Genomic DNA, 230,686 nt, shown 5'->3' with positions numbered 1-230,686 from the left:
CAACATTGTTGATGACGTGACGCGCGAATGCCTGGCGGCGATCCCGGACACCTCGATCTCCGGCCGTCGTGTTGCTCGCGAATTGACGGCGCTCCTCGAGCGGCGAGGCAAACCCGGCATGATTGTCTCCGACCACGGCACGGAATTCACGTCGAACGCGATCCTCGCTTGGTCAAAGGAGCACAAGGTCGAGTGGCACCACATCGCACCGGGAAAGCCCATGCAGACGGCTATATTGAATCCTTCAACGGACGGATGCGCGACGAGCTGCTGAACGAAAGCCTGTTCTTCGGTCTCGATCATGCCCGCAACGCCATCGCCGAATGGGCGCACGATTATAATCATTCCCGGCCGCACTCATCGCTCGGATATCAGACCCCGGCCAGCTATGCCGGAACCATTGCCGCAACCGGCTTCAACGCTGCGCAAGATGAAGGCTACGCGTTTCCGCCGGTTGCTCCCACCGCGCCAAGTGGCGTATCGAAAACCGCCGGGGCTCTAATCGCCGTTGGATGAAAGTTCAGTGGCATGTATGGACGCGTGGCAAGGGGCAAGTTGGTGTTTCTGACGGATTGGTCGGGTGCAGGCATGTATTCGGCCTTTGAATGCGGCGTGTTCATGCCGCTGGCCCTGATGTAGTCCGCGGATCGGATCCCAGACAGGTCAACGCGCTTTCAAGCGGCACCCACTGATCGGGTTTGTCCGATCCCGGCTCGACCGTTCGCCATCACGCCATCAGCACCTCACCAGTTTCTGCATCCTCTGTGAGCATTCAAACGGCGGCGGTCGCCTCAAAGCGCCTGCCCGTCGTCATCAACGCCCAGACGATCCGCGCCATCTTGTTTGCCAAAGCAACAGCGACGACGTTGTACGGCTTCTTCGCCAGAAGCTCGGCAGCCCAACGCGTCGGCGCCGTTTTGCCGTTCCGGCTGAAGCGGAGGACCGCGTGCGCCCCGACGACGAGAAGCCGGCGGAGATAAGGGTCGCCTTGTTTGCTGATCCTTCCGAGGCGGTCCTTGCCACCCGATGAGTTTTGCCGCGGCACCAGGCCTATCCATGCCGCCAGTTGTCGGCCGGATTTGAAGAGCGACGCGTCGGTCACCGTTGCGGCAATTGCGCTGGCAGTGATCGGGCCAATTCCAGGGATCGCCTCAAGGCGGCGGCTCAGTTCGTTCGAGCGATGCCAAGCATGAATTTGGCGATCCAACTCGCTGACCTTCTCGTGCACCTCCCGCAACTGCCCGATCAGTGGAAGAAGCGCGGACCGCGCAAGCGGCGGGATCAGATCGTGATCATCGTCGTCGACCAACGCCATCAGCATTCCGACGCCGGCAAGGCCCTGTCGCGTTACGATGCCGAACTCCGCCAAGTGGCCGCGAAAGGCGTTCACCAGCATTGTCCGCTGCCGGATCAAAAGCTCGCGGACCCGATGCAGCATCAGCACGCCCTGTTGCTCCTCGCTCTTCACTGGAACAAAGCGCATCGTCGGCCGCGTCACCGCCTCGCAAATCGCCTCAGCATCCGTGGCGTCATTCTTCTGCCGCTTCACGTATGGCTTGACGTAAGATGCCGGCATCAGCCGAACCTCGTGACCCAGCGCCATAAGAACCCGAGCCCAGTGGTGTCCAGTCGCGCATGCCTCGATTCCGATCAGGCATGGCGGCAATGCTTTGAAGAATCCAACGACATCGTCGCGGCGCAGCTTGCGGCGGCACACGATCGCGCCAGCACCATTGATCCCGTGAACCTGAAATACATGCTTGGCGATATCCAGACCAATTATGGTAATCTTCTCCATGGACGGCTCTCCCTTATGTGACTTTCGACAGCCACACTTTGGCACATTGCGATGCCGGGAGCGGAGGCCGTCCACCACATCAGGTCACAGTCGATAGCAGGGCCTCCCGTCGACCAGGCCGTTGGCATGCTGGTTGCTGAACAGATGACGCCGGCCGCCGTCGAACTGGTGCTCGAAGTCCGTAAGGAGATCGAAGCCCGTCATGAAGAAGCGGATCGGCTGCGCTGCCGCGCGATCGAGCGCGCCCAAACAGAAGCCGATCTCGCCAGCGCCGTTTCATGCTCGTAGACTCCAATAACCGCCTCGTCGCCGACACGCTCGAAGGCGAATGGAACGACAAGCTCCGCATCCTGGCCAATGCCCGCGAAGAGCGCGAGCGCGCCCGCGAGCACGATCAATTCATTCTCGATAAAGCTGTCCATGAGCGGTTGGTCGCAATGACGGCGGACTTCAAAAAGCTTTGGGCGGACCCGGATACCCCGAACCGCGAACGCAAGCGACTGCTTGCCCACATCATCGAGGACGTCACCCTCGTCAAGCTACCGGCGAAAGGAACGACCAAGGTTCACGTTCGATTCAAGGGTGGCAAAATCCAGACGCTTACCACCAAGAGCCCCAAATCCTCCGCCCAGCAGATAACGACACAACCCGGCGTCGTCGAATTGGTCGACAGGCTCCTTGACGACCACGTCTATTCCGAAATCGCCGAACTCCTCAACCAGCAAGGATATCGCCTGGGCGAGGCCGGGCGCCGCGGTCGCCAAGACGCCCGCTTCACGCCCTTGCGAGTTGCCTATCTCGTGCACCAATACAAGCTGCGCCCACGCCATGATCGCCTACGCGAGCGCGGAATGCTGACAAAACAGGAAGCGGCAGTGCGTCTCAATGTCCACGAACAAACCGTCACCAGATGGGCCAAGCATGGCCTCATCGCCAGCCATGCCTCCAACGGACACCATTGCCTGTACGAAATCCCCGATGGAGACCTGCCGCAGAAGCAATGCAGCCGATGGAACCGGCTCGTTGATCGGGCAGCCGCACGCGTACAAAGTGCCAGCCAGGCAAAACTGTCAACTGAAGATGAAAGAGGCGTAGTATGAACGCAGATCGTTTGTAAAAAGGCAGCTGCCCTGGCCGTCACTCCAGATCACTTTTAGCAGCGATCCGCTGCGTCCGCGGAACACAAAAAGATTGCCGTCCAGAGGGTTCAGTTTCAGCACCTCCTGCACCCGCAACGCAAGGGATGGAAACCCACACCGCATGTCCGTATGGCCCGTTGCAATCCACACCCGCACATTTGACCGGAAGGAAGCGTGATCACCGCAACGTCTCCAGTCCCCGCATGATCCGCAGCAGCGCCTCAACGTCAACGCTGCCGTCCACGACCACACGACGGCCGTTCGCCGCAACAATTCTCCATGCGGCCGGAAGGAGGCGCCACCGGATGCTCCATCGCAGCAGGTGGAGTGACCTGCTTCACCGGCACAAAAGTTTCCGGCATGACGAACGCCGGCACAAAACCATCGGTTTGTTTCTGGCTGTGCAAACCCTGGCGAACCGATTTGCGCCAACGGTTCAACAGCGAGCGGCTGATGCCGTACTGACGGGCCGTGGCCGACGCCTGGCCTCTCCCCGCAAAGCTTTCTGCGACAATCCGCAGCTTCTCATCCTCACTAGTACTACAGTTGCGTTTGATTCCTGGCTCTGTAGTGAGCGAGGGTTGCGGACGCTTGATGCATGCGTCGCCAGAGCGACCATGCCAAGATCAGGCGAACTCTGATTGGGGGCGGCAGTAAGAGCCGTTTGATCATATAGCGGATCTCTGCGACGCTAGGCAGGAGCGCCAGGGTGTTGGTCAGGCGGCGATTGGCGGGTTTGGACTCGTTTCGTTCGGTTTGCCAGCAGCGGTACGGCGTAGGTCGGCGCCGAGCTTGGCGAGGAATGCAGCGGCCGCCATGACGAGCGTCATGTGCCGGTTCCAGGCATGCCAGGATCGCGCCTCGCAATGATCCAGGCCGAGGTCGTCCTTCGCACGCTGGAAGCATTCTTCTACCGTCCAACGCAGCCCGGCAGCGCCAGCCAACTCGCTCAGTTCCGTACCGGCAGGCGCAAAGACAAAATAATAGGCGCGCGCATCGGGTTCGCGTCGGCTGCGGCGGATCAGAAGCCAGCGCTCCCATTGTGCATCAGGACGAGAGCTGAGAGGAATACGGGCCCAATCATAAAGCCGAAGGCCTTTGGCGCCTTCGCCTGCTGGATGACTTGACCAGGCCTCCGCCTCTAATTCCGCGGCCATCGTCTCCGGATCAGTTTGCTCGAAGCATTGCTCGCGCACGAAGCGCAGGCAATGGTTGGAGCGAACTGCTAGAACATAAGGCTGGCCACGGCTTTCCAGCATCCGGCGTAGCTTCGAATCCGAACCATAGAGCGCATCGGCCAATACCCAGGCACAAGGCACGCCGGCATCCAGCGCATCGGCTATGAGCTTGGCAGCGATGGTCGGTTTGGTCGCGAAGGTCTGGGACTGGGGGACGTGAGCCGAAGTACGGCGCGCTTCATCTTCAGCCCACCCCTTCGGCAGATAAAGCTGCCGATCGATCAGGGTCTGACCGTAGCGGCTTGCATAGGCAAGGAAAACACCGACCTGACAGTTCTCAATCCGGCCGGCCGTGCCGGAATATTGTCGCGCGACACCCACCGAATGAACGCCTTTCTTCAGGAAGCCGGTCTCATCGACCACAAGAACGCCGTCCGCGTCACCTAGAGACTCCATTGCATAAGCGCGCACCGCATCGCGCAATGCGTCAGCATCCCAATGGCTGCACCCCAGCAGCGACTGCATCCGATAAGGGCGATCCAGTCCTGCCTGTTCAGCCATCAACCAGCCGGTCTTGCGCTCTGCTCCCGACAATAACCCATCCAGAAAGGCACCACACGATACGCGCAATTCGCGGCGACCAAACACCGGACCCAACCGCACCTTCAAGGCATCGAGCTCACGCTGCCACGCCAGCATGGACCCGGACCAACCCGCTACCGACATTCGATTCCCTCCCGTCAAATGCGGGAAATGAATCATGATTTCAAATCAAACGCAACTGTAGTACTAGAGCGACGCCGCCGACCGGTGTGGATCACCTCGATACGGCTCACCCGAGACCCGCTGTCTCCTCCCAAAACCTCCATCCATCCAACTGTCCTTATGCATGGGAATAAGGACAGGGTCTGAACTGTTTTACTCAATATTCACAGGCGGTCTCGCTCGGACGGATACGGTCTGTCTTACGAACAATGCAGCGGAAAGAGCGTTGCGCGGTGTGGCGTTAGGAAGGAAAAACTGGACCTTCGCCGGTTCCCAGCGTGGGGCCGACCGTGCCGCCGTCATGCTGACCGTCATCACCACCTGCCGCCTCAACGATGTCGACCCAAAGGCATGGCTTGCCGTTGTCTTCGCCCGCATCGCCGATCTGCCCGTCTCTCGCTTGCACGAACTGCTCCCATGGGAGTGGAAAAGGCGGCGCCAGGCCGAAAAAGCCTCTGCTCACATCACCGCCTGAATCTTATCCGCAGCATACATCAGCAATGACCGAGCGCGCGACCCAGTTCCGCGGTCCCCGGCGTATGGATACGCAATAAGGCGGTCTTTCGAACTTTGATCGAAACGGCGTCTCCCATTCCGACCGACCAGCCGCACGGCAAGTTTTTGACCTTCTTCCATCACTTGGTGTCCACCTATTTTGGTGGACACCTCATGCCAAAGCTCAATCAATTGCAGAAAGGTGCGGGGAAAATCGCGCTTACGAAGCATGCACATACGCCCGGCGATTAACTGGGAAGAGAATTCCAAAATATTAGAGGCGTTGTCGAGGACGCTATCAGAGTCAGAAAGAGATTGTTTCGTAGCCCAGAGTTCCTAGTTAGTGGCTATTTCTTACTCGGCGACGGACGCGAAAGTAAAGTACTTGTGTGCCGCGTAGCTGGTCACGACAGGGCTCACCACGCCTATGACATGCGCCACGGTTTCGGCATGCCATTGAAATTCGAGAGCGGGGAATATCCAATGGACGAGAAAGATACTGACAAGCCAAACCTGAATCAGTGCAACAATATTGACTATTCCGAAGCGAATATATTCCTGAGTAACCGTCTTACCTGAGTCTTCGAAGACGAAGCGCTTCATAAGCATGTAAGCCGTCGTCATGCCGATCAAGTATGCGATGACAATCGCGACGCTATAGGACAAGAGCTGCGAAAGAGCGACGCGCGACAGAATATTCACTGCCGCAGCAATGCCGCCGGAAAGGATGAAACGCAGAAAAGGTGAGCCGAAACGCTCCCTATTTGACACAACCTCCATCAGACCGCCTCCGCCATCATCCTGCCATACCGAATACTTTCAGCAACGCCTCGGTCCTCAGGATAGTAAAAACAGGTATCAGCGATCTGAAGTCCAGAAATCGCGGTCTGGATCGGCGGCAACCTTTCGCGAAAATTTGGTTCGCAAACGGGCTGTGCATAGCGAAGCCTGCCAACGGTCGCACCTACCATATCATCCTGCTGGATAGTCGGATTTACCCGTCTAATATAGCCGAAGGCCTCGTCGATGAATTGCTTGTCGGTCCACCGCCATTTGGGCTGCGTCGTCGGCATGTAATAGGGGACATAAACGACCCTGTCTTCGATCGGCCGAAGATTAGAAAATTCGATCAAGCCAGGTATCTCGATATTTGGATCAACGATATTGATCCAGAAGTTCTTCGTCACCGATTTCTTCAGCTTGAACAGTAAGCAGACCACGCCAATGTTGCGAATAGCGTCATATTTCTGCAACCAATCCGCCGGCATATCGGGTACCAGCTTCGAAATTAACGGCGTCGGAACAGTCGAAATCACGGCATCCGCCGGAAAGAAACGCCCCCCTGCTGTCACACCAGTGACCCTGCCATTTTCAGTCTTGACCTTCTCGGCGGGAGAAGAAAGGTGAAGCCTGCCGCCCTTGGCGACAAATGCAGAGACCAGGGCATCAACGAGTGTCTGGCTGCCGCCCTCAATATACCCAAGTTCCTCCTGGAAAATCGAGCGGCGCGAATTGCCAATACGCTTCACACGCGTCGCTATCCACGATGCGGAGATATCGTCCGACAGTTCGTAGAATTTCAGCTCCATGAGCCGCTTCCACATTTTGCCGTAGACTTCCCTGCCTGAGCCGCCCTCAAGCCATTGGCGCGCAGTTAAGGCCTCGATCGAAGCAAAGTCCTTGCGCTTCGTCGTGAGAAACATCTGCAAGCCTGTCCGAATTTTTGCAGCAAGGCTCAGATGCGGGAAGGTTAGCAGCGCGATAGGATCGCCCCAAGGATGTACCTTTCCGTTCATATAGTAACCCATTGAGGTCTGTGCCCAGCGCATCTTATCTTGGATACCTAGCTCCTTCATCAATGCGAAAGTGGGCGCATCCGATTTACATACGAAATGGTAAAAGCGCTCGATAGAGAGACCGTCAAAGTCAAAATGCGCGGCCATCCCACCCGGAACAGAATCCGCTTCGACGAGATCGACCTCGTGCCCCAAATTGGCGGCCCGGTGGGCTGCCGCCAAGCCCATCGGGCCTGCACCTATAACGATAATCCGGCTCATGTTGTCCCTCAGAAATCAAGAACAATGCCCGCATAGCGGGGATCCAGGAAAGTTTCGCTCACTGCCTGCCGCAAGGGAGTAGCGGTAATTCCAAAGGTGTTTTCCCAGTCGATTACGGGAAAAGTTTCGGGAATGACAAGCGCCTCTAGCTGACTCGTCGTGAACGGCGGAATCTTGCTAAATTTTCCGTAGATGAATAACAGCGCCCAAAACAGACCGTAGGGAATATGGACGATCTTGGCTTTGGGCTTCACAATATCGTGGATTAGTTTGATCAAATCTCCATAGTAGATTTGCTCGCGGCCTGAAATATCAAAGGTGCCCGTCTTGCGGCTTGCCAGACTGGAAGCGATAATCGCAGCAAAATCACCGACATAAAGCGGCTGACGGATGAATTTGCCGTTTCCTGGAATTGGGAATATCGCCGTACGATCCATGAAGCGGCGCAGCCAACCGAGATGCTTGCGGTCGAACCAGCCGAACATGAGCGTCGGACGCAACACAATATGCGGAATGTCCTCCACCGTGTTGATAAACTCTTCCTGCGCCGTCTTTGAACGCGTGTAAAAATCATCAGCCTTAGAGTTAACGACTGAAGAGGAGATTTGGACAAAATACGGCGTTTTATGCTCCCGCATCGCGGCCACGATGCGCTTGGTAGCAATTACATTATTGTCGACAAAGTCCTGCTCGACTAACCCGCCGATCTGCGCTTGATTGAGAACAAGTGCATCCGCATTTGCAAGGGCGTCAGTCCATGGGCCGGACTGAGCAAGATCCGCCTCTATTACCTCGATTTCAGGATGAATCCGACGCAGAAGCGCCGTATTGGCGGGCTGTTTGTCGATACCGACAATCCTCAGATCGGAGTTCGCTTTCAGTCTAGCGATCAGATTTTGGCCGACAAGACCTGCAGCACCAGTGATTACGATTTTCTCAGTCATATGTTCATCCGATTGAATACACGAGCCGGCATCGCGCGGATGATCAGCATGATGTAGCGCCAGAACCACGGCGCGTAAACGACCGGACCGCCGCGGTCGGCAGCGCGACGAACGACCGCGGCGACTTGCGACGCTGAAGCCCAAAGCAGGCCCTTCCGGTCAAATTGCTCCGTCATCGGTGTAATCGTCGGGCCAGGCTTAACGATGACAGCGCGGGGACCCCGATCTGCGAAGCGATGAGAAATGCCTTCGACAAGAGCCGCCAAACCTGCTTTAGCAGCCCCATAAACGAAATTGGCTCGTCGGCCGCGATCACCAGCAACCGAGCCCAGGACAATCAAGGAGCCACGTCCTTGTTCTTCCAAGAAAGTGGCAGCCGCAAGACACCAGGCAGCAGCCGAGTTGAAGTTAATCCTCACGATCTCCTCGGCGATCGAGAGGTCCCTCTCAGCATCAGCCTGCTCGCCAAGGATGCCGTACGCAATGAGGACGTGATCAGCGCCACCCAGTTGCCGGACCAAGTTGCGAAAGATTTCGTCCACCCCGCCTGGGGTTTGAGCGAGATCGAGAATGGCAATTTCAGCACTGTGAGCGCCACGCATCTTGAGATCGGCAGCGGTAGCAGACAGTCTTTCTGTCTGACGTCCAACAAGCAATATGTCGGCTCCTTCGGCAGCGTAAAGCCGCGCCGTGGCCTCTGCGATAGCAGAAGTCGCGCCCAAGATGATCAAACGCAAAACGCTGCACTCCTGTTCATTGTCCGACTCTCCTCCAAAAATGGGATTCGAACGCGGGGTCTATATATTTGGCAAAATCCTGCCAATGAGGATAACCGGCACGGAACATATCAGCCGGCATTCTTCCGTCCTTGGCAGGATAAAGCCTGCCCCCAGCTTCACGCACTATTGCGTCGAGCCGCCCCATCAGCCGGAGAGTCGACGAACCACGGTTCGGAAAATCCAAGGCCAACGTTGTTCCGGGTCGAGGAAAAGACAGCATCCCGAGCGAAGATTTGTCACCAAAGGTCTTGAGCACAGCGAGAAACGACCCCTCGCCCGCTGCCGAAATCAGTTCCAACATCGCTTTGGTGGCGTCCCTTTCACTCTCAGGTGGGACGGCAGACTGATACTGATACATACCGCGCCTACCATACATTCGATACCAATGGCCGATCGAATCTAGCGGATAGAAAAACGGGTGGATCGGGACCTTGCTGCCACCCGCATTACGTTTGCCCTTCCAGTAATACAAGCTGTTGAATGCACCTAAGGACAGCTTATTGAGAACGAGGCTTGGAAAATTAAAGGGAATCGTCAGTTTGGGATCTGCCTTGGTAGGCAACCGCGCGCCTTTCGACGCATGATTTCCACGCGTAAATAGACCGCGACCTAGATCTTTCCCTTTGGCGAGGCAATCAACCCACGCAACGGTATATTCATACTCGCCATCGCTTTGCCTGGCGATCTGGAAGAATTCATCTAGATTTTCGAATGGAATGTTTTCGACGTCCATTATAGCGCTGGCGATCCTGACCGTTTCGATCTCGGCCCAGGTGATCACGCCCGTTAACCCCAGCCCGCCAATCGTTGCTCCAAAGAGCCCAGTGTTTTCCTGAGGGGTCAATTCGATCTCTAAACCATCAGACCGCAACAGTCCGATGCGCCGCACCCAGCGCCCCAACGTTCCGGCACTATGATGGTTCTTACCATGCACATCGTTGGCGATCGCCCCACCCAACGTCACAAATCGGGTGCCTGGAGTGACGGGCAGAAAGAAACCCCTCCGTATTAACATCTTTAAAAGCATGTCGAACGACACGCCAGCTTCGGCCCGTAGAATGCCGGAATCCGGATCGAAGAAGATCGCCCTATCAAGAGCGGTCATATCCAAAATTGCGCCATCCGGATTGAGGCCCGTATCGCCATAGGACCGACGCAGACCGGTCGCCAGAATCGGTGACCCACTGTGCCGCGCCACCGCAAGGACCTCCGGTAACTCGTCTCGCCACTGTGGTCGGGCAACATTGTGTCGCGCCTGCAACACGCCGCCCCAAGATCGGATGTCTTCGGATGAGGAAAATCGAATCATAAAGCCGCCAGAAAAAGGAGGGCAGCAAAACCACCAAGTATAAGGCTAGTGCGGTCGCGAAGGGCGAAACTCACCGGATCATCGTTCATGTCGCCGCGATGGGCGAGCAGCCATATACGCCCAAGCCAGATTGAAAGGATGAGCGGCATTCCTGCCAATATCTGTGGATGGTTATAGACATGTGCCGGCAGCATTTCGCCGATAATGAAAAGTACAAGGACTACGAGGGACGCGATAGCAGACGACACACCAAGTGTGAGTGTCAAGGGGGCATCCTCAACGCGATAGCCGCGGCTGGCTAAGCTGTGCGATCCCGTGACAGCGGCTCGAACGATTTCGGTATGTCTTTTGGCGACTGCCAGCGAGAAAAAGAAAAACACGGAAAATGTCAGAAGCCAAGCCGGACTGGGTTGGCTGAAGAGGACGATTCCCATCACAAGTCTGATAGTAAACAGGACGCCAATGATTAGCGTGTCGAGCAGTGGGATCCGCTTCAAACCGAGCGAATAAGAGCCGGTGATGACAAGATAACTTCCAAGTGCGGCGGCAAAAACAGGAGTAATTATGATCGCGGAGAGGAAGGCTACGACCAGCAGTGTGCCCGAGAGCGCAAAGCCAAATGGGATTGACATGCGACCGCTTGCGAGCGCCCGATTCCGTTTCGACCAATGGCGACGGTCTGCATCAAGATCGGCTATGTCGTTCAGAAGATAGGTCGCTGAGGTTACCATTAGCAGGCAAATGAAGGCCAGCATCGTATGAATAATTAGTGGAATATCATTCCACGCGTGCCCAAGAATTAGCGGCAGGAATATCAGGACGTTTTTGGACCAATGGTGGACGCGCAGCGCCTTCAGGAAATTCTTCACTGACAAAGAAGGGTTTTGAAATTCAGCTTCTATCGGCTTGCCCAAGCCGCGGGCTGTTTTGGCGACAGATGGCGCTGTCCCAGCCAGCACAATTGCACTCGCCTCTTTCCAAACAGCAAGATCAGCCGAACTGTCCCCGACATAGACGAAGCCTTCCGGAAAGCGCCCTTTCAAATAGTTGGCTTTTGATTTGCCTTTCAGATTTGCCTGGGACGAGCCGACCGCGCTAGCAAAAATACCAAGCCGCTTTGCTACGGTTTCGACGATCGGTTGGCTAGCGGCGGAGCAAAGATGAATCTCGTGGCCACGTTCCGCCTGCTCATGTAGCCAATGCACCAAATCCTGTCGGATCGGAAGCTCCACGTGGGTTAGATCGATTTCATGAGCAAGAGCGGCCTTTAACGCTGCACGCCCCCTTGCGAGGCGGGCAAACGCACTTACGACGCGAAGAGGTTTGGTGAACAAGCCAATTGCAATTTGTTCGTACAGTGTATCAGTAACGATCAATGTATCATCGAGATCGACAACTATGGGAAATCTATTTGCCGACAATTCGCTCGATTTTGCACCGTCGACGTCACTGTCTCTGCGTGCAGCTTCCTGCATACTGGCTCCAAAGGTAATTTGCCGCTCTAAATCCACTTCAGCCTCGCTCGGTGGGTGCAAACCATGAGACTTCCCCTTACAGCGAGATTGTTCCGGCGAGAAGCACTATTGCCGCGAAGAGACAATCTCAAGGCCGTAAAGCGAGACGCCCAGACGTCGTTGGTCACGACCCAACCCTAACGCACTCGGTACAATCGGAGCCTTGATCTTCAAAGTAAACGTGACTGGATTGCCGGCTGCTTGCAAAATGTGCAGCCTTATTATCTTTCTGTTGTCCGCTTGAGAAAACAGTGCAGTTGACGCATGTCCTTGATCGTCGACAAGCTGCACTTCTTGCGTACTATCAGCCTGCGGCAGGTAAGCGGCCATGTCTAACAAAACGTCTCCCGAAAAGTTCTGCCCCAACGGAAGCGAGAGTTGAGCTTCGTCGGCCGTCGTCCACACGAAATCCGATTGAACCGGAGACCAACCCATCTGCAACAGGTAGTCGCTAAACAAAAGGGGTGATTTTGCGACTGTTATCGTCCCCTTATCATCGAGACTCGGCGGGAGCCGACGAATGATGCGAAGTCCCCCGACGTCGATTTCATGATCGTCTTTCGGACGCTGTGCGGTTGATTCTGCTGTAACAATATAGCGGGAGCCAGATCGCAACTCCTCGGGCGAACATCTAGCTGCCAAAGTGAATGAAATATGCCAGCCACGGTTAATACAGAATTGTCCCTGCTTGCTTCTCTCGGCGAGTATCTGAGCGCCCAGTATCGTTGACCAGACATTCCCCCAGTCTTCCGTGTCAATGAGATCCAAGGCCAGCTTCTTTGGAGCTCGCAGGGCGACCAACGTGTTGTGTATTTCTGCGGCCGAGGGCTGATTATAAGCGAAATCATAACTGACGGGCTTCTTGATCTGCGAAAATACGATCACTGCACATAGGACTGCGATGCAAATATCGAAAATAGCCCGCACTCGATTGCTTACGAAAGCGCTCGCGGCAATAAACGTAAAGCAACCTAGGAAGGCCGGAACAGCGTAGTAATACTCTCCGATGTATTCCTGATTTAAATAATCGATGCCGTATTTGGCATAAAATAGCAAAGCGAGGGTTGCAGCCCCCACAACGGCGACGGCGTTACGAATCTCTGGAGGTAAATCGCCGCGAATTTTACGCACATGAAAAAGTAACACGCTCGACAGCAGGGCCGAAATCATTGCTGGAACACCTCCCCAATAGACACTGACAAAGTGAATTGAGGGGCCGAGGCTGTTTGTCTTATGCGCTCCGCCGAATGAAGCATAAGAGGCCAGCGGGCCTGGAAATTGCGAGATGGTGAGAATAATGAGCGGCAAAAAGAAAAATAATACAATTGCACACGAACAAAGCACAACGGGCGCGTTTCCTCGCGCCAAGAGCGCATTGATCAAGGAAGAAGGTGCTCTTCCCTCAATCCAAAATGTATATCCGACGAGGAGAAGGGTGAAGAACGAGAGAAAAGGAATGAAGGACACGTGTCCATTAAACAGAACGCCGCACGCGAGTGCAAAACTGGGGAGGAAGCGCAACTCTCCTCTCACTATAACGCTCGAGGAGAACAGGACCAGGCAAAAGGGAAAGAAATAAAGATGAGGAAACCAAATGCCACCGAAAACCTGATGATCTAACAAGGCAGACAGCAACAAAAAAACGCACAACGACGCCGCAGCAGCGCCTATCCGCCCGAGAGAAAAATATAAAGCTCTCCAAATTAAAACTATCCAAATAGAATTATAGAGAGCAACAGCAACAAGTTGTCCTGAAAAAGCGGATCTAACGAGCTTTAGGTAATCGAATAATATGACTTCTCCTGCTGCAAGGACGTAGATGATCGCGGGTCCAGGATGATTGAATCCAACCCTGGAATAATTTCCAAACAGAAGCAGATGCTCTTTGGCCTGCTGAACCAACAAGCTGTTTGCCGCAAAGTCACCGACCTCAAGGTTATTTTGGTTAATATAGCCTCTCATTGAATAAGCTATAACAACGAAAGATAAAACAGAGCACAGGATCGATGTTAACTGATAATAACGCGGAGTTTCTTTTTTCATCTCGTTGACTTATTGCGGCGGACGATACTGCCAAGGGAGCTTGCCCCCATTGCAAGGCAGAGCGAACGTCCCTTTTCGACCATCTGCGAGGAAGGGTCAAGCGCGACGAGAAGTTCGGTCGTGGCAAAACCGCTTTGGTCGTTGTTTTCGTATTAGAGAAAGGCTAAACGGTGCGGGATAAATCAAAACCGCCCCGTCAGGCCTCTGAAAAGGCTAGTCTGACTTCATTAGGGTCGCGCCGAAAGGAGAATGAAATTGGCGAAAAAAGTGTTGATAACAGGCATTACGGGTCAGGACGGCGCCTATCTTGCAGAATTGCTGTTGCAAAAGGGTTACGAAGTTTACGGCCTTGCTCGGCGATCAAGCACTTCAGACGTCAATCTTAGCCGCCTCCAATGGCTGGGGATCGAGCGTGATGTTCAAATTGTCGACGGCGACCTCCAGGATCTTTCCGGCCTCGTTCGAACCATGCGGGACGTCAAGCCGGACGAGGTCTACAACCTTGCTGCGCAGTCATTTGTAAGATCCTCTTGGCAGCAGCCTTTTTTGACGGGGCAAGTTACCGGTCTCGGTGTGACGAATATGCTTGAAGCCTTACGTCTGGAGAGCCCCGGCGCTCGTTTTTATCAGGCATCCTCGTCCGAAATGTATGGCCTTATTCAGGAGCCAATGCAATCGGAGACGACTCCGTTCTATCCGCGGTCGCCTTATGCGGTCGCGAAACTCTACGGTCATTGGCTGACGGTCAACTATCGCGAAAGTTTTGGCCTACACGCATCGAGCGGTATCTTGTTCAATCACGAATCTCCCCTGCGCGGCATTGAATTCGTGACCAGGAAGGTCACTGACGGCGTCGCCCGTATTAAGCTCGGCCTCGCGACTGAACTGCGCCTTGGAAATATAGATGCAAAGCGCGATTGGGGTCATTCCAAGGATTATGTCCGCGCCATGTGGCAGATGCTGCAGCAGGAAGTCGCCGACGATTACGTCATTGCGACAGGCCGGACGACAACTGTACGAGATATGTGCGCGATCGCTTTCCGACATGCCGGCCTCGACATAGACGAACATCTCATCATCGATCCCGAGCTCTTCCGTCCCGCCGAAGTGGATGTTCTGCTCGGCGATTCAACCAAGGCTCGGCAAAAATTTGGCTGGGAAGCCAAAATCACGCTCGAAGAAATGATCGTCGAGATGGTTGAAGCCGATTTGAAGCGGCTTGAGAAGTGATACCTGGTTCCAACTCCTAGGGACTGTCCATGCCTCGCGAACATCGTCTTCTCATAACAGGTGCCAACGGCTTCGTTGGCACCTGGCTGCAACGCGAACTTGAGACACGCCGGCTTCAAGGCGGCATCGATTTGACGGTGTTGACCGCAGGTCATGGTGCCACATCGGTTCTAATGGCGGATGTCTCCGATAAGCACCAGGCAATGGAGCTTATCGACACCTCTCGTCCCTCCGCGATCATTCATCTTGCTGCAATTGCTGCTCCCAGCGATGCCCGTAAGGCTCCCGATCGTGCCTGGGATGTAAACTTTCGCGGAACCATGAATCTTGCTTACGCGGCGATGGAGCTCGCGCCGGATGCATGCTTCATTTTTGCAGGCAGTTCAGAGGCTTATGGTGCCTCATTTATCGACAAGGCGGGCGCGCCGGTCGACGAAGATACCGCCCTTAAGCCCATGGGCGTTTATGGCGCGACGAAGGCCGCTGCAGATATGCTGCTCGGCCAGCTCGCATATGAGGGACTGAAGACAATCCGCTTCCGTCCGTTCAATCATACTGGGCCGGGCCAAACCGACGCCTATGTGGTGCCTGCATTTGCGAAGCAAATTGCGGAGATTGAAGCAGGCCTTCGTTCTCCGACGCTCAGCGTCGGAAATTTGTCCGGATTTCGAGATTTTCTTGATGTCAGGGATGTCGTGCGCGCCTATGCCGACGCGGCACTCGCCGATTCGGGGGCCGACGTTCTTGGCAAGGCTTTCAATCTGTCCTTAGGCCAACCGACGCAGATTCGCCAAATACTCGACCTGCTCGTAGAGCTGTCAGGACTACAGGTGAATGTCGAAATTGACCCGCTTCGCTTGAGGGGGTCGGAGGTGCCGACGGCGTCCGGTCAAAATCACGCTGCATTTACCGCTTTTGGATGGAAGCCGAAAATTGAGTTGCGCAACACACTTAACGATGTCCTCACTGAGTGGCGTCAGCGAGTGCAGTCGCGGTAATGCCGGCATCCGCCGTGCGCCACATGCCTAAGGGCCGGAGATGAGGATTTGCTGAAAAGCATCTGGAACTACCGACATTTCATCATCGCTTCAATAAAGGGGGAGTTGCGGGGGCGTTTTGCGCGATCGCGTCTTGGGGCAATGTGGTTTATCCTACATCCTTTAGCTCAAGCGCTGATATTTTCGATCGTTCTATCTGAGGTCATGCGCGCAAAGATGCCGAATATGACAAGCCCTGCCGCCTACCCCATCTATCTTCTCTCAGGCATGGCGGCTTGGGGCTTGTTCAGCGAAATTCTGGTGCGCAGCATGAACGTCTTTATCGAGCAAGCAGCCGCCTTAAAGAAAATCTCCTTTCCACGGCTCTGCCTGCCGATCATTGTCTGGGGCAGCGCGATCATCAACCACGTTCTCCTACTTGCCTCAATTGCGGTTATCTTCCTGTTTTTCGGACAATACCCCGGTGTAGCGTGGCTTTATCTGATTCCTGGAATGCTATTGATCTCTGCTTTGGCTTTCGGCATAGGCGTCTTCCTAGGCGTCCTGAACGTCTTCGTGCGCGATGTCGCGCAGGCAATGACCGTCATCATGCAATTATGGTTCTGGTTCACGCCTATCGTTTATGTCAAATCGGCAGTACCTGAAGGTTTCCAGAACTTGCTACGCTTCAATCCGATGACCTCATTAGTGAATCTTTATCAGAATGCCTTGCTGTTAAATGAGCCCCCCTCATGGATGGGAATCTTGCCGTCGGTTGCGGTGGGCGCGATCATGGTGTTTCTGGCATTCACTCTCTTCCGGCGGGCCAGCGCCGATCTAGTGGATGCACTCTGATGAGTTCGGTGCTCAACGTGGAAAACGTCTCCAAACGTTATCCGACCTATAAAAGCAATCTGCTGCGGTTCGCTAATTGGTTTGGCGCTTCTTTTGCGCCGACTTCGGAATTTTGGGCTAGTCGCGACATCTCTTTTGAAATGCGTCAAGGAGAGGCTGTTGCATTGATCGGTCAAAATGGGGCCGGCAAGAGCACCTTGCTAAAGATCGTCACCGGAACCGTACGGCCGACCAGCGGTAACGTTCGTGTTTCGGGGCGCACTAGTGCCATTCTTGAGCTAGGCCTTGGTTTCAATCCGGAATTTACGGGTCGTCAGAATATTTACCAGGCAGGTGGCCTTATGGGATTCTCGGGCCTAGAGCTTAGCAAGCTTATGCCGGAGATTGAGGCGTTTGCCGAAATTGGCGAATTTTTCGATCAGCCGGTTCGCGTCTATTCGAGCGGCATGCAGGCGAGACTGGCCTTTGCACTCGCGACAGCCAGCCGCCCGGACATTCTTATTGTCGATGAAGTGCTGTCGGTGGGCGACAGCTATTTTCAGCACAAGAGCTTTGACAAAATAAGACAGTTCAAGGCTGAAGGAACGGCTATTCTGCTCGTTACACATAGCCTCGGGGACGTCAAAGCACTATGCGAGCGAGTGCTTCTCCTCGATAAAGGGAAGATTATCAAAGATGGTCCACCTGACGAAGTAGTGGATTACTACAACGCGATGGTGGCAGATCGTGAAAACAGCAAACAGACCATACAGCAGAGCCGCGACAGCAACGGATGGCTGAAGACGCGCTCGGGCACGTTCGATATAGCTGTAAGAAATGTTGACCTCCTGGACCGAGAGAGCCTTGCGTCTGTTTCGACGGCATTCGTCGGTCAGAAACTCATCCTGCGTATCGAACTGGAGGTCCGCCGGGAAGTACCACAAGTGGTTCTCGGCGTCATGTTGCGAGACCGAACGGGGCACGTGGTATGGGGAACCAATACCTGGCACACCGATCAGACACTATTCAACCAACCTGCCGGTCAGCTTATTCGCTTCGATTTGGAGTTTGATTGTAATCTCGGACCGGGATCCTTCAGCGTAACGACGGCCGCAACAGGTTCGGACACCCATCTGGATGCAAACTATGAATGGCAGGATAATGTGCTGGTCTTCGACGTGGTGAATGCGTCGCTGCCATATTTCGTGGGCTCCAATGCCCTTCAGGCTCAGATTAGAATTATGAGAGTAGATTGATGGACGTCCTCGAACGAACCCTGATGACCATCGGCTGCAAAGATTGCGAACATATCCCCAAGGTCGCAAACGCCGGGCGAATTATAGAATCCGAAAGCGGCCCAGTGCAGATTATGCACAATGGCATTAAAGTCGTTGCTGGCGGTTACTATGGAGATTGGATGGCGCATGTGATACGCGCGCTTCGTGGACATCATGAGCCTCAAGAGGAGCTTATTTTCGACAGCTTGTTGCGGCTGTGCAGGAACAACTCGCTTATAGTGGAACTTGGCGCATTTTGGACCTACTACAGTCTTTGGTATCTCCACGATGTGCCAGGATCTCGCGCCATCTGTGTCGAGCCTGACCCGAGAAATCGCACCGTTGGAGAAAAAAACATTGCCTTGAACGGCATGCAACAAAGGGTAGTGCTGGAAAGTGCATGGGTCGGGGAAAAGGAGGAAGCCACATTCGCGGCTCACGCAGAAAGTTTAGGCGCCGAGTTGACGCTACCCTGCTTCAATATGAATTCGATTTTGAGACTTGCTGGCGACAGTGTAGTGGAAGTTCTTCACATCGACGCGCAAGGAGCGGAGTTGCCATTTCTGGGTTCCATGGCGCGGGCAATCGAAGGAGGACGGGTCCGATTTCTCGTCGCTTCGACACATCATAGTTCCATTTCGGGCTCGAAGACGACGCATCGCGATTGTGTTGAAAAGATCATATCGCTGGGCGGACGCATATTGGTCGAGCATGATGTTCAGGAATCATTCAGCGGCGATGGCCTCATTGTCGCGAGCTTTTTCGATCAGGACAGGAACGTCGTGCTACCTCATATAAGCCGGAATACCGCCCGTCATTCATTGTTCCCGGAATTATGATGTTTGTTTCTTACGCGCAAAATTTCGAGGATGTTATTCTCTGGCGAGCACTGAAGCATATCAAAAAAGGCTTCTATATCGATGTTGGCGCCCAAGATCCCATTGTCGATTCAGTCAGCCGGAGCTTCTACGAGAATGGATGGCGCGGCATTCATGCGGAAGCAACAACCTATTATGCCGAGAAGGTTCGACTAGATCGACCGGACGAAAAGGTTTTTCAAGTTGCCGTTGGAGAAGGCCAGGGTAGTCTACGATTTTTTGAAATTCCGGAAACGGGCTTGAGCACGAGTGATGCCGGAATCGCCAAGACCCACGAAGCCGAAGGCCGGGCGGTACGAGAGATTGATGTATCGATGATGCCCTTGTCGGCCTTGTTTGACGAGGCTGGGGACAGGCCAATTCATTGGCTTAAGGTTGACGTTGAGGGAATGGAGGCCTCGGTGCTTAGTAGTTGGGAGCCCTCCGCTGCCCGACCTTGGATTGTTGTCGTAGAAAGCACGGAACCTAATACTCAAAAAGAAAATTACGCTGGTTGGGAGCCCCTTTTGCTAAAGAAGGGATATCGATTTATTTATTTCGATGGCCTGAGCAGATTTTATGTAAGTGCAGAACATCTTGAATTGGCGCAATTTTTTGGGCCCGGCGCGAATGTATTTGACGAGTTTACCCTTTCGCGTACGACGCCCTATGCCTTACCCCTGAAGCTAACGATAGACGAGCTCAAATATAAAAAGAATGTAGCCGCTGCAGAAAGTGCCGAACGGCTCACAAATGTCACCTGGCAATTGCAAACACTGGAGGCGAACGCTTCCGAATTGCGCGCGCAAAAGAAAGCCCTGGAAGAAGAGCTGCGTCGATTGCACGCGGATGTAGATCGTTTGAAATGGGAATTGGCCAGAACATTCCAGAGCCTTTCATGGAAACTGACGACTCCTCTTCGCTTGGTGAAGCCTTCTGTCCGATGGCTTTCCCTGGGTTTCAGCTCCTGGGTGAAGTTTAAACCGGGATCGCGACCGCATCGGCTTTTTTGGAAGACTGCTGGTGCGCTCGTGCGTCGTGTCGTTCGCCGCCCGGCGCTATATAGGCTGGCGAAGCGACTGATCCGGCTCTTTCCCGGATTGGAGCTGCATCTTCGGCGTGCGGCTTCGGGCACCCATCTAGTAGCTCCCCCACAAGCAGCGATGGCCGTGGAGACCGGCAGGGCAACCGAGTATGCGGAAGAACTCTTCCAGCGATTGACGCTCGCACGCACTTATAAGCAAAATCCGGGAAAGCAAGCGTAAATGAAGCTTCTGGTTGATTTGGTTGGCGGTCAAAGCCAGAACAGTCGCGGTCGCGGTATTGGAAGATATACGCTTTCGCTTGCGGAAGCGATGGCTCGGACCGCAGGTTCGCATGAGTTTCATGTGTCAGTAACAGATGCTTTTCCCGATAGTATCGAGCCCATCCGAACACAGTTCGCATCGGTTATTCCTGCCGCGAACTTCACCTGCTGGAAGCCTATTCTTCCGAGCGCTTACGTCGATCCTGCTAATGAATGGCGGATGCGTTCCACCGAGATCATTCGTGAAGCCTGGTTGGCGAGCCTCAACCCGGATGTGCTTCACCTCGGGAGCCTTTTTGAAGGCTTCGGTGACGACGCTACGGTGTCACTCGGAAATTTTATACCATACAGCGCCACCGGCATAATTCTTCATGATCTCATTCCGTATATTTATCGAGACAAATATCTAACCAACAAGCGGTTGGAGGCCTGGTACGATAGTAGGATCATCGAGCTTCAGAAGGCCGGCGTTCTACTCGCCAACTCTGAATCGTCCCGCCGTGAGGCCCTGGATTTGCTGGGAATGCCCGAACATCGGGTTGTAACGATATCGTCAGCGGCGCAGCCGATCTTCCGTCCAATTGCATTTACCGAGGCGGAGATTGCCAATCTCCGTGGCCGCTATGGGCTTTCCAGGCCATTCGTCATGTACACTGGCGGGATCGATCATCGAAAAAACATTGATGGCCTGATCACTGCCTTTGCCAAGCTGCCGAGTGAGGTTCGCAAACAGCATCAACTTGCAATTGTCTGTTCAGCACGGCCACAGGACATGGCCTTACTGAAAAGCCATGCCAAAAAGCAGGGCTTAGCCGAAGACGATTTTGTCATGACCGGCTTTGTGCCTGAAGACGATCTGGTTGCTCTTTACAATACCTGCAAAGCCTTCTGTTTTCCGTCGCTGCATGAAGGATTTGGTCTGCCGGCACTTGAAGCAATGCAGTGTGGCGTCGCAACAATCGGTTCGAATGTTTCAAGCATACCGGAGGTAATTGGAACCAAAGACGCACTTTTTGATCCTTCCAACGAGCGAGATTTTGTTGGTCGTTTGCAGCAAGTATTGACAGACGCTGACTATCGAAATGCCTTGTCGCAACATGGGCTGGAACAGGCCAAAAAATTCAGCTGGAACGAAAGCGCTCGTCGCGCCTGGGAAGCCTACGAGGATCTGTTTGCGAAACGGGAGCAGGACAAGAAAACCGTGGCGTCCGTTCAAACGCCCACGCGGCCGCGTTTGGCTTACATTTCTCCGCTACCACCGTCCCGTAGTGGAATTGCGGACTATAGTGCCGAACTCCTTCCCGAGCTTCAGAAGTTCTATGAAATAGACGTCGTTTCCGATCAAAAGAGCATATCGGATTCGTGGATCATTGAGAATTGCCCCATTCGCACTGTCGATTGGTTCAAGGAGCACGCCTTTGAGTACGACAGGATTTTTTATCACTTCGGAAACTCGGCGTTTCACAGTCACATGTTTGCGTTGTTGTGCAACTTCCCTGGCGTTATAGTATTACATGATTTTTACCTAAGCGGCATTATTGCTCATATGACAATCCATGATGGATTGGCCGGTTTTTGGGAACGGGCACTATACGATTCTCATGGGTACGCCGCGCTGGCTGAGCTTCGTGAGGTTAAAGATACCGCTTCGGTCGTCTACAAATATCCGACGAACATGCCCGCCATTCGGCATGCTCTGGGTGTGATCGTCCATAGCGAACACTCGAAAGAGCTTGCAAGAGAGTTCTACGGGAACCGATTAGCTGACCAATGGCAAAAAGTCCCGTTGCTGCGAAAGACGCCCGACACTCCGGAAAGAGCGGTGGTCCGAGAGCAACTCGGTTTTGCCAATAATGATTTTGTTGTCTGTTCATTCGGGGCGATGGGCCGTCTAAAACTCAACGACAGACTTATTTCCGCTTGGATGGAGTCGAAGCTGTCCCGGCTTGAGAACTGTCACCTCGTATTCGTTGGAACAGAAGCTGACGGCGACTTTGGTTTGAAGATACGAGACCTCATAGGAAAGTCGCGCCCGACATCGCGGATTAAGATAACTGGATTCGCGTCACCCGAAGACTATCGCAAATATCTCGCAGCAGCCGATGTGGCTGTCCAGTTAAGGTCCTTTTCGCGCGGAGAAACCTCGGCAGCCGTTAACGATTGTATGGGAAGTGGGCTTGCAACGATCGTCAATTCTCATGGAGCAATGGCGGAACTGCCGGATGACTGTGTCGAGATGCTGGAGGATGATTTTTCTCCGGCGCAACTCGCCGCCGCGTTAGAGACTCTCTATGCGGATCCGGTGAAGAGAATGACATTGGGCATGCGCGGAAAAGATTATGTTCACGCGAACTTGCAGCCCCATCTCGTGGCCGAGAAATACTACCAAGTGATTGAGGATGTTTACTCGACGTCACCTGCCGTAACGCTCAACAAGGCCCTCACCCGGCTAACCGACATTGAAGTTCCACCCGACGCTACCCAGCATCTCCATCGCATCGCTGATGCCCTCGCTACCAATCATATGGCATTTGCTAGCCAGCGCAGCATATTCGTGGATATTTCGGAACTCGTGCAGCGCGACTCGCGTACGGGGATTCAGCGGGTGGTCCGAAGCATCCTAATGGAATTGCTGAAAACGCAAGTTCCGGGTTATCGGATTGAGCCTGTCTACAGCCTCCCCGGTCACGAAGGATACTATTATGCGAGGTCCTTCACCACAAGGTTTCTCGGGTGCCCTTCAAATCTGTTGGAAGACAGGAAGATTGATTTCGGCGCCGGAGATATCTTTGTTGGCCTCGACCTACAGCACGGCATTCCGATAGACCAAGCGGGCCTGCTCGACCGGATGCGGCGTTTCGGTGTCGCAGTGATCTTCGTAGTTTACGATCTTCTGCCAATCAAGTTTCCGCAGTTCTTCCCCGAGGTCGGTTTTTCGCTACACACGAATTGGCTCACGGGCGTGAGCCGCTCAGCCGACGCGCTGATGTGCATATCGGGTGCGGTCGCCGAAGAGGTTGCGACCTGGATGGAGGAAAATGCCTCTAAAATCGGCCGGACACCGAAAGTGGGCTGGTTCCATCTCGGCGCTGACATCGAGAACAGCCAACCATCGCGCGGCATGCCGGCAGATTCCGCGGAGGTCTTGAAAATATTGGCGTCGCGCAAAACCTTCCTGGCAGTTGGGACCATAGAGCCACGAAAATCACATGCCCAGATACTGGAGGCTTTTGAGATTCTCTGGCAAGCCGGCGAGGATTTGAATCTAGTGCTTGTCGGCAAGCAAGGCTGGATGGTTGAAGAACTCATTGAACGGCTAAGAGACCATAAAGAATTGGGTCATCGCCTGTTCTGGCTGTCGAACATAAGCGACGAATATTTGGAGAAGATCTACGCCGCTTCGAATTGCCTGATTGCCGCATCACAAGGCGAAGGCTTCGGTCTACCGATCATTGAAGCCGCCAGCCATAATCGTCCTGTGATCGCAAGAGACATCCCGGTTTTTCGCGAGGTTGCCGGAGAGAGCTCGCATTATTTCTCGGGTATGGCCGGCGAGGACTTGGCGAATGCAGTCAGGGCATGGCTAAAGACCCCCGCAGCCAAGAATTCCACGTCACCACAAATCAAGATCCTGACGTGGAAGGAGAGTTCGGGCGAATTTCTGAGAAGGGTCTTATCGATGGTAACGGAGTTACGTGCCATTCAGCAGGTGCAAGAAAAGAATGAAGATAGGAGTTAACGGCCGCACACTAGCCTCGAACGTCACCGGCCTTGGCCGCTATGTCATCGAGATGTGCCGTAGCCTTGCGGCCGCGGGTCATCATGTCGTTATCTATCTGCCCTCCGATCCGCCCAACCCTCTGCCGCAGCTCGACAATGTGGATTACCGGATCGGCAATGCCTCGGGAACTTTGAAGCGAAATATCTGGGCTCAGACTACGCTGCCGAAATCGGCAAAAGCCGATGGTTTGGACGTGTTTTGGGGACCCGCGCATCGCCTCCCTCATTTTTTGAGTTCGGAAATCCCACGCGTGGTGACGATCCATGATCTGGTCTGGGTCGACGCCGGAGAAACCATGCGGCTCCGGAGCTGGCTGGGCGATCGCTTGTTGATGAAGCCCGCACTACGCTCAGCGGATCGGATCGTCGCGGATTCCTATTCGACCGCGAAACAGATCGAGCGTCATTTTCCCGGTCTGGGAAAAATCGAAGTTATATATCCCGGATTGACGTCACTGCCTGCCGCTTCGCAATCGACAATTTTGCAGTCCAATCGGATAGACCGCGAATATGCTCTTTTCGTAGGCACACTCGAGCCTCGCAAGAATTTGCCGAATTTGCTGCTGGCGTACGCATCGCTGCCGCAGAACGTCAGGGATAATTTGCTGATGGTAGTGGCCGGCGGCGCTGGGTGGAAGCTTCCCGATCTGGCACGTAGAATAGGTGAGCTAAGGCTCGAGAAGGATGTTCGCTTGACCGGCTACGTCGCTGATGCGGATCTGCGAACGCTTTACGAAAACGCACGCTTCCTGGCAATGCCGTCGCTCTACGAAGGCTTCGGCTTCCCGATTATCGAAGCCAACTCTCTGGGCATTCCGGTTCTCACCTCGAACATATCTTCCATGCCGGAGGTGGGTGGGAAGGCTGCATTCCTTGTTAATCCATTTGACGTCTCATCCGTCGCCGATGGACTTAAGAGATTGGGCACCGAGACGATATTGCTGGAGCGGCTCGCGACAGAAGCACGCACAAACGCTCAGCGTTTTAATTGGGGAAAAAGCTCGGAAAAGCTGGCCGGAGTTTTCGAGGCCGCTATCGGCTTAAGAAGAGATCGTTTGGGAGCTTGAGCGTGCCGCAGCGTCGTTGATTTCGTTAAAGCTGCTCGGCATGTCCGGGTGTCGCCTAGGCTTCTCGACAAAATGAAGATCCTGCATCCGATTTCGAACTCTTGGCCGAGCATGGTCGTGCCCCGAACGTAAGCGCGATTTTCGCCGCACGTTGACGCCAACGCTTGATTGGCATCGGCTCAACTTTTGGAACCGTATTATGTCAGGCGGCTTCGGTTCTGGCGAAGTTGAACGGCATCAGGTCGCCGATTTCGGCCGCTTCTTCGCGCTGCGGCAACTCTGTGAGCACGTGGCGCAGCCAGGCGAGCGGGTCGACGCCACAGGCGCGGCAAGTCAGCATGAGACTGTAGATCAAGGCGCTGGCCCTGGCTCCTTCAGCGGTATCGCTGAACAGCCACGATTTTCTTCCGGTCGCAAAAACTCTGATTTCGCGTTCCAAAATGTTGTTATCGATCGGCATCCTGCCGTCGCTGGTGTAACGTAACCGCCCGATTGTGGCCGCCTGTCGGAGATCGGCTGACCTGATGTGGTGGACGGCCTCCGCTCCCGGCATCGCAATGTGCCAAAGTGTGGCTGTCGAAAGTCACATAAGGGAGAGCCGTCCATGGAGAAGATTACCATAATTGGTCTGGATATCGCCAAGCATGTATTTCAGGTTCACGGGATCAATGGTGCTGGCGCGATCGTGTGCCGCCGCAAGCTGCGCCGCGACGATGTCGTTGGATTCTTCAAAGCATTGCCGCCATGCCTGATCGGAATCGAGGCATGCGCGACTGGACACCACTGGGCTCGGGTTCTTATGGCGCTGGGTCACGAGGTTCGGCTGATGCCGGCATCTTACGTCAAGCCATACGTGAAGCGGCAGAAGAATGACGCCACGGATGCTGAGGCGATTTGCGAGGCGGTGACGCGGCCGACGATGCGCTTTGTTCCAGTGAAGAGCGAGGAGCAACAGGGCGTGCTGATGCTGCATCGGGTCCGCGAGCTTTTGATCCGGCAGCGGACAATGCTGGTGAACGCCTTTCGCGGCCACTTGGCGGAGTTCGGCATCGTAACGCGACAGGGCCTTGCCGGCGTCGGAATGCTGATGGCGTTGGTCGACGACGATGATCACGATCTGATCCCGCCGCTTGCGCGGTCCGCGCTTCTTCCACTGATCGGGCAGTTGCGGGAGGTGCACGAGAAGGTCAGCGAGTTGGATCGCCAAATTCATGCTTGGCATCGCTCGAACGAACTGAGCCGCCGCCTTGAGGCGATCCCTGGAATTGGCCCGATCACTGCCAGCGCAATTGCCGCAACGGTGACCGACGCGTCGCTCTTCAAATCCGGCCGACAACTGGCGGCATGGATAGGCCTGGTGCCGCGGCAAAACTCATCGGGTGGCAAGGACCGCCTCGGAAGGATCAGCAAACAAGGCGACCCTTATCTCCGCCGGCTTCTCGTCGTCGGGGCGCACGCGGTCCTCCGCTTCAGCCGGAACGGCAAAACGGCGCCGACGCGTTGGGCTGCCGAGCTTCTGGCGAAGAAGCCGTACAACGTCGTCGCTGTTGCTTTGGCAAACAAGATGGCGCGGATCGTCTGGGCGTTGATGACGACGGGCAGGCGCTTTGAGGCGACCGCCGCCGTTTGAATGCTCACAGAGGATGCAGAAACTGGTGAGGTGCTGATGGCGTGATGGCGAACGGTCGAGCCGGGATCGGACAAACCCGATCAGTGGGTGCCGCTTGAAAGCGCGTTGACCTGTCTGGGATCCGATCCGCGGACTACATCAGGGCCAGCGGCATGAACACGCCGCATTCAAAGGCCGAATACATGCCTGCACCCGACCAATCCGTCAGAAACACCAACTTGCCCCTTGCCACGCGTCCATACATGCCACTGAACTTTCATCCAACGGCGATTAGAGCCCCGGCGGTTTTCGATACGCCACTTGGCGCGGTGGGAGCAACCGGCGGAAACGCGTAGCCTTCATCTTGCGCAGCGTTGAAGCCGGTTGCGGCAATGGTTCCGGCATAGCTGGCCGGGGTCTGATATCCGAGCGATGAGTGCGGCCGGGAATGATTATAATCGTGCGCCCATTCGGCGATGGCGTTGCGGGCATGATCGAGACCGAAGAACAGGCTTTCGTTCAGCAGCTCGTCGCGCATCCGTCCGTTGAAGGATTCAATATAGCCGTCTGCATGGGCTTTCCCGGTGCGATGTGGTGCCACTCGACCTTGTGCTCCTTTGACCAAGCGAGGATCGCGTTCGACGTGAATTCCGTGCCGTGGTCGGAGACAATCATGCCGGGTTTGCCTCGCCGCTCGAGGAGCGCCGTCAATTCGCGAGCAACACGACGGCCGGAGATCGAGGTGTCCGGGATCGCCGCCAGGCATTCGCGCGTCACGTCATCAACAATGTTGAGCACACGAAATCTTCTTCCGCAGGCGAACTGATCGTGCACGAAATCCAGCGACCAACGGGCATTGGCCTTGGCTTCGACGAGTATCGGCGCACGCGTTCCGACGGCACGCCGCCTGGCCTTCCTCTTGCGAACCGACAGGCCTTCCTCTCGGTATAGCCGGTAGACGCGGTTGACACCGGACGGCTCTCCCTCCCGCCTGAGCAGGACAAACAGTCGCCGGTAGCCGAAACGCCGCCGCTCGTTGGCGAGGTCGCGCAGTCTTGTCCGCAGTTCGGCCTCTGACGGACGGCGTGACCGATACCGCACCATCTTCCGGTCAGCCGATATGATCTGGCAGGCCCGCCGCTCCGAGAGGCCCATGACGGCCTTCAGATGCGCGACGGCTTCACGCTTGGCGGCGGGCCCTACCATTTTTTTGCAAGAAGCTCGCGGAGTGCAGCAGCATCCAGCATCTGCTCGGCGAGCAACTTCTTCAGCTTGGCGTTCTCTTCTTCGAGAGCCTTCAGGCGCTTCGCCTCGGAAATCTCCATGCCGCCGTATTTGGCTTTCCAATTGTAAAATGTCGCGTCCGAAATCCCATGCTTGCGGCAGAGGTCGGCCACCTTCGCGCCAGCCTCCTGCTCCTTCAGCACCGCAATAATCTGCTCTTCAGTAAATCTCTGCTTCTTCATTCGTCCGTCCTTTGATGGGCCGGACTCTAATGCAATCTGGAGGAAATTACCCGTGGCAGGTCAGTGGTTTTGCTCCGCATGGCCATTGGCGCACATTGACTTTCATCGGCGCGCTCGGGCCGATTGTCTCACCGCACCCTGCGTCTTCGACGGCCCGATCAATGGCCAATGTTTCAAGGCCTATGTCGAGCAACAACTCGTCCCGACGCTGCGACCAGGCGACATCGTCATCATGGACAATCTGGGTAGCCACAAATCCGCGCAGATACGCCAGTTGATCAAGGCCGCCGGCGCAAGGCTCTGGTTTCTGCCGCCTTATTCACCTGACCTCAATCCAATCGAACAGGCCTTCGCCAAGATCAAGCATTGGATGCGAAAAGCGCAAAAGCGCACCGTCGACGACACCTGGCGATATCTCGGCTCACTCGTCCAGACAATCGGTCCACACGAGTGCACCAACTATCTTGTCAATGCCGGATACGCTTCAAATAAAACATGAAATGCTCTAATGTCGACCGTGGTATTCTCGACGCCGGCGGAGATGATGTTGACCGAACCGCTCGCGGATGTGACGGAGAGATCGCCGCCGACCTTGGCGGAACTGGCGATGACGTTGACGCCATTCGTCCCGGCGATGCCGAGATTGCCGCCGGTCGCGACCGTGGTGCCGACGAGCGTTTGCACGCCGCCATTGTCCTGTTTGACGGCGCCGAGCGTCACGGTCTGGCCGGAAAGCTGCGCTGAGCCGCCGGCCGCAATCTTGGTGCCGGAACCGTGGAGCCAGTCCGGCGGAGCAAATCTTTTTCTGGTCCCGATAAGGTCAGGCGGACGCGGCTCAATCCGCAGGCGATAACGAGTGACTCAAAAATACGCGACCGTGATTGAGCTCGTAAATTGCATCTCCCGTCCTCGCTTGAAAGGAAGGCACCAACGGCTTTTGTAAATAAAGGGCTATGTCTAAAAATGGCTGCCAAGATTGGCCCTTTGCTTGAGCTTTATCAACTTCTTCTCCGTTGCGGCTGAATGAAGTCAATATAAACCGTTCTGGTTCCCAAGCCTCGGCAAACGATCTCGCAAGAGCCAACACGCCCTTTCCAGAGGTGAGATCAAAGCTGCGGGGAAGACTCAAAACAACGGCATTTGACATGCCGCTCACATCATAAACGCCACACCTAACCGAAAGGGATGCTTCATCCGAGCCGGCTTGACCATTCCATAATCCGATTCCGTATCCTAGTTCTTCGATGACGGAACGATCCATGTCCCGCCTGCTGCGTCCATTCTCCAAAAGTGCGCGCATATCATTGCTATCCTCGGCGGAAATCACTTTTTGCGCGAGTGCTGCCTTTCGGCTCTTGGCCTTCTTGCGCCAGCCGCGAAGCGTATCCGAGATGCCCGCGAGGTCGCTGAGGAAGTATGTCGCGCGTTCAGCACACCCTTCGAGAGTTTCCCTACGAGAAGGCCAGTAAGCGGCGGCAAAATAACTCTCCAATACATAGCTCCTATAGCGGTGGTATGAAGTTGACTGTGATACCCGTTATGTTGTTTGCTTTCAGCAAATTTTGAATTGCAGTGGCCGCGCTAGATTCCGCTACGCTCCAAGTGACAGGATTCCCGCCGGCCGCAGCTGTCTGCCGTTGGGCTTGACTAATAAGGTCATCTGCTCCCGAAAACCACGATTTGAAACTCCCGGTGGCTTTGTCCACAAATGTTGCATAGCCAGGTCCCTTCGCCTCGAGCAAAGTGCCACTGGCACTCACACCGTCAAATTTTACGCCATTTACAATGTATACCCTTCCGGTGGTTCCGGTAATCTGCGCCTGGTACGCTTGTGCCCGCGGTGACATCGCTTCAGTAACCACAGTCCAACTTCCTGAAGGGCTATTTGTAGGCGTGTCTGCAATTTGCCCTGGCGAGTTTCCTCCCTTCGATCCAGGGCTTCCCGCGCCTTCACCAATAATGCTCCTGGCGCTACCGGTGCCGCCCCACGCAATCACCCCACCAATGACCGGATCGCGAATGATGCTGGCGATCTGATCCTTTGAACCGGTCAGAAGAGCTTTGGCGGCATCACTCTTCAGTTTGGAGGCTTCGTCCTTGAAATCCTGACCGTTTTGGGCATCGCTGCTGTCGGCATATTGCCATGCCTTCAGGAACACCATATGCCGTTCGAGGAGCGACATCTCATCGCCCTCGCCATCTCCCGTCAGGGCGGCATCAAGATACTCTGCAGCCGCAATTCGAAGATCGGTACGAGCCTTGACACATAAGGCCGAGGAATTGCCAACGCAGCTATCAAGCCTCTCGTCGCGGCTGATTGTAAGGGCCTGAAGCTCCTTAACTCGACTGCAGGCCGGGGATTCGGAGTCTTTGGGGCTGCAGTCCGCCAATGCCCGGGCAAGTTCCTGCCGCTCCTTATGCGTCAGATAGTTGTAATTGACATTGTCGAGGGCGGCGGCGGCACCCGTTCCGCCACCGGCAACAGCGCCGATAGCCGCCGCCACCCATTGGGTAATGGCGCTTTTCTGCGTATCTGTGAGATTGGGATCGGCTTGCAAGACCTGTTGAAGCACGCCATTGGCGATTTCACTCAGGGCGCCGCTGAGAGCACCGGCACCAACGTTGCTGCCGGCTAGCTGCGAGACAATCGCGCCCACTGCAGCGTGCAGAGCAACCTTTTCGGGAGATCCTTCGGCAAAGCCGAGTCGCTCTGAAAGCTCACCAACCCCCATGTTGAGGAGCGCCGACAATGCCGCAGCGCTTTGCTGTTGGGCTTTCAGTTTGTCGATGTCGAAAGGATCAACTGTATTGTTCGCTTTGAAGGCATCGGTGTTAAGGTCGGACAGATCCTGCTGCTGGTTCGCCAGGTTCCAGTTGCCAGGCGTAATCGTCGCCAGCGTCTCGCCGTGATCGTCCTGCTTGGCGGGCTGGCCAACGACCGGGACTGGGATGCCGGCCCCGATCAGGCTGAAGCCGTAACTTGTCGAGGAGGCCCACATTGAGTTTTCGATATTGGAATAAAGAATCTGGTTGGCGGCCAGATCGTTGTTCATCGGATCGGCGGTTGAGCCGATAAACCCGCCGATGAGATCGATGCTGCCGTCGGTGTTGACGTGATAGCCGCCGGAACCTGCAAAGATGCCACTCTGCTGGGATACGTTGGCATAATCGCCCGTGATGGTGCCCTGATTGTAGCCGCCGCTAATGCCACCCGAACTGATGCCAAGTTGGGCACTCTTCGTCTTCTCGTCATAGGATGCGATGTCCTGGCGGCTCTCGATGACGATGCCATTGGTAGCACTGGCACTGACTCTGTTGCCAGACAGCACGCCGCCCCCCAGCGTCAGCGTGTCGCCGGAAACGATTGTGACCGCATTTATGCCGGTGACATTCGAATTGACCTGAGTGACCGAGCCGGCTGTCTCCTTGCCGGAGCTGTAGCTTGCGTCGGCGGTCGGGCCAGCGTTGAAGATGTTGTGGCTGGCATCGATACTCGCGGCAATTCCGACGCTCACACTGCCCGATTTGCTCCTGCTCTTACTATCGCTGGTGGCTTGGACGCTTTCGAGATCGACGTTTCCAGCCGCGGAAATCAGCACGCTTCCGTTATCCGGATCGGTGGAAAGACTTGGTGTCTTGCCATCCTTGCCCATGCCCGCGCTGATCTGCACGCCGCGGCCAACCACGGCACCGGATTGGGCGACGATGGTCACCGAGCTGCCGCGGATCTCGGGTGGAACGGGGATTGAGGTCGTTGACTGCGAGGAACTTTCACTGAAGCTGTAGCCTGCCGTCAGTGAAATCCCGGCGATAGCTGGCTTGAGGCCGGTCTCTGGATTCGGCTTCGCGCCAATGGCGGCCATCGTCGACGATATCGCCTGATAACCCTTGACTCCGGCCAGCACCGCCGGGGCGATACCGTAGATACCGTTATTCCCGGAAAGCAGACTACCTGCTTGCATCGCTTGCTGGCCCGCTGAAATCAGCGACGACTGGACCGTCAGGCTGACACCCGCAAAGCTCTTCTTCTGCATCTCGGAGGCATTTGTGACGTCGTTACTCAAGAGCATGTTGACGTCATCGCCTGCGATCAGACCGATCGCGCCTGCGGCCATGATCTTTCCGGACTGGTCATTGATGTTGCGGTTGGCAGCGATGGTAATGCTGCCGTCGCTGTCGAGCGAGCTGACCGCTTTGATATTGGCATCCTTCGACCGTTTCTCTTCCGAGGTGCCGACGCCAATGCCGACCGAGACGCTGCCGCTGCCGACGGAGAAATCGATGCCGAAGCCGGAGCGCTTGGTCTGACTGGAGGAAGACTGTTCTTCTGCGCCCGGTGCGATGTTGACGTCGCGCGCCGACGAAATCACCGTGCCGTCGCCGGAATGCGATGACGAGCCGAAGATGTTGACGTCGCCTTGCGTCGAGGTGATCGTCGTCGTGCCGCCCGACGAAAGCGTCGAGCCTATATTGTCAGTCTCACTCTGACTTCTCTTCGAATCCTTCGATCCATAGATCGAGATGAACCCGCCACCGGACCCCACGCCGATGCCGGACTTCTTGGTCTGCTTGTCGCTCTCGTGCTCCTCCTCTGCCCCCATGATGGTAACGGTCGAGCCGGAGAGGCTGAGATTGTCGCCGGCGGCGATATTGGAGCCGGAGACGACGGTCTCACCGCCGGCAGCGACGTTGATGTTGCCGGATGCCGAGATGGAGGAGCCGACGGTATCTTCGTCATAGGTGTGGGTGTGGGTCTTGGATGAAGACAGGAAGCCGCTGGACTTGCTGTCGGAGGTGGTCTCGTCCGTATCCTTGCCGGAGGCGATGACGATGTTGCCGGCGGCACTGATATTGGCGTCCGCCGTATGGGTCGCATCGCCTGCCGTGACATCAGAGGCGGAGATCGTGACGTTGCCACCGGTGGACACGATGCTGACGCCGGTCTGGCCTGAGATCGACGAACCCTCAGCCGTCGTCGTCGCTTCGCTCGTCTTCTTCGAGCCCGACTTGCCGGAGGAAGAGGCGCTGTCGGTTGCTTCGCCGATGGTGATGTCACCCTTGGCAATAAGGGTTGTCGTGCCGCCCTTGGCAGCGATATCGGAGCCGATAACGCTGATGTTGCCAGTGTCGGCCTGGATATTCACTCCGCCGTTCTCGGAGGTAATCGAGGACCCATTGCTCGTGAGTGCGGTCGAGGACGACTGGCTGCCCTTATAGCCGTTGGAAGTGCCGGGTTTGGTTTTCGACTGGCTGGTGGTCTGATCCTCAGACGCCGTGATCGCGATGTTGCCGTTGGTCGAGACGATGCCGAGATTGCCCGTGGCATCGAGCGACGAGCCTGCGATCAAAACACCCTGGTTGCCCGACACCAGCATGGCGCCGCTGGCGGTGAGCGACGAACCAAGTTGCGTCTGGCTGGTGGTCTTGAGGGTCGTGCCACGGCTGATGTCGACCGTGGTGTTCTGGACGCCGGCGGAGATGATGTTGACCGAACCGCTTGTAGATGTGACGGAGAGGTCGCCGCCGACCTTGGCGGAGCTGGCGATGATGTTGACGCCGCTCGCGCCGGCGACGGTGAGATTGCCGCCGGTCGTCACCGTGGTGCCGACGAGCGTTTGCACGCCGCCATTGTCCTGTTTGATGGCGCCGAGCGTCACGGTTTGGCCGGAAAGCTGCGCCGAGCCGCCGGCCGCCACCTTGGTGCCGGAAAGCGTCAGGCTGCTGGCGCCGGCATCCACCTTCAGATTGCCGCCGGCGGTGATCCCGCCACTAGATGCGACGACCGTCTGGCCGCCGATGTTCATCGTCTGGGCGGCGAGCGTGATGCCGTTGGCGGCATTGAGGTTCATGTTGCCGCCGGCGAGGAAGACGCCGCCATTGGCCTTGATGTCGGTGGCGTTGATGGTCATGCCGTCGGCGGCGGCGATGGCGCCGGAATTATTGACGGAGCCGGCATCGATGCTGACCGTGTTGCCGGCGATGACGGCGGCTGAACCGTTGACCTTCGCGCGGTCTGCGGCGGAGAGATAGACGACCGGCACGAGCACCTGTGCGCCGTCGATGATCTCGGCCTGATAGATGACGATCGACTGGGTGAGCGATGCCGCCTGTTCCGGCGTGAGCGCCTGGCCAAGGGAAAGGCCGTGGGCCTCGGCATAGGCCACACCATTGTCGAGCAGCGTCTTCATCTGCTCGGTGGCGTTGTTGCCGGGGATGAAGGAGCCGGCGCCGAGACCATCGCCGACCAGTTGCCGCATCTGCTCGTCGATGAACTGATTGTCGAAATAGGCGTCACCGAGGAACGGAACTTTCGTCTCGGGCGTGTAGCCGATGCGGTCGATGAAGTAAGCCGAGCCGTAGAAGGTCGAGACGTCAAGGAAAGCTGCCCGCGTCTCGAACAGGAAGACCTGGCCTGGAACCGTGCCGCCGACGCCACCGGACTGCGGCTTGGCAACCGAGGCGAGCTGAGCGCCGTTTACCTGCAGGATTTGGGCGAGATTGCCGCTATTGCCGATGGCAGCGGTGAGCTTGCCCATCAGGCTGTTGGGATTGACCGAGGCGTTGCCTGCCGTCAGGCCGTTGCCGCTGATTGCCGTACCGCCGGCTGCCGTCACGCCGTTGCCACTGATCGAAGGCCCGCTCGCTGCTGTGACGCCGGTACCGCTGACAGATGTACCGCCGGCGGTCGTTAGGCCATTGCCGCTGACCGAAGCACCGCCAGCCGCTGTCAAACTGCTGCCGCTGATTATGGCGCCTGTAGCAGCCATCACGCCGTTGCCGCTAACCGAGGCGCTGCCATTGACCGACAAACTGCCGCCGCTGATCGAGGCGCTTCCTGCCGTCAGGGTGGTGCCGCTGATTGCCGGGCCGCCGCCGATCGTCGTGCTGGTGCTTGCCAGCGACGGGCCGCTGCTAAGGCTGGCACCGCCATTGGCGGCGACATTGGCAAGGGTGGCGTTGACGTTGAACAAGGCACCGCCGGCGGTCATGCTGTTCAGTGCGCCGAGCGGATTGTTGGTCGTCGCAGGTGCGTCGATTGCCACCTGACCCGCGATCGATCCGTTGGCGGCAACGTTGTTGACCGCACCGCCACCGTTGATGGTGAGAGCGCCGCGTGCCTCGATAACGCCGGAGATCGCCCCCGTCGCTGCAACGCCGGTGACAGTCGTGCCGGGGTTCAGATCCTTCGAGGGATCGCGCGTGCCGTTGGGATTGGGCTGATAGGTCGTGCTGGTGAATTCGAGGCATCCCCGGTTGGGTCCACTGCAGTTCAGCGTCGTCGTCTCAACCGTCTCATCCGGGTAATACTGGCAAGGCGTCGAGCTGTTACAGGTTACCTCGGTAATGCGGTTGAGGGTGGCTCCGTCATTGGTCAGCGTGCCCGCGACGGTGAGCAGCATGTTGCTGTCGGTCTCGATCGAGCTGTAGGCGTTCGTGAGGTTGGTTGCGTCAATCGTGAGAGGGCCACCCGCTCGGATCTTGGCTGCGGGGCCGGCTGAGCTGATGAGCCTGTCCTCGTCGACGAACTGGTGAACAAGGGTAGTCGTGGTGCCGTCACCATCGATGAGGTCATAGGCGTGCAGGATATCGTCGGATATCTGCACATTGCGCTGGATCGTCGGTCCGGAGGTCGTGGTGTTGGTCAACCCGTTAGTCAGGATCGACATGCTCCCGCCGGACTGGATGAGGCCGGCGGAGTTGACGACGGCACCATTGCGTCCGCTGCCGCCCGGCCCGGCGATAGCAAGGCCGTTGCCGGACAGGATCGCGCCTTGGTCATTGGTGAGCACGCCACCGACGAAGAGGTTGGCGTTGTAGCCCGAGAAGACGAGGCCGGAGGGGCTGTTGTAGAAATCTCCTGCAATGTTGAAGGTGAGATTGTTGCCGGCAGCAAGCTGACCGGTGTTGGCCAGCGACGGCAGGCTGAGCGTCAGGTCGTGCGCGGCCAGCAGCGAGGTGCCGGCCGTCGTCGTAAGGCCCGCGGCGGAGATGGCGATATCGCCGGAACCGCCGGCATTGGTAACGGTGCTGATATCGGCATTGGAGAGGTCGGCATTGCCGGAAAGGTTGAGCCCCAAGCCGCCGAAGACGAGATTGCTGCCGGAAAGATTGGCCGACGAGGCATTGACGATCAGCGTGCCGCCGCTGGCAATCAGGCTGCCCCTGCTGCCGGAGAGATCAAGAACTCCGGTGTTGAGCGTCAGATTGCCGCCGACGCGGGTGGTGCTGGTATAGCTGATAGCGCCGGGGGCAGTCAGCGTGGCATTGCCGAGGCTCTGCAGGCTGGCATAGCCGATGTTCTGCGTTGCCGTGGCGGCCAAATTGCCGCCGGAGAGCAGCGCATTGGCGTTGATGCTGCCGCTGGCGGCGGCAAGCGTCATTGTGCCGGTGCGCTGCAGCATCAGGCTGCCGCCGGACGCCGCACTGGTGGCGGCAAAGTCGACGCCGGAAACCAGCGTATCGATCGTCATCGAGCGGGCGGACAAAGTGGCGTTGCGCGCCGCAAGCGACTGGCCGGCGAGGGTAATCGCATTGCCGGCGGTCATCGTCAGGTCGCCATGGGCGACGGCATTCGCGCTGACATTGTTGGCCGCAGTGGCTGCGATGCTGCCGGCCGTCATCAGGCTGTTGACGGCTATGCTGCCGGAGGTGGCCCTCAAGGTGAGATCACCCGTCTGGCCAAGGACGATGTTGCCGGTGGCCGATTGGCTGGTCGCGGCAAAATCGACGCCGGCGACGATGACATTGCCGCTGATGCTCGATCCGGTGATCGAGACGTTGCTTCCGCCAAGAAGCTGACCATTGATCGCAACCGCGCCGGGACTGCTGGACGAACCGATCGAGACCGCGCCGTGGCTGGTGATGTTGCCGCCGGTAAAGGCGCTCGCCACCACATCGAGGCTGCCTGCGACGATCAGCGTGTTGGCTGTGGCGCTTGCTGCGGTGATGTCGAGATTGCCACCGGATCCGAGAGCTATGGCGCCGTTGGATGATTGCGCGGTGGCGGCGAAGTCGACGCCGGTGACGGCCTGGCCCAGATGCACTGTCTGGCCGGAGAGCGCGGCGTCGTCGGCTGCAAGGAGTTGGCCGGTGACATTGACGCTGTTGCTGCCGGCAAAGGTGGCGTCGCCATGCGCGGTGACGGCACCGGCTGCAATGGTTGAAGCAGCGGCGTCGATATCACCGGCCGACAGCATGGTCGACGTTGCAATACCGGCCGAGGCGGTAAGCTGCATGTCACCGGACGATGCCAGCACTATGCTGCCGCTGGCGGCATTGGTGGCGGTGAAATCGATGCCGGAGATCAGGGTTGGGGCGCTGATGCTGCCGCCGGTGATTGAAAGGTTGCCAGCGGCAAGCACCTGGTTGCTGATGTCGAGATTGCCGCTAGCGGTGATCGCCACTTTGCCGTGGCTGGTGATGCTGTCGGCCGTAAGATTGCCAGCTCGTGCGGCAAAGTCGCCGGCCGACAGCATGGTTTGCGAGACGATATCGCCGGTCGCGGTGAGGCCCATGGCGCCGGATTGCGCCAGCACGATATTGCCGCCGGCGACAGTGGTGGGGGCAAAGTCGATGCCGGAGATCAGCACCGGCGCTTTGATGCTGCCGCCATTGAGCGTCAGGTCGCCGGCGGCGAGAATTTGGCTGGTGACATCGACGTTGCCGACCACATCGACCTTGCCATGGCTGGTGATGCTGCCCGCCTGGAGACCGGTCGCCGTTGCCGTTAAATCGCCCGCCGACAGGATGGTGCCGGCCACGGCATTGCCGGAGAGGGTCAGGTCCATGGCGCCGGACGATCCCAGGACGACATTGCCGCCGGAGGCCGCGGTCGCGGTGAAATCGACGCCGGAGACGAGAAGGCCGGCATTGAGGCTGGCGCCGTCGATCGCAAGGTTACCGGCCGACAACACCTGGCCGCTGACATCGACGCGACCGGTTCCGATCGCCGTGCCGCTGGCCGTGAGATCGACGGCGCCATGGCCGGTGATGCTGCTTGCCGTCAGGTTGAGCGCTTGCGCGGTGAGATTGCCCGCCGATAGCAAGGTGCCGACGGCGAGATCGCCTGTCGAGGCGAGCTGCACGTCGCCACTTGACGTCTGGACGATATTGCCGCCCGCGATAGCCGTTGCGGCGAAATCGACGCCGGAGACGATGGCACCGGCGGAAATGCCCGAGCCGGAGATGCCGATATCGCCGCCGCCGAGGATTTGGCCGGTGACGTCCACAAGACCGCTTCCGGTCGTCTTACCGGAAATGGCAATGTTTTTATGCCCGGTGATCGCATCGGCGGTAATCGTCGCCGCATTGATGTCGATCGTACCCGCCGCCTGCACGGTGGATGCGGCCGCGGCGCCGCTGACTGCGACCGTCAGGTCGCCGCTCGATCCGAGCAGAATGTCGCCGCCGGAGGCATTGGAGGCATCGAAGTCGATGCCGGCAACGACGGTCTGAGCCGACAGGCTCTGGCCGGTGATGAGGACATTGCCGGAGCCGAGGATCTGACCGCTGATGGCCGTGGCGCCATCGAGCGCAACGTTGCGATGGGCTGTGACCGCATCGGCAGTGATTGTCGAACCAGCCACGCTGAGACCACTGGCCGAGAGCAGCGTGCCGGCATTGATAGTACCGGTCGAGGCAAGCGTCAGGTCACCGCTGTTGGCGAGTGCGATATTGCCTCCAGCCGCAGCCGTCGCCGCAAAGTCGACGCCGGAAACGAGTGCGCCGGCCGTGATGCTGGAACCGGAGATGCCGATGTCGCCACCGCCGAGGATTTGGCCGCTGACATCTGTAGCACCGGAAATGGCAATGTTTTTATGCCCGGTGATCGCATCGGCGGTAACGGAAGCTGCAGTAACGTCGATTGCGCCGGCGGCTTGGATAGTCGAGGCCGCCGCGCCGCCACTGATCGACACCGTCAGATCGCCGCCTTGACCAAGCACGACATTGCCGCCGGCGGCATCGGTAGCGTCGAAATCGATGCCGGCAATAAGAGTCTGCGCGGATAGGCTTTGGCCGGTGATCGAGATATTGTCGGCACCAAGAATTTGACCGCTAACGCTGATGCCGCCCCCGAGCATCACGTCGCCATGCGCCGTGACGGCATCGGCGGTGACGGTGGTGCCGCTGGCACTGAGATCGCCGGCCGACAGCAATGTACCGGCGTCTATATTGCCAGTCGAGGCAAGCGTCACGTCACCACTGCTGGCGAGCGCGATATCGCCGCCGCCAGCGGCAGTCGCGGTGAAGTCAACGCCGGAGACAACCGTTTCAGCCTTGATGCTGGAGCCGGAGATGCTGACGTCGCCGGCGCCAAGGATTTGGGCGTTGACGTCAACGCGACCGCTTCCGGCTGTCGCGCCAGAAAGGGTGATGTCCTTATGCCCGGTAACTGCGTCGGCGGTAATGCTTGCGCCGTTGATGTCGATCGTACCAGCGGCCTGTATCGTCGAGGCTGCTACCGCATCACTGACCGAGACTGAAAGGTCGCCGCTTTGACCAAGCACGATATTGCCGCCGGCGGCATCGGTGGCGTCAAAGTCGATGCCTGCGACAAGGGTCTGCGTGGAAAGACTCTGGCCGGTAATCAACACATTACTGGAGCCGAGGATTTGGTCAGCAATACTGATCGCGCCGCCGAGCGTGATATCGCCATGCGCCGTCACGCTGTCCGCTGTGATGGTCGAACCAGTCGCACTGAGATCGCCGGCCGACAGCAGCGTGCCGGCGTTGATATTGCCGGTTGAGGCAAGCGTAACGTCGCCGCTGCTGGCGAGCACGATGTTGCCGCCGCCGGCGGCAGTCGCGGCGAAGTCGACACCAGAGACGACTGTGCCAGCCTTGATGCTGGAGCCGGAGATGTTGATATCATTGCCGCCAAGGATTTGACCATTGATGGTGGTCGCGCCAGAGAGCGTGACGTCCTTATGGCCGGTGATAGCATCGGCTGTGATGGTCGCTGCGCTGGCATCGATCGCACCGGCGGCCTGCACGGTCGGTACCGCCATGCCGCCGCTGACCGCGACGGTCAGGTCACCTGCCTGGCCAAGCACGATATTGCCGCCAGCCGCATTGGTGGCGTCAAAGTCGATGCCGGAGACGAGGGTATGAGCCGTCAGGCTTTGGCCGGTGATCAGGACATTGCCGGCGCCGAGAATCTGATTTGTAACGCTGATCGCACCGCCGAGCGTCATATCGCCATGGGCGATGACGCTGTCTGCCGTGATAGTCGCGCCGGTAGCACTGAGATCGCCGGCCGACAACAGCGTGCCGGCAGTGACGCTGCCGCTTGAGACGAGACTCAGATCGCCGCTGCCCGCCAGTACGATATTGCCAGTGGCCGCAGCAGTTGCCGCGAAATCGACGCCCGAAACCACAGCACCGGCGGCGATGCCGGAGCCGGAGATGCTGACGTCGTTGCCGCCGAGAACCTGGCTGCTGACATCTGTCGTGCCGGAAAGCGTGATGTTCCTGTGGCCAGTGATGGCATCGGCGGTGATGGTGGCAGCGTTGGCGTCGATGCTGCCGGCGGCCTGTATGGTCGAGGCGGCTACCGCGCCGCTCAACGAGACCGAGAGGTCACCGGCCTGGCCTAACACGATATTGCCGCTGGCCGCATTGGTGGCGTCAAAGTCGATGCCGGCAACGAGAGTCTGAGCCGCCAGGCTCTGACCGGTGATCAGCACATTGCCGGCGCCGAGAATCTGATCTGTGACGCTGATCGCGCCGCCGAGCATGATATCGCCATGTGCGCTGACGCTGTCCGCCGTGATGGTCGCGCCGGTAGCATGGAGATTGCTGGCTGACAACAGCGTGCCGACGCTCAGCGCGCCGGAGGCGGTCAGTGTCAGATCGCCGCTGCCGGTGAGCACGATGCCGCCGCCGGACGCAGCCGTCGCGGCGAAATCGACGCCGGAAACGACAGCACCGGCAACAATGCTCGCGCCGGAAATGCTGACGTCGTTGCCGCCGAGAACCTGACTGCTGACATCTGTCGTGCCGGAAAGCGTGATGTTCCTGTGGCCCGTGATGGCCTCGGCGGTGATGGTCGAACCGCTGGCATCTATGTTGCCGGCCGCCTGCATGGTCGAAGCGGCCACCGCGCCGGCGACAGAGACCGTCAGGTCGCCGGCCTGGCCGAGCACGATATTGCCGCCGGCGGCATCGGTAGCACCGAAGTCGAGGCCGGCTACAAGAGTCTGCGCTGACAGGCTCTCGCCGGTGATCAGCACATTTCCGCCGCCGAGGATCTGGTCAGTAATGGCGATGGCACCGCCGAGCGCCATGTCGCCATGCGCGATAATCGCATCTGCAGTCAGGGTAGTGCCGGCTGCTGAAAGGACGCCAGCCGATTGCAGTGTTCCGGCGTCGATTACTCCGCTTGAGGCGAGCGTCAGATTGCCGCTAGTCGTCTGGACGATGCTGCCATTGGCGGCTGCCGTCGCGGCGAAATCGACACCGGAAACAATGGCGCCGGCGGCGATGCCGGAACCCGATATGTTGATGTCGCCGCCGCCAAGGACTTGACTGTTGACATTCACGCGGCCGCTCGCGGCCGTCGTACCGGTAGCGCCGGAAAGCGTGATGTTCGTGTGGCCCGTGACAGCATCCGCAGTGATGGTGCCACCGCCCGCATCGAGGGTGCCGGCCGCCTGGATGGTTGACGCGGCCATCGCACCGCTGACCGACACTGTGAGATCGCCGGCCTGGCCAAGCACGATATTGCCGCCCGCGGCATCGGTGGCGTCGAAGTCGAGACCCGCGACAAGGGTCTGGGCGGCCAAGCTCTGGCCGGTGATCAGCACGTTGCCCGCGCCGAGAATCTGATCCGCGACGTTGATGACGCCGCCGAGCGTCATCTCGCCATGGGCCGAAATATTGTCGGCTGTGATGGCCGCGGCGCTGGCATTAAGATCGCCCGCCGAGAGCAACGTTCCAGCATCGATATTGCCGGTCGAGGCAAGCGTCAGGTCGCCGCTGCTGGCGAGCACGATGCCGCCAGAAGCAGCCGTCGCGCCGAAATCAACCCCGGAAACGATAGCGTCGGCCTTGATACTTGAACCAGAGATGCCGACATCGCCGCCGCCGAGGACCTGGCCGCTGACATCGGTCGCACCGGAAAGCGTGATGTCCTTATGCCCGGTGATCGCGTCGGCGGTAACGGAGGCCGCACTGATGTCGATCGTACCAGCGGCCTGTATGGTCGATGCTGTGGATGCGCCGTTGGTTGAGACCGATAGATCGCCGCTCTGACCAAGCACGATATTGCCGCTGGCGGCACTAGTCGCATCAAAGTCGATGCCGGCAACGAAGGTCTGAGCGGAAAGGCTCTGGCCGGTGATCGATACGTTGCCAGCGCCGAGGATCTGGTCGGTAACGCTGATTGCGCCGCCGAGCGTCATGTCGCCATGGGCCGAGATGTCGTCGGCCGCAATGGTCGCGGCATTGGCATTGAGATCGCCTGACGACAGCAGCGTCCCGGCGCTGAGCGCGCCGGAGGCCGTCAATGTCAGATTGCCGGTCCCGGCTGCCGTTGTGCCAAGCACGATCCTGCCGCCGGCGGCATCGGTGGCGGTGATATCGACGCCGGAGACGATGGCGTCGGCCGCGATGCTAGAGCCGGTGATGCCGACATTGCCAGCGCCGAGGACCTTGCCGTTGATGTCCACGCGACCGTTGCCGGCCGTTGTGCTGGTAGCGCCAGCGAGCGTGATGTCCTTATGGCCGGTAATGTTGTCGGCGCTAATCGTCTGGCCGACGGCATCGATTGCGCCGGCTGTCAGGATGGTGCCGGCCTGGATGCCGCCGGCGCTGTCATTGATGGTCAGATCGCCACTACTCGCGAGCACTATATTGCCGCCGGCCGATTTGGTCGCGGCAAAGTCCACGCCGGAGGCGAGAAGATCGGCGCTGACGCCATTGGCGTTGCCGTTGATGGTGATCGCGCCGGCGCCGAGCAGTTGGCTGGCGACATCAACGCCGCCGTCGATGCCGACCTTGCCGTGGCTGGTGAGATTGTCGGTCTTCAGCAGCGCAGCCTCAGCCGTCAGATCGCCGGCCGACAGCAGCGTGCCGGCGGTGATGGTACCGGCGCCGGCAGTCAGATTGAGGGTGCCGGAGGAACCAAGAGCGATGCTGCCACCCGCCGCATCGGTGGCGGAGAAGTCGACGCCGGAGGCGATCGTCGCCGCCTGAATGCCTTGGCCATTGATGGAGACATCACCGGAGGCAAGGAGCTGGCCCGAAACGTTGGTGGCGGCATCGATGCCGACGGCACCATGCGCCGTGATCGTCTGGGCCGTCAGGGAAGTCGCATCGACTGTGATATTGCCGGAGGAGAGCAGGCTTGCGGCACTGACCGCACCGCCTGTTGCCATCAGTTGCAGGTCGGCGGCACTCGCCAGCACGGTCGTGCCACCTGCCTGGGTGGCGGCAATGTCGAGACCGGAAACGGTGGCGCCGGTCGATATCGACCGGCCGGTGGCGGTAATCGTACCTTGAGCAAAGACGGTGTCGGCAACGGCGATATCGAGGCCGGCATTGAGGCCGATATTGTTGTAGCTCAGGAGCGAGGCGGCCGTGATCGAACCGGAGGTCGCGGTGATCGACAGCGCACCCGTGCTGTTGGCCGCTCCCGTCAGGCCGATATTGCCGGCAGAGGCCGACAGCGTTGCTGGTCCGCCGGCCGTCACATTGGCAGCAGCAATGCCGCCGGCCGATGTCATTGCGAGATTGGCGGCGCTGTTGCTGTCACCCGCAACACTCAACAGGCCGCTGCCGCTCGACAGGGCAATATCATCGTCGGCCGCCACCGATTGCAGGGTGATCCCCTGATCGGCCTGAATGGCGACCTTTGCCTTCGAGGTCACCTTGGCGGCCGTCACCTTGTTCTTCGAGGTGATGGTGACACCCTGGCTGCCCGAGGCATTGCCGATCGAGATCTTGCCGTCGGCCGAGAGCGACAGTTCGCCGGCATTGGCGGCCATGTCGCCGCTCATATTGACGCCGGCACCCTTCTCGGTGACGACGATCTTGATGCGGTCGGCCTGCATGGCGCCGAGCGCGGTACCGTCGATGGCGTATTCCGGCGTGCCCGACGTGGCCGTCAGCGCCGTCGCCTCATCGGTCGCATAGTTGTATTGGCTCGCGCCGCCCGTCAGCCGGATGGTTTTGCCGTAGATCGCCGCATTGACGTGGATGTTGCGCGCAACGACATCGAATAGGTCAACCGAGCCAGGAGCGGCGGCGAAGTTGCCCCCTGCCCCTTCGAAGGTGACGTCGCCACCATTGACGGTGAAGCCGGTCAGGCTGCCGTCGGCGCCGATAGTAGGAACACCGGTCGTCAGCGTCGCATGCGGTGTATTGATGAAGCCGCAGCCATTGCAGGTTATTCCATTAGGATTTGCTATTATGACATCGGCCTTGGTGCCGAACACTTCCGTCGGGCCATTGAGCGCCGAGCGATTGCCGCTGGTGACTTCGTTGAGGATCACCGAAGCGGGGTTCGAGGCATTGAGGTTCGGATTGCCCGGCGTTACGCCGCCAAGGTTCGAGGTGCCTTGCTCGCCCTTGAAATTGTTGAGGATCGCGCCCTGGGTTCCGACATTGAAGTTGTCGTATTTGTTGTGTGACAGGCCGCTCGCATTCGGCGTGACGATGTCGACGAGCGGCACGCCGTTTGGAGCAGCACCGATGCTCGGCTGGTTGACAACAGGGGCGGTCGTGCTTGCCGAAATCGATTGAGCATTCGCAATCGCCGGCTGTAGAAATAGGAGGGCGCTGAGGGTGACGGCAAGCGATTGATGTCCGAGGCGCGCGAGACGGTGAATGACGTTGCCTGCGGGCGATCGCAAAGCGATCCGCTCTCTGAATGTCTTGCCGGAATCCTGCCTTGGATGTGCGCGCACGATACGTTCTTGCCCTTCTGAGGTCGGGCTACGTCGGCGGTTTCCGCCAAAAATGTAGCCTGCGTCTCACCTCGCCCGGGCCGCGTCATGCGGCACCATTTGAAGATTTTTCCTTGATGGACTTAGCCGCGAAGGTCAATTCATTACACGGATATGGAGAGCAGCCTTGAGGGAGTTCGCGTAAATTTGGTAAAGCCTGTGTGAATTTTACACTAATAACTATTGGTAACTCTGAGCCAAACACGCGTGCTGGATGATTTTTCCAAGCGTGTGAGGTCTTGCGGCGCCGCAATGTGGCGCCCCGCCTACAGGCGGAGCAACCTGCGGCTTGCCCGTCGCCTCAGCCGCCTCTCTTGGCCGCGGGTGTCTTCACACCGCCGTCGAGCTTCTTGTAGACTTCATCCAATTGCGACTTCGGCACTGGGCACTTTCGCGAGCGGGCAAGTTGGGTCAGCACCTGGTTGCGATTGCGCAAGGCGTCGATCTCGACCTTTTCCGGGGATTTGGGATCCATGAAGAACAGCGCCGGCCAGAAGAGAAGAACGCCGGTGGCGCCCAGAATGACGTTTTTGCCTTGAGCTTGCGAACGCTCCTTGACGGTTGCGAGGATCCGCCGTTCGTTGGCTTCGAATTCGCGCGAGATCCCGCCGCAATCCATTCCGCTGTCGCCGACGTTGGTCGAGGCAATCGGATGCGCTTCGCGGCCGCCGCAGCTCGAAAGCACGATGGCACAACAAAGAAGTGCAGTCGCGGGAAGCGATACCGAAGAGGTCGCCTTGTTATCTTTCCGAATGAATAAACCCATGATTTTCCTCTAAAATTCTGGTTACCATTTTACGGAGGAGCTGACGAAGAGAAGCCCCCCATCCTTTTTATCGACAGTGCCGGCCAGCACGTCGGAATAGCCGATGTCGAGATTGAGATTGCCGCCCGCGAGCTTCGCACCGACCGTCCAGCCGAGCATGTCGCCGCCCTCGATCTGATGACGCATCTCAGAGGCGATCCGGCCGTAGTCGAGCCCGAGATAGGGACGGAACTCGCCGAACATTTTCGAAAGCGCCGCATTGTCGGCAAAGGGCTGCGTACGCCAGACTAAGTCGTTGCGCGCGAAAAAGCCGTTGTTGCCGAAAAGCATGCTTTCGCGCGTGCCGCGCACGGTGGAATAGCTGCCGAGCGATATCTGTTCGGCCCCAAACAGATTGTCCGGCGAATATTGGCCGGTCACGATCGAGTTGATCTCGAAGTGCTGTTCGCCGAGCTGGAACGGCCGGGTCGTGGTGATCGTGCCGGTGAATTTCGAGAACCGCGGATCGGCGTTGCCCGCGCCGGCATCACCCGGATCGACGGCGTCGAAAAGGTTAAGGCCCTGGCTGTAGGAAAGATCGAAGACCCAGAGGCCGCCAAGCATGCGCCGCGAGTGCGAGATGCCGAGATCGCCCACCGTATATTTGCGGCTGCCGACTTCGATCTTGCTGCCGAGCAGGAAGTTGTTGGTTTCCTTATAGGTCAAGCCGCTGTTTAGGGTGGTGATCGAATCCTTGTCGCGGAAGATGACGCGGTCGGCATCGACGCCGAGCTGCTTGGAATCGCCCGATGTCTGCAAGGTCCCGAAATTGCCGGGAACCGAGCTGTCATAGCCGTACAAGGCACCGTTTGCCGAGAGCGTCCAATAACCATAGGGGACGCTGACATTGCCGGTATAGCTATCGCTCCGGCCTTGGCCGTCATCACGCCAGGGGTAGTTCGGGCCCGTATGCTCGTAGCCGAAGCTCCACTGGTCATTCACCCCAAAGAGACTGTCGTAGCCGATCGAGGCAGAAGTCTTGGAATAGCCCGTTTGCGCCTGGCCGAGATTGCTGTTGCCGACCGAGAGGTGCCAGGGGTGACTGGGCTTGTTCTCAATATTGAGGATCGACGTACCGTTGGCCTTGCCGGGCAACATTGCCGTTTTGGCATTGTTGGAATTCAGCCGGTTGATCTGGTCGAGGCCCTGCTCGATGTCGCGCAGATTGACGATATGGTTCTTCAGGCCGGGAAAGGCGGTGGCAAGCATGCCGGAGCCCATCACACCGGAAACAGGCGCCGGCTTGCCGTTGATATAGATATCGGACAACGTGCCCTCGACTGCGACCAGACGCAATGTCTTCGTCTTGGCGATGTCTTGCGCCGGCACGTAGAGGCGCGAGGTCACGAAGCCTCTGTCGAGATAGAGCTGGGTCAGGTCACGCAACAGCGTGTTGATATCTCCGACACCGACACAGCGGTTGCGATAGGGTGCCGTGACCTTGTCAACATCGGCGCCCTTTAATCGAGTGACGCCCTCCACCTCGACATCGGTGACCGCGAAACAGGGGCCGCCTTTTTTTGCTCCCCCTTCCTGCTGCTCGGTTGGCGCCTCTGACGGTTTCGGCGTGCTCTTGCGAAGCGCCTCCAGGCGCTGCTGTTCGGTCTGCTGCGCGTGCCGGCGCGCGAAATCGTCATTCGGCGATTGCTGCGCAGCCGCCATCGATGCCGCCAAAGCCGTCGTGAGCAACACAATGACATGCACGATGGAAAGGGACGCCGTGGAGGCAAGGCTGCAGAGAGCAGCCGTTGGTTGCCGGGCCGATGTCATGGGATCGTTCCCGTCGTGCCGTCAGTTGGAAGCGGGTTTCTGCAGTGCATCCAAGGCCGAGGCCAGTCCCTTCAAGGAGAATTTGATGTTGACCTTCTGACCATTCATCATCTGTACGTGACCAACCCCGTCCGCCGCCTTTGAAAGTGCTGCGACCATTTTCGCGTCCAGCTTCTGCTGCGACCAGCAACCTGCCTGGTTGCAGTTGCGATAGGCAAGCTGGATGACAGGCTTATCGCTCGCATCGATGCTGAGCCCTGCCGGCAGATACATGTTGAGCGGCACAAGCGCCGTCAGCACGAGATCGCTCTGCACCGTTTTGCTGCCCTTCTTCGGCGAGGACGCCTGAGCGGGCGCCGGCGCCTTGGCGATCGCCAAGGTCAGGATGTTGACGTCCTGTTCACCCTGCTTCACCGTCGCGATCTGAGCCACTTCGCAACTTGTCGTCGCCGACCCGTCGGGCGCCTTGCCATCGACACAGCGATAATACCAGTCGTCGAATTTCTGCACGCGGGCTTGCGGCGCCGGCTGTTGCTGATCGGCAGATGTCGTAGCGGAACTCTGTTGAGCGCCTGCATTGGCCGGGGCGGTCGCACCTGCCGCCGACAGCTCCTGAGCCATGCCCGACGATGCATAAAGGGCGGATGACAGTAGAATTACGGATGCGAGATTCTTGGCGGAAAACATGTCATTCAAAACAGCAAACGTCATGCAAGGCTTCCTAAAGTCAAAGCTATTCGATTGAGCAAGACGACACTTGCTCACCGACAAAACATCAAAATCATGAAACAGCACCTGAGACGGTGCGGCCGGTCATCGGCTTGACCTGCTCAATAGCAGACTTCATTCGACACACGGATAGTTAGAACTGTCGCAGCGTGGATTTCGTGCTCGTTTTTGGTGAGCCGCGTGTATTTTTGCAACACGGACGCTTGTATTCTCCTGAAGCTTCGTTCTCTGCAAGCGCGACAGGAATTTCCGGAGCGCAAAAGCCAAGTGGCTAAGTGATCGACTTGCCGCCGGTCTCGCCTCATCATTCTTGCTTGCGAGAGATGTTCCGCTATGTTGACAAGGATGGATGTAGGGGAGAACAAAGTTTCGGCGAACTCTGCGGACACGCCCACCCAGATGCCGCTCCAGGCGCCAAATCCTGTTATTATGGCCGAGGTGGAACGCTTTCTGAGGGGGCGTACCCGCGATATCAGCCTGAAAGGCGAGCTTTATTGCCTCTTTCAAGAGCGCTCCTGGTTTCGAACGGCCAAGATCATTCGTTCCTGGATGATTTGGGTCGCCCTGATAGATGTGCTGACATTGGGGCTCAACGCCATGCTGCTTCCAAGGGCGGTAGCGCTGTCTATGCTTCCGCCGGCCTGTATCCTTCCTCCGGCCGCTCTGGCCACTGCCTTTATCTGGAGAATTCCACGCGCTTTCCAGCTCCAACGGATCGTCTTGATTGTCGGTATGTTCTTTATCCTTCTGTCCGTAGCCCTGGTAGGCGTGAATGCGGGAGGCGAGTTCTACGAACGGCATCTGACCATCATGCTGTTCGTCGCGGTTACCGCGATCATCATCTTTGCCATACCGCTGGTTTGGACGACGATGATCGCGGTCATGGCGCTTGGTCTTTATTTGTTTTTCCAGATGCACAACCCACACATCGAATTGGGAAGCTCGGAGGCTGCGACGTTATTCTTCGCCAGCGGCATCGTCGCAACGGTGGTAGCACGGCGCACTATGACGATTTTGGCTCAGAAGACCTTTCTTCTTGAACTACGTGACACAAGCCGAGTAGCGGAATTGGCGGATGCGAATGCCCGGCTCGAACTTCTTGCGAGAACGGATCCCCTGACCGGCATCGCCAATCGAAGATGGATGATGGAAATGCTCAACCGCCTCTGGAACGGGGATAGCCGACACCCAGAGGGGATTGCCATGCTGATGTGCGACATCGATCACTTCAAGCTGCTGAATGATAACCTCGGCCACAGTGAGGGGGACCGCTGCCTTGTAAAAGTTGCCGGCATTATTCAAAGCAGCATGAGAGGAAATCGCGATCGTGTGTCACGCTACGGCGGCGAAGAGTTTCTGATTGTGCTTCCAGGCGTGAATGAGCAAGAGGCAATCTCTGTCGCCGAACGAATTCGGGAAGGCGTGGAAACTGCTTCTCTCCCAAACCCTGCATCCGCAATGTCGCCGTGCGTTACCGTCAGCATCGGGGTAGTCCATACATCTGATGTCAACACCGTCTCGCCGGAGCAACTTCAGAACCGGGCTGATGAGGCCCTTTACCTTGCCAAACAGTCCGGTCGTAACCGGGTAGTGCTTTACAAGGCAGGCTCGCCGAACACATAAGCTGCATTGTTTATATCAACGAGCCCGCCTTGCTTATCGCGCAGCGGGCTCAGATATTTCAGAGGCTGTTTCGCCCAAGCACTAAGACGCCATTGCGTAGAGGCGGCGCTCGGATTGAGCCGCGCTGCGTGTCCTGAAACGCTGTACCAGGTCGGCGAGGTTCTCGGTCTCCTGAGTCAGGCTCTGGGCGGCTGCCGTGGTTTCTTCCACCATGGCTGCGTTTTGCTGGGTCACCTTGTCCATTTGATCACCGGCAGCCGAGACCTCTCGCAAGCTTGCTGCCTGTTCGCGAGCCGCGACGGCGATCTGCGCGACGGTCGAACTCATGGCAATGACCTGCTCGACGATTTGTTCGAGCGAAGTGCCGGATTCGCCGACAAGCTGCACACCGGTCCTGACCTGGGCGGAAGAAGTGGAGATCAGCTCCTTGATCTCCCTCGCGGCACTGGCCGAGCGCTGTGCGAGTTCGCGAACCTCTTGGGCGACAACGGCAAAGCCTTTGCCTGCCTCTCCTGCGCGCGCCGCTTCCACACCGGCGTTGAGGGCGAGCAGGTTGGTCTGGAAGGCGATTTCGTCGATAACGCCGATAATATTGCCGATCTTGGACGAAGAATTTTGAATCTCCGTCATCGCGGCGATCGCGCGGGCGACGATCGCGCCGCCGTTCTCCGCATTGGCACGTGCTGTCGCCACGGCGTTCTGAGCATGGCTTGCTCCCTCCGCCGTACCATTGACGCCTCGCGCGACATCACCAAGCGCCGCGACCGTTTCTTCTAGCGAAGCGGCTTGCTGTTCCGTACGACGTGCAAGATCGTGCGATGCGGAGGAGATTTCCGTGAGGCCTGAGCGGATCGTGCCGACCGCGCGGATGACAGAGTCCACGGCCTCTTCCAGGCTGGAAACGGCGCTGTTGAAATGATCCCGAATGCGGACGTAGCGGCCGTCAACCTCACCGACGCGCACCGTAAGGTCACCCTTCGCGAGGGCATCGAGACCGCGAGAAATCTGCTGGAAGGCGTGCTCCATCACCTGGGCATCGGAAAGTCGCGCAGCTTCTTGGTGCAAGCGCTCTTCTTCGGCGGCAAGCCGAGCGCGCTCGGCATTGGCTTCCGCGACGACCTTGGCATGTCCCGTCTCCTGGAAGACCTTCAACGAACGTGCCATGGCGCCGAGTTCGTGACGATGCTCGGTGCCGTCTATCGTCATCGTGTCGTCACCGCGGGCAAGACGTTCCATTGTCCGTGCCATCTTGCGGACGGCAGAGGAAATCAACTGACCGATGAAATAGGCGAGCACGAGACCGATCACGATCAGAAGTCCGCTGATCACCAACGTCGAGCGGGTCGCGGACGCAACCGTCGCATCGACCGAACTGTCGAGCGATTTTTGTGCATCCATGACGGTTGCCTGCAAATCTCTGAAGCCTGTGGCGATTTTCGGCGCCAGAACGTTGAGTTCGCTGTCGCGGATCTTGTTGGTCGCCAGCGACACATCCCTCACATCGCCAAGGCGGCCGGTATAGTTCTGCATGAGCTGACCAGCACCGAGAATGCGTTTGTGCTGCAGCTCGTTTTTGGCCGCCTTGGCGGCCACGTCGTTCAAGGCCATGGCGTCGTTCAGCGCCGCCTGCGCGGTATCGTAGGATGCCAGATCACCGGAATGAATAAAACGCTCCGAGAAATAGAGGCTGCGGTTCAAGGCTTCGAGTGTCGCTCCGGTCATATGCAGCAGCGTCACGTCGTTCTGCCTCCAGGCACTGCGCATGACGTCATTGAGCGCAATGCTTGTCCAGGGTCCGAACTCGGTGACCTTGGCGATCAGAGCCTCGCGTCGGGCTTGAAGGGTTACGATCTGCTCGAAAGCCTTGCCATAGGCGTCAACATCTTGGCGGATAGTCGCCATGCCCGTTTCCAGAGAGCTATTGCCGGCAAAGCGTTGGTCGTCGGCTGCAAATGCCTTAACCCCTGCACGGAAACGGTCAACGACATCCTGTGTCGGGTTGGATCTGAAGGCTTCCACCGACATCTGGATTTCGTGAAGCTGATTGCTGTGGTCGGAGATAGCAAGGCTCTGACCCGCGGTGTTGCGGTAAGAGGAGAAGATGGACGACAGTCCGCTCATACCGGAAATCGCGTTGACCGACAGCAAGCTCATGAGCAGGATCAGCGGCAGGAAGCCGGCCGTGATCTGTGCGCGGATGCCGAGTTTATTCCAAAAGCGCAACATCATAATCCTCTTTTGCTCACTGGCTCTTCGGCAGGTATTGGGCGATGTTCTGGGGTGTTACGAGTTCGAACGGAACATTGTTCACTCGGGGCACTTGCTGGCCATTGATGAGCTTGATTGCGGCATCGACCGCCGTCCCGCCCTGTCCGACCGCGCTCTGCAGGATGGTCACATCGAGATCGCCCGCCTCCATCGCCGCAAGCGCGTCGTCCGTTGCATCGACGCCGGCGACGATGACGTCCTTCATCGCCATGTCATTGCGCTTCATGGCCCGGATGGCGCCGAGCGCCATCTCGTCGTTGTTGGCGATGACCGCGTCGAACTTCACCCCGGCCGTCAGCCATTCCTGCATCTGCTGATCGGCGTAGTCACGCGACCAATAGGCGGCTTGCCGCTCGACAACCTGCATGCCCTTGCATTCGGGCGTGGCAATGACATTGTCGATATCCTGAGTGCGGGCGCGGGCGGCTTGGTGGAAGGGCTCACCCATCAGCACCACGACACGTCCCTTGCCCTTCATGAGAGAGCAGACTTCCTTCGTCTCCAGGGTTCCGGATTCCTTTTCGTCCGACGCAACCACGACTTGGTTTTCCGGCAGGTCCGACAGGTTCGAGGGAACGTTGTTGATATAGACGAGCGGAATATGGGCGTCCGCCGCAAGCTTGGTCATCTGCGGTCCGAGGTCGCCGTCGGAGACGGCCACGATGATGGCGTCTACCTTATCGGCGATAAGCTGCTGCACTTGCTTCTTTTGAAGCTCATTATCGCCCTTGGCATTCTGCGTAACCAGCTTCAGCCCGGAGATCGTTTTTCCATGCGAAAGGACACCGTTGAGCAATGCGGTCCGGAATTTATCCAGATCGGACATTGATACACCGATCGTTTGTGCGCTCGCAGTGGAGGCGCACATCGCCATCACGAAAGCAGCAAGTATGGTTTTCCTCATTATCCACCCCAGGGCGTTCATCGAACTAAGGATTTATAATGAGATTTTAGTTAAATTTTACTTTATGATAACCAATGTCCTTAAGCATATCTTATATGCAAGTGCAGCTTCTCGAATATATCTCCATCCAAGAGATTTCTTTATTTAATTATCGCTAAATAATATTCTCCTCACAGAAGAAGACTGATTACAGCTCTCCCTACTTGAGCACCTTCAGCGCGGGAAAACCCTGCCGTCGAACAGCTTTCGCGCCGTGCGGATCGTGCCGGCTCCCCTTATCTCTCCCCGGCTGTCCAGATCCAGGAATACCTCCATGCTTCCCGTCGGATGCTCGATTTCGTAGCGGCCGCCTGACGGCGCGTTCACCAGCTTTCCCGCCGGGCTATTTTTCAGACGTGTGGCCGTCGCGACCGTGACCGCCGCAAGAACACCGATGGAGGCATGGACGCGGTGTGGAATGAAACTGCGCGTGGAGATCGCCCCACCATTTGCAGGCGAAGAAATCAGGATCATTTTCGGAACGGATGCGGTTGAGACCTCGCCGAGTTGCATCATCGGTCCGCTCTTGAGGCGGATCGCCTCGATCCGTGATTTGACCTCGGCATTCGCTTCAAGTTCCTCGCGGTTCTCCATTCCAGTCAGGCCGAAATCCGACGCCCGCATGATCACGCAGGGCATGCCGTTATCGATGAGGGTCGCTTCGACACCATCGATGATATCGACCTCGTTACCCGTCGGCAGCAGTGCGCCGCACATTGTCCCGGCAATGTTCGTGAACAGCAGCGGAACGGCGGCATGCGTGCCCGGCACACCCGCGATCGAAACCGTCCCCGTGTAATTCACCCGCCCGCTCGGCGTCTCGATCTTGGCGACCGCGACCTCGCCCGAATTGAGCATGTGGATGCGCACTTCAGTAAGGTCTCCAGTCGGGGTCACCAGACCGCGCTCTATGGCGACGGGGCCGACGCCTGCAAGAATGTTGCCGCATCCCTGGGCATCGCTCACCAATGCCTGGTCAACGAAGACCTGCAGGAACAGGTAATCCACATCCGCGTCCTGGCGCGTGGATGCAGAAAGCACTGCGACCTTCGACGTCAGCGGATCCGCCCCGCCGATACCATCGATCTGGCGCGGATCGGGCGAGCCCATGATCCTCAGCAGCAGATCGTCGCGTTCCGCCTTGTCGGTCGGCAGGTGCTCCGCCAGGAAATAGGCGCCCTTCGATGTGCCGCCCCGCATCCACAAACAAGGGATGCCCTCCTCATACATATTTGAGCCCCTTTGCCGCCAGCGTCTCGCGCATGCCGTAGATATCGAGGCCCAATTCTCCGGATGCCAAACGCTTGCGCTTGGCTTCTTCGTTGGCAAGCCGTTTCTCTGCCGCTGCCACCACATCGGCCGCTTCGGCACGCTTGACGACACAGACGCCGTCGTCATCGGCAACGATGATATCGCCGGCCTCGATATGGGCGCCTGCGCAGACGACCGGGACATTCACCGAGCCGAGGGTCTCCTTGACGGTGCCCTGCGCGGAAACCGCCTTTGACCAGACGGGAAAACCCATCTGCGTCAGGTCCCGCACATCGCGAACGCCGGCGTCAATGACGAGACCGCGGCAGCCGCGCGCCATGGCCGATGTCGCGAGCAGGTCGCCGAAATAACCGGCGTCACAAGGCGATGTCGGCGCAAGGACAAGGATGTCCCCGTGCCTGAGCTGCTCGATCGCCACATGGACCATCCAGTTGTCGCCCGGAGCGGCTGAAATCGTCACCGCCGATCCCGCGACCTGTACGCCGGAATAGATCGGCCGCATGTAGCTCGCCAGCATTCCCTTACGTCCCTGCGCCTCGTGGACGGTTGCGACACCCGCCTTGGCAAGTCTTCCGATCAGGTCAGCTTCGGCGCGCGCAACGTTCTGAACGACGACTCCCATCAGTGGTCTCCTTGCTTCTTGACGGGCGGTGTCCCGTGGGTATGGAAGGTTTCGATCGTCTTCAAACCCCAGGCCTGGCCCTTTTTTCGTTCAGCCTCGGTCCAGACGATGGGTTGCCAGTCAGGCGCGAGGATCAGCCGTGCGCCGGAATTGGCGAGCTCGACACGATTGCCTGCAGGCTCCCAGACATAGAGGAAGAAGGTCCCCTGGATTGCGTGCTTGTGCGGCCCGGTCTCGATGTGGATGCCGTTTTCGAGAAAGATATCGGCAGCGCGCAGGATTTCTTCGCGCGTATCGGTTGCATACGTTACATGGTGCAGACGCCCATCGCCGCCGCCGTGTTCTTCGGTGCAGGCAAGGTCATAGGTCTTGTTGTTGACCGTGAACCAGCACCCGCCGAGGCGACCGTTGTCGAGCTGGATCATCTCGGTCACGCGTGAGCCGAGACAGGTCTGCATGAACCTGCGGAACTCGGATACGTCGGCGGCCAGCAGGTTCAGGTGATCGAGGCGGCGCGGATGGCAGCCCCGCGCATGATAACGCTGAGCGAGGTTCTTAAGCTTCGGCCTCTCCTGCGGTGGTGGATCGTAGCGGACCGTCTCCCAATAGATTTCGAAAATATGGCCGAAAGGATCCCTGAACCGGAATGCCCTGCCATGGCCCATATCGCCGTCCACCCAGCCGAGCACATCGTAACCGCTCGCCTCGATCGCCTTGACCCTTCGTTCAAGCGCTTCCGGCGAAGAAACCCGGTAGGCAACGTGTCCGATCCCGGTCGTCTCATGGCGCGTCAATTTCAGGGTGTGGAACTCATAATCGTCCCAGCCGCGCAAATAGGCGGAACGCTCGTCCTCGCCCGCCAAGGTCAATCCATAGACATTAACGAAGAAATCGAGGCTCTCGCCATATTTGTCGGTGAACATCTCCACATGAGCGAGGTGAGCGATGTCGAAACACGATTCCATGTCAGGCTCCTCCCGAGAGCGTCATCAAAGCTCGTCGACCGTACGCGGGAAAACCGACTGGAAGCCTTCCGCATATTTGGCCGCGCGGCCGCCGGACTGGCCGCCGGAATTGCGCTGGAAATGATTGGCTCGGTTCTGGGCGACGCGGGTATAAAACTCCCAGAGATGCTCCTGCCCTTCCATACATTCGATGGCGGCCCGCTTCTTATCCCATACGGAGGTGATGTCTAGGAACACGTCCGGCTTCCAGCCCATCTGCTCCGTCTGGTGCGGCTCGAACAGGTAGAGCTGCGGCGCACCGAGAACGCTTTCGCCGGGATTGTGGCCCCAGGCCTGCGCGATCATGCGGGTTTCGAGCGCGACCTGCGTGGCATACATGTGGTCGGTATTGTAGGGATCGTATTGCGAGTGGCTCAGCATGAAAGAAGGCTGCACCTTGCGGATCACGTCGACGAGCCGATACTTGTCGTCATCCGTCATGCGCAGGGGGTAGTCCCCGAGATCGAAGCAGATCAGGTCATGGACGCCGAGCGCCTGCGCGGCCTTTTCCGATTCGGCGCGCCGCGCCGCCTTTACACGCTCGAGCGTCATATCCTTCTGTTTCCAGAGCTTGGCGGATTCGCCTCGCTCGCCGAAGGACAGGCAGACGACGGTCACGTCATAACCTTTGTCGGCATGCAGAGCGATCGCACCACCACAGCGCCAGACGAAATCTGCGGCATGGGCGCTGATCACCAACGCGGTATTCTTCTCGGACATGGAAACCTCCAGCTTTTTCGAAATCGTATGTCGCTCCGAACGGCCGGTTTGCCAATTTTCTTTCGACGCCTTTCCCATAAGTTTTGGCTATAATGCATGGCGACGCGACCTTTCTCGGTCTAAAGCGGGCATAGCTGGATTGAACGGGCACGGGATCGCAGATGATGAACCACTTAAAGATCGGCATGATCGGATTCGGCGAAGCAGCACGCGCATTTGCATCGGGCTGGACACGACCTGACGGCGCCGTCTTTATCGCCTATGACATCAAGATCGCCGATCCGCATAGCGCCAGCCAAATCGTAGCGGCATGCGCCGAACTCGACGTGCGGCATGCCGATGAGGCCCGACAGGCGCTCTCCGGTGCAGGGATTATCTTCAGCCTCATCACAGCCGATCAGGCTTTGCCTGCAGCAAGGGACGCCGCTGGCTGGCTCGAAGCCGGTGCGCTCTATTTCGACTGCAATTCCTGCTCTCCATCTGCCAAGATTATCGCAGCCGAGGCGATCGAAGCGGCAGGCGGCCGTTATGTCGACGTCGCCGTCATGTCGCCCGTGCATCCGGCCCGCCACCTCACGCCTCTTTTGGTCTCAGGTCCCCATGCCCAAGCGGCCATCGAGGCGCTTGAACATTTCGGGATGAAGCCGAAATCCGTGGGTAAGAAAGTGGGGCAAGCCTCATCGATCAAGATGCTGCGGTCCGTCATCATCAAAGGCATGGAGGCCCTGACGGCGGAATCGATGCTCGCGGCCCGCCGCGTCGGGGTGGAGAATGCCGTCATCGCTTCCCTGCAGGCATCCGATCCCGGGATAGATTGGGCCAGGCGCAGCTCCTACAACCTCGAAAGGATGATGGTACATGGCGCGCGTCGGGCAGCCGAGATGCGCGAAGTTGCCGCCACCGTTCGCGATCTCGGACTTCCGGATAGAATGTCGGCAGCCATTGCCGATTGGCAGGACGAGATCGCTGCGCTCTCCGTGCCGGCAGATATCGATGACCTCGGAAGCCGAGCCGACAGCATCCTCGAACGGATGGATGAGGAAAGGGGCAAGGGAGCAGCAGTGGTCCGATGAGGCACAATCTGCGGCATCTGCGCGTCTTTCTGGCCGTCGTGGAAACCGGCTCTGTCACGCGCGCCGCCGAGATTTGCCATATATCCCAGCCGGCGGTCACGCAGGCCATCTCAAAGATCGAAAAGACGCTGGGATATGCGTTGTTCACGCGTTCGCCGCATGGCCTATTCGTCAACGACCAGGGCAAGCTGCTGTACCTGCGCGTGAGGCGTGCCTTCTCCTATCTCGATCCGGCGCTGGCGGAGCTTGCACCGAGGCTCAAGGTCACGGCAACTTCGGCGCAACTCGAAGCCCTCGTCGCAGTCAGGGAGCTGGAGAATTTCACGCTTGCGGCGCGACGGCTCGGGGTGGCGCAACCGACCGTCCATCGCGCCGTCAGCCAACTCGAAAAAGAGGCTGCGCGTCCTTTATTCGAAAGAACCTCCTATGGGATGGTTGCCACGCGCCTGGCGCAGAACCTGGCGCAGGCGACCCGCCTTGCCTTCGCCGAATTGCATCAGGCAGAGGCGGATCTCGCCGAGGCCCGCGCGCAGGAGGCTGGACTGATCGTCGTGGGCGGCATGCCTCTATCGCGCTCGTTCATCCTGCCGTCGGCCATCGCCCGGTTTCGTAAGAAGCGGCCGAAGCTGCCGATCAAGATCGTTGAGGGCGTCTATGCCGAACTGCTCGGCGGTCTGAGACGCGGCGAGATCGATTTCTTGATCGGAGCGATGCGCAATCCGCTTCCCATCGACGACGTCGAGCAGGAAACGCTATTCAATGATATCGTGGTGATCGTCGCAGGCAAGCGCCATCCCCTCGTTGGAAAATCCCCGATATCCGTAGGCGATCTCGCCTCCTATCCTTGGGTGGTTGCAACGATCGGCACTCCGATAAGAACCCACTTCGACGCCCTTTTCCAAGGGCAGCCTCAGGGACCGAAAAGCGTGGTCGAGTCGAGCTCGCTGATCCTGATGCGCGAACTGCTCGACCAGAGCGACCATCTCGGTTTCGTTTCGGGTGGCCAGGCGGCAGCGGAGATCGAACGAGGCCTAATGACGTCCCTGCCGTTCGATCTGCGCCACACCGAACGGCCTATCGGCATCACGATGCGGAAAGGGTGGCTGCCGACGGCAGCTCAAGCGGCCTTTCTCGACGATATCCGAGCAGAAGCAGAAGCAACACAAAGCCGCCACCTATAGCCTTCCCTTAAGACCTGTTCCTCGAACGGACGCGCGCGCAGCATGTGCGCCGTATTGATGCCAGCGCCGCATGGCAGTGGCCCCCTCAGCGGGCCGCACCAACCCGCGGTTACTTCGGGTTGTAGCGCGATGTTACGAGCCGCTAACAATGCAGGCACCCTATAGCTGCGGCTTATGCCTTGAACCTCTGATTGGATTGGAGGTGGTGGCGCAAGACGCGTACTGCTTGGCCCGTCAACGAAGCGCAGGGCTGGAGGAGGCTGACGGCGAGCGTCGATCAAGCGCTTTCACGAAGCCATTTCCTCGTACGGACACGCGCACCATCATGTCGGAGGAGCACATGACACAGCCAACCGTCCTGGAGATCAGGTCTTACATCAACAGCCGCCCGATGTCGCGAATGCAATGGACACTGACTGTTCTCTGCTTCCTCATCGTCTTCTGCGACGGTATGGACGTCGCCATCATGGGCTTTCTCGCGCCCTCCATCACGGGCGACTGGGGCATTTCCAAGCCCGCTTTCGGTCTCGTAATGGCCGCAGCACCGGTTGGCCTCGCCATTGGCGCGATCTTTGCAGGCTCGTCTTCCGATTGGTTCGGACGGCGCCGGGTGCTGCTCGGCTCGGTCTTCGCCTTCGGCCTCCTGAGCCTGCTCACCGCGCTCACTCAAAGCCCCATGGAGATGGCCGTGCTCCGTCTCCTGACGGGCCTTGGCCTCGGCGCTGCGATGCCCAACACGACAACGCTGCTGTCCGAATACGTGCCCGAGCATAAGCGCTCCGTTCTTCTGGCAATCATGTTCACCGGCTTCAACTTCGGCTCGGCGATCATCGGCTTTGTCGCCGCATATCTGCTTCCGAAGTTCGGCTGGCATTCGGTGCTCGTGTTCGGCGGCATCGTGCCGCTCGCGCTTGCCGTGATCCTGTTTTTCCTGCTTCCGGAATCGGCCCGCTTCATGGTCGTCCGCGGTGCTCCTGCCGATCGCATCCGAAACCAGCTCGCCGGCGTGACCGGTCAGGATCTGAGAACCGTATCCGAATTTACGCTGGAAGACGAACCGGTGACGGCGGCGCAGCCTGTTGCGCTCCTCTTCACATCCACATTCATCATCCGCACACTGTCTCTCTGGATGTGCTACTTCATGGGTCTGCTGGTTATCTATCTGACGACAAGCTGGCTTCCCACAATGATCAAGGATGCCGGAATGCCGATCGAAACCGCGGCCAATGTGACCGCCATGTTCCAGCTCGGTGGCACGATCGGCGCGGTTGTCGTGGGCTTTGCCATGCATAGCATGGGATCGAAGAGCGCGATCTCCCTATCGTATCTCCTCGGTGCCATAGCTCTGATCGCGCTCGCTTTCACCGGCCTGACCTCTGCAGCTCTCGCACTGATCGTCGGCACGGTCGGCTTTTTCATGAGCGGCGGCCAGACCGGCCTCAACGCCTATGCCCCGGGCCGCTATCCCACCTTTGCCCGCGCGACCGGTGTGAGCTGGATGCTGGGCGTCGGCCGGCTGGGCAGCATTCTGGGTTCATCGATCGGTGGTTTGTTGCTCGGCTTCGGCTGGGACTTCCGTGGCATCTTCTGCGCACTCGCCGTTCCGGCGGCAATCGGGGCCGCTGCCATCCTCGTGAACGAACTCCGTGCCGCCCCGCGGACGCAGGAAGCCACTCGATGAAATGTTTGCCGGCTCGATCAGCGCAACCGCGATTTTCGAGCCGGCGAAGGATAATATCTTTTCAATAATGATGTCAGACACGGCAGGGGACAGTGGGAAGGGCGCATGGCGTGTTCCCTGCCGCGCTTTGTAGAAGGCTGCGTTGACACCGGAAGCGTTCCGCAAACAGTCTTCTGATGGCCGCACTGGGAAGCGGCACGTTGGCGAGCCAAGGGAGTCGCTCACCGAGCATCGAACTTTTGATCGCGTCCTTTGTTCCCGGGACCGGACCTGACGGCGAATTTAAAACTCCAACTATGCGGCCGTTGCCTTGTCGCCGGCCGCGGCAATGCAATCACGGCCCTTCGTCTTGGCATCATAAAGTGCCTGGTCCGCAGCCTCCACCAACTCGGCAGCGCTTGCGAATGTCGATCCATCGAACATGTTCGCCACTCCAATGCTGGTCGTCACGATCGATTTGCTGCTTGCCCTGTGCGGTATTGCCAGTTGATGCAGTGCAGAGCGCAGGAGCTCGGCGAGGGCCAAGGCGCCGTCTCTGTCTGTTCCAGGCAGAACGATCGCAAATTCCTCGCCTCCGAAACGAGCCGCGAGGTCGGACGTTCGCATGACCACCGAACGGAGCACGTTGCCGATCGCCTTAAGGCATTTATCTCCCTCAAGATGACCGTAGGTATCGTTGTAACTCTTGAAATGATCGATATCCATGAGCAGCAGGCTAAGAGGAGAACCGTTGCGACGTGCGCGGGCAAACTCCGTCAGGATCACTTCGTCGAATACCCGTCGATTTGCAATGCCGGTCAGCGCATCGGTGTAGGCAAGCCCTGTCATCTTCTGGGCAAGTTGCTTCAATTGTTCCTCGGAACGCTTCATCGATGTGATGTCCGAGACGACCACCAACGCAGATCCGTCGGATGCCAGCCGGGTGCGCAGGCTGAGCCAGCGCCCGTCAAACAGAGGAATTTCAGTATCGCGCGTCAGGAAAAGCTGCGCAGCGGAGGCCTGTATCCATTCCTCACTGACATCCGGACTGACATCGATCCTTTCGGCATTCCGCACCACGGCCCGGACAATATCCGAAATGTGGGTACCCGGCTGTCTGGCATATCCCGAGCGAGGAAATGCGGCGCGATACTGGTCGTTGCAGAACACCAGCCTGCCGTCCGGATTGAACATGGCAAGCCCATCCGACATTTCCGCCATCGCTTGCAAAAGCACATTCTTGCTCTCGACGGCCTCCTGTGTCAGGCGCTTTTTCTCGGTGACATCACGCGTCACCCCCGCGAGCCCGATGAAATCGCCGTGGCGATTTCGCAAAGGAACCTTTGACGTCAGAAACCAGCGCTCTCGCCCGTCCTCGATTACAAAAGGCTCCTCGAAATCCACCATCGGATTTCCCGTCGACATGATCTCCTGTTCGCGATCAAAAAGCGCCTGAGCCATTTCACTGGGATAGAGATCGAAATCGGTCAGGCCGACCATCTCCGACGATTTCGTGCGGCCATGGTTTCGTGCGACATTCAGGTTGGCGACCAGGAAACGGCTCTTACGGTCTTTGACATAATAAAGGTCAGGCGCTTGAGTAAGTGCGGCCCGCAGAATGTCTCGCTCGGCGGTGAAGGCGTGGAAATAAGTGATAACGGAGGCCGCGGCCAAGGTTCCAACGAACCCTATAACGGTGAAGCCAAGGGCCATGATCGGGGAGTCATTACCCCGATATACTAAGCCCACAGCCAAAGAGACGGCTGTGACGATGAAGGCAGTCGCCACTATCCTTTTCAGATCCATCGGCTGTCGACGGAGCAGAAAATATAAGGATGCCGCGAAGAGCGACACCACCACGATCGAAATCAGGCCCGGCTGAAGGCCTGCGCCGCCCATGAAGATCCTGTAGATGGCCGTAAGCGTGCCTGTGACCAGGATAGCCCACGGGCCGCCATAAACCGCCGACACGGCGAGCAAGGTGGAGCGCAGATCGAGATAGTAACCGCTGTCGATTTCGACGGAGAGCGCCATGGAAACGATCGCTCCAAGCCCCATCATCAAGCCAAAGGCGATTTGGGCTTGAACCTCAGTAAGGCGGTAGAGTCGGTAGTGAAGGTGCATCCACACCGAAATGAGGAGCGAAACGGCAGCGATATTGCCGATCAGTACTTGCCAGGCCACAATCACTTTTCCAAAATTTTAAAAGAACTTAGCTTTAATTCTTTGACGAAGTCTGAATCTCGGCGGCATCACGCAATCTTCTAGCTCTGCCGAGAAGACACCGATGCCAAGCCTTCGCGGATGTTCCTCCAGCGGTTATTTCGTCTAGGCCAAAGGCCGTCAACGAGCGAAGAAAAATTTTGTAACGAATTTTTGCTGGAAGGGTCGTAGCAAACTTCGTTCGCAACAATCTCCCGCGAAGAAATACTCGGAAACGTAAAGACGCATGCCGTTTATGTGCTCTGGCTAGCTTTGCATCAGTGAATTGAAGCGGATTCGAAGGCACTGATCATGAGGCACTTGCGTATTGTCGCAACTTTAATCTCAACAGCCATTAGCGGCGTGAACGTTCCGGCGCTTGCCGAACAGCCGCCAATCCCGGCCATCGAGCAGACCCCCGTCGGCGCTGAGAGGATGGAATCTCTGCCGGTGGGAATGGGTACGGAAATAGGGCGGTGCCCCGGTTTTGGTCGCGACCCTCGGTTGGGCGGCCATGGAATGGCATTCGGAACCGGCTTGCCCTTCCCTCCGCCGCCGCCCGAAATGGCTGCCGATTTCCCTCATCGGCCGGATCCCACATTAGAACTCGCGAGCAGACTGTCGGCGATGGAGACAATGATCGGCATCCATGTCGCGCAGCTTGATGCCTGGAGGGACTACACCGTTGCACTGACGGACTTTCTCGATTTTCCCCATCCTATGCCGCCAGGACCTTTTTCCGCGCCCGAAACGAAGCCGTCAGGTTCTGACGTCGCTGCGGGAAAGCCGTCCGGACTGTTCGGGGAAGAGATCGCCGACCGCGTTCTGGACCGAGCCGTCAAGGCCCGCGTGTTGAAAGACAAGGCGGCTGCGCTTCGCACCGTTCTGACAGCTTATCAGCTTGATAAGCTTGAGGATGCCGAGCGATCCCTCGGTCCAGGCCCTCACGGATTTCGTTAGAAGCCCGAGGCTTCCGCCTTCATGGATAATCCACTTTACCTCCTTCTCCATCCGACGAGGACCGGCCCCCCGGACGCAGTTCGTGCGGTCCTTGTCGATTGGACGGAGCGGCCCGTAAAAAGGCTGAAGGGTCCGGGGCGCCCCGCCCGGCATCCCGGACCAATCTCTGCGCGGATGCCGAGTAAACCAGAGATACGCCCTTTGCAGATATATTCGCATTTCCCTAAACAGCTTCCGATTATCGCTGCTTCTATCGTGCTTTCAGCGGCACTGACTGGCTGCGTGGTCGGGCCAGATTATCGCAAGCCGGATCTTACTGTTCCCTCGCATTGGGGCACCAAACTGCCGAGCCAGCCCGCAAAACCTCCGGCGCTGTCTCGGTGGTGGAAGCAGCTCAAGGACCCGACGCTCGATGCATTGATCGAGGAGGCGGTCGCGGGCAACCTTGATGTCGCTTCAGCCAAGGCGAAGATCCGCGAGGCGCGTGCCAGCTACCGTGAACAGAAGGGTGCGCTGCTGCCCTCTTTTGAGGGAACGGCGTCGGCGGCGCGGACCCGCACAGCAGCATCCGATACAAATTCGGTGGCGACGATCTATTCGCAATACCAGCCTGGATTCGATGCAAGCTGGGAATTAGACCTTTTCGGCGGCAATAAGCGCGCGGCGGAGGCTGCAAAATATGGCGTGGATGCCGCCGAGGAAGAGCTGCGCGATACGATGCTGACCCTCGTCGGCGATGTCGCCTCCTACTATGTTCAGGCCCGCGAATATCAGGCGCTGCGCGATCTTGCACGACGCACCGCGGTCTCGCAGCGCAAGACGGCGGCTCTGACGCAGGCCGAATACAAGGCCGGAAGCGCCACCGGCGTTGATACCGCCAAGGCCGATGCGCTGGCAAGCAGCACGGAAGCCGACATCCCGACCTATGAGATCTCCTATGCTACAGCGGTCCATCGTCTCAGCGTATTGCTCGGCAAGCCGCCAGCAGCACTTGAGGAGCGGTTGAAAGCGGGAGGTCCCATCCCAAACCCGAAGATCGCGGTTTCGACCGGCATCCCAGCCGACATTCTGAATACTCGGCCCGATGTCCGCCTCGCCGAGCGGCAGCTAGCTCAATACACGGCGAAGATCGGTCAGGCCGAAGCCAATCGCTATCCGTCGATTTCGATCACAGGCGATATCGCATCGACTGCGACCAGCATTGCGGATCTCGGCAAGAAATCGACCATCGGCTGGTCGTTCGGTCCGTCGCTTACCGTGCCGATCTTCCAGGGTGGTCAGCTCATGGCGGCGGTCGACGTCGCCAAAGCACAACGCGACCAATATTATATCGCATACCAGTCTGCCGTTCTCTCTGCCATGGAAGATGTCGAAAATGCAGTGGTATCGCTGACCCAGGAACGGTTGAAACACAGCAAGCTCAGTGCTTCGGCCAGCTCCTATCGCCGGGCAACGGATCTGTCCCGCACACTCAATCAAGCCGGCGTGACCGATTTCCTCGATGTGCTTGACGCCGAGCGGTCACTTTACAGCGCCGAAGAAGCTCTGATCGAGAGCCAGGCATCGATCGCTACCGACTATGTCGCCCTCAATAAGGCCCTCGGTGGCGGTTGGGAGGGCGACCTCGATATCTCTGAACCCGCCGTGATCGACACCAACACCGGTCCGCACCTGACCGCAGCCAGATAATTCCATGTTGAACTTTCCAGACCCGATGAGGGCACAAACCGAACTGAAACACGCTGATGGAACCGTGCTGCGCGCGCGGCCGCTGGGCACGTCGCAAAACAAGCGGTATAGGCGTCTGGCGCTAGCCTTGGCCGCGTTAACCCTGCTCGCCTGCACCGGTGCACTGCTGCTTCGCGGCGGCATCTTTGCCCAGGAAAACCCTTCCGCCATCACTGCCATGGTGACACGGGGCGATGTCGAGGAAGCCGTGCTTGCCTCGGGCACATTCAAGCCGAGCAAGCTCGTTGCCGTTGGCGCGCAGGTCTCGGGTCGGATCACCGCACTGAATGTCAAGCTCGGCGATGAGATCAAGAAGGATACGCTGATTGCCGAGATCGACTCCACGACGCAAAACAACGACCTGAGGACAGCCCAGGCCTCGCTCGCCAATGTCAAAGCGCAGCGTGAAGAAAGCGAAGCCGATCTTGCCAATGCGCAACTGACACTGACGCGGCAACAGACCGTCTTTCGCAATCAAGCCGGCTCCAAGGCCGATCTCGATAGTGCGGAGGCGAGCGTCAAGAAGATCACCGCCCAGATCGCCGCGCTCGACGCACAGATCATGGCTGCGGAGGTCGCTGTGGAGACGGCACAAGCCAATCTATCCTACACGCGAATTACCGCCCCAATGGACGGGACCGTGCTTGCCATCGTCAATCAGCAAGGCCAGACCGTCAACGCCGCCCAGTCGGCACCGACGATCGTCATTCTCGGCCAGCTCGACACGATGATCGTTCGCACCGAGATATCGGAAGCCGACATCGTCAAGGTCAAGGTGGGCCAGCCGATCTATTTCACCATCCTCGGCGATCCCGCGACCCGTTATGACGCCGTGCTGCAATCGATCGAGCCGGCTCCGGAATCGATCACCAGCGACAGCAGCGTCACGTCTTCCAGCACGACCTCATCCAGCAACACCACGACCTCTTCTTCATCGTCTTCGGCAATCTACTACAACGGCATCTTCGCCGTATCTAACCAGGATAACCGCTTCCGCACCTATATGTCGGCCGAGGTCCATATCGTGCTCGGCGCGGCCAAACATGCACTGATCATTCCATCATCGGCGCTTGGCGCGAAGGACACTGACGGTACGTATAGCGTGCAGGTGGTCGACGCGGACGGCAAACAGGCCTCCAGAAAAATCACCATTGGCCTCAACAACAATGTCACCGCCGAGGTGCGGTCGGGCCTTTCGGAAGGCGAACGCGTCGTTATCGGCGAAGCGAGCACGACCACGGCGAAAAGCAGCATGGGCGGCGGACCGCCGCCGATGGGTTTCTGACCGATGACCGCCCCACTCTTAGAACTGAAAGGTGTCTGCCGGGAGTACCAATCCGGCGACAACATCATTGCGGTGCTCAAGGACATCGATCTATCGATTGCCGAGGGTGAAATGGTCGCCATCGTCGGCCCCTCCGGCTCCGGCAAATCAACGCTGATGAACATCATAGGTCTGCTCGATCGCCCCACCGCCGGTACTTATGCGATCGGCGGTTCGGAGACACATCGGCTCGATAGCGACGCGCTTTCGAGGCTGCGGCGGGAGCATTTTGGCTTTATCTTCCAGCGCTATCACCTGCTCTCAGAACTGACCGCGCTCGGCAATGTCGAGGTGCCGGCGATCTATGCGGACCAGCCCAACCAGCTACGACATGCCCGCGCCGCGGCGCTTCTCCACCGCCTTGGCATGGGTGACAGGACCGGACACAAGCCGGGTCAGCTTTCCGGCGGCCAGCAGCAGCGTGTCTCCATCGCGCGTGCCTTGATGAACAACGGCAACGTCATCCTCGCCGACGAGCCGACTGGTGCGCTCGATCAGCAAAGCGGTGAGGAAGTGCTTGGCATTCTCTCCGAGCTGCATGCCGAAGGCCATACCATTGTGATCGTCACCCATGACATGAAGGTCGCCGCCCGTGCGCAGCGTGTCATCGAAATCTCCGACGGCCATATCGTCGCCGACAGGCGCTCAGCCGATAAAAATACTCGAAATTCCCAGCATCATGGCTCCATGTCCGAGATGCGGCGCGGCGGCAGCACCAGCGGTTGGCGCGAGCTGGGCAACCGCCTGCGCGAAGCCTTTTTCATGGCGGCGCTTGCCCTGAGGGCACATCGGTTACGCACCTTCCTCACCATGCTCGGCATTATCATCGGCATCGCTTCGGTCGCCAGCGTCGTTGCGCTGGGCGAGGGATCGCAGCGCAAAGTGCTGGCGAATATCAACAGTCTCGGCACCAACACGCTGGAGATTTTTCCTGGCAAGAGCTTCGGAGATACCCGCTCGGGCCGCATCAAGACCTTGGTGGTCGCCGATGCTGATGCCTTGGCCAAACTGACCTATATCGGCGCCGTCACGCCGACCGTTTCGACCAGCAGCACGGTCCGGTTCGGCTCCACGGAGGCCAACGCGCTGATCAATGGCGTTGGTGATGCCTATTTCTCGGTGAAGGGTTCGAAGCTCGTCGCAGGTCGACTGTTCGACGCCGACGGCGTGCGACGGATGGTGCAGGATGCCGTGATCGACCAGAATACGGCGACAACCCTGTTTACGAGCAAGGGCCTCGATCCCACCGGACAGGTGATGTTCGTCGGCAAGGTGCCCATCCGTGTCATCGGCGTCATCGCCTCGCAACAGGGTGGTTTCGGTGCCAGCGACAATCTTTCGATCTATCTTCCCTATACCAGCGTGCAAGCCCGGTTCCTTGGTGACATGTCGCTGCGCAGCATCACCCTGCGCGTCAATGACGATACCGAAAGTTCGACAGCCGAAGCCGCCGTGACGCAATTCCTGGAACGCCGTCACGGCACCCAGGATTTCTTCACGCTGAATACCGACGACATCCGGCAGACGATCACCAGCACGACGCGAACGATGACCCTGCTCGTCTCCACAATTGCCGTCATTTCGCTGCTTGTCGGAGGCATCGGCGTCATGAACATCATGCTCGTCTCGGTGTCCGAGCGCATCGCCGAGATCGGCGTTCGCATGGCGGTCGGCGCCCGTCATCAGGATATCTTGCAGCAATTTCTGATCGAGGCGGTGCTGGTGTGCATGTTGGGCGGTACGCTTGGAATTGCTCTCGCACTCGGCTTCGGCCTCGCCTTCAATCGTCTGGGGTCGAACTTCGCCCTGGTCTATTCGGGAACTACGATCGCGTTTGCGTTCACCTGTTCCTGCGTGATCGGCCTCACCTTCGGCTACCTGCCGGCGCGCAACGCCTCGAGGCTCGATCCCGTGGCAGCCCTCTCGAGAGATTGATCGTGGGCTGGCGCAGGATCCCGGCGTCACAAGACCGATCATCCGCTGTTCGTAAGGAAAGAAGAACCGGCTTCGCCATTCATGTTGGGGGCGTCTGACGAAGCCGGCATGCGGGTGACCAGAGCAGAGCGCTCAGGACCGCATGTGAATTTACAGCAACCATCTTCAGAAGCATTTCCGAACGTTGCCGAAACAAGGCATTTTTGGGAAATTTCTTGTCCGGACGTTTCTAATATAGCCGAACTTTCCTACATTTATCTAGTACAACTTTCGATACATTTATCTACAACATGACGTTTACTGTCATCTCTTATGATTTCTGTGGCTACAACATTTGAAATTGGCAAAGTTACAATCAATTTTGTTCTTTTGACTATTTATTTTCATTTGATGCACTTCAAATCACGGCCGATTTTTCCGATAGCGAAGCAACGATCCAGACGTGAAATGGTCGCCCAATATTGAATAAAGGCGGTCTCTCAACCGGCGGCGAGTTTATCGCTGCCCATCTTGAAAGCGACCAGCTGCTCCAGCCCCCTGGGTTGCCGGTTGCGTACGGTGATCTCCCCTTCGAACCTGGAAACGATTTCCTTGGCGATGGCCATTCCAAGGCCTGCTCCGGGGAAAGACCGTTGCCGTGCCATATCGATGCGAAAGAAGGGCTCGAAGACTTGGCTCAAGCGTTCTTCGGGAATGCCGGGCCCTGTATCGACGATTGTGACCACGGCCTTGTCGCCGGGGTGAGTAACGGTAACGACTGCCGATTCACCATGCGTTGCAGCGTTGATCAAGAGGTTGCGCAGGGCCCTTGTGATCGCCAAACGGCCTGCAGAAATCGTCGAGGGCTGCAGCTCGCTGACTCTGATATCCATGCCCATCGTGGTCAGCTCCGTCACAATGTTTGCGACGATCGTATCGAGCCTTATGCACTGCAGGCTGTCCTTGGAGATTTCTTCCCGCACCAATCCGATGGCGCTGTCGGCAATCGTGTCAAGTTCTTCGAGATCGGCGAGCCATTTCAGCCGATCTTCATCGTCCTTGATGAATTCGGCACGCAATCGCATACGCGTCATGGGGGTTCTAAGATCATGCCCGGCGGCTGCGACCAGCCGCATCCGGCTCTCCGTTGCAGCCTTCACCCTTGCCGATAGTTCGTTGAGAGCCCGTGCCGTGACACGAATCTCCCCCGGACCGGTTTCCGGAACGTGCGGGAGCGTCCCGTCCGGGCCGATCTCGGCCGAGGCTCGTTCAAGCAGGCGGAGCGGCTTCATGATCTTCGATGCGGCAAATATGGAAATCAGCACGCTTCCCGTAATGATGAGGCCCAGCCAGCCTGCGAGAATCTTCCACCCTCCGGGAGGCGGACCGAGTTCCGAGATCGGCATCACGATCCAATTGCCATCCGGAAGCCTGAGCGAGGCAATCGTGCCTCCCCTCGGCTTGCGGGATATGGTCGCTTCCCGCGGCTCGCCGGTTCGACGCAGGCTTTCCATCAGGAAGTCGGAAAGCCCGTCATCCCGGCGCCCGGCCGCGGGAGCGGGGGCAATGACCAGGCCGGCAGAGATCGCCGCAGCCTTGTCTGCCTCCGCAAATTTCGCGAGTATGGAGAGCTGGCGCGCCATCGGCTCCATGGTTACTTCCGGGCGCGGTCCTCGCATCACAAGGCTTGCTACAAAAGACGACGTGATAACCACCAGAACAATGGCCGTCAGCAAGAGAAGCGCCAGGCGGGCGCCCAGGGACTTCATGGATCGCCCTTGACAGCCGTCACCGGCACGACGAGCTGATAGCCGCCGTTTCGGACCGTTCTGAACACTGGCTCTTCGGCCGTCTCCCCCAGCTTGCGACGCAACCGGCTCATCAGCACGTCGATCGAACGATCGGCAGGATCACGATCACGCCCCTGCGTCAGGTCGAGCAATTGATCTCGGGACAGCAGCCGGCCGGCGCGTTCGATAAAGGCCTTGAGCAGATCGAATTCGGCTCCGGTCAGCGAGATAACCTCGCCATTGTCCCTCGTGACGCGGCGAAGCTGCGGATCGAGCGTCATCTCGGCAAAATGGAAGCGGCGCTGCTCCGGCTCGGGGGACGGATCCTCGTTTACCCGGCGCAGGACCGCTCGGATACGCGCCGCCAATTCTCGCGGGTTGAACGGCTTGCCGAGATAGTCGTCTGCCCCGATTTCAAGCCCCAATATCCGATCGATATCTTCCTTGAGAGCGGTCAGGAGGATGATCGGGACACGGGGACGGCGGTTCCGCAGATCGCGGCAAAGATCAAGGCCCGATCCGTCGGGCAGCATGACGTCCAAAACAAGGAGATCGGGGGAACGCCGATTAAGGGCGTCGTTGCAGCCGCGAAGGTCGCTTGCCGTCGATACGCGAAAGCCCTGCTCCTCGAGGTAGCGGCTCAGAAGCGTGCGGATTTCGTGGTCGTCATCGACAATCAAGATATCGGACGCGGCGGTCACAGTCATAGCCATCATTCCAGTTCTTTGAGACTTTTATACAAACTCCTCTCCAAAAGAAGGTTTTTCGCAGGCAAAACCAGCGAAAACTCCCGCTGGAAACATTGGTTTACAAAAATCCCGATGGCGGAAATGTTGAGCAAAAGACTGGTCTGCTTGATCGCGCCAGCGCAACCGCCTCAAGTGCGATTCGGACTGTTTGACAAAGGACCATTGTTGCCGGATCGTGAGTGCGAGACGCTGGAACAACAGACGTCTCTTAAGCCGGCCACAGGAACACGGTCCGGAAGTTCGAAGCGAAACATAGTTTGCACGAATGTGGGAGGATAACGTGAACGATCATGTCTATAAGAAAGTGGAACTTATCGGCAGTTCCCAGACCTCGGTGACCGACGCGATCGAAACGGCGATTGCGCGGGCTTCGAAGACCATGAGAAATCTCGACTGGTTCGAGGTGGAACAAATCAGGGGGCACATTAGGGATGGCGCGGTCGCACATTATCAGGTGGTGATGAAGGTCGGATTTCGGATTGACGATTGATGCCTTGAACGGTTCATTCTTGCTGCGCACGAATCCGTCTCGGGAACGAGCGCTAGCGCCCGGACGGATGCATGCCTGTGGATTTTAAGCACCACGATTATTGCAACCGGAAAATCGACCGGACCGAGCGATCTTAAGCTCCCGACAGAAAATTTGGACCAATATCGTCCTCTTTGGCAGAGGCCGGTAGCTCTGACGGCCGCAAACGGGAACTATCGACCACCGTCGATAAGCGATAGAAACGCGTTGCACGGCAAGAAAAGGTATTTGGAAATGTCCTCACCCAGATCGGTTTATCATTTCAACTCCGCCATCGTTCGCGAGCCATCGCGCTCGGTCGTCGATGGCCTGCGCGCCGGGGACCATGCCAGCCCTACCTATGACGGCGTGAAGTCGGAGCATGATGACTACATCGCTGCTATGCGCGAAGCTGGCGTTAAGGTGACCATCCTGCCGGCGCTGGAGGCCTTTCCCGATTCCATCTTCGTCGAGGATCCCGCACTCGTGTTCACTGAAGGCGCGATCCTGCTTCGCCCGGGTGCAGCAAGCCGCGTAGGCGAGTCAGCGGCAATCGCATCCACCTTGCAGGATATGTTCGATACCGTCCTCGATCTCCCGGGTCATGGTTATGTTGACGGCGGTGATGTCTTGACGACGCCGAAGAGCGTTATGATCGGTCTTTCGGCACGAACCGACAAGAAGGGCGCGGAGGCTCTTGCCGGCTGCATCGACGAGCTCGGCCGCAAAGCCGAGCTTGTTGCCACGCCGGAAGGTGTGCTTCATTTCAAGACCGACTGCTCGCTGCTGGACGAGGAAACGGTGCTCTCGACCGCCCGCCTTGCACGCTCCGGCGTCTTCAAGGATTTCAAGCAGATCATCATTCCTGAAGGCGAAGAGGCGGCTGCGAATGCGCTGCGCGTCAATGACGTCCTCATGGTTCCTTCCGATCATCCGCGTACCCTCGAGATGCTCGATAAGCTCGGCTACAGGATTGTGGCAATGAAGACGGCTGAAATCGGCAGGATCGATGCAGGTCTTTCCTGTCTGTCGCTGCGCTGGTATCGCGAATAAGACGGCATCGGGAGAGCGGACTTCGACTCTTTTTTTGACGGTCGAAGCATTTGATCTAGATAATCGTCCGCTGCTCAGCCTCATGACCTGTGAAGCATGGTTTGGTTTTCCAGGCCCATCCGCATGTCGCGGGCACGGCCCAGGGCTTCGGCAACCTGCCTGTCGCTGAACGGCTTCGGAATAATCGCGAAGGCGCCGCCGAATCCCTGCCGGATCGCCTCGGGTATTCCCGTTACGAAAATAACCGTCGTATGAAAGCGGTCGATCAGCCGGCGGGCGAGCTGGGGGCCGCTTTTACCCTCCGAAAGGCCGATATCGACCAAAGCGATCTCGGCTCGTCTGGCATAGGCCAATGCCTGCTCGACGCCGGATGCCGGGCCGAGGACCGAGAACCCCGCGTCAACGGCTATTTTCTTGAGTTGGAAGGCGACGAGTCCCTCGTCTTCGACAATCAGTACGTTCATAATGCATTCTCCTCCTCCATAATTCATCTAGGCGCGGCTCGCCGTTTTTCCATTATGGAAGCATTCATCGGCCAGAACGGTTCCGTTGCGATTTCACGCGAGAAAGGTGTCGTTGCAGACACTACCGTCGGCTGAAGTAAATCTCTGTACTTGCACTTTCGGACGGCAGAGATGACAAATGCCGATCGACCACGCGCACTTCAAATATAATGCCACCTTTGTGTCACCACGGGGAGGCCTTGCTTCCAGCTTATCGCCGTCCCTGCGGCAACGGGCAGCTAAGACCGCATCCGCCGACATCCGGAAGGCAGTAGCGCAGACAACACACTTTGCGACGTTTGAATTGAAGGCCGCTCTCGTCCGTCATGCCGCGAAGGGTACCACATAAGGGGTTCTTCTCGCCGTCGGGAAACTTAGGGTCGGAAAACAGCGGCACCCCTTCCTCCGCCAATGCGGGAGTACTTTGACGGCCTGTTTCATCGATGATCCAGTCGAGATAACCAGCCGCATTTCCCCAAAGCAGCTTCGCGCTCAGATGTGCGTGATGGGAAATCGCTTCGGTCAAGGGTGCTATATGCTGCCGCAGAAGGGGCCGCATCGCTGCGTGGATATCGAGCTCCCGCACCTGTCCGAGATCAGGCAAAAGAAACGATACCGGAGCTGCTGTTTCCCGGTCGAGACACACTGAGACCTCGTCAAGCGAGACCGGCAGGCAGCGTCTGAGCTCGAGCCATGCGAGCGCGGTGTTGATGGTCAAGATACTGAAATAATAAAGGGTCCAGAGGGAGACGATTGCGCGACGATCGGCCGGCAAGAACGCCGTCCCATAGCGGTCGATGATGCCATTGAAACAATCCGCTTCGCAAAGCGCGGAGCATGCGATGACATCGCAGCCAGCCGGCGCGTCCAGCAAGAATTTTCCGCGGCAGAAGCTGTATTTCTCCCCACAATGGCGAACCAAGAGCTCTCCGAGATCGCGAACGCCGTCCGCATCCTGGGATGCGGACGGTCTCGGCTGCGTTGACAAGGCTTGGGGCCGAACCAATCGCTTATCTCACCAGGTATATTTCAGCGTACCGACGACCTTGCGTCGATCGCCATAGTATTCAGTGCCGTAGTAGCTGCTTGCGACATACTTGCGGTCGAAGAGATTTGTGGCATTGACCGCCAGCTTGGCATTCTTGGTCACATTGTAGCTGACCGCTGCATCGAACACGGTATATCCGCCGACCGAGACCGTGTTGGCGTCATCGCCATAGGTCTGCCCGATATAACGCACCCCGCCGCCGAGGGTCAGGTCGCCGCGTTGCCCCTCTCCCGGGATCGTGTAGTCGAGCCACGCCGAGGCGAGATGCCTCGGGACGCGCTGCGGCCTGTTGCCGATATTTCCACCCGTTCCATCCTCACGGATCTCGGCATCCCAGTAGGAATAAGCGAGTGTCAGGTTGACACGATCGTTCAGTGCCGCTTTGCCCTCCAACTCGATGCCGCGCACGCCCACTTTGCCGATCTGCTCCTGAATGAGCGGCGTCACATAGGTCGGTACATTTGTCTGGGTCAGATCGAACAGGGCAGCGCTAAACAGTCCATCGAAATTGTCGGGCTGATACTTCAACCCGACCTCGTACTGCTCGCCCCTTTGAGGCTTGAGCGAACCGCTCAATGCATAGCCATTGGCCGATGGCGTCACGATAGGCTGGAAGCTTTCCGAATAATTCACATAGGCGGCAAGATTGGAGTTGATCTTGTAGGTCAGCCCGACGCGTTTGGTGAAGGCGGATTCGGTATTGTCGTCCCTGGTACCGAGGTCGACATAGTCAGCGGTCGTATGGACATGGTCCCAGCGGCCGCCCAGCGTCGCGATCCAACGATCGTCGAAGGTCAATTGCTCCTGCGCATAGAGCCCGATGGCCTGCTGCTTGACGCGCCAGTTCACATAAGGGTTGAGATTGATGCAGGAGAGACCGCAATAGACGGGGTTGTAGATGTCGATCGGTCCCGCCGTGCCATACTGGATGTTTTCGCGGGTGTTGTCGTTGGCGTAGTCGATGCCGACAAGCGTCTTGCTGTCGAAGGCTTTCCACCCCGTATCGTATTGAAGCTGGTTGTCGATCACATAGCGGTTCGACAGGCCATCCACCGAGAACGCTTGACGGTCGGCGGTCGGATCGAGGGAGGCTCCGTAGACCTCGGCATAATCGAGGCTGAGATGCGTGTAACGGGCATTGGAGCGGAAGGTCAGGCCATCGTCGATTTCATGCTCGAACTGATAACCGATATCGCTTTGACGGGTGTTGAAGCGATTGAAGTCCGGTTCGCCCAGGAAGGTATTGATATTCAGGTTGGCGCCGGTCGGAAACCCGCGCGCGCCAGTCCCGTTCCGCTTGTAGTAGTCGGTAAGGATGGTGAGCGATGTTCCTTCCTCGGGCTTGATGGTCAGAGCCGGCGCGACATAGAGACGGTCGTCGTTGGAATAGACCCAGCCGAGATCTCCGTCCTTGGCGAGGCCGGTAAACCGGTAGCTCCAGACTCCGTCGGCATCGAGCGGTCCGCCGAAGTCGGTACCGACCTCCTTGGTTCCATCGCCGAAGGATGTGTAGACCTCGCCCTGCTTTTCCTCCGGCGGCCGCTTCGTGATCGCATTGATGAGACCGCCCGGAGCGTTGAGACCAAAAAGCGTCGACGTCGATCCCTTCAGGACTTCAACGCGCTGCAAGCCGTAGGGCTCAAGGCGGCTTGCCGTATACCAGGCTGGAATGCGTGCCGTAAGCCCGTCGCGGTAAGTGCCCAGCGCCGTCTGATCGAAGCCGCGAATGCGGAAATAGTCATAACGGTCGTCATTCCCGAACTCGTCGGAGAAGACGCCTGCCGTGTAGGCCACGGCTTGCTGCAGATTGTCGACATGGCGCTCCTCGAGCTCCTTTTCCGTCACGACCGAAACTGCTGCAGGGATATCGATGATCGGGGTGTCCGTCTTGGTGCCGGTCGTCGTTTCCGTGGCGACAATGGTGGCGTCAGGGCCGATTGCGCGGTCGGATTTGCCGACCACGACGATCTTCGGAAGTTCGGTTGCGGAGTCCTGCGCCCAAGACGCCGGCGCCAAGGTCAGGGAAACGGCCGTCAAAGCACCGCTGGCAATCAGATGCCACGCCACATGACGCCGATCCGCGCAATTTAAGGACGCGCGAAATCCTGCCTGCCGGATGATCACCATGCAAAGCCACTCCTGTTTGTCATTTTCTGGTCACGCAGCGGAGCAGCGGTCCCCGGCGATCCGCCTGCGTTGGGCGCAAAATATAAACATAACCAAAAGAGTCAACTTAAAAAATCGGATGTCCGACGCTCGGCTGGAGAGGCTACCGCAGCACCGCCATTAGCCACCTTCTCGATTTCATCGATACGCCAGCGGCAACCTAAGCTAGGATTGCAGGCGTAGGAAATAATACTTGATTACAGCAGTCATCTTTAGTACCGACAGGCACCTTGCCGCGAGGGACGACACGTGGAAAATCGCAAAGACATCGCCGGCGCAAGCGCGCCGACCGAGGCGTTCGCGACGCATCGCATTTCGCTTTCGATCGACGGAACCGACATCCTGAGCGATGTCGATCTTTCGTTTCCAAAAGGCGAGTTCGTCGCGTTGGTCGGGCATAACGGTTCGGGAAAATCGAGCCTGCTGAAAATTCTCGGCCGACAGCTTCAGCCTACGGCAGGTTCGGCCCGCTATGCCGGTCGGGATATCAGCTCGTTTCCGGAACGCGCCTTTGCGCGCTCGGTCGCCTATCTGCCGCAGGATGTGAGCGCCAGCACCGACATGACGGTTCGGGAGCTGGTGCGCTGCGGGCGCTATCCTTGGCATGGCCCGCTCGGGCGCTTTTCCAGGAGAGATGGAGAAAAGGTGGAGCAAGCGCTTGCCCTGACGCATCTGGAACCGCTCGCCGACCGCATCGTGGCGACGCTTTCCGGCGGCGAAAGGCAGCGAACCTGGCTCGCCATGCTCGTCGCGCAGGATACCGAATGCCTGCTGCTGGACGAGCCGACCGCGGCGCTCGACATTGCGCACCAGATCGAGGTCCTATCTTTGATACGCAGGCTCTCCCATGAAAAGGGCCTGAGCGTGGTCATCGTCCTTCACGACATCAACATGGCTGCCCGTTTCTGTGATCGCATCAGCGCGCTGAAACGTGGACGCGTCGTCGCCAGCGGAAGGCCGGATCAGATCCTGATGCGCGAGCGGCTGCAGGATATCTACGGAATCGACATGGATGTAATCGCCGCGCCGAAGACCGGCTATCCGCTCGCCTATGCCTGCTAACTCGGTTCCTTTTTCCCCACTGTCACGTCGGGCGCTCTTGCGGACAATGGCCGCCGCGGCGGTGGCGGGCAATGCCCCGGCTTTTGCGCAATCCGCACCGCGGATCGTCAGCCTCGACTACGGTCTCGTATCGACGCTTCTTTCGCTCGGCATCGTTCCGTTGGCGGTGTCCGATCTGGCCGATTGGGATAAATGGGTGGTCGAACCGGCAATGCCTCAGTCCGTCGTGAACCTGGGTAGCTCATGGGAGGTCAATTTCGAACTCCTTGTTGCCCTTAAGCCGGACATCATTCTGACGACGCCCTATCTCGACGAACTGCTGCCGAAGCTGAAGCAAGTCGCGAAGGTCGTCCGCCTTGAGATTTACGCGCCCGATATCGGCCCCATATTGCCGGCGGCCATCGCGGCCACACGAAAACTAGCGGCAGCGATCGACCGGGAAGCGGAGGCGGAAGGTTTTCTCCAGCGCGCGGACGCCTTCTTCACCGAATGCCGCACCCGTCTTGCCGCAAAATCCCTTCCCTCCGTGGCGCTCATCAACTTCATGGACGCTCGCCACGCCAGAATTTATGCGCGGCCAGGGCTCTATCACAACGTTCTGGAGCGCATCGGCGTACGAAACGCCTGGACCGAGGAATCGAACTACTGGGGCTTCCAAACGATCGCCATCGAGGATCTCTCTCGTGTCGCCGATCCCGATGCGCGTCTGATCGCCTTCGAGCCTGTACCGGCAGATGTCCTGCCCAAAATCAAGCAGAGTCCTCTTTGGCAAAGCCTCCCCTTCGCGCGACCGGGACATCTTTCAATTCTTCCGCCTGCTTTGATGTTCGGCATGGTCAACGAGGCGCTGCGGTTCGGCCGCCTTCTGACCGATCTTTTGGATCCCAAGGAATGAACAGGATTTTTGGAAAGTTCGCCTTCGGACCCGCAATCGTCGCGCTGGTGCTCCTCGGCGCCGGCAGCCTCCTGTCGTGGTTCCTCATTTCCCCCTTGTTGGAAGCCATGAGCCAGACGAGCTATGACGTGCCGAGGATGGTTCTTTTCTATTCGACGCTCCCTCGCCTTGCGACGGCCCTGCTCGCCGGGGCAGCGCTTTCGCTTGCTGGTGCACTTCTCCAACAGGTTTTGCGCAATCCCCTTGCCGATCCGACGACGCTCGGAATTTCCGCTGGTGCCAATCTGGCGCTGGTCGTCACGAGCTTGTTCTTCCCGGGTTTGCTCGGGTTGGGCCGGGACATGGTTGCACTCGCGGGAAGCACAGTGGTCGCTTGCATCGTCATGAGCCTCGGGGCACAGCGCGGCTTTTCACCCTTTTCGCTGGTCTTGTCGGGCCTGGTCATCAGCCTGTGGTGCGGCGCCTTGTCGGCAATCCTCACTCTTCTCAACGAGCGCTATCTCGTCAGCCTCTTCATCTGGGGTGCGGGATCGCTTGCACAGCAGAGCTGGGTCATTCCGCTGTCGCTCCTTTGGAAGACGGCGGTCATCGCAGTCATCTGCGCGCTCGTCATGCGGCCGCTCTCCCTCCTCGATCTCGGTGAGGGCACCGCGTCGGCGCTCGGCGTCCGCCTTACCCGGCTGCGCTTCATCGTCGTTGGCGGCGCGGTAGCGCTTGCCGCTGTTGTGACCAGCGCTGTCGGGGTTATCGGCTTCATTGGTCTGGTTGCGCCGACGATTGCCAGGCTTTCCGGGGCACGGCGACCGCAGCAATTGCTGTTGTGGTCACCCTTGATCGGCGCTGGGCTGCTGCTGATTGCGGATACTGCCATTCAGTTGATTGCGGGCAAATTGGGAGAGTTCCTGCCCACGGGTGCGGTCACGGCGATCTTCGGTTCGCCCTTGCTTCTGCTGCTGCTTCCCAGGTTGAAAGTCCGGCATCGAGCGCTGCAGTTGAAAGAGAGAGCTCGCTCGTGGACATCGGCCAGAACGGGCGTGCTTGCCATTGCTCTCGTCGGTTTGTTTGTCGCGCTCGCCATCGGTGTGTTCCTCGGACGCGGCGTCGACGGAAGCTGGGGCTTCCCTCATGGGGCGCTCTTTGGCGAGATCGTTCCGATGCGCCTCCCCAAGGTTTTTGCCGCGTTATCCTCCGGCGCGATGCTCGCCGTCGCAGGCGTCATCCTACAGAGGATCACCGGTAATGAGATGGCGAGCCCTGAGTTGCTCGGCGTCAGCGCGGGCGCGACCTTCGGCGTGGCAGTTGCCGTCTTTATCATTGTTCCCGGGCTTTTCGGGCAAATGGCCTTCGCGGCCATAGGCGCGCTTCTCGTGCTCGCCATGATCCTGCTCAGCGCGATGCGCACGGGGCTGGCGCCGGAGCGTGTGCTGCTTGCCGGCATCTCCTTGAGCGCCATGGTGGATGCCATTGTCGGTGTCCTCAGCTCCACCGGCGATCCGCGCGCTGTCCTCCTGATGCGCTGGATGAGCGGTTCGACCTACGGCGTCGACGCCCGTACCGCCATGACCGTTACCACTGCGGCCGTGATTCTGACCGCGGCTGCTTTCCTCGCTCGACGCTGGTTGGACATCTTGCCGCTCGGCCCATCGCAGGCGGCAGCCATCGGCGTTCCCTTACGCAAGTCCCGTTTCGCGCTGTTCGGCCTTGCGGGCCTGATGAGCGCGGCCGCAACGTTGAGCGTCGGCCCATTGACATTTATCGGCCTGATGGGGCCTCACCTGGCAAGGGAAGCCGGGCTCGTCCGTGCGCTGCCGCAAATGGTGGGAGCAGCCGCCATCGGCGGCGCGCTGATGGTGTTTGCAGACTTCATCGGCCGCACCATCGTCTGGCCATACCAGATACCCGCCGGCCTCGTCTCGGCGATCGTCGGTGCGCCTTTCCTCATGATGATGCTGCGAAGAAAAGGCTGAGAACCCGTAGCGGGCCGGTAGTGCCGTTCGTGAACGGGTCGTTCGGCGCTTTTTCAGGCGCCTATCGCGTCATAACGCGGCCGAGGGTTGCCAGCGAAACGATGAGCGCCGGTGTGGCTGAGCTTGCTGCCGGTATCAAGCCAAATCTCTCCGCCAAGAGCTCGCCAGCGATGACAGAAGGCAAAGTCTTCGCTGAGGTAGATGCCGGTTTGTTCCTCGATAAGGCACTCGAACAGCGCATATTGCGTGGCCGGCGTGCGTTTGGTGCCGGGATAGGCGTGGATCGCGTCGTAACGCAAGTCGGGATAGGCTGCGATCATCTTTTCGATGACGGCGCGCTTGATGAGAAGCATGCCGGTGCCCGCATAGATCGCGGTGACGAAATCGCCATCCCGTTCAGCGCCCGGACCGGTCAGCGGCGTGCCTACGTAATGCAATGCCGCTTCCGCCAGAGTTTCAGCGCTCCGTGAGGGTGCCTTTGCAGCATTGCTCCAGTCGTAGTCCTTGATGGGATACATAGCCGCGACCACATCCTTGTCGGCACTCAACAGCCGCATCACCTGTTCCGGTTCGAAGCTGATATCCGCATCGATGAACAGCATATGGGTCGCCGCTGTATCATTGAGAAAATGCGATACGAGCGTGTTGCGGCTGCGGGTGATCAGCGCATCGTTGCCGAGCAACGCCAGCGTCAATTGCACACCGGATTGCCCACCGACCTGCATCAGCGAAATGATGGATTGCATATAGTCCTTGGCAACCATGCCGCCGAAACAGGGGGTGGCTATGAAGACCAGTCGATTTTCCGTCATTCGCCATATCCCTTTTCCGTTACGGGCGCCCCGGCGGAATCTAGGAAGATTCGTTGTTTCTGTGTGTGCCGAATTATTGAATTTTGTTTCTGGCGAACTCGGCTTGGCAGCTCGATGTGATCCATGCCTCTCGCAGCCCCAACGCCCCCAGCTAAGGAACTCGAAATCGGCATAACGGCCGGACTTTACAAGGTTCGCACAAGTTTGCCTGTGCAGTTTCAGGCCGTTGGGGAGTACCAGATCGAGAATGCGGACTGCGGATAACGCCATGATGGCGGCAACTGTCATGGCTTATCTTTTCATCCGTCTTCCAGGCGCGCTTCGGCGCAAGCGAGGATCCGGAAAAAGCTTGGCCTCCAGTATTCGGCAACTCTATCCGTCTGCATTGATGTCGAAAGACGCACTGCCGCGTTCATCCAACGCGGCATGGCAAGCGTAGAGTCATGTAAGCGTAAAAACCGGAGTCCGTGCAACGCTCGCATCTGGAGGCCCCCTTGACGAGCATTTCATCTGTTTTATCAAATAATTACTATCAGTATCAAAGATCCGGCTCGACATCGTCCTCATCGGACGATTCCGTGTCTTCCATTCTCGGCAGCAGTTCGTCCAGCAAAAGCTCATCGTCCTCTTCGTCTTCTTCGACGGATGATCAGTCCTTGATATCGACGGCCGAGCAGCTTGTTTCGCAGCTCATGAACATCATGCTCAATCTGCAGGCAAACGCTTCGGGCGACGATTCCAGCTCGGATTCGGATGACAGCTCCAGCAGTACATCGTCTGCTCAGCAGTCTGGCGGACCCAACGGTCAGGGCGGCAGCCAGAGCGATATGATCGCTAAGATGGATACGAATGGTGACGGCAGCATCACCGAAGCGGAATTCGTCGCCGCGCGTCCGTCCGACGTGAGCGAAGATCAGGCGACTACGCTGTTTCAAAGCTTCGATACCAGCAACAGCGGATCGTTGACGACGGACCAGTTGGCAAGCGCGATGCAGTCCAATGGACAGCCGCCGGCTCCGCCCTCTGAGGAAGCGCCGGACGACAGCCAGATCTCCAGCACGTTCACCGCAATGGATACGGATGGTGATGGCAGCGTCAGCGAAGCCGAATTCGTCGCCGCGCGTCCGTCTGACGTGAGCGAGGACCAGGCAACGAATATGTTCGAAAGTCTCGATACGACAAGTTCGGGCTCCCTGACCGAGAGCCAGTTCGAGACCGCGATGAAGGCTGGACCGCCGCCAGCTCCGGATTTCAGCTCGCTGTTCGCCTCGAACTACCAGGATGACACCACGACGAGCGACCTGCTTACCGTCTGATTGAAAATGACGGCAGCCATTTACATTCAGTAGTTCCTAACTGTCGGCAACTTGAGCCAGAGAGATTATGATCTCGCGCTCAAGTTTGCCGGCCGTTCTTTCATGAACGCGTGCGTGCCATGTAACTGGCGGCTCGATGTCTTCGCCCGCAATAGTTTGGGCGAAGCAGCGATCAGAAAATGTTCCAAGCCGTCTCTCAGAACTTGTAGCTTGCACCAATAGTAATCTTTTGCTGGTCGGCCGAGACTTTCCCGATTCCAGAACCAAAGTCCTTGTTCCCGAAATCGGAATAGCGATATTCGCCGCGTACGAGGATATTGTCGGTGAGCGCGTGCTCAATGCCGCCACCTGCCGTCCAGCCGATCAGGATATCGTCTTTTTTGCCGACTGCGGGAACATCGACCTTGCCGCCCGCCGCCGCAAGACCCGCCGTCGCGAAAATGAGATTTCGGTCCCGCGCGTAGCCCACGCGGGCGCGGCCGGAGGCATCCCATTCGAGTTTGGCTTCGTCACCTTTTTCGAAGTTGTAGTTGAAGTCGTTCTCGATGCCGTAAACGATGCTTCCGGTTTGAAAGTTATAGCCGGCATGGACTCCAGCCGATCCGCTGTTGAGGGTCTGATCCAGGCCCAAATAGGTTGCTTTATTCCAAGTATATCCGCCCTGGGCACCAAGATAGAAGCCGGACCAGTCAAAGGTCGAATAGTTCTGTTGCTCCGGCTGCGGTGCAGGCTGCTGGAAGGTCATGTCGGCAGCCATGGCCGGCGCTGCCAGGGAGAGAACGAAGGCGCCGAAAGCGAATATTCTGAAATCCATAGGGATGCCCCATCTTGTTTGCGAGGGAGAGGGCGAGGCAAAGCGCTCGACCCGCTCGTGACGATGCACCATGCCCCGAGCCGAGATTGCGGAGTGTCTTTTGATGTTAAGTTATGTTGCGAGGACGTATGCGAAGGTTGTCCGATCGCCCGGCCATCCCGAACCAAATCACGATTTTCCTGCACGCCTCCATCTCGACAGCCCCCGAGACTCCGTCAGCTCCGCAACATATCTCAACATTTCCAAACACAGCGCCACGAATTCCTTTGCTATCTTTATGACTTCCAGTCATCGGAGTTGCTGGCGTGATCTACCCGCATGCAAACATAATCATTGCTGAAATGACGGAGGCTCGAGGGGCTCACTCGAACCACGGAAAGGCACTTGAAATGGCGCTTTACGAGCAATCCAATATTCTCATCGTCGAAGACGACGCCGATATCGCAGCCATGCTGGTCGAGTTGGTGACCGACAACGGTTTCACTGCCCAATCTGTCGCCAATGGCGCCGAGATGGACCGACTGCTCCGTCTTCATAGGTTCGACCTGATCGTGCTTGACGGCATGCTGCCGGGTGAGGATGGATTCAGCATTTGCATGCGTCTTCGGGCGACGCGCTCCATCCCCATTTTGATGTTGACCGCACGGCGGGAGGATATCGATCGTATTCTTGGGCTTGAACTGGGTGCCGATGATTATGTCACCAAGCCATTCAACTCCCGCGAACTGCTCGCCCGCATCAAAAGCATTCTGCGCCGCGCGTCTTTTTCCCGGCGAGAGGAAGAGGTATCCGGACCACTGACTTTTGCAGGATGGCGCATCGATCCGAACAGCCGGCAACTGTTCGACGCCGAAGGCGATGAAGTGTCGATGACGACAGCCGAGTTCGATCTTCTCTGGGCGTTCTGCACCAATCCGAACAAAGTGCTGACCCGCGACCAGCTTCTGTCCATGACGCATGCCGGATCGGCCGGACCGGTCGAACGCAGCATCGATGTCCACATCAGCAGGATACGACAGAAGATCGAACCGAACCTCAAGGACCCGACGTTCATCAAGACTGTCCGGCTGGGCGGCTATCTCTTCGCAGTCATGGTGGAGAAATTGCCGTGAAAAGTCTCCGCATGGCCTCCATCCGCACTCAGATCCTCGTGCTGGCATTCCTGCTGATCGTTCTCGTGTCCGTGGTCGCTGCGACCACAGAGCCGTTTATCTACGGGCGTCACGACAAAGGCATGGCGATCGGCTTGCTGGCGGGACGGATCGAGCGTGTGGCCGATCAATTCCGAGAGGCCCGTTCTCCTGAAGAGGAGGCAGCAGCTCTGAGCTTGGCCGCGAAATTGCACATCTCGGTGGAAAAGCTGCCGGCAGGCCAGCTCTCTACGCGCGACGAGGCCGAGGCGACATCGGCCGACATTCTCGCGAGAACGCGACGCGCTCTGGAAGACGACTTCTTCGACGGCCTGCGTCATCTTTTTGATAAGGAAGCGATATCCGTTCCCCTCATCGTGAAGGTCGACCAGGAACGGGCTCTTGTTTTTCATATGCCCGTCTTCTCCCGGTCCTTGTGGTTCTTCCCCGCAGTCGCAAGTGGAATTCTGAAAATTGTCATTCCGCTGATCGTGCTCGCCTATGTCAGCAGTTGGCTGATCATCAGGCCGATGGGCCGCTTTGCAGCGGCGGCGGAACGCGCAAGTACCGATGACAGTCTGGAAAAGCCGTTCGTGGCGGAAGGCAGCTCCGAGATTCGAAGCCTCGCCGCATCGCTCAACACCATGCGCAGCCGGATATTGCAAATGGCGGAAAGTCGGACGCGAATGCTGAGTTCGATCAGCCACGATCTCAGAACACCTCTAACGCGATTGCGAATGCGCGCGGAGCGCTGCGAGCAGCCCGAGCTTCAGCGCAAGATGCTCCATGATCTGACCGTGCTCGATGGCATGATCAACGAGAGTCTGGCGTTTCTCACAAACGCAGGCCACAACGTCCCGTCCCGGAAAGTGGACCTGTCGAGCCTGCTGCAAACGATTGCGACGGACTTCTCGGAAACCGGCATCGATGTCCGGTTTTCCGGGCCTCGACGGCTAAAATACATGTGCAAATCCGAGGCGATTACGAGGGCGATATCCAATCTGGTTGAAAACGCTTCCCGCTATGCGACCCAAATCGATATCGAATTGCAGGACGCGGGCGACGAAGGGATATTCGTAAGAGTGAGCGATAATGGTCCGGGCCTGACGGATGAGCTCAGGGCTCGGGTGTTGGAGCCCTTCTTCAAAGCGGATGAGGCTCGCACGACCGGAGTCGGAGGCAGTTTTGGCCTTGGGCTTCCGACTGCGGAGGGCATCATCAGGAAAGGTCATGGCGGGAAACTGACGTTGCTGGATCGGACGCCGAATGGCCTTGTGGTGGAAATCGTTCTTCCGCCTGTTCGCGACGACGGCGATGGCCGCCTTTCCCCTCTTTCCGGCGGCACAGCTTCGATCACCTGATGGAGTAATGCGAAGGAACCATCCCTATGAAACTGTGGCGCCGTTCGCTGCCGAAGGCAGCTCTACGATATACCGCCCAAACAAACATATTTCAGTTCGGTATATTCTTCGATGCCGTGGCGCGAGCCTTCGCGGCCCAAGCCGGACATTTTCACGCCTCCGAAGGGGGCCTCGGCGGTGGAAATCAGGCCGGTGTTGACACCCACCATCCCGTATTCCAGTGCTTCCGCCACCCGGAATACGCGCGACAAATCGCGCGCATAGAAATAGGAGGCAAGACCGAACTCGGTGTCATTTGCCTGTTCGATGACGTCGCTCTCGTTGCGGAAGCGGAAGAGCGGCGCGACGGGCCCAAAGGTTTCCTCGCGGGCAAGCTGCATGCTGTCGTCGACGTTGCGAAGGACGGTCGGCTCAAAGAAGTTGCCGCCAAGCGGGTGACGGTTGCCGCCTGAGATGACTTCGGCGCCATTGGCCACCGCATCGCGAATGTGCACTTCAACCTTGAGGACGGCGTTCTGGTCGATCAGCGGGCCAAGAACGACGCCTTGATCGAGCCCGTTGCCCACCTTCAATTTTGCAACGGCGTCGGCGAGTTTGGCCGCGAAGGCTTCGTAGACGCTATCCTGGACATACAGGCGGTTGGCGCAAACGCAGGTTTGTCCGTTGTTGCGAAATTTGGCGATAATCGCACCCTCGACCGCAGCGTCGAGGTCCGCGTCGTCAAACACGATGAATGGGGCATTGCCGCCAAGCTCGAGACCGAGTTTCTTGATCGTCGGCGCACATTGCCGATAAAGCAGTTCGCCCGTGCGTGTGGAGCCGGTGAAGGTCAGAACCCTGATCGCCGGGCTTGCGGTCAACGCTCCGCCAATCGCTACAGCATCACCGGTGACGATGTTGAGGAGACCCGGCGGCAGACCCGCGCGCTCACCAAGGACGGCAAGCGCGATTGCGGAAAAAGGCGTCTGCGGCGCTGGCTTCAGAACAACTGCGCAGCCGGCGGCAAGCGCCGGGCCGACCTTGCGGGTCACCATGGCATTTGGAAAATTCCAGGGCGTGATCGCAGCGACGACGCCCGCCGGCTGGCGCAGGACAAGTATCCGCTTGTCATGCTGATGGCCGGGTATGGTTTCGCCGTTGATGCGTCTCGCCTCCTCGGCAAACCATTCGATGAAGCTCGCGCCATAGGCAATCTCCCCCTTAGCCTCGGCCAAGGGCTTTCCCTGCTCCAGCGTCAGGATCATTGCCAGATCATCGATATTTTCGATCATCAGGCGATGCCACACCTTCAGTATGGCAGCGCGCTCCCCCGCGGTCTTCTTTGCCCAGAGCTTCTGAGCGACGACGGCGGTCCGGATTGCCTCCTCGGTTTCCGCCGCACCGAGATCCGGAACTGCGCCGAGCGCCTCGCCTGTGGCCGGATTGCGGATGGTCGTCGCCTGATGATCCTTCGCTTCGATCCAATTGCCCGCGATCGGACACGCCTGGCGAAAGAGTGAGAGATCATTGAGCTTCATCTGACGACTTTCAGCAAAATACGTGAGCGGCATCCGGATCGAAATCCAAATGCACCTGTTCGCCGCGGCTGAGCCCTGTGATGGCCTCATGGCCGAAGGGAAGACGCACCGCCAATGCCTCACCGCCGGCAGTCTCGGTGGCAACATGAACATTGTTGCCGAGGAAAGTGATATCGCTGACAGTTGCCGCGAGGCTGCCTTTCTGCACGCGGTTTCGCGACAACCGAATGCGTTCGGGCCTCAGCATCAAGGCTCCCCTCTTGCCGGAAATGGCATTGCCATGCACGGGGATTCTGAAGACCGCGTCGCCGCCCAGCGAGATCGTCGCGTGCCCATCCGTCGATGACAGCAGATCGCAGGAGATAAAATCGCTGTCGCCGATGAATTCGGCAACAAAGCGCGTGCGGGGATTGGCGTAAAGTTCCGGCCCGGTTCCGATTTGGTCGATGACGCCCTTGGAGAAGACGGCAATGCGATCGGAAAGACGCAATGCTTCCTCCTGATCGTGCGTGACGTAAAGGATCGTCACCTCGGTCTGCTGGTGGATCCGGCGTATCTCGTGCTGAATTTCCTCACGAAGCTTCTTGTCGAGCGCAGAAAGCGGCTCGTCCATCAAAAGCACCGGCGGGTCATAGGCGAGAGCCCTGGCGAGCGCGACGCGCTGCTGCTGGCCCCCCGACATCTGCGCAGGCTTGCGATCCTCGAATCCTTCAAGCCGGACAAGCCGCAGCATTTCCTTCACCTTGCTGTCGACTTCCGCCTTGGATTTGCGCCGTACCTTAAGGGGAAAAGCGATGTTTTCGCCGACCGTCAAATGCGGAAACAGGGTATAGCGCTGGAAGACCATGCCGATATTGCGCTTATGCGACGGCGTAGACAGCAGCGTTTGTCCATTGAGGAGTATGTCGCCTTTCGTCGGGTTTTCGAAGCCGGCCAAGATGTAGAGCGTCGTGCTTTTGCCCGAACCGGACGGTCCGAGAAAGGTCAGGAACTCGCCACGCTGAACCTCGAGATTGACATCTTGCACCGCGACGACAGGACCGTATTCCTTGCGGATGCCTCTGATCTGTAGGAAAGACTCGTTCATGATTTCAGTACCTTGCGTGCAATAGCGACAAGCGCCATCAAAGTGATCGTCAAGAGGATGAGAAGGGACGATGCCGCAGCGATGACCGGCGTCAGATCTTGCCGGAGGGTGGCCCATACTTTCACCGGCAACGTCTGTAGCGTGGGGCTTGCCATGAAGATCGCCACCACCACTTCGTCCCAGGATGTCAGGAACGAGAAAACCGCGGCCGAAAACAGTCCATGGCTGATGGCCGGTAGGGTCACCCTGATCTTCGCCTCAAGGGGCGAGGCGCCGCAGAGCACCGCTGCATCCTCGATCGATTTGTCGAAGCCTTCGAGCGCGTTGGAAATGGAAAGAATGGAGAAGGGCAGTGCCAGAACGAGGTGTGAAATGACAAAGCCGATCAGGGTGCCGCCGAGACCCATCCTCAGGAAGAAGGCGTAAAGGGCAACGGCAAGGACGACGACGGGCAGGATCATCGGCGTCAGGAAAAGCGCTTTCAGCGCGTCGCGGAACATGAAGGTTCCGCGCACCAGGCCGAAGGAGGTGACCAGCCCCAGTAACACGGAAAGAACCGTGACGATCGAGGCGATCCTGAAGCTCGTCCAGGCCGATGCCAGCCATTGCGGATCGGCGAAAAGCTGGCTGTACCATTGCAGCGTCCAGCCCGGAGGCGGAAAGATCAGCCACTGCGAAGATCCGAAGGAAAGCGCGGCGATGAAGAGGATGGGCAGCAGCAGGAAGGCAGCCGTCACGATGGTCACCGCCACAAGCACATACTTCCACCAGCCGAGGCGATCGAAATTGAGCAGCATGTCAACGCCCTCCCGTGTTCTGCACACCGAACAGCCGTAGCTGGACGGCATAGAGCGAAAGCGTGACGACAAGGAGGACCAGGGCCGCCGCACCGCCCATTCCCCAGTTGACCAGGGACTGCACGAACTGGGCGATGAGTTCGGCCAGCATCATGTTCGCCGTTCCGCCGAGAAGCGACGGGGTAACGTAGTAGCCAAGCGACATGACGAAGACCATCAACGCACCGGCGACCATGCCTCTCGCGGCCAAAGGCAGAAGGACGCGGGTCAGACATTGCCAGCGGTTCGCTCCGCAAAGTGCTGCCGCCTGCAGGACCGTCGGGTCGATCTTCTTGATGACGCCGTAGAGCGGCAGGATGATGAACGGCAGCATGATATAGGTCATGCCGATCGTCACACCGGTCAGGTTGTTGACGAGCGGCAGCGGCTGGTCGATCAGTCCCATTCCCATCAACATCTTGTTGATCAGTCCGGTGCGTTGAAGCAGGACCATCCAGGCATAGGTTCGGGCCAGCAGATTGGTCCACATGGATAGCAACAGGACTGCGAAAATCAGCGAAGCCAGTCTTGAGGGCATGATTGCCAGCGTCCAGGCGACGGGAAAGCCGATCAGCAGCGAAATCGCGGTGACCAGACCGGAGACGATGAAGGTATTGGCGAATATCTTCAGATAAGTCGCCGATCCCAGCAGTTCGGCATAGTTGCCGAAGCCGACAACCGGTTCCAACACGCTTCGCAACAGGAGCGCGACGACCGGGACAATGAAGAAGATCCCGACGAAAAGCAGCGCCGGTATGATTTCGCCGAAGCCCGTAGGCCTGATGGCCTTGGATGTAGTCGCAGTTTCACTGGCGACGTCAATATAGGTCGACATGGCAATCCTTTCCCGCCGTAGGATCAGACAACGGCGCCAGCTCCCAGGAAGATTTAGAACCTGCGCCACACACCGCGAGCAGAATGACGCTCGCGGTGCTGCCTCGGAGTTTCTTCAGCTTACTTGGCCTGCCAAGCGTACCACCGCTTGCCGATGGCATCGCGATTTTCGGCCCAATAAGCCATGCTGGCATTGACCTGGCTGGCGGTCTGCTGATCCGGCAAGGTCTTGGCCGTCGCCGGATCCATCAATTTGGCCGAGTCGATATTGATCGGCGCGTAGCCGGTCGCCTTCGCCAGATCGGCTTGGGGTTGGGCCGACGTTGCCAGTGCAATGAACTTCATCGCGGCTTCAAAGTTCGGCGCCCCCTTTGGAACGACGAGTGAATCGGCGGCCGTGATGTTCTGTTCCCAGGAGGTTTCCGTCTTGACGCCGCTGGCGGCGAGTGCGGTCATGCGGCCATTCCACAGGCTGCCGAAGGGCGCCTCGGCGGATGCGAGAAGCTGTTGCGACTGAGCGCCGCTGGACCACCAGATGATATCCGATTTGATCGTGTCCAGCTTCTTGAAAGCGCGATCGAGATCGAGCGGGTAAAGCTTGTCTGCGGGAACGCCGTCAGCGAGCAGAGCCGCTTCGATCACGCCCGGAGCCGACCACTTGTAGAAGGTGCGCTTGCCGGGAAATTTCGTTGTATCGAAGAGATCGGCCCAGGTCTTGGGGCAGGCTTTCACGGCATCCGCATTGCAGCCGATCACGAAGGAATAGTAAAAGCTGCCGACGGAATAGTCGGTGACGAAACGGGGATCGAGCTTGGACTTGTCGATGACCGAAAAATCCAGCTTTTCCAGCAGCCCGTCTTTGCCTGCCTGTGCGGCGTAGTCGCCTTCGACGTCGACGACATCCCAGCTGACCTGGCCCGCTTCGACCATAGCTTTCAGCTTGCCGTAATCGGTAGGTCCGTCCTGTGCGATGACGATGCCGGTCTTGTCCGTGAACGGATTGGCCCAGGCGACTTTTTGCGCGTCCTGAGTCGTTCCTCCCCAGCTCGTGAAGACGAGCGTATCGGCCTTTGCAGTCCCCGACACAGCCAGTATTGCGGCGAAAGCCGCGAGTGCAATTGTTCTTTTCATGTTCCCTTGTCCTTGTATTGTTGTCTTACAGGCATGTTTTATGCGGCTGGCGCGCTCTTCCCGAGAGGAGAGAAATTCGCCGGCTTCATAATCTTGTTCTCGGCCACTTCGATCAGGTCGCGTATCTTCGGCAGGAAAGCCTGCCATTGTGGATCGGACGCCAACCTCTGGCGCCTTTCCTCGCGATCGTCGAGGCTCGCATAGGCCCAGATATGAACGATCTCGTTGATGGTCCCGATCTCCGAATAGAAATAGCCGACCAGATTGCCGAGATGTGCTTTCTGAATGGCGATCCCTTCTTCCTCGACGACCTTCAGATATTGCGGGATCGCACCGTTCTTCAGCCGATAGGTCCGGATTTCATAGAACATCGGCATCACCTCATGACGAAAGGATCGGGGATCGGATCGTCCGACGTCCTGAGCCAGATCGTCTTCGTGCGGGTATAATCGAGCGCCGCAGCCAGGCCGCCTTCCCGGCCGTGGCCGGAAAGACCAAATCCGCCAAAGGGTGCGATCGGCGATACGGCGCGATAGGTATTGACCCAGACGATACCGGCGCGAATGCCTTTCATCAGGCGATGGGCGCGGGTGAGGTTCTGGGTGAAGACGCCGGAAGCCAGGCCGTAGCGGGTATCATTGGCGAGCCTCAGCGCATCGGCTTCGGTGTCGAATGCGACGACGGACAGCACAGGACCGAAGAACTCCTCGGCAAGCGAGGGGGATGCCACGCCGTCACAGTCAAGAATCGTCGGCGGGAAGTAAAAGCCCTCGCCTTCCGGCATTTGCCCACCCGTGACAATGCGGGCGCCGCTTTGAACGGATTTGTGGATGAGTGCGGCAACGTGATCCTGCTGGCGCTTCGTCGCAAGCGGACCCACTTCAGTCGCCATGTCCAACGGCGTGCCGACACGGATCGCCTCCGCCTTGTCCTTCAAGAGATTCAGGAACCGGTCCTTGATGCTCCGCTCCACGATCAACCGTGAACCGGCGACGCAGCTTTGTCCGGTCGCGGCGAAGATGCCCGCGACCTGGGCATTGGCGGCGCTTTCGAGATCGGCGTCGGCAAAGACGATGAAGGGCGATTTGCCGCCAAGCTCCAGGGATGTCGAGGCAAGGTTTTCGGCCGAATTTCGCACGATATGGCGCGCCGTTTCCGGCCCGCCGGTGAAGGCGACATGTGCGATCTTCGGATGCCGGCTAAGGGCTGCGCCGCACGACGCACCAAAACCGGTGATGATGTTGACGACACCCGCCGGAAAGCCTGCCTCATGAACGAGGCGAGCGAATTCCAAAAGCGGCGCCGGCCCATCCTCGGACGCCTTGACGACCATCGTGCAGCCGGCCGCCAGCGCCGGACCTATTTTGACGGCGGAGAGGAACAACTGGCTGTTCCAGGGCACGACCATGGCTACGACGCCGATCGGCTCACGGCGAAGCCAGACATCCATGTCGGGCTTGTCGATCGGCAGGTAGGAGCCTTCGATCTTATCGGCGATGCCGGCATAATAACGGTAGTAGTCGGCGACATAGGCGATCTGCGCAGAGGTCTCGCGGATGATCTTGCCGGTGTCGCGCGTCTCCAGTTCGGCGAGCTTCTGAGCATTGGCAGCAACCAGATCGGCAAGCTTATACAGAAGCTTGCCGCGTTGCGTGGCGGTCAGTTTCGACCAGGGGCCTTCATAGAGCGCCTTTTCGGCCGCATTGACCGCCCGATCGACATCCCCCTCACGCGCTTCCGGCATATCCGCCCAGTCCTTGCCGGTGGCAGGATCGATGCTCCGATAGCGGGCCTCTCCGTCCAGAAATTCGCCATCGATGTAACACTGGAAACGCTGCATGGGGTTCACTCCGCAAATGCCGGCATGACCTCGGCGATAAAGCGTTCGAGTGACGCTTTCTTCCGCTCGAAGGACATGCCCGTATCGATCCAGAAGGAATATTCGTCGTAGCCCATGGCTTCATAGGCCTTGAGCCGGGCAATGACGGTCTCGGCATTGCCGACGACGTTGTTGCTGCGCATAACCGCATCGGAAAGCATCGCGTTCGCGCCGATCTCCTCTTCGGGTATCCGCTCGATCAGGCCCTGCTTGATGGGCTTCTCGTTCTTGAACCAGGCGAAGAAGTAGTTGTAATAGACGCTCAGTTCATGGGCGGCCTGTGCTATGTCCGCCTCCGTCGAGCCGACATAGGTATGGCGCAGCAGCATGATCTTGGGCCGGTCGATGTCCGGGTTCTTGGCGCAGGCATCATTGAAACGGCCCATCAGTGCCGCAACTTCCTCATCGCCCTGCCAGAGCGGCGTCACCTGGACATTGCAGCCATTGGCGACGGCGAACTCATGCGAATTCGGATCGCGCGCAGCAACCCAGATCGGTGGGTTCGGCTGTTGCAGGGGCTTCGGCGCCGAAGTAGTCGACGGGAACTTATAAAACTCCCCATCATGGGCGTAATCGCCATTCCATATGCCCTTGATCGCCGGAATGAGCTCGCGCATGCGCTGGCCGGCGCCCCAGGCGTCGAGACCCGGCAGCAGGCGCTCGTATTCGAAGGAATAAGCGCCGCGCGCAATACCGATATCGAGCCTTCCGTCACAGATGATGTCGGTCATGGCCGCTTCGCCGGCGAGCTTGATCGGATGCCAGAAGGGCGCGATCACCGTCCCCGTGCCGAGCCTTGCCCGCGATGTGCGGCGCGCCAGATCGGCAATGGTCACGAAAGGATTGGGTGCAATGGTGAAATCCATGCCGTGATGCTCGCCTGTCCAAATGGCATGCATGCCACCCTTATCGGCGATCTCGCAGAGAGCGACGAACTCCTCATATAGGCTCTTGTGGCTCTGGCTGGCGTCGAGGCGCTCCATGTGAACGAAAAGAGAGAATTTCATGGCTGTGCCGCCTTTGTTGGAACCGAACGGACCGTGCCGACGGTCTCGTCGCCGAAATAAACGCCAAAATTGCCGAGTTGGCTCTCCACCGCGAAGCGCGCAACGATGTCGGCAGTCGAACTTGTCTTGAAATGGGTCTTGGCCAGCGAATCGGGCTTCAAGAACCTGCCATTGCGCGGCTCGCCTTCCGAGGCGAAGGCGCGGTAGACAATGTGTTGCTTTCCATCGCTCTTGCCCTCGTAGACCGAGTAGAGGAAGCCGATGGTCACCGAAAGACCGGTGAGCTCTTCCAGATAGTCCCGAAGTATGTCAGCGGGGCTTCCGTCCTTGCCGTCGCAGGTCGGCAGTGAAAAGACATCATCACCGATAAGAAGAACCTCGCCATGACGCTCCAGAACGGCTCCGAGTTCGATATTGCCTTCCGCCGCCGCCGAAACGGCTTTGCTGGCGAGGATCGGCGTGAAATAGCCGCCGCGGGCATAACCCAATCCGTTCAGTCCGCTGTTTTCGAAGGCTTCGATCCGCCCCATCAGGATGACGTGATCGCCCGCTTCGACCAGCTTTTCTGTAGCGCATTCGAACCACGCCGAGACATTCGCCAGGATCGGGCAGCCGGCAGCGCCTGCTTGCCAGTCGACCGCGGCGAACCGGTCTTCGACCGGCCGCGCAAACGTGTTGGAGACATCCTTCTGACCTTCGGAGAGAACATTGACGGCGAAATGCTTCGCACCCGTCATGGTCCCGTAATTGCGGGAGGTCTTGGCCAGGCAAACAAGCAAAAGAGGCGGATCGAGCGACACCGATGTAAAGGAATTCGCCGTAAAGCCAATGGGCTTTCCGTCCGCATCCTGGGCTGTCACGACCGTTACCCCTGTCGCAAATGCGCCGAAGGCATCGCGCAGTGCTCTTGGGTCCGCTTGCTGTACGGTCATTTCACATCCTCCCCTCTGAAAGCCATTCGACGAGCAGCGCATTGACGATGTCGGGGGCCGTCAGATTGACCATGTGACGATGGCCCTCGACGATCCGCGCCCAGCCATTGGGAGCAATTGCCGCCATTTGGGTCGCCATCAGCGGCGTCGAATTGGGATCATCCGATCCCGTCAGAAACAGCGCCGGGGCTGCCACGTCCTTCCAGCGATCGGCATAGGTCTCGTCTCCTTCGGCAAATGCCGAATAAGCGACAGCATACCCCTCAGGATCGACGAGGTTCAGCCAATTCCGCGTCAGGTCGCGCGCGACAACGCTGTCGGGATCGTCGCCGAACCATCGAAGCAACGGGCCTTCCTTATCCACACCCATCAGCGGAATGGCCGCGGCACGCGCCAGCACCGCCGCTTTTGCCTCCGGGTCACGCCGGTAGACGCCGTTGAGATACGCCACGCGCTTGATTCGGTTGCCGAACGTTGCCGCCGCACCTCCGGACACAAGCGCACCCATCGAGTGGCCGGCGATATTTGCGGTCTCAATCGCCATTTCGTCCAGGAACTTCCCGAACCACGCGACGAATTGCTCAAGGCGACTTCCGACCGGTAGGCGGGCAGTTTCACCATGGCCGGGCATGTCGACAGCGATCACGCGATGGCTTGCCGACAGGGCCAGAATCTGGGGCGCCCAGGCTTCAAGCCGCATGCCGACACCATGAATCAGGACAAGCGGCTCGCCGTTGCCGGCTTCGTGATAGGCCGTTCCACCCGCAGTCTTGTTCCTTACAAAGACCCAGTTGGTCTTTGCGGAAGCGCCCGGCGCAGTTGATCCAACGGTCAGCATGTCAGCATCCAGCCTTTTCAAACGCCGGCGGGATTGGCGACGTCCTGGCCCAGATCCTTGAGATCCTGGTAACGGTCGCCAATGCGATGATGCGGACGTCCACCCACGGATGCGCCAAGCGCCACGACAATTTCATCGGCTGCAGGCGCATCCGGGATTGCGGTCTGGATCGTCAGATAATGCGAGCGGCGCCCTTCATCGTTTTTGTCCATCAGCGGGATCATGATCGGCGCATTGGCAGGGCCGCGCGTATTGCAGAAGGCGAGGTAGGATTTCGCGCCAACGGCATGACGATAGTGATTGCCGAAGCGAAGCGTGTGGATCAGTGCCGAGGCATGCTCGAGCTCGCCGTCCAGACCGACCACTGCGGATTTTCCATACCCTTCGACCGCGCCGCCGGAGCCGACGGCCTCGATGATCATCTTGGTCAAAAGCTCGCCGAGAACAGGCGCAGCCGCGTGAATTTCGGGCTTCAGGTCTTCGACGAAACCGCGTCCCGCCCAAGGATTCTTCACGACGGCGTAAGCGGTAAACAGCTTCAGCGGAACCTGCGCCGCCTTGCCACCCTCGATCAGCGTCGTCTCGATCTGCAGCCCGGTCTTGCGAATTTGAATGGTCATCGAACACCTCAGTTTTGACGTTATGTATTATGGTATGCCATAATATAAAAGTGTCAAGCCGATTCCTTTCCGCTGCAAAGATTCAACGTAAACATAAAAATAACTCAGCAAAATCAAATGCTTGCCGGAGCGCGAACGAAGCCGCCGACATACGCCTCCTTCAGATCACGAAGACTTCAACGTCGATGTAAGCCACTTCGGACGGATATCAGTCAGCCCGCCCGCTCTCTCCAAACGCGGCGTCTGGCGCGGCTTTGGCGCTGGCTGCTCGGATATCTTTGCATACGGGTGGGCGTTGGGAGGCATGCAATGCACTTCATACGATGCTCCACCTTATTATTTAATATGGCATACCATCACATTGAGCAAAGTTAGGTGTCAAGCTTGCAATATTGCTTTGCCATCTTTTGGGGAGTCAGGGGCGCCCCCACGTGGAAACTCGCGTGCCGAAGCAGATCGAAAGAGAAAGTCGAAAGAGGCTCCAGTCGCTCCGGGCTGCATACCGGAGAGCCTTCACCGGCCTATCCGGCGGATTCCTTTGCGGATAGAACCGCTTCCGCAATGGCGCTGGCGGCGGCAACGTGGTCCATGGCAGCCTTGTAGGCCCCCTCCCCGTCACCACGGCGGATCGCTTCCACGATCTTCGCCATCTGGCGCGGGCCCTCGATGTCGCGGTTCTTCGTCTTGATCGTCATCGACCGCAGATGGTTTATTCGCACCGTGAGGAGGTTGACGACACCCCAGGCGACATGTCTGTCGACCATGGTGAATAGGGTTTGATAGAAAGAAGACGTGTGCGCCAGCACTCCGGGCATGTCCTTGTCGCGGTAGCTGTCGCGGATTCCCTGCAGCGACGTTTCCAGCGCCGCGACAATCTCGGGACTTCCGCGCTGCGCGCATAATCGCGCCGCCATACCCTCGAGCACACCGCGGATCTCATAGATCTGCTTGGCCTCGTCGAGATCGAGCTGGGCGACAATCGGGCCTTTGTTCGGCAGATTGGCAACCAGCCCTTCCGATTCCAGATGCCGCAGAACTTCGCGCACGATCGTCCGGCTCACACCGAGCTGGGCACACATGTCACGTTCGACAAGTCGATCTCCCGGGCGAAAATACCCGTTCACGATGGCCTCGCGAACCTTGTCGAGAGCAAGCTCTCGCAACGTCTTTGCGGGACGCTCCACTCTGATCGCTGCGTCCTTCAGGGCACCGCTCATTCCTGCACCTCAAATGTTGGACGTGTTTCGCAAGCTCGACTTCCGTTCGGCATCGATTTCATAAGAATCGTATTATGGCGTACCACACACTATCGGCGGTTGGCAATTCAACCCGCGTCGATCTGCAAGACTGTCAGCCCTGCATTCGGATCTGAACGCGGCTGATATCCCGCCGGCCAGTCCGCTTCCATCGAGCCATGCCGGCCGAGCAAATTGCGCCGTGCGTAGCCGATTCGCGCATGGTTTGCTGTAAAGGCAACATTTGCGCTGCCGCCGTTAACAATAGTTTATAACCTCGGGCGTTAGAACTTACATCGCAGCGCATAGCGGACATGATGTCTCCTGCCGTCTCGCAAAGGCATGATCCGTCAATCCCTGTTTGCGTATCCCCATGTCTTCCGATTTGACGCCCCGCCAGTTCCGTACCCACACATCTTCCGTGAGCGCTATAACGGTGTGCTTTCTCGCCGTTGCGCTGGTCTTGACCGGCCTCGTAGCACATGTGGTTACGACGATGACGCGATCGGCGAACGCAATCGACGACGCGCGAGCAGACCGCGCCGCCCATGCCGCGATCGTTTCGTTCATGGCCAAGCTGGGTGCCACAATCAAAGATAATGCCGTCTGGGATGATGCCTATAAGGCCATCGGCACGCCTGCCGCCGCTGATTGGGCCTATGAAAATTGGGGCAAGACCAGCGCGGATTATTCCCTCTATGATGGGGCCGTTGTAATTGGGCCTGATGGCAGTGCGGTTTCCGCCTATCTGAAGGGCAAACCGTTTCAGCCGCGCGACTATTTCGGAGAGACCTTCGACCGCCAGATGGAGGCAGCCGCAAAGCCGCAGCCGGCGCCTTTGCTCAATTTCTTCAAGACCGAGACGGGAATCCTGCTTGTGGCATCACAGGCGATCCAGCCCTTCAGCCCGACTGGCGAGCTTTCGAATCTCAGCGTTTTGACCTTTTTTAAAGAGTTGACCCCGGAAGTCGTCGATGCACTCTCGGATGAACACGAGCTCGACGGCCTGCGCCTCCAGGGGACGCCCGAACCGAATGAACTGAATTCTCCCATCAAGGACATGGACGGTGCGATCATTGGCTATCTGGTTTGGCCAAGCAAAGCTCCGGGAAACGCCATTTTCAACGGGGTTCGGCCCTACGTGATCGCCGCAGCCAGCATACTCGTCCTTTTTCTGGCAGCCGTCTTGCTTGCAGGTACGTCGGAGGCCGGGCGTCTTCGCCGTTTGACTGAGGCGGCCAGGTTTGAAGCAAGTCATGACAGTTTGAGCGGCCTGTTCAACAGACACGGCATTCTTGACATGCTTGATCGATTGGACAGCAGCTACTCCGCAGTATCGCTCTATATGATCGATCTCGACGGTTTCAAGGCCGTCAACGATGCATGGGGACATGCGGTCGGAGACCAGCTTATCCGGATCGTCGCAAAAGCTCTGCAAGACTGTCATCCCGAAATCCATGCCTCGGCAAGACTAGGGGGTGACGAATTCGCGTTGGTGCAGTTCGGATCCGCTTCACATCGGGATATAGAGGACTCCATCCTTAAGCTTTTTCGCACTCCCTTCAAAATCGGCGGACGAACGATCGAAGTGGGGACGAGCATCGGCATGGCAAGCCGCGTCGGCGATATAACGTCACTTGAGCTTCTTCGCAGAGCCGACATGGCTCTCTACCGCGCCAAGGAAAATGGCAAGGGCCAGGCCGTTACCTACGATCGCGGGCTGGATCGCGAACGCCAGCGTGTCGCCGAATTGGAAAGCGAGTTGAGAAATGCCATCGACAATGGCGCGATCGAACCGTTTTTCCAGCCCCTGGTGTCGGCATCCACCGGTGCAATTATCGGTCTTGAGGCTCTGGCACGCTGGCGCGGCGCGGCCGGGAGCATCAGCCCAGAAGTTTTTATTCCGCTAGCCGAAAAGTCCGGCCTTATCGATGCTTTGGGCGTTCATATGCTACGGGCGTCGATTCATCATGCGAAGGCGTGGCCGGGCCTGGCGCTTTCGGTCAATGTCTCGCCCGTTCAGCTCTGCAATCCGGACTTCGCTGCACAGGTCATTGCAGTCCTCGATGAATCCGGCTTCGATCCTAGCCGCTTGACACTGGAAATAACCGAGGGCGTCCTAATGACGAATCCTGACCAGGCACGCCGCTCAATAGACGTGCTCAGGCGTATCGGCATCAAAATCGCGCTTGATGATTTTGGCTGCGGCTATGCAAGTATCGGTGCCTTGCGGCAGTTCGGGTTCGATCGCATGAAAATCGACCGGTCCCTGGTATTGGGCCTGGAAGAGAACGCCAACGGCATCGATATCCTGCGTGCCACGGTCGCTTTGGCAACCGCCCTTGACATTCCGGTGACCGCGGAGGGTATCGAGAACCCTCGCCAAGCGGAGATACTGCGCGCCTCGGGTTGCGACCAATTGCAAGGCTACCTGGTCGGCAAGCCCATGTCGTCCACTGAGATCGGCGAGACGCTCCGTCAACACACCTCGGCAGCGTGAGTTACGTCTCGGAACTAATCGCGCAAGCCTAAGCTGGCTGATCGATCAGCCGCTGGGCAGTGAATTTGTCGGTGACCAAGGTGTCGATCACACCTATGCGCAGTGCGCCGGCGATCGCCGCGGTTTTCTTTTCGCCTCCCGCAAGCGCAATCACCCGATCGACCTTGGCAAGCTCGTCGAGCGAGATGCCGATTACCCTCTCATCAAGCGGCGTTTTGACCGGCCTGCCTTTGCCATCGAAAAACCGCAGGGAAATATCGCCGACCGCTCCTGCATCCGCGAGATCGGCCAATTCGCGCGACGAAAAAATATTTCCGGATCGTGCGAGAAGCTCTGACGGTTCGACCGCGCCGATACCAACGATTGCGACGCTGATTGCGCCGAAAAGCTCGATGGTTTCCCGCACGAAAGGATCGGCCATCATCAGCAGCTTGGCTTCCCGCGAACTTGTCACGCCTTGGACCGGAAGGAGTTTGGGTTCTGCGCCCGTCAGGCGGGCCAGCCTTGTGGTTAGCTGCGTCGCATGGGTCTGAACGGAGGGATCGCCCATTCCGCCGAGCGTCTGGACGATATATTTTGCCTGGGCGCTTTTTTGCGGGTGGATATTCTCCACCATTTTAAAGATCGTCTGGCTCCAGCTTGAAACGCCGATAATTTCACCTTCGGACAGGGTGACTTCGAGAAGGTGAGCGGCGGCTTCGCCAATCCGCGCCATGATGGCACCTTCTCGGTCTTCGGAACATTCCACGACGATCGCTTCGGGGAGATTGAAGCGTTCCCGGAGTGCCGATTCAAGCTCTGTATAGGTCCCGACAGGCGGGATCACCGTGGTCCGCACGATGTCTTCGGCTTCCGCGCGCTTCAGCATTCGCGAGACGGTCGCCTGCGACAACCTCAGATGCTGGGCAATGTCAGCCTGCCGCTTGCGCTCGATGTGATACATCTGCGCCACACGAGAAATCAGGCGAAGCTCGTTGATCCGTCCCATATTTGTTCCGTCGGTGAATTTTTATTCACCAATAGCGGGCGGCGGTTCGAACGTCGAGCGTGCAATCGCATCATTCCACGTTTTAAACTTTTCCGCGTTGTCATTTGCCTGCGGCTTGATGATTGTGCTCTGCCGAGGAAGGCGGCCGATGGCGTCAAGATCCGCCCACATGCCCAACGATAGGCCGGCAAGATAGGCCGCCCCCAGCGCGGACGCTTCGGGTGCTGCGCATTGAATGACCGCATGCCCCAACAGATCAGCGACACACTGCATGAGAAACGTGTTCTGGCTGGGTCCTCCGTCCACATAAAGAGAGCCGATGCTCCCCGCGTTCTGCTTCTGCATCGCACAGAAGACATCGTGCACCTGAAGGGCGATGGAGTCGGTAACGGCTCTCGCCAATTGCGCCCGCGTGGTGCTGAAGTTGATTTGCGAAAACAGAGCGCGCGCATCCGAATTCCAATGGGGCGCACCGAGACCGACAAAGGCGGGAACGAAGCCGGGGCCGCCCGGCTCGGCCGTTGCAGCCAGATCGACAAGAGCCGTAACGTCGGGAAGGCCGAGAATTTCCGTCATCCACGGCAGGCTTGCCGCTGAAACGAGGATATTGCCTTCGAAAGCGAAAGTCGGGTTTCCAGCGATGCGCCAGGCAACGGTCGTCGTGATCCCATGTTGCGGTGCGATAAAACGCGGCAATGTCGTCATGACCGACGAACCCGTGCCGAATGTCACTTTGCCGTCCCCCGCTCTATGGGCCCCATGCCCGAAAAGAGCGGCATGGCTATCGCCGATGGCAGAACAAATCGGCGTTCCGTCCGGCACCCCCGCAAGGCCCGTGGTCGTTCCGAATTGCCCCGCGCTATCGAGAACTTCGGGCAGCAGGTTTTTGTCCACGCCGAACAAGGCACAAAGCTCTTCGCTCCAACGCTGGGTCTTGAGATCGAAGAGCTGGCTGCGGGCCGCATTCGACGCATCGCAGACATGCTTTCTGCCACCTGTCAGGCAGTGAACAAGCCAGCTATCCACGGTGCCGATGCGCTCAGTGCGTCTGGCCGGCGCGCGATCCAGCAGCCATTTCATCTTCGAGCCGGGAAACATCGGATCGATCGGCAAGCCCGTGGTCTCCTGGATCCGTTGCGAATGCCCAAGCCCGATCAGCCTTTCGCAATCGGAAGCCGTGCGGCGGCACTGCCAGCTCACGACGGGGCCGAGCGCCTCCCCCGTATCGCCATCCCAAATCGTCACCGATTCCCGCTGATTGGAAATCGCAACCGCTTCAATCGCAACCTTTGCCGGCGCAGCTTCGATGCAAGCACCAACCGCCTCGCACACCGATTGCCAGATGCGATTTGCATCCTGCTCGACCCAGCCTGGTTGCGGATAGCTGATGCCGACGGGGGCGGCACCGCGAGAAATGAGTTCGCCCTTTTCCGATACCAGAATGGCTTTAGAATTCGTCGTACCCTGATCGATTGCCAGGATGGCTCGCATAAAATCTTTCCTCCAAGAATGACCCGGGGCATTCAGCGCGATGCCCCGGCAAGCACGCCGTCAGCGTCAGGTCACTTCCTCTTGAGAAGTGCCGATGCTGCCTGGGCAATGGCATCAGGCGCCATTCCGAATTCATCCAGAAGGAATTCAGCCGAGCCTGTCGGAGCATAGATACCAGGAACGCCCAGACGCTTCATCGGAACGGGTGCATGGTCGACGACCACTTCGGCGACCGCCGAACCGAGACCGCCATAAATCGAATGCTCCTCGGCGGTCACGATAGCGCCAGTTTCCTTTGCAGCGGCGATGATAGCCTGTTCGTCGATCGGCCGCACGGTTGCCATGTTGAGAACACGGGCGTCGATCCCCTGGGTTGCGAGGATTTCTGCGGCCTTGAGGATGCGATGCGTCAGCGTGCCGTTGGCAATCAGGGTCACATCCCCCCCCTCGCGCAACACATTGGCTTTGCCGAGTTCGAACTTGTGATCGTCCGGCAGCAGGTCGGGAACACCGACGCGCGACAGGCGCAGGAAACAGGGGCCGGCATAGCTTGCCGCCCATTTCACGGCAGCAGCCGTTTCAATGCGATCGCATGGCGCGATGACCGGAAGGTTCGGCAGGACTCGCGTCCAGGCGAAATCCTCGATGGAATGATGTGTCGGACCGAGCTCGCCATAGGCCATGCCGGAGGAAATGCCGATCAGTTTGACGTTCGCATTCGAATAGGAAATGTCGGCTTTGATCTGCTCCAGCGCACGACCCGTCAGGAAGCATGCGGCCCCACAGACGAATGGAATCTGTCCGCCGTTTGCCAGCCCCGCTCCGACGCCGACCATGTTTTGTTCGGCAATGCCGACATTGACCAATCGTTCCGGAAATTTGGACTTGAAGCCGCCGAGCTTGGATGAGCCGACGGAATCGTTGCAGACCGCAATGATCGTCCGCTCGCCAGCCGCCAGCGCCTCCAAAGTCGCAGCGAAAGCGTCACGGCAGTCGTAGAGATTGGTGTTCGAGTTGGATGCGTCCATTAGAGTGCCTCCGACAGTTCTGCGACAGCCTGTTCGTATTGTTCCTTGTTCGGCACCTTATGATGCCAATCCACCCGATCCTGCATGAAGGAGATGCCATGGCCCTTGTTCGTATGGGCGACGATGCAGTGCGGACGGGTGCTGCGATGCTCCAGCGCGGGAACGATTTGCGCCATTTCGTTGCCGTTGATTTCGCTGACTTCCCAGCCGAATGCTTCGAGTTTCGGCCTTAGCGGGGCGACATTGTTGGTATCGGCGAGTGCCGCGCCCTGCTGGAAACGATTGTGATCGACGATCAGGGTCAGATTGTCCAGATTAAACTGCGATGCGGCCATTATGGCTTCCCAGTTCGATCCCTCCTGCATCTCGCCGTCCCCGGTCATGACATAGGTGTGATAGCCGGCGCCGGTCAGCTTACCGGCCTTCGAAACGCCGACGGCGACCGGCAGCCCGTGCCCCAAGGGACCGGTGTTGGTTTCGACGCCTGGAACCTTGTTGCAATTGGGATGGCCGTTGAGCCGCGAATGCGGCTGCAGGAATGTCGATATCTCCTCCTCCGAAATGAACCCGCGCTTTGCGAGAGTGATGTACAGCGCGCAGGCGGTGTGGCCCTTCGACAGAATGAACCGATCACGATCGGGCCGCTTCGGTTCGCTGGGATAGATCTTCAGAACGCGAAAATAGAGAGCAGTCAGGATGTCGATCGCCGACATCTCACCGCCAATATGTCCCGCACCTGCGTCATAAACCGCTTGCAGGTCGCGCAGGCGTATCTGGCGCGCGACGCGCTCAAGTTCCTTAACTTGCATGATGCTCCCTCGTTGCATAATTATTCAGTCGTAGATATTTTTGCATAAAAGTTCATTCAGTCAAGCCTATTTATCGATGAAGCACAGTTCCAATGGAAAGCTATGCGCCATTTTCAGTGCTTGACAGCCCAAATATGAGTTGGTAATGAATTTTCCAGCATGAATGCATAAATATGCACGCTTGAAGGAAAATCATCCGAAGCGAGTATAGGGGTGGAGGAGCCATGTCAGCATTGGGCGTCAACGAACAAAGCCAGCAGCCGCGAACCTCACTTGCATGGCTCAGCGGAGCCACGGGTCCGCTCATCGGCTTGCTGATACTCTGCATGTTCCTGAGCGTTGCGACGGACCGGTTTCTTTCGGTGCGCAATGCGCTCAACATCCTCGATCAGATTACTGTGCTCGGCGTCATGTCCGTGGGTATGACGTTCGTCATTCTGATCGGCGGCATCGATCTTTCCGTCGGCTCGGTTCTCGCGCTGTCGATGATGGTGATGGGCTGGGTCGCGAATGTTGCCGGCTTGCCGATGGCCGTCGCGATCCCGCTGGCACTCCTGGCTTCAGCGGTGAGCGGCCTGATCGTCGGCGTGATGGTGACGAGTTTCCGTGTGCCCGCCTTCATTGCCACTCTTGCGATGATGTCGGTCGCCCGTGGCATTGCCAATATGATTACCGATGGCCAGCAGATCGTCGGCTTTCCCGACTGGTTCACCATGCTGGCGATCGATCGTCACTTCGGCGTCTTGACCGCGACGGTCTTCCTGATGCTGGCGATCGTCATCGTCTCCTGGCTCTTTCTCAAATACCGCTCCGAAGGGCGCATGCTGTATGCGATCGGCGGCAATCCCGAGGTCGCCCGCCTGGCCGGTATCAATGTGCCGGTGGTCACGATCGGCGTCTATGTCGTCTGCGCCGTCTTGGCGGGCGTTGCCGGGATCGTCCTTGCCGCGCGCCTGGATGCCGTCCAGCCTTCAAGCGGCTTTGGCTACGAGCTCGACACCATTGCGGCCGTCGTCATCGGAGGAACGTCTCTGTCGGGCGGCGCCGGCGGCATCGGCGGAACACTGATCGGCGTGCTTATCATCGGCGTTTTACGCAATGGCCTGAACCTGCTCAACGTCTCCCCATTCCTGCAGCAAGTGATCATCGGTGTCGTCATCGTTCTTGCAGTCGGCGCTGAAACGCTGCGCCGGAGGAAGGCATAAGACAGGCCGCTAAGGCCGATAGCCGGAATTCCCCTTCCGTCGCACGGACGGGGATTGTGAAAGCCCGAGGGCGGAGGACGTTTCCAAGGGCGCATTGAAACCAAAGGAGGAACTCATGAAACTTTCCCGCACTCTCTTGACCACGGCAGCCATACTCGCACTGTCGCTGGGATCGGTTCAGGCCAAGGAAGTCAAGAAACTCGGCCTCGCGGTCGCCAACCTTCAGGCAAACTTCTTCAACCAGATCAAGCAGGCTGTCGAAGCGGAAGCCAAGACCCGCGGCATCGAAGTCATCACCGTTGACGCAAAGGGCGACGGTCCGACCCAGGTCAACCAGGTCCAGGATCTTCTCACGCAGAACATCGATGCGCTCATCTACATTCCGGCCGGTGCCGCCGCCGCAACCATTCCGGTGAAGCTCGCCCATCAGTCGAACGTGCCGGTCATCAACGTCGACCGCAACGCCGACGGCGCGCCTGGCGATACCTTCCTGGCTACGGATTCCGTCGCGTCGGCAAACGCCGTCTGCAAATACATCATCGAGAAGGCCGGCGGTAAGGGCAACATGGTGATCATCCATGGTCAGAAGGGCACGACGCCGGAAGTCGATCGCACCAAGGGCTGCATGGAGGCCGTCAAGGCAAATCCGGGCGTGAAGATCGTTTCGGAGCAGTGGTCGAACATCTGGAGCCAGGATGAAGGCTTCCAGATCATGCAGAACATGCTGCAGGCCAATCCGGACGTTTCGATCGTCTTCGCACAGGCCGACGCACTCGCTCTTGGTGCTGCGCAGGCCATCAAGGTCGCAAATCCCTCGCAGAAGATTGCCCTCGGTGGTTTCGATGGCGACACCGCAGCTCTCGAAGCGCTGAAGAACGGCGTCTTCGATGTGACCGCGACGCAGCAGACCCAGAAAATGGGCCGCGATGCCGTTGCCAATGCTGTTAAGATCGTCGGCGGCGAGAAAGTGCCTCCGGTGCAGCTTTTGGATGCGACCCTGACCACCAAGGATAACGTGGCCGGCTTTATCGCCAACCATCCATAAGCATAACCAAGGGAGCGGTGCGATGACTGATCCGGTGCTCACACTCAGGGGTATTTCCAAGCGCTACGGTCCTCTGGAAGTCCTGAAGAACGTCAGTCTCGATGTCTTCCCGGGCGAGGTCGTCGCCTTGCTCGGCGAAAACGGCGCGGGAAAATCGACCCTGTCGGGCATCATCGCCGGATCGCGCACGCCTTCCGAAGGTTCCATGACATGGCAGGGGCAGCCCTATGCCCCTGCCAACCCGAGAGAGGCGATCGACAAGGGCGTAGTCCTGATCCACCAGGAGTTACAATTGCTTCCCGAACTGACGATCGCCGAAAACGTCTTCATCGGCCGATGGCCGATGAAGAATGGCGTCGTCGACCGGGCACAAATGGTCAAACGTGCTCAAGAGCAGCTTTCGCGCCTGAACCTGCATATTCCTGCAACGCGCAAGGTGGCAGGGCTGTCGACCGCCAACCAGCAGCTTATTGAAATTGCCAAGGCCCTGGCGCTCGATGCAAAACTGCTGATCCTCGACGAACCGACGGCGGCACTCGGCGGTGCGGAAACGGAGGCGCTCTTCGAGCAGGTCAGAAAACTGCGCGCCGAAGGCGTCGGGATCATCTACATCTCGCACCGAATGGAAGAGATCAAACAAATCACCGATCGCATCGTCGTCCTTCGCGACGGCGAACGCGTTCAGGAATTTGCCGATAGCTCGACCCCTGTTCGCACGATCGTTGAAAGCATGGTCGGCCGTTCGCTCGACAGGATGTTCCCGACTTTGCCGGTGCCACAGGACCGTCCGGTGCTACAAGTCAAAGAATTGACCTCGGTGGACGATTCATTCCGCGATATCAGTTTCGAGGTCAGGGCAGGCGAAATTCTGGGTATAGCCGGCCTGGTTGGCGCGGGACGAACCGAATTGGTGCGCGCCATCTCCGGAGCGGATCCGATCAAATCCGGTGCAGTGCGCCTCAATGGCGAGCCGCTGAAATTGCGTAGTCCGGCCGACGCCGTGGCGAGAGGCATCGTTATGGTGCCGGAGGACCGTAAGCTGCAGGGATTGGTCGTCAACCACCGCATCGCTGAAAACCTCGTTTATCCAAACCTCGATCGGTTCGGAGGCGGCTGGATCACGTCCGCGATGAAGCGGGATTTCGCAAAGAAGGCCATTTCCACCTTCGGCATCAAGGGCCGTGGCGAGCAGCTTGCCTCCGACCTTTCGGGCGGCAACCAGCAAAAGATCGTCATTGCAAAATGGTTAATGCGCGATCCCAAAGTGGTCGTGCTCGATGAACCGACCCGAGGCATCGATGTCGGCGCCCGTGCCGGCATCTACGACATTATTGTCGGTCTTGCGAACAGGGGCGTGGCCGTCATCGTGGTCAGCTCCGATCTGGAAGAGGTCCTCGGCGTATCGAACCGCATCCTGGTCCTCGCGCAGGGAAGACAGGCCGGGATTCTGGAGCGCGACCGGGCAAACGACGTCTCCGTCATGGAATTGGCTACAATCTAAAGTGACAACAAGAAAGGAAGAGCGATGCCTGACATCACTCTGAATGCTCCCAAGCTTTTCGATCTCTCCGGCCAGGTTGCCTTCGTGACCGGCGCCGGCAGCGGTATCGGCCAGCGCATCGCCATCGGCCTGGCGCAATGCGGCGCGGATGTCGCATTGCTTGACCGCCGCAACGACGATGGCCTGTCGCAGACCGCCGAATTCGTTCGCAAGGCGGGCCGCCGCTCCATCCAGATTGCCGCTGACGTGACCAACAAGGCAGCGCTTGCCGAAGCGGTAGAACGCGCGGATGTCGAACTTGGTCCCCTCTCCCTCGCACTCAATGCAGCAGGCATCGCGAACGCCAATCCTGCCGAGGAGATGGAGGAAGAGCAATATCAGACGCTGATGGACATCAATCTCAAGGGCGTCTTCCTGTCCTGCCAGGCCGAAGCGCGCTCGATGCTCAAGAGGGGCAAGGGATCGATCGTGAACATTGCGTCCATGTCGGGCGTCATCGTCAATCGCGGCCTGAACCAATGCCATTACAACGCCTCCAAGGCCGGCGTCATCCACATGTCGAAGTCGCTGGCGATGGAATGGGTCGGCCGCGGCATTCGCGTCAACACGATCTCCCCCGGCTATACCGCGACGCCGATGAACACCCGGCCGGAGATGGTCCACCAGACAAAGCTGTTTGAAGAGCAGACCCCGATGCAGCGCATGGCAACGGTCGATGAGATGGTTGGCCCTGCCGTATTCCTGCTTTCGGAGGCGGCAAGCTTTGTCACGGGTGTCGACCTGCTGGTCGACGGCGGCTTCTGCTGCTGGTGATAACGATTGACTGGGAGAAATCCAAATGAACCGCTTCGAAAACAAGACCGTCGTCATCACTGGAGGTAGCCGGGGCATCGGTGCCGCCATCGCAAGACGCTTTGCGAAAGAAGGTGCAAATCTCGTCGTTTCCGCCAATGAAGAGTCGGTGCACTCCGTTGCCGAGCAGATCAGGAAGGACGGCGGCAAAGCGATCTCTTTCGTCGGCGACGTCACGGACAAAGCAAGCGTGAAGGCTCTTTATGACGCGGCGGAAAATGCCTTTGGTTCGGTCGACGTATCGATCCAGAATGCCGGCGTCATTACGATCGCACGGATTGAAGACATGACCGAAGGCGAGTGGGATAAGGTCATGGCGGTCAATACCAAGGGGGTCTTCCTATGCGCGCAGGAAGCGATCCTGCGCATGCGCAAGCATGGTCGCGGCGGACGTATCATCAACACGGCATCGGGGCAGGCACGCGACGGCTTCATTTATACGCCGCACTATGCCGCCTCGAAGATGGGCGTGGTCGGGATCACGCAGAGCCTCGCAAAGGAAGTCGCCACCGAAAACATAACCGTCAATGCCTTCTGCCCTGGCATCATCGAGACGGACATGTGGGCCTATAATGATCAGGCCTGGGGCAAGCTGCTCGGCAATTACGGTCCGGGCGAGTTGATGAAGGAGTGGGTCGAAGGCATTCCGATGAAGCGCGCCGGTTCAGGCGAAGACGTCGCCGGCCTCGTCACCTTTCTCGCGAGTGACGATGCGGCCTACATCACAGGGCAGACGATCAATGTCGATGGCGGTCTCATCATGTCCTGACCGCGGTCGGTTAAGAGAAAACAATCTGTTCATCGGTTGCGTCGCATAAAGAACAGTGAGAGGGAAACTGCCCTCTTGCGGGAGGCCATATCGATCGCCTATCTTATCCGCGTTCTCAGGGCGGGGTGAAACTCCCCACCGGCGGTATCGAGGAAACTCGGAGCCCGCGAGCGCCTCCGTGGATCGCGGAGGGTCAGCAGACCCGGTGAGAGGCCGGGGCCGACGGTTAAAGTCCGGATGGAAGAGAGCAACCGTGCGAGCGCAACCGGTGTTGTTGCGCGTCCGCAGGCTTGTTCGCCCAAGGGATAAACAGTGACTTCGAAAGAAGTCTTGGATGCTGCGAAAGCGGCTAACCCTTGAAAGGCAAAGTGCATGGCAATTTCTAAAATCGAAGATGCAATCGCGGCGATTTCGCGTGGCGAGATCGTTGTTGTCGTTGATGATCAGGATCGGGAAAACGAGGGCGACCTTGTGATTGCGTCTGATGCTATCACGCCTGCGGCAATTGCCTTCATGATGAATTACGCACGCGGACTGATCTGTGTGGCAATGGAAGGTGAAAGGCTGGATGAGCTCGACATTCCCCTCATGGTTCCGCGCAATACCGAGCTTCTGAAGACCGCCTTCACGGTGTCCGTGGACTATATTCCGGAAACGACGACAGGGATTTCCGCAGCCGATCGCGCGGCAACGGTCCGCGCCCTCGTCACAAAAGGCACGAAGCCTGACGACTTTGCCCGCCCGGGGCATATTTTTCCGCTACGCGCACACCCGGCGGGCGTGCTTGGACGTCCCGGCCATACCGAGGCAGCCGTCGATCTCGCAAGACTTGCCGGCCATTCGGGATCGGGGGTGATCTGCGAAGTTGCCAATGACGACGGCACCATGGCGCGGCTTCCGGATCTTGAGAAGTTTGCCGAACGGCACGGTCTTCTTCTGGTGACGATCGAAGATCTGATCGCCTATTTGGCTCGTCAGCGCGACCTGGCGACGCGGGAAATGTCCGCCGCCTAATCATTATAGATAAATGCAGGCAGGACGCCCAATTGCGGGCGTGCCATGCCTGCATAACATTCCAGACCTGCGCTGAGCCGGCCGGGAATGGAGCGAGAGGCGTATCTGACACCCCTCGCCCCGTAGTCAGTTCGACCCTTTACCATACCCGGAGATTCCAAACAGGAAATCCGGACGTTTCCTCACCGTCCGGAAGGCAGATATCCTGGCGCATACGATTGGACAGTTGAGAGGTTTGATTTACCGTTTGCTGATGCCTCCACGCGGCGAGGAACAACGCAAACGCGGTCTTCCGGACGCCGAATTTCAGGCAAAGTTCATCAACGGTCGCCGCAAGAGTGCCGGCAACTAAGGATTGTGCTTCACGCATAGTTTCTTTCCCGGCGCAACTATGCAGCCAGGTCCTTTCGAAGGTCAAAAGACGCGCGGATACAGACGCGGAAACGCGAGCGAACGCTCCGGTAGCCGGTCACGTCAAGATAATGAGGGAAATACTAAACGGGCAGAAAATCCGAAGGCTTAGTAGCCTGGATGACCGTAGTGGCTTTGGTTTGATACATGTCGCATCGACACCACCATGGCTGTTCCGCCAGAGAAGCGATTAAACACGAGAATGGATTTCATTTCACGCCTCCTCTGATTTGATTGCGGATGCGGCTATGTTACACGAGATCGGCCAATCGGCAAGCATGCAATTTCACATTGTAGAATATCAGGCGGAATCGTTGCGAGAAAGCAACACTATTGCCATACTCTTCGGCCCGGACTCGCTATCATCTACCCACTCCATTCAGCGACAAGTGACTTGCTCGGCAGGCGCTATACTTGACCACGCATTATCCTTGCCGCTTTAGTGCAAGATGTTTCGGCGGTCCGTGAAGAGTAGAGTAGCGGACGAAATCGGCCGGGAAATCTTGGGAGGACCATCTCTTGTCGCTAAGGCACCAGATCATTGCGCTGGCGATCATTCCGCTTGTGATCGCGATACTGGCGATCACGAGCTTCATCACTTGGCAATCGGCGAACCTCACGCAAGTCAATATCGCGACCTTCGAACAGAACATGCTGAAGTCCAAGGAAACGGAAATCCTCAATCTGACCCATCTGGCCCTTTCGGCGATCCAGGCGACCTATGGAGATGCGGCTGCGGACGATCAGGCCGCCAAGGAAAAGGTCGCGGCGATCCTGGCTTCGCTCGACTATGGCAAGGACGGATATTTCTTTGTCTACGACTATGACGGAAACAATATCGTCCATCCGCGCCAGAGCTTTCGGCCCGGCCGCAATTGGCTCGATCTGACCGATCCGAACGGAGACAAGGTGATCGCCGAGCTGATCGCGACGGCAAAGGCGGGCGGTGGCCTGCACCAATACGAGTGGCAAAAGCCATCCAGCGGCCAGGTGGCCGATAAACTGTCCTTCGTCGTCGGCCTCGACAAATGGCGCTGGGTCTTGGGAACCGGCGTCTATCTCGACGACGTCTACGCACAGACGGCGGCTGCCAATGCCAGCATGCGCGCCAGCATCAAAAGCACCTTTATCATCGTGGCGATGATTGCCGTTCCCGCAGTCATCGTCGTCTTCACCACCTGCATGCTGCTCACTTTCCATGAACGACGCATGGCCGATGGCAGGCTTAAGGAGCTGACCCAGCGGGTTATCGACACACAGGAGGAGGAACGCGCCCGGCTTGCCCGCGAGCTGCATGACGGGGTTTCGCAAAACCTCGTCGGTGTCCGCTATGCCATGGATCTCGCCGGCCGCAAGGTCAGGACCGACGTCAACGATGCGGCGCTGACGATCGAGCGTGGCGTTGAGGCGTTGAATGGCGCGATCAAGGAGATCCGGCGGCTGTCGCACGATCTTCGTCCGCGTGTGCTCGACGACATGGGTCTGACCGCGGCACTCGAGGCTTTTTGCCATAACTTCCAGGAGCGGAGCGGGATTGTGACCGAAATCGAAGCGTCCGGTTTCGTCGATCGGCTCAAGCCCGAGGCCAGCACTGCTCTTTATCGCGTCGCTCAGGAAGCGTTCAACAATGTCGAGCGGCATTCCGGCGCGAGCCGCCTTGCAGTCAGGCTCTGGAGTGACGGTGGGCGAGCACGCATGACCATCTCCGACAATGGCACGGGCTTCGGCGATGCCAAAGCCTCCGGTGCAGGCGGGCACGGTCTAGGCCTTCGCAACATGCAGGAGCGAATGGCGCATTTCCGTGGTCTGCTTCTGATCGACAGCACGGCCACCGGCACAACGCTAACGGCGATGATGCCGAAATCGGCCAATCTGCAGCCCCGCGATCAGGTCGAAGCTGCATGACGGCGCGTCCTAGAATCAAAGTATTGCTGATCGACAACCATCCGCTGGTGATCGATGGGCTGAAAGCCGTGCTCGAAACCTACGATCACATAGAGGTCGTCGGAACGGCCGGGCTTGCACAGACTGGCCTCGACATCGGCCGCGACACGCGCCCCGAGGTCGTGCTGATGGACATCAACATGCCGAAGCTGAACGGGATCGACGCCATCGAGCTCTTTCGAAACGAATTGCCCGAGACCCGCGTCGTCATGCTCTCCATGCATGACAGCCGGGAATACATCTCTTCCTCTGTGATGCGTGGCGCCGCCGGCTACATCCTCAAAGATGTCTCGACCGACGAAATCGTCTTGGCCATCGAGACGATAGCTCAAGGCGGCACATACTTCTCATCGGGTGTCGTCGATGTGCTGATGGAGCGCAAGAGCGAAGAGGACACGGATCCCCTGACGCCGCGCGAGCGCGACGTTCTCGGCCTCATCGTTTCCGGAAGCAGCAACAAGGAGATGGCCGAGGCCCTTGGCATAACGCCCGCTACGGCGGAGACGCATCGCAAGAACGTCAAGAAGAAGCTCAACATTGCGACGACCGCGGGCCTTATCCGCTACGCGCTCGATCACGGCATCAGCCTCAAAACGCGATGAATCGCGTTCTACCCACTTCTGGGTAGGCCTCAGCCATTTCCCTTTCTGACATCTTGTCTGACGAAAACGGTCGCCATAGGACTTCACTGCGGCTGGCTTGAAAGCGAGCCGTTGGGAGGATTTCAAATGCATTACGTCTGCTTCCGTTCAGCCGGGAAACCGGTTGCCACGGCACGGGCCGGGTTTGCCTTCGGCTAGCGACTGACAGGCCCACCTTCCACGCTGATAACCGCAACTTGCCGCCACATGTGGCGCCCGGAAGGTATCCGACATGGAAAAACCACGAAGCAAGGCAGCGCTCTGGCTGCTCGTCATTCCTTATATCGGCCTGCTCTGGCCATCCTTTTACAATACTCGCGAGCCGGCCCTGTTCGGTTTTCCCTTTTTCTACTGGTACCAGCTCGCCTGGGTGCCGATCACCGCGACGCTGACCTTCATCGCCTATCGGAGCGTGCGCCATGACGACTGACATCGACAGCACGGCGCTTGCCGTCTTCCTCTTCTTCTTCGCGCTTGTCACGATTTTGGGCTTCGTCGCGTCCCGCTGGCGCAAACCAACCACACTTGCTCATATCGACGAGTGGGGCCTGGGTGGCCGCAGCTTCGGCACCTGGATCACCTGGTTCCTGGTCGGCGGCGACTTCTATACGGCCTATACGGTGATCGCCGTTCCAGCGCTCGTCTATACGGTCGGCGCCTATGGCTTTTTTGCCCTGCCCTATACGATCGTCGTCTATCCCTTCGTCTTCATGGTGATGCCGGTTCTCTGGAAACGGGCGAGGGATTTCGGCTACGTGACCGCCGGCGACGTCGTGCATGGCCAGTATGGTTCACGCGCGCTCGAACTCGCCGTCGCGGCAACTGGCGTCATTGCGACCATGCCGTACATCGCGCTGCAGCTCGTCGGCATGACCACGGTCCTGAAGGCACTTGGCCTGCATGGCGAACTGCCGCTGGCGATCGCCTTTATCGTGCTGGCGCTCTACACCTATTCTGCAGGTCTGCGCGCTCCGGCACTGATCGCCTTCGTCAAGGACATCATGATCTATGTCGTGGTCATTGCTGCTGTGGCGCTCATTCCCTCAAAACTCGGTGGCTACGCCAATGTCTTTGCTGCAGCCGACGCCGCATTCCAGGCCAAGGGATCGGGAAATATTCTCCTGGGCGGCAATCAATATGTCGCCTACGCAACGCTCGCTTTGGGCTCGGCTCTCGCTGCCTTCATGTACCCGCATACGCTGACCGGTATCTTCGCCTCCAACAGCGGCAAGACCATTCGCAAGAATGCCGTCCTGCTGCCGGCCTATACGCTGCTGCTCGGCCTTCTCGCCCTGCTCGGCTATATGGGCCATGCGGCCGGCCTGAAACTCGACAGCCCCAACGATGTCGTGCCTGCCCTGTTCAAGACGCTGTTCTCGGGCTGGTTTGCCGGCTTCGCCTTCGCGGCGATCGCGATCGGCGCCCTGGTTCCGGCTGCGGTGATGAGCATCGGCGCTGCCAATCTCTTCACCCGCAATTTCTGGAAAGCCTATGTCGATCCAAAAGTAAGCAGCGCGGGCGAAGCCAAGGTGGCCAAGATGACTTCGCTCGTGGTCAAGGTGGGTGCCCTGCTGGTCATCATCTTCCTGCCGACGCAGTTCGCGCTCGACCTGCAATTGCTGGGCGGCATCTGGATTCTGCAGACGCTGCCGGCGCTGGTCTTCGGTCTCTACACCAACTGGTTCCGTGCACCGGGCCTGCTCGCCGGCTGGTTCGTCGGCTTCGTCGGCGGCACTCTCCTCGTCTGGGATGCCGGCTGGAAGCCTTTGCACCTGATCAGCCTCGGCGGAGAACCGTTCACCGTCTATACCGGACTGCTTGCGCTTGCTGCAAACATCGCCGTCGCGGTCGCGGTCAATGCCGTCGTGCCGGCAAGGACTCCGGCACGGGCTTGAAACAAGACCAGCGGAGGATCGCTGTAATGCGGTCCTCCGGACGGCCTCTACGTCTCAGATAGGGACTCTCGATATTATCATATTAATATCCAAAATCCGCAGGCATGTACAATATGCGCAGGAAACAGCAGGTCGGTAGCGCACTTTCCCCCGCAGTATTCAAGGGGTGCACAAAAGATTAACCCTCTTCGGCATGTTATCGTTATCACTAATTTTATGAAATAAGTGATGGTGGTTTTGAGCTCGGGTTTTTCATGGTCACTTAGGCGGCTCTTCGAGACCGTTCGCGGTCTGCGAAGAGACAGAGGCGGCAACGTCGCAATCGTTGTTGCCCTTACCATGGTGCCTATGATCCTCGCCGTTGGCGCGAGCTTCGACTACATCCGGGCCTACAATGTCAGGCAGAGTATGCAGGCCGATCTTGACGCGGCCCTAATCGCCGCCGTCAAACAGATCGACACCGATGACTCCGACGCTCTCAAGCAAAAAGTGTCCGACTGGTTCCATGCGCAAGTGGAAAGCAGTTATTCGCTCGGCGACATCGAGATCGATACGACCAACCATCGCATAACGGCGACGGCGAGCGGCACTGTTCCCACGACTTTGATGCAGCTCGCGAATATCACGACTGTTCCTGTCAGTGTATCAAGTGCCGTCGAAGGGCCGGCGACGTCCTATCTCAACGTTTACATCGTTATCGACAAATCCCCTTCGATGCTTCTGGCGGCAACGACGGCAGGCCAGCAGACAATGTACAAGGGCATCGGGTGTCAGTTTGCTTGCCACACGGGCGATACGCACACAGTCGGCGGCGCAACATATCCCGACAACTACAAATATAGTACGACAATGAAAATAAAGCTGCGTGCTGACGTTGCCGTGGACGCAGTCGATGAAGTGCTCAACATGATCAACGCGTCCGACGAGACGCATCAGCGAATCAAGGTCGGACTATACAGCTTGGGTGACACAGCTACGGAAGTTCTGGCTCCGACGCTGGATACCGCGACTGCACACAAACGCCTGGTTGACGACAGTTACGGCCTCACAAGCGCAAGCTCGACGACCTATACCTATTTTGACGTTTCCTTGACCGCGCTGAAGAAGATGGTCGGGACTGGTGGCGATGGCACCTCCTCGTCCAAACCGCTCAAATTGGTTCTTCTGCTGACGGACGGCGTGCAATCGCAGCGCGAATGGGTAACCACCGGGGTGACATGGAGCGGTAAGACAGCCGTGTCTGGAAAATACTGGAACAAGGTGGCGCCGCTCAATCCGGACTGGTGTGCATACATCAAGAACCAGTCCGCCACCATGGCGGTTCTTTATACCGAATATCTGCCGATCACCACGGACTGGGGTTATAACGCAACTGTCGGCTCGACCATGGCGAGCGCCAAGTGGAAGAGCACTTGGGGCGGCACCATGGATAGCGGCGTATCGACCAGCATCACGCGGCGAGACTACATCCCCTATGCGCTTGCCGACTGCGCATCTTCGAAGAGCTTGTTTATTTCCGCATCATCGTCAGCCGACATCACGACAGGCTTGTCAGCGCTTTTCACCCAATATCTCACATCCGTCCGGCTGACCCAATGAGGCAGGCAAAACCGTTTGCACTTCTGCGCTGTCTCCTCGCTGATCGCCGCGGCGTGGCCGCGATCGAATTCGCGATCCTGGCCCTGCCGCTGTTCATGTTCATATTCGCGATCATCGAAGTGTCGCTGATGTTTTTCATCGACTCTGCATTGGATGCTTCGGTGCAGAAGATCTCGCGAATGATCCGTACCGGCGAGGCCGCCTCCTCAAAGATCACATTGGCCGATTTCAAAACCCAAATTTGTGACGACATGCTTTTGGCGTTCGAATGCTCCGGCAATCTCTTGGTAAAGGTCGACGTGCTTTCCGACATATCAACCGTCGCCAGCACCAACCCCATCGACAGCAGCGGCAATCTCGCCGTCACCGAAACCTATAATATCGGCAAGGGCACTGACTACATCCTCGTTCAGGCATTTCTGCCCTGGACCGCCGTCGTCAATTTTTTCACCTTGTCAAGCGCCGAGCTATCCGATGGCCGCTATCTGCTCGGCTCTTCCGTTCTGTTCCGCAACGAGCCCTTCTAACATGATCCCGAAACGGAGCCTGTCCTCTCGCCGCTCGGCCAAATTCTGCATCCCCAAATTCTGCGTTCAATGCCTGGTGCGCGATCGGTCGGGGGCCTCGGGGGTGGAATTCGCTCTTGTATTGCCGCTCTTGGTGGTTCTGCTGTTTGGAGCGATTGATCTCGGCCATGCGCTCACGGTCAGCCGAAAGATGGATGAGATCGCCTCCACTACGGGCGACATGATTTCACAGCAGGGCACCTGGACAAAAGCTGATGTCGCAAAGCTTCTTACCGGCGCCAGCTTCATCCTGCAGCCTTATGACACCACGGGGCTTACGATCACGGTCTCGGTGAACGATATCAGCAGCACCGGCAGCGCAACGGTCAACTGGTCTGCCGCGCTCAATACGACAGCCCTTAGCTCCGGCACGACAAGCTCAATCGCTATACCTTCGACGATACAGGAAACCGGCGTTCAGGTCGTGCTAACGCGGGTGCAATATACATTGACAACCCCTGTCTCGGCATTCTTTGCGTCCGTTACCGGCACGGATGGCTACACCTTCGATCGCCATTTCTTCAATCGTCCAAGGGTCGGCAACACGATCACCTACAAGTAGGCCAACGACAAAAGCCCTTGGCGGGACGCGTTTGGCGCTGCCCATCGAGACAGCGATCGTTTTGGATGAACCGCGGCGGCTCCCGGCATTTCGAGGGCCGCCGCCAGATGTAAGGGACTTATCCGATCGTCATCAAGCTGGCATTGCCGCCCGCGGCAGCCGTGTTGATCGAGGTTGAAACCTCCTCGACAAGCCAGTTGAGGCAATAGGCCTCGATATCGCTCTCGAGCTCCGTCGTCGTCGCCGACTGGACAAGGACAAGCGGCCCGTCAAGCGCGGCGATCCGCTGGTTGATCTCAAGGACCCGTTTTGCGTCTCCTTCCACCAGAGCGGCGGCAAAGGGACCATCGGCATTCCAGTCAGTCGTCCATGCCAGACGCGCGGCTAGGCTCTCCGGAAGGCCGGCAAGCGATGAACGGAGTCCGGTGCTTTCATCGATGACAAGGTGGTTGCCGGTCGCGAGCGCCGCCGCGATTTGGCGATACAGGCCTCGCTCCGTTGCGGGAGCGAGAAGCACCCGACCGCGGGGATGGAGTGCGTAGATGTTCTGTTCGCCGACAGGGCCGGCAAGTTCCTTTTCGAGACCCACCGCGGAAAGACTCCCGAGTTCGCGTGCTGTCTCGGCGTCGTCGCTTTGGCCTTTTCCGGAGAGCCAGAGGGCGAAATCCGAAAGCGCGGGATCGATATGGAAGGAGCTGTGCTGCGGCGGAACCGGCGCTTTTTGGACCAGACGGCCGATATAGAGCGGACCGCCCGCTTTCGGCCCCGTTCCCGAAAGTCCGCGTCCACCGAATGGCTGAACGCCGACGACGGCGCCGATGATGTTGCGGTTGACATAGAGATTGCCGGCCTTGATCCGCCCGGTGACACGGGCGATCGTCTCATCCAGGCGTGTATGCAGACCAAACGTCAAGCCATAGCCGGAGCCGTTGATATCGTCGATCAGCCGGTCCAGATCCTGGCGGCGGTAACGGATGACGTGCAGCACGGGGCCGAAGATTTCCTTCGTCAGGTCCGAAAGCGTCTTCAACTCTATGATGGTCGGCGGCACAAAGGTGCCGAGCGGCGCGGCCTCCGGCAGCGGCAACTGCTCCACTTTACAGCCGAGGCCGCGCATCTTCTCGATATGGGCGTCGATTTCCGCCCTGGCCTCATCGGTAATGACTGGCCCGACGTCTACGCTGAGCTTATCCGTCCGGCCGATACTCAGTTCCTGGAGCGCGCCCTTCAGCATGTCCAGGGTTCGGTCGGCAATCTCCTCCTGCAAACACAAGACGCGCAGTGCAGAGCAGCGCTGACCGGCGCTGTCGAAGGCCGATGCGATGACGTCGCCGACGACCTGCTCGGCCAGGGCCGACGAGTCGACGATCATGCCATTCTGGCCGCCAGTCTCGGCGATCAGCGGGATCGGCTTTCCAAACTTCGACAGTCGCTTCGCAAGCTGCGCCTGGATAAGCCTCGCGACGCCGGTGGAGCCGGTGAACATGACGCCCGCGGTCTCCGGCGCGTCGATCAGCGCGGCGCCAAGGCGGCCGCTGCCCGGCACGAACTGCAGTGCGCCCCTGGGTACGCCCCCCTCATGCAGGATCTTCACGCTCTCGAATGCGATGATCGGCGTGACACCCGCCGGCTTCGCCATGACCGAGTTGCCGGCGACCAGCGCCGCCGCGACCTGGCCCGTGAAAATGGCGAGCGGGAAGTTCCACGGGCTGATGCAGACGATCGGGCCAAGCGGCGCGTGCGATGGGCCGAGCGTTCGGCGCGCCTGCGCGGCGTAGTAGCGAAGGAAGTCGACCGCTTCGCGCACTTCGCCGATCGCGTTTGCCGCCGATTTGCCTGCCTCACGCATGATGATGCCCATCAGCGTCTCGATCCGCGACTGCATAATGTCGGCGGCACGCTCGAGGCACGCGGCGCGGTCTGCCGGAGAAACGGCAGCCCATTGTTGCGCACCCTCTGCCGCAAGCCGGGCGATCTTCGCAGCGGTATCGATCCCGACTTCGGTCACTTGGCCGACGGCGTCGCCGTGGTCGGCAGGATTGAGGATAGGTCTCGTCTCTCCCTCGACAGATCCGTCGGCGAGGAGAGGAAAAGCGTGCCATGACTGTTGCGTCGTCGCGACAAGATTGGCCGCAAGCGCCTCAAGTTCGGCTTCGTTCGAAAGATCGATTCCGGACGAGTTCTGCCTTTCGCCTCCATAGAGATTGCGAGGCAGGGCGATCAGGTCATGCGGCTTGCCAACCGGCGAGTTTGCTTCGACGAGATCGACCGGATCGGCCACGAGTTCGTCGATCGAGACATTCGCATCCGAGATTCTGTTGACGAAGGAGGAATTGGCGCCGTTTTCGAGCAGGCGCCGAACCAGATAGGCAAGCAGCGTCTCGTGCGTGCCGACCGGGGCATAGATGCGGCACGGGCGATCCAGCTTCTGCTTACCGACGACTTCGTCATAAAGAGGTTCGCCCATGCCATGCAGGCACTGAAACTCGTATTTGCCGATCTGGAAGTCCGGGCCGGCCAGATGGTAGATGGTGGCCAGCGTCTGGGCATTATGGGTCGCGAATTGCGGAAAGACGGCGTCGATCGCCGCGAGCAGCTTGCGGGCACAGGCGACGTAGGCGACATCCGTGTGGATTTTTCGCGTGTAGACAGGGAAGTCTGGAAGACCATCAAGCTGAGCTCGCTTGATTTCGGCATCCCAATAGGCGCCCTTCACCAGCCGCACCATCATGCGCCGGCCGGAGCGACGGGCGAGGTCGATGATGTAATCGAGCACGAAGGGGCAGCGCTTGCCGTAGGCCTGGACGACAAAGCCCAGGCCGTTCCAGCCCTTGAGCTCCTGGTCGAAGCTAAGCTCTTCCAGCAGGTCGAGCGACAGTTCGAGGCGATCCGCCTCCTCGGCATCGATGTTCAGGCCTATATCGTATTTGCGGGCGAGCAGCGCCAGCTCGCGAACGCGGGGAAGCAGCTCTCCCATGACGCGGTCCGACTGCGTGCGGGCATAGCGCGGATGAAGAGCCGAGAGCTTGATCGAAATGCCAGGACCCTCAAAAACGCCGCGACCGCCGGAAGCCTTTCCGATCGCATGAATGGCGTTCTCATAGTCGCGATAGTAACGGCGGGCGTCGGCAGCCGTGGTCGCTGCCTCACCGAGCATGTCATAGGAGTAGCGGAAGCCTCGTACCTCAAGGGGATGGGCGCGCTTCAACGCCTCTTCGATCGTCTCGCCGGTGACGAATTGCTCGCCCATCATGCGCATCGCCATGTCGACGCCGCGGCGGATGACGGGTTCGCCGCAGCGGGCGATCAGCCGCGTCAAAGCGGCGGAGAGGCTGCGGTCATTGACGGTCCCTGTCAGCTTTCCAGTGACGACGAGGCCCCATGTCGCCGCGTTGACGAAAAGCGAACGTCCGCCGCCGATATGGGACTTCCAGTCGCCTTCCGCGATTTTATCCCGGATCAAGGCATCGCGGGTCGCCGTGTCCGGAATGCGCAGGAGCGCCTCGGCAAGACACATGAGAGCTACGCCTTCCTGGCTGGAGAGCGAATACTCATGAACGAGACCCTCGACGCCCGTGCCCTTATGCTTCGCACGGAGCGCCTCGATCAGCTTGCGGGCCGTCGCCCGTACCGATGCTTTTATGTCGGCGGGAATCCTTGCCGCCTCGACAAGCGGAGGCAAACACTCGGTCTCCGGGCGGCGATAGGCGGCCGTGATCGCTCTGCGCAGGTCGGATTGCTCTTTGATCGGAGGCGCGAATTGCGCAAATGGCTGGGGCGAATTGGGGTCGGAATTGGCGATGTCGGCGACGACTTTGAGCATTTGCAAACCTATTGGCGATGGTGATCTGGATCGAAGGCTTTCAGCGCTTAGGATTCCGGGAGATTTTCCGGAAGAAGAAGCTTCAGGGAATCCTTCCGCGGCTCGTCCTGGTTCTTCGTCGGCATGACGCTGACTGCGGCCTTTACGGCGGAGAGAGCGATAGGCCGATAGTTTGCGGACAGGTCAATCTCCTGACGCTGGCGAATTGTCTCATGTGTCATCGGAAACCTCAAATCATAGTGTTGTTCGATGCCGCATTCAGATGCCGATTGCTTTGCAGGCGGTGCCATGACGACTTCCTCCAAATCCTGCCGAAATCTAGCACGGCAGGGCGGCGCCATTCTCACTTGAAAACATCGATTTTCAGGTTATATGCACTTATTATTGCCGCCTGGAGCTGAAATTGTGCCTAGTGAAGCCAACTTTTTTAGTGATTTAGACCAATTCGATAGGAAGATCCTCGAAGCGTTGGCCCAGGATGGCAGGCTGTCGATCACCGATCTGGCCGCCCGCGTCGGCCTATCCAAGACGCCGTGTCAGCTTCGCTTCAAAAGGCTCATCAATGACGGATACATCGAAGGGTTCAAAGCGGTCCTCAATCCGGCGAAGATGCAGCTCGACCACATCGCGTTCGTGGAGGTGAAGCTTTCGAACACGCGGGAGGATGCTCTCAAAAGCTTCAACGATGCCGTGAAGAAGATCAGGGAAGTCGAGGAGTGCCACATGATCGCCGGCAGGTTCGACTACCTGCTCAAAATCAGGACGCGCGATATCGGACGGTATCGTCGAGTGCTGGGAGAGCGGATTTCGACCCTGCCGCACGTTGCAAGCACATCCACCAACGTCGCGATGGAAACGGTCAAGGAAGGCTGGGACAAATTTGCCTCGAGCCTGAGCTGATATTGTCGGGCCGCAGGAGCGGGTGCATGTCGCAGGCGCGGGCCTGCGACCGTCGGACTTCTCACCAGAAATGGCTTTCGCGGCTGTCATCGCCCATATCGAGTCGATCCGCCGGGAAGCGGCAGGCGCGGAAGCTTGCTCGGTCCGCATTGCCATGGATAATGCGCCTCACAGTCAAGACGCCTTGAGCTTCCCCATTTCGCAGCTCCAGCAAGGATACGCCTGGGTCTGCCGTTAGTTATGCGCCGGGCTGCTTGAGCCTAGGTAAGCTCTACTGCACTTTCGAGGTTTGCGAACATCTGATCGAGATTGAGGAAGCAGACCATGCCCCGGTCGAGCGGGATAATGCCGTGGGCATAAGCGGAATCGAAGGTTCGAGCGAAAGCTGGCAAGGGTTGAACGAGATCGGCCGAGATCGACAGGATGTCGGAGACCTGATCGACCACCAGGCCGACCGTGCTCTTTCCGACTTCGGCGACGACGATTGCCGCGCGGCGGTTATCGATATGGCTGCGCATGCCGAGTTTGGCGGCCAGATCGATGATCGGAATAACTGTGCCGCGCAGGTTCATCACGCCCATGATCTCGGGTGGGGCATGGGGCAGCGGCGTTGCCGCTGCCCATCCCCGGATTTCCCGGATCGAAGTGGTCCTGATGCAGAACTGCTGATCACCGAGGTGAAAGGCGATGATCTCCAATGTCTCCCGGCGACTCATGACCGCTTCGATTTCGCTCATCAGAATTCCTCCCACTCGCTCTTGGCGGCCAGTGCGGCATTTCCGGAGAAAGCGCTTGAGAGCCTGCGGCCGAGCGCCCGGGCGGGCGAAGCGACCGGACGGTTGTCGGATGTCGCAGCGCGCGGCGCCGATTGTCCGCCGTCGAGCCTGAAGCGGGCGATCAGCCGGGCGAGGTTTGCCGCCTCGTCGGCGAGTCTGTTCGTCGACGCCGTCGATTCCTCGACCATCGCCGCGTTCTGCTGCGTGGTCTGATCCATCTGGTTGACGGCGGTGCTGACTTCGGAAAGTCCCGTCGACTGCTCCTTGGCGGCCGTGGCGATCGAATGGACATGCTCGTTGATCTTGACGACATGGCCCTGGATCAGCGTCAGCGCCTCGCCGGTCGCCGTAACCAGCTTGACGCCGGATTCGACCTCGCCGCCCGAACGTGAGATCAGCGTCTTGATGTCCTTGGCCGCATTGGCAGAGCGTTGCGCCAGTTCGCGCACCTCTTGAGCGACGACGGCAAAGCCCTTGCCGGCATCCCCGGCGCGCGCCGCCTCGACACCGGCGTTGAGCGCCAGGAGGTTCGTCTGGAAGGCGATCTCGTCGATGACGTTGATGATCTGGCCAATTTCGCCGGAGGCCTGCTCGATGCGCCCCATTGCCGAGACCGCGTCCTTGACGACGGCGCTCGACTGTTCGGTGCTGCGCCTTGCTTCATCGACCATGTGGCTCGCTTCCAGCGCCCGCTCGGTCGAGCTCTTCACCGCCACGGTGATCTCTTCCAGCGCGGAGGAGGTCTCCTCCAGAGAGGCGGCTTGCTGTTCCGTACGCTTGGACAGATCCCCCGAAGCCGTTCTCATCTCGCCGGCGCCGCTGTTGATCGTGTCGATGGCTGCCCGTACCTCGCCGAGCACCGCCCGCAGATTCGCCATCGTCTGATTGACATTATCCCGGAGCTCGCCAAAGGCACCCTGGAAATCGCCGCGCATGCTGTCCGTCAGATCGCCTTCGGCCAGCGCCGCGATGACACGGCGGGTTTCGGCAACGCCACGGTCGACGGAGGTCACCAGTTCGTTGACCTGCGTGGCAAAGCGATTGAGGTCGGGATTGTCGTAGTCTTTGGTGATGCGGCGGGTGAAATCGCCGGCAACCGCCGCCGAGACGACCTGACCGATGCTCGACTGCAGGTCGGCGCTCTTGGCCTGCAAGGCCGCCTCCTGCGCGTTCATTTCGCGCACTTTGATGCCGCTCTGCTTGAACACCTCGACCGCACGCGCCATCTCGCCGAGTTCGTTCCTGAGATCGGTGAAGGGTACCGCGACATCAAGATTGCCGTCGGCAAGGGCGCGCATGATGTTCGTCGTATTGGCAATCGGTGTCGCAATGCCGCGATAGAGGGCAAACCCGGCGATCAGTGCGAAGGCTGACATGCCGATCAAGCCACCGATACTCACCAAATCCGACGAGGATACTGCAGCCTTTCCGGCGGCGCTGCGTTCGACCATGAGAGCCCGCTCGGCGTCCTGAATCTCGTTGATCAACCCCCGTAAGCCGTCCATGTAGCTCTTGCCGGCGCCGCCTGCTTCCATCGATCGAGCCTCTTCCACCGTCTTAGGCTCGCGCATGAGCGCGATCTCCTTTTCGGCGACGTCGTTGCGCCAACCCTGTGCGCGCTCGTTCAGTGCCGCGAGCCGTTGCTGCTGAGCAGGATTGTCGGCCGTAAGTTCCTTCACTTGCGCAAAGGCGCTTTCATAGTCCTTGATACCATTGCGATATGGCGCGAGAAAATCGTCCTTGCCGGAGACGAGAAACCCTCGAACGCCGGTCTCCTGGTTCACCATGCTCAGCAGCACGCCGTTGGTGGCGCGCAGCACGTCATTGGTGTGCTGTATCCAGGTATTCGTCTGATCGACGTAATGGATGCTGCGATAATTGAGCAGGTTCACCGTGCAAGCGACGACGAGCAGTATGGCGAAGATGATCGATATCTTAAGCGATGTTCTGAAATGCCTGATGTTGGACATGGCAACAGCCTCTTCAAAGTGAAAGTGAGATTGCAAACCGCTGAGCGCGGCGGCTTTGATTGACGGTGTGGGAAAGAATAGGAACAGTTTCAATAACTTCCCTATCACCTCATTGTTGTGGAACGGGCGTCATGCCCGAAAATGGACAAGCCGTCGAATAGGTTTCGCGTCCGCGGAGTTCATCGTTGGAGAAAGGGTCTCCGCTGCATGCGAAACAATTTCACGGAATTTGGGAAAAAGAACTATCGCTGGCAACCGGCGACAACGTGGTGGCGCCATGGGCTTCGCGAAGCGTTTGCGCACAGAGCGCCTCAAGATAGTTTGTGACATTGACCATGCGGTTGCGCAGGTATCCAAGCATTATTTCGGCAGCAACTTCGACAGGCGCATTCGGCCCAGTGTGCGGCATGTCCACTTTTCTCCGCAAGGGCTCGTCTTTGGTGCCATTGGCAGTGATGGCTGAAGAGGGCGGCACAACAAGCTCCTGATTATATGAAACGGGGAGGCTTCATGCCGATGTTTCGAGTTTTCATGGGAAGGAACCGCCGCAATTCATTCGAGCGGAAATAAGCGACGCTGGTGTCACAGTTGCAGAAAACTGCATCCTCCGAGACGTTTGGTCGCTGAGCCTATTCAACATCTGCAACCGTTAATAAAATGTTTTCTATAACGCGATGGGCATCATCGGTTGCGTGATGTGGATAGTTTTCGCAGAATGGATAGCTCCTGTTCTCTCAGCGATAAACGAGAACCGGAATGCGCGAATGGCTGAGAATCTTTGCGGGCGCGTCGCGGCAGTTGACAAAAGTCAAAGTCGCTCGGCTCTCGCCGAGTTAAGATCCATAGGTAACGCCGCGAAATCAATTGGCTGGGCCACCGTTGCTGTCATGACGATCGCGGCTATCATGATGTTCCTCCCTCAGTGAAAGCCATCTTAAGCTCAGCGGTGGTATGAGCAACGCGCCAGCCTCGCGTTCAAGTGGTCCAGTAATGTCGATCGGCGCGATCACAGCGCCTTTTCGAGTTCCGGCAATGCCTCGAAGAGGTCGGCGACGAGGCCGTAGTCGGCGATCTGGAAGATCGGCGCCTCCTCGTCCTTGTTGATGGCGACGATGACCTTTGAGTCCTTCATGCCGGCCAGATGCTGGATCGCTCCGGAAATGCCGCAGGCGATATAGAGCTGCGGGGCCACCACCTTGCCGGTCTGGCCGACCTGCCAGTCGTTCGGCGCATAGCCGGCATCGACGGCAGCGCGGGAAGCGCCAACGGCAGCCCCTAGCTTGTCGGCAACCGGCAGGATCACTTCCTTGAACTTCTCCGCCGAACCGAGGGCGCGGCCGCCGGAGATGATGATCTTCGCAGAGGTCAGTTCCGGACGGTCCGAGGTCGACAGTGCGTCCTTGACGAAGGTCGACAGGCCGGGATTGGCGACCGCCGGGATGGCTTCGATCGCAGCCGAACCGCCCTCTGCGGCCGAGGCAAACGAGGCGGTGCGCACGGTGATCACTCGCTTGGCGTCGCTTGCCTGCACCGTCTGGATGGCATTGCCGGCATAGATCGGCCGCTTGAAGGTATCGGATGACACCACCTCGATGATTTCCGAGACCTGGGCGACATCGAGCAGGGCGGCAACCCGCGGCATGACGTTCTTGCCGACCGAGGTCGCGGCCGTCAGGATGGTGTCGTAGCTTGCCGCCAGCGACACGATGAGATCGGCCAACGGCTCGGCGAGATTGTTGGCAAGCTCGTCGCTTTCGGCGAGCAGCACCTTGGAGACGCCGGAGAGCCTTGCCGCGGCATCGGCGGCAGCCTTGGCGGCTTTGCCGGCCACCAGCACATGCACGTCGCCGCCGATCTTTACGGCAGCCGTCAGCGCCTTGGCGGTCTGGTCGGACAGGCTTTGGTTGTCGTGGTCAGCCAGAAGAAGAATGGCCATGATGTCTAACTCCTCGTTCGGACTGGTTTAAAGCACACCGGCTTCGACTTTAAGCTTTTCGACGAGCTCGGCGACCGACTTGACCTTGACGCCCGCCTTGCGGCCGGACGGCTCTTCGGTCTTCAGCACCTTCAGGCGCGGCTCGGTCGAAACGCCGAAGTCGGCCGGGCTCTTCTTGTCGAGCGGCTTCTTCTTCGCCTTCATGATGTTCGGCAGCGAGGCATAACGCGGCTCGTTGAGGCGAAGGTCCGTCGTCACTACCGCCGGCAGCTTGACCTCGATCGTCTGCAGGCCGCCGTCGACCTCGCGGGTGACCTGAGCGCTTCCCTCGCCGATCTCGATCTTCGAGGCGAAGGTTGCCTGCGCCGTGCCGAGCAATGCCGCCAGCATCTGGCCGGTCTGGTTCGAGTCATCATCGATCGCCTGCTTGCCGACGATGATCAGACCCGGCTGTTCGGCATCGGCCACACCCTTGAGGATCTTCGCGACGGCCAGCGGCTCGACGGCATCGTCGGTCTCGACCAGGATCGCCCGGTCCGCACCCATGGCAAGGGCGGTGCGCAGCGTCTCCTCGGCCTTGGCCGGACCGATCGACACCACCACCACTTCCTCGGCCTTACCGGCCTCCTTCAGCCTGAGCGCTTCCTCGACCGAGATCTCGTCGAACGGGTTCATCGACATCTTGACGTTGGCGAGCTCGACGCCCGTGCCATCCGGCTTCACCCGGATCTTGACGTTGTAATCAACAACCCGCTTCACTGGGACGAGAATTTTCATGGCGGACCCCTTTTATTTGTTCCGAAGATTGTTGCGCATTCAATGCGGCCGTTCAGCAAGCAGTGCCCAGAAGGCGAAGAGAGGCGTGTCGACCGACCTCATGGCATGTTTGATTTGCGGGACATTGTAGAACGACCCGGCAATCCCAGGCGAAAACCAGTCTCCGTCCCCTTGCCGGAACTCGCCCTCGGACAGGACAAGATAGACTTCCTCCGGCGCGTGATCATGATCCGGATAGCGCACATGCGGCGCCATCAAGGTGACGCCAAGCCAGAGATCGTTACGCTCTTCAAGCCCGCCGGGGCCGATGATCATCGCGTTCGCATGGCCATCTGCAAAGTTCTCGCTGGCCGTATCAACACGCGTCGTCTTTCGGTGCCATTCGAGCTTGCGTTCGACGCCTTTGAAGCAGTCGATCAATTGCCGCAAGGCAGGATCCGATGTCTGGATGGAAAGCGCTGCGGGCAGCAGCTCGCAGACAGCTAGGCGGCTGCCAAGACCTTCGCGCTGCTGTCCAGGATGTTTCAAGGCTGCAAAGATCTGCGGGATCGAGCGGCGAGCCTCCGGATCCCCAGCGAACTTGTCGAAGGCTACGAAAGCAGCATCGACAAATCGTTGGAGATATTCACTTCTTTCAACCATTCCGTCTCCTCCCCAGACAGATCCGCGACGGGCTCTCGATCTCAGATGTCTTTCGCAATCCTCAGACCGTCGTAAATCGCCGCATGCGTGTTACGGGCGGCCACGGCGTCACCGATGCGGAACAATTGGAACTTGCCTTCGGGATTGTGATTGACTGACTGAGGCTTTCCGGCAAGGAGCTGGTCGTGCGAAATCTCGCCGAGATTGCTCGAAAGCGGCTTCAACTCAAAATACAGCTCGTCGAGCGGGATAGTGCCGTGGTTCACGACGATCTGGTCGACGTGGCGCTGCTTGGCGATGCCGCCATAGTCACTTCCGACATGGGCGACGATCTGATTGCCATTCTTCTCGGCGGATTCCAGCCGGAACGTAACCGTAAAGGTGACATCGAGCTTCTGCAGCGAGCGCATATAGGGAACGAGGTTCATCGCCATGACTTCCGGCGCGAACGAGCGGTCTGGCGTCATGATCTCGACCTTCGCTCCCGCCTTTGCCAGGAATTCGGCAGCCTGCAAGCCCGCATGATCGCCAGCGTCATCGAAGATCAGAACGTTCGTGCCGGGTTTCACGTCGCCGGAGATGATGTCCCACGAGGACACGACGAGTTCGTTGCCCTTCGACAGAACCTCCGTATGCGGCAGGCCGCCTGTCGCAATGATGACGACGTCGGGTTTCTCCGCGTTAACGGTTTCCGCTTCCGCCCAGGTGTTGAAATGGAACCTGACGCCGTATTTCTCGCATTGGCTCATGCGCCAATCGATGATGCTGATCATTTCCCGGCGGCGTTCGCTTTGGGCGGTCAGTCGAATCTGCCCGCCCGCATGCGGCGCAGCCTCGAAGACGACGACATCGTGCCCGCGTTCCCCCGCCACGCGGGCTGCTTCGAGACCGGCAGGACCGGCGCCGACGACGACAACCTTTTTTCGAACGTCCGCCTTTGCGACGATGTGGGGCATCGTCTGCTCGCGGCCGGTCGCGGCGTTGTGGATACAGTAGGCAGCGCCTCCCTGATAGATGCGGTCGAGACAGTAGTTCGCGCCGACGCAGGGACGGATGTCCTCCTCGCGCTTCTCAATGATCTTCCGGACAATATGCGGATCGGTCATGTGGGCGCGGGTCATGCCGACCATGTCGACCTTTCCGGCTGCAATGGCATGGCGAGCCGTCGCAACATCCGGAATCTTTGCCGCGTGGAAGGTCGGGAAATTCGTCGCGACGCGAATCTCGCCGGCGAAATCGAGATGCGGCGAATTAGCCATGCCCTGGATCGGGATAACGTCAGTCAAGCCAGGATCCGTATCGATATGTCCGCGGATGATATTCAGGTAGTCGATGAGGCCGCTTTCCTTCAGGCGCTTCGAAATTTCGATGCCGTCGGCCTTGCTGGTGCCGCCGGGAAGACATTCGTCGGCGGTGTAGCGCACGCCCAGAATGAAGTCGTCGCCCACCCGTTTACGCATGGCCTTGAAGACATCGAAACAGAAGCGCATGCGGTTTTCGAGCGAGCCGCCGTAAGGGGCATCGAGTTCATTGGTGAGCGGCGAAGCGAACTGGTCAATCAGATGGCCGTAGGCTTCCAGCTCGACGCCATCCATACCGCCCGCCTTCATCCGTTCGGCGGCGTCCGCGAAATCCTTGATGATGCGTTCGATATCCCAATCTTCGATCTTCTTCGGAAACGCACGATGCGACGCCTCGCGGTGATGCGACGGAGCCACGACCGGCAGCCAGTCGCCCTTGTCCCAGCGCGTCCGTCGCCCGAGATGCGTCAACTGGATCATGATCGCAGCACCCTGCTCGTGAACCGCATCCGTCATTTCCCGGATCCAGGGAACGATCTCATCCTTATAGGCGAGCAGGTTGTTGAAAACCGGCGGGCTGTCCCTCGAAACCGCAGCGGATCCGGCCGTCATCGTCAGGGCGACGCCGCCCTTTGCTCTTTCCACCGTGTAGGCGCGGTACCGTTCTTTCGGCATACCGTCTTCAGGATATGCGGGCTCGTGAGACGTCACGATGATGCGATTGCGCAGTGTGAGGTGCTTAAGCTGATAGGGCTGAAGAAGAGGATCGTTCGACATGTGCCGTGCTCCAGATTACGTATGTCGACCGGGGACGCTAAGCATAATGTACATATGTGTCAATAATTAAAACACCAAAGTCATTATCATTGACACATATGTACATTTTTCTTGTGCGACATTTAACAATTTGCTAGGAGATGTCTCATGGAGCAAACTCTGAATGACAGTGGCTGGCGGGGATCACAGGAGGCGTGGCTGGAAGCCGCGTATGACTCTTTGCTCTCGTCTGGTGTCGACTCGGTCAAGATTCTTCCATTGGCGAAGAGACTGAACCTCTCGCGAACAAGCTTCTACTGGTTCTTCCAGGACCGCGAACAATTGCTGGCGTCGCTGATAGCGCGTTGGCGGGACAAGAATACGGGAGGCATCGTTCAGCAATCCGAAGCTTACGCGGAATCGCTCGCGGAGGCGATGCTCAACGTCTTCGATTGCTGGCTCAACGACAAGCTCTTCGACAGCAAGTTCGAATTCGCCGTTCGAAGCTGGGCACTCCAGTCGGAGGAAATTCTCGCCGAAGTTCAGAAGGCCGACAGGGCCCGCATGGAGGCGCTCTGCCGCATGTTTATGCGTTTCGGCCTTTCGGAGATCACGGCCGATGTCCGCGCTCGAACCACCTATCTGGTGCAGATCGGATATATATCCATGCAGTCCAACGAAGACATCGCCCTCCGTATGAAAAGAATCCCGGAATACATTGCGATCTACACTGGCGAAGTCCCGCAGCAGCGGGAGCTTGATCGCTTCTACGCAAGGCATGGATACAAGCCCGACTAGGAGGAGGCGGACAATGAGCGGCTCGTTGAGAATTGGCATAATTGGCGGGGCCGGCTGGCTCGGCAGTGCCATTGCCGCTTCTGTTCTCGAGGCGGGCATCGTCAGCCCTGTAGACCTCTCGCTGTCTTATCGCCGGGGCAGGCCGGAGCGTTTTGCCGGTTCATTCTGGACGATGGACAATCAGGAGCTCGCCAATCGATCGGATGTGATCATTCTTTCCGTACGACCGGAAGACTGGCCCGCAATATTGGTCGACGCGGGCGGCAAACTCGTCATCTCCGTCATGGCGGGCATTCGTATCGCAGCGCTCTGTGCACATCACCGGACCGAACGCGCCGTGCGGACGCTTCCGAATGCGGCAGCCGAAGTTTCGAAGTCCTACACGCCATGGATCGCATCGAGCGGCGTGGGCGAAGATGACCGTGCGATCGTCCGGGCCATCTTTGACGCTTGCGGCGTTCAAGACGAGGTGGCTAGCGAGCGCGACATCGACTACCTGACCGGCCTCACTGGTTCTGGGCCTGCCTTTCCTGCATTGTTGGCCGCAGCGATGATGGACGATGCGGTGGAGCATGGTCTTGCCGCCGATGTGGCTCGACGAGCTGTCCTTGCTCTGCTGACAGGGACCGGTCGTCTGCTGGAGCAACGCGAAGAATGTCCAAGCGACATCGTGCGCACCTTTATCGACTACCGGGGCACGACCGCGGCGGCGATCGAAGAAATGCGCGCTGCCGGTTTCAATTCCGCAGTTTCGAAGGGTTTGGCCGCCGCCTTTATCAAATCGGTAAGTATGGGAGACGCATCCTGACAACCGCAAGAGCGGGTTTATGCGGCGCCCCGCTCGCCAAGATGTGCCGCAAAACAAAGGGAACGATAATGAAAAAACTATTGGCTTCGACCTGCATGATGTTTGGCCTGCTGGGGGGCGCCTCGTATGCGAGCGCCGCAGAATGCGGGAGCGTCACCATCGCCAGCATGAACTGGCAAAGCGCGGAGGTTCTCTCGAACCTCGACAAGATCATCCTCAACGAAGGGTATGGTTGCAGCGCCGAGATCACTGTCGGCGACACGGTCCCGACGATCACCTCCATGGCTGAAAAGGGCCAGCCGGATATCGCGCCGGAAGCCTGGATCGATCTTCTTCCCGATGTCGTCAAGAAGGGAACCGAGGAAGGGCGCATCGTTCAAGTTGGCTCGCCGCTTCCCGACGGCGGCGTTCAAGGGTGGTGGATCCCGAAATATATCGCCGACGCTCATCCGGACATCAAGACAATCCCGGACATGCTGAAGCATCCCGAACTCTTCCCCGATCCGGAAGACGCCAAGAAGGGTGCCATTTTCAACGGTCCGCAGGGCTGGGGCGGCACGGTCGTCACCTCGCAGCTCTATAAGGCCTTTGGAGCTCAGAAGGCGGGCTTCACGCTGGTCGACACCGGTTCTGCCGCCGGCCTCGACGGCTCGATCGCCAAGGCCTATGAGCGCAAGGAAGGCTGGGTGGGCTACTATTGGGCACCGACCGCTCTTCTCGGCAAATATGCGATGGTGAAGCTCGATGCCGGCGTGCCTGCCGATGCGGCCGAATGGAAGCGCTGCAACACCGTGGCTGACTGCCCCGATCCGAAGCCGAATGCCTGGCCCACGGACCATGTCGTAACTCTGGTTGCGAAGTCCTTCTCCGAAAAGGCCGGCCCTGACGTGATGGACTACCTCAAGAAGCGCTCCTGGAGCAATGACACCGTCAACAAGCTGATGGCCTGGATGACCGACAATCAGGCGAGCGGCGAAGACGGCGCCAAGCAGTTCTTGAAGGAAAACAAGGACGTCTGGACCAAGTGGGTTTCGCCGGAAGCGGCTAAGAAAGTCGAAGCTGCTCTATAATCGTAAGCATGCGGTGCGCGGATAGCGCACCGCTTCTTACCGGGCGATAAAATAAAAAAACCGCCACGGCTGCCTTTGAGAAAAGGGGAACAAAAAATGGAATGGTTTTATAAATTCCCACATATGGACGACGATGCGCTTCGCACCCTGAAAAAAGCGATCGATGACGGCTTTCGAACATTCACCCGCGGCTATGGCGACGCGATCGAAAGCTTTTTTTCTCCTCTGCAACATTTTCTGATCGCGGCCGATCGCTTCATGACGCAAACGCCATGGCCGATCATTATCGCAATCATCCTCGCGATCGCCTGGTTTGCGAGCCGCAGCTTGAAGGTGGTTTTGGGCTGTCTCGTGACTCTCCTGCTGATCGGCTATTTCGACATGTGGGATGATACCATGCACACGATATCCATGATTTTCGTCTGCACGGTGCTCTCCATTGCCATCGGTATCCCCATCGGCATTTTGATGGCGCGCTCGGACAGCGTTCAGAAGGTGGTCAACCCCATCCTCGACGTGATGCAGACGATGCCGAGTTTCGTCTATCTCATCCCAGTGGTCATGTTGCTCGGGATCGGCAAGGTTCCCGGCCTCATCGCCGTGGTCATCTACGCCATTCCCCCGATGATCAGGCTCACCAATCTCGGAATTCGGCTGGTGGACAGGGACGTGCTGGAGGCGGCGGATGCATTCGGGACCTCGAATTCGCAGAAATTGTTCAAGGTGCAATTGCCGCTCGCCCTCCCCACGATCATGGCAGGCATCAACCAGACGATCATGATGGCTCTCGCCATGGTCGTGGTTGCATCCATGATCGGCGTTCAGGGGCTTGGCCAACCTGTGCTCAAGGCAATTGCCAACCAGTACTTCACCCTGGGCATTTTCAACGGCCTTGCCATTGTCGGCATCGCCATCATCTTCGATCGAGTCAGTCAGTCCTACGGCAAGCGGCTCCAGAAGCACCGGGAGACCATTCATGGCTGACCATCACTTCGGCGGCATCGAGATCAAGCATCTCTACAAGATCTTCGGTCCAAACCCCAAAGCATATATCGATGCTGTTCAAAAGGGACTGAGCAAGACTGAGCTCAACGAGAAGCATGGCCACGTTCTCGGATTGCGTGACATCAACATCGAGATCCCATCGGGCTTCATTCAAGTCATCATGGGCCTTTCCGGCTCGGGAAAATCGACCTTGATCCGGCACATCAACCGGTTGATCGACCCGACGGCCGGGGAAGTGCTGGTGGATGGTGTCGATGTGGTGAAGATGAGCGAGAGCGAACTGCGCGAGTTCCGCAGGCATCAGACCGCGATGGTATTCCAGAAATTCGCGCTTCTGCCTCATCGCAATGTGCTCGACAACGCCATGTTCGGCCTCGAAGTGCAGGGCATGGACCGATCAAAACGTGTCGACACTGCCATGAGATGGTTGGAACGCGTCGGTCTCAACGGCTTCGAGCAGAAATATCCAAATCAGTTGTCGGGCGGCATGCAGCAGCGCGTCGGCCTAGCGCGTGCGCTCTCCAACGACGCGCCCGTTCTTCTGATGGACGAAGCCTATTCCGCGCTCGATCCCTTGATCCGCATGGACATGCAGACCGTCCTCCTTGACCTCCAAAAGGAGATCAAGAAGACGATCGTGTTTATCACCCACGATCTCGACGAGGCGCTTCGTCTCGGCGATCAGATCGCCATTTTGCGGGACGGACAAATCATACAGCAGGGCACGAGCCAGGACATCGTCCTGCGGCCGGCCGACGACTATGTCGCGAATTTCGTCAAAGAGGTGAACAGGGGACGCGTGGTTCATGTCGAGGCGGTTATGAGCCCCGCTCAAGCCGGCGTGCAGCACCCCGGTAAAACGATTTCGGCTCGTACGACCATCGAAGACGCCGTGCGAACCCTCGTGTCCGGCCCGGACGAGGATATCGTCGTCGTCGGAGACAAGGGCGAGCCAATCGGAACCGTGAATCTCCGGCAACTCACCCGCGCATTGGTCAGCTCGCACGACATATCCGCCGGCAGTCCGTCACTTGCGACAGCTTCATGAGCGCTACGATGTGCCTGCTCCTGGAGCATCCCCTCCGCGAGGAACTTCATAACGAACTCCACGCGCGGCCTTCGCTATATTTCGAGGGCGACGTCGATGTCTGGCACGTCGCCGTCATCGGTGAAGATGGCCCTCCTCCCGTCTCGGATGATCTTATGCGGCTGGAGGAAGTATCGACGACGCAACAGGGCAAGCATGGCATCGGCCGGTTCGGCGGTGGGCGCCTGAAGTGGGAGTTGCACACCGAGTTCCTCACATTGACATTCGTCGTCCCGATAGTGAAGGCGCAAGGCGAAGGCCCGCCCGAGCCCTTTCAAGAGTTCTGTGACACCGTCAAAGGAAAAATCATCGCTGCGGTGCGCGTCACCGTCCGAGAGGAAAAAGGCGATGTGCGGTTGGAAAGGCCGAAAGCGGATTTCGTGGCTTCTCAGGTTGGCGGCGGTGACGCGGAGGCTCTTTCCACCTTCCGGATAGGCGGAAACGGCTTCGTCGAAATCCTGCTCTTCAACAGGAACCTCAATGCCTACCGCGCCGGGCGGATGGTGCGACGTCTCCTTGAGATCGAAACATATAGGATGATGGCGTTGCTCGCGACGCCGATGGCCCGAGAAACCGTTACAAAGCTTGCCGAGTTCGACCAGCGTCTCGATCGCCTGATCCGACATATGCAGAGCGCCGATAAGGTCGAAAAAGCTCTTCTGTCTGAAGTCACCAAGCTATCCTCGGATCTCCTGAATTTTTCGGCGACCGCCAGACACCGGTTCGGTGCGACGAGAGCCTATGCCGAGATCGTTGCAAGCCGGCTGAAGGAGTTGCGTGAGGAGCGTGTCGAGCAGCGGCAGCGAATCGGAACATTTATCGATCGTCGATTCCAACCGGCGGTACGCTCCTTTCAAGCGGCCGAGCGGCGCCTTGATGAACTTGCCGAGCGTGTGAGTTTGGCCGGAGATTTGCTGAGAACCACTGTTCAGGTGCAGCTCGAAGATCAAAACGCGTCACTGCTCACGTCCCTTGATGAGCGAACCCGTATCCAGACGCACATCCAGCAGGCGGTCGAAGGCTTCTCGGTCATCGCGATAACCTACTATTTCGTGGCTCTGTTCAAGATGGTCTCCGAAAGCGTTGCCGAGTTTGGCCTCGATCCTCACGTTGCGAAACTCTCCGTTTTGGCGGCCATCCCTCTAGTGTTCTTCGCCGTCTGGAAGACGGTGCATCACGTTCGAGAGAGCATTTCGGGAGGTTCCCATGGGGTCAAACGAAAGCACTGAAGCCATGAGATGCCACGCGAAGGCATCGCAGTTTGGCCATTTCATCGTTCATTCCCGGGGAGCGACCGTTGTCAAAGCCTTTCCCTCATCTGTTTTCGACGATTGAGCTTGCGGGGCACCGTCTGCGCAACAGGATCGTCTTTGGAGCGCATACCGCCAACATGGCTGAAGGCGGCCTTCCCGGCGAACGCCATATAGCCTATTATGCCGAGCGCGCCATCGGCGGAGCGGCAATGATCGTCGTCGAACCCATGCCGGTGCACCCGGCGGCGGTGCTCACGCGCGGAAACTTTCGGCCCTGTGACGACAGCGTCATTCCCCATTTCAAGCGGGTCGCCGACGCGATCAAAGACAATGGCGCCGTCGCCATTCAGCAACTCTATCACATCGGGGCGCATGGCGACTCCGACAATTCCTATCATCCGCACTGGTCGCCCTCGGGCCTGCCCAGCTACCATGACAGCGATGGCTCCCATGCCATGAGCGAAGCTGAGATTTGGGAAACGATCGACGGCTTTGTTCAGGCGGCCCGCCGCTGCAAGGAAGCCGGCTTCGATGGCGTTGAAGTATGGGCCGCTTATCTTGGCCTCGTGGATCAATTCTGGACGCCTTGGTCCAACCGCCGTGAGGACGAATGGGGCGGGTCGATTGAAAATCGCACGAGATTTTCCCGAGAAATCATGTCACGCATCCGTGCGCTGTGCGGCCCCGACTTCATCATCGGTCTTGCCATCAGCGATGAGCCAGACCATAGCGTTGCACTGACACGAGACGAGCTTGCCGAAATCGTTGGCCTTCACGACCAACTTGGTCTGGTCGATTATGTGACCTGCGGATCCGGTGGATACCTCGATTTCCACAAATTGATGCCGACATTCCTCTATCCGGAAAAGCTCGGCGTGGATCTTGCCGCGACGATCAAGCGCGCCGTCAAGAAAGCGCTGGTGATCGCGGAAAGCCATATCCGAACGCCGGAAAACGCCGAGACAGTGCTGGGCGAAGGTGCGGCCGATCTCGTGTCGATCGTGCGGGGACAGATAGCCGATCCACATCTGGCGACCAAAGCGAATGAAGGTCGAGCGGAGGACATCAGAGGCTGTATTTCCTGCAACCAGATGTGCTGGGGCCGGCGTTCGCGCGACTATTGGATAAGCTGTCTCATCAATCCGTCGGCTGGCCGGGAGTTCGAGTGGGGTGGCGATCGCTTCACGCCAGCCGCCAATCCGAAGAAAGTGTTGGTGATTGGCGGCGGCCCCGCCGGGCTTGAGGCTGCTAGGGTAGCGGCCGAACGCGGCCACAGCGTCGTCCTTGCCGAAGCTACAAGTCGGTTGGGTGGCAATTTCCTCCTTGCCGGGATGCAGCCGCGACGAGCGCAGATCCTTGACCTCATCGGATGGTACGAACGGCAATTGGATCGCCTTGAAGTGGATGTTCGGCTCAACTGCTATGTCGATTCCGCTGATATCCCGCAGTTCGGCGTCGATGTCGTCATTCTTGCCACCGGTTCGTATGCGCCCGAAACCGGGTTTCAGAAGGCTCTGCCGGCAGTGGATGTTCTGCCAGGTCTGGAAAAAGGCGATGTCTTCTCGATCGAAGCGGTGATGGCCCGTCAGGTCCGGCCAGGCAAACGTGTGCTCCTGTTCGACGAAGGGGGTGGCTGGCGTGGCGGTGGGACGGCATGGAAGCTCGCCGAAGAAGGTCACCAGGTTACCATGCTCTCACCTGATCCCTTGATCGGAAAAGAACTGCAGCGCACGACCGCCGACGTTCCGCTTCGGCGCATCCTGGCCAAATTGGGAGTCAATTGGCTGCTGGAGGTCAGCATTCTCGAATGGCACGGCAATGGCGCAACCTTGCTCGATCACAATACCGGCGACAGACGCTTTATTGAGGGCGACTGTCTCGTGCTCGCGACGACCAACATGTCCATGACAGTGCTTGCAGACGAACTACGCTCGTCGGAGCACCGGGTCATCTCGATCGGGGACTGTGCCGCCCCGCGCCAGGCTCCCTATGCTTTCTACGAGGGCAGGAAGGCAGCCTTGGAACTGTGATGGCTGAAATGCGCGGTATTATGCACAATTGCGCGCGCTCTGCCCCTGGCGCATTTCCGCTTTAAACGGAGCCATGGAAATGCGCCTATTCTTTTGCTTTCACGCAATTTCGGACGCAAAACCGCTTCACACTTTTGCTGGAATTGCTAGTCGGCAGCCTCCGCTTTAAGCCATTCGATAAATTGCAGGGCCCTTGCGTTGTTGGCACTTCTTGGCGGCACGATCAGAAAATATCCATCCCTTGTGACGATGGATTGCTCCGTCAGGCGGATCAGAGACTTGGTATCCAGGAGATTTTGCACGAGCCGCTTCCACCCCAAAGCAATTCCCTGCCCGCTGAGCGCTGCGTAAACGGCCTCGGTATAGAAACTCGTGCGCAGTCCTGAAGGAGCCTTCGCCAGCTTGATCGAGAAGGCTGCAAGCCATTCTTCCCAGCCGATCCAGCTTGGATTCTGGCTGTCGTAGCTGATGAGCGGCTGCCGTGCGATGTCCTCCAGCGCCGGAGCGCCGCCCAGTTTCGCGGCGTATTCCGGACTGCAGACGGGAAACAATTCGTCGTCGAAAAGATATTCGGCCCTGCCATCCGACCACACCCCGTTTCCGTATCTTATGGCAAGATCGCTTCCCCCGAGCCCCGCAGCGTCGTTCTGGGAGACGATCCGAAGCCGGCTATCGGGGTAAAGGCGCGAGAACGACGCAATCTTCGGCATGAGCCAGAAATGCGAGATCGACACCGTTGCCGAAATCGACAAGGCTCCCTCGTCGTCTTCTCTCGTCAGTTCGCCGATGGTGTCGGCCATGAGATTGAACGCTGAAGTCGCCGCGGTCGAGAGTACCTGCCCTTTGTCGGTCAGCTCGATGCTCCGGTGCAGACGCCGAAAAAGCGGAAATCCGAGAGTTTCTTCCATCAGATGGATCTGTCGGCTGACCGCGGCCTGCGTCACGCCCAATTCCGCGGCCGCTTTCGTAAAGCTCCTGACCCGTGCCGCGGCCTCAAAGGCCATAAGCGCCGCCAGCGGCGGGAGCTTTCTGCGAATATTCATATGCGCCAACCCTTCTAACGGCGACGTTCCCATCGCCCGACGTGACATTACTACAGATTATGTGAAGGCTGCAAATTTATGCCGTTGAAGGACCGATCAGTTCGGCGAAGAATTGTGTATCCAACGCATAAGGTAAGATCATGCTACAGACATTCGCTTCGCCAATTTCCTCGCTGCTGGACAGCCGAGCCGAGGGTCATTCGCTTCCCGCCGGACTCTACACCAGAGACGATGTTTTCCAGGCCGACCTCGATGTCTTTTTCAGGAAGCATTGGATCTGCATCGGTCTCGACTGCGATGTGCCGGAGCCGGGCGATGCCATGGTCGTCGACATCGGAAACAGCAGCCTGGCCATTTTGCGGGATGACGACAACCAGATCCGCGTCGTTCACAATGTCTGCCGTCATCGCGGCTCCCGCATCCTGAACGCGGGATCGACGGTTATTTCGAAGCTGGTCTGTCCCTATCATCAATGGACTTATGAGCTTGATGGCGAACTGACATATGCGCCTCACATGGGCTCAGACTTCGACAAGAGCTGCAAGAGCCTGCGCCCCGTGAACTTCAAGTCGATCGGCGGCCTGATCTACGCCTGCCTGTCCGACAATCCTCCCGAGGACATCGATCTGCTCGAACAGGTTATGACGGAGCGCCTGGCTCCCTACGATATCCGCAACGCCAAGGTGGCTCACCAAACAGATGTCATCGAGGATGGCAACTGGAAGCTCACGATTGAAAATAATCGCGAGTGCTATCACTGCTCCGCCAACCATCCGGAGCTGTGTGTATCCTTCGTCGATCTCGACTTCGGCTTCGATCCAGAGGCATTGAGCCCGGAAGATCTGGAAGAGGCAAGGGAGCACGAAGCACTCTATGCCGAGCGCACCAAAAGCTGGGAAGCGGATGGTTTTCCGTCCGCCGCCGTCGAGCAGCTCGTGGATTGCGCCACGAACTTCAGGACCCAGCGCCTCATCATCGCCGGCGCCGGCGAATCCCAGACGCCCGATGCGACGGCCGCGTCCTCCAAGCTCCTCGGCAGCATCACGCGGAAGGACCTCGGCGACACCCATCTTTGGGGTCACAATAGCTGGAATCACTTCATGGGCGACCACGCCGTCGTCTCGATCGTCATTCCGCTTTCGGCTGGAAAGACGCTGGTTCGTACCAAGTGGCTGGTCCACAAGGATGCCGTCGAGGGCGTGGACTATGATCTGCAGAAGTTGACCGACGTCTGGATCGCGACGACCGATCAGGACGCCGAGCTCGTTGCCAGGGCACATGCCGGCGCTCTCGATTCGGCCTACCTTCCCGGCCCTTATTCGCGCTTCTCAGAGACCACCCTCGACAAATTCGCAACGTGGTACATCGACCGGATGCGCGCTAATGGATACTAATGCGATGCAGACTTCGTTGGCTCCGCAGAGGGCGGAGTTCTGGGATATCGAGCGTGATGACACCCTCGTCTGTATAGACGTTCATCAGGAGACGCATGACGTGAAGAGTTTCACGTTTGCCTCTCCCCAGGGCAAGCATTTCGCCTTCCAGGCCGGACAGTACTTTCTGTTCGACTTTGCCATCGGTGCGGACACCGAGAGCCGCTGTTACAGCATCTCGTCCTCGCCGCAGCGCACAAATGCTTTTACTGTGACGGTGAAGCGAGTTGCGAATGGGCGGGTTTCGAACTGGCTTCACGACAGCATGGCCGTCGGAACCGCCGTCAAGGCGCAGGGGCCGCTGGGCCACTTCGTTCGACCCAACACGGCTGGCAAGTTCCTGCTGCTCTCCGGCGGATCGGGCATCACGCCGGTCATGTCCATCCTCCGGGACTTCGGCGATACATGCCGCCCTGCCGACATCGTCTTCATGCACGCCGCCCGCTCTCCACGGGATTTCATCTTTCGCAAAGAGCTTTTGAACCTCGCCGCAAGGATGAAGACAGTCAGGCTGCATTTCCTTCCCGAGGTCGTGGCTGGAGAACCGTCCTGGTCCGGCCTGACGGGCCGGATCTCCCCCGAATTCATGAAGCTTGCAGTTCCTGATCTCGCCGAGCGGACCGTGATGTGCTGCGGCCCCGCGCCCTTCATGGCCGCAGCCCGCGCAATCGCTGCGGATCTCGGTGTGCCCCCGTCGAGCTATATCGAAGAGAGCTTCGACGCCGCTGTCATCGACGAGGATAAGGTCGCCGCTCCGGCAGCACCGGTTGCAAAGGTTTACCAGGTCGAGTTCTCGAAGCAGGCGCGCAAGATCGAGGTGGCCGACGAGCAGACGATCCTGAGCTGCGCCAAGAAGGCCGGTGTCAGGATTCCCTCATCCTGCGCCAACGGCGTCTGCGGCACCTGCAAATCGAAATTGGTGTCCGGCTCGGTGGATATGAAGCACAACGGCGGTATCCGCCAACGCGAGATCGACGCGGGAATGTTCCTTCCCTGTTGTTCCAAGCCTCTAAGCGATCTCGTCATTGAGCGTTAATGGACATTCGGGCCACGCTGGCAGCAAGCAGCACGAGAGTCGGCGCGCACGGGCGACGTCGGCTTTCTGCTCGACCTCCGAGCCGGTACACTCAGTTCGAGGCCATTTGCCTCGATCTTTCAGCAACCTAAACATCGGGGGACACAACAAGAATGTCTGACTTCCCGTTTCCAGGCCTCAACCTCGCCATCGCCACGCCGTTCGACGATACCGGACGCATCGACTACGGCAGGCTCGAACACAATGTCGAGCGCTATCTCGCAGCGGGCGTCAGAAGCTTCCTGCTTAGCTCCGGCACCGGAATGCACGTCTATCTTTCCAAGGAAGAATCCGAGGAACTGATCAAGCGCGGCGCCCGTATCGTCGACGGTCGGGCAAAGGTGATCGCTCAGACATCCGCTCTCCTGATAGAGGACGTGGTGGAGCGAACGGTCCGCGCGCGCGATGCCGGCGCCGAAGGCGTCATGGTTCTTCCACCGTTCTTCGAAGGGCCGACCGACGATCAGGGGATCCTTGATTTCTATAGCGAGGTTGCGAAGGCGGGGCTTCCCGTCATCGGCTACAATGTACCCCAGGCCGTCGGCGTGGCGATCACGCCTGAACTTCTGGAGAAGCTGAACGAAATTCCTGGATTCTGCGCCGTGAAAGACAGCGGCGGAGATCTGGCGAAGCAAGCGGCGCTCATCCGCACCGGCCGGTTCGTGATGAACGGCGCCGACCCTCTCGTTCCCTATGCACTCTATGCGGGATGCGACGGTTTGATCTGGGGCGGTGCGAACTTCGCTCCGCGAACCTGCGTCGCGCTCGTCAATGCGGCGGCGGAGCGCAAGTGGGACGAGGTCCGCGAACTCTGGAAGATCCTGGAGCCGGCTATGGGGCTGATCTGGGAAGGTGACTACGTGCAATCCGTCTACACGGCAGCCGAACTGACCGGTTATGGCGCAGGCGTGCCGAGAAAGCCCTTCCGCGGGCTCGCCTCCGAGAAGGTTCCGCTTCTCCGTAAATCTCTCGAAGCGCTCATGGAGCGGGAAGCAATCTGACGTGGGCGAAACCGTGGGAAATGTCTATGTGGCATCCAGGCTCCCGAAACGCGCAGGCGTCTCGGGCTGGGTCGCAACGCTCCCGCCGCGGACGCCACGACCAGCCTTGCACGGCCCTATCACTGTCGACGTCGCAATCATCGGCGGCGGCTTCGCGGGGCTTTCCGCCGCCCGCCGCATTTCGCAACTGGACCCTACCGTCCGTGTGGCCGTCCTTGAGGCTGGTGTCGTCGGCGAAGGGCCGGCGGGGGCAAACTCGGGGTTCATCATCGATCTTCCCCACGAGGTTTCCTCCGACGATTTCAGCGGCGAGTCGGAGGCCAAGTTCAGACAATCCGTTCTGATACAGCGGTCTGCGGTCGCCCTGGCTACGGAGATGGCGGCGGAAAACGGTTGGGGCAAGGACATTTTCGATCCTTGCGGCCGCTACAGCGTGGCGATGAGCGCGGACGGCGACGAGCGCCTGAAAGCCTATTCCGGGCAGCTATCCAATATGGGCGAAGCTCATCGCCTTCTCAAAACCAGCGAAATCGAGGCGGTGACCGGATCGAAAGCCTTCACTTCCGGTCTCTTTACGCCTGGCACGGTCATCATCCAACCCGCCGCATACATACGCGGGGTCGCCGACTGCCTGAAGGAACCGGTCTCGCTGTTCGAGCAAACGCCTGCCCTCTCCTTCGGACGCTATGGCGCAGGCTGGTTGGTGAAAACCCCGCAGGGATCGGTGCAGGCGGCCAAGATCATCATGGCCAACAATGGGCACGCAGAAAGCTTCGGCTTCTTCCGGGGACGACTGCTGCATGTCTTCACCTATGCGTCCCTTACTGAGGAGTTCGATCCGTCACGATTAGGCGGCGAGCGAAAATGGGCGGCCACGCCGGCTCTGCCGATGGGTACAACGGTACGACGGCTTCCCACCGCCGGCGGTGATCGAATCCTGGTGCGATCGCGTTACAGCTACAATCCGGGCATCGCAGTCAGCGACGCCGCAATTCGCAGAGCCGGCCGGCTGCACGATGGGAAGTTTGCCCATCGTTTCCCCGCCTTGGGCGGTGTCGGAATGCAGTACCGGTGGGCCGGCGCGATGGCGCTCACCCGCAATCATGTTCCGGCCTTCGGGGAAATCGAACGTGACGTCTTCGCGGCATGCGGCTGCAACGGCCTTGGAGCCTCGAATTCCACGGCGGCCGGTATCGCTGCCGCAGAGCTTGCCCTGGGGCACGAGTCCGAACTTGGTCGCGTCTACCGTCAATTGGCCGCTCCGACATCCCTGCCGCCACAGCCTCTGACCACCATTGGAGCGAAGCTCCATTTGGCCTACCGGGAATGGAGCGCGGGGGCCGAATAGGAAGGAAATTTCATCTGCGCCGTCGGCGCACATGACATACCGGCTCGGCCGCCGGCCTCGACGCCTCGATGGCGAAGGCGTATGAGCAAAAGAAGGGCTGGCTGGGCTTCTACTGGGCGCCGACAGCGCTGCTCGGCAAATACGAGATATGGCGTGCCCTATGACAAGGAGCAGTGACTTGGCTGAACCAATCACCACTTGAGGCGTTATAGGTTCTTATGGGGTATCAAATATGCGCCGGGGGTCTTGCATGTCGTCTGAAGTCGAACTGAAGCTTGAACTTTCCACCAAAGCCGCAAGGCGGTTGCTGGGGTTCAATCCCCTTGCCCACCCCGACAAGGTACTGAAACAGACTTCAACCTATTTCGACACCGACGACCACAAGCTTCTCCAGAACGGATTCACCCTTCGCATCCGTCGGACCGGCGATGTCCATGTCCAGACTGTGAAAGCGGTGGGCCGGAGCCAGACTATTTTTGCCCGATCGGAATGGGAGACCCCCATCGAAGGGGACACGCCCGTCGTCGACAATTCCAGTCCGCTGAAGACCGAATTAGGTGACGGACTTGCCCTGCAGCCCGCATTCAACGTGGAAATCGAGAGGCGCCTTTGGACTGTGGAGGAAAATGGCTCCCAGATCGAGGTGGTGATCGACCAGGGATCGGTCATTTCCGGTGACCGGAACTCCGCCGTGCGGGAAGCCGAGCTAGAGCTGAAGGGTGGCAACCAGAAGGATTTGTTCGTATTCGCGCGCAAGATCGAAGCGATCGCTCCCATTCGTTTTGGCGTTCGTTCCAAGGCAGAAAGGGGCTTCGCGCTGATCGAGCAACAGAAATCCGTATTCAAGGCGGAGCGTCTCTACCTCGATCAGGACATGCGTGCGTCCGATGCTTTTCAAACGATTGCCGCCTCGTGCTTCCGGCACTTTCGCTTGAACGAGGACGTTCTGCTGCGGCAAAGAAATGCCGAAGCGCTGCACCAGGCCCGCGTGGCGTTGCGTCGCCTGCGCTCGGACTTCTCGCTCTTCAAGCGATTGCTTCCGGGTGATGAGCCGCAGCGGCTGAAGGACGAGCTCCGCTGGTTGGCCGGAGTGCTTGGAGAGGGGCGCAATCTGGATGTGCTGCTGGCAAAGGCGGCGGACCCAGACCTGCGGGATCGGCTGAAGGACGCTCGTGAAGCCGCTTACGACGAAGTGGTCGAGGTATTGGACTCCAGTCGCGCCCGCGCGCTCATGCTGGACTTTAACGAGTGGCTTCGATGTGGCGAATATCTTTCGCTGCCGGAGACTGAGGATGTTCGGGAGCTGCCGGCGCCGGAATTTGCGGAAATGGCGCTCAATCGGATGCGCAAGAAGCTGAAGAAGCACGGGCAGGCGCTCGCGAAAGTCGACGATCAGCAACGCCACCAGGCTCGCAAGGACGCGAAGAAGCTGCGCTATGCGGCCGAGTTCTTTGGATCGCTGTTCGACGACAAGCGCGGCGCCCGTCGCCATCGACGTTTCATCGGCGCAATGGAGGAGCTTCAGGACCATCTTGGATCGCTGAACGATCTTGCAACCGGGCCTGACGTTCTGCGCAAGCATGGTCTGGCGGACCATCCAGCTTCTGACAGCGTTCTCTCGCATGCGGACAAGGATGCTTTGATAGACGATGCGCAGGTTTCGCTTGACGACGTGCTGGACGCGAAGCGGTTCTGGCGGTGAACATCATCACCCAGTAAGGGCACGCCTTTGAGCTTGGGCCTTTTCGAGAATCATGGTGATCTCTCTGGCTTCGTCTCAAGCACTTCAGTCGGGCTCCGTTCGCCGGCAGCGGCGCCGGCCGGCAAATTATACAGCACGGAATCGCCGAATTCATGCGTGCGATAGCCGCCTGCGGTAAGCGCTGCGGAAGTCTTGGTGAGCAGGGCATCGTCGGCGAAGGCGCGCAGGAGCTCGAAATGGCTTTCACCGGGCTGGTGGACGCCTGTGAGAATCGCATCGACTACACGGAGCGGCGTGCTCTGCGCGATGCGTCCGGTTGCGACGCCATTTCCGGCACGAACGCTGCCATCGGGACTGGCGGCTGCCTCGAGCGCGCGCACGACGCTAGTGCCGATCGCGATGATACGGCCGCCGCGGAGTTTTGCTTGCGCAACCTGCGCGACGGTGCATTCGGGGATGTGGTATGGCTCGTCGAAAGGGAGACGCGCGTCGAGCGCGGGATCGCCGGTGGAGGAAATGCCTGCGGCATGCGTGAGTGCTGCGAAGTCGATGCCGCGCCGACGCCAAGCCTGAAGCATGCGCCAGTCAAGCGCGAAGCCTGCCGACGGCGCCTCGAATGCGAACGGGCGGGCGGCAATCTTCGTCCAGACATCCCACAGTACCAAGAGCTCGGGAACGTGCGCATATTGGATCGGCCGGCCGTGCTGCGCCAGTCCCGCAAATATCGCTGCGTGATTACCGAGGAAGCGCAGTTCAAGAAGTCGAGGATGGTCGAGGAGGCGCTCGACCATTGCTTCAAGTGGACCGAGCCGGAGGCCGTCGCCTATTGAAAGCGCAGGCGGAGGCAGCCGGTCTTCCGTGCGTGTCCGATGATCGCCCGGGCCGAAGGCAATCGCTACGAAGCGGCTGGGATCGGGAAGCGATAACCAGCCCGCCAGGCGGATCTCGACCGCTTTGCTGCTCGGGACATGCATACCGCGCAAACTGGCAGGCAAGGTCGCGGCGTCATTGGCGACAACCAGATCGCCGGGATTGAACTGCGTCGCAAGCCTACTGCGCGGCAGGTGGCGCATCGTACCACCCGCCTCGACCACGAGCAGCTTGGCGGAGTATGGGTCGGAACGGTCGGCGGCGATCATGCCTGTCCTCCAGCCATGAGCCCAGCACGGACCGGCAACGCGTTGAGCATCTTCTCGATGATCTCCGCCGCAGCGAGGTCTGGGGCCTTCAAGGTCGACGGATCAGCGTCCGGAACCGCCTGTGCATGAAGCGGCGTGCCCATATCGCCGGGATCAACCGCCAGAAGCCTTACACCGTCGGCTTTCGCCTCCTCATCCCAAATCGCCGTAAGATGGGCAAGTGCGGCCTTGCTGGCTCCATACGCCCCCCAGCCGGAATAGGCGTTGACCGCCGCGTCGCTGGAGATGTTGATCACCAGCGCGCCGCGGCCCTCGCGTGCAGACGCGGCAAGCGCACCGAACAGCGCTTTCGTCAGCCGGAACACGCCGACGAGGTTGACCGCAAGTGCTGCTTCCAGCTCCTCGCACTCGGTATCGGCCAGAAGCGCCAGAGGGACCGGACCGAGGCACGACGCATTGTTGATCAGGACCTCGAGCCCGCCGAGATTGGCCGTGACCTGCATCGCGATGGGGTAGATCTCGCCCTTCTTGCCTATGTCGGCAACAATGCCATGCGCGCCCGTCTCGGCCGCAACGCGTTCGACCTTCTCGGCGGTGCGAGCGACAAAAGCGACACGGGCGCCTTTCGCGGCAAGCTGCCGCACAAGCGCCAGCCCAAGGCCGGAAGTGCCCCCCGTGACCGCAACGCGAAGTCCCTGAAAACCGTAATTCGTATGCATTGCCGGTGCTCCTTCAATGAGTACGAACAACTGCTACAAGTTCAAGTTAACTTGAAGTCAAGCGGGAATCGTGCTTTTCTTTACGCATGGACCCGATGCTGACCATCACCGACGTGTCACGACGCAGCGGCATTGCCTCATCGGCCCTGCGCTTCTACGAGGAGCGTGGGCTGATCGCATCCGAACGCGCCGGTTCTGGGCACAGGCGCTATCACCGGTCCGTATTGCGCCGGATCGCCTTCATCGCCTTCGCCCAACGGATCGGGCTGACGCTCGAGGAGATCGGCGCCGAGCTTGCCAAGTTGCCGGCCGATAGAGTGCCGTCGCGTCGGGATTGGTCGCACTTGTCGGGCGCATGGGCAAAGCGCATCGATGAGCGCATAAGCGAGCTGCAGCGCCTGCGGTCTGGACTGACGGAGTGCATCGGCTGCGGCTGCCTGTCGATCGACCGGTGCAACCTGGCGAACCCCGCCGATGTGGCAGGACGGAAGGGACCAGGGCCGCGCTATTGGCTGGGTTGAGCAGGCGCAGCCGACATTCCGCTCCAGTTCTATATCCCAAGAGCCTGGATCGCATCGAGCAGGTGTTTCATCTCGGTTGGTTTTCCAACATTGACGGCGCTGGCAAGGATTGCATCCCGGGCGAGTTCGGACCTTTCGCATGCGCTTGCCAGGACGAACGGCACGCCCAGGGACTTCAATAGAATTGCGACAGGCGTCACCTTTCCATCGCCCAGACTGACATCCAGGACCGCTGCATCGGGACGTTCTTCTTCCAGGAGATCGACGGCACCTTGGACTGAACCAACTGGTCCGAGCACGCGGAAGCCTTCCTTGATCAACGCTGCCCTGAGATCCATCGCTATGAAGAACTCGTCTTCAACGATGAGGATGAGGCGCCTGCGTTCATCGTCTCCTTTCGCAGGTCCGCTCATCAGATCCTCACATCGGGAGTTTGATCGTTGCTCTCAAACCAGTAGCACCATAGATAAGTTCCGCCTCTCCGCCCAAATGGGCAGCGCTGCCCTCGATTAATTCCGTGCCGTAGCCTTTGCGCATTGGCGCTCTCACGGCCGGCCCGTTCTCCTCCCGCCACTCATATTTCAGGTAGGTTCGGTCCTTTGGGCCGGTTTCAAGCGACCACTTCATATGGATTTCACCTTCTGGAACAGACAAAGCACCGTATTTTACTGCGTTGGTGGCCAGTTCATGGATGATCATGCTTACCGGAAGGACCTTGGAACTCGACAACTGGACAGTCGGGCCGTCGAAATGAATCCGATCCATGCCGGTTTCACCGACTGAGTTTTTCAGCAAAGCCGCAAGATCAGCCGTTCCTTTGTTTGAAACGAATTCCTGGGCGCGTAGAGCGACCTCCACCCGCCCCAGGAAGGCATCGCGATATTCATTTGCGGTCCGGTCTTCGGTACCTGTTTGCATCGCAATCGCACGCACGACTGCGAACAGGTTTTTCATGCGGTGCCGGCTTTCGGAGATGATGAAGTTTTGTTCCGCTTCATGGCGCTGTCGCTCGGTAACGTCGTCGAAAAGCACGAGGATGTTGGTGCTGTTGTCGTCGGGGTGAATGAGGCGACGCGCATCGACGAGGAAAGTCCGCCGACCGATCACGGGGAAGTCGTGCGTCACTTCAAATCCGATGACGGCAGACGCTTTTGGAATGACCAAAGCAATGAGTTGCCGAAGCTCTTCAATGTCCCATTGACCGTTACCGAGGTCAAAGAAACTGCGCCCCAAAATGTCGTCGCGCTCGACTTTAAAGGTGCGGATAAAAGCGTTGTTGGCAGTCGCTACACAAAAACCCTGGTCCAAGACGACCACCGGCTGGGTCATCGTATCAACGACGCCTTGTGCTTGGACATGACTGCTTCTTAGCAAACGATACAAGTCTTCCAACATCATCGAGAAAATCTTTCCCTGGCTAGAAGTATCCTCATATTGACGCTTCGGTGTAACGCTCCGATGCGCGTCAGGTTGCATGCAAAGGCCTTATTTAGCTTGAAAGAGCTACCAAGGATGATGATTGGGCACCAAGACAAGGATGACAGCTTCAGATGGTTTTACAAGCGGCTCTCGTGGGCGGAACAGCCATTCGTAGGTGACCAGGAGTCACCCGTATTTCAGGCGCAGGAAGACGCTGCGATTGCGACAACGAAGTGAACATGGACTTGTGCGTCATTCGGATCGGAAAAGCACCGGGGAACCCGGCGAGAAGCACAAAACAAGCTGTTGAGCCTGTCACCCATGGTTCAAGGCTTCATCGAAACCACGGCAGAAGACGCCAAACATATCCGCTTTATGAATATTTCTGAAAAATTCATTCATTATTAAATACAATTTAAGCAAATAGCTCTAGTTGAAACCCATTTTTATTAGGGCAACTTTTATGAACATCAGTATTGCAAAGAGCCTTATTGCTTTCGGTGTCGTGATGACCATAGGGCTTGTTGGCTCGGTAGGGTTGCAGCAAATCGCCTTGAACCGGCTCAAAGTGAACGGGCCGATCTATGAGCAGGTCGTCAATGGAAAGGATCTCGTTGCCGATATCCTGCCGCCGCCGCTTTTCGTGGTGGAATCCTATATGTTGGCTTTGGAAGCCAGTGATTTTCCGGAGCTTGCCGACGCGAATGCGGCCAAAATCGCCAAGCTCCAACAAGACTACAATGAGCGTCGCGCTTACTGGAAAACCTCAAGCTTGCCGCAGGGTTTGAAGGATCAACTGGCCAATGCGGTGCTGACCAAATCCGATGTCTTCTGGCAGGAAATGGACGGCGAGGTTCTCCCCGCACTGGCGGCTAAGGATACGGCAAAGGTCAAGGAGCTGCTCGTCCATCTCAAAGGCACGTTCCACTTGCATCAGGACGCCGTCGAGGAACTGGTGACCAGCTCGAACGATTTTCTCTCGGGTCAGGAGACGGGTGCGCGCGAAGAGATCCATCGCTGGACGATATTCTCGCTCTCTGCTGCTGGCGGATCCATACTACTGCTGATTGGCGGAACACTCCTTTTGCGACGCAGGGCGATCGTGCCCCTGGAAAGCATGAGGGCCTATATGGGCGTGCTTGCCGGTGGCGACTACACCAAAGAAGTGCCGCATTCCGAACGCTCCGATGAAATCGGCGCGATGGCGAAGTCGGTTGCCGTGTTCAAAACCAAGGCTCAGGAGCACCAGCGGCTCGAGACGGAGGCGGAAGTCAATCGCGCGCTTTCCGAACGGGAACGGGCGGAGCAGGAGCGTATCCGTGCGCGGGAGGCGGCAGATATCAAGTTCGCGGTCGATGCACTCGCCGACGGTCTCGGCCAACTTGCCAACAGCAACCTCACACACCGGATAGATGTCGCCTTCGCACCGCAGCTCGACGTCGTGCGCCGAGACTTCAACGCCGCGGTAGAACAGCTTGAGGATGCTCTGCGCGAGGTCGGCCAGAACGCGCAGGCAATTGCGACCGATTCCAACCGGGTCAGCTCGGCGACGGGCGACCTGTCCAAACGGACGGAACAGCAAGCCGCTTCTGTCGAGGAGACCGCGGCAGCCCTCGAACAGATCACCACCACTGTCACGGATTCCAGCCGCCGTGCGGATGAAGCCGGCCGGCTCGTCGTGACAGCTCGCGAAAATGCAGAAAAATCAGGCGAGATCGTCCGCCGCGCGATCGCGGCGATGGGTGAGATCGAAGCATCTTCAAACGAGATTTCAAACATCATCGGCGTCATCGACGATATCGCTTTCCAAACGAACCTTCTGGCGCTGAATGCAGGTGTCGAGGCGGCGCGGGCCGGGGAAGCCGGCAAGGGCTTTGCCGTCGTCGCTCAGGAAGTGCGCGAGCTTGCGCAACGCTCGGCGGGTGCTGCCAAGGAGATCAAGACGTTGATCAACACCTCCGGCGAGCAGGTGAAGAATGGCGTGGCCCTCGTCGGGGAAACCGGTCAGGCGCTCGATCAGATCGGCCGGCAGGTGGAGGCCATAAATGCCAACGTGGCGGCGATCGTCGAAGCGTCGCGAGAACAGGCAATCGGCCTCAAGGAAATCAACCAGGCAGTCAACACCATAGATCAGGGCACGCAACAGAATACGTCCATGGTCGTGGAATCCAACGCCGCCAGCCATAGCCTTGCGAACGAAGCCGAAGCTCTCTTCAATCTTCTCGGCCGCTTCCGGATCGGCGCAGCCAATCAACCGGCCGTAGCCCCTGTCGCAGAAGCACATCAGCAGCACAGGCCCGTCGAGTCGCCGGCACGCAGACTGTCGGCGAAGCTGGCAGGCGCTTTTGGAGGGAGAGCAGCAGCGGCAAATGCCGCGACCTCCTGGGAGGAGTTCTAGGGCGCAAAACGCATGTCTTCCGCGGGATGCTCGTCACAGTGAAGCGGAAGAGCATTTTTATCGGGCAAATGGTCTTCACGGCAACAGCGGTCGCTGCTTGCCCGATGAGAGCCTGCTCATGCAAAGTCATTTCTTGGACCGGTGATCCGTCACTCGTACGGCTCTCTCGCAGACGTTATTCTTTTGCGGAAGACCGCGCGTTAACGTCCAGCTAATTCCGTGCCGCGGCGTCGCTTTTTCCGTTATCCATATTTCGCGACCCACACTTGCTAGCTAATTTTCATTACGCTAAATTACGCAAGAGTTAGTTGTATCTATCACCGCTGCCATTCGGCGCGAAGGGTTTTCAACGCGGGTTCTTTGTCTAGCAACATGATTTTGAATCATCGCATTACACGAATTGTTATCGGCCTCGTGCTGCTGGCGATCGCTGTCGTCGTCTCGTTACCGGCAATCACCGGCTTCACGAGCCGAGACGGTACAGTCAATGCCCGCTTCGCCATCGTCAATTCGCCCATTGACGGTATGATTTCAGGAGAGCCCGCTAAGGTAGGCACGCCTGTCAAAGAGGGCCAAGCGGTCGCAGAAATCAGCAACCCACGCGTCAATCGTGCAATCCTTGCTTCGCTCGAAGCGGATCGCAACACGGCGCGCGACCGCGTAGTGGCCCTGAAGACCGAGCGGGACGCGCTTACCGCGCTTCGCGAACAGCTATCCAAACGCCTGGACATCTTCAGGGAAGCCACAATTTCCAATCTGGAACGCGAAGTGGAGATCCTGAAAAAGAAAGTGCAAGTTTCGCAAGCTCAGGATCTTGCCGCCCAGGTCGACCTGAGCCGCCGGATGGACCTGGAGTCGAAAGGTATTCTCACCCAGAGGATGGTCGACGCCGCCCGCGCCGCAGGAGCCGCGACCGGCGGTGAGGTCGAAATCAGCAATCTGACCGTCGATCAGTTGGAACAAAGGCTCACCGCGCTTCGCCAGGGTATTTTTGTGTTCGGCGACGGGCAGAATGACGTGCCTTATTCGCGGCAACGCCAGGACGAGGTTATCGTCCGGATCGGTGACTTGAACTCACGCATAGCGGAAAATGAGACACGAGCTGCCGAAGTTGAAAAACAATTGATCGTAGAACGGAGCCGCGTCGATACCCTTGAATCCGCGACCGCGGCAGCGCCATTCGACGGTGTGGTTTGGAGCAGGACGATCGTCAACGGCTCGAATGTCGTGCTCAACAGCGAGCTGATGCGTCTCCTCGACTGCCGGGAAATGTTTGTCGATATTCTCGTTCCCGAGGTCGACTATGACGAGATTTATCCTGGGCTTTCTGCGCAGGTGCGGCTGTTCGGGCGCAGCGACGTCTTCAATGGCACGGTAGCGTCGGTAAAAGGCAGCTCAGCGGCGGTCGAAAGCGATTCCTTTGCGGCCAGTCTACCGGCTTCGTCCCAGCGCAATGCCCGCATTCGGGTTCGCCTGGAGCCATCCTTCATGAACGACGATTTTGCGAATTTTTGCCAGGTCGGTCGAACGGTCCAGGTACGCTTTCCCAAACACGGTGTTGGCTTGTCGAATTGGGTTAAAAGCCTGTGGTTCAGTATCTTCTAGCGCTGGCGCCGACCTTCGTCGTTTTAGCCCTTTTTCTGTTGGGGCCGTTCAATTGGTCGCGTCACCATACCTGGACACGGGCAATTACCTGCGCCTTCGTCGGAGCGATCGCATTACGCTATATGCTTTGGCGGCTGACCGAAACCGTTCTTCCCTACCCCTATGACGGCGTCAATTTTTATTGGGTATGGTTTGTCTTCATCGTCGAGATGCTGGCCTTTACGGAGGTTGTGCTTTTCCTTGTCCTGATGAGCCGCTACGTCGATCGAAGCGCGGAAGCTGACAAACTGGCGCGCACCTTCTTTGCACGCGAGGAGCGAGAACTGCCGACGGTGGATATCTTCATTCCCACCTACAACGAGCCGCTCGACGTGCTTGAAAGAACCATCGTCGGCGCGTTGTCGCTCGATTACCCCGCCGACAAGCTGAAGGTATATGTGCTCGACGACAAGCGTCGCGATTGGCTCAAGGATTTCTGCGAGGAAAAGAACGCAATTCACGTCACACGCGGCGATAATGCGCACGCCAAAGCCGGCAACATGAACAATGGGCTGAAGGTCAGTTCGGGCGACTTCATCGCCGTCTTCGACGCCGATTTCGTGCCCTATCGACATTTTCTGCGCCGGACGCTGCCGTTCTTTTCCGATGAAAGCATTGGCATCGTCCAGACGCCCCAACATTTTTTCAATGCCGATCCGGTGCAGTCGAACCTCGGTCTGGAGAAAATCTGGCCGGATGAGCAGCGCTTGTTTTTTGACGAGATCGCTCCCAGCAGAGACGTGTGGGACGTCAGTTTTTGTTGCGGCTCATGTTCGATCGCCCGCCGCAAGGCTGTCGACGCTATTGGCGGCTTTCCAACGGAATCCATCACGGAGGATTTGCTGACGACGCTGTCCATGCTCAACATGGGCTACAAGACGCGCTATCTGAACGAGCGCTTATCGATGGGATTAGCCGCCGAGAATCTCACCGGCTATTTCGTGCAGCGCGAGCGGTGGTGTCAGGGCGGTATTCAGACGTTGTTTCTGCACAACGGCCCGCTGCGCGGTCCGGGATTGTCGCTGTTTCAACGCATCATGTTCCTGCCGGCATCGTGGCTGGTGCAATATCTGGTCCGTTTCATGATATTGATCGTCCCGATCGTCTATCTGTGGTTCGGGCTGCTGCCGCTTTATTTCACCGATATTTCCGATTACGTCTCCTATCAACTGCCGCTGCTGACGGCCTATTTCCTTCTCATGCTCTGGATAACGCCGACACGTTACCTGCCGATCATTTCAAGCGCGGTCGGTACATTTGCGACGTTCCGAATGCTGCCGACCGTTGTGTCCAGCCTTATTCGGCCGTTCGGCAAACCGTTCAGGGTGACGCCGAAGGGCAGCGGCAACGAGGCGAACCAGTTCGACAAATATACTTTCACCTGGATCTCAAGCCTGATCGCGGTCACCGTCGTCGGCCTATTGATCAATATCGTGCCGGAGACAACTCATATTCAAGGCCAGTTTTCGCCGATAGCTGCCTTGTGGGCCGGCATCAATGTCATCGTTTTGGGGATAGCGTCTCTGATCTGCTTTGAAAAACCCCGACGGTTGTTTGATGCGTTCAAACTTGATGAGACCGCCAAGGTGGACGATATCCCTGGCCAGGTCGTCAGTTTGGCGCTGGACAAGGCAGTGGTCGCAGTGCCCACCGAATCCCGTTTTCAGTCCAGCCTGGTTTCGCTGAAGCTTGATGGCTTCGCACCGTTCAAAGCAGAACTGAAACAGGTCACACAACGGCGCAGAAGCATAGCCCGTGGCGGCGACAGACAAGCCTATTATCTTCACCTGCATTTCGATCTCAGCAAATCTGATCGCGACAAAATGATCGTGAAGCTCTACACCGGTCAATATTCGCAGGACATCCGCGACATCGACAAGGTCGCCGTCTCAGTCAATCTTCTGCTGCGCTCATTCGGGCGAACCCGCACGTTATAGCCGGCAATTGAAGCTTAAGGGACGGCCGATAGGATGTGGCGGCAAATAGCCAGCCTCTCACCATCAATGACTGAAATCGCTGTCAACTTCATACATCCAATGGCGCAGATGGTCGAGCAGAAGCGCCACATCATATCGCCATTCCAAAGCCAACAGCTTCAAGTCCATGGAGCCTGATTGGAGCCGCAGGTCCAGCGCTTGCCTGAGCTGAGCAAGCTCGTCGGCCGTTGGCGAATGTTGTAGTGAGTGCCTCAGCTTGCGCCCACGGGAAAGGCGCTTGGCAAACAGTTCCAGATCCTCATTCAATTTTATGGTCGTTTCGGTCATTACTTATCCTCCGACCCTTAAAATATGTCGTAATACGATATATTTCAATCCGCCTCCGACGCGGCAATTTGGGTAGGATCGGCAAGCCATCCGAACTATACCGGTTCGCCTTAAGGAGAATGCACCCATATCAGGACAGCGCCTGCTGCGAGCACGCGATGGAAAGGGACGCTTAGGTTCTGAAACGGCACGAGGAGGACTCTATTCAGATCGTGACTGGAGAGGCGCGCGGCCCGCTCCAGCAACCTGACATCGGCAATATCGCGCGAGATCGCTAGCTAGGTGCGCCAACCTCCTCTTGCAGCTCCGCCAACTCAGTCCTTAGCGATCAATCCGTGGAGAATGATATCCACATGCGCTTCGAAAAATGCGTCGACATCCTGTGGTTTGCGATCTGCGAAGATCATCTGCGATATGCATAACATCACGGCCGACCCTATCACCGTATCCGGAATCTTGATCGCTGGCGCAGCTCTCAGCTCGCCGGCGGCGACGCCCTCTTCAAAAAGCTTTTGCGCGGCGTTCATGAGCGGGACGACGAATTCGTCGTGATGGCGATCCACGACCTGAGGAAACCGGGAGCCCTCGGCAATCACGAAGCGTAGGAGCTCCCTCGTCTTCCGGTCCAATACGAGGCGATCATAGGACATGCGCAGGAAGGCCTTGATCCTCTCCGTATAAGGTCCGCTCAATGTCTTTGCATAGGCGCTGACATCGGCGAACGAAACGGAGAGATGGCGGATCATCTCCTCAAACAGCCGCTCCTTCGTTTCGAAATAGAAATAGATCGTCCCCTTCGTGACGCCAACGCGACTGGCGATGTCCTCGACGCGTGTCGCCACATAGCCCCGCTCGACGAATTCCTCGAAGGCCGCATCAAGTATCTCATTGGGTCGTTGCGCTTTCCGCTGCGCCCGCAGCCCCGCCTGCTTTCCTGCTGACATGTTACGTCCTCCCTGGCTTGGGATACTTCGACACAATCGCTTCCATAGTCATCAATTATTTCATTGACTAATCAGTCAGTCAATAATATTTGGCGGAACACGAACATGAAATCCGCGATCGAGGGGATGAAATGGGTAAATGGGCAATCATCATGGGGTTCGCGCTGACGCTCGCGCTCGCTTCATGCGATCAAAACAAGAAGCAGGTCACACAGGTGCCGCAGAGCGTCAGAACCGTTGAGGCAGCGCTCAGCAAACCCACCGCAAAGACGACCGTCACTGGCGAAGTGAAGGCCCGGATTGAATCGGAGCTTTCGTTCCGCGTCAGCGGTCGGATCATCGAGCGAAACGTGGATGTCGGAGCGAAAGTCAAAGCGGGCGACCTGCTGGCCAAGATAGATCCACAAGAGCAGCGGGCGGACGTTGATGTGGCGATGGCAAGCCTTCAGGCAGCCGAAGCACAGTTGACGCAGGCACAATTGGCGGACGCACGCCAGGAAAGCCTCTTCAAAAACCAAGTGACGACTCGAGCCGCCTATGATGCTGCCCGGGAGACGCTCCTGACCGCTCAGGGAACCGAGGAGGCAGCCAAGGCTCAGCTTGAAACCGCCAAGGACGCTCTTTCCTACACCGAACTTCGCGCCGACGCGGACGGGATCATCACGGAACGCAATGCCGAGGTCGGTCAGGTGGCGCAGGCCGCGCAGACCGTATTCACGCTCGCCCACGATGGCCCGCGCGATGCCGTCTTCAATGTCTTTGAGTCCCTGTTTATCAAGGAACAGCCCGACAAGCAGGTCGAGGTCGCTCTCATTTCCAATGCCTCCAAGCGGGTCTCGGCGGCGGTGCGGGAAATATCGCCGACGATCGATGGTGCCACGGGCACGATAAGGGTCAAGGTCGGGCTGGAAGATGGCGCCGGCATGCCGCTCGGAGCGGCTGTCACCGGGACATTCAGCATGCCGTCGGCGGAAGCGATCGTGCTTCCGTGGGGCGCTATGGCATCGGCGGGCGGCCAGCCGGCAGTCTGGGTCGTCGACCCCGCCACGAGCGAGGTCTCCTTACGCAAAATTCAAGTCGCGGAATATGACACCGGACAGTTCGCAGTCAGCGCCGGGCTCAAACCACATGAGATCGTGGTTGCCGAAGGCGGCAAATTCCTGCGCCCCGGTCAGCACGTCGACCATTCCCAAGAGGCCGCGAAATGAGAAACTTCTTGATTGCAGCATCCCTGCTGCTGGCTACATCCATGCTGACGTCCTGCGACGCCAAGCCCGCCGAGACGGAACAGAAAGTGCGGCCGGTTCTATCGACCTTCATCAAACCCGAGCCTGTGATCAGCCTCCACCTACCCGGCACGATCGAGCCGAGGATCGAAACAGAACTGGGTTTTCGCGTCCTGGGCCGGATCGTCGCACGTGATGTCAATGTCGGCGATCTCGTCACGAAGGGACAGGTGGTCGCAGCCATCGATCCCCTTTCACTCGAGCTTGCCGTCCGCAGCGCCCGCGCCGATCTTTCAAACAGCCAGGCGCAATTGACCAACGCTTCGACATCGGAGGAGCGCCAGCGCGTGCTTGCCGAATCCCGATCGGGCAGCGAGGCCGCTCTCGAAAGCGCGGAACAGGCGAAAAAGTCAGCCGCCGCTTCCGTCGCCAAGGCACAAGCCAATCTGGCGAAAGCGGAAGAACAGCTTGGCTATGCTCAATTGAAAGCGGAGTTCGATGGCGTCGTCACCGCAACTTCAGCGGAGATTGGGCAGGTCGTTTCGGCGGGACAGACTGTCCTGACCATCGCTCGTCCGGACGTGCGTGAAGCGGTCATCGACATCCCGGAAGCAAGCCTCGACGGTCTGAAGCCGGGTTCGCCGTTCGAGATCGCTCTGCAGCTTGATCCGACCATAAGGGTCACAGGCATTGTGCGCGAAATTGCGCCTGAAGCGGAAGCGACCACGCGGACTAGGCGCACAAAGATCACGCTTACCAATCCGCCGGATGCGTTCCGCCTGGGCTCGATCATCACGGCTAGCGCTGTCGTCGACAGCGCGCCGACCATCTCTCTCCCATCGACCGCCATTCTGGACAAAGACGGCCAGCCGGGCGTCTGGGTGATCGACCCTGAAAAAGCGGCGATATTCCGCAAGGCCGTAACCCTGGATAGCTCCTTCAGCGATCCGGACCGGGTACGTATCCTCGGCGGCCTCAAGGTCGGCGATCAGGTTGCGATAGCCGGCGTTCATCACCTGACCGAAGGCCAGAAGGTCAAACTCACGCAGGAGAACCAACTTTGAAGACCTTCAACCTCTCCGACTGGGCGCTCGAACACCGTTCGATGATCTGGTACTTCATGATCGTCTTCATTCTCGCCGGCGTGTTTTCCTATATGGGACTCGGCCGCGAAGAAGACCCTTCTTTCACCATCAAGACCATGGTTATCCAAGCGCAATGGCCGGGCGCTTCCGCTGAGGAAGTCACCAAGCAGGTGACCGATCGCATCGAAAAGAAGCTGGAAGAGCTCGAATCCCTGGACCACACCCGCAGCGTCACCACTGCGGGGCAGACGACCATCTTTGTCGAACTGCTTCCGACGACAAAGGCCAAGAACGTGGAAAGCACCTGGGTCCGCGTTCGCAACATGGTCGCGGACATACAGGGCAATTTTCCGTCCGGGGTGGTGGGGCCCTTCTTCAATGACCGCTTCGGCGACGTCTATGGCAATATCTTCGCCTTCACCAGCGACGGCCTCTCCCAGAGGCAGCTTCGCGATCTCGTAGAAGATGCGCGCGCCCGGATTCTCACCGTTCCGAACGTCGGCAAGGTCGATATCATCGGTGCGCAGAACGAAGCGGTCTATCTCGAATTCTCTACCCGCAAGATCGCCGCGCTCGGCATCGATCGCCAGTCCATCATCTCGACGCTGCAGGCACAAAACGCCGTCACCCAATCCGGCTTCGTCGAGGCGGGACCCGAGCGCATCGCGCTTCGCGTCGGTGGCCAGTTCGCGTCGGAGGATAGCCTGCGGGCGATCAACCTCAGGGTCAACGACCGCTTCTTTCCACTGACCGATGTCGCGACGATCAAGCGCGGCTATGTCGATCCGCCGTCGTCGCTTTTCCGCTTCAATGGCCAGCCGGCCATTGGCGTGGCGATCGGCATGAAACAAGGCGCCAATCTGCTCGAATTCGGCAAGGCTCTGGACAAGAAGGTCGACGAGATCGTCGGCGTTTTGCCGGTGGGTGTCGATGTTCATCAGGTTTCCGATCAGCCGGCCGTGGTCGATGAAGCTGTTTCCGGCTTTACGCGCGCGCTCTTCGAAGCAATCGCCATTGTGCTTGCGATCAGCTTCATCAGCCTTGGGCTGAGAGCGGGCCTGGTCGTCGCAATCTCCATTCCGCTCGTCCTTGCCATTACATTCCTGGTGATGAGCTATTCGGGCATTTCACTGCAGCGCATCTCGCTCGGTGCCCTGATCATCGCACTCGGCCTATTGGTCGACGACGCCATGATTGCCGTCGAAATGATGGTGGCACGTCTGGAGGTCGGCGACGACCTGCGCAAGGCGGCCACCTACGTTTATACCTCGACAGCCTTCCCCATGCTGACCGGCACGCTCGTCACCGTCGCGGGCTTCATTCCGATCGGCCTCAACGACAGTGCTGCCGGCGAGTTCACCTTTACTCTCTTCGTCGTGATTGCCGTATCGCTGGTCGTTTCCTGGATCGTTGCGGTTCTCTTCACCCCGTTGCTCGGGGTGACGATCCTGCCCAAGACCATGAAGAAGCATCACGAGAAGAAGGGCTGGTTCGGTTCCCTGTTCTCGGGAACTCTCAAGATCGCGATGCGCTTCCGTTGGGCGACCATCGCTCTGACCATCCTTGCCTTTGGATTTTCCATCTTCGGCATGGGCTATGTGCAGCAACAGTTCTTCCCGTCATCGGACCGCCCGGAACTGATCGTCGACTGGAACCTGCCGCACAACAGCTCGATCACCGAAACGAACCGCCAGATGGCCCAGTTCGAGCGGGAAATGCTGGCCAACAATCCGGGCATCGATCACTGGTCCAGCTATGTCGGCCAGGGTGCGCCGCGTTTCATCCTCTCCTTCGACGTGCAGACGCCTGACGTGACCTTCGGCCAGACGGTCATCGTAACGAAGGGGCTGGATGTGCGCGACAAGGTGCGGGCAGAGCTTCAAGACTATCTCAAGAAGACTTTCCCCGGAACGGACGCCTTCGTGAAGCTGCTGGATATCGGCCCGCCGGTCGGCAAGCCTGTTCAATACAGGATCAGCGGCCCGGATATTCAAAAGGTCCGCAGCATAGCGCAGGACTTCGCGGGCATCATGGGTGACAACCCATTGCTCAACGGCATCAACTTCGATTGGAACGAGCCCGCCCGCGTCATCAAGGTCGACGTGCTGCAAGACAAGGCGCGCCAGCTCGGCGTCTCGTCCGAAGACATCGCCACCGCCCTCAACGGCATCGTCGAAGGATCGAGCAGCACCCAAATCCGCGATGACATCTACCTGATCGACGTGATCGGACGGGCCCAGACGTCGGAACGCGGCTCCATCGAAACGCTGCAGAACCTGCAACTGCCGGCCGCCAACGGGAAGGCGGTTCCTCTGTCGGCCGTAGCGACCTTCCGCTACGAGCTGGAGCAGCCGACCATCTGGCGCCGATCGCGCATCCCGACGATCACGATCAAGGCAGGCGTGACCGGCGACGTCCAGCCGGCAACCGTCGTCCAGCAACTCGACGAGAAGGTCGAGCAATTCAGGAAGGCATTGCCGGTCGGCTACTCGGTCGTCGTCGGCGGTGCAGTCGAGGAAAGTGCCAAGGCACAAGGACCGATCGCCGCTGTCGCACCCATGATGATTTTCGTCATGGCGACAATCCTCATGATCCAGTTGCAGAGCTTCAGCCGGCTGTTCCTTGTCTTTGCGGTCGCCCCCACGGCTCTCATCGGCGTGGTTGCCGCCCTGCTGATGAGCAATGCGCCACTCGGCTTCGTGGCGATATTGGGCGTGCTGGCGCTGATCGGCATCCTGATCCGAAACTCGGTCATTCTCGTCGTGCAGATCGAGGATCTCAGAAAATCGGGAGTCAGTGCCTGGCATGCCGTGATCGAGGCAACCGAACATCGCATGCGGCCGATCATGCTGACGGCTGCCGCCGCCACCCTGGCGTTGATCCCCATTTCCCGCGAGGTGTTCTGGGGACCGATGGCCTATGCCATGATGGGCGGCATCGTGGTCGGTACCGTTCTGACGCTGTTGTTCCTGCCCGCTCTCTACGTGACCTGGTTCCGGATACCGAGAGAAAAGACAGAAAAGACGTCGGCATAGTGCAAAGCAGCGGACCTGCGCCGGAGCATTCGGACGGCGCAGGTCCATTCGGGAGGGACAATCATTCAAGATGGCCCCGACGAGTATGTAAGAATTGGCCTCAGTTGGCGAAGTGAACGACGACGCCAGGCTTGACCATGCCGGCCAGTTCCTCGGCGTCCCAGTTGGTCAGGCGGACGCAGCCGTGCGACTGGCCCTTGTCGATGAGCTCCGGATCGGGCGTTCCATGAATTCCGTAAGTGGGTTTGTCCAGATCGATCCATATGCTGCCGACGGGCCCATTCGGCCCCTTGGGTATGATGAGAACCTTCTTGTTCTTGCCCTGCTTGAAGTTGAGTTTCGGGTCATACCGATAGACCGGCATCCTTGAGACGCCCTTCACCTTATGGGTTCCTGACGGCGAAGGATTGTCCTTGCTGCCGATGGTCGCTGGATAGACCGCCAATAACGCGTCGTTTCGATCATAGGCCAGCACTTGTCCGGTCTTCTTGTCGACCTCGATACGCTTGACATGGCCTTCCTTCGGCGAACCGGGCGACACCACCAAAACCGTCTTGCCGGGAGCAAAGTCCGAGTCTGGATTGAGCTTGTTCAGCAGGCCGGTAGCCATATGGAACCGTTCCGAAAGCCGCTCCGCCACGCTGGTATATCCCATGCTCTTCATCTTCGCTTTTTCACCATAATCGTCGGGAATGCGGTCGACGAGTCCCGTGGCATCCTCAGGCATGATGAGGTAAGTCTGGGTGATCGGAGCGTCGGTCTCGAGGCGGGCGATCACGTCGGGATCGAGCTTTCCATCGACCGGAAGATGGTTCATCGCCTCGAAGCCCGCTATGGCCTTGCTGACATTGTCGCCATAGAAGCCGTCGATCACGCCAGGAGACGCGCCCGCTCGATCGAGCAGCACCTGGAGACGAATGATCGCGGCATCCGGCTCCTTGGATGCCTTGGCTGAATGCTCTGGCACGACGGAAGTAAGGGACGCTGTGTTGATTGTCTGGGGACCGAACTCTTGCGCGGCTGCACCGCCAAACGAGGGCGTGAGCATGAGAAGCGCGATCAGAGCGTAGGTTTTCATGGAACGTCAAATGGCCGGAAGCGGATCTTGTTCCGAGGTTCGCCGCTGCATTTCTATCCCGGATGAAATCAATTGACCTCAGCCCGGAACGCTTACGACCCAACCGGTGGGTTGACGCTCCTTTGGAAAGGCCCGACACCTCGATCATCCAGACGCCTAAAATGACGGATGCGGACTGGAGAAAGACGGTTTGCCTCTTATTTCAGCACGGAACAGAAACGAGGAGCGAAAGGATAACGCAATGGCGAAGAACACAATCTGCGTATGGTACGACAAGGACGCGGAAGCCGCCGCCCGCTTTTATGCCGAGACTTTTCCCGATAGTTCGGTCGGTGCCATCATTCGTGCACCTGGAAACTATCCGGAGGGTAAACAGGGAGACGTTCTGGTTGTCGAATTCACCGTTGCGGGGATCCCTTGTATCGGTCTGAACGGTGGTCCCGCGATCACACACAACGAAGCCTTCTCATTTCAGATCGCAACGGACGATCAGGAAGAAACCGACCGCTACTGGAACGCCATCGTCGGCAATGGCGGCCGGGAAAGTGAGTGTGGCTGGTGCAAAGACAAGTGGGGTGTGTCCTGGCAGATCACGCCACGCGTCTTGATGGAAGCGCTCGTGGAGGGTGGCGATCAAGCAAAGCGTGCTTTCGATGCGATGATGACCATGAAGAAGATTGACGTCGCGGTAATCGAAGCGGCGCGGCGCGGCTAAGCATCGGCGGATGTGGAATTTTACCGGAGCGCGCTGTTGCCCGGCCAATTCCAAAAATTTTTTGGCGTGCACGACAAAATGACGGGATTCAGCGTTAGGGTGTGTATTCCGGATGCAAGGTGCGTTTCGGATGTGATCAGAGGAAGACATGATGAAAAAGCTGCTTATCATAGCCCTCACTTCCGTAGGGGCATTACTCGCAATCGCTTCTACAGCCAACGCAGCTCAAGGCTGCGGCGCCGGATATCACCGCGGCCCTTATGGCCATTGCCGTCCGAACGTCGCCACTGGCGGCACGGTTGTTGTCGTGCCGCCAGGGGGGCCGAGGGTCGGCGTTTATTATCATGGGCGAGGCTATTGGGACGGCCGCCGGTATTGGGTGCATCGTGAGCGGTACCATGGCCGTTGGCGCTATTATTGATCGCAGCTTTGCTGGGTCGGTCAACGGACCGGCCCAGCCTTCAAAAGGCGGTGGCAGTAGCAGCATTGCCTCAAATCAGCCAGCATGATCATGACCTGTTGTCAGGCTTCCAATCAGCTTGGATTCTTCACGCCGCAACTTGGCATTACGCTTCGTCGAGCGCCTGACCCAGATCGGCGATAAGATCGTCAGGATGTTCGATGCCGATCGAAAGGCGGATCGTCGAGTCCAGGACTCCGATGCGCTGACGCACGTCGGCCGGCACGCCTGAATGCGTCATCGTCGCCGGATGCGAGGCCAGGGATTCCGTCCCGCCGAGGCTGACGGCGAGTTTGAAGACCTGCAATGCGTTCAGAAACCTGAACGAAGCAGGTTGGCCGCCCTTGATATCGAAGGAGAACGTCGAACCGGCGCCGGTGCACTGAGCTGCGAACGTGCGGCCCGTAGCCGAGCTCGCATCGGCATAGGACAAATAGTGGATCTGTTCGACCTTGGCATGATTGTGCAGGAAGTCCGCTACGGCCATTGCGTTGCTGTTTGCGCGTTCCATGCGGATCTGCAGCGTCTCCAAAGACCGCCCCAGCATCCAGCACGAATGGGGATCGAGCTGGGTGCCTATCGAGCCTCTGAGGGCCTTTACCTGGGCAATGATCGCCTTTCTGCCGAGCACGGCGCCGGCGATCAGGTCGGAATGGCCGCCGACATACTTCGTCAGCGAGTAAAGCGAGATATCCGCGCCGTGGTCGATCGGCCGCTGGAAGACGGGGCCAAGAAGGGTGTTATCGCACACGAAGATCGGCCGGTGCCCCTGCTTCTCACCGATCGCATCCGCTATGCGCCGGATCATCGCTATGTCGACGAGAGTGTTGGTCGGATTGGCTGGCGTCTCGATGAGAATGACGGAAATGCGTCCCTTAGCCATCGCGTCCTCGGCCGCGGCCCGGACGGAAGCTTCCTCGACACCGTCTGCGAACCCCACGGCGGAGACGCCAAGATTGAGGAATGTCTTGGCGAGCAAGGTTTCCGTGCCGCCATAGAGCGGCTGCGAATGAAGAATGGCGTCACCCGGACGGACGAATGTAAGCAGGGTGGTGGCGATGGCCGACATGCCGGAGGAGAACACCGCGCCGCTTTCCGTGCCTTCATAAACGGCGAGACGATCCTCGACGATCTCGCTGTTCGGGTGATTGAAGCGCGAATAGACGAGGCCTGCGCCTCTTCCCTCCGGCGGCACCTTCCGACCCGAGACGTAGTCGAAAAAGTCGCGGCCGTCCTCGGCGGATTTGAAGACGAAGGTCGATGTCAGGAAGACAGGCGGCTTGACGGCGCCCTCGGAGAGTTCGGGATCATAGCCATAGTTGAGCATCTGGGTTTCCGGATGCAGGATCTGGTTTCCGACACGGGTTTTTGACGGGTGCGGCGCGGTCATGGGGCGTCTCCTTGATCAAGGTCACGAACTCGGATCGTGGACCAAGACAATCCGAGCGGATAATCAATGATATTTGGAGCGGCGATGCACAGTGAAAAGATGAGCGCTTCTACGCCAAGAGGATAACATGGCGCGCCGGCGCCAAGAGCCATGAGAGAATTTTCGCACCGCACTTTCCATGAGTAGCTCGGGGAATATAATCGGGTTGGCGACAGAAAGGTCTTTGATCAACTCGACTTGCGCTTGATGCCGTCTCCTGCTGATGATTAAGTCAATGACGACATAGGGTGAATTTCCGCAGCTCGTCTCATGACTGTCCGGAGACCCGGGAAAGAAATACGAGCACGTGACGACCAGCATCAGACATATCGCCAAACTCGCGAGAACATCGGTCTCGTCGGTCTCGCGCGTGCTCAACAACAGTGGCTATGCCTCGCCCGAACTCAGGGATCGGGTGGAAGCGGCCATTCGGGCTCTGAATTACACGCCGAGCAAAGGCGCACGCATGCTGCGGGGTGCGCCGAGCCGGATGATCGGGCTGATGCTGCCCTCGATCGACGTGCCCTTCTTCGGGATTCTGGCCCATGCCATCGAACAGCAATTGTTCCAGCGCGGCTACCAGACGCTGATCTGCAGTACAGCGGAGAACATGGATCATGAGGCGCGCTACATGTCCATGCTGCTTGCTCAGCGCGTCGATGGCGTCATCGTGGCCAGTGCCTTTGGCAACATCGAGCACTTCGAGATCCTGCGGGATGCCCATATACCGATCGTCGCGATCGACCGTGAATTGAGCGGCATTGCCGACGACGCGGTCATGGCCGATCATGAGGAAGGCGGACGGCTGATGGCGCGTCACCTGATCGGCCTCGGCCACCGATCTATCGCCATCGTCGGCGCACCAGCTCATAGCCAGCCTGTTCAGCTTCGCCTCCGGGGTATTTCGACGGAAATGGCAAAACACGGGATCGCGCCTACTGCCGTGAGGATGGCCGAGGAGCACAGCTTCGCGGCAACATACCCGCTGGCGCAGGATCTGCTGGCAACGCACCCGGAGATCACTGCCATCATCGGCACGACCGATATTTCAGCGATCGCGGCAATCCATGCCGTCCTTGATCGCGGCGTCTCCGTTCCGGGCGATTATTCCGTGATCGGTTTCGACGACCTGCCGGAGGCAGCCTACGTCTTTCCGCGGCTGACAACGGTCGCACAGCCCATCCGCGATGTCGGGCAACTGGCGGCACGTCGTTTGGAAACGCTGATCGCGGAACACCAAGCGGGGCACGAACCGCGACCAGGGGCCGTCATGAAGGTGCCCGTTACCCTGATCCACCGGGACTCGACAGGGCCTGTTCGGGGCTGAAACGGAATGGGGCCTTGGCCTGGCCCGAAGCTCGGCCCCACCAGCCGATGACTTCCTTAATGGAAGCGGTCGGCGTCCCATTCCGATGCGATCTCCTCGTAGGCGGCATCAAGGCGCTCGCCGCGATGCGCGCGCCAGAAGCTGGCCAGATCCCTGTTCCAGGCAGACTGGTGATCGCTGGGTTTGTTAGTCCATGTCAGCGACTTGCCGTGCGATTTGAGAACGATTTCTTTCACCTGATGCGATGTGATGCCATGGCCGAGAACATTCCCTAGCGCGATGATATGATCCGGCTCCCACAGACGTTCGTAGATGAACAGGTTATCTTTTCGCCAGGACATGAACGAGGCATAGGTCGAGAAGAATTCGCCCGAGGCATTGGGGCCAAACCAGCGCGCCCAACTCAGGAAATTGTCGCGCGGATTACGGATGATCGTCACTGTCGTCATACCGCGCAGCAACGCACGTTTGTTCCAGCATACATGGCCATGGACGACCATCCGAGATGGAGCGCCATGCAGGAGCCCAGAGACATCGTTATATCCGTGAATCTTGGGTGCATCCTTGAGGTAATTGTCGAAGTTTCTCTTCGCCTGTTGCGACAGGAAGATCGATTCTTCATTGTAATTTATCCGACGTGCGTAACAGGGCTGATCCTTAGGCAGAGCGCGCACGAACGCATATTTTTCAAACCCTATGGCCTCTACCGCCTGCAAAAGCGCATGCGTGCCCGATTTCGGCGTACCGTTACAGATAATCGGCAATGCAGTGGTCATCATACCTCCGTCGTTCCAGAGCGGTTCAGCGTTTTACGGAATCGCTTTCCCGCTCTATCTCTTTGTTTTTACGCATTCCGGACGGAAAATCGCTTCGCACTTTTCCTGGAATTGCTCTGGAGCGTGTTTCACTCCGGCTGGCCTATGCTCTAGGCAGTAGGGATATTGATCGTGCATCAAGCTTTAGCGTGCCTTGCGCACAAGGCTGTCGAAGCTATGCAAGGACATCAGCGCGCGGATATTCGTGTCGCATCGCACGCGACGGTCCGCGGGGACGAGATTTGCCGCATGCTGTCTCAGTCGTCGATCATGCCACCTTGGAAAACGCCTGGTTTCACCTTTATGGGAGCGAGCTCGTAAACAGAGATTTCGCGCCGCTCCCGTGATGGAGGATGACGAAGCCGGTTGAGTAATGCTCGGTGCTGTTCAGCGCGAGATTCGGGCCGGACGATGACCTTGATCTCGCCTGGCAACGGCGCGCTGCCCACGATCTCCGCGACCTCTTCCAGACCGATGGTCTTGGTCACCAGCATATCCAGCTCCAGCGCCCCGCTCGCGACCAATGCTGCAGCCCGCGAATGGGTGAACGGATTGAGATAGGCCGGTCTTATATCGACTTCGTTGACGAGCAGATCGAACGGCAGAATGGGCACCTCGACACCTCTAGGTGTCACCCCGAAAAGCACGAAGACGCCGCCGCGCCGCGTCATTCGCGAACCGGTCTGCAAGGTGTCGGGAACGCCGGCGCATTCGATGACGACATCCGAACCGCCATGGCTGACGTCCCGAACAGCCGCGACCGCGTCCGAAGCGGTTGGGTCGAAGGCATGCGTCGCGCCCAGGCGCAACGCGGTCTGCCGTCTCGATAGCTGCCGCGTGATCAGGATCACCTGGCTTGCGCCAGCCAAGCGGGCCAATTGCACCATGAGCAGCCCGATCACGCCCCCTCCGAGGATCGCGACGCTCTGGCCAGCACGAATCTCGGCCTTGTCGATCGCATGAAGGCAGCAGGCAAGCGGCTCGCAGAAAGCGCCATGCACGGGGTTGAGATCGGCCGGCAGCATGAATGCCTGCCGGTACGGCACCGCCGCATATTCCGCAAAGCCGCCATCTCGCGTAACGCCGATCGCGGTCAGACCCTCGCACAAGTTCACCCGCCCGCGCGTGCAGGCATGACAGCGGCCACAGGCAATATTGGGATCCACGGTCACCAACTCACCGCCGGTAAAACCCGCGACCTCATCGCCCACCGCTTCGATTATGCCGCAAAATTCATGGCCCATCGTGACCGGAATTGCCGTCGGATACTCGCCTTTATACATGTGGCGATCGGAGCCGCAGATGCCGGCGGCAAGGACCCGGACAAGCAATTCGCCCGACTGCGCAACCGGCTTCTCGACGCTGCGCATGGTCATGGACCTGATCGACTCCAAGCGGACAGCTTTCATTCCTCTCCTCCTCACTGAGGCTTTCATATCGCAGGCCTGGGAAGGTCCCGCCCGAACGATCAGCCCATGACATTGCCGCCATCGACATTGTAGCACTGCGCCACGATATATGCCGCATCCGGCCCGGCCAGAAAGGCAGCCATGGCAGCCTGCTCCTCAGGTCTACCAAATCGCCCGGCTGGAACGGCGGCGGCCACGCGGCGTTTCACCTCGCCGGGCTGTAAACCTTCGCGGCTCCCAAGTTTCGCGTCGACGACATCCCACATCGGCGTGTCGACCACGCCGGGAGCGATGGCGTTCACGTTGATCCCGTAACGGATCAGTTCCAGAGCGCAGCTTTGCGTGATGCTGATGACGGCTGCCTTGGAGGCGCAGTAAGCCACAGCCGGCCCCTCGCCGCGGCGGCCAGCCTGAGACGAGAAGTTAATGATGCGTCCGCCTTGGCCTCTCTCCACCATATGGCGGGCAACGGCCTGCGTCATGAAGATCACGCCTTCGATATTCACCTGAAAGACCCTGGCTGTCCGCTCACGCGATATCTCCAGAATGGATTGGACTTCATAAATGCCAGCGGCGTTCACCAGGATGTCGATCTGGCCGGCGGTCTCTAGCGAAAAGCGCACGGCAGCGTCGATACTCTCCTGGCTGGTGACGTCGAGCGCCACACTCCACGCATCGGGACCGATCGCTTCTGCAACCCCAGCACATCGTTCGCCGTCCAGATCCGCCACGATGACCTTCGCGCCTTCCGCCGCGAAGCGTTCACAGACAGCCTTGCCGATACCGCTCGCGCCCCCCGTGACCAATGCCACTTTTCCGGAAAGCCGAGATGTCTGCACAGTGGTCATCGCATCAACTCCTTGATCGTCGTGCCGCCACGGATCGCCGATGCGGCCGCTGTTGCGGATTGATTCATGTCAGCTCCTGCATGTCCTCCAGCAGAACCGTCATGTTGGGGATGCCATCGGTGGCTGTTGCGCCCGCTAGGCATTGCGCGGCCGCACCGTGGGCGACGGCGCAGATCCGCTCGACAGGCCAGTTCTCGTGCAGGCCGTAGAGCACGGCGGCACAGAAGGCGTCTCCCGCGCCGACGGTGCTGACGATATCATTCGGGTCGACGGGCCGCGAACGCGTGACGATCGGCGAAGCACCTGGAGCGAACCAGAAACAGATTTCCGGGGCATGGATGACCGCGCCTTTGGTGACACCCGCCGCAAGCAGGCGTTCCCCCGCCTCGAAAAGGCCGGGCTCGATCAGATTTCCTTTTGCATCACGAACGATAACGCCCGTTGCCCGGCCTGCCTCCATCTCGTTGATGATCAGGAAATCGCAGAAGGGCAGCGCGACGCCAACCTTGGCAGCGAATTCCGGATCTTCGCTCGATACGAAATCCACGCAGGTCGTGAGCCCCGCGCGTTGCGCGGCCTCCAGCAGGCGCGATGCCCCCGAACGGCCATCCGGGTCGATCCGGTCGAGCCCGGGCAGCAGCATCAGATAGCCGAGGTAGAAGAGCCGGTAACCGGCTTTGGCGAAGGTCGGGGGCGAGATATGCGCATCCGTGAGCGCATCGTTGGCGCCGCCATGGTAAAAAAAGGTGCGGTTCTGGCCCGGCACGTTCATGACATGCGTGTGAGCCGTCACTTGATCGGCGAGCGCCAGAAGTCCCCCGACATCAATGCCGGCATTCGCAAGGCGGGTCTTGACGATCTCTCCGTCCTGATCAGCGCCAATGCATCCTGCCGCCGCCAGCTTTCCTGAAAATCCGAGCGAGGCGAGGTCGGTGACGACATTGGCCGCCCCGCCCCCGACGCCCAAATCCTGGTGCAGTATATAAGCGAGATTGCCCTGTTCCGGCCAATAGGACAGGGTGTGGACGCGATCGACAATGAAGTTTCCTGCGCAGACGATACCGCCGTGCTTCTGACTGTCGCGACTGTGAGCCTCCTCCCCCGCTTGCATCAGCCGCTTCCCTCGTTCCACAGGGGTCTGAGCGGCGGCTCATCTTCCTCGATCGCGGCAAAGCGCCCGATCGGCTCCAGAAAGAAGTTGTCGTTGTTATCGTCGTTGACCTGGCTGACCTCGCCGACAAAGACAGGCCCGCCCCCTTTCCTGCCGTAGAAGCGATGATAAAGCCCGGTGCGGATCGTCACGCTCTGGCCGGGCCTGAGAACCAACGGCTCCCATGCGGAAAGCCGGCACGGCAATCCGTCGACCGGAACCGTCACATCATCTTTCAGCGCATTACCGTCAGTATCGGCCGCGGCGAATTCGATGACGAGATCGCCGCCGGCGCGGTTGATGATGTCTTCCATCTTCGACGCGTGACGATGCGTCGGCGTAAGCTGGCCTTCCTCGACGAAGAGCAGCTTTTCGGCATAGGTGCGCTCGCCCTCGACCCCGACGATACCGTTGCGCAGGCAGAACAAGACGAGACCGCATTCGGCAAAGCGGTTCGAGCCGAAATCGGTGACATCCCAACCGAGCTGATGGGCACGCAGATAGCTTGCGGACTCGGGACGAGAGGCAAACTCCGCCGCCGTCCAATATCCCCATTCCGGCAAGGACCAATGCCAGCGTTCGAGGGTTTCGCTCGCGCGCCGCAGCGCGGCATTGATTTCGGAGCGCTTCATCAGACTGTCACTCCGTCATATTCAACAGGCACGACAGCATCCTCGCGGCCGGATTTCAGGGCGGCCGTCAGCACCGCATGGTGCGCATGTGCTTCTTCCGGCGCCGCACAGCCAAAACCGTTGGCATTGCCTCCCGCAAGCTCGTCGACGAAGGCTGCCCACATCTGCTGTATGGCATCGGCAAAACCGAATTCGAAGATCTTGCCGGTAATCGCCGGAAACAGCGAACCATATCCGAGATCCTCAGTGCTCCAGGCCTGAGCACCACCATTATAGTCCATCCACTGCCATTGCCGCGGCGACTTCGTGCTGAAGAATGCGCTCTTCTTCATGCCGAGAATGCGAATGTACCAGGTGTTGGATTCCCCGGGCGCAATGCGCCAGGTTTTCAGCACCATCGGAAAATCCTGATCCCCGGTGCGCACGCGGCTGCTGATCGTCGCATTATCCCAGGTGGTGCAGGGCAGCATGCCGCCCTTGCCGTCAGGTCGCTCGGTGACCTTCTTGACCAGTTGCGCATGCAGGGTTGCCGGACGCCAGCCGAGGCGCAGCGGCACGTGCAGCACATGCATGCCGAGATCGCCCATGCAGCCATATTCGCCGTTGATATCGGCCATGCGCTTCCAGTTGATCGGCTTTTGCCGGTCGATATCCGAGGAATGCAGGAAACCCGCCTCGACTTCGAGGATGTCCCCCATCTCGCCGCTTTTTGCGAGCGCGATGACCTTCTGCGCGCCGGGGAAGAACGGCATCTCCGACGAGCAGCGAACCAGGAGATCAGGATGCTTGGCGAGTTCAGCCATGATCTCCCGGTTCTGGGCGGCATCCATGCCGAACGGCTTTTCGCCGAGAAGATGCTTCCCTGCCTTCAGGACATCGATGTAAAATTGCTGGTGCAGCACATGCGGGACAGCGCAATAGATGGCATCGACTTCGGGATTGGCCAGAAGCTCCCCATAGTCGGCGGTGAATTGCCGAACCGTCGGCACATTATCCCTGAACCAGTCGAGCAGCGTCGTGTTGGTATCGCAGACAGCGATGATTTCCGGGCGCGCCTTCACATCGACCAAATGCAGCCAACGCGCCGCAGCGCTTGCGAACTCGCGCCCCATCAGACCGCAGCCGATGACGCCGAAGCGGAATACTTTCGTCATGACATGTCCTCCCTACGAACGCGTTCAGGCGAGGTACCCGGAGGCTTGTTCGACGGACGCCTTGTCATGGACAATTGCCATCAAAGCTCGCGTCATACCGCCGGGATTATTATGCTGAATGACGTTGCGGCCATAGACGATGCCGCGAGCGCCCTGCTCCATCAACTGCTTTGTGCGGGCCAGAATTTCGTGATCCGAAACGCGGCCACCGCCGCGCACCAGTACAGGGAGCCCTTGGGCGATCTCTACGACGCGGTGATATTCATCGACATTGTCGCATGGGTCGGCTTTGATAATGTCGGCGCCGAGTTCGGCCGCCTGACGCACCAGCGGCAGGATCTTGTCGATCGCGCCATCGACCATGTAGGCGCCCTTGGAATTATCCTGCATGACAAGGGGTTCGACCATCAGCGGCATGCCATAGATCTCGCATTCGCGCTTCAGACTGTTCACGTTGCGCACGCAGGCGCGATAGACTTCCGGCTGGTCCGGCAGCATCAGGAGATTGACCACGACGCAGGCGGCATCCAGCGCTATGGCCTGTTCGACGGCCCGGTCGATCATTTCCGAAAAAAGCGCCGAAGGCAGCGGGTTGCCGTAGATATTGGCAATATCGGTGCGCAGGACCAATGCAGGACGTTGCTTGCCGGGGATCGCCTGCAGCAGAGGCGCCGTGCCCGGCGGAAGTTGAATGGCATCGGGCGCGGCATCGGCAATCACCTTGATGGCCGTCTTCATGTCCTCGATGCCGGCGAGAAAAGTCCGCTCGTTGAACATACCGTGATCGATGGCAACGTCGAAACAATTTCCGGACACGCCAAAAAGGCGATTGAGCCGTGCGGATTTCATTCCATTCCTCCCACATGGTAACGTTTCCATATCAAACTTAGACGGGTCGAGATTGTGAGTCAAGAAATGTGGTAACGTTTCCATATCCCTTCTGATTTCCGATGCGTTGAACGAGATGGATCCTGCGCACCGGCGAAGAATGACTCGTTTCAGGGATCGCCGACGGGGAAACTTTGGAACATGCCGGGCCGGTGTTTGTTCGAGGTCGGCAATCAGAGAACATCCAAGGAGAAAATCATGTTCTTAAAAATCCTGGCTGTGTCAGCTCTTTCCATCGGCCTTGCAACATCGGCATTGGCCCAGCAGTCCGGCACCTCCGGTAGCGGATCTGGTTCCGGAACCAGCTCCGGGACGTCGACAAGTTCAGGTTCCGGATCTGACAATGGCACCAACAGCAACAATGGCTCTGGAGCCAACACCACCAGCGGCACCAACAGTACCGGTGGTACTGCGGGTAGCACCACCACCAAAGACAACGGAAAAGCGAGCGACTGCAACGGAATGTCGACATCGAAGAACACTACGACTTTGAAGCAGGATCAAGCAGCCAACCCTGCAACGTCATCAAACTGCCCATAGTCCGCGTAGGCAGTAGCTGATGTCTGCTGCTTCACCCGCAATTTCAGGACCAAGTGCACAGCGCTTGGGACGTGCGGCGGCGAGATCGAAGGCGACGTCATGGAGGCCGCAAAACTTAGCCAGCCTTTGACATCTCGCCGGGCCACAATGCGACCTGCACGTTGTTGCGACCGCTTCTCTTTGCGCTGTAAAGGGCACCGTCAGCGGCGGCAACAATTTCCGCCGGCGCATGGCCGCCATGGTTGGCCATGGCGAGACCGAAGCTGGCGGTCAGGCGTAAAGGTGCTCCCGCATGCGTCTCGATCGAAAGTTCCTGAATGGAACGCCTCAAGCTTTCCGCGCGCTCGATCGCCTGCTGCTGCGAGCAGTCTTCCAGGACGACGACGAACTCCTCGCCGCCATATCGTGCAACGAGACTATTGGCGTGCCAAGGCAAGCTGGTCAGCACGTTGGCGACGGCTGCGAGAGCTTTGTCGCCAACCAGATGGCCGAACGTATCATTCACGGATTTGAAATGATCGACGTCGACCATGACAATCGCAAGATCAGGGGCGGCGGTTCGCCGGCTCAAGGCCGAGGTGAGATAGTTCTCGAAGGTCCGGCGATTTGCCAGTCCCGTCAACGGATCCTGTTCCGCCAGGCCATGCAGAATGGCATTGGTGCGGTGCAGATCGTCTGAGACCTCTCCATAGGCGACGATTGCCGCATCGATCATTGCCAGTTCTGCGATGAGCGGGGCGCGCTCTAGACGGACGACCTGCTCGTGCTTTCCAATTCGCTCCAGATTATCGATCGCGGCGACGATAGGCGCAGTAAGATGACGTCTTGCAGCGACCAGCAAGGCGGTGGCAAAGAGGCTTGGAACCAGCAGGATCAAAATCCATCCAATCTGCATATGCCCTGCGCTGCGCTGGATTTCACGGGCGAGGTCGTCGGCTACGACGGCAGCATCGCCGCTCAATTGTGAGGCCATCGCGTCGATAGTGTGCATAGCTCGATCATATGCCTGTGTCGTTATCTTATCGACATCGTCAGCATCCATCGTGGCTTGCGTGGCGGAGGACGACGGCTGGCCCTCTCGCAAGTCGCGGGCTTCCTGACGAAGTTTTGCGATTATCTTGGTTTCATCGGCGACTTGCCGTGACCCTTCGATCAGACGGGCATTTTGATCGAACGAGAAGCCTTGCGCGAGGGCCTGAATCTGCAATTGGAGCTGCCGCTCCAATCTGCGGTCCTTCGCGAGATAGATGGAGCGCAGGAGAGAAGATAGACGTTCGATTTTTACGGCGTTCCGCGTTTGCGTCAGGATGAGCGGAATTTGCGTATCACGGGTAAAGTCTGCCTGGGTCTCGATTCTGTTCAACAGGACGAGCGAAATCCCGCCGGCGACCAGCGAATAGACGATGACGCCGAGCAGAACAAATCGACCGACGGAACTCAGCGAGAGCTGGCGTCTTCTCGACCCTTTGATTTCACCCATACCCGTGGCTCAATAGATGCTGAAGGGGAAGTAGGCATCGTTGATGCGGTCATAGACGCCATTGAGCTTTATCTGCTTCAGAGAGTCGTTCACCTTCTGAATGAGTTCGACATTGCCCTTTTTCGCGGTGATATGCGCCGAGCTCTGAAGAAAGTCGGTGGAGATCGGATCTCCCACATAACCAAAGCGCGCACCTTCGGGCGTCTGCAGGAAGCTCAGAAGCTCGATGGCATCGCCGATCAAAAGGTCTGCCTGATTGTCCAGAAGCAAGCGTTGCGCGGCAGGCTGGTCTTTCGTCAACTCAAGCTTGCTTGCGCCATAGGCCTTCTGCAAATATTCCGCCTGAATGGTTCCCGTTGCCGCCGCAATGCGAACGCCTGCGAGTGCTGCCGGCGCACTGTCCTGGAATTTTTCCGAGTCGCCTATCAATACCGAATGAGAGCGATAATACGGCGCAGAAAACTCCATTTTCTGGGCTCGCTCTTCTGTAAAGGCCATGCTGGCGACGATGAGATCATACTTATCGTCCGCCAAACCCTGAATGATCTCCGTCCAGGGCACAGCGACGAGCGAACATTCGGTTTGCATCTGCTGACAGAGAGCTTTGGCGATGTCGACATCGAATCCGGCGAGTTGCCCGGCCGTGTCCTTGAAATTGAAGGGCGGGTATGCGCCTTCAGTGGCGATGCGAAGCTGATCGCCTGCGGTTGCCAGGCCAAGCGAGCTAGCAAAGAATATGGCAATAAATACCAGCCGAGCGATCATCTGTTCCCCTACCCCACGACCCTAGTTGTAAACATGTTATGAGGAAACCGATAACAAAGAATGATGGAGCCCGTTCAATTTCGACGCTTCGACGGCGAGCGCAGCAATGGCGCGAGGTCGACCGCCGCAAGGAGGATCATACGGCTCTCAGAGGGCGCAACCTGTCAAATCCATAGGGATGAAGCGCCGAATTGCCTTATTCAAACTCCGTGCAGAGGCCTATGGCAGGTGGCCGACCGGCAGAAGTCCTTCGAACCGGCCGCTCTCGATTGCAGTGCGCATATCTTTGAACAGTCGCGAGACGAGGCGCGGCCGCGATCCTGGTCTCTCGTCGATCAGCACGACCGACATTCTCTTTATCTCGATCGTGATCGTGCGCGCATCGTCTTGCCGCCGAAAATTCGACGAATCGAGTGAATGGAATCCATTCTGCGCCGCCCATGCGGCTATCATGTCCGCGTTCATGACTATCCTGTCTTAAGGAGATACGGGCGGATGCCTTCAGCCGTTGTCCTGCCTTTGCGAATCGCCTCTTGATCCGACGAATACCTCGACTGAATCGCCGGAATCCAGCCGAAACCCTTCGAATTGCGAATTGTCGAGCGGGTGTTGCGAGAAAGACTCAACGCCATTGATCGCTGCTAGAAAACTAAACTCTTCCCATAGCGATTGCGCTGGTCAGCTTTGCTACGCCGGCCTTGCAGATTGCGGCTTCGACAGCATGGCCGAATGGTGACAGCGATCTGTCCCCAAACGAACCGGACGACGAAGTGGTGATATTCTCACGCCTAATAAAATATGATTAGGAAAGTCTTGTTTTTGATGCCGCTCAGAGGTTATACCGCCGGCAATTGCACCCAGCCCCTCGGGCCATAGAACAATCAGGATCTTTCTTGTGACCCTATTGAAATCATTTTTCGCCATTTCCGGCCTCTGCGCCGCGCTCAGCTCCACCGGATCCTCGGCATTTGCCGCAACGAAATTTCCGCTGACGATCGAGAATTGCGGCGTGCAGGTGACCTTCCAGAAGGCGCCTGAACGGGCGATCGGCCTTGGCCAGAACAGCGCGGAGATCCTGCTGCTGTTGGGCCTTCAGGATAAGATGGTCGGCACTGCCTTCTGGCCGAGCAAGGTATTGCCGCAGCTTGCCGAAGCCAATGACAAGGTGAAACTGCTGACAGTCGAATTCCCGACCTTCGAATCCATCCTTGCGGAAAATCCCGATTTCGTGGCGGCGGCTTTGCCGAGCCTGATGGGGCCGAGCAGCAAAGTCGCCAAGCGCGAGGATTATGACAAGGTCGGCATCCCGACCTATCTCTCCCCCAGCACCTGCCTCAGCACCAAAGAGGTCAAGGACCAATATGGCAGCCGTGCTCAGCTATGGAACACGGACCTTCTCTACAGGGAAATCGACGAGCTGTCGCAAATCTTCGACGTCGCCGATCGCGGCCAGGCGCTGATTGCCGATTTCAAGGCGCGTGAGGCAGCACTTCGCTCCAGCGTTTCGAAAGACGGCAAGAACCTCTCCTACGTCTTCTGGTTCTCGAGCCCCAGCCCGTCGGCCGACGCCTATCTCGGCGGCAAGAATGCCGCTTCCGGCTTTATCGCCGACCTGCTCGGCGGGCATAACGCGGTGACGGCAGAGGCGGAATGGCCGACGCTTGGATGGGAAAGCATCATCGCTGCCAACCCGGACGTCATCGTCGTTGCCAATCTCGACCGCAACCGTTGGGAACTCGACAAGGCTGACGCCAAGATCAACTTCTTGACCACCGACCCGGCGGTCAGCCAAATCTCGGCTGTCAAGAACAAGGCGATCGTGGTCATGGACGGCCAAGCCATGAACCCCACCGTTCGGACGGTCTATGGTGCCGAACAGGTGGCGGAGCAGTTGAAGGCGCTTGGTCTTCTGAAGTGACCGATACGCGTCGCCCTCTTCAGCGGGTTCTTGCCTTCGGCCTTCTGCTGCTGGTTTCATTCGCCGCCATCGGCCTCGTCGTTGGGATCAGCGTCGGGATCGGCGATCTGCCGATCCCGCTCGTCACCACCTTCTCGGCCGTAACCAATCGAATGGGATGGACGGCGGTGGAGCTCAACAAGATCCATGAGGCTGTCATCTGGGACTACCGTCTCAGCCGGGCACTGGTGGCGGTCTTCTGCGGCGCAGGCCTCGCGCTCTCGGGAGCGATCATGCAGTCGCTGCTGCGCAACCCGCTTGCCGAACCCTATGTTCTCGGCATCTCGGCCGGCGCCTCCACCGGCGCCGTTGCGATTGTCATCCTCGGGGTCGGTGCCGGCGCAGTATCCCTGTCTGCCGGGGCTTTTGCCGGCGCCTTCGCGGCCTTTCTCCTGGTGGCATTGCTATCGAATGGCACACGCGGCGGGGCCGACCGCACCATTCTCGCCGGTGTCGCCGCATCGCAGCTCTTCAATGCCGCGACCTCCTATATCGTGACGACGTCGGGCAATGCGCAGCAAGCCCGCGATGTGATGTTCTGGCTGCTCGGCAGTTTCGGCGGCGTGCGGTGGCCCGAATTCATGCTGGTCTCGATTGTGGTCGGCTTCGGACTCGTCGCCTGCCTGTTTTATGCCCGCGTGTTGGATGCCTTTGCCTTCGGCGACGAGGCGGCATCCTCACTTGGCGTCAATGTTGGCAGGGCGCGGATCGCACTTTTCGTTCTGACGGCAATGATGACGGCAACGATCGTCAGCATAGTAGGCTCGATCGGCTTCTTCGGCCTCGTTGTGCCGCACGCGGCGCGCTTTCTCGTCGGGCCGCTGCATATCCGCCTGCTTCCGACCTGCGCCGTGGCGGGCGCGATCCTCATGGTGCTGGCAGACATTGCATCGCGTGTCCTCGTTCCGCATCAGGTCCTGCCGATCGGCGTCGTTACGGCGCTGGTGGGCGTGCCCATCTTCTCGATCATTCTCTACCGGTTCCAGCGTGCGTCATGACCATCAAGGCAGATAACCTCGTCTGGAGAATTGGTAGGAAGACCGTTCTTGACGGCGTCTCATTTGAGGCGCAACCCGGCAAGATGCTCGGCCTGCTCGGCCCCAATGGCTCCGGCAAAACCTCGCTCCTTCGTCTTCTCGCCGGTCTGAAGCGACCGCATGCCGGACGCATTACGCTCGACCAAAGGGACATCAAGACCATTAGCCGACGCTCAGTCGCTCAGCGCGTCGCCTTCGTCGAACAGCATGCCACGACCAATGCCAATCTGCGGGTCATCGACGTCGTAAAGCTCGGCCGGTTTCCGCATCTGTCGATGTTTTCGGGCTGGACCGCGGCCGACGAAGAGGCCGTCGAAGGCGCGCTGGAACGGGCTGGTATGACGGAGAAACGCAATGATCGCTGGCAGAGCCTATCGGGTGGCGAAAAGCAGCGCACGCACCTGGCGAGAGCCCTGGCGCAATCCCCGCAGGAACTGATCCTCGACGAACCGACTAATCATCTCGATATCCAGTATCAAATCAGCCTGATGCGGCTCGTCGGCGACCTTCCCGTTACCAGCATCATCGCTTTGCATGATCTGAACCACGCGGCCATGTTCTGCGACCAACTGATCATCATGCAGCAAGGCAGGATCGTCGCTTCGGGTTCGCCAGAGGTGGTGTTGACCGAAGAGCTTCTGAGAAACGTCTTTTCGGTCGAAGCTCGCGTGGAGACATCGCCGCATCACTTGCGGCCGCATATCCATTATCTTCGCTGAGGGCAGCCTCCGAGCGCCATCCACCAAACCAGCCTAAAATGCCTTGATCAATGTTCCGACCGTCACATGCGGAAAGCTCTTGCCTTTGAAATTCAGCAAACCGGTTTGCGAGTATTGCAATTGCATGAACTCGTTACCCAGATTGTCGACGACGGTTTCGATGGCGAAGACGGAATCGAGGTCGAGCGTATTGGCATTGGTGGTGATGAATGGAATATTTGCAATGCCGCCGGCCGTCGAGGTTATCAACCGTGTAATCTGCTTGAGGGTCTGACCCTGCTCGAAGACCTGATGGTTCAGGGTATCCCGCAGCACCTGATTGGGATCATCGATCATCGCCTGTGTGACGCCTGGGGGGACCGGACTTGTTCGAAAACTGCTCGGAATGGCAAGGTCATATTGGGGATATGGATTCCGGCTGCCGGACGCCGGCGGCTCGCCGCCTATAACGAAGGGTATCGTATTGGCCGGCGGAATGTCCGGCACCTTGTCGAACTCGGCATGCTGCACGAAACCAACCGTACAGAAGGCGTTGCCGTGTGGAATCGTACCCAACCGCGCGATGCTGGCATCGGCCTTCGGCGCGGTAGTCGCCGGGATGTTCAACCACATGCCTGGTTCGATATGCAACGCGCCGCCATTGGTGCCGTCCGTGACGCGATGCAGATAGGTGACGCCATAAATAGCGATATCGCCCTGTTCGCTGCCGCGATTGAAGACCGGAGAGCCGATCGAAGTGAATTCGATCGTTTCATGCAATAGATTGAGTTGCAGGAAGATGCCGTTTTCGCTGCGACCGGAATAATCAGGACGCGCAATAAGGCTGAAACCCGTCCCTTCCCAAAAGCCCGGAAGATCCGCCAGGGCTCCGAGCCGATCGGCGGTGACCTGCTGCGAGGTTGCTGCGCGCCGCAACGTGGTCAGGCCCCTCGTGTGAAGTCCGGAAGGCTGTATGTCGTTCATCGTCGTCACCTGTCCTTTGTGTGGCCGTGGCCGATTTAGCCGGCCGGGTTAAAGCGCCGAAAGATATTCAAGCTTGGCGAATTCCTCCCGGACGGTTTCCAAACCATCGCGGGCGACGTCGTAGGCGCTGGACACGCCTGCCACAGGCTGGTCTTCGCCAGGAATCCAGAATTTGCGACGGGTCAGATGCAGGCCGCTGAGAAAAGCCGGGACCGCGTTGAATACCTCGATCAGGAATGGGCCGTCATAGACCGGCAGGATCGGCGTAAGAAAGCTTTCCCAGGGAATCCAGCTATCCTTCAACGCCCCTCGATCTGGCGCAGAAATATGTATGTAGTTCAAACGTCGCTGCGCCACGGTGGCGCGCAGGTCGGCCTGGAAAGCTGCAGGCCCGCTGCTTCCAAGCAGCACATGGGCGCTATCGATGGTCAAGCCCGCCTGGGAACTGGCTACCCCTTCCAGGAAACCCAGCACATCCGAGACCATGTTCGGTGCCGGTGTTTCCCAATGGTCCACCGGCTCGATCGCGAGCTTGACGGCCTTCTTCTCTGCATAGTTGGCGAGCTCCTCGATGATCGGGCGCGCGAGCTCATAGCGAGATTCAAGCCAATCCTGCAGCGCATCGCTCCACAGCGGCGTGCCGGAATCTAGGGTCGGGAAGACGCCATATGGGAAAACGATCGGACCCGCCATGACAGTCTTGCCGCCAAGGATCGACGTAATATCGACGCGGGACTTCAAATAGGCCAATGCGCCTTCCCTCTGCTCCCGGAAAGGCGAGGTGGGATCGAAGGTCCGCGTTGTCCCAACATTGGTCGTGAATCGTACCGGTTCCAGGCCGGCGGCGTCCAAGGCCTGCCTGAAACGGGCATAACTTTCGATCTCGGCCTTATGGTCGCCGGTCTGCTGGGCGGCGATCGGCAAGTCGAAACCGTCATAGCCCATAGCGAGCAGGGCTTTGATGTGGTCGATCAGGGTTTGGGTATAGGCCCGATCATTCGGCCGCAGGTCCGCCGTAAACATGAACAGGCTCAGCAGGATCTCTCTTTTTGCGCCCTTGTCCATCGCTACCACCCAAGCGTCTCGTGCAGATAGGCACGCGCCATCTTGGCGTATTGGAGCGGATTGGCCTTGGCTGGATCCTGCTCGGCCTCGATCACCAGCCAACCGGCGAAATCGGCCTCGGCGAGCGTCGCAAGAATTTGCGGGAAGGTTTTTATCGAGCCGTCACCGGGAACGGTGAATATGCCGGCCTCGATGGCTGCTTCGAAGGAGAGCCCTTTTTCATGGACACGGCTCACGACATCGGCTCGAATATCCTTCAGATGGATGTGCTTGATCCGGCGGGCATATTTTTTGGTGACAGCCAGCGGATCGACGCCGGCGGCTGCAAGATGGGCGGTGTCCAACAACAGATGGATCAGATCTGGATCGGTCCTTTCCATCAGCCTGTCGACAGCAGAAGCGATCATAACGCCGGTGCCGAGATGCGGATGATAGCAAAGGCGCCGACCCTCTTCCCTGGCAATCCTGCCGATCTCATGCAGACCGTCCACCAAGCGAATCCACTGTACGTCTGTCAGCGTCGGGCAATTGGGGAACAGTGCGAATGGCAGCGGATTGACCGCATGGCCGAACTCGGCCACCACAAGATCGGCTCTCCTGGGGTCCGTGCTACCGCGCTCCATCTCCTCCAGAAAGGCGAGTTGCTGGCGGACTTTCGCGATTGTCTGCTCTTTCATGGCTTCAATCGTGAAATAGGTGCTGACCCATGGTTCCGAAACGCGCAAACCACGCAGCTCGAGCGCCGCTCTCAAGACCTTGGGATCGGTCGGATATTTGTGGCCAATGCTGCAGCCGACATAGCCGGCGAGCGCCATTTCACTGATGCATTGTTCGAAGGGAATGCCGATGTCGATGTTGATGAAGTCGTCGTTCCACCAAAGCGTCGGCGTGATGCCGAGCCAGACTTTTTCGGGTGAGAGTCGCGGTGTTTGGGTGCTCATCTTGCCAATCCTTCGTTGCGGTTGACTTGGACTTCCTTGACTTGCGCAATCGCAGGCTCGCCCGCGAAGGCCGGAATCGTTGGCGGGGACGCCCATGAACCATAACCAGGAGCTTTCGCGCCCGCCGGATGGGCTCCAATTGCCTTCCACATCAGGCCTTCGGCATAGGCAGCCGCCGAAACGACGAAGGGCACATCCTTGGGGTTCGCACCAAACGCCTCGCTCCAGGCGGTCGGCAGTTCGTACCAAGTGCCGACGTACCAGAGCTTGATGATGTTGCGGGCAACCGGGCCAAGTTTCTCGCTTCCAAAGATCTGTCGGCGCAGACGTGCCTTTCGCTCGGACAAAGCTTGGCCTTCCGTCTCCAGACAGATCTTTTCGTAGGTGGAAAGGAGTTCAGCCAGGATAGCGCCGCCAATCGCGCTATTGACGGTCGCGAGGTAGGCTTCGACCTGGCCTGTGGCCCACAAATCGAAGGTGGCAAAGGCGGTCACCTCTGTCGAGAAAGCAAGAAAGCGGTGCGGATCTTCGATACTCATGCTCCCGCCTCCTCGATCGCCACGGTGCGCAGCACCTGATTGTCGCCAATCTCGAAGGTCGCCATCGCATAGTGGCCGCCGCTGTCGGGCAAGGGATTGCGGATCAGGTCTCCCATCAGGTTCCTGAATTCGAACATTCTGGGCACAGCCTGCAGCAGCAACTGCGGCTGACCGTTGAAGGCTTGCGTCAATTGTCCCAGGAACTCCGCATACGTCTGGTTGAACGAAAGCGCGGCCTCATAGAGTTCCGGGCTCTTCTTACGGTCGATGTCGCCGAGTTTCAGATCGGTTTTGACCGGATAAACAGCATGCCAGTCGACGCTGAAGGTGGGGCCGGTCGGATGGCCGGCCGTGTCCTCCGGCTGGTAGTAGCGCTCTCTGTCCAGCTCGTCGAAGCGGTAGTAATGCGCGAGTTCTCTCTCATGGTCGTAGATGCCGCCGCCGGCACCTTCACCCTGCTCCATGACGAGCCGGATCGCCTTCTTTGCGCTTCCGATATCAGTGACGGGAAAGAGCTCGCCACCGCCGGAGTAGTAATATTCCGATGTGACCTGGCGCTTGCGATCCCCGATGAAGATCGTCTTGCCGGCAACCTTGGCTTCCTTTTCAAGGCGATCGAATCCATCTTCGATGGCGGCGTAGAAATCGCCGATGCTGTAATATTGCATGTCGTCAGCGCCCGGATAGGTTCCAAGCACGGTTACGCTTCCACGGTACAGGCGCTTGACGAGCTTCTTCGATCCGGGGGCGAGACGAGGACGCTCGATCTTCTTGAAGATCGCCAGCGTTTCCTTGGTGAACGGCGCCAGACTCACTTTGAAATCCGTTTCACCATCGGGAAGATGAGCGGGATAGGAAGGCACGAATCCCGGCCTCGTAAGGTCAGGGGTTCCGCCGATGGCGTTCAGAAGATTTGCTGCGATCGTCAGATGCAGCATTTCCTCGACCGCGACCACCCGAAGGACCTGCACGGCATCCACATTGGTGCCGGGCTTGATCGAATAAAGCGCCGTCAGGTACGGCGGAATCGTTGCATGTTCCAATTGCATTGCTAGGTACAGATGCTCTTTGAGAGCATCGATCGTCGTAATCGTATCAGACATCCTGGCTTCTCCGATTGTTATGCGCGCGGAACCGGTCCGAGCCCTATCGTTGCAACTGTTTCAGCATTGCTCGGGCGCTGCGGTAGCACAGCGCGGCGAGGGTCAAGGTGACGTTGGCCGTGCCGATGGTGGGCATGCTGCCACCGCCGACCAGATAGAGATTGTCGTGGTCCCAGGAGCGCTGGTCGATGTTTACGGCCGACCTATGCTTGTCCGATCCCATGATGTGGGTGCCGGCCAGGTGGTTGCCGCCGCGGATGGCGTAGCCTTCGCCCTCATAGTTCACATAGCCGTAGTCGCTGGTGTCGTAGCGGGTGTGATCCGCAGCGCCGAGCCGGGCAAACATGGTCTTTGCGAACTCGCGCGCATAGGCAGCACCGCGCATCGTGTATTCCGGAACCGTGAACGAAACCACGGGCCGCATGTTGCCGAGCTTGTCGGTATATTGCGGATCGACGGAGACGCGATTGCTCTCGACCGGCATCACTTCGATCATGAAGGCGAGCAGCAATTGGCGCGAAATGCGGTCGATCAGGCCCTGCCTTAGATCGCCGCCGAAGCGATTGTGCTGGTCGACGAGTTCGGTGACGTCGGAATAAGGCGAGCCGACAGCCCAGCCCCAACCATCATTGTGAATATCGACGCTGAAGGCCGCCTGATGCCGCCTGAAGGCGCCGCCGCGCAGATCCACGATGCCTCCGGTACAACTTGTGCCGCGCATGGTGCCGCAAACCTCCGGCATCAGAGCCCAGCTCAGCAAATAGGCGTGATCCATCAGGTTGCGGCCGATCAAGCCGCTCGAACTCTGCAGACCTGATGCCAGCATCAACCGCGGCGTTTCGATGGCGCCTGCAGCCAGCACGAAAATCTTGCCTTTGACGGTGATCGTTTCATAGTCGGGCGAGGCCGCATCCTTATAGACCTTGACCTCGAGCGCACTGGCGCGGCCCGTGTCGGAATCGATCAGAACACGCGAGGCGACGGCCTGTGCGAGAAGATCGACCCGGCCGGTTTGGAGTGCTTTCGCCAGCGTTTTCCCGGAATGGTAACGTGCCTGCACCGGACAGATCGGAACGCAGTTCGTATTGCCCTGGCAGCGTCCCCCCTCCTCGACCTCATGCGTATTGACCGCACCGATCGGCACATATCCTTTGCCGCCGTCATAGGCAGGATTGGGGATGCCGTTGCGTCCCTGGGGATAGGGCCGCACCTTGACGGGATAGGTTTCTCCGTAGAGTTCGACCGTGGTTCCGTCGATGCCTTTGGCCACCATCTGGTCGAGATAGGAAAGCGGCAGACCCCGCATGGGATAGACGTAACCCTGGGGAAAGGTGATATCGAGATAGCTCTGATCCTCGACATCGGCCGACACGCCGATCTCGCGCTCCGCGGTTTGATAGTCCGCCTCGATGTCGCGATAGTCCAGCGGCCAATCGAGACCTTGACCGTAAAGAGCGTTCGACTTGAAGTCCTCCTGCAGCAGTCGGGGCGTTTTGGCTTCCCAGTGCATGGTCGTGCCACCGAAAATCCGCGTATAGGTCGTATCGGTCACATAGGGGCCGGATTGCACCATGTACGTCAAAGCGTTGGTTTCGCCCGGTTGAAGCTTGCGCAGCTCCGGGCTACGCGGCATCGGAACATTGGGATTGACTGGATAGGGCGACTGGTTGTCCTTGCTGGCGGCTTTATAGAAGTTGGTCACCAGTGCATCGTATCCGTCCAGGCTCCGGTTCGTTCCGGATCCGGCTTCCAGCACGAGGACACGCTTGCCCGCCCTGCAGAGCTCATTGGCGATGATGGCGCCGGAGATGCCGGTGCCGACGATAACCGCATCATAATTTCTGTCCGACGCGACGGCTCCGATGTCGGTCCTTCGCGCGGAGTCAATGGCAAACAGCATGGCGCACCTCCATCCCATGCGACGAAAAACGATGGCTACTCTCCCGGCCTTCTTTCCGGTTGGCGCGCAGCCGACATGATCGATGCATTCTGCTTGCTCCCTTTTTTTGCGTGGCGCGATCGAAGGACCGCTCCTGATAGATGAAGTCGTCCGCCGGCTTTCGCCGGCACATGCAAATGCGATCAGTGGGCGAAACTCGCGATCAACCGATCGGCCGTCCGCAATGCCAAAGCCGATAAGGTCAGCGTGGGATTGGATGTGCCAAGCGTCGGAAAACTGCCGGAACCGACGACAAAAAGGTTCCTATGTTCCCAGGCGCGCTGGTCCGCATCGATGACGGAGCCGCTGGGGTCTGCGCCCATGGCATGCGTGCCGGCAAAATGCCCCATTCCATGGTAGCGAAAGGCGCGCCCCTCATAGTAGACAGTCGGAAACCAGCTTCCCTTATCGGGGTCCGTGCAATCCTTTATCCCGGCTCGACGAAACACGGCTTCGGCAACGCGCGAGGCGGCCGCCATTCCGGCCAGCGTGTAGTCATCGATCCTGTAGTCGATCACGGGGCGCGGATTGCCGAGTGCATCGCGATAACGAGGATCGATGCTGACGCTGTTGGCAGCGTCGGGAAGCTGTTCGACCGCAAGCGAAAAGCGCATCTGGCGCGGCAGCGTCGCCTCGAGTTCGCCGCGCAGCGCCGAGCCATAGAGCCCGCCATTCATCACAGCCTGATAGACCGCCGTATCGGGAGCTCCGGTACTCGCCCGCCAGCCGTCATTGCCGATGTCGAAGCGGAAAGCCGCATGTTTCGAGCGAAACGCGCCGCCCCTCAAATCCTCGATGCCGGCCGTCGACTGCGGGCCTCTGTAGGCGCCGATCGAATGGGGCGCGAGCCCCCAGGCGTAAAGCGTCGGATGATCCATAAGGGTCTTGCCGACTTGACCGCGCGGGCCGTCGATACCCGAGGCCAGCATGAGCTTGGCATTTTCCACGGCATGCGCCGCCAAAACGTAGACGCGAGCCTTTGCGACGAAGGTCTTTGCCTCCGACGAGGTCTGATCCTCGTAGCGTTGATACTCGATCCCTTGCACTTCGCCGCTTACCGGATCGATATGGATCTTTGAGGCGACCGCCTGGGTCAGGACGGTCAACCGGTTCAAATCCGCCTGAGCGAGGGTTTTGCCGGCATTGTATTTCGCCTGCACCGGACAGATTGGCGTACAGGACGTATTGCCCTCGCAGCGCTCTCCAAGATAGCCGGTGCCGACCGGCCGATAGGACTTGCGTGGCAATGAATTGCGAGCCGCCGGATAGCTTCGAACCCTGAGCCGGAACGACTCCTCCTGAAGCTCAACCTCCATGCCGTCAACGGCCGCCCCGAGCGTTTTGTCCGAAAAACTGGGCGGGACGCGCTGCATCGGATAGTCGTAACCATCCGAGAAGCTAAGCCCGAGATAGTGCTGTTCGGAGACATCGGCGGAAACGCCGATCTCATGTTCGGCCTGCTCGTAGTAAGGAGCGATCGCGTCATAGCCGATGGGCCAGTCCCGCCCGACCCCGTGCAGCGATCGCATGCGAAAATCTTCCGGCAACATCCGCAGCGACACGCCAAGCCAGTGCAGGGTCGATCCGCCCAACAGCCGCGTATAGCTGCTGCCGTAGAGATTGGGGCCGCGTTGAACGAAGTAGCCGTTGTTCGATTGCAAATCGGCTGTGTCGGGTTGCGGCGCGGCGACGGCCGGCGGCCACGGCGATTCCGGGCCCTTGCTGTTTGCGGCGTAAAAATGCTCCAGATGCTGCGTGTATTCATCGAAACTGCGCGTCGTGCCAGGTCCCGCCTCAAGCAGCAGAACCCGCATGTCCGCCCTGGTCAAACGCTTTGCGATCATGGCGCCGGCAACACCCGCGCCAACGATCACCACGTCAAAGGACATCTCGTTCGCCATGTCTTCCCCCCGCGGGCGCCAGCGCCCATGCACCGAAACCTTGCTGCTTGGCTCCCGGCGGATGGGCTCCCGCCGCCAGCCACTGCAGGCCGGCCTGATAGGCCGCACCGGAGACCAGATGGGTTTTATCGAGCGGCGATGCCCCAAAGGCGGTGCGCCATCCCTCAGGCAATTGTTGCCAGGTGCCGCAGTACCAAAGCATGATCACATTGCGCGCGATCGGCCCAAGTTGCGGATCCCTGAGAATTGCCGGTAATGGCCCACCATCCCCGTTCGCCGGCAATTCTCGGAAGCTGTCGAGCAGATCGTTCACGATGTCGGTGGGAACGATCTGATCCAGCACGCCGAGATAGGTTTCAGCCAGATCGGTCGCGTGTAACTTCATGGCGTTGAAACCGGTCAGCGCGCTTGAGAGGGCAATGAAGCTTGCCAGTCGCTCGCTCATTTTCTGCTCCCGGCGGCCCGCGCGGACTTGCCGGCTACCTTACCGGACAGCTTGTTTCCGCTGGTTCTGACGCGTACGGCAGACAGAAATGATGCGTAGCTCCATGTCAGATTGTGCACGCTCTTTTCATAGCCGGACGTGCCATCGAACTGTTCGCTCAGTTCATAACGATCGCTGTGGTAGATGACCGCGCGCAGCATGGCATCGCCCGCGCTTCTGAGGGCGGTTGCGGTATCGGAGGCGGAGGTCGTGCTCGTCACCCCAACCTGCGCGAAGAAATCCTGGGACAGGCTATCCAAAGGAACCGTCCCGGCGTGATCGATGTCGTTGGCGAGACGATAGTAAAGTTCCGCAAAGTTGCATGTGCACAGCGCCCAGGGATGCCCCCCAGCCACGGGATGGGCGACATCTCCGTCATAAGTGTCGCCGGGATAGCGGCCCAAGAGGGGACCGATCCCACGTGTCTGATCTCCGGCATTGATCGGGTAGAACGCACTGGAATTGGGATCCGCCCACTGGCTTCGCAGCCGGGCTGCCGTTGCAAGCAATTTTGTATCGGTTGCCGGCACCGCTCCGTAGACGCAGGCCGAAACGATGTCGATGTTCGGGTCGTAGCCAAGCTCTTCGGGAACAACTGAGACGCCGGGACCGGCGCCCGGCGCCAGCATCGTCACATAATATGAACCGTTCCAATGATCCTGAAGGGCGCTTTCGAGCCAGGCAATTGCCGTTTTTATATCCGCTGTAACGCCAATGCCGTAGCTATTGGCGGCAACCTCCCGGAGACAGCGAAGCTGAACCGAGCGCGCAAAGAAGGACAGACCTTCGTGCTCCTCCCACAGATTGGTCGTGGGCTGCTGGTAAACACCGAGGAGATAAGAGACATTCGTTTCGATGACTTGCCTGGCAGTGGCTTGGGTCGCTGTGTCCAACTGAGGATAGGCCTGCAGGAGAGCGAGGCTTTGAATGGCAGGTCCATCGTTCTGTTCGGTCCACGGACGCGGTTGCCCGGCCACGGTAAAGCATGCATGCCCCAGTGTCGGATGGGCGTTCGTCTGACAGAGCCTGGCGAAACTGGCGTAGTCGATCAGACTGGGCATGCCGCTGCCTGGAGCCAGAGGCAATCCGGCAGCGGCGATCTCGATGGCGGTGATCGCAGCGTCGCGCACCCAATTATAGACATAGTCCTGATCGACGCCGGGAGTATTGGCGGGAAAAGAAGGCGCGGCGACGACGCATCCGGGCGCCGAATATTGCCCGGGATTGGCAGGATCCTCGATGATATAGCCGTCGCTCGTGACGTTGCGCAGCATCAGGAGGATGAGGTAATTGGCAAGAGCTGCCAGATCGGTTTGTTGATAGGCCGCTTTCGGGTGCTGCCTTCCCAAAGCAAGCGGCACTCCTGCCCGAGCACGGGCCGTATGATGGATGGTTCTGGTGATGTTCATCTGTTCCTCCGCTCGAATTGCATGAATGAGGCGCAGCCGCGCCCAAGTGAGTCAGGCGCCGGCTGGTCCCTTGTCGCGGATCCAGGAGATTTCGTTGACGGTGATTACTCCACCGCTCTCGGAGGGGGGCGTGCGCAAGATCAGCTCATCGCCCCTAAGCTCGTAAGGGCGGACCTGCTCGGTTTCCGACCAATTGGGAAAGGAGCTGCCTTCGATCCTATGCGTGACCTTGCCATCGGCAACCCTGTAGCTGCCGAAATAACCCAGACAAGTCGAATAGGCCGCCGCCCGCTCCTCGGCACTACCGCCGAGAGGATCGGTTGTTTCCAAAACCGGACGATGTGCGGCCGTCATTTGCACCATCATCCTGCCGGTCGACGTGTAGACAAGCAAACCCGATGCGTCCTCCCCAAGCGGATAGGAAACATCTCCTTTGCTGGTCGTCCTGCGCCAAGCCAGCAGTCTCCAAGATCCCTTAAGATTGTTCATCACGCCCTCTGTGCTTGCCGCAAACGTAATCGCTGCACCCCGCACGGTCGTCTCTGACCGTGACGCAAGGCCTTGCCATGGGTTCGATTTTTGCAATTCAGACATGGCATTACGGCACGAGAGTACGAATACCCCGCGGAGCAACGTCACATCATTCTGGCCTGAAGACTGATCGATGAGGCAGCATGCGCCTCTTCCCATCAGTCACATATCAAACGGTCCGAAACAGGTCGCCCATGCTGCGTACCCGTTGCTGGCTTTCTCCTGGCAGCGGTGAAGTCGCAGCCGTGCCGCTCATCGACCAGCTAATGTCGAGGTCGAATCCGAAAGTTGCAACTTTATGTTGGTGTCGACGAGAGTTAGCGCTTCCGTCGGCATGAACGTCCACGCGGCAGGTTGATCCTGCCTGCACAGCTATTTGGAATTTCTTTCCAGATGCCTTAAAGCGGGCCGGACGATGCCCATTTCGCACGCCATAGCTTCATACGAGAGACCATCTTTGGCCCTCGGTATGCCCGCACCCTGCAGCTGCAGTTTCCTTCCCTTGTATCGGATTTAACAACTACCTTACGCAACGGTAAATAAGCAATTTTGCCTACCTTTGAGCGCGTTCTCGATTGGACAAAGAACCTGCCGCATGTCAGCGCGATCATGCGAGACCGCCTCTCCACCAATGACCTTCTCGCTCGGACTCAGGTTTTATTATAAAAACATCATATAATGCCGGCATTAACCCGAAATGGTCATGAAAATAATACTTCCTTGAGCTAATATGCGCTAGGATTATTCGAAATCCTGGGGAGGGGCGAGTGAACAGTGAAGCCGTGGCAACTGCAAACGTAATGTTCGACTTTTTGTCGGAAACCGCGGCCGCAAAAAGCAAGGAAGACGTACTCGGCTCTCTGGACAAGTCCGCACGCCATTTTGGTTTTAGCTGCTTTGCAATTTCCGGCATACCCTTGCCCACCGAGCGCATTGATTCCTACTTCATGTTGAATGCTTGGCCGTCGGAGTGGTTCGAACATTATGTTTCGCACAACTATGTCCACGCCGATCCCGTCATCCAGCTCTCTAAAATGCAGGACGGCGCTTTCGTTTGGTCGGAGGCACTGCGAGATCAAGAGCTCGGCCGTCACGCACGCCGCGTCATGAACGAAGCCAGAGAATTCAAAATGAAAGACGGCTACAGCGTGCCGTTGCACTCAGCGAGCGGCTTCCAAGCGATCGTTACATTCGGTGCGGAAAAGGTGGACCTCTCCAACGCCGCCAGAGGCGCGCTGCATATTCTATCGATCTATGCGCACAACACACTGCGCGGTCTTATGGCAAAAGAGGCAAGGGCGCGGGACCGGAGCCCGTTGCGGATCACGGCGCGGGAGCGTGAAATCATTCAGTGGTGCGCAGCCGGAAAGACAGCCATCGAGATCGCCGAAATTCTGGGACGCTCGCACCGAACCATCCAGAACGAGATCCTGAATGTCCAGCGCAAGCTTAACGTCGTGAATGCGGCGCAGATGATAGCGGAAAGTTTTCGCTTCGGAATACTTCGCTGAATTGTCTTACGGGGTTGAGCTGCAGGTAAGTCAGCATGCCTTCGCGCCAGGTTGCGCGTCAACGTGTCGCCTTGAGCTGCCCCTGCTAATGCTCAGCTAAGTTCATGGAACGGCCTCGGCCTAGGTCAGAAAGCTGGGTATTTTTACTCATTTAAATGGCGGGGACTATCATGCATTCTTGCCCTAAAATCAGGGGCAAGGATGATAAGACTCTACGTCGGTCGTTCGGCATCGAACGGACAAGCAATGGAGAAAATTTGGCGCTTTCGACACGAGCAATTTGTGGAAAGGCTCGGTTGGGAAGCCATTCGCCGAAGCGACGGATTGGAAATCGACCAGTTCGATCACGAGCGAGCCCTGCATCTTGCCCTCTTTCACGAAGACGCGGTCGTTGGATATACGCGATTGCTCCCCACGACAGAGCCGCATTTGTTATCGGACGTATATCCCCAGATCATGAACGGCCAAACATGGCCACGTTCGCCGGACATTTTTGAATGGACCCGATGCGTTGTCGCGAAAGGCGAAATACTCATCAATGAGGTGCCGGCTTCCCATATCCTGATGACGGGCGTAATGGAGTTTTGCCTTGTTGCAGGCATCACTTCGCTGATCGTCGAAACGCACCCGAAATTGGTGGATCTTTTGATTTCGACAGGCTGGCAGGTAACCAAACTCGGATCGCCGTCCCTGCTCGAGGACGGCATAGTTGTGCCGATCCAAGCCAAGCCCTCCGTGGCCGGCTTGATACGGCATCATCAACTCTATTCCATCGAAGGAACAACCCTCTTGCTGGAACCGGAGCTTCATAACCCGCTGAAGCCCGAGATTACTTTGAGCCACTTGCCCTACCTGGCTCATACAAGAGCTCGTTCAAACCACAAGACGAATGAAAGCGCCTATTTGGCTAAGTGACAGCAATGGCCACATCTGCGAGCGCGAACCGGCTTGGAGCAAGGCAATATCGTGCGAACGGGAGGCGCTGCAAGTGCCTGTTGCTGAGATGCGACCGACGGATTTCAAAGAGATTTGCGAGGTCACTCAGTTCCGGCAACGAGCTGAAATGAGGGGGTAATGCGACTGCTGCGAGCACTGGTCGAGCAGATTAGATCCACTGAAGAGCGCGATCGCCGTCGAGACGGCGATGACGTTTACAATGAGCCATGGGTACAACGTATGATCGATCAATTCGATCGAGAATTGAAAGCTGCAGAATGCCGGGCAAACCGGAAAGACGCTTCAGGACAAGCTGGTGTAAGATGACAAGCGATAAACAAAATCAAACTGTAATTTTTGCGGAACCCGAAAGCTATATTAAGGAACTGGTGCACGATCAGGCCAATAATTTGAACGCTATCATCACGCAGGTCTTTGAAAACCAGACATCCACCGAGGACGTCGCATTGATACGATATCTGCTTCAAATGCTCAGCGTGGCAACAGAGGTCGAAAGAAAGATCCATTAGCAGATATTGCTGGACGTTTTGTGTGTTTGATCTGCTACCAGCGGTTCCTTTTTAAGGACCGCTCATTTCCGCTGCATCCGACCGCGCCTTTATTGTTCACCAGCCTGCAATCAGAAGCTGCTCGCCGTCATTGCACGAAACGAGCATGCGACTGAAGGCGTCGCCGCGCTCGGCTGCGAATCCGTCCTAGCCACTGCAAAGCTTCGTCATATATTGCAGCGGAGCGGGAATCAGAGCTGCTGGAGGAACCTTGTCATCGAATTCGTCGACGTTCAAACCGCTTAAGCACGAGACCTATCGCCGGATCTGGCTCGCGAGCCTTGCGTCGAATTTCGGCGGGCTGGTCCAAGCCGTTGGCGCTGCCTGGATGATGACGACCATCACGGCGTCGGAAGACATGGTGGCGCTGGTCCAAACCTCGACTGCCTTGCCGATCATGCTGTTTTCACTGGTTTCCGGTGCCCTTGCCGACAATTTCGACCGCCGCCGGATAATGCTGACGGCGCAATGTCTGATGCTGGCCGTTTCGGCAATCCTGACCCTGTGTGCTCTGCTGGGCTGGATCACTCCCTGGCTGCTTCTGCTCTTTACCTTCCTGATCGGCTGCGGAACGGCGCTCAACAATCCCTCCTGGCAGGCGTCGGTCGGAGACATGGTGCCTCGGGAGGATCTGCCGGATGCCGTGACGCTGAATAGCATGGGCTTCAACATGACCCGAAGTGTCGGCCCGGCGATCGGCGGCATCATCGTCGCGGCCGCCGGCGCTGCGGCTGCCTTTGCAGTCAATGCCGTCAGCTATTTTGCGCTCATCTATGCGCTGATGCGCTGGAAACCCGCTCCTTCGACATCGACGCTGCCGCGTGAAAATCTGGGCAGCGCGATCTTTGCCGGGCTCCGCTACATTTCGATGTCGCCGAATCTTGAAAAAGTACTCGTCCGCGGCTTCATCTTCGGCATCGGAGCCAGTTCGGTATTGGCTCTCCTGCCGATCGTCGCGATCAATCTCGTTTCCGGCGGACCGCTGGCCTATGGTTTCATGCTGGGATCCTTCGGCATCGGAGCGATCGGCGGTGGTGCGCTGAATGCTAGGCTTCGCGAGGCGATGAGCAGCGAGCTGATCATCCGCTATTCCTTCGCCGGGTTTGCGGGCAGCATGATGCTGACCGCCTTGAGCCCTTTCATTATCCTCACCTGTGTCGGCCTGCTCGTTTCCGGGGCCTGCTGGGTACTTGCCCTTTCGCTCTTCAATACGATCGTCCAGCTATCGACGCCGCGCTGGGTCGTGGGCCGCGCCCTGTCGCTCTATCAGACGGTGACCTTTGGCGGCATTGCCGGCGGCAGCTGGCTCTGGGGTGTTGCAGCCGATCGTTTCGGTGTCTCGGAAGCGCTCTATGGCTCGGCAGCGGTCATGCTGGTCGGCATCGTCATCGGCCTGCGTTTCTCGATGCCGGCCTTTGCCTCGCTAAATCTCGATCCTTTGAACCGCTTCATCGAACCTGCCCTCGGCCTGGACATCACGCCGCGCAGCGGCCCGATCGTCATCCTTGTCGATTATCAGATCGGCGACCAGGATCTGCCGGAATTCCTGAAGCTGATGGCCCAGCGGCGGCGGATCCGTATCCGCGATGGCGCCAGAAACTGGGCGCTGATGCGCGATCTGGAAAACCCCGGCATCTGGACGGAAACCTACCACACACCGACCTGGGTCGAATACATCCGCCACAACCAGCGACGCACTCAGGCGGATGCGGAAAATATGGATCGGCTGCGGGCACTCCACGGCGGCAGCGACCCGCCTTATGTTCATCGCATGATTGAGCGCCAAGCGATTCCACCCTCAGACGATGTCTTCCACAAGGCGCCGATCGACCTGCATCATTAAGCTGCCATACGATCCTGCGGCGAACCGGCTTTGCGCCGCAACAACAAAAAACCCTCCGCCGGCGACGGCAGAGGGAGGTTAGGTCATAGTGCTCGTCCGGTATTACCCGGAACTAAACCCTGCCACGCCGGACCGGCGGATGTCATTTAAATATTTTAATGCAGCATCGAACCGGCGAGTGGTCATTCGGCCGCCACGCTTAGCCAACCTTCAATGCAGCCCGAAAGCGTTCAGCAGTTGTTCTCGAAACTTGACGAAGCGCGCCTCGCTTCGGTTGCGGGGTCGCGGAAGATCGATGTCGATCTCGCGGGTACGCCCACCCTTTTCCTTGGAAAGGATGAGGACTCGGTCAGCGAGATAGACCGCCTCCTCCAGGTCGTGCGTGACGAGGATCATCGTCACCTTTTCCTCCCGCCAGATGCGAGCGAGCTCTTCCTGCATGGTGATCTTGGTCATGGCGTCGAGTGCGCCGAACGGCTCGTCGAGCAACAGGATTTCAGGTTTCACCGCGAGCGCCCTCGCAATGCCGACGCGCTGAGCCATACCGCCCGAAAGCTGCGACGGCAGGGCGTCGGCGAAATCGCTGAGGCCTACGAGTTGGACATAGCGGCGCGCACGCGCCCTCGCCTCGCTCTTCTTCAGACCCTGGTTTTCGAGCGGGAAGGCGACGTTGTCGAGCACGGTGAGCCAGGGCAGAAGCCTCGGCTCCTGGAAGATCACCGCGCGATCCGCCCCTACGCCATGAACGGGCTGCCCGTCGATCAGCACATCGCCTCTGTCCGCGTTCTCGAGCCCAGCGAGAACCCTGAGCAGGGTCGTCTTGCCGGAACCCGAAGCTCCCACGATCGCCAGGCTTTCGCCGGCGCGAATGTGGTTGCTGATCCCTTGCAGCACATTGAGATGGCGGCCGTTGATCGAGTAGGATTTGGAGAGGTTCTTGATCGTCACCTCTCCGCGCAGGGTCAGTTCAGCAACAGCCATTGGCCCACTCCTTCTCAGTTGCCGGCGACGGCGAAATTCGCCGGATCGTAGAGAATGTCTTCCGCCTTGATCTGCCCCGGCTTGAGAACGCCGCCACGGGCGAGGATGTCGATCCAGAATTGCAGGTCGCGCGGTACGGCCTTGCCACCTTCACGCACGCCATAGCCGGTGAAATATTGCGCAATGTCGGCATTCTCGCCGCGCGAGGCGAGAACCTTGGCGATCACCGCTTTGGTTTCCTCAGGATGAAGACGAGCGTATTCGAGCGCGGCCTGCGACTTCTCAACGAAGATCTTGGCCGCTTGCGGGTGTTGCTTGATCCAATCGCGGCGCAGCACCGTAAAGCCGCCGGCGATCTCACCGAGCACGTCGGTGTCGCCGAAGATCTTCTGGAGGCCACCATTTTTCAGTGCCACGCCTTCATAGGTCTTCTGCCAGTAGCCGAAGGCGGAGACATCGACCTGCTTGGAACGCAGAACCTGTTCGAGCTGCGCACCCGGAACGACGACCAGCTTGGCCGCATTTTCGGGCAATCCGACGGAATGAAGCGCCTCGCGCACCGTATAATCGAGATGGGCACCAAGCGTATTGACGGCAATCGTCTTGCCGGCCAGATCCTTGATCGATTTGATCGGGCTGCCCTCAAGCGAATAGAAGATGCTTTCGGTGGTCTTGTCGATACCGTTCGAAGGATAGGCTGCGACGAAATCGTTGCCACCGGCTATCGAGTTCAGCACCGCCGCGGTCGCAGCGCCTCCGACTTCGACATTGCCCGACGCCAGCGCGAAGAGGGAGGCCGGACCGCCCTGAGCATAGCCGACATCCTTGAGTGTCAGGCCGGTGTCCTTGAAATAGCCGAGCGCATCGGCAAGCTCATGGGCAGAAAGACCACCCTGGCTTGCGAGGTAGCGGATGGTGACCTGATCTGTCTCGGCTGCAAAGGTAACGCTTGCCGGGACGACCAGAAGCATGCCGGCTGCGACCGCGGCGATGCCGAAAGAACGACGCGAAATCTGCATGTGAACTCCATAGATCGGATGAGATGGAAAATGGTGGCGCGTTTCAGCCTTCAGTCCTGGGGCTGGCCCAACGGCAGAGCCGGGCCTGCAACGCCTCGAGGATGAAGTTGGCCGACAATCCCAGAAGCGCGAGCAACAGAATTGCCGCGAACATCAGCGGGATCTGGAAATTGTACTGCGCATTCATCACCTGAAACCCGACGCCGGAATTGGCGCCGATCATTTCTGCGGCGATGAGCAGCAGAAGCGAGGTGGTGGCACTTAGCCGCAATCCAACAAAGATCTGCGGCAGGGCGGCTGGCAGGACGACGCGGCGAAACACCGTAAGCGGCTTGGCACCGTAGACACGCGCCATTTCCACCAGCTTGGCGTCCACCTGTTTGACGCCTCCAATGGTGGCGAGAAGCGTCGGAAACAGAGTTGCCCAGAAGATCACGAAGATTTTCGATGCCTCGCCGAGGCCGAGCAATAAAATGAATACCGGATAGAGCGCGAGTGCGGATGTCTGCCGAAACAGTTGCAGGATCGGATCGAGGCTGCGTTCGACAATTCGGATCTGCCCCATGAAGAGCCCGAGCGGAATACCGACGCCGACGGCTGCGCCAAATGCGATGCCGGCGCGCTGGAGGCTGATGGCGATGTCGCCGAGCAGCGGTCCGCCGCTGACCCCGTTCCAGAGGGCCCGCAGGATCGCATCCGGTGGCGGAAGAACCGCCGGGTTGCTCCAGCCAAGCGACGGCGAGACCTGCCAGAGAGCAACGAAAACAATGATCAGGCCGTAGCGCGATACGAAACCGCGCAACAGCGCTCCTGCTTGCCGTATCAGCCTGCTCTGCGAGATATATGTTTCGCGATAGCTCCCCAGGAGAGCCTGCTGTTCAGTATCAAGCGCCATGAGCTTTTCCCCTTGCTGTCTCGGTTATTCGGCGGCTTCGGTGTAGGCGGCGGCCCACCGATTTTGCGGAAAAGGCAGGCCCAGATTTTCTCGGAGAGTCTTGCCTTCATAGGCGGTGCGGAACAGGCCCCGGCGCTGCAGCTCGGGAATGACGAGTTCCACGAAATCGTTAAGGCCGGTCGGCAGCCATGGCGGCAGGATGTTGAAGCCGTCCGCGCCTTCGTTCTCGAACCATTCCTGCAGGGTATCCGCGACCTGGACGGCAGAGCCGACGATGGTGAAATGGCCACGTGCAGAAGCGATCCATTGATAAAGCTGGCGAATGGAGAAATTGTTCTCGTCCGCAATGCGCCGGATCAGTTCCTGACGGCTCTTCATGCCCTCAGTCGGCGGCGCCGGAGGCAGCGGACCGTCGAGATCGGCGCCTCTGAGATCGAGCTCGCCGCCAGTGAGCCCGCTGATCAGCGCGAGCCCATCCTCCTCGACGATCAGGCTTGTGAGCCGCTCGTATTTCTCGCGCGCTTCCGCCTCCGTGCGGCCGACAAAGGGCGAGACGCCCGGCATGATGAGCACATGCGAGGGATCGCGACCGAGGCTGCGCGCACGCGCTTTGATATCGCGATAGAATTCCTGAGCGGTGTCGAGCTTCTGGTGCGCCGTGAAAATCACTTCGGCGTTGGCCGCGGCAAGTCCGCGCCCATCGTCCGACTGGCCAGCCTGCACGATGACAGGATGACCCTGCGGCGAACGCGGGACATTCAATGGCCCTTCGACCTGGAAATGTTCGCCGCGGTGATTGGTACGGTGCACCTTGTTTATATCGAAATAAACGCCGCTTGCCCGATCGCGAATGAAGGCGTCATCGTCAAAGCTTTCCCAAAGCTTCTTGACGACCTCGACATGTTCGGCCGCCCGCTTATAACGGGTTGCATGGGGGTGCTGCCGCTCAAGATTGAAATTCCTCGCGGCGGCTTCGGTGGCAGTCGTGACAACGTTCCAGCCGGCGCGGCCGCCGGAGATCAAGTCGAGCGATGCGAATTTGCGCGCAACAGAGTAAGGCTCCTCGTAGGTCGTCGATGAGGTCGCGATGAAGCCGATGTGCTTGGTAAACGGCGCCAATGCCGAAAACAATGTGACCGGCTCGAAGCCTGCTACCCTCGCATTGCCACCCTCCACGCCGCCGCCAAAGGAGATAGCAAGCCCGTCTGCCAGGAAGTAGGCATCGAAAAGGCCGCGTTCGGCCGCCTGCGCAAGCTCGATGTGGAACTTGAGATTGACCGCCCCGTCGACGGGCTGGTCCGGATGGCGCCAGGATGCGATATGCTGGCCGCCGCCGGGAAGAAATGCACCGAGCTTGATCTGTCTCTTCATGGTTCCTCTCCACATTACAACTAGCTGGGCACGAAGCCTTGATGCTTAAGTATTGCTATATAATCTATGAATTTAATAGGCTATTTGTTTTGCAGCCATTGCCTGATGGAGAAAGTTTTTCCAGAAGCTGGAGGAATGGGGAATTTGTCGCCCGCCGTTGTGGTGAACCATTCGCTCATCAGGATATGGGCACGTCAGGTCTTGAAGGACATCGTCGAGTCCGCCAACGCGTCGTCACAACCAAGGGCTCAATTCCTCGGCAAGTGGTCGATGCCGAGGAGAACATTTGCGATAAAGCCGATGCGACCTTTTCCCCAAGGTCTGCACCCCGTCGTCTTGGCTTCCGCGATAGCCCAACTATATCGTCTAATAGAGGACATTCATTTTTTCGGAGCTTGCTTTGGCTGTCGCATTTACAAAAGAGGAAAGCGCGGAAACGGCTGCGGAGACGCAGCTCCCCGACCGCGCTATCTCGCCCCATCCGAATCTGGTTACCGAAGCGGGATGGAAGGCGCTCAATGCTGCGCTTCAGGAAGCCCGCGACCGGTACGAAGCCGCAAGCGCTGTCGAGGATGTGAACGAGCGTCGGCGGCAGGCGGCAGTCCCCCTTCGCGACCTGCGTTATTTCGCCGAGAGGGTTCGCACCGCTGAGATGATACCAGCCCCGGTGTCCCATGAGACCGTCGTCTTCGGCAGCATAGTCACCTTCAGCCGCGATGACGGACGCGTGCAGACCTATCGCATCGTCGGAGAAGACGAAGCCGAGCCCAAACAGGGGACGATCTCTTACGTTTCACCCGTCGCCCAATCTCTCTTGGGAAAATTTGTTGGCGACATAGTCGTGGTCGGCGATCATGAACTGGAGATCGTATCGATCGCTTGAAGGTGTTCCCGCCTCAAGCCGCTTAACTCGAGTGCTTCTCCGGCATAGCCGAGGAGTGATGCGAGGAGATCAGCCATTTGCCGTGCTTGAATTCGTAAGTGAAGGTGTAGCGCGCCGGAACCTTGGCGCCATCCTTCAAGGTGAAGGTGTAGAGGCCGATATCGAGCGCGTCATTACAGCCGATTTTGATCGTACGGCTGTTGATCTTCCCCTGCGGATGCTTCTTCAGGAAGCCCACGAAATATTCCCTGCGCTCCTTCTGCGTCAGCCGCGGCTTGTTCGACAAGGTCGGCAACAGGACGGCGTCAGGAGCATAGTTTTCGACGACCTTTTCGGGGTCGAGCGTCGCCAGGGATGCGTTCCAGCGATCAAACAACCGCTCCACCTGCGGTTTGGTGATCGGCGCGCATTGTTCAGCCAGGGCCGGCGTCGCCATAAGAGCAATTGCGAAAGCAGCAAGCGGAGATATTTTCATTTTAACCCCCATCAATTGATTTTGTCGTTTCCGGCGATACTCGCGCCACCTGTACAGGGATGGTTGCGCCCGCCGCATAGTGTCTGCCGAACGGCCAGCATATGCCGAATGGCCTATGCAATACCGACCGACGGCTTTTTACACCTAGCCCAATCTCGCCGCATGGCTGAGGGCATACACATTTTCCTTTCTTTATATCATGGTATGATATATTTTCATGGCGTCCGCATTGGGAGGACGTTCGCGGGCGCGCCACGCTGAGCGCTTAGGCTAGGTCCATACGCGCCAGGGTGCCACCACTGCAGCGCGCTCGCGAACCTTATCCCAAAATTTCGTAACCGAAAGGGGCATCGCTTGGACGATCTCAATGTGAATATCGATGGATCGATCGTATTGGATCGCGACGTACGGTTCTTTGGGTCTATCGCGGGCACGTTAACGGTTCCTGCCGGCCGACGGTTCGAACTCTATGGAAGCATTGGCCGCGATCTCGTTATCGAGAAGGGCGCGGCCGCGATCGTTTGCGGAACGATTCACGGCAGCCTGATCAACAAAGGTGGAGATGTATTGTTGAGTGGATCTGCAGAGGATATCCAGGATCTGGATCCCGCCAGGCCAACTCGAAAGGAAGTCTAATTCGCGTGTTTTCCGTCGATTCTTTGACGGGAGCGGCGCGGATTTCAACCAGTCGTCAGCAGCGGCACACTATAAAGAGGATCTATGTGATCGTTTATCTCTGGGCGCTCTATCGGCCACGCGTTGAACCTAAAATAGGTTATGGCGACTTAGGATATCTCATTCGGTGGCTGGAACGGCAGAAGCTTCCAGGAGAAGCGCCTTCGGACTGGGTGGTGATGCTGCTCAAAGTCGCCGAAAACGATGGACGATCTGTTTATGTTCACGATGAGGGAGGTCCGAACCAGTGGACGCTGACACTCAGTCGGACCCGTGTTGACGCCTTGCCAAGGTGTTGAGCAAAGCAGAAGCAGGAATTATGCTGTCGAGGTTACGAGCGGACCCGTCAAGCCCGTTTCGCAGCGTGTCTCCGATAAGGTGCCGAGATGATATGAATTCGTTTTGGAACGCTTTGACGATTGTTTCGGTTCTGGCTACGCCGGCGAATGCGCAGGCGCTGCGGCCAGCTCCTGCAATGGATCGCTTGGCCGATTGCACCGACGTGGTGGAACACGTCCTGTCGACGACCAGAGGACGGCTCCTGTCATTTCGCCAGGGTGACGAGAAATGCACCGTAATCATCCTCTTGCGAAAGGACGGCGAGCGTCCCGAGAAGATCGTCCTGCATGTCGATCGTAATCAGGGATCCGCAGACGCTGAATAATGTTTCGATTGATGCGCCCGGCCGTACGATCCCTTTATTGAACAGCCGGAGAGACCAGGTGCATCAGTGTCGCACCGAGTTCGTAATAGGTGGCCTTGATGCCACTGAAACGCTCCGCGTAATGCTCGATCGGATCGATCGGAAGCGGATCGGGATTGCCGTCGAGAAGCGCAATCGCAGCCTGCGTACCGAATACGGTGCCTGGTCCGATGCCCCGACCGGAATAGCCGAAACACGCGTAGGCGTTCGGCCCGAACGCAATGACTTTCGGCACGTGGTCGTCCGTCATCGCGATCCTGCCCCGCCAAACATATTCGAACTTGAGGTTAGCGATCGCCGGGAAGAGCTTTCGAAGCTTGCGCCTCGCCCAAGCACGATGGATACCAGCCCCCGGCCCCTCGGTATTGCCGACCCCGCCGACGATCATCCTCCCGGAACGGTCGACGCGGAACGAGGACATCACAGGCGCCGTGTCCCAGCAGCCTTCGCCGCCCGCCAATATCTGGCTTCGCGCTATTTCAGGCATGGGTTCCGTGGCGAACTGGCAGTAGCTCACGGGCGTATATTGCGGGCTGAAAGGCACCTTGATGCCGAGCTGATAGGCATTCGTCGCCAAGAGCAACGCTTTTCCCCGCACTGTGTAACCGTTGGCCTCCACCACCCAGAGATCGTTCTGCCGGTTTATCGAAGAGACGGGCGACTTGCTGTGGATTGTCGCCCCTTTCTTTTGCGCGGCACGCGCAAGTCCTCGGCAATAGGACAGAGGTTGAATGGTGCCAGCGCGAGGATCGAGCAAAGAACCGTAATAGGCGCTTGTTCCCGTGCGCCGACTTGTTTCAGCAGCATCGAGCAACTTCAGCGGAGCGCCGTAGCGATTGCCCTGGCGATGGCGTTCCTCGATATCTCTCAGCCCAGATTTGGAATGAGCCAGGTGCAAGGTTCCATTCCGCGTTGCTTCACAGTCGATCTGTTCGCGTTCGATCAGGCTGAAGACCCTGCGCGGCGCGTCCGCTAGAACGTCGATCAGCCGACGCCCAGGCGCTTCCCCCATCTGCGCGATGACGGTGTCGGGCGGCAACCACAATCCGGCATTGACCAATCCGACGTTGCGGCCGGAACCACCGTGGCCGACGGTCTCGGCCTCGAGAACGCAAACTGAAGCTCCCTGCGAAGCGGCCTCGAGTGCTGCCGCCAATCCTGTGAACCCGCCACCCACGATGACGAGATCTACCGTCAGATCGCGATCCAACGGTAAGGCGTCACTGTGTTCACGTGCGCTTGCGCGCCAAAGAATGGATTCTGCGGTCATCTTGCCTTCTCAACATTCCGGGCCCGTTTCCGGATTCTAACGGACGACCCGCCTCATTCATTGCAGTTTAGAGCAAGCCTCTGAGATCCGGCGCAGCGCTTCGGCCAACTCCGTCTCCGAGGTGGCGTAGGAGATCCGAAAATAGGGCGACAGTCCGAAGGCGGAGCCGGGGACCACGGCAACATGGGCTTCTTCCAGCAGATAATCGGTGAAGTCGCTGTCGGCCTCGATGCGTTTGCCCTTAGGCGTCGTCTTGCCGATCACGCCGCCGCAGCCGGCGAAGGTGTAGAAGGCGCCCTCAGGGACGCGGCAGGTGATGCCAGGGATTGCGTGGAGGGCGGAGACGACAAGGTCGCGACGGTGCTTGAAGCTCGCCTGACGTTCCTTGAGAAAGTCCTGCGGGCCGTTCAGCGCCTCGACGGAGGCCGCCTGGCTGACGGAACAAGGGCAAGACGTCGCCTGGCTCTGGATCACCGCCATCGCCTTGATCAACGCTTTCGGGCCGCCGGAATAGCCGATGCGCCAGCCGGTCATCGCGTAGGCTTTCGAAACGCCGTTGATCGTCAGCGTACGCTCCTTCAGCCGCCGTTCGATCGCGACCGGCGTTACGAACTTGAAGCCGTCATAGACGATGTGCTCGTACATATCGTCGACCATCAGCCAGACATGCGGATAGCGAAGCAGCACTTCGATGAGCGGCCGGTAGTCGGCTTCGCTATAGGCGGCACCCGATGGATTGGATGGCGAGTTGAACAACACCCACCGCGTCCGGGGCGTGATCGCCTTTTCGAGTTGATCGGCCTTGAGACGGAACCCGACTTCAGCGTCGCAAGGGATAAGCACCGGCACGCCGCCGCAGATCTCCACGATGTCAGAATAGGAGGTCCAATAGGGCGTGGGGATGATGACCTCGTCGCCCGGATCGATGCTTGCCATGAAGGCATTGAACAGGATCTGCTTCGCCCCGGTCGCGACGGTGATTTCGTCGAGCGCGTAGTCGATACCGTTTTCCCGCTGAAATTTCGCGGCGATCGCCTTCTTCAGTTCCGGCGTGCCGTCGAGCGCGGTGTATTTGGTCTCACCGCGGTCGATCGCCGCCTTGGCGGCTTCTTTCACGTTGTCAGGCGTGTCGAAATCGGGTTCGCCGGCACCAAGGATGATGACCGGCAGACCGTCGCGCTTCATCGCGTTGGCACGCGCGCCGATCTGCAGGATCTTCGAGACGCCGATCGACGCGATCCGCGAAGCCGGCCTGAAGCTCGTCGCGTCGATTTGTGTATTCATGGTCATCGGCTCAACCCCACTCGTTATTCGATGTCGAAGGAGACGCCCTGGGCAAGCGGCAGAGCCTTCGAATAATTCACCGTATTGGTGGCACGGCGCATATAGGCGCGCCATGCGTCCGAGCCGGACTCACGCCCGCCGCCGGTCTCCTTCTCGCCGCCGAATGCGCCGCCGATTTCAGCGCCAGAGGTGCCGATATTGACATTGGCGATGCCGCAGTCCGACCCATCGGCCGACAGGAAACGCTCGGCCTCCTGCATGTTCAGCGTGAAGATGGAAGATGACAAGCCGGCCGCAACGGCATTGTGCTCTTCGAGCACCTGGTCGAAGTCGGAATATTCCATCACGTAGAGGATCGGCGCGAAGGTCTCTTCAAGCACCGGCCCCGCCTGCTTCGGCATCTCGACGATCGCCGGCTGGACATAGTAAGCCGTATCCTGGCTCGCAGCCGCAACACGCTCGCCGCCGGTGACGGAGCCGCCTTCAGCCCTGGCTGCCGATAGCGCCTTCTGCATGTTATCGAAGGCTGCCTTGTCGATCAGTGGACCGATGAGGGCGCTGGTTTCCAGCGGATTGCCCACGGAAACGCTGGCATAGGCCTTCTTCAGCCGCGGAACGAGCTGATCGTAGATGTTCTCATGCACGAAGAGGCGGCGCAGCGTCGTGCAGCGCTGCCCGGCCGTCCCCATGGCGCCGAAGGCGATGGCGCGCAGCGCCATGTCGAGATCGGCAGAGGGGCAGACAATGCCGGCATTGTTGCCGCCAAGCTCGAGGATCGAGCGGGCGAAACGCTTGGCGAGGCGCGGGCCGACTTCCTTGCCCATACGCGTGGAACCGGTGGCCGAAACAAGCGCGACCTTCTCGTGATCGACCAGAACCTCGCCAATGGCACGATCGCCGATCAGCACCTGGCTCAGGCTCTTCGGCGCCTCGCCGAAACGGGCAAGGGCGCGCTCGAGGACCGCCTGACAGGCAAGGGCCGTCAGCGGTGTCTTTTCCGAGGGCTTCCACACGACGGGGTTGCCGCAGACGAGCGCAAGTGCCGCATTCCACGACCACACGGCGACCGGAAAATTGAAGGCCGAGATGATGCCGACCACACCCAGGGGATGCCAGGTTTCCATCATGCGATGGCCAGGGCGCTCGGTCGCGATCGTCAGGCCGTAGAGCTGGCGAGACAGACCGACTGCGAAATCGCAGATGTCGATCATTTCCTGGACCTCACCGAGACCTTCCGAAATGATCTTGCCGGCTTCGATCGAGACGAGGCGTCCGAGATCGGCCTTGGCGGCACGCAATTCTTCGCCGAGAAGCCGAACCAGTTCGCCGCGCTTCGGCGCAGGCACCAGACGCCACACCTTGAAGGCCTCATGTGCGGCTTCGATCGCCTTGCCGGCTTCATCGGCGGATACGGTTTTCACCTTGGCAATCTCTTCGCCCGTCACAGGGGTGTAGGACGCCATGTCGCCGCCGATCCAGGCGGCGCGATCAACACCCAGCTTGTCGAGAAGGCGGGCGGTTTCCGTTTTCACGTCGATGGTCATGATCTGTCTCCATTCTTGCTGTCTTGGAATGCCGCGGATATCGCAGATTTCAGAAGGTCATCGCGCCGAGCGCGCCAGGTGAGGTGATTGCTTTCAGCCCGGATGCCAACAGGCGAATCTCGGCAGGGGTATATTTGTCATAGTAAGCCTGGTTCTTGCGGCCGATCGCATGTTCGGCGCTGAAGCTGCCGCCGAACTCTTCGACGGCAACGGTAAAAACCCATTCCCGCAACGCCATCTCGAAACCGGTGTCGGCAAGCCGAGGGTCAGTCTTTTCTACGACGAGATTGAAGTGCACGCCGCCGTCGCCGATATGGCCGAAGTCGCAGATCGTTATCCCTGGAAAGGACTTAGGCATTTCGGCCCGCATGTGAGTGAGGAAACGCATGATGTCGCCGCGGCGGAAGGATAGATCGAAGGCGATCAGCCGTCCCATGTGCTTCACGCCTTCCGATAGCGCGTGACGCAGAGCCCAGATCTCATGTGGCGGCCCGACGAGAGCATCGGCAAGCAGGGAATCCTCACGCTCCCATAGGGAAGCCAGCACCTCTTCCAGCACACTGTCGAGCGGTTGCTCGCCGTCGCGCGTCGGATTGGACCGCGAAATCTCCGCAAGGATCACGAATTCCGGCACGATGCCGCCCTGAAACGGATTGCGCAGCGACGGCACATGATCGAGCGCTGCACGGATCGCATTGCCGGACATGCCTTCGAAGGCGGAAAGGTAGCTGCCGAGCGCTTCCTCCATCGCAACGAGAAGGGCTGGAACCTGCTCGCCCAACGTCGGCACGAGCAAAGCCGTCGCTGTCTGGCGCGGTACCGGTTCGAGGTTCAGCACGCATTCGGTAATTACGCCGAAGGCGCCGGACGTGCCGATGAAAAGGTGCTTCCAATCGACGCCGGTATTGTTTTTGCGCAGGCTGGACGAAAGATCGAGAACAGTGCCGGCTTCATCTGCAAGCACGACCGTCACGCCGAGCGTGTTGCGACGCACGTCGCCATAGCGCAGGAATCGCGAGCCGCCGGTATTTGTCGCAATCATGCCGCCGACGAGCGGGTCTGCCCCAAGATCAATCGGAAAAAAGAGGCCACTATCCCTTAGCTTCCCATTGAGATCGGAAAGATGGAGACCAGCGCCGACTTTCACCGTACGGTTCACTCGATCGAGCTCGTAAATGCCGGTCAGGCGATCGAGGCTGAGGACACCCTGATTGCCGCTATCGTCCGGCGTCGAGCCCGAGACGAGTCCGGTATTGCCCGACTGCGGCACGAGCGCGAGGTTGTTCTTGACACAATAGGCCACAACCGCAGAAACCTCTTTCGTCGAGGCTGGGCGTGCCACAAATGCCGCCTTCCCGCGATCGTAGCGCGCACCGGTCTCGTAAGCCGCGAGGTCGGCTGCGTCGGTGAGAAGGCCTTTCTCGCCGAGCAGGCTCTTGAGTGCTTCGATATGGCGTGCCTCGATCATCGGTCGCCTGTCATTCCGCAGCGGCAGCCGTGTTGACGACAGTCATGCACATTGCCAGAGAGGCCCGCTCGATGGCTGCGTAATGCGCGAATTCATCGAGAACCGGGGCACCCAGGTCGTGTTCGAACATCACCTGATTGGGGCTTGCGACGAATTCCTGCGCCGCGTCGTCGCCGAGGTTCGACTGGAAGATGCCGGCGGCGCTGACCGGCAGGAAGTCCTCGTAAACGATCGGATCGAACTGAACGAGGCCGTCTTCGATTGCCGTTTCAAGGTCGGTATTTCGATTCAAGACAGCCTTGCCCTTATCCGTCAGCGAATAGCTGAAATAACCGAGACCGGCCTTGCGGACGCCATTCCAATCGTCCGGAAACGCCTGGAAGACATCGGCAAGTGCTGCTTCATATTCACTGGCGTTAGAACCGTCGGCGGCCGGGCGGACGCGGGCGCGGGTGTCGTTCAGGAGCTTGTCGTAGAGGGCGCGGCCTTTCGGCGTCAGCGCGACGCCGCGCTGTTCGATCTCGCCGAAACGGGCAGTGTGCGAGCCAGCCTGCCAGGTGCCCTGCTCGCTGGCGAATGAAACGGCTTCTTCCAGCGCCTTGAAGGAGGTTTGGCGCAGCAGGATCGGGCACTTGCGGGTCGGCGGGCCCTCAACGATCGCTTTCGGCGCTATTCCTTCTTCCGGCATCAACGCCTGAACCTTGTCGATATCGAGCGTACGAGGCGTCAAATGGTTGATATGCGGTCCCTTGAAGGAGACGACGTCGGCGACTAGCCGATGGGCATCATGCAGGCGCTTGTACATGCCGGCGCTGACGATGGCTCGATCATGCCAACGGAAGGTTTCCAGCACTTCCTGGACAAACCGCGTCGCATCGGTAGCACCGAGGCCGCCATCCCGTTCCGCCTTCTCGACGAGCCGTACCGCCTCGTCCGTAAAGATCTTGCGGGCTGCGAGGACTTCGGCGGCTTCCTTGCGCAGCGTCTCGTCAGCGATCAGATCGAGGCGGAGCAGTGACGTGAAGACACGGAACGGATTGCGCTTCAAACTTTCCTCGCCGACCGGGCGGAAAGCGGTGGAGTGGACGGGGACGCCCGCTGTCGACAAATCGTAATAGCCGACCGGATACATGCCCATGACCGCGAAGACGCGGCGCATCATCGCGAGCTCCTGTGCCGTGCCGAGACGGATGGCGCCGTGACGCTCCTCGGAAATGCGACTGAGAGAATCCGTTGCTTCCAGGCGCGCCTTCAACAGCGGATCGGCGGCAAGGGTCTCATCGTTCACCCGGGCCACGAGCGACATCAGGGTACCATAGGCCGGCACTTCCTTGCGATACATGGCGGACATGGCAGCAGAAAAATCCGAGCGGATCGTATGGGCCTTGACGAAGCTCGCGTTTGTCATCGTGTCGCACCTCAGCAAAAGGATTATTCATTCTTGATTTTCATGATATGCCGAAAACAGAACCCAATCTTGCGATGAATTCGACCTAGTTGATGCGAGTAAGGAATGAACTTAAGCCGTTCCGTGATCCCCGACCTAGCCGTTCTCCAGGCATTCGAGTGCGCAGCGCGCCATGGAAGCTTTACGCAAGCGGCGCTGGAGCTGAACCTCACCCAAAGCGCAGTCAGCCGCCAGATCCGGACGCTTGAGGAGCAATTGCGCGTCAATCTGTTCGAGAGGATCAGAAAACGCGTGGTTCTGTCTTCCGCCGGCAAAGCGATGCTGCCAGAAGTGAGACGGATTTTGGCGCGCACCGAAGAAATGGTGCTGCGGGCAATGGCTTCTTCGGATGGCAAGAATGTCCTGTCCATCGCCACGCTTCCGACATTTGGAAACCGTTGGCTTCTTCGACGTCTTCCTGATTTCCTGAAGGATAATCCGAACACGGTCTTCAATATCGCCTCACGCTCGGAGCCGTTCGATCTAACGCTGGAGGATTTCGATCTTGCGATCCACTATGGGCAGCCGGTTTGGGCGCACGCAACCTGCACTTATCTTTGCAGTGAGATCATTGTCCCCGTTGCCAGTGCGTCGCTGTTGGACTCGTTCCCCATCACTCAGGTAGAGGATTTGGAACAGGGGCCGCTCCTTCATTTGGCGACGCGGCCAAGACTATGGGCCGAATGGTTCCAGTTGAACGGCTGTGAGGGGTTCAGTCCATATCATGGAAGCCGGTTCGATCAGTTCAGCATGATCATCGAGGCCGCGATACTCGGGCTCGGTTTTGCTCTGCTTCCGAAATATCTAATCGAAGAGGAGATCGCTTCGGGACGCCTTCAAATTGTGTGGGATAGGCCGATGGCTACCACCAACAATTACTACATCGTGACGCCCGAAATGAAGCAACAGTCGTCGACGACAAAAAAGTTCCAGGAGTGGCTGCTCAACCAGGTCACCTGACACGCTCGGCACCAGCCAGGTTTCTGGCGCTACGATCGACTATTCCGACATTATCGGCGGCGACATATTCACCCTCGCCGAATAACCGGGCTGCTCGCTTATATGCATTGCGACGGCAACACCAGCGACAATCGAGCACAGGACTATAAGAAGAGGAATGATGATCCGTGCCAAAGGTCCCCCGACCGACCTAATGCTTTGTATATCCTTCCTTATGAAAGCCAGCGCCACCATTGGAGCATGCAATCTCAGCAGCGCGCCTGCCGGCTTGCCGTCACTGGGCCTTCCGTCATGTCGTCTCAAATTTAACCCGGTTCTTTTGAACTGCAGCATCGCAACCACCTGATTGCAACAACAACCTCGAACACGATCCGCATTATATATCATATCGTGATATAAATTAAGGGAAATTCAGCTCGATTTCGGCACATCCATTTCGAAGCGCGGGATAGGATGGCGGTTCGGTCAATAAAGATGAAGGTCAGCCAAACCATCCGCGGCCGTCACGACGGCCGCGGCACATATGTCACCTCCCACAAACGCTTCAGTGCTCGACCCGCGCGGTCTCGTGCGCCTTGATGACGGCATCCGCCTCCTTGCCATAAAGCTCCTCGAAATGATCGAAGGCCTTGGAAAAATAGCCGATGCCCTGCGTCGCCGAGCGCAGTGACCGCGCCAGCTCGTCGAGTGCGCTGCCCGGAACGAGTGCGCGGAAGATGTCCCATCCCTTGGACGCTTCATCCCGATCGAAACCGAGAACCTGACCCTTCAGGGCGGAAACGATCTGGACGAGATTGCCCGAATAGACCGAAGGTATGTGGATTTCGCTGCGGAAGATCGGCTGCATCAAGACGGTCGAGCTTTCGGAAAGCGCCTGCCGCACGCCCATTTTCGAGGCAGTCCGGAAGGCATGTTCCGAACTGTCGACGGCATGGTGCTGGCCGTCCTGCAGGGTTACGCCGACATCGATGACCTGGAAACCGAGCGGCCCCTTTTCCATCGCCTCTCGCGCGCCCGCTTCGACAGCAGGGATGTAGTTGCGCGGAACGACGCCGCCCTTGACCGTTTCGTTGAAGGTGAAACCCTGGCCACGTGCATTGGGATGAATGTTCAGCTTCACATCCGCGAATTGCCCGGCGCCGCCGGTCTGTTTGCGATGGCGGTAATGAACATCCGAGGATTTCGCGATCGTCTCGCGGTAGATCGGGCTAGGCGTCCGGTCGGTCACATCGATATGAAAGACTTCGGCCAGGGTTCGGCAGAGATCGCGCAGATGCACCGGCCCTTGGGCGCGCACAAGCTGGGCACCGGTACCCTCCTCTTGCAAGACAATCAGGCCGCGATCCGTCTCGGAAAGTTTTGCCAGCGTTTCGGAGAGCTTGTTTTCATCGCGTTCGCTGCCCGGGATCAGGATTCTTTCCAGCATCGGCGTGGGTGGCTCCGTCCACTCGGGCGGCGCGAGCGTTGCGTCTGACGTCAACAGCGAAGGAACCGGCAGGTGGTCCGACTTGACCGCCGCGAAGACATCCCCCGGCGCAGGTACGACCGCCGCATTGGACCGCCCGTTTGCCGGATCCTGCACGGCGCCGAGGCTGGAGCCGCCGAGTAATGCGCCTTGCCGCAGACCCTCGCCAAGCGCACGCACCAGCACCGTCTTGCCGATGTTCTGACGGTGATAGGCATGAAAGCTTACGGCTGCCAGCTTTCCCTCGTCGACGGCGCACGCACCAGCAAGACGCTGGCGAAGAGCCGCGACCGGCGGCGCCTCGTGGCGCAGCGCCTTCATCAGCCTCATCATGCCGTTGCCGTGACCTGCTGAACCGATCAGCACCGGGATAATCCTGTTTTCCCTGAGAACCCGCGATGAGATGGCATAAAGCGTGTCGCTCGCCGGTTCCCGATCCTCTATAAGTTCCTCGAGGAGCCAATCGTCGAATTCGGACAGGTGTTCCAGGAGCTCGGTGCGCGCTTCATGCTCGCGTTCGGCGGTACTTTCGGGGATTGCGATCAGCGCCGAAGTCTGGCCTTCCCGATAGCGCCATGCCCGTTCTGAAATCAGATCGCAGCTACCGACGATCCTGTCCCCTTCGCGAATCGGGATCTGGCGAAGCAGAAGAGCGTGATTGGCATAATCCTGAAGCGCTGCGATCACATCCCTCAACCGCCCTCTCGGTTCATCCATCCGGTTGACGAAGAGGATGCAGGGCGTCCCCGACGCTTCGATCACGCGCAGGTAGGGCGCTGCGAGCACGGCCTCCTCGGGAGCAGGTGAGATGCACAGGATGCAGGCATCGCTGGCAAGAAGTGCGTGCTGCACATGCGCCAGCGCTTCGTTAGGCCCCGGCGCGTCCAGTGCACACCAGGTTTCGTTTGAAAAGGTAAATTCCGTCAGGTTCAGCCCGTAAGGAGAGCTGGATTTTCGCGGTGGTCCCTCAAGAGAACTGAGCTTTTCAACGACCGTCGATTTTCCGGTCTGCGAGGGTCCAAGTACGGTAAAACAGCGCATCGGTATTCCTCCAACTGCCATAAAGTACAATTTTCGGCCATCACAGGATGCCCCGAACCGCGGCAAGGCGCCAGAGGCACAATTTTCTTATTGAGATATCATCCTTTCGTATCGGCGAGGTTGGATCGTATTTGTGGAACGGCCAGCGACCGAAACGCAATGAAGCGTTGCATGTGTCCTGCGAAACGTGCTCGGCAGGAGCCAGGCAACCAGCTTTGTCGCAGCTTAAACCTTAGGACGTGGGCGAGGATGTCGTCCCGCGTCCCCGGAAGAAGTTCGATCGTGATGATGAACTTGTAAGGTACCATTATCGGCTGATCGTCGCTTGAAGGGCATCGATGGAAGACTGGACACCGGCCTCCGTGGACATGGTGAAATCTTCCATCTCAAGGCTGACCCAGCCGTCGTAGCCAACCATCCGGACGACCGAGAAGAACTCCTTCCACCATTGCAGGTCATGCCCTGCACCGACGGCAACATAGTTCCATGAGCGGTTGGCGACGTCGGTTACGTCCTTGAGCTCGAGGAGACCATTCACATCCGCAAGTCCTCGTTCGATACGAGTGTCCTTGCCGTGGCAATGATGGATTGCGGTGCCCAAGGCGCGCGCGCCGGCAATGGGATCTGCGCCTTTCCAGAACAGATGGCTGGGATCGAGGTTCATACCGACCGTCGGGCCAACCTCATTGCGCAGGCGGAAAAGAGTCTCCGGGTTCCACACGAGCATGGCCGAGAAGTTCTCAAGCGCGTATTTCTCGACACCAACCTCCTTGGCGAGCCGCACCAGATCATGCCAGAGCGGGAAAGCCCGGTCTTCCCATTGGTAGCGATCGCGCTCGGGCATCTCCTCGGGCCAGCTTTTCGTATAGACGAGCCAGTTGGGCACCGTGTCGCCAGGAGCGGCTTCCGGCAGGCCGGACATCGTTACGATGGTCTTGACGCCAATCTCGCCGGCAAGACGGATGGTTTGCTCCATCTCCTTGCGATGGCGCTGACCCATGTGGCCCGGATCGAGAGGGTTCGCCGAGCAATTGAGTGCCGCGATATCAAGACCGCGGGCTTCGATTTCCTTGAGCTTGGTCCGGAGAAGTCCCTTGTCGGCCAAAAGTTCGTCAGCCCGAAAATGCGGCGCGCGCGACCAGCCGCCACCGGTCATTTCGATGCCTTCGACGCCGAGCTTTACGCATTTGTCGAGCATATCCGTGAAGGAAAGGTCGCCCATCACATCGGTGCAAATGGATAGTTTCATGGCTTTGTCTTTCTTGCTGAGAGTGTTGGGGGACGCGTTCGGGAGGAGGATGGGAGGATGGGAGGATATCCAACGCGTCCCCGGTTCCTGCTATTTGAAATCGACCCAGGCGGAGCCCGCATCGGCCGAGCGGACGCAATTCTCCAGCCAGCGAACCCCTTCCGTGCCGGCCTTGATGCCCGGGTAATGATGGGTTTTCAGGAAGGCTTCGTCACCGCGGTTCCTCGCGTCGATCGCCTGGGCGATCCAGAGATAGATATTCGCCCAGCTATCGCCGAGACCTTCCGTGTGCAGTGCACCCATACGATCGACCGCGAGGCTTTCGTCCTCAAGGTATGGCATCCCGTGATGAAGGGTCCGGTTCGGCTCGCCTTGAACTTCATAGATCAACTGGTCGGGATGCGAGTCCGACCATTCGATCGAGGCTTTCGAGCCAACGAAACGATAGCGTTGCGACCCCATATTGCCGGCGTTCACCGAAGACACCCAGAGACGGCCGCGGGCGCCATTGTCATAATGCATGAGCACTGTGGCATGATCTTCAAGCGGCGCGCGCGTCGGGATAAAGGCTTTGCGGTCGCAGAGCAGTTTCTCGATCTTCAGATGCGGCAGCACGACTTCGGACAGGTAGTAGAGGTGCGTGCCGATGTCGCCGAGAACGAAGGTCGGGCCTGCCGTCTTCGGATTGGTTCGCCATTTCACCGCTTCGCCGGCACCCGCATCGTCGCCGGAGTTGAAACCGTGGGTGTATTGCATGTCGACGATGCGGATTTCGCCCAGCATGCCTTTCTTAACCATCGCGGCCATCTGGTGAACCAAGGGGTGGCCGGTAAAGCCGTAGGTCACGCCGACAATCAGGCCCTTTTTCTCGGCAAGCCTTTCGATTTCCTCACATTCGGCGACCGTGAAGAACAGCGGCTTTTCGCAGATCACATGGATCCCTGCCTCCAGGCACGCCTTGGTGATTTCATAATGCGTGAAGTTTGGCGTGGCGATCGAGACGACCTCGACGCAGTCCTCGCGCGCCTTCTCGTTGACGATAAGGTCTTTGTAGTCCGCATAGCATCGATCCGCGTCGACGCCGAGGTTCACGCCGAAATCACGACCACGCGCAGCGTCAAGATCAAAAGCCCCGCAAACAAGCTTGTAGGTACCGTCGCGAAGCGCACCGGTACGGTGTTTATAACCGACCTGGCCGGTCCGCCCGCCACCGATCATGCCCCAACGCAGAGGGCGTGTTATGGTTCTTTCTCCATTGATCATGAGATCATCTTCCTTAGAGGGGGATCGAGTTCATTCCGCCGCTTGCGCGATCGCGGTGTCGTAGAGCCCAGGCTTTGCAATCATTGTGATAGGTTGGAATGCGCCGGTTTCCGCGGCGCGCAGCGCGGCGTCCGCAACCAGCGTCGCAGCGTAGCCATCCCAGGTGCTGGGTCCGGTCGCCGTTCCTTGTGCCGCAGCGGCAATCCACTCGCGGAACTCCTGGTCGTAGGCATCGATGAAGCGTTCGCGCCAATCTTCCGGTACGCGTTGGCGAACACCATACTGGTCCCGGATCACCGCAGAAGGCCGTTCGGGGAGGCTTGCCACCCCCATTTCGCAGCTCACCTCGCCGCGAATATCGTAGCCATAGGCGATGTTGACGGAAATCTCGACGTCGACCAGCGCACCGGACGCCAGGTGCAGGAGCACCAAGGTCGGATCGCGCAGATCGCCGCCTCGCGAAGAACGTCGTGGAAGCCGTACTTCGACGCCCTTCACCTCGTCCGACAATAGCCATCGGGAAATATCCGCATCGTGGACGAGCGTGTCGTTGAGCGGCATGTCCGAGCTGTAGAGGCCGGCTGGCACGGAAGCATTGCGATGGACGGAGCGGTAGGTCAGTGGGGTGCCGAGGCTCCCGCTGTCAATGACCGCTTTCAGGCGCCTATAGTCACCATCGAAGCGCCGCATGAATCCCACCTGAATGAGGCGACGCCCGAAGGCCACTTCGGCCTCCATCACTCCACGCGCCGCTGCCGCGGTGGTGACGAGCGGCTTCTCGCAGAAAACCGGCTTGCCGGCGGCAATGCAATCGAGAAGCTGCGCCTCATGGGCTGGCCCCCAAGAGCAAATGACAACTGCCTCCACCGTTTCCGACCGGATCAAATCCCCCGCCGTTTCGAACACCGTGGCGCCTTCCGGGGCGACGGCTGCTGCGCGCTTGACATCAATGTCGTTCACAGCGACCACGTCGACACCCGACAGGACCTTGGTCAGGCGGCGAATGTGATCCTGCCCGATCATGCCAGTTCCGATGACACCGACTTTAAGGGTCATTTCGCCCCCCAATACTTGTCGATGAAGCGCTGCATTTCGGAGCGCATGAATTTGCCGGAATGGTCGGCCTTGTCCTCCCAAGCGAAGACGCAGGCGGTCATGATGCCGTCAAAACCGATATCGGCCAGCGTTCCGAAGAACTCATCCCAGGGAACCTCGCCCTGGCCGATGTTCAGGTGTTGATGGACGCGAGCCTGCGTGCCGGGCGGGTTGAGGATGTAGCGGAGACCCGAAGAAGCCTTGTGGTTGAACGTGTCGCCGACATGGACATGCGCCAGCACATCCTTGGCTTCACGCAGCATCGCCTTGGTGTCGTCGCCGAAGTAGAAGGTATGCGGAGCGCAATACAAGAACTTGACATTCTTCGAGTTCACCGTCCGGATAATGTCGAGCGCCGGCTGCAACGTTTCGCACCAGTCTTCCGGATGCGGCTCGACATGGAGCGAAATATTTTCCTTTTCGAAGATCGGCACCAGCTCTTCCATCGAGCGCCACCAGGCATCCTCGCAGGCTTCGATCATGGACCCGGTATGGCAGCAGTAGCAGGACCCCTTGTCCGGATGCGGGCCGCGGCCGAACTCGGAATTCATCACATCCACTTCCAGTTCGCCGGCGATCTCTATGGCACGCTTCCAGTGCTTGACCGCCGCCTGACGCTCTGCCTCGTCATTGGATGCCCAGCGATACATCGGCAGCAGAGATGCGATGCCGACATCGGCATCCTTCAGCGCGCGCTTGAACGATTTGATCCGCTCGGGGAACACACGCGGCGCTTTGAACCATTCAAGGAAGTCGCCGCGCGGCGATAGTTCGATCCAGTCGTAGCCGAGTTCCTTGACCTTTGCGGGCAGGTCTTCAAGGCTTAGATGGCGGTGCATAAAGGGGTCGAGAGCGATTTTCATGACTTTTCACCTAAAAAAGGTTGCGCTTGGAGAGCTCACCCGCGAGAGCGGGTAAGCGATGTTGATCTTCCGGTGATTTCTCGTTTCGGTAGCCGGTCAGGCCACCGCGGGATGCCCGCGGTTCGTGTGAGCTTCGATCTCAGCTTCCAGTTCGGCCATCGCCTCCCCGCCAGCCATCAGATCGGTGATTTCTTCGCGACTCTTCTCGCCCTTGCGAAAATCCGCAGCCAGCGCACCGCGTATGAGGACGGCGAAATGATCCCCGACCGTCATCGCATGCATGACCTGATGGGTGATGAAGATCACCGCGAGGCCACGCTTGCGTGCCTCCAGCACGATGCGAAGGACGTGCGCGGCTTCCTTCACGCCCAAGGCCGCCGTCGGTTCGTCCAGGATCAGCACCCGTGCGCCGAAATGAACCGCACGCGCGATGGCAAGCGACTGGCGTTCACCGCCCGACAATCCGCCGATCAGCCGATCGCCGTCGTCGATGCGGGTGATGCCGAATTCCTGCACGGCCTTGACCGCTACCTCGTTTGCCGTCTTGCGATCGAAAATGGTGAACGGCCCGAATTTCTTGGTGGGCTCGACTCCTACGAAAAAGGAGCGGCCGATACTCATCAGCGGGAAGGTTCCGCCAAACTGATGCACAGTCGAGATACCTCGATCGGCCGCATCTTTGGGGCGGTCGAAGATCACTTCCTGGCCGTCCATGAAGATCTGCCCGGAGGTAGGCTTGTGCACGCCGGCAAGTGTCTTGATCAGGGTCGATTTTCCCGCGCCATTGTCTCCCAGAAGGCACAGAACCTCTCCGGAGTGGACCTTCAGCGAAATGTCGTGAAGGACATCGATCGGCCCGAAGGACTTATTGACGTTTTTGAGTTCCAGAACCGGTTTCGTCATAGCTCAGTCCTTGCCTTTCTTGGGGCGCGCATAAGTCAACGCCATGTTGCGGAAGGTATTGTTCATCAAGACGGCCACGAGCAGCATGATGCCGATGATCAAACTGGACCAATTTCGATCGATCCCAGTGAAATAGATGCCCTGGCTGACAACTGCGAAGGTCAGAGTGCCGATAAAAATCCCGACGACCGATCCAAAACCGCCGGTCAAGAGCACGCCGCCAACGACGACCGATACAACGGCATTGAAGATGTAGTTCATGCCGCCGGACACCTGAGCCGAATTGAACAGGATCGCACCGCACATGCCGACAAAGGAAGCGCTGGTCGAAGAGATCACGAAAAGCCAGATGGTCAGGGTGCGCGTGGGGATGCCGGCATTGCGGGCGCTCACCTTGTCTCCGCCCATGGCGAAAATCCAGTTCCCATAGCGGGTGAAGTGAATGACGAAAACATAGACGACCGTCAGGGCCAGCCACCACAGGATGATCACCTGGTAGCTGCCGGCCAGAAGCTGGCCGAAGACCGTTTTGCTCCATTCGGGAGCGGTCAGTGCAACGCTCGCGTTCCCCGTCAGCAGAACCGAAGCACTGAGGATAAGGCCCTGCATTGCGACCAGGGTACCGAGGGTAATGATCAGGGAGGGTACGGACGTCCGCACCGCAAGGATTCCATTGACCAATCCGACCAGGACACCGATGCCAAGAGCAGCCAAGATTCCGACGACGATCGGCATCTCGTAATAGCCGGATACGATGGCGATGCTCATCGAGCCCGCAGGAATCATCGCTCCGATCGAAATATCCAGCTCGCCGGCAATCATGAGCATGCCGACTGGAATGGCCACAATCCCGAGATTGGCGGCGAAGTTCACCCAACTGGCAGCACCAAAAAGATTGCCTAGCGCAACATCGCCGAAGATCACGTAGAACAAGATGACCGCGACCAGGCTTATCACCGAACCGGCTTCAGGCCGACGAAGAAGATTTCCGAGCGAAAAAGTGTTCATCGCACCGCCCTCAGTTCTTTTTCTTGGTTGAGTAAGAGAGTGCCATGTGCCGGAACGTGTCGTTCATAAGCACGGCGATCAACAGGAGCGCTCCGATGATGACGCTGCCGAAATTCGGATCGAATCCGGTGAAATAAATGCCCTGGTTGACCATCGAAAAAGTGATGGTGCCGAAGACGATTCCGATGATCGATCCGAAGCCTCCGGTCAGCAGCACGCCGCCGATGACGACACACATGATCGAATTGAAGATGAAGGACTGTCCGCCTGCGACCTGCGCGCTCTGGTAGACCATCGCCTGCGATACCCCGACGAAGGCTGCGCAAAAGCTGCTGATCATGAAAAGCGAAATGGTCAGGCGTTCAGTGGGGATGCCGGCATTGCGTGCGCTGATCCGATCGCCCCCGAGAGCATAGATCCAGTTGCCGAAACGCGAAATATGCAACAGGTAGGCCAGAACGACGACGATACCGAGCCACCAGAAAATCGTCACCTCGAACATGCCGCCAACGAACTGGCCGAGCAGGGCCTTCGACGTCGCGCTCGGCACGATCGCCGTGCTCGTCGATCCGGTCAGCAGGACCGAAAGACCCAAAGTGAGCCCCATGACGGCGAACATGACCCCGATCGTGACAATGAGAGAAGGGACACGCGTACGGAGGACGATGAAGCCGTTCATGAAGCCGACAAACAGTCCCATTCCAAGTGCGGCCAGAATGCCCACCAGTTCAGGCGCACCGTAGTGGCCGGAGATCACCGCCACCGTCAGCGAAGATGCTGGGATGACCGCACCTACGGACAAGTCGAGTTCTCCGGCGATCATCAGAAGCCCGATCGGCAGTGCGACAATTCCGATTTCGGCAGCGACGTTCAGCCAACTGGCAAAGCCAGCGGCGGAAACAAATGTCTCGCCGCCAAACACGACGAAGAAAACGAAAACCGCAATCATTCCGATGAAGGAGCCGGCTTCTGGCCGCCTTATGAGTTGCCCCATGGATCGCTGCAGACCTGAACTGGCAGGACCTGCGGTCGGCTTGGATTGTACGGCAGAGACCATTGGTTCCTCCCCCAAATTGGCATGTCCGGATAGCGCTATCAGGCGGTCGTTCGCATTTGGCGCTCGGTCTGCTACCCGGCATGCTAAGCCGGGTAGCTGCGATGGCTCCCCCGCTCAGCGAGTGCCGTTTTTGACACCCTTCATAGTGGCATCGACGTTGGACGCATCGACGATGCCGGGGCCGGTCAAGATCTCGCGTGTTGGAACGGTCAAGCCATCGTTGACCTTGCCGTTGAGGATCGAAACGGCGAGATAGCCTTGAAGGTAGCCCTGCTGGTCGATGGTGAACATCTGCGTGCCGCTCTTGATGTTGTTCAGGATGGTTTCATCCATGTTCACACCGCCGACTTTGATCTTGCCAACTTTACCGGCTTGCATAATGCCGTTGATGGCCGAGTTCGCATCCACGTTGCCGATCGTGTAGACGCCGCCGACGTCGGGATGTTGAAGCAAATAGGCTTTCACTGCCTGCGCTACTGCGGTGGAATTGCCGAAAGAGGTCGCCGGCAGCGGGAGCGTGTCGCCCTTTCCGCCCTTGGACTTGATTCCATCGGTCATGCCGCGGCAATGAGCCTCGATATTCGCGGCACCTGGCAAAGTATTGATGCAAACCAGATTCTTGATGTCATGCTTTGCGAAATATTCGCCGGCCGCCACGCCCGCTTTGTAATCGTCGCTTCCGACGTAGTTCATGGCGCCAAGGCGATCGGCCGCAGCAACACCACCGGCATTGTAGATGATCAAGGGTATCTTTGCGTCGACTACGGCTTTGAAGGCGGGATCCATAGCCTCCGGAACCCAGTCCGGCCCGACGATGGCATCGGCTCCCTGCGAAATGGCCTGGCGAATAAGCTCGGCCGCGTCGACGCCAAGATTGTCGTAGTTCTGTGGACCGAGCCAGGTAACGGAGCCGCCCTGCTGCTTTACCACGAGACCCGCATCTTCGGCGCCGCGCTTGACGATCGACCAAAACGGATCATCCGGCTTGCCGCCCACGACAAAAATCTTTGCGGCAAACGCCGTAGACGCGCCAAGGCTCAAGGCGACGGCCGTAAGGATAGCCGCGCCGACTAACTTCATGCGTTTCATGTCTTCCTCCCAGAACTCTTCCCAAATGAGAGCCACTTAATGCGTCATGACGTTTAATACTTGAGATGCCAAAGCGAAACTGTAATACTTCATGATCATGCATTTCGTTTCAAAACATGTCATCCATGAATGACGCGTTCCGGGGTCGCCTATGAATAGACCAACCATTGCCGATCTTGCCCGGGCTTCGAATGTAAGCCTTTCCACGATCAACAGGCTGCTTCACGGGACTGGCACCGTCCGGGGAGATACGGCCGATCGTATTTTGGAGGCTGCCGACGCAATTGGCTTTTATGGCCTGGGTGCGCTGCGTGAGCGCAAGCGGGATAACCTGCCACATCGCGAGCTTGGATTTCTGATGCAGCAATCGCATCGGCCCCTCTACCAAATGTGGGCTGAAGCTTTGACATCAGCCGCTTTGCGGCGCAGCGACGTGATAATCGAGCCGAAGGTCGTCTTCGAGGACGACCTCTCCCCTGAGGCCGTGTCCGGCAATTTGTTGAAGATGGGCGAAACAGCCGACGCCGTTGCGGTAGTGACCGCGGATCACCCGTTGGTCAGCCAGGCGATCGACGAGTTGCGGAGCAAAGGGGTGCCCGTGGTCGCATTCGTGACGGACCTATCGGCTGCCAGCCGGGCGGGATTTGTCGGGACCGACAATTGGAAAGTGGGACGAACGGCTGCCTGGTTTATCAATAAGACCGCTCGCCAGCCCGGAAAGGTATTTCCGTTGATCGGCACCAACCGCTACCAATGCCAGGACATTTCGGATGCCAGCTTCCGCGCTTACATGCGCGAACACGCGCCTGAACTCATCGTCAGCGAGTCGCTTCTGACCTACGAGGAACCGCAGAACGCCTATGAGATCGTTCACAAACTCGTCGAGGAGGAAGGCGACTTGAGAGGCCTCTTTGTGAACGGAGGCGGCATTTCCGGGGTTCTGCGCGCTCTGCGCGAATTGCCTTCGGAACGGCGGCAGAATATTCACGTCATCTCCCGCGATATCGGACCCGAGACGCGGAAGGGTCTGAATGAGGGATTGATAACCGCGTCGATATGCCATCCGCTCGATAAAATGCCCCAGGAGCTGATCGAAGTGATGCTGCGTCGTCTGGAATACAAAGACACGGCATCCATCGAACAACGCATCGTCCCATTCGATATCCTGACGCCGGAAAGTGTTTGGACGTAGTGGCGCACCTGCGGGTGAACCCTCGGCTGTCCGCCCCTGCCCCATCGGGTTCCAATCAGAAGGAATTGACGATGTCGCCGCCGGATCGCATCTGCTGGACCATTTTGTGCGCGTGATAATGCATGGCACATTTGATGGCGTATATCTGCAGGATCACCGGAGAACGACGGCGCAGCAGCATTTTCCAGAGACGTTGGCGATAGATATTGCGCAGGGCCGGATCGTGAACCCGCCGCATCAATCTTGCAAAAATACCGGCCGCCTCAAATGCCCAGGTCAGATTTAACGCAATCAGGCGGAGGGGATGGCGGCGCAGATGACGCAGGCGCGTCCGCTCCGGCTGGATACGGGCATCGAGATAGAGCGCATCGAGCCTGTCGAAATAGGCGGCAGGCTGGTGAAGATCGCTCAACACGGAGAGATAGCCGTCGCGCAGGGTTTCCCGGCTGAGATTCAAAGGAATGACGTTGGTGCCGAAGGCCGGAGGATCGGCATGGTCCAGCCGTCCTTCTTTCTCGAGGCGCGTATAAAGTGGCGTCTTGGGAATGGCGGCCAACATGCCGATCATGGCGTTGACGATCCGCGCGTCCTTGATGAAGACGCGTTGAGCGTCGAAAATCGTCGTGTCGTCGCTATCGAAGCCCAGGATCATGCCGCACCACACTTCCATGCCGGTCTGCTGGATGGTGTGGATCTTCTCCAGCATCGTCCCGCCTTTTCTGAGGTTCTGCAGCTTCTTAGTCTCGCGCAGCGCCGCTTCGTTCGGTGTCTCGATGCCGATGAAAACGATACGGATATTGGCGTCGACCATGAGCTGCATCAGCTCGTCATCGTCGGCAAGATCGATAGAGGCTTCCGTGAGGAACGTCATTGGGTAGTGGTTGCGCTCCTGCCAGGCCACGACATCGCGCAGAACCTCCTTGATCGCCTTCTTGTTGCCAATGAGATTGTCGTCGACGATAAATGCCGTATCCATTCCGGCGGATAGCAACGCCTCCATCTCGGCGATGATCTGTGCGCTGGTCTTGATCCGCGGCTTTCGCCCGAACACAACGATAATATCGCAGAAGTCGCAGGTGAACGGGCAGCCTCGCGAGAATTGAAGACTGCCGAGCGCATACTCATCCATCTTCAATAGATCGAAGCGCGGGACCGGCACCTTGCTCATGTCCGTCTTGTCGGACTGTTCGTAACGCCTGACATGACGGCCCTCCGTCCATTCAAGCAGGAATTGCGGCCAGGTCTCCTCGGCCTCGCCGATGAACGTGACGTCCACAAGCCCGTCGAAATAGTCCTCCTTCACGGTAACCCACGGCCCGCCGACGACCACAAAGCAATGGTGTCGCTTAAGCTCGGTTAAGATTTCCTTCATCCGAAACCGCTGGACGATCATGCCCGTGAGCGCAACGATATCGGCCTTAGCACAGAGATCGTAATCGATCGGCTCGACATTCTCATCCATCAGCGTGACGGTGTGTTCAGCAGGCGTAAGCGCCGCGAGCAGAGGCAGGCAGGCGACCGGGAGGTTCGCTTTTACGTCAAACAACGGAAGTGCGTGTTCCATGCCCCAATAGGAGGTTTCGAAACGCGGATTGATGATGATGATATGAGCCATTGAACCCACCGCTCCATGACTTGGAAGACCTAGTTCGGTATTCTGCTAAGGCTTATTTCGTTTGGTTCGACTTGATTTGGTCGCCCTACCCCAAACGGAACGGGACCATACTCGGCACCGCGGGGCGCAGTATTAGCAGCCGTAAATGAGCCCAAAATTAAATTAGCGGAAGCCGCAAAAGGTAGCGGCCCGCGATCGCCGGGCAATTTCAGTTTACCACGGCTGGGAGCCGGAAGAGTAATGCGTCGTTCCGGGCCGTTGTCGATAACGATCAATAGCCGCGTTCAAAATGCAAGGAACTATACAGACATATAGGAGTTCGGGAAAATTCGTCTTTCGGGGGTTCTCTCATGTCGTGCTTCGCTCGTGTCCTCCTGACTTTATCAATCGGCCTTTTGCCAGGTTTGGCCACCGCAGACGAAAGCAATTTCCTGCAATCTCTGCAGGGAAAATGGAGTGGCAAAGGAACTATCATCAGGCGGATCGGAACGTCGCCGATCGACGTCACATGTATATTTGCGGTGACAGCGAGCGCGCCGTCTCTTTCCATGCGCGGCAATTGTCGGGCTTTACTCGTGGTCAGCCGCGCGATCTCGGCGGATCTTCGAGTGAACGGCCAGCGCTATAACGGCATTTATGTCGGCCCCTCCGGGGGACGCTCCGGCCTGTCTGGAGTGCGTCAGGGCAATACCATCGATCTTGTCGTTCATTGGGCGAAAGAGGTCAACGGCGACCGGACCGCGAACATGGAAATACAAAAAATCGGAGGCAACAGCCTCAATCTGCGAACTATCGACCGCGACCCGAAAACAGGAAGGTCGGCGATAACCAGCGATATCGCTCTTCGCCGGATCTAGAGCAATTCCAGGAAAAGTGTGCAGCGGTTTTCCGTCCGGAATTGCGAAAAAACAAAAAGATAGAGCGGTTCTAAGATTCCGTGAAAAGCTGAACCGCTCTAGCACGGTGGTCGGATCAGATCCGCCAACGGGAGACAGTCTAACCCAGCATTTTCTGACTGCTGAGGCCAAGAATGTCGTTTACCAGGGCGATTGCGATCCCGGCCGCCACGATGATCACTGCGATCAAAAAAAGACGGCGCGCGCGGTCGTATTTGACCACCAGCAGCGAATCTCTTGCGAGCAAATCAGCAAAGACTTTCACCTGCAGGGCAATACCGACAACCATGACGGCCATCGGCAGGATATCGCTGCGACTCCAGTCGTTCGGATTGGAAACCCACGTATTGATGAAGCTCAACGAGAAACCTGCAATGATCCCAACGGCAGTCAACGATCCGTTGCGAAAAGTCGCATCGATTTTCTCTTGATCGTCCGTTTCCTGCGCCATGTCGTTTCGTGATCCCATCAAATGACGACCAGCTCATCGAAGATGGTTCAGCCAAGCACCCTCTCCGCCTTCTGTCCAGACCTATCGATTTTCCCGCTAGAGCGGTTCAGCGTTTCACAGAATCGCTTCTCCGCTCTATCCCTTTGTTTTGACGCGTTCCGGACGGAAAACCGCTGCGCACTTTTTCCTGGAACTGCTTTAGCGTTGGTGCTGCGCCTTCTGAGTTTCGCCGAGATATTCCTCATGCAATCCCTCGATCCGATGCAACAGATATTTCACGAAATCGTCCGGGACGGCTTTGGTGAAGGTCAGCTTGGTTCCCGTCTTGGCATAGTTCACCACGGCAAGGGTCAATCCCTTGGAAACAACTTCCTGAACGCGATCCGCAGTGGCTGGGGATGTCTTCTTGGCGGTTGAGAGCGCAGTCAGCACAGCAGCAAACCTGTTGTCGCTGGAAAGGGGCTGAACATCCTGCTCCCTCAGAATGCGTTCCGCGATCCCTGCGGCATCGGCATTGGCGCTCCAACGCTCAGCCAGTTGCGCCCAGCGCCGCCGGCCGGTCTCAGGAGCAGCGCCGATGACCGCGAGCACATTTTTAGGAAAGCTTCTTGCGATCTGAAGCATCTCGGAGACGTGCGACTTTCCAGTCGCCAGCGAGGCGCAGATCACTTCGCGTTTGAACCCCGCCTCCTCCTGACTGAGGGCGAAAACGCACTTCTCGATGAAGGAAAGATCATCGCGATTGGCATTCTCTTCGCCCTGGATGACGATCGCCTGTTCGTCGGAGAGATCACGCACGATCGCTCGGAACTTGACGCCGAGAAGCTTTGCAGCCGCAAGACGGCGTCGACCGAAGACGATCTGAAATTTGCCGCCCTCCCCGCTGATGGGCCGAACCAGGCCAGGTGTGGTCTGTCCGTGCTCACGCATCGACTCTACGAGATCCTGAAGCCGGTCGGCTTCGTAAGCGCCGTCGAACCGATCGCGTATTTGCGACGGCAAAACCGCGTCCACGTCGAGTTCGATAATATGATCCGCATTCCGCAGCAGCTTATCGGCAAGTTCGCCGCGCTCCTGAAGCTGGCGAACGCCGGCGGCGACCTTGAGGAGATGCGGCGATGGCGAGGTCGCATGCGGCGGCGTGGATGTCTCCTCGGTGAGCCCGACCAAGACATTCGCAAACATGCCTTTGGAATCTTTCCTGCTCATTTGCGTCCCCATGCTTTCCAGAGAAGCTCTTCGATTTCGGCATTCGCGGCATTGATCGATTCAATTGCCCGGTCATAGGTCTTCGGAGCGGAGAACCTTGCCCGCTGCACCTCGTAGAGGCTCTGCTTCCAGGTCAACGCATCCGCGACAGCGGTCGACTTGATCACCGAATTCAAAAGAAGATCGTCGCCGAACACCTGCCGCATGAGCGCCGTCATGTTCGCTTGCGGATGGTCGTTCGGCTCGAATTTGGTGATCAGGAACTTGGCAAAATCCCATTGCGCCGAGGTCCCCACCTGCTCGAGGATCTGCATATAGGATCCGGCAAGCTCAAGGAATTTTGCCGTCGAGTCGACATCGAGCATATGGGCAGGAACGGGTATCAAGACGCCGGTCGCCGCCGTGAGAGACGACAAAGTGAGAAAGTTCAGTGACGGCGCCGAATCCATCAGGATGATGTCATAGCGATCCGCGACCTGCTCCAGTGCCTGCGAAACCCGCAGCAGGAAGCCTGTACCGCCGGATTTACGCATTTCCAACGCAACGGCGGTTTCGAATTCCGTCAATTCAAGACCGGCGCAGATGACATCGAAACCCGCAATATGGGTCTGATGGATGACCTGCTCGGTGGGAACAGGATTTTCGAAACGAATGGCCGAATAGAGCGTATCGCCATCGCGGTAATCGAAATCGGGGAGACTTCCGTGAAGGCTGGTCAAGGACGCTTGTGGATCGAGATCCACGGCAAGCACGCGATAACCTTTCAAAGCGAGGTAGTGGCCGAGATGGATCGTGGTTGAGGTTTTGCTGGAACCGCCCTTGAAATTCGTGATCGCCAGAATCTGGCATTGTTCGCCCTCGACACGCCGCGGGTTCATCCACTTCTTCCGGCCGTTTTGCGCAAGGTGCATCCTGAGTTCGAGAATCTGCTCCATCGTATAGAGGCGCCGGCCATTTGCGACCTCGGGAGACGGGCCTTGGTCTTTCAGCGAAATCTGCCGGATATAGGCCTCGGTGACGTTGAGCAGCGCGGCAACTTCGGAGGAGCTGAATTTGCGCATCGTGCGGCGAGCATTCGGCGGAAATTGCGCGAGGCTGAGATTGCCCAATGCAACGTCCAGCTTCGCAGAGAACGTCTGCATGAAGGCAAGGCTGCTCAAATGTCGTGTCAC

At 58.6% G+C, this 230,686-nt stretch carries 184 protein-coding genes, 9 pseudogenes and 1 riboswitch (1 of these 194 cut by a window edge); of the genes and pseudogenes, 80 read left to right on the top strand and 113 right to left on the bottom strand.

The genetic code is table 11. The features are described from left to right. Nucleotides 1–516: pseudogene (locus QA646_RS19800) on the top strand (IS3 family transposase) (it extends 672 nt beyond the left edge of the window). Between the two features lie 256 nt (nucleotides 517–772). Here the strand turns inward: QA646_RS19800 and QA646_RS19795 are convergent. Then, complete coding sequence (locus QA646_RS19795) at nucleotides 773–1,798, bottom strand: IS110 family transposase (RefSeq protein ID WP_283059401.1); 1,026 nt, start codon at nucleotides 1,796–1,798, stop codon at nucleotides 773–775. A gap of 126 nt (nucleotides 1,799–1,924) precedes the next feature. Here QA646_RS19795 and QA646_RS19790 point away from each other — a divergent pair, with 126 nt between their 5' ends. Both QA646_RS19790 and QA646_RS19785 read left to right on the top strand, forming a co-directional pair. Continuing rightward, a complete protein-coding gene (locus QA646_RS19790) occupies nucleotides 1,925–2,086 on the top strand; it encodes a hypothetical protein (protein WP_283059959.1) in 162 nt (53 codons plus the stop codon). Continuing rightward, nucleotides 2,077–2,898, top strand: a complete 822-nt coding sequence (locus QA646_RS19785) for a hypothetical protein (protein ID WP_283059957.1) — start codon at nucleotides 2,077–2,079, stop codon at nucleotides 2,896–2,898. The genes QA646_RS19790 and QA646_RS19785 overlap by 10 nt, the downstream gene beginning before the upstream one ends. Here QA646_RS19785 and tnpB read toward each other — a convergent pair. The 3 genes and pseudogenes from tnpB to QA646_RS19770 all read right to left on the bottom strand — a co-directional run bounded on the left by tnpB (nucleotide 2,869) and on the right by QA646_RS19770 (nucleotide 4,841). After that, the gene (tnpB, locus tag QA646_RS19780; RefSeq protein ID WP_283059955.1) at nucleotides 2,869–3,087 is read right to left on the bottom strand and encodes an IS66 family insertion sequence element accessory protein TnpB; all 219 of its coding nucleotides are present in this window, start codon (nucleotides 3,085–3,087) and stop codon (nucleotides 2,869–2,871) included. The two genes, QA646_RS19785 and tnpB, sit on opposite strands and share 30 nt — an antisense overlap. A 28-nt stretch (nucleotides 3,088–3,115) precedes the next feature. Further along, nucleotides 3,116–3,473 (bottom strand): annotated as a pseudogene (locus tag QA646_RS19775) (transposase); the annotation flags it as partial. Nucleotides 3,474–3,653: 180 nt separating this feature from the next. After that, nucleotides 3,654–4,841, bottom strand: coding sequence for an IS701 family transposase (locus QA646_RS19770; protein WP_283059954.1), 1,188 nt, complete (start codon nucleotides 4,839–4,841; stop codon nucleotides 3,654–3,656). Nucleotides 4,842–5,073: 232 nt separating this feature from the next. On the opposite strand from QA646_RS19770, the pseudogene QA646_RS19765 reads away from it, so the two are divergent. Next, nucleotides 5,074–5,355, top strand: a pseudogene (locus QA646_RS19765) (transposase domain-containing protein); the annotation flags it as partial. A 71-nt stretch (nucleotides 5,356–5,426) separates the two neighbouring features. On the opposite strand, the pseudogene QA646_RS19760 reads toward QA646_RS19765, so the two are convergent. From QA646_RS19760 to QA646_RS19725, 8 genes and pseudogenes are all read right to left on the bottom strand, one after another. Continuing rightward, nucleotides 5,427–5,567, bottom strand: a pseudogene (locus tag QA646_RS19760) (IS66 family insertion sequence element accessory protein TnpB); the annotation flags it as partial. Between the two features lie 162 nt (nucleotides 5,568–5,729). Beyond that, nucleotides 5,730–6,155, bottom strand: a complete 426-nt coding sequence (locus tag QA646_RS19755; protein ID WP_283059953.1) for a GtrA family protein — start codon at nucleotides 6,153–6,155, stop codon at nucleotides 5,730–5,732. After that, on the bottom strand, nucleotides 6,155–7,432 hold the full coding sequence (locus tag QA646_RS19750) for an NAD(P)/FAD-dependent oxidoreductase (protein WP_283059951.1): 1,278 nt from the start codon (nucleotides 7,430–7,432) through the stop codon (nucleotides 6,155–6,157). Before QA646_RS19750 ends, QA646_RS19755 begins: the two co-directional genes overlap by 1 nt. Before the next feature lie 8 nt (nucleotides 7,433–7,440). Next, complete coding sequence (locus QA646_RS19745; protein ID WP_283059950.1) at nucleotides 7,441–8,376, bottom strand: NAD-dependent epimerase/dehydratase family protein; 936 nt, start codon at nucleotides 8,374–8,376, stop codon at nucleotides 7,441–7,443. Continuing rightward, nucleotides 8,373–9,113, bottom strand: a complete 741-nt coding sequence (locus QA646_RS19740; RefSeq protein WP_283059948.1) for an SDR family NAD(P)-dependent oxidoreductase — start codon at nucleotides 9,111–9,113, stop codon at nucleotides 8,373–8,375. Before QA646_RS19740 ends, QA646_RS19745 begins: the two co-directional genes overlap by 4 nt. Nucleotides 9,114–9,129: 16 nt before the next feature. Continuing rightward, complete coding sequence (locus QA646_RS19735; protein ID WP_283059947.1) at nucleotides 9,130–10,464, bottom strand: FAD-binding oxidoreductase; 1,335 nt, start codon at nucleotides 10,462–10,464, stop codon at nucleotides 9,130–9,132. After that, complete coding sequence (locus tag QA646_RS19730) at nucleotides 10,461–11,939, bottom strand: UbiA family prenyltransferase (RefSeq protein WP_283059946.1); 1,479 nt, start codon at nucleotides 11,937–11,939, stop codon at nucleotides 10,461–10,463. Before QA646_RS19730 ends, QA646_RS19735 begins: the two co-directional genes overlap by 4 nt. A gap of 105 nt (nucleotides 11,940–12,044) precedes the next feature. Beyond that, on the bottom strand, nucleotides 12,045–14,021 hold the full coding sequence (locus tag QA646_RS19725; protein ID WP_283059945.1) for a hypothetical protein: 1,977 nt from the start codon (nucleotides 14,019–14,021) through the stop codon (nucleotides 12,045–12,047). Between the two features lie 249 nt (nucleotides 14,022–14,270). Between QA646_RS19725 and QA646_RS19720 the strand changes: the two genes are divergently transcribed. From QA646_RS19720 to QA646_RS19685, 8 genes are read left to right on the top strand one after another with little or no spacing between them, the layout of a single operon-like run. Further along, nucleotides 14,271–15,251, top strand: a complete 981-nt coding sequence (locus QA646_RS19720) for a GDP-mannose 4,6-dehydratase (protein ID WP_283059944.1) — start codon at nucleotides 14,271–14,273, stop codon at nucleotides 15,249–15,251. Between the two features lie 29 nt (nucleotides 15,252–15,280). Beyond that, the gene (locus QA646_RS19715; protein WP_283059943.1) at nucleotides 15,281–16,249 is read left to right on the top strand and encodes a GDP-mannose 4,6-dehydratase; all 969 of its coding nucleotides are present in this window, start codon (nucleotides 15,281–15,283) and stop codon (nucleotides 16,247–16,249) included. Between the two features lie 48 nt (nucleotides 16,250–16,297). Further along, the gene (locus QA646_RS19710) at nucleotides 16,298–17,083 is read left to right on the top strand and encodes an ABC transporter permease (protein ID WP_283059941.1); all 786 of its coding nucleotides are present in this window, start codon (nucleotides 16,298–16,300) and stop codon (nucleotides 17,081–17,083) included. Beyond that, complete coding sequence (locus QA646_RS19705; protein ID WP_283059939.1) at nucleotides 17,083–18,318, top strand: ABC transporter ATP-binding protein; 1,236 nt, start codon at nucleotides 17,083–17,085, stop codon at nucleotides 18,316–18,318. Before QA646_RS19710 ends, QA646_RS19705 begins: the two co-directional genes overlap by 1 nt. Beyond that, nucleotides 18,318–19,178 carry an FkbM family methyltransferase gene (locus tag QA646_RS19700; protein WP_283059938.1) on the top strand — a complete coding sequence of 287 codons (861 nt, stop codon included), beginning with the start codon at nucleotides 18,318–18,320 and terminating at the stop codon, nucleotides 19,176–19,178. The genes QA646_RS19705 and QA646_RS19700 overlap by 1 nt, the downstream gene beginning before the upstream one ends. After that, nucleotides 19,178–20,461 (top strand): FkbM family methyltransferase, encoded by a 1,284-nt coding sequence (locus QA646_RS19695; RefSeq protein WP_283059937.1) that lies wholly within the window; start codon nucleotides 19,178–19,180, stop codon nucleotides 20,459–20,461. The genes QA646_RS19700 and QA646_RS19695 overlap by 1 nt, the downstream gene beginning before the upstream one ends. Next, a complete protein-coding gene (locus QA646_RS19690; RefSeq protein ID WP_283059936.1) occupies nucleotides 20,462–24,241 on the top strand; it encodes a glycosyltransferase in 3,780 nt (1,259 codons plus the stop codon). Next, nucleotides 24,225–25,349 (top strand): glycosyltransferase family 1 protein, encoded by a 1,125-nt coding sequence (locus QA646_RS19685; protein WP_283059935.1) that lies wholly within the window; start codon nucleotides 24,225–24,227, stop codon nucleotides 25,347–25,349. Before QA646_RS19690 ends, QA646_RS19685 begins: the two co-directional genes overlap by 17 nt. Before the next feature lie 202 nt (nucleotides 25,350–25,551). On the opposite strand, the pseudogene QA646_RS19680 reads toward QA646_RS19685, so the two are convergent. Beyond that, nucleotides 25,552–25,830, bottom strand: a pseudogene (locus QA646_RS19680) (transposase domain-containing protein); the annotation flags it as partial. A 123-nt stretch (nucleotides 25,831–25,953) separates the two neighbouring features. Between QA646_RS19680 and QA646_RS19675 the strand changes: the two are divergent. Further along, on the top strand, nucleotides 25,954–26,979 hold the full coding sequence (locus QA646_RS19675) for an IS110 family transposase (RefSeq protein ID WP_283059401.1): 1,026 nt from the start codon (nucleotides 25,954–25,956) through the stop codon (nucleotides 26,977–26,979). Between the two features lie 256 nt (nucleotides 26,980–27,235). Here QA646_RS19675 and QA646_RS19670 read toward each other — a convergent pair. Continuing rightward, a pseudogene (locus QA646_RS19670) lies at nucleotides 27,236–28,424 on the bottom strand (IS3 family transposase). Nucleotides 28,425–28,480: 56 nt separating this feature from the next. Here QA646_RS19670 and QA646_RS19665 point away from each other — a divergent pair. Next, nucleotides 28,481–28,923, top strand: a pseudogene (locus tag QA646_RS19665) (IS630 family transposase); the annotation flags it as partial. On the opposite strand, the gene QA646_RS19660 reads toward QA646_RS19665, so the two are convergent. From QA646_RS19660 to QA646_RS19635, 6 genes are all read right to left on the bottom strand, one after another. Beyond that, nucleotides 28,884–29,144, bottom strand: a complete 261-nt coding sequence (locus QA646_RS19660) for a hypothetical protein (RefSeq protein WP_283059934.1) — start codon at nucleotides 29,142–29,144, stop codon at nucleotides 28,884–28,886. The pseudogene QA646_RS19665 and the gene QA646_RS19660 sit on opposite strands and share 40 nt — an antisense overlap. Before the next feature lie 115 nt (nucleotides 29,145–29,259). After that, nucleotides 29,260–29,916: an Imm52 family immunity protein gene (locus QA646_RS19655; protein ID WP_283059933.1), complete on the bottom strand. Its 657-nt coding sequence runs from the start codon at nucleotides 29,914–29,916 to the stop codon at nucleotides 29,260–29,262. A 10-nt stretch (nucleotides 29,917–29,926) separates the two neighbouring features. Further along, on the bottom strand, nucleotides 29,927–45,331 hold the full coding sequence (locus tag QA646_RS19650) for a hemagglutinin repeat-containing protein (RefSeq protein WP_283059931.1): 15,405 nt from the start codon (nucleotides 45,329–45,331) through the stop codon (nucleotides 29,927–29,929). 340 nt (nucleotides 45,332–45,671) lie between these two features. After that, on the bottom strand, nucleotides 45,672–46,136 hold the full coding sequence (locus QA646_RS19645) for a hypothetical protein (RefSeq protein ID WP_283059929.1): 465 nt from the start codon (nucleotides 46,134–46,136) through the stop codon (nucleotides 45,672–45,674). A 21-nt stretch (nucleotides 46,137–46,157) separates the two neighbouring features. After that, the gene (locus tag QA646_RS19640; protein WP_283059928.1) at nucleotides 46,158–47,945 is read right to left on the bottom strand and encodes a ShlB/FhaC/HecB family hemolysin secretion/activation protein; all 1,788 of its coding nucleotides are present in this window, start codon (nucleotides 47,943–47,945) and stop codon (nucleotides 46,158–46,160) included. Nucleotides 47,946–47,966: 21 nt separating this feature from the next. Continuing rightward, on the bottom strand, nucleotides 47,967–48,656 hold the full coding sequence (locus tag QA646_RS19635) for an invasion associated locus B family protein (protein ID WP_283059927.1): 690 nt from the start codon (nucleotides 48,654–48,656) through the stop codon (nucleotides 47,967–47,969). A 417-nt stretch (nucleotides 48,657–49,073) separates the two neighbouring features. Between QA646_RS19635 and QA646_RS19630 the strand changes: the two genes are divergently transcribed. After that, nucleotides 49,074–50,297: a diguanylate cyclase gene (locus QA646_RS19630; RefSeq protein WP_283060505.1), complete on the top strand. Its 1,224-nt coding sequence runs from the start codon at nucleotides 49,074–49,076 to the stop codon at nucleotides 50,295–50,297. A gap of 81 nt (nucleotides 50,298–50,378) precedes the next feature. Here QA646_RS19630 and QA646_RS19625 read toward each other — a convergent pair whose 3' ends face one another. The 6 genes from QA646_RS19625 to QA646_RS19600 all read right to left on the bottom strand — a co-directional run bounded on the left by QA646_RS19625 (nucleotide 50,379) and on the right by QA646_RS19600 (nucleotide 57,126). Beyond that, nucleotides 50,379–52,523, bottom strand: a complete 2,145-nt coding sequence (locus QA646_RS19625) for a methyl-accepting chemotaxis protein (RefSeq protein WP_283059926.1) — start codon at nucleotides 52,521–52,523, stop codon at nucleotides 50,379–50,381. A gap of 16 nt (nucleotides 52,524–52,539) precedes the next feature. Then, a complete protein-coding gene (locus tag QA646_RS19620) occupies nucleotides 52,540–53,469 on the bottom strand; it encodes a substrate-binding domain-containing protein (RefSeq protein WP_283059924.1) in 930 nt (309 codons plus the stop codon). A 213-nt stretch (nucleotides 53,470–53,682) separates the two neighbouring features. Continuing rightward, nucleotides 53,683–54,738 carry a 4-oxalomesaconate tautomerase gene (locus QA646_RS19615; protein ID WP_283059923.1) on the bottom strand — a complete coding sequence of 352 codons (1,056 nt, stop codon included), beginning with the start codon at nucleotides 54,736–54,738 and terminating at the stop codon, nucleotides 53,683–53,685. Then, nucleotides 54,731–55,402, bottom strand: a complete 672-nt coding sequence (locus QA646_RS19610; RefSeq protein WP_283059921.1) for a 4-carboxy-4-hydroxy-2-oxoadipate aldolase/oxaloacetate decarboxylase — start codon at nucleotides 55,400–55,402, stop codon at nucleotides 54,731–54,733. Before QA646_RS19610 ends, QA646_RS19615 begins: the two co-directional genes overlap by 8 nt. Then, the gene (locus tag QA646_RS19605; protein WP_283059920.1) at nucleotides 55,402–56,367 is read right to left on the bottom strand and encodes a VOC family protein; all 966 of its coding nucleotides are present in this window, start codon (nucleotides 56,365–56,367) and stop codon (nucleotides 55,402–55,404) included. The genes QA646_RS19610 and QA646_RS19605 overlap by 1 nt, the downstream gene beginning before the upstream one ends. A gap of 24 nt (nucleotides 56,368–56,391) precedes the next feature. Next, on the bottom strand, nucleotides 56,392–57,126 hold the full coding sequence (locus tag QA646_RS19600) for a PIG-L deacetylase family protein (RefSeq protein WP_283059919.1): 735 nt from the start codon (nucleotides 57,124–57,126) through the stop codon (nucleotides 56,392–56,394). A 164-nt stretch (nucleotides 57,127–57,290) separates the two neighbouring features. Here QA646_RS19600 and QA646_RS19595 point away from each other — a divergent pair, with 164 nt between their 5' ends. The 3 genes from QA646_RS19595 to QA646_RS19585 all read left to right on the top strand — a co-directional run bounded on the left by QA646_RS19595 (nucleotide 57,291) and on the right by QA646_RS19585 (nucleotide 61,061). Next, nucleotides 57,291–58,199 carry a DUF1932 domain-containing protein gene (locus tag QA646_RS19595; RefSeq protein WP_283059918.1) on the top strand — a complete coding sequence of 303 codons (909 nt, stop codon included), beginning with the start codon at nucleotides 57,291–57,293 and terminating at the stop codon, nucleotides 58,197–58,199. Continuing rightward, complete coding sequence (locus QA646_RS19590) at nucleotides 58,196–59,380, top strand: LysR family transcriptional regulator (protein WP_283059917.1); 1,185 nt, start codon at nucleotides 58,196–58,198, stop codon at nucleotides 59,378–59,380. Before QA646_RS19595 ends, QA646_RS19590 begins: the two co-directional genes overlap by 4 nt. Before the next feature lie 340 nt (nucleotides 59,381–59,720). Next, complete coding sequence (locus tag QA646_RS19585) at nucleotides 59,721–61,061, top strand: MFS transporter (protein WP_283059916.1); 1,341 nt, start codon at nucleotides 59,721–59,723, stop codon at nucleotides 61,059–61,061. Nucleotides 61,062–61,355: 294 nt separating this feature from the next. Here QA646_RS19585 and QA646_RS19580 read toward each other — a convergent pair whose 3' ends face one another. Then, complete coding sequence (locus QA646_RS19580; protein ID WP_283059915.1) at nucleotides 61,356–63,224, bottom strand: diguanylate cyclase; 1,869 nt, start codon at nucleotides 63,222–63,224, stop codon at nucleotides 61,356–61,358. A gap of 645 nt (nucleotides 63,225–63,869) precedes the next feature. On the opposite strand from QA646_RS19580, the gene QA646_RS19575 reads away from it, so the two are divergent. From QA646_RS19575 to QA646_RS19560, 4 genes are all read left to right on the top strand, one after another. Continuing rightward, nucleotides 63,870–64,202, top strand: coding sequence for a hypothetical protein (locus QA646_RS19575; RefSeq protein ID WP_283059914.1), 333 nt, complete (start codon nucleotides 63,870–63,872; stop codon nucleotides 64,200–64,202). Between the two features lie 174 nt (nucleotides 64,203–64,376). Further along, nucleotides 64,377–65,891, top strand: a complete 1,515-nt coding sequence (locus QA646_RS19570) for an efflux transporter outer membrane subunit (RefSeq protein ID WP_283059913.1) — start codon at nucleotides 64,377–64,379, stop codon at nucleotides 65,889–65,891. A 4-nt stretch (nucleotides 65,892–65,895) separates the two neighbouring features. Then, nucleotides 65,896–67,215: an efflux RND transporter periplasmic adaptor subunit gene (locus QA646_RS19565; RefSeq protein WP_283059912.1), complete on the top strand. Its 1,320-nt coding sequence runs from the start codon at nucleotides 65,896–65,898 to the stop codon at nucleotides 67,213–67,215. A gap of 3 nt (nucleotides 67,216–67,218) precedes the next feature. After that, the gene (locus QA646_RS19560) at nucleotides 67,219–69,189 is read left to right on the top strand and encodes a MacB family efflux pump subunit (RefSeq protein WP_283059911.1); all 1,971 of its coding nucleotides are present in this window, start codon (nucleotides 67,219–67,221) and stop codon (nucleotides 69,187–69,189) included. Between the two features lie 479 nt (nucleotides 69,190–69,668). Here the strand turns inward: QA646_RS19560 and QA646_RS19555 are convergent, their stop codons facing one another. Together QA646_RS19555 and QA646_RS19550 are read right to left on the bottom strand one after the other, a co-directional pair. Beyond that, on the bottom strand, nucleotides 69,669–70,937 hold the full coding sequence (locus QA646_RS19555) for an ATP-binding protein (RefSeq protein ID WP_283059910.1): 1,269 nt from the start codon (nucleotides 70,935–70,937) through the stop codon (nucleotides 69,669–69,671). Then, nucleotides 70,934–71,665: a response regulator gene (locus QA646_RS19550; RefSeq protein ID WP_283059909.1), complete on the bottom strand. Its 732-nt coding sequence runs from the start codon at nucleotides 71,663–71,665 to the stop codon at nucleotides 70,934–70,936. Before QA646_RS19550 ends, QA646_RS19555 begins: the two co-directional genes overlap by 4 nt. A 322-nt stretch (nucleotides 71,666–71,987) precedes the next feature. Between QA646_RS19550 and QA646_RS19545 the strand changes: the two genes are divergently transcribed. Together QA646_RS19545 and QA646_RS19540 are read left to right on the top strand one after the other, a co-directional pair. After that, a complete protein-coding gene (locus QA646_RS19545) occupies nucleotides 71,988–72,197 on the top strand; it encodes a dodecin (RefSeq protein ID WP_283059908.1) in 210 nt (69 codons plus the stop codon). A gap of 273 nt (nucleotides 72,198–72,470) precedes the next feature. After that, a complete protein-coding gene (locus tag QA646_RS19540; protein ID WP_283059907.1) occupies nucleotides 72,471–73,268 on the top strand; it encodes an arginine deiminase family protein in 798 nt (265 codons plus the stop codon). An 80-nt stretch (nucleotides 73,269–73,348) separates the two neighbouring features. On the opposite strand, the gene QA646_RS19535 is transcribed toward QA646_RS19540, so the two are convergent. From QA646_RS19535 to QA646_RS19525, 3 genes are all read right to left on the bottom strand, one after another. After that, nucleotides 73,349–73,732, bottom strand: coding sequence for a response regulator (locus tag QA646_RS19535; protein WP_283059906.1), 384 nt, complete (start codon nucleotides 73,730–73,732; stop codon nucleotides 73,349–73,351). A gap of 250 nt (nucleotides 73,733–73,982) precedes the next feature. Beyond that, complete coding sequence (fhuF, locus tag QA646_RS19530) at nucleotides 73,983–74,546, bottom strand: siderophore-iron reductase FhuF (protein WP_283059905.1); 564 nt, start codon at nucleotides 74,544–74,546, stop codon at nucleotides 73,983–73,985. Nucleotides 74,547–74,786: 240 nt separating this feature from the next. Then, nucleotides 74,787–76,946: a TonB-dependent siderophore receptor gene (locus tag QA646_RS19525; protein ID WP_283059904.1), complete on the bottom strand. Its 2,160-nt coding sequence runs from the start codon at nucleotides 76,944–76,946 to the stop codon at nucleotides 74,787–74,789. A 306-nt stretch (nucleotides 76,947–77,252) separates the two neighbouring features. Here QA646_RS19525 and QA646_RS19520 point away from each other — a divergent pair, with 306 nt between their 5' ends. The 3 genes from QA646_RS19520 to fhuB are packed head-to-tail and all read left to right on the top strand — an operon-like array spanning nucleotide 77,253 to nucleotide 80,909. Next, nucleotides 77,253–78,047: an ATP-binding cassette domain-containing protein gene (locus QA646_RS19520; RefSeq protein ID WP_283060504.1), complete on the top strand. Its 795-nt coding sequence runs from the start codon at nucleotides 77,253–77,255 to the stop codon at nucleotides 78,045–78,047. Nucleotides 78,048–78,093: 46 nt separating this feature from the next. Beyond that, nucleotides 78,094–78,942 carry an iron-siderophore ABC transporter substrate-binding protein gene (locus tag QA646_RS19515; protein WP_283059903.1) on the top strand — a complete coding sequence of 283 codons (849 nt, stop codon included), beginning with the start codon at nucleotides 78,094–78,096 and terminating at the stop codon, nucleotides 78,940–78,942. Then, a complete protein-coding gene (fhuB, locus tag QA646_RS19510; protein WP_283059902.1) occupies nucleotides 78,939–80,909 on the top strand; it encodes a Fe(3+)-hydroxamate ABC transporter permease FhuB in 1,971 nt (656 codons plus the stop codon). Before QA646_RS19515 ends, fhuB begins: the two co-directional genes overlap by 4 nt. A 53-nt stretch (nucleotides 80,910–80,962) precedes the next feature. Here the strand turns inward: fhuB and QA646_RS19505 are convergent, their stop codons facing one another. Continuing rightward, on the bottom strand, nucleotides 80,963–81,721 hold the full coding sequence (locus QA646_RS19505; RefSeq protein WP_283059901.1) for a hypothetical protein: 759 nt from the start codon (nucleotides 81,719–81,721) through the stop codon (nucleotides 80,963–80,965). A 656-nt stretch (nucleotides 81,722–82,377) separates the two neighbouring features. Here QA646_RS19505 and QA646_RS19500 point away from each other — a divergent pair. Then, nucleotides 82,378–83,037, top strand: a complete 660-nt coding sequence (locus QA646_RS19500) for an EF-hand domain-containing protein (protein ID WP_283059900.1) — start codon at nucleotides 82,378–82,380, stop codon at nucleotides 83,035–83,037. 196 nt (nucleotides 83,038–83,233) lie between these two features. Here QA646_RS19500 and QA646_RS19495 read toward each other — a convergent pair whose 3' ends face one another. Then, nucleotides 83,234–83,851, bottom strand: coding sequence for an outer membrane protein (locus tag QA646_RS19495; protein ID WP_283059899.1), 618 nt, complete (start codon nucleotides 83,849–83,851; stop codon nucleotides 83,234–83,236). A 389-nt stretch (nucleotides 83,852–84,240) separates the two neighbouring features. Between QA646_RS19495 and QA646_RS19490 the strand changes: the two genes are divergently transcribed. Together QA646_RS19490 and QA646_RS19485 are read left to right on the top strand one after the other, a co-directional pair. Next, entirely contained in the window at nucleotides 84,241–84,963 is a 723-nt protein-coding gene (locus tag QA646_RS19490; RefSeq protein ID WP_283059898.1) for a response regulator, read from the top strand. Beyond that, entirely contained in the window at nucleotides 84,960–86,342 is a 1,383-nt protein-coding gene (locus tag QA646_RS19485; protein WP_283059897.1) for an ATP-binding protein, read from the top strand. The genes QA646_RS19490 and QA646_RS19485 overlap by 4 nt, the downstream gene beginning before the upstream one ends. A gap of 62 nt (nucleotides 86,343–86,404) precedes the next feature. Here QA646_RS19485 and QA646_RS19480 read toward each other — a convergent pair whose 3' ends face one another. The 12 genes from QA646_RS19480 to QA646_RS19425 all read right to left on the bottom strand — a co-directional run bounded on the left by QA646_RS19480 (nucleotide 86,405) and on the right by QA646_RS19425 (nucleotide 98,240). Beyond that, a complete protein-coding gene (locus QA646_RS19480) occupies nucleotides 86,405–87,859 on the bottom strand; it encodes an NAD-dependent succinate-semialdehyde dehydrogenase (RefSeq protein WP_283059896.1) in 1,455 nt (484 codons plus the stop codon). Nucleotides 87,860–87,869: 10 nt separating this feature from the next. Next, complete coding sequence (locus QA646_RS19475; RefSeq protein WP_283059895.1) at nucleotides 87,870–88,946, bottom strand: ABC transporter ATP-binding protein; 1,077 nt, start codon at nucleotides 88,944–88,946, stop codon at nucleotides 87,870–87,872. Beyond that, nucleotides 88,943–89,743 carry an ABC transporter permease gene (locus QA646_RS19470; RefSeq protein WP_283059894.1) on the bottom strand — a complete coding sequence of 267 codons (801 nt, stop codon included), beginning with the start codon at nucleotides 89,741–89,743 and terminating at the stop codon, nucleotides 88,943–88,945. The genes QA646_RS19475 and QA646_RS19470 overlap by 4 nt, the downstream gene beginning before the upstream one ends. Nucleotide 89,744: 1 nt before the next feature. Beyond that, a complete protein-coding gene (locus tag QA646_RS19465; RefSeq protein ID WP_283059893.1) occupies nucleotides 89,745–90,617 on the bottom strand; it encodes an ABC transporter permease in 873 nt (290 codons plus the stop codon). Nucleotides 90,618–90,736: 119 nt separating this feature from the next. Continuing rightward, nucleotides 90,737–91,747, bottom strand: coding sequence for a polyamine ABC transporter substrate-binding protein (locus QA646_RS19460; RefSeq protein WP_283059892.1), 1,011 nt, complete (start codon nucleotides 91,745–91,747; stop codon nucleotides 90,737–90,739). Nucleotides 91,748–91,785: 38 nt separating this feature from the next. Further along, the gene (locus QA646_RS19455) at nucleotides 91,786–92,118 is read right to left on the bottom strand and encodes an NIPSNAP family protein (protein WP_283059891.1); all 333 of its coding nucleotides are present in this window, start codon (nucleotides 92,116–92,118) and stop codon (nucleotides 91,786–91,788) included. Nucleotides 92,119–92,123: 5 nt separating this feature from the next. After that, nucleotides 92,124–93,587: an aldehyde dehydrogenase gene (locus tag QA646_RS19450; protein WP_283059890.1), complete on the bottom strand. Its 1,464-nt coding sequence runs from the start codon at nucleotides 93,585–93,587 to the stop codon at nucleotides 92,124–92,126. A 5-nt stretch (nucleotides 93,588–93,592) separates the two neighbouring features. Then, a complete protein-coding gene (locus QA646_RS19445) occupies nucleotides 93,593–94,633 on the bottom strand; it encodes an LLM class flavin-dependent oxidoreductase (RefSeq protein WP_283059889.1) in 1,041 nt (346 codons plus the stop codon). Further along, a complete protein-coding gene (locus QA646_RS19440) occupies nucleotides 94,630–95,565 on the bottom strand; it encodes a flavin reductase family protein (RefSeq protein ID WP_283059888.1) in 936 nt (311 codons plus the stop codon). Before QA646_RS19440 ends, QA646_RS19445 begins: the two co-directional genes overlap by 4 nt. Before the next feature lies 1 nt (nucleotide 95,566). Continuing rightward, on the bottom strand, nucleotides 95,567–96,403 hold the full coding sequence (locus tag QA646_RS19435) for an alpha/beta hydrolase (protein WP_283059887.1): 837 nt from the start codon (nucleotides 96,401–96,403) through the stop codon (nucleotides 95,567–95,569). A gap of 17 nt (nucleotides 96,404–96,420) precedes the next feature. Then, nucleotides 96,421–97,023, bottom strand: coding sequence for an amino acid synthesis family protein (locus QA646_RS19430; protein WP_283059886.1), 603 nt, complete (start codon nucleotides 97,021–97,023; stop codon nucleotides 96,421–96,423). A 521-nt stretch (nucleotides 97,024–97,544) separates the two neighbouring features. Then, nucleotides 97,545–98,240, bottom strand: a complete 696-nt coding sequence (locus tag QA646_RS19425; RefSeq protein WP_283059885.1) for a GntR family transcriptional regulator — start codon at nucleotides 98,238–98,240, stop codon at nucleotides 97,545–97,547. A gap of 391 nt (nucleotides 98,241–98,631) precedes the next feature. Between QA646_RS19425 and QA646_RS19420 the strand changes: the two genes are divergently transcribed. Beyond that, nucleotides 98,632–100,758 (top strand): bifunctional diguanylate cyclase/phosphodiesterase, encoded by a 2,127-nt coding sequence (locus QA646_RS19420; protein WP_283059884.1) that lies wholly within the window; start codon nucleotides 98,632–98,634, stop codon nucleotides 100,756–100,758. Between the two features lie 28 nt (nucleotides 100,759–100,786). Here QA646_RS19420 and QA646_RS19415 read toward each other — a convergent pair whose 3' ends face one another. The 4 genes from QA646_RS19415 to QA646_RS19400 form a co-directional block, all read right to left on the bottom strand. After that, nucleotides 100,787–101,746, bottom strand: coding sequence for a sugar-binding transcriptional regulator (locus tag QA646_RS19415; RefSeq protein ID WP_283059883.1), 960 nt, complete (start codon nucleotides 101,744–101,746; stop codon nucleotides 100,787–100,789). Between the two features lie 21 nt (nucleotides 101,747–101,767). Further along, nucleotides 101,768–103,237: an FGGY-family carbohydrate kinase gene (locus QA646_RS19410; protein WP_283059882.1), complete on the bottom strand. Its 1,470-nt coding sequence runs from the start codon at nucleotides 103,235–103,237 to the stop codon at nucleotides 101,768–101,770. Between the two features lie 71 nt (nucleotides 103,238–103,308). Next, a complete protein-coding gene (locus QA646_RS19405; RefSeq protein WP_283059881.1) occupies nucleotides 103,309–104,265 on the bottom strand; it encodes a transketolase family protein in 957 nt (318 codons plus the stop codon). Next, complete coding sequence (locus QA646_RS19400) at nucleotides 104,265–105,074, bottom strand: transketolase (RefSeq protein ID WP_283059880.1); 810 nt, start codon at nucleotides 105,072–105,074, stop codon at nucleotides 104,265–104,267. Before QA646_RS19400 ends, QA646_RS19405 begins: the two co-directional genes overlap by 1 nt. Nucleotides 105,075–105,298: 224 nt before the next feature. Here QA646_RS19400 and QA646_RS19395 point away from each other — a divergent pair, with 224 nt between their 5' ends. The 6 genes from QA646_RS19395 to ribB all read left to right on the top strand — a co-directional run bounded on the left by QA646_RS19395 (nucleotide 105,299) and on the right by ribB (nucleotide 111,460). Then, nucleotides 105,299–106,279: an ABC transporter permease gene (locus QA646_RS19395; RefSeq protein ID WP_283059879.1), complete on the top strand. Its 981-nt coding sequence runs from the start codon at nucleotides 105,299–105,301 to the stop codon at nucleotides 106,277–106,279. A 115-nt stretch (nucleotides 106,280–106,394) separates the two neighbouring features. Beyond that, nucleotides 106,395–107,324 carry a sugar ABC transporter substrate-binding protein gene (locus QA646_RS19390; RefSeq protein WP_028752162.1) on the top strand — a complete coding sequence of 310 codons (930 nt, stop codon included), beginning with the start codon at nucleotides 106,395–106,397 and terminating at the stop codon, nucleotides 107,322–107,324. 22 nt (nucleotides 107,325–107,346) lie between these two features. Then, nucleotides 107,347–108,825: a sugar ABC transporter ATP-binding protein gene (locus tag QA646_RS19385; RefSeq protein WP_283059878.1), complete on the top strand. Its 1,479-nt coding sequence runs from the start codon at nucleotides 107,347–107,349 to the stop codon at nucleotides 108,823–108,825. 24 nt (nucleotides 108,826–108,849) lie between these two features. Next, nucleotides 108,850–109,638, top strand: coding sequence for an SDR family oxidoreductase (locus QA646_RS19380; RefSeq protein ID WP_283059877.1), 789 nt, complete (start codon nucleotides 108,850–108,852; stop codon nucleotides 109,636–109,638). Between the two features lie 25 nt (nucleotides 109,639–109,663). Then, nucleotides 109,664–110,446 carry a glucose 1-dehydrogenase gene (locus QA646_RS19375; RefSeq protein ID WP_283059876.1) on the top strand — a complete coding sequence of 261 codons (783 nt, stop codon included), beginning with the start codon at nucleotides 109,664–109,666 and terminating at the stop codon, nucleotides 110,444–110,446. A 107-nt stretch (nucleotides 110,447–110,553) separates the two neighbouring features. Next, a riboswitch (FMN riboswitch) is annotated at nucleotides 110,554–110,699 on the top strand. 119 nt (nucleotides 110,700–110,818) lie between these two features. Continuing rightward, entirely contained in the window at nucleotides 110,819–111,460 is a 642-nt protein-coding gene (gene ribB, locus QA646_RS19370) for a 3,4-dihydroxy-2-butanone-4-phosphate synthase (protein WP_283059875.1), read from the top strand. Between the two features lie 139 nt (nucleotides 111,461–111,599). Here ribB and QA646_RS19365 read toward each other — a convergent pair whose 3' ends face one another. Beyond that, the gene (locus tag QA646_RS19365) at nucleotides 111,600–111,830 is read right to left on the bottom strand and encodes a DUF1127 domain-containing protein (RefSeq protein ID WP_283059874.1); all 231 of its coding nucleotides are present in this window, start codon (nucleotides 111,828–111,830) and stop codon (nucleotides 111,600–111,602) included. A 560-nt stretch (nucleotides 111,831–112,390) separates the two neighbouring features. Between QA646_RS19365 and QA646_RS19360 the strand changes: the two genes are divergently transcribed. The 7 genes from QA646_RS19360 to QA646_RS19330 all read left to right on the top strand — a co-directional run bounded on the left by QA646_RS19360 (nucleotide 112,391) and on the right by QA646_RS19330 (nucleotide 119,078). Continuing rightward, entirely contained in the window at nucleotides 112,391–113,776 is a 1,386-nt protein-coding gene (locus QA646_RS19360) for a cache domain-containing protein (protein ID WP_283059873.1), read from the top strand. Next, nucleotides 113,773–114,417 carry a response regulator transcription factor gene (locus QA646_RS19355; protein ID WP_283059872.1) on the top strand — a complete coding sequence of 215 codons (645 nt, stop codon included), beginning with the start codon at nucleotides 113,773–113,775 and terminating at the stop codon, nucleotides 114,415–114,417. Before QA646_RS19360 ends, QA646_RS19355 begins: the two co-directional genes overlap by 4 nt. A 271-nt stretch (nucleotides 114,418–114,688) precedes the next feature. Continuing rightward, complete coding sequence (locus QA646_RS19350) at nucleotides 114,689–114,886, top strand: DUF3311 domain-containing protein (RefSeq protein WP_283059871.1); 198 nt, start codon at nucleotides 114,689–114,691, stop codon at nucleotides 114,884–114,886. After that, entirely contained in the window at nucleotides 114,876–116,351 is a 1,476-nt protein-coding gene (locus QA646_RS19345; protein ID WP_283059870.1) for a sodium:solute symporter family protein, read from the top strand. Before QA646_RS19350 ends, QA646_RS19345 begins: the two co-directional genes overlap by 11 nt. A gap of 228 nt (nucleotides 116,352–116,579) precedes the next feature. Further along, nucleotides 116,580–117,950 (top strand): TadE/TadG family type IV pilus assembly protein, encoded by a 1,371-nt coding sequence (locus QA646_RS19340; RefSeq protein ID WP_283059869.1) that lies wholly within the window; start codon nucleotides 116,580–116,582, stop codon nucleotides 117,948–117,950. Then, on the top strand, nucleotides 117,947–118,477 hold the full coding sequence (locus QA646_RS19335; protein ID WP_283059868.1) for a TadE/TadG family type IV pilus assembly protein: 531 nt from the start codon (nucleotides 117,947–117,949) through the stop codon (nucleotides 118,475–118,477). The genes QA646_RS19340 and QA646_RS19335 overlap by 4 nt, the downstream gene beginning before the upstream one ends. Before the next feature lies 1 nt (nucleotide 118,478). Beyond that, a complete protein-coding gene (locus QA646_RS19330; protein ID WP_283059867.1) occupies nucleotides 118,479–119,078 on the top strand; it encodes a TadE/TadG family type IV pilus assembly protein in 600 nt (199 codons plus the stop codon). Nucleotides 119,079–119,196: 118 nt separating this feature from the next. Here the strand turns inward: QA646_RS19330 and putA are convergent, their stop codons facing one another. Together putA and QA646_RS19320 are read right to left on the bottom strand one after the other, a co-directional pair. After that, nucleotides 119,197–122,901: a trifunctional transcriptional regulator/proline dehydrogenase/L-glutamate gamma-semialdehyde dehydrogenase gene (gene putA, locus QA646_RS19325; RefSeq protein WP_283059866.1), complete on the bottom strand. Its 3,705-nt coding sequence runs from the start codon at nucleotides 122,899–122,901 to the stop codon at nucleotides 119,197–119,199. Between the two features lie 47 nt (nucleotides 122,902–122,948). Then, nucleotides 122,949–123,122 carry a hypothetical protein gene (locus tag QA646_RS19320; RefSeq protein WP_283059865.1) on the bottom strand — a complete coding sequence of 58 codons (174 nt, stop codon included), beginning with the start codon at nucleotides 123,120–123,122 and terminating at the stop codon, nucleotides 122,949–122,951. 184 nt (nucleotides 123,123–123,306) lie between these two features. On the opposite strand from QA646_RS19320, the gene QA646_RS19315 reads away from it, so the two are divergent. Then, on the top strand, nucleotides 123,307–123,801 hold the full coding sequence (locus QA646_RS19315) for an Lrp/AsnC ligand binding domain-containing protein (RefSeq protein WP_283060572.1): 495 nt from the start codon (nucleotides 123,307–123,309) through the stop codon (nucleotides 123,799–123,801). A gap of 260 nt (nucleotides 123,802–124,061) precedes the next feature. On the opposite strand, the gene QA646_RS19310 is transcribed toward QA646_RS19315, so the two are convergent. From QA646_RS19310 to QA646_RS19280, 7 genes are all read right to left on the bottom strand, one after another. After that, nucleotides 124,062–124,538 carry a chemotaxis protein CheW gene (locus tag QA646_RS19310; protein WP_283059864.1) on the bottom strand — a complete coding sequence of 159 codons (477 nt, stop codon included), beginning with the start codon at nucleotides 124,536–124,538 and terminating at the stop codon, nucleotides 124,062–124,064. Then, nucleotides 124,538–126,547, bottom strand: coding sequence for a methyl-accepting chemotaxis protein (locus QA646_RS19305; RefSeq protein WP_283059863.1), 2,010 nt, complete (start codon nucleotides 126,545–126,547; stop codon nucleotides 124,538–124,540). Before QA646_RS19305 ends, QA646_RS19310 begins: the two co-directional genes overlap by 1 nt. 220 nt (nucleotides 126,548–126,767) lie before the next feature. Next, nucleotides 126,768–127,022: a hypothetical protein gene (locus QA646_RS19300; RefSeq protein WP_283059862.1), complete on the bottom strand. Its 255-nt coding sequence runs from the start codon at nucleotides 127,020–127,022 to the stop codon at nucleotides 126,768–126,770. A gap of 531 nt (nucleotides 127,023–127,553) precedes the next feature. Continuing rightward, entirely contained in the window at nucleotides 127,554–128,483 is a 930-nt protein-coding gene (locus tag QA646_RS19295; protein ID WP_283056068.1) for an electron transfer flavoprotein subunit alpha/FixB family protein, read from the bottom strand. Between the two features lie 27 nt (nucleotides 128,484–128,510). Further along, nucleotides 128,511–129,260 carry an electron transfer flavoprotein subunit beta/FixA family protein gene (locus QA646_RS19290; RefSeq protein WP_283059861.1) on the bottom strand — a complete coding sequence of 250 codons (750 nt, stop codon included), beginning with the start codon at nucleotides 129,258–129,260 and terminating at the stop codon, nucleotides 128,511–128,513. A 39-nt stretch (nucleotides 129,261–129,299) separates the two neighbouring features. Then, entirely contained in the window at nucleotides 129,300–129,902 is a 603-nt protein-coding gene (locus QA646_RS19285; RefSeq protein ID WP_283059860.1) for a dimethylsulfoniopropionate lyase, read from the bottom strand. A 41-nt stretch (nucleotides 129,903–129,943) separates the two neighbouring features. After that, nucleotides 129,944–131,980 carry an NADH:flavin oxidoreductase gene (locus QA646_RS19280; RefSeq protein WP_283059859.1) on the bottom strand — a complete coding sequence of 679 codons (2,037 nt, stop codon included), beginning with the start codon at nucleotides 131,978–131,980 and terminating at the stop codon, nucleotides 129,944–129,946. Nucleotides 131,981–132,127: 147 nt separating this feature from the next. Here QA646_RS19280 and QA646_RS19275 point away from each other — a divergent pair, with 147 nt between their 5' ends. From QA646_RS19275 to QA646_RS19245, 7 genes are all read left to right on the top strand, one after another. Continuing rightward, nucleotides 132,128–132,757, top strand: coding sequence for a TetR/AcrR family transcriptional regulator (locus QA646_RS19275; protein WP_283059858.1), 630 nt, complete (start codon nucleotides 132,128–132,130; stop codon nucleotides 132,755–132,757). A gap of 13 nt (nucleotides 132,758–132,770) precedes the next feature. Then, entirely contained in the window at nucleotides 132,771–133,565 is a 795-nt protein-coding gene (locus QA646_RS19270) for a pyrroline-5-carboxylate reductase dimerization domain-containing protein (RefSeq protein WP_283059857.1), read from the top strand. Between the two features lie 68 nt (nucleotides 133,566–133,633). Beyond that, a complete protein-coding gene (locus QA646_RS19265) occupies nucleotides 133,634–134,635 on the top strand; it encodes an ABC transporter substrate-binding protein (protein WP_283059856.1) in 1,002 nt (333 codons plus the stop codon). A 96-nt stretch (nucleotides 134,636–134,731) separates the two neighbouring features. Next, a complete protein-coding gene (locus QA646_RS19260) occupies nucleotides 134,732–135,619 on the top strand; it encodes a proline/glycine betaine ABC transporter permease (protein WP_283059855.1) in 888 nt (295 codons plus the stop codon). Next, complete coding sequence (locus tag QA646_RS19255; RefSeq protein ID WP_283059854.1) at nucleotides 135,612–136,688, top strand: glycine betaine/L-proline ABC transporter ATP-binding protein; 1,077 nt, start codon at nucleotides 135,612–135,614, stop codon at nucleotides 136,686–136,688. Before QA646_RS19260 ends, QA646_RS19255 begins: the two co-directional genes overlap by 8 nt. A gap of 8 nt (nucleotides 136,689–136,696) precedes the next feature. Then, nucleotides 136,697–137,956, top strand: a complete 1,260-nt coding sequence (locus QA646_RS19250; RefSeq protein ID WP_283060571.1) for a DUF3422 domain-containing protein — start codon at nucleotides 136,697–136,699, stop codon at nucleotides 137,954–137,956. 68 nt (nucleotides 137,957–138,024) lie between these two features. Further along, a complete protein-coding gene (locus QA646_RS19245; protein WP_283059853.1) occupies nucleotides 138,025–140,010 on the top strand; it encodes an FAD-dependent oxidoreductase in 1,986 nt (661 codons plus the stop codon). A 146-nt stretch (nucleotides 140,011–140,156) separates the two neighbouring features. On the opposite strand, the gene QA646_RS19240 is transcribed toward QA646_RS19245, so the two are convergent. After that, entirely contained in the window at nucleotides 140,157–141,053 is an 897-nt protein-coding gene (locus QA646_RS19240) for a LysR substrate-binding domain-containing protein (protein ID WP_283059852.1), read from the bottom strand. A 140-nt stretch (nucleotides 141,054–141,193) separates the two neighbouring features. On the opposite strand from QA646_RS19240, the gene QA646_RS19235 reads away from it, so the two are divergent. From QA646_RS19235 to QA646_RS19210, 6 genes and pseudogenes are all read left to right on the top strand, one after another. After that, a complete protein-coding gene (locus tag QA646_RS19235) occupies nucleotides 141,194–142,447 on the top strand; it encodes an aromatic ring-hydroxylating dioxygenase subunit alpha (protein WP_283059851.1) in 1,254 nt (417 codons plus the stop codon). Beyond that, a complete protein-coding gene (locus QA646_RS19230; RefSeq protein ID WP_283059850.1) occupies nucleotides 142,437–143,522 on the top strand; it encodes a hybrid-cluster NAD(P)-dependent oxidoreductase in 1,086 nt (361 codons plus the stop codon). Before QA646_RS19235 ends, QA646_RS19230 begins: the two co-directional genes overlap by 11 nt. Nucleotides 143,523–143,674: 152 nt before the next feature. Continuing rightward, on the top strand, nucleotides 143,675–144,562 hold the full coding sequence (locus tag QA646_RS19225; protein ID WP_283059849.1) for a dihydrodipicolinate synthase family protein: 888 nt from the start codon (nucleotides 143,675–143,677) through the stop codon (nucleotides 144,560–144,562). Between the two features lies 1 nt (nucleotide 144,563). Then, a complete protein-coding gene (locus QA646_RS19220; RefSeq protein WP_283059848.1) occupies nucleotides 144,564–145,910 on the top strand; it encodes an FAD-binding oxidoreductase in 1,347 nt (448 codons plus the stop codon). A gap of 38 nt (nucleotides 145,911–145,948) precedes the next feature. Continuing rightward, nucleotides 145,949–146,059, top strand: a pseudogene (locus QA646_RS19215) (glycine betaine ABC transporter substrate-binding protein); the annotation flags it as partial. Nucleotides 146,060–146,160: 101 nt separating this feature from the next. Next, complete coding sequence (locus QA646_RS19210; RefSeq protein ID WP_283059847.1) at nucleotides 146,161–147,612, top strand: CHAD domain-containing protein; 1,452 nt, start codon at nucleotides 146,161–146,163, stop codon at nucleotides 147,610–147,612. A gap of 50 nt (nucleotides 147,613–147,662) precedes the next feature. Here QA646_RS19210 and QA646_RS19205 read toward each other — a convergent pair whose 3' ends face one another. Together QA646_RS19205 and QA646_RS19200 are read right to left on the bottom strand one after the other, a co-directional pair. Further along, nucleotides 147,663–148,751: an S-adenosylmethionine:tRNA ribosyltransferase-isomerase gene (locus tag QA646_RS19205; protein ID WP_283059846.1), complete on the bottom strand. Its 1,089-nt coding sequence runs from the start codon at nucleotides 148,749–148,751 to the stop codon at nucleotides 147,663–147,665. Further along, nucleotides 148,748–149,470 carry an SDR family NAD(P)-dependent oxidoreductase gene (locus QA646_RS19200; RefSeq protein ID WP_283059845.1) on the bottom strand — a complete coding sequence of 241 codons (723 nt, stop codon included), beginning with the start codon at nucleotides 149,468–149,470 and terminating at the stop codon, nucleotides 148,748–148,750. The genes QA646_RS19205 and QA646_RS19200 overlap by 4 nt, the downstream gene beginning before the upstream one ends. An 86-nt stretch (nucleotides 149,471–149,556) precedes the next feature. On the opposite strand from QA646_RS19200, the gene soxR reads away from it, so the two are divergent. After that, the gene (gene soxR / locus QA646_RS19195; protein WP_283059844.1) at nucleotides 149,557–149,991 is read left to right on the top strand and encodes a redox-sensitive transcriptional activator SoxR; all 435 of its coding nucleotides are present in this window, start codon (nucleotides 149,557–149,559) and stop codon (nucleotides 149,989–149,991) included. 29 nt (nucleotides 149,992–150,020) lie between these two features. Here the strand turns inward: soxR and QA646_RS19190 are convergent, their stop codons facing one another. Beyond that, nucleotides 150,021–150,404, bottom strand: a complete 384-nt coding sequence (locus tag QA646_RS19190) for a response regulator (protein WP_283059843.1) — start codon at nucleotides 150,402–150,404, stop codon at nucleotides 150,021–150,023. Between the two features lie 7 nt (nucleotides 150,405–150,411). Next, nucleotides 150,412–151,389, bottom strand: a complete 978-nt coding sequence (locus QA646_RS19185) for an HWE histidine kinase domain-containing protein (protein ID WP_283059842.1) — start codon at nucleotides 151,387–151,389, stop codon at nucleotides 150,412–150,414. Nucleotides 151,390–151,873: 484 nt separating this feature from the next. Between QA646_RS19185 and QA646_RS19180 the strand changes: the two genes are divergently transcribed. From QA646_RS19180 to QA646_RS19170, 3 genes are all read left to right on the top strand, one after another. Next, on the top strand, nucleotides 151,874–153,808 hold the full coding sequence (locus QA646_RS19180; RefSeq protein WP_283059841.1) for a methyl-accepting chemotaxis protein: 1,935 nt from the start codon (nucleotides 151,874–151,876) through the stop codon (nucleotides 153,806–153,808). Nucleotides 153,809–154,180: 372 nt separating this feature from the next. After that, nucleotides 154,181–155,413, top strand: coding sequence for an HlyD family efflux transporter periplasmic adaptor subunit (locus QA646_RS19175; protein ID WP_283059840.1), 1,233 nt, complete (start codon nucleotides 154,181–154,183; stop codon nucleotides 155,411–155,413). Beyond that, nucleotides 155,395–157,389 carry a glycosyltransferase gene (locus QA646_RS19170; protein ID WP_283059839.1) on the top strand — a complete coding sequence of 665 codons (1,995 nt, stop codon included), beginning with the start codon at nucleotides 155,395–155,397 and terminating at the stop codon, nucleotides 157,387–157,389. The genes QA646_RS19175 and QA646_RS19170 overlap by 19 nt, the downstream gene beginning before the upstream one ends. A 63-nt stretch (nucleotides 157,390–157,452) precedes the next feature. Here QA646_RS19170 and QA646_RS19165 read toward each other — a convergent pair whose 3' ends face one another. Both QA646_RS19165 and QA646_RS19160 read right to left on the bottom strand, forming a co-directional pair. Next, nucleotides 157,453–157,716 carry a hypothetical protein gene (locus QA646_RS19165; protein WP_283059838.1) on the bottom strand — a complete coding sequence of 88 codons (264 nt, stop codon included), beginning with the start codon at nucleotides 157,714–157,716 and terminating at the stop codon, nucleotides 157,453–157,455. Nucleotides 157,717–158,030: 314 nt separating this feature from the next. Continuing rightward, nucleotides 158,031–158,660 (bottom strand): TetR/AcrR family transcriptional regulator, encoded by a 630-nt coding sequence (locus QA646_RS19160; RefSeq protein WP_283059837.1) that lies wholly within the window; start codon nucleotides 158,658–158,660, stop codon nucleotides 158,031–158,033. A 131-nt stretch (nucleotides 158,661–158,791) separates the two neighbouring features. On the opposite strand from QA646_RS19160, the gene QA646_RS19155 reads away from it, so the two are divergent. From QA646_RS19155 to QA646_RS19145, 3 genes are read left to right on the top strand one after another with little or no spacing between them, the layout of a single operon-like run. Further along, nucleotides 158,792–159,868 carry an efflux RND transporter periplasmic adaptor subunit gene (locus QA646_RS19155; protein ID WP_283059836.1) on the top strand — a complete coding sequence of 359 codons (1,077 nt, stop codon included), beginning with the start codon at nucleotides 158,792–158,794 and terminating at the stop codon, nucleotides 159,866–159,868. Continuing rightward, a complete protein-coding gene (locus QA646_RS19150) occupies nucleotides 159,865–160,950 on the top strand; it encodes an efflux RND transporter periplasmic adaptor subunit (RefSeq protein ID WP_283059835.1) in 1,086 nt (361 codons plus the stop codon). The genes QA646_RS19155 and QA646_RS19150 overlap by 4 nt, the downstream gene beginning before the upstream one ends. Next, entirely contained in the window at nucleotides 160,947–164,006 is a 3,060-nt protein-coding gene (locus tag QA646_RS19145) for an efflux RND transporter permease subunit (protein ID WP_283059834.1), read from the top strand. Before QA646_RS19150 ends, QA646_RS19145 begins: the two co-directional genes overlap by 4 nt. A 100-nt stretch (nucleotides 164,007–164,106) precedes the next feature. On the opposite strand, the gene QA646_RS19140 is transcribed toward QA646_RS19145, so the two are convergent. Then, nucleotides 164,107–165,084 carry a L,D-transpeptidase gene (locus QA646_RS19140; protein WP_283059833.1) on the bottom strand — a complete coding sequence of 326 codons (978 nt, stop codon included), beginning with the start codon at nucleotides 165,082–165,084 and terminating at the stop codon, nucleotides 164,107–164,109. A 241-nt stretch (nucleotides 165,085–165,325) separates the two neighbouring features. On the opposite strand from QA646_RS19140, the gene QA646_RS19135 reads away from it, so the two are divergent. Then, on the top strand, nucleotides 165,326–165,799 hold the full coding sequence (locus tag QA646_RS19135) for a VOC family protein (protein ID WP_283059832.1): 474 nt from the start codon (nucleotides 165,326–165,328) through the stop codon (nucleotides 165,797–165,799). 151 nt (nucleotides 165,800–165,950) lie between these two features. Then, nucleotides 165,951–166,220: a hypothetical protein gene (locus tag QA646_RS19130; protein ID WP_283059831.1), complete on the top strand. Its 270-nt coding sequence runs from the start codon at nucleotides 165,951–165,953 to the stop codon at nucleotides 166,218–166,220. A gap of 145 nt (nucleotides 166,221–166,365) precedes the next feature. Here QA646_RS19130 and QA646_RS19125 read toward each other — a convergent pair whose 3' ends face one another. Continuing rightward, nucleotides 166,366–167,649 (bottom strand): cystathionine gamma-synthase family protein, encoded by a 1,284-nt coding sequence (locus tag QA646_RS19125; RefSeq protein ID WP_283059830.1) that lies wholly within the window; start codon nucleotides 167,647–167,649, stop codon nucleotides 166,366–166,368. Nucleotides 167,650–167,995: 346 nt separating this feature from the next. Here QA646_RS19125 and QA646_RS19120 point away from each other — a divergent pair, with 346 nt between their 5' ends. Further along, entirely contained in the window at nucleotides 167,996–169,015 is a 1,020-nt protein-coding gene (locus QA646_RS19120) for a LacI family DNA-binding transcriptional regulator (RefSeq protein WP_283059829.1), read from the top strand. 56 nt (nucleotides 169,016–169,071) lie between these two features. Here QA646_RS19120 and QA646_RS19115 read toward each other — a convergent pair whose 3' ends face one another. From QA646_RS19115 to QA646_RS19065, 11 genes and pseudogenes are all read right to left on the bottom strand, one after another. Further along, nucleotides 169,072–169,791, bottom strand: coding sequence for a hypothetical protein (locus QA646_RS19115; RefSeq protein ID WP_283059828.1), 720 nt, complete (start codon nucleotides 169,789–169,791; stop codon nucleotides 169,072–169,074). 440 nt (nucleotides 169,792–170,231) lie between these two features. Continuing rightward, nucleotides 170,232–171,239, bottom strand: a pseudogene (locus QA646_RS19110) (zinc-dependent alcohol dehydrogenase family protein); the annotation flags it as partial. A 59-nt stretch (nucleotides 171,240–171,298) separates the two neighbouring features. Next, a complete protein-coding gene (locus QA646_RS19105) occupies nucleotides 171,299–172,087 on the bottom strand; it encodes an L-iditol 2-dehydrogenase (protein ID WP_283059827.1) in 789 nt (262 codons plus the stop codon). Nucleotides 172,088–172,151: 64 nt separating this feature from the next. Next, entirely contained in the window at nucleotides 172,152–173,198 is a 1,047-nt protein-coding gene (locus tag QA646_RS19100) for a carbohydrate kinase family protein (RefSeq protein ID WP_283059826.1), read from the bottom strand. Beyond that, entirely contained in the window at nucleotides 173,198–173,869 is a 672-nt protein-coding gene (locus QA646_RS19095) for a D-lyxose/D-mannose family sugar isomerase (RefSeq protein WP_283059825.1), read from the bottom strand. The genes QA646_RS19100 and QA646_RS19095 overlap by 1 nt, the downstream gene beginning before the upstream one ends. Next, nucleotides 173,869–175,023, bottom strand: coding sequence for a Gfo/Idh/MocA family oxidoreductase (locus QA646_RS19090; RefSeq protein ID WP_283059824.1), 1,155 nt, complete (start codon nucleotides 175,021–175,023; stop codon nucleotides 173,869–173,871). The genes QA646_RS19095 and QA646_RS19090 overlap by 1 nt, the downstream gene beginning before the upstream one ends. A gap of 24 nt (nucleotides 175,024–175,047) precedes the next feature. Further along, nucleotides 175,048–175,872, bottom strand: coding sequence for an aldolase (locus QA646_RS19085; protein WP_283059823.1), 825 nt, complete (start codon nucleotides 175,870–175,872; stop codon nucleotides 175,048–175,050). Between the two features lie 212 nt (nucleotides 175,873–176,084). Continuing rightward, nucleotides 176,085–176,393, bottom strand: coding sequence for a hypothetical protein (locus QA646_RS19080; protein ID WP_283059822.1), 309 nt, complete (start codon nucleotides 176,391–176,393; stop codon nucleotides 176,085–176,087). 173 nt (nucleotides 176,394–176,566) lie between these two features. After that, nucleotides 176,567–177,931, bottom strand: coding sequence for a GGDEF domain-containing protein (locus tag QA646_RS19075; RefSeq protein WP_283059821.1), 1,365 nt, complete (start codon nucleotides 177,929–177,931; stop codon nucleotides 176,567–176,569). A 9-nt stretch (nucleotides 177,932–177,940) separates the two neighbouring features. After that, complete coding sequence (locus QA646_RS19070; RefSeq protein ID WP_283059820.1) at nucleotides 177,941–178,696, bottom strand: transporter substrate-binding domain-containing protein; 756 nt, start codon at nucleotides 178,694–178,696, stop codon at nucleotides 177,941–177,943. 219 nt (nucleotides 178,697–178,915) lie between these two features. Continuing rightward, the gene (locus tag QA646_RS19065; protein WP_283059819.1) at nucleotides 178,916–179,161 is read right to left on the bottom strand and encodes a hypothetical protein; all 246 of its coding nucleotides are present in this window, start codon (nucleotides 179,159–179,161) and stop codon (nucleotides 178,916–178,918) included. Nucleotides 179,162–179,618: 457 nt separating this feature from the next. Between QA646_RS19065 and QA646_RS19060 the strand changes: the two genes are divergently transcribed. Genes QA646_RS19060 through QA646_RS19050 form a run of 3 tightly spaced genes read left to right on the top strand, consistent with a single transcriptional unit; the run spans nucleotide 179,619 to nucleotide 182,409 of the window. Beyond that, entirely contained in the window at nucleotides 179,619–180,614 is a 996-nt protein-coding gene (locus tag QA646_RS19060) for an ABC transporter substrate-binding protein (protein WP_283060570.1), read from the top strand. Further along, nucleotides 180,611–181,651: an iron chelate uptake ABC transporter family permease subunit gene (locus tag QA646_RS19055; RefSeq protein ID WP_283059818.1), complete on the top strand. Its 1,041-nt coding sequence runs from the start codon at nucleotides 180,611–180,613 to the stop codon at nucleotides 181,649–181,651. Before QA646_RS19060 ends, QA646_RS19055 begins: the two co-directional genes overlap by 4 nt. Next, complete coding sequence (locus QA646_RS19050) at nucleotides 181,648–182,409, top strand: ABC transporter ATP-binding protein (protein WP_283059817.1); 762 nt, start codon at nucleotides 181,648–181,650, stop codon at nucleotides 182,407–182,409. Before QA646_RS19055 ends, QA646_RS19050 begins: the two co-directional genes overlap by 4 nt. A 33-nt stretch (nucleotides 182,410–182,442) precedes the next feature. Here the strand turns inward: QA646_RS19050 and QA646_RS19045 are convergent, their stop codons facing one another. From QA646_RS19045 to QA646_RS19000, 10 genes are all read right to left on the bottom strand, one after another. Further along, on the bottom strand, nucleotides 182,443–183,372 hold the full coding sequence (locus QA646_RS19045) for a heme-binding protein (RefSeq protein WP_283059816.1): 930 nt from the start codon (nucleotides 183,370–183,372) through the stop codon (nucleotides 182,443–182,445). Between the two features lie 48 nt (nucleotides 183,373–183,420). Continuing rightward, entirely contained in the window at nucleotides 183,421–184,437 is a 1,017-nt protein-coding gene (locus QA646_RS19040; protein WP_283059815.1) for a sugar phosphate isomerase/epimerase family protein, read from the bottom strand. A gap of 2 nt (nucleotides 184,438–184,439) precedes the next feature. Further along, nucleotides 184,440–185,378 carry a myo-inosose-2 dehydratase gene (gene iolE / locus QA646_RS19035; protein WP_283059814.1) on the bottom strand — a complete coding sequence of 313 codons (939 nt, stop codon included), beginning with the start codon at nucleotides 185,376–185,378 and terminating at the stop codon, nucleotides 184,440–184,442. Then, entirely contained in the window at nucleotides 185,375–185,917 is a 543-nt protein-coding gene (locus tag QA646_RS19030) for a hypothetical protein (protein ID WP_283059813.1), read from the bottom strand. The genes iolE and QA646_RS19030 overlap by 4 nt, the downstream gene beginning before the upstream one ends. Beyond that, complete coding sequence (locus tag QA646_RS19025; RefSeq protein WP_283059812.1) at nucleotides 185,914–187,020, bottom strand: ferritin-like protein; 1,107 nt, start codon at nucleotides 187,018–187,020, stop codon at nucleotides 185,914–185,916. Before QA646_RS19025 ends, QA646_RS19030 begins: the two co-directional genes overlap by 4 nt. Nucleotides 187,021–187,063: 43 nt before the next feature. Further along, nucleotides 187,064–188,920 carry a GMC family oxidoreductase gene (locus tag QA646_RS19020; RefSeq protein ID WP_283059811.1) on the bottom strand — a complete coding sequence of 619 codons (1,857 nt, stop codon included), beginning with the start codon at nucleotides 188,918–188,920 and terminating at the stop codon, nucleotides 187,064–187,066. 182 nt (nucleotides 188,921–189,102) lie between these two features. Continuing rightward, on the bottom strand, nucleotides 189,103–190,860 hold the full coding sequence (locus QA646_RS19015) for a GMC family oxidoreductase (protein WP_283059810.1): 1,758 nt from the start codon (nucleotides 190,858–190,860) through the stop codon (nucleotides 189,103–189,105). After that, complete coding sequence (locus QA646_RS19010) at nucleotides 190,838–191,305, bottom strand: hypothetical protein (protein ID WP_283059809.1); 468 nt, start codon at nucleotides 191,303–191,305, stop codon at nucleotides 190,838–190,840. Before QA646_RS19010 ends, QA646_RS19015 begins: the two co-directional genes overlap by 23 nt. After that, complete coding sequence (locus QA646_RS19005) at nucleotides 191,302–192,753, bottom strand: glycoside hydrolase family 15 protein (protein ID WP_283059808.1); 1,452 nt, start codon at nucleotides 192,751–192,753, stop codon at nucleotides 191,302–191,304. Before QA646_RS19005 ends, QA646_RS19010 begins: the two co-directional genes overlap by 4 nt. 51 nt (nucleotides 192,754–192,804) lie before the next feature. Next, nucleotides 192,805–193,242 (bottom strand): lipocalin-like domain-containing protein, encoded by a 438-nt coding sequence (locus QA646_RS19000; protein ID WP_283059807.1) that lies wholly within the window; start codon nucleotides 193,240–193,242, stop codon nucleotides 192,805–192,807. 809 nt (nucleotides 193,243–194,051) lie between these two features. Between QA646_RS19000 and QA646_RS18995 the strand changes: the two genes are divergently transcribed. The 3 genes from QA646_RS18995 to QA646_RS18985 all read left to right on the top strand — a co-directional run bounded on the left by QA646_RS18995 (nucleotide 194,052) and on the right by QA646_RS18985 (nucleotide 198,143). Then, a complete protein-coding gene (locus QA646_RS18995; protein WP_283059806.1) occupies nucleotides 194,052–194,795 on the top strand; it encodes a LuxR family transcriptional regulator in 744 nt (247 codons plus the stop codon). Between the two features lie 246 nt (nucleotides 194,796–195,041). Beyond that, nucleotides 195,042–195,710, top strand: coding sequence for an acyl-homoserine-lactone synthase (locus QA646_RS18990; protein WP_283059805.1), 669 nt, complete (start codon nucleotides 195,042–195,044; stop codon nucleotides 195,708–195,710). A gap of 801 nt (nucleotides 195,711–196,511) precedes the next feature. Then, nucleotides 196,512–198,143, top strand: coding sequence for an MFS transporter (locus QA646_RS18985; protein WP_283059804.1), 1,632 nt, complete (start codon nucleotides 196,512–196,514; stop codon nucleotides 198,141–198,143). Nucleotides 198,144–198,353: 210 nt separating this feature from the next. Here QA646_RS18985 and QA646_RS18980 read toward each other — a convergent pair whose 3' ends face one another. From QA646_RS18980 to QA646_RS18965, 4 genes are all read right to left on the bottom strand, one after another. Continuing rightward, the gene (locus QA646_RS18980) at nucleotides 198,354–199,124 is read right to left on the bottom strand and encodes an ABC transporter ATP-binding protein (RefSeq protein WP_283059803.1); all 771 of its coding nucleotides are present in this window, start codon (nucleotides 199,122–199,124) and stop codon (nucleotides 198,354–198,356) included. A 14-nt stretch (nucleotides 199,125–199,138) separates the two neighbouring features. Next, the gene (locus tag QA646_RS18975) at nucleotides 199,139–200,095 is read right to left on the bottom strand and encodes an ABC transporter substrate-binding protein (protein WP_283060569.1); all 957 of its coding nucleotides are present in this window, start codon (nucleotides 200,093–200,095) and stop codon (nucleotides 199,139–199,141) included. Between the two features lie 91 nt (nucleotides 200,096–200,186). Next, the gene (locus QA646_RS18970; RefSeq protein WP_283059802.1) at nucleotides 200,187–201,038 is read right to left on the bottom strand and encodes an ABC transporter permease; all 852 of its coding nucleotides are present in this window, start codon (nucleotides 201,036–201,038) and stop codon (nucleotides 200,187–200,189) included. Nucleotides 201,039–201,062: 24 nt separating this feature from the next. Beyond that, complete coding sequence (locus tag QA646_RS18965) at nucleotides 201,063–202,409, bottom strand: LLM class flavin-dependent oxidoreductase (protein ID WP_283059801.1); 1,347 nt, start codon at nucleotides 202,407–202,409, stop codon at nucleotides 201,063–201,065. Between the two features lie 400 nt (nucleotides 202,410–202,809). Here QA646_RS18965 and greA point away from each other — a divergent pair, with 400 nt between their 5' ends. Beyond that, nucleotides 202,810–203,292: a transcription elongation factor GreA gene (gene greA / locus QA646_RS18960; RefSeq protein ID WP_283059800.1), complete on the top strand. Its 483-nt coding sequence runs from the start codon at nucleotides 202,810–202,812 to the stop codon at nucleotides 203,290–203,292. A gap of 22 nt (nucleotides 203,293–203,314) precedes the next feature. On the opposite strand, the gene QA646_RS18955 is transcribed toward greA, so the two are convergent. Next, the gene (locus tag QA646_RS18955) at nucleotides 203,315–203,728 is read right to left on the bottom strand and encodes an SgcJ/EcaC family oxidoreductase (protein WP_283060568.1); all 414 of its coding nucleotides are present in this window, start codon (nucleotides 203,726–203,728) and stop codon (nucleotides 203,315–203,317) included. A gap of 393 nt (nucleotides 203,729–204,121) precedes the next feature. Between QA646_RS18955 and QA646_RS18950 the strand changes: the two genes are divergently transcribed. Next, nucleotides 204,122–204,403 carry a hypothetical protein gene (locus QA646_RS18950; RefSeq protein WP_283059799.1) on the top strand — a complete coding sequence of 94 codons (282 nt, stop codon included), beginning with the start codon at nucleotides 204,122–204,124 and terminating at the stop codon, nucleotides 204,401–204,403. A 430-nt stretch (nucleotides 204,404–204,833) separates the two neighbouring features. Then, nucleotides 204,834–205,106, top strand: a complete 273-nt coding sequence (locus tag QA646_RS18945; RefSeq protein WP_283059798.1) for a hypothetical protein — start codon at nucleotides 204,834–204,836, stop codon at nucleotides 205,104–205,106. 34 nt (nucleotides 205,107–205,140) lie between these two features. Here the strand turns inward: QA646_RS18945 and QA646_RS18940 are convergent, their stop codons facing one another. From QA646_RS18940 to QA646_RS18920, 5 genes are read right to left on the bottom strand one after another with little or no spacing between them, the layout of a single operon-like run. Further along, complete coding sequence (locus QA646_RS18940) at nucleotides 205,141–206,415, bottom strand: FAD-binding oxidoreductase (protein ID WP_283059797.1); 1,275 nt, start codon at nucleotides 206,413–206,415, stop codon at nucleotides 205,141–205,143. 57 nt (nucleotides 206,416–206,472) lie between these two features. Then, entirely contained in the window at nucleotides 206,473–207,705 is a 1,233-nt protein-coding gene (locus QA646_RS18935; protein WP_283059796.1) for a pyridoxal phosphate-dependent aminotransferase, read from the bottom strand. A gap of 17 nt (nucleotides 207,706–207,722) precedes the next feature. Further along, complete coding sequence (locus QA646_RS18930; RefSeq protein WP_283059795.1) at nucleotides 207,723–209,243, bottom strand: aldehyde dehydrogenase family protein; 1,521 nt, start codon at nucleotides 209,241–209,243, stop codon at nucleotides 207,723–207,725. A 49-nt stretch (nucleotides 209,244–209,292) separates the two neighbouring features. Further along, nucleotides 209,293–210,711 carry an FAD-binding oxidoreductase gene (locus QA646_RS18925; protein WP_283059794.1) on the bottom strand — a complete coding sequence of 473 codons (1,419 nt, stop codon included), beginning with the start codon at nucleotides 210,709–210,711 and terminating at the stop codon, nucleotides 209,293–209,295. A 10-nt stretch (nucleotides 210,712–210,721) separates the two neighbouring features. Beyond that, nucleotides 210,722–212,119 (bottom strand): VOC family protein, encoded by a 1,398-nt coding sequence (locus tag QA646_RS18920; RefSeq protein WP_283059793.1) that lies wholly within the window; start codon nucleotides 212,117–212,119, stop codon nucleotides 210,722–210,724. A 105-nt stretch (nucleotides 212,120–212,224) separates the two neighbouring features. Between QA646_RS18920 and QA646_RS18915 the strand changes: the two genes are divergently transcribed. Continuing rightward, complete coding sequence (locus QA646_RS18915; protein ID WP_283059792.1) at nucleotides 212,225–213,118, top strand: LysR family transcriptional regulator; 894 nt, start codon at nucleotides 212,225–212,227, stop codon at nucleotides 213,116–213,118. A 544-nt stretch (nucleotides 213,119–213,662) separates the two neighbouring features. On the opposite strand, the gene QA646_RS18910 is transcribed toward QA646_RS18915, so the two are convergent. The 9 genes from QA646_RS18910 to QA646_RS18870 form a co-directional block, all read right to left on the bottom strand. Further along, entirely contained in the window at nucleotides 213,663–215,624 is a 1,962-nt protein-coding gene (locus QA646_RS18910; RefSeq protein ID WP_283059791.1) for an elongation factor G, read from the bottom strand. A 307-nt stretch (nucleotides 215,625–215,931) separates the two neighbouring features. Next, complete coding sequence (locus tag QA646_RS18905; protein ID WP_283059790.1) at nucleotides 215,932–216,873, bottom strand: sugar phosphate isomerase/epimerase; 942 nt, start codon at nucleotides 216,871–216,873, stop codon at nucleotides 215,932–215,934. Nucleotides 216,874–216,963: 90 nt separating this feature from the next. Further along, on the bottom strand, nucleotides 216,964–218,136 hold the full coding sequence (locus QA646_RS18900) for a Gfo/Idh/MocA family oxidoreductase (protein ID WP_283059789.1): 1,173 nt from the start codon (nucleotides 218,134–218,136) through the stop codon (nucleotides 216,964–216,966). A 30-nt stretch (nucleotides 218,137–218,166) separates the two neighbouring features. Continuing rightward, nucleotides 218,167–219,192 (bottom strand): Gfo/Idh/MocA family oxidoreductase, encoded by a 1,026-nt coding sequence (locus QA646_RS18895; RefSeq protein WP_283059788.1) that lies wholly within the window; start codon nucleotides 219,190–219,192, stop codon nucleotides 218,167–218,169. After that, nucleotides 219,189–220,094: a sugar phosphate isomerase/epimerase gene (locus tag QA646_RS18890; protein WP_283059787.1), complete on the bottom strand. Its 906-nt coding sequence runs from the start codon at nucleotides 220,092–220,094 to the stop codon at nucleotides 219,189–219,191. The genes QA646_RS18895 and QA646_RS18890 overlap by 4 nt, the downstream gene beginning before the upstream one ends. A gap of 96 nt (nucleotides 220,095–220,190) precedes the next feature. Then, nucleotides 220,191–220,997, bottom strand: a complete 807-nt coding sequence (locus tag QA646_RS18885; RefSeq protein ID WP_283059786.1) for an ATP-binding cassette domain-containing protein — start codon at nucleotides 220,995–220,997, stop codon at nucleotides 220,191–220,193. 3 nt (nucleotides 220,998–221,000) lie between these two features. Further along, nucleotides 221,001–222,005: an ABC transporter permease gene (locus tag QA646_RS18880; protein WP_283059785.1), complete on the bottom strand. Its 1,005-nt coding sequence runs from the start codon at nucleotides 222,003–222,005 to the stop codon at nucleotides 221,001–221,003. A gap of 10 nt (nucleotides 222,006–222,015) precedes the next feature. Beyond that, nucleotides 222,016–223,062 carry an ABC transporter permease gene (locus tag QA646_RS18875; protein WP_283059784.1) on the bottom strand — a complete coding sequence of 349 codons (1,047 nt, stop codon included), beginning with the start codon at nucleotides 223,060–223,062 and terminating at the stop codon, nucleotides 222,016–222,018. 114 nt (nucleotides 223,063–223,176) lie between these two features. Then, entirely contained in the window at nucleotides 223,177–224,151 is a 975-nt protein-coding gene (locus tag QA646_RS18870; protein ID WP_283059783.1) for a sugar ABC transporter substrate-binding protein, read from the bottom strand. A gap of 151 nt (nucleotides 224,152–224,302) precedes the next feature. Here QA646_RS18870 and QA646_RS18865 point away from each other — a divergent pair, with 151 nt between their 5' ends. Further along, nucleotides 224,303–225,343 (top strand): LacI family DNA-binding transcriptional regulator, encoded by a 1,041-nt coding sequence (locus QA646_RS18865; protein ID WP_283059782.1) that lies wholly within the window; start codon nucleotides 224,303–224,305, stop codon nucleotides 225,341–225,343. Between the two features lie 55 nt (nucleotides 225,344–225,398). On the opposite strand, the gene QA646_RS18860 is transcribed toward QA646_RS18865, so the two are convergent. Continuing rightward, on the bottom strand, nucleotides 225,399–226,958 hold the full coding sequence (locus tag QA646_RS18860; protein ID WP_283059781.1) for a DUF4070 domain-containing protein: 1,560 nt from the start codon (nucleotides 226,956–226,958) through the stop codon (nucleotides 225,399–225,401). Between the two features lie 350 nt (nucleotides 226,959–227,308). On the opposite strand from QA646_RS18860, the gene QA646_RS18855 reads away from it, so the two are divergent. Continuing rightward, a complete protein-coding gene (locus tag QA646_RS18855; protein ID WP_283059780.1) occupies nucleotides 227,309–227,815 on the top strand; it encodes a hypothetical protein in 507 nt (168 codons plus the stop codon). A gap of 139 nt (nucleotides 227,816–227,954) precedes the next feature. Here QA646_RS18855 and QA646_RS18850 read toward each other — a convergent pair whose 3' ends face one another. The 3 genes from QA646_RS18850 to repA all read right to left on the bottom strand — a co-directional run bounded on the left by QA646_RS18850 (nucleotide 227,955) and on the right by repA (nucleotide 230,686). Next, nucleotides 227,955–228,305 carry a hypothetical protein gene (locus tag QA646_RS18850; protein ID WP_283059779.1) on the bottom strand — a complete coding sequence of 117 codons (351 nt, stop codon included), beginning with the start codon at nucleotides 228,303–228,305 and terminating at the stop codon, nucleotides 227,955–227,957. Between the two features lie 198 nt (nucleotides 228,306–228,503). Next, complete coding sequence (gene repB / locus QA646_RS18845) at nucleotides 228,504–229,514, bottom strand: plasmid partitioning protein RepB (protein WP_283059778.1); 1,011 nt, start codon at nucleotides 229,512–229,514, stop codon at nucleotides 228,504–228,506. Next, on the bottom strand, nucleotides 229,511–230,686 hold the full coding sequence (gene repA, locus QA646_RS18840; protein WP_283059777.1) for a plasmid partitioning protein RepA: 1,176 nt from the start codon (nucleotides 230,684–230,686) through the stop codon (nucleotides 229,511–229,513). Before repA ends, repB begins: the two co-directional genes overlap by 4 nt.

The organism is Rhizobium sp. CB3090 (assembly GCF_029714285.1).
Taxonomy (GTDB): Bacteria; Pseudomonadota; Alphaproteobacteria; order Rhizobiales; family Rhizobiaceae; genus Rhizobium.
This window is presented reverse-complemented; position numbering and strand designations above follow the sequence as displayed.

Coding starts and splice junctions, on each gene's coding strand:
- QA646_RS19795 (WP_283059401.1), bottom strand. CDS start 1,798: ATGGAGAAGATTACCATAATTGGTCTGGATATCGCCAAGCATGTATTT.
- QA646_RS19790 (WP_283059959.1), top strand. CDS start 1,925: ATGCTGGTTGCTGAACAGATGACGCCGGCCGCCGTCGAACTGGTGCTC.
- QA646_RS19785 (WP_283059957.1), top strand. CDS start 2,077: ATGCTCGTAGACTCCAATAACCGCCTCGTCGCCGACACGCTCGAAGGC.
- QA646_RS19770 (WP_283059954.1), bottom strand. CDS start 4,841: ATGTCGGTAGCGGGTTGGTCCGGGTCCATGCTGGCGTGGCAGCGTGAG.
- QA646_RS19755 (WP_283059953.1), bottom strand. CDS start 6,155: ATGGAGGTTGTGTCAAATAGGGAGCGTTTCGGCTCACCTTTTCTGCGT.
- QA646_RS19750 (WP_283059951.1), bottom strand. CDS start 7,432: ATGAGCCGGATTATCGTTATAGGTGCAGGCCCGATGGGCTTGGCGGCA.
- QA646_RS19745 (WP_283059950.1), bottom strand. CDS start 8,376: ATGACTGAGAAAATCGTAATCACTGGTGCTGCAGGTCTTGTCGGCCAA.
- QA646_RS19735 (WP_283059947.1), bottom strand. CDS start 10,464: ATGATTCGATTTTCCTCATCCGAAGACATCCGATCTTGGGGCGGCGTG.
- QA646_RS19730 (WP_283059946.1), bottom strand. CDS start 11,939: ATGCAGGAAGCTGCACGCAGAGACAGTGACGTCGACGGTGCAAAATCG.
- QA646_RS19725 (WP_283059945.1), bottom strand. CDS start 14,021: ATGAAAAAAGAAACTCCGCGTTATTATCAGTTAACATCGATCCTGTGC.
- QA646_RS19720 (WP_283059944.1), top strand. CDS start 14,271: ATGAAATTGGCGAAAAAAGTGTTGATAACAGGCATTACGGGTCAGGAC.
- QA646_RS19715 (WP_283059943.1), top strand. CDS start 15,281: ATGCCTCGCGAACATCGTCTTCTCATAACAGGTGCCAACGGCTTCGTT.
- QA646_RS19705 (WP_283059939.1), top strand. CDS start 17,083: ATGAGTTCGGTGCTCAACGTGGAAAACGTCTCCAAACGTTATCCGACC.
- QA646_RS19700 (WP_283059938.1), top strand. CDS start 18,318: ATGGACGTCCTCGAACGAACCCTGATGACCATCGGCTGCAAAGATTGC.
- QA646_RS19695 (WP_283059937.1), top strand. CDS start 19,178: ATGTTTGTTTCTTACGCGCAAAATTTCGAGGATGTTATTCTCTGGCGA.
- QA646_RS19690 (WP_283059936.1), top strand. CDS start 20,462: ATGAAGCTTCTGGTTGATTTGGTTGGCGGTCAAAGCCAGAACAGTCGC.
- QA646_RS19685 (WP_283059935.1), top strand. CDS start 24,225: ATGAAGATAGGAGTTAACGGCCGCACACTAGCCTCGAACGTCACCGGC.
- QA646_RS19675 (WP_283059401.1), top strand. CDS start 25,954: ATGGAGAAGATTACCATAATTGGTCTGGATATCGCCAAGCATGTATTT.
- QA646_RS19645 (WP_283059929.1), bottom strand. CDS start 46,136: ATGGGTTTATTCATTCGGAAAGATAACAAGGCGACCTCTTCGGTATCG.
- QA646_RS19640 (WP_283059928.1), bottom strand. CDS start 47,945: ATGACATCGGCCCGGCAACCAACGGCTGCTCTCTGCAGCCTTGCCTCC.
- QA646_RS19635 (WP_283059927.1), bottom strand. CDS start 48,656: ATGACGTTTGCTGTTTTGAATGACATGTTTTCCGCCAAGAATCTCGCA.
- QA646_RS19630 (WP_283060505.1), top strand. CDS start 49,074: ATGCCGCTCCAGGCGCCAAATCCTGTTATTATGGCCGAGGTGGAACGC.
- QA646_RS19625 (WP_283059926.1), bottom strand. CDS start 52,523: ATGTTGCGCTTTTGGAATAAACTCGGCATCCGCGCACAGATCACGGCC.
- QA646_RS19620 (WP_283059924.1), bottom strand. CDS start 53,469: ATGAGGAAAACCATACTTGCTGCTTTCGTGATGGCGATGTGCGCCTCC.
- QA646_RS19615 (WP_283059923.1), bottom strand. CDS start 54,738: ATGTATGAGGAGGGCATCCCTTGTTTGTGGATGCGGGGCGGCACATCG.
- QA646_RS19610 (WP_283059921.1), bottom strand. CDS start 55,402: ATGGGAGTCGTCGTTCAGAACGTTGCGCGCGCCGAAGCTGACCTGATC.
- QA646_RS19605 (WP_283059920.1), bottom strand. CDS start 56,367: ATGGAATCGTGTTTCGACATCGCTCACCTCGCTCATGTGGAGATGTTC.
- QA646_RS19600 (WP_283059919.1), bottom strand. CDS start 57,126: ATGTCCGAGAAGAATACCGCGTTGGTGATCAGCGCCCATGCCGCAGAT.
- QA646_RS19595 (WP_283059918.1), top strand. CDS start 57,291: ATGAACCACTTAAAGATCGGCATGATCGGATTCGGCGAAGCAGCACGC.
- QA646_RS19590 (WP_283059917.1), top strand. CDS start 58,196: ATGAGGCACAATCTGCGGCATCTGCGCGTCTTTCTGGCCGTCGTGGAA.
- QA646_RS19585 (WP_283059916.1), top strand. CDS start 59,721: ATGACACAGCCAACCGTCCTGGAGATCAGGTCTTACATCAACAGCCGC.
- QA646_RS19575 (WP_283059914.1), top strand. CDS start 63,870: ATGGAGACAATGATCGGCATCCATGTCGCGCAGCTTGATGCCTGGAGG.
- QA646_RS19570 (WP_283059913.1), top strand. CDS start 64,377: ATGCCGAGTAAACCAGAGATACGCCCTTTGCAGATATATTCGCATTTC.
- QA646_RS19565 (WP_283059912.1), top strand. CDS start 65,896: ATGTTGAACTTTCCAGACCCGATGAGGGCACAAACCGAACTGAAACAC.
- QA646_RS19560 (WP_283059911.1), top strand. CDS start 67,219: ATGACCGCCCCACTCTTAGAACTGAAAGGTGTCTGCCGGGAGTACCAA.
- QA646_RS19555 (WP_283059910.1), bottom strand. CDS start 70,937: ATGAAGTCCCTGGGCGCCCGCCTGGCGCTTCTCTTGCTGACGGCCATT.
- QA646_RS19550 (WP_283059909.1), bottom strand. CDS start 71,665: ATGACTGTGACCGCCGCGTCCGATATCTTGATTGTCGATGACGACCAC.
- QA646_RS19540 (WP_283059907.1), top strand. CDS start 72,471: ATGTCCTCACCCAGATCGGTTTATCATTTCAACTCCGCCATCGTTCGC.
- QA646_RS19535 (WP_283059906.1), bottom strand. CDS start 73,732: ATGAACGTACTGATTGTCGAAGACGAGGGACTCGTCGCCTTCCAACTC.
- QA646_RS19525 (WP_283059904.1), bottom strand. CDS start 76,946: ATGGTGATCATCCGGCAGGCAGGATTTCGCGCGTCCTTAAATTGCGCG.
- QA646_RS19515 (WP_283059903.1), top strand. CDS start 78,094: ATGGCCGCCGCGGCGGTGGCGGGCAATGCCCCGGCTTTTGCGCAATCC.
- fhuB (WP_283059902.1), top strand. CDS start 78,939: ATGAACAGGATTTTTGGAAAGTTCGCCTTCGGACCCGCAATCGTCGCG.
- QA646_RS19505 (WP_283059901.1), bottom strand. CDS start 81,721: ATGACGGAAAATCGACTGGTCTTCATAGCCACCCCCTGTTTCGGCGGC.
- QA646_RS19495 (WP_283059899.1), bottom strand. CDS start 83,851: ATGGATTTCAGAATATTCGCTTTCGGCGCCTTCGTTCTCTCCCTGGCA.
- QA646_RS19490 (WP_283059898.1), top strand. CDS start 84,241: ATGGCGCTTTACGAGCAATCCAATATTCTCATCGTCGAAGACGACGCC.
- QA646_RS19480 (WP_283059896.1), bottom strand. CDS start 87,859: ATGAAGCTCAATGATCTCTCACTCTTTCGCCAGGCGTGTCCGATCGCG.
- QA646_RS19475 (WP_283059895.1), bottom strand. CDS start 88,946: ATGAACGAGTCTTTCCTACAGATCAGAGGCATCCGCAAGGAATACGGT.
- QA646_RS19470 (WP_283059894.1), bottom strand. CDS start 89,743: ATGCTGCTCAATTTCGATCGCCTCGGCTGGTGGAAGTATGTGCTTGTG.
- QA646_RS19465 (WP_283059893.1), bottom strand. CDS start 90,617: ATGTCGACCTATATTGACGTCGCCAGTGAAACTGCGACTACATCCAAG.
- QA646_RS19460 (WP_283059892.1), bottom strand. CDS start 91,747: ATGAAAAGAACAATTGCACTCGCGGCTTTCGCCGCAATACTGGCTGTG.
- QA646_RS19455 (WP_283059891.1), bottom strand. CDS start 92,118: ATGTTCTATGAAATCCGGACCTATCGGCTGAAGAACGGTGCGATCCCG.
- QA646_RS19450 (WP_283059890.1), bottom strand. CDS start 93,587: ATGCAGCGTTTCCAGTGTTACATCGATGGCGAATTTCTGGACGGAGAG.
- QA646_RS19445 (WP_283059889.1), bottom strand. CDS start 94,633: ATGAAATTCTCTCTTTTCGTTCACATGGAGCGCCTCGACGCCAGCCAG.
- QA646_RS19440 (WP_283059888.1), bottom strand. CDS start 95,565: ATGACCGTACAGCAAGCGGACCCAAGAGCACTGCGCGATGCCTTCGGC.
- QA646_RS19435 (WP_283059887.1), bottom strand. CDS start 96,403: ATGCTGACCGTTGGATCAACTGCGCCGGGCGCTTCCGCAAAGACCAAC.
- QA646_RS19430 (WP_283059886.1), bottom strand. CDS start 97,023: ATGACCATTCAAATTCGCAAGACCGGGCTGCAGATCGAGACGACGCTG.
- QA646_RS19425 (WP_283059885.1), bottom strand. CDS start 98,240: ATGAGCGGTGCCCTGAAGGACGCAGCGATCAGAGTGGAGCGTCCCGCA.
- QA646_RS19420 (WP_283059884.1), top strand. CDS start 98,632: ATGTCTTCCGATTTGACGCCCCGCCAGTTCCGTACCCACACATCTTCC.
- QA646_RS19415 (WP_283059883.1), bottom strand. CDS start 101,746: ATGGGACGGATCAACGAGCTTCGCCTGATTTCTCGTGTGGCGCAGATG.
- QA646_RS19410 (WP_283059882.1), bottom strand. CDS start 103,237: ATGCGAGCCATCCTGGCAATCGATCAGGGTACGACGAATTCTAAAGCC.
- QA646_RS19405 (WP_283059881.1), bottom strand. CDS start 104,265: ATGGACGCATCCAACTCGAACACCAATCTCTACGACTGCCGTGACGCT.
- QA646_RS19400 (WP_283059880.1), bottom strand. CDS start 105,074: ATGCAAGTTAAGGAACTTGAGCGCGTCGCGCGCCAGATACGCCTGCGC.
- QA646_RS19395 (WP_283059879.1), top strand. CDS start 105,299: ATGTCAGCATTGGGCGTCAACGAACAAAGCCAGCAGCCGCGAACCTCA.
- QA646_RS19390 (WP_028752162.1), top strand. CDS start 106,395: ATGAAACTTTCCCGCACTCTCTTGACCACGGCAGCCATACTCGCACTG.
- QA646_RS19385 (WP_283059878.1), top strand. CDS start 107,347: ATGACTGATCCGGTGCTCACACTCAGGGGTATTTCCAAGCGCTACGGT.
- QA646_RS19380 (WP_283059877.1), top strand. CDS start 108,850: ATGCCTGACATCACTCTGAATGCTCCCAAGCTTTTCGATCTCTCCGGC.
- QA646_RS19375 (WP_283059876.1), top strand. CDS start 109,664: ATGAACCGCTTCGAAAACAAGACCGTCGTCATCACTGGAGGTAGCCGG.
- ribB (WP_283059875.1), top strand. CDS start 110,819: ATGGCAATTTCTAAAATCGAAGATGCAATCGCGGCGATTTCGCGTGGC.
- QA646_RS19365 (WP_283059874.1), bottom strand. CDS start 111,830: ATGCGTGAAGCACAATCCTTAGTTGCCGGCACTCTTGCGGCGACCGTT.
- QA646_RS19355 (WP_283059872.1), top strand. CDS start 113,773: ATGACGGCGCGTCCTAGAATCAAAGTATTGCTGATCGACAACCATCCG.
- QA646_RS19350 (WP_283059871.1), top strand. CDS start 114,689: ATGGAAAAACCACGAAGCAAGGCAGCGCTCTGGCTGCTCGTCATTCCT.
- QA646_RS19345 (WP_283059870.1), top strand. CDS start 114,876: ATGACGACTGACATCGACAGCACGGCGCTTGCCGTCTTCCTCTTCTTC.
- QA646_RS19340 (WP_283059869.1), top strand. CDS start 116,580: ATGGTGGTTTTGAGCTCGGGTTTTTCATGGTCACTTAGGCGGCTCTTC.
- QA646_RS19335 (WP_283059868.1), top strand. CDS start 117,947: ATGAGGCAGGCAAAACCGTTTGCACTTCTGCGCTGTCTCCTCGCTGAT.
- QA646_RS19330 (WP_283059867.1), top strand. CDS start 118,479: ATGATCCCGAAACGGAGCCTGTCCTCTCGCCGCTCGGCCAAATTCTGC.
- putA (WP_283059866.1), bottom strand. CDS start 122,901: ATGCTCAAAGTCGTCGCCGACATCGCCAATTCCGACCCCAATTCGCCC.
- QA646_RS19320 (WP_283059865.1), bottom strand. CDS start 123,122: ATGACACATGAGACAATTCGCCAGCGTCAGGAGATTGACCTGTCCGCA.
- QA646_RS19310 (WP_283059864.1), bottom strand. CDS start 124,538: ATGAGCGAAATCGAAGCGGTCATGAGTCGCCGGGAGACATTGGAGATC.
- QA646_RS19305 (WP_283059863.1), bottom strand. CDS start 126,547: ATGTCCAACATCAGGCATTTCAGAACATCGCTTAAGATATCGATCATC.
- QA646_RS19295 (WP_283056068.1), bottom strand. CDS start 128,483: ATGGCCATTCTTCTTCTGGCTGACCACGACAACCAAAGCCTGTCCGAC.
- QA646_RS19290 (WP_283059861.1), bottom strand. CDS start 129,260: ATGAAAATTCTCGTCCCAGTGAAGCGGGTTGTTGATTACAACGTCAAG.
- QA646_RS19285 (WP_283059860.1), bottom strand. CDS start 129,902: ATGGTTGAAAGAAGTGAATATCTCCAACGATTTGTCGATGCTGCTTTC.
- QA646_RS19280 (WP_283059859.1), bottom strand. CDS start 131,980: ATGTCGAACGATCCTCTTCTTCAGCCCTATCAGCTTAAGCACCTCACA.
- QA646_RS19275 (WP_283059858.1), top strand. CDS start 132,128: ATGGAGCAAACTCTGAATGACAGTGGCTGGCGGGGATCACAGGAGGCG.
- QA646_RS19270 (WP_283059857.1), top strand. CDS start 132,771: ATGAGCGGCTCGTTGAGAATTGGCATAATTGGCGGGGCCGGCTGGCTC.
- QA646_RS19265 (WP_283059856.1), top strand. CDS start 133,634: ATGAAAAAACTATTGGCTTCGACCTGCATGATGTTTGGCCTGCTGGGG.
- QA646_RS19260 (WP_283059855.1), top strand. CDS start 134,732: ATGGAATGGTTTTATAAATTCCCACATATGGACGACGATGCGCTTCGC.
- QA646_RS19255 (WP_283059854.1), top strand. CDS start 135,612: ATGGCTGACCATCACTTCGGCGGCATCGAGATCAAGCATCTCTACAAG.
- QA646_RS19250 (WP_283060571.1), top strand. CDS start 136,697: ATGTGCCTGCTCCTGGAGCATCCCCTCCGCGAGGAACTTCATAACGAA.
- QA646_RS19240 (WP_283059852.1), bottom strand. CDS start 141,053: ATGAATATTCGCAGAAAGCTCCCGCCGCTGGCGGCGCTTATGGCCTTT.
- QA646_RS19235 (WP_283059851.1), top strand. CDS start 141,194: ATGCTACAGACATTCGCTTCGCCAATTTCCTCGCTGCTGGACAGCCGA.
- QA646_RS19230 (WP_283059850.1), top strand. CDS start 142,437: ATGGATACTAATGCGATGCAGACTTCGTTGGCTCCGCAGAGGGCGGAG.
- QA646_RS19225 (WP_283059849.1), top strand. CDS start 143,675: ATGTCTGACTTCCCGTTTCCAGGCCTCAACCTCGCCATCGCCACGCCG.
- QA646_RS19210 (WP_283059847.1), top strand. CDS start 146,161: ATGTCGTCTGAAGTCGAACTGAAGCTTGAACTTTCCACCAAAGCCGCA.
- QA646_RS19205 (WP_283059846.1), bottom strand. CDS start 148,751: ATGATCGCCGCCGACCGTTCCGACCCATACTCCGCCAAGCTGCTCGTG.
- QA646_RS19200 (WP_283059845.1), bottom strand. CDS start 149,470: ATGCATACGAATTACGGTTTTCAGGGACTTCGCGTTGCGGTCACGGGG.
- soxR (WP_283059844.1), top strand. CDS start 149,557: ATGGACCCGATGCTGACCATCACCGACGTGTCACGACGCAGCGGCATT.
- QA646_RS19190 (WP_283059843.1), bottom strand. CDS start 150,404: ATGAGCGGACCTGCGAAAGGAGACGATGAACGCAGGCGCCTCATCCTC.
- QA646_RS19185 (WP_283059842.1), bottom strand. CDS start 151,389: ATGATGTTGGAAGACTTGTATCGTTTGCTAAGAAGCAGTCATGTCCAA.
- QA646_RS19180 (WP_283059841.1), top strand. CDS start 151,874: ATGAACATCAGTATTGCAAAGAGCCTTATTGCTTTCGGTGTCGTGATG.
- QA646_RS19175 (WP_283059840.1), top strand. CDS start 154,181: ATGATTTTGAATCATCGCATTACACGAATTGTTATCGGCCTCGTGCTG.
- QA646_RS19165 (WP_283059838.1), bottom strand. CDS start 157,716: ATGACCGAAACGACCATAAAATTGAATGAGGATCTGGAACTGTTTGCC.
- QA646_RS19160 (WP_283059837.1), bottom strand. CDS start 158,660: ATGTCAGCAGGAAAGCAGGCGGGGCTGCGGGCGCAGCGGAAAGCGCAA.
- QA646_RS19155 (WP_283059836.1), top strand. CDS start 158,792: ATGGGTAAATGGGCAATCATCATGGGGTTCGCGCTGACGCTCGCGCTC.
- QA646_RS19150 (WP_283059835.1), top strand. CDS start 159,865: ATGAGAAACTTCTTGATTGCAGCATCCCTGCTGCTGGCTACATCCATG.
- QA646_RS19140 (WP_283059833.1), bottom strand. CDS start 165,084: ATGAAAACCTACGCTCTGATCGCGCTTCTCATGCTCACGCCCTCGTTT.
- QA646_RS19135 (WP_283059832.1), top strand. CDS start 165,326: ATGGCGAAGAACACAATCTGCGTATGGTACGACAAGGACGCGGAAGCC.
- QA646_RS19130 (WP_283059831.1), top strand. CDS start 165,951: ATGAAAAAGCTGCTTATCATAGCCCTCACTTCCGTAGGGGCATTACTC.
- QA646_RS19125 (WP_283059830.1), bottom strand. CDS start 167,649: ATGACCGCGCCGCACCCGTCAAAAACCCGTGTCGGAAACCAGATCCTG.
- QA646_RS19115 (WP_283059828.1), bottom strand. CDS start 169,791: ATGACCACTGCATTGCCGATTATCTGTAACGGTACGCCGAAATCGGGC.
- QA646_RS19105 (WP_283059827.1), bottom strand. CDS start 172,087: ATGACCACTGTGCAGACATCTCGGCTTTCCGGAAAAGTGGCATTGGTC.
- QA646_RS19100 (WP_283059826.1), bottom strand. CDS start 173,198: ATGCAAGCGGGGGAGGAGGCTCACAGTCGCGACAGTCAGAAGCACGGC.
- QA646_RS19095 (WP_283059825.1), bottom strand. CDS start 173,869: ATGAAGCGCTCCGAAATCAATGCCGCGCTGCGGCGCGCGAGCGAAACC.
- QA646_RS19090 (WP_283059824.1), bottom strand. CDS start 175,023: ATGACGAAAGTATTCCGCTTCGGCGTCATCGGCTGCGGTCTGATGGGG.
- QA646_RS19085 (WP_283059823.1), bottom strand. CDS start 175,872: ATGAAATCCGCACGGCTCAATCGCCTTTTTGGCGTGTCCGGAAATTGT.
- QA646_RS19075 (WP_283059821.1), bottom strand. CDS start 177,931: ATGGGTGAAATCAAAGGGTCGAGAAGACGCCAGCTCTCGCTGAGTTCC.
- QA646_RS19070 (WP_283059820.1), bottom strand. CDS start 178,696: ATGATCGCTCGGCTGGTATTTATTGCCATATTCTTTGCTAGCTCGCTT.
- QA646_RS19065 (WP_283059819.1), bottom strand. CDS start 179,161: ATGAACGCGGACATGATAGCCGCATGGGCGGCGCAGAATGGATTCCAT.
- QA646_RS19050 (WP_283059817.1), top strand. CDS start 181,648: ATGACCATCAAGGCAGATAACCTCGTCTGGAGAATTGGTAGGAAGACC.
- QA646_RS19045 (WP_283059816.1), bottom strand. CDS start 183,372: ATGAACGACATACAGCCTTCCGGACTTCACACGAGGGGCCTGACCACG.
- QA646_RS19040 (WP_283059815.1), bottom strand. CDS start 184,437: ATGGACAAGGGCGCAAAAAGAGAGATCCTGCTGAGCCTGTTCATGTTT.
- iolE (WP_283059814.1), bottom strand. CDS start 185,378: ATGAGCACCCAAACACCGCGACTCTCACCCGAAAAAGTCTGGCTCGGC.
- QA646_RS19030 (WP_283059813.1), bottom strand. CDS start 185,917: ATGAGTATCGAAGATCCGCACCGCTTTCTTGCTTTCTCGACAGAGGTG.
- QA646_RS19025 (WP_283059812.1), bottom strand. CDS start 187,020: ATGTCTGATACGATTACGACGATCGATGCTCTCAAAGAGCATCTGTAC.
- QA646_RS19020 (WP_283059811.1), bottom strand. CDS start 188,920: ATGCTGTTTGCCATTGACTCCGCGCGAAGGACCGACATCGGAGCCGTC.
- QA646_RS19015 (WP_283059810.1), bottom strand. CDS start 190,860: ATGGCGAACGAGATGTCCTTTGACGTGGTGATCGTTGGCGCGGGTGTT.
- QA646_RS19010 (WP_283059809.1), bottom strand. CDS start 191,305: ATGAGCGAGCGACTGGCAAGCTTCATTGCCCTCTCAAGCGCGCTGACC.
- QA646_RS19005 (WP_283059808.1), bottom strand. CDS start 192,753: ATGAACATCACCAGAACCATCCATCATACGGCCCGTGCTCGGGCAGGA.
- QA646_RS19000 (WP_283059807.1), bottom strand. CDS start 193,242: ATGAACAATCTTAAGGGATCTTGGAGACTGCTGGCTTGGCGCAGGACG.
- QA646_RS18990 (WP_283059805.1), top strand. CDS start 195,042: ATGGAGAAAATTTGGCGCTTTCGACACGAGCAATTTGTGGAAAGGCTC.
- QA646_RS18980 (WP_283059803.1), bottom strand. CDS start 199,124: ATGGCTGTTGCTGAACTGACCCTGCGCGGAGAGGTGACGATCAAGAAC.
- QA646_RS18975 (WP_283060569.1), bottom strand. CDS start 200,095: ATGCTTCTGGTCGTCCCGGCAAGCGTTACCTTTGCAGCCGAGACAGAT.
- QA646_RS18970 (WP_283059802.1), bottom strand. CDS start 201,038: ATGGCGCTTGATACTGAACAGCAGGCTCTCCTGGGGAGCTATCGCGAA.
- QA646_RS18965 (WP_283059801.1), bottom strand. CDS start 202,409: ATGAAGAGACAGATCAAGCTCGGTGCATTTCTTCCCGGCGGCGGCCAG.
- QA646_RS18955 (WP_283060568.1), bottom strand. CDS start 203,728: ATGGCGACGCCGGCCCTGGCTGAACAATGCGCGCCGATCACCAAACCG.
- QA646_RS18945 (WP_283059798.1), top strand. CDS start 204,834: ATGAATTCGTTTTGGAACGCTTTGACGATTGTTTCGGTTCTGGCTACG.
- QA646_RS18940 (WP_283059797.1), bottom strand. CDS start 206,415: ATGACCGCAGAATCCATTCTTTGGCGCGCAAGCGCACGTGAACACAGT.
- QA646_RS18935 (WP_283059796.1), bottom strand. CDS start 207,705: ATGACCATGAATACACAAATCGACGCGACGAGCTTCAGGCCGGCTTCG.
- QA646_RS18930 (WP_283059795.1), bottom strand. CDS start 209,243: ATGACCATCGACGTGAAAACGGAAACCGCCCGCCTTCTCGACAAGCTG.
- QA646_RS18925 (WP_283059794.1), bottom strand. CDS start 210,711: ATGATCGAGGCACGCCATATCGAAGCACTCAAGAGCCTGCTCGGCGAG.
- QA646_RS18920 (WP_283059793.1), bottom strand. CDS start 212,119: ATGACAAACGCGAGCTTCGTCAAGGCCCATACGATCCGCTCGGATTTT.
- QA646_RS18915 (WP_283059792.1), top strand. CDS start 212,225: ATGAACTTAAGCCGTTCCGTGATCCCCGACCTAGCCGTTCTCCAGGCA.
- QA646_RS18910 (WP_283059791.1), bottom strand. CDS start 215,624: ATGCGCTGTTTTACCGTACTTGGACCCTCGCAGACCGGAAAATCGACG.
- QA646_RS18905 (WP_283059790.1), bottom strand. CDS start 216,873: ATGAAACTATCCATTTGCACCGATGTGATGGGCGACCTTTCCTTCACG.
- QA646_RS18900 (WP_283059789.1), bottom strand. CDS start 218,136: ATGATCAATGGAGAAAGAACCATAACACGCCCTCTGCGTTGGGGCATG.
- QA646_RS18895 (WP_283059788.1), bottom strand. CDS start 219,192: ATGACCCTTAAAGTCGGTGTCATCGGAACTGGCATGATCGGGCAGGAT.
- QA646_RS18890 (WP_283059787.1), bottom strand. CDS start 220,094: ATGAAAATCGCTCTCGACCCCTTTATGCACCGCCATCTAAGCCTTGAA.
- QA646_RS18885 (WP_283059786.1), bottom strand. CDS start 220,997: ATGACGAAACCGGTTCTGGAACTCAAAAACGTCAATAAGTCCTTCGGG.
- QA646_RS18880 (WP_283059785.1), bottom strand. CDS start 222,005: ATGAACACTTTTTCGCTCGGAAATCTTCTTCGTCGGCCTGAAGCCGGT.
- QA646_RS18875 (WP_283059784.1), bottom strand. CDS start 223,062: ATGGTCTCTGCCGTACAATCCAAGCCGACCGCAGGTCCTGCCAGTTCA.
- QA646_RS18870 (WP_283059783.1), bottom strand. CDS start 224,151: ATGAAACGCATGAAGTTAGTCGGCGCGGCTATCCTTACGGCCGTCGCC.
- QA646_RS18865 (WP_283059782.1), top strand. CDS start 224,303: ATGAATAGACCAACCATTGCCGATCTTGCCCGGGCTTCGAATGTAAGC.
- QA646_RS18860 (WP_283059781.1), bottom strand. CDS start 226,958: ATGGCTCATATCATCATCATCAATCCGCGTTTCGAAACCTCCTATTGG.
- QA646_RS18855 (WP_283059780.1), top strand. CDS start 227,309: ATGTCGTGCTTCGCTCGTGTCCTCCTGACTTTATCAATCGGCCTTTTG.
- QA646_RS18850 (WP_283059779.1), bottom strand. CDS start 228,305: ATGGCGCAGGAAACGGACGATCAAGAGAAAATCGATGCGACTTTTCGC.
- repB (WP_283059778.1), bottom strand. CDS start 229,514: ATGAGCAGGAAAGATTCCAAAGGCATGTTTGCGAATGTCTTGGTCGGG.